212 protein-coding genes, 7 pseudogenes and 1 riboswitch (2 of these 220 only partly in view) are annotated in these 230,686 nt (G+C 47.9%); of the genes and pseudogenes, 71 read left to right on the forward strand and 148 right to left on the reverse strand.

Annotated features, from left to right (window positions below; all coding sequences use genetic code 11):
* The 3 genes from PGRAT_RS29875 to PGRAT_RS29885 all read left to right on the forward strand — a co-directional run.
* Positions 1-468, forward strand: the 3' portion of a protein-coding gene (locus PGRAT_RS29875) for a MarR family winged helix-turn-helix transcriptional regulator (protein WP_025706679.1). 15 nt of this gene lie to the left of the window's left edge; 468 of the gene's 483 nt are visible here — the last part of the coding sequence; its start codon lies off the left edge, out of view; its stop codon occupies positions 466-468.
* 64 nt (positions 469-532) lie between these two features.
* The gene (locus PGRAT_RS29880) at positions 533-1,702 is read left to right on the forward strand and encodes an ATP-grasp domain-containing protein (RefSeq protein ID WP_025706680.1); all 1,170 of its coding nucleotides are present in this window, start codon (positions 533-535) and stop codon (positions 1,700-1,702) included.
* A 13-nt stretch (positions 1,703-1,715) separates the two neighbouring features.
* The gene (locus PGRAT_RS29885) at positions 1,716-2,465 is read left to right on the forward strand and encodes an esterase family protein (RefSeq protein ID WP_025706681.1); all 750 of its coding nucleotides are present in this window, start codon (positions 1,716-1,718) and stop codon (positions 2,463-2,465) included.
* Between the two features lie 303 nt (positions 2,466-2,768).
* On the opposite strand, the gene PGRAT_RS29890 is transcribed toward PGRAT_RS29885, so the two are convergent.
* The 11 genes from PGRAT_RS29890 to PGRAT_RS29940 all read right to left on the reverse strand — a co-directional run bounded on the left by PGRAT_RS29890 (position 2,769) and on the right by PGRAT_RS29940 (position 14,623).
* Positions 2,769-3,056: a DUF6509 family protein gene (locus tag PGRAT_RS29890; protein ID WP_025706682.1), complete on the reverse strand. Its 288-nt coding sequence runs from the start codon at positions 3,054-3,056 to the stop codon at positions 2,769-2,771.
* Between the two features lie 647 nt (positions 3,057-3,703).
* Positions 3,704-3,892, reverse strand: a complete 189-nt coding sequence (locus PGRAT_RS29895) for a hypothetical protein (RefSeq protein ID WP_042267659.1) — start codon at positions 3,890-3,892, stop codon at positions 3,704-3,706.
* A 123-nt stretch (positions 3,893-4,015) separates the two neighbouring features.
* Entirely contained in the window at positions 4,016-5,110 is a 1,095-nt protein-coding gene (gene rlmN / locus PGRAT_RS29900) for a dual-specificity RNA methyltransferase RlmN (protein WP_025705044.1), read from the reverse strand.
* Positions 5,111-5,359: 249 nt separating this feature from the next.
* Positions 5,360-6,742 (reverse strand): polysaccharide deacetylase family protein, encoded by a 1,383-nt coding sequence (locus PGRAT_RS29905; RefSeq protein WP_025705043.1) that lies wholly within the window; start codon positions 6,740-6,742, stop codon positions 5,360-5,362.
* A 5-nt stretch (positions 6,743-6,747) separates the two neighbouring features.
* On the reverse strand, positions 6,748-7,473 hold the full coding sequence (locus PGRAT_RS29910; RefSeq protein ID WP_025705042.1) for a hypothetical protein: 726 nt from the start codon (positions 7,471-7,473) through the stop codon (positions 6,748-6,750).
* A gap of 180 nt (positions 7,474-7,653) precedes the next feature.
* Complete coding sequence (locus PGRAT_RS29915; RefSeq protein ID WP_326079694.1) at positions 7,654-8,244, reverse strand: acyl-CoA-like ligand-binding transcription factor; 591 nt, start codon at positions 8,242-8,244, stop codon at positions 7,654-7,656.
* 11 nt (positions 8,245-8,255) lie between these two features.
* The gene (locus tag PGRAT_RS29920; RefSeq protein ID WP_025705040.1) at positions 8,256-10,691 is read right to left on the reverse strand and encodes a PEP/pyruvate-binding domain-containing protein; all 2,436 of its coding nucleotides are present in this window, start codon (positions 10,689-10,691) and stop codon (positions 8,256-8,258) included.
* Between the two features lie 597 nt (positions 10,692-11,288).
* The gene (locus tag PGRAT_RS29925) at positions 11,289-11,645 is read right to left on the reverse strand and encodes a nucleotide excision repair endonuclease (RefSeq protein ID WP_025705039.1); all 357 of its coding nucleotides are present in this window, start codon (positions 11,643-11,645) and stop codon (positions 11,289-11,291) included.
* A 226-nt stretch (positions 11,646-11,871) separates the two neighbouring features.
* Entirely contained in the window at positions 11,872-12,855 is a 984-nt protein-coding gene (locus PGRAT_RS29930) for an NAD-dependent epimerase/dehydratase family protein (RefSeq protein WP_036704405.1), read from the reverse strand.
* Between the two features lie 230 nt (positions 12,856-13,085).
* Positions 13,086-13,634 carry a TetR/AcrR family transcriptional regulator gene (locus tag PGRAT_RS29935; RefSeq protein ID WP_025705037.1) on the reverse strand — a complete coding sequence of 183 codons (549 nt, stop codon included), beginning with the start codon at positions 13,632-13,634 and terminating at the stop codon, positions 13,086-13,088.
* A 248-nt stretch (positions 13,635-13,882) separates the two neighbouring features.
* Positions 13,883-14,623 (reverse strand): Bax inhibitor-1/YccA family protein, encoded by a 741-nt coding sequence (locus PGRAT_RS29940; RefSeq protein ID WP_025705036.1) that lies wholly within the window; start codon positions 14,621-14,623, stop codon positions 13,883-13,885.
* 117 nt (positions 14,624-14,740) lie between these two features.
* Here PGRAT_RS29940 and PGRAT_RS29945 point away from each other — a divergent pair, with 117 nt between their 5' ends.
* Positions 14,741-15,064 (forward strand): putative quinol monooxygenase, encoded by a 324-nt coding sequence (locus tag PGRAT_RS29945; protein WP_042267663.1) that lies wholly within the window; start codon positions 14,741-14,743, stop codon positions 15,062-15,064.
* A 54-nt stretch (positions 15,065-15,118) separates the two neighbouring features.
* On the opposite strand, the gene PGRAT_RS29950 is transcribed toward PGRAT_RS29945, so the two are convergent.
* The 6 genes from PGRAT_RS29950 to PGRAT_RS29975 all read right to left on the reverse strand — a co-directional run bounded on the left by PGRAT_RS29950 (position 15,119) and on the right by PGRAT_RS29975 (position 22,332).
* The gene (locus tag PGRAT_RS29950; RefSeq protein ID WP_036703856.1) at positions 15,119-15,955 is read right to left on the reverse strand and encodes an EcsC family protein; all 837 of its coding nucleotides are present in this window, start codon (positions 15,953-15,955) and stop codon (positions 15,119-15,121) included.
* Positions 15,956-16,562: 607 nt separating this feature from the next.
* Positions 16,563-16,844 (reverse strand): hypothetical protein, encoded by a 282-nt coding sequence (locus PGRAT_RS29955; protein ID WP_025704401.1) that lies wholly within the window; start codon positions 16,842-16,844, stop codon positions 16,563-16,565.
* Between the two features lie 160 nt (positions 16,845-17,004).
* Positions 17,005-18,426 carry a hypothetical protein gene (locus PGRAT_RS29960; RefSeq protein WP_042267666.1) on the reverse strand — a complete coding sequence of 474 codons (1,422 nt, stop codon included), beginning with the start codon at positions 18,424-18,426 and terminating at the stop codon, positions 17,005-17,007.
* Positions 18,427-18,506: 80 nt separating this feature from the next.
* On the reverse strand, positions 18,507-19,214 hold the full coding sequence (locus tag PGRAT_RS29965) for a DUF6033 family protein (protein WP_025707970.1): 708 nt from the start codon (positions 19,212-19,214) through the stop codon (positions 18,507-18,509).
* Between the two features lie 198 nt (positions 19,215-19,412).
* The gene (locus PGRAT_RS29970) at positions 19,413-21,404 is read right to left on the reverse strand and encodes an FAD-binding protein (protein ID WP_042267668.1); all 1,992 of its coding nucleotides are present in this window, start codon (positions 21,402-21,404) and stop codon (positions 19,413-19,415) included.
* 106 nt (positions 21,405-21,510) lie between these two features.
* Complete coding sequence (locus tag PGRAT_RS29975) at positions 21,511-22,332, reverse strand: MerR family transcriptional regulator (RefSeq protein ID WP_025704417.1); 822 nt, start codon at positions 22,330-22,332, stop codon at positions 21,511-21,513.
* Positions 22,333-22,633: 301 nt separating this feature from the next.
* Here PGRAT_RS29975 and PGRAT_RS29980 point away from each other — a divergent pair, with 301 nt between their 5' ends.
* A complete protein-coding gene (locus PGRAT_RS29980; protein ID WP_025704418.1) occupies positions 22,634-23,731 on the forward strand; it encodes a UvrB/UvrC motif-containing protein in 1,098 nt (365 codons plus the stop codon).
* On the opposite strand, the gene PGRAT_RS29985 is transcribed toward PGRAT_RS29980, so the two are convergent.
* Positions 23,728-24,090, reverse strand: coding sequence for a hypothetical protein (locus tag PGRAT_RS29985; protein ID WP_042267671.1), 363 nt, complete (start codon positions 24,088-24,090; stop codon positions 23,728-23,730). The genes PGRAT_RS29980 and PGRAT_RS29985 overlap by 4 nt on opposite strands.
* A gap of 149 nt (positions 24,091-24,239) precedes the next feature.
* Positions 24,240-25,097, reverse strand: a complete 858-nt coding sequence (locus tag PGRAT_RS29990) for an SDR family oxidoreductase (RefSeq protein ID WP_042267673.1) — start codon at positions 25,095-25,097, stop codon at positions 24,240-24,242.
* 452 nt (positions 25,098-25,549) lie between these two features.
* Between PGRAT_RS29990 and nudC the strand changes: the two genes are divergently transcribed.
* On the forward strand, positions 25,550-26,392 hold the full coding sequence (gene nudC / locus PGRAT_RS29995; protein ID WP_025704731.1) for an NAD(+) diphosphatase: 843 nt from the start codon (positions 25,550-25,552) through the stop codon (positions 26,390-26,392).
* Between the two features lie 57 nt (positions 26,393-26,449).
* Here the strand turns inward: nudC and PGRAT_RS30000 are convergent, their stop codons facing one another.
* On the reverse strand, positions 26,450-27,034 hold the full coding sequence (locus tag PGRAT_RS30000) for an NAD(P)H-dependent oxidoreductase (RefSeq protein WP_025704732.1): 585 nt from the start codon (positions 27,032-27,034) through the stop codon (positions 26,450-26,452).
* Positions 27,035-27,153: 119 nt separating this feature from the next.
* Here PGRAT_RS30000 and PGRAT_RS30005 point away from each other — a divergent pair, with 119 nt between their 5' ends.
* The gene (locus tag PGRAT_RS30005) at positions 27,154-27,579 is read left to right on the forward strand and encodes a MarR family winged helix-turn-helix transcriptional regulator (protein WP_025704733.1); all 426 of its coding nucleotides are present in this window, start codon (positions 27,154-27,156) and stop codon (positions 27,577-27,579) included.
* A 24-nt stretch (positions 27,580-27,603) separates the two neighbouring features.
* On the opposite strand, the gene PGRAT_RS30010 is transcribed toward PGRAT_RS30005, so the two are convergent.
* From PGRAT_RS30010 to PGRAT_RS30030, 5 genes are all read right to left on the reverse strand, one after another.
* Positions 27,604-29,022, reverse strand: a complete 1,419-nt coding sequence (locus PGRAT_RS30010; RefSeq protein WP_025704734.1) for a DHA2 family efflux MFS transporter permease subunit — start codon at positions 29,020-29,022, stop codon at positions 27,604-27,606.
* Between the two features lie 42 nt (positions 29,023-29,064).
* Positions 29,065-29,280: a hypothetical protein gene (locus tag PGRAT_RS30015; RefSeq protein WP_155990350.1), complete on the reverse strand. Its 216-nt coding sequence runs from the start codon at positions 29,278-29,280 to the stop codon at positions 29,065-29,067.
* A complete protein-coding gene (locus tag PGRAT_RS30020; RefSeq protein ID WP_025704736.1) occupies positions 29,253-29,528 on the reverse strand; it encodes an ATP-binding cassette domain-containing protein in 276 nt (91 codons plus the stop codon). Before PGRAT_RS30020 ends, PGRAT_RS30015 begins: the two co-directional genes overlap by 28 nt.
* Positions 29,529-29,606: 78 nt before the next feature.
* Positions 29,607-30,293: a TetR/AcrR family transcriptional regulator gene (locus tag PGRAT_RS32015; RefSeq protein ID WP_025704737.1), complete on the reverse strand. Its 687-nt coding sequence runs from the start codon at positions 30,291-30,293 to the stop codon at positions 29,607-29,609.
* A gap of 182 nt (positions 30,294-30,475) precedes the next feature.
* Complete coding sequence (locus tag PGRAT_RS30030) at positions 30,476-30,817, reverse strand: zinc ribbon domain-containing protein YjdM (RefSeq protein ID WP_025704738.1); 342 nt, start codon at positions 30,815-30,817, stop codon at positions 30,476-30,478.
* 178 nt (positions 30,818-30,995) lie between these two features.
* On the opposite strand from PGRAT_RS30030, the gene PGRAT_RS30035 reads away from it, so the two are divergent.
* Positions 30,996-31,310, forward strand: a complete 315-nt coding sequence (locus PGRAT_RS30035) for a GNAT family N-acetyltransferase (RefSeq protein WP_025704739.1) — start codon at positions 30,996-30,998, stop codon at positions 31,308-31,310.
* A gap of 7 nt (positions 31,311-31,317) precedes the next feature.
* Here the strand turns inward: PGRAT_RS30035 and PGRAT_RS30040 are convergent, their stop codons facing one another.
* The 3 genes from PGRAT_RS30040 to PGRAT_RS30045 all read right to left on the reverse strand — a co-directional run bounded on the left by PGRAT_RS30040 (position 31,318) and on the right by PGRAT_RS30045 (position 33,840).
* Entirely contained in the window at positions 31,318-32,532 is a 1,215-nt protein-coding gene (locus PGRAT_RS30040; protein ID WP_238326771.1) for a chromate transporter, read from the reverse strand.
* A gap of 400 nt (positions 32,533-32,932) precedes the next feature.
* On the reverse strand, positions 32,933-33,085 hold the full coding sequence (locus PGRAT_RS33610; RefSeq protein ID WP_155990351.1) for a hypothetical protein: 153 nt from the start codon (positions 33,083-33,085) through the stop codon (positions 32,933-32,935).
* Positions 33,082-33,840 (reverse strand): TioE family transcriptional regulator, encoded by a 759-nt coding sequence (locus PGRAT_RS30045; RefSeq protein WP_025704741.1) that lies wholly within the window; start codon positions 33,838-33,840, stop codon positions 33,082-33,084. The genes PGRAT_RS33610 and PGRAT_RS30045 overlap by 4 nt, the downstream gene beginning before the upstream one ends.
* 226 nt (positions 33,841-34,066) lie before the next feature.
* Here PGRAT_RS30045 and PGRAT_RS30050 point away from each other — a divergent pair, with 226 nt between their 5' ends.
* The 4 genes from PGRAT_RS30050 to PGRAT_RS30065 all read left to right on the forward strand — a co-directional run bounded on the left by PGRAT_RS30050 (position 34,067) and on the right by PGRAT_RS30065 (position 38,748).
* Positions 34,067-34,924, forward strand: coding sequence for an alpha/beta fold hydrolase (locus tag PGRAT_RS30050; protein ID WP_025704742.1), 858 nt, complete (start codon positions 34,067-34,069; stop codon positions 34,922-34,924).
* Positions 34,925-35,168: 244 nt separating this feature from the next.
* Positions 35,169-36,791, forward strand: coding sequence for a histidine kinase N-terminal 7TM domain-containing diguanylate cyclase (locus tag PGRAT_RS30055; RefSeq protein ID WP_244884104.1), 1,623 nt, complete (start codon positions 35,169-35,171; stop codon positions 36,789-36,791).
* 77 nt (positions 36,792-36,868) lie between these two features.
* Complete coding sequence (locus PGRAT_RS30060) at positions 36,869-37,759, forward strand: diacylglycerol/lipid kinase family protein (protein WP_025705156.1); 891 nt, start codon at positions 36,869-36,871, stop codon at positions 37,757-37,759.
* 185 nt (positions 37,760-37,944) lie between these two features.
* Positions 37,945-38,748, forward strand: a complete 804-nt coding sequence (locus tag PGRAT_RS30065) for an AAC(3) family N-acetyltransferase (RefSeq protein ID WP_025705157.1) — start codon at positions 37,945-37,947, stop codon at positions 38,746-38,748.
* Between the two features lie 16 nt (positions 38,749-38,764).
* Here the strand turns inward: PGRAT_RS30065 and PGRAT_RS30070 are convergent, their stop codons facing one another.
* On the reverse strand, positions 38,765-39,307 hold the full coding sequence (locus PGRAT_RS30070) for a hypothetical protein (protein WP_025705158.1): 543 nt from the start codon (positions 39,305-39,307) through the stop codon (positions 38,765-38,767).
* 115 nt (positions 39,308-39,422) lie between these two features.
* Between PGRAT_RS30070 and PGRAT_RS30075 the strand changes: the two genes are divergently transcribed.
* Positions 39,423-40,337, forward strand: a complete 915-nt coding sequence (locus PGRAT_RS30075) for a phosphatidate cytidylyltransferase (protein WP_025705159.1) — start codon at positions 39,423-39,425, stop codon at positions 40,335-40,337.
* 347 nt (positions 40,338-40,684) lie between these two features.
* Here PGRAT_RS30075 and PGRAT_RS30080 read toward each other — a convergent pair whose 3' ends face one another.
* The 3 genes from PGRAT_RS30080 to PGRAT_RS30090 are packed head-to-tail and all read right to left on the reverse strand — an operon-like array spanning position 40,685 to position 44,291.
* Positions 40,685-42,850, reverse strand: a complete 2,166-nt coding sequence (locus PGRAT_RS30080; RefSeq protein ID WP_042267677.1) for a carbohydrate-binding domain-containing protein — start codon at positions 42,848-42,850, stop codon at positions 40,685-40,687.
* Positions 42,851-42,871: 21 nt separating this feature from the next.
* Positions 42,872-43,555, reverse strand: coding sequence for a DUF4956 domain-containing protein (locus PGRAT_RS30085; RefSeq protein WP_025709045.1), 684 nt, complete (start codon positions 43,553-43,555; stop codon positions 42,872-42,874).
* Positions 43,548-44,291 (reverse strand): polyphosphate polymerase domain-containing protein, encoded by a 744-nt coding sequence (locus PGRAT_RS30090; protein WP_025709047.1) that lies wholly within the window; start codon positions 44,289-44,291, stop codon positions 43,548-43,550. Before PGRAT_RS30090 ends, PGRAT_RS30085 begins: the two co-directional genes overlap by 8 nt.
* A gap of 304 nt (positions 44,292-44,595) precedes the next feature.
* On the opposite strand from PGRAT_RS30090, the gene PGRAT_RS30095 reads away from it, so the two are divergent.
* The 6 genes from PGRAT_RS30095 to PGRAT_RS30120 all read left to right on the forward strand — a co-directional run bounded on the left by PGRAT_RS30095 (position 44,596) and on the right by PGRAT_RS30120 (position 49,605).
* Positions 44,596-45,273, forward strand: a complete 678-nt coding sequence (locus PGRAT_RS30095) for a response regulator transcription factor (RefSeq protein WP_025709048.1) — start codon at positions 44,596-44,598, stop codon at positions 45,271-45,273.
* Complete coding sequence (locus tag PGRAT_RS30100; RefSeq protein WP_025709049.1) at positions 45,273-46,532, forward strand: sensor histidine kinase; 1,260 nt, start codon at positions 45,273-45,275, stop codon at positions 46,530-46,532. Before PGRAT_RS30095 ends, PGRAT_RS30100 begins: the two co-directional genes overlap by 1 nt.
* A gap of 71 nt (positions 46,533-46,603) precedes the next feature.
* Entirely contained in the window at positions 46,604-47,275 is a 672-nt protein-coding gene (locus PGRAT_RS30105; protein WP_025709050.1) for a response regulator transcription factor, read from the forward strand.
* Complete coding sequence (locus PGRAT_RS30110; RefSeq protein WP_025709051.1) at positions 47,272-48,255, forward strand: sensor histidine kinase; 984 nt, start codon at positions 47,272-47,274, stop codon at positions 48,253-48,255. The genes PGRAT_RS30105 and PGRAT_RS30110 overlap by 4 nt, the downstream gene beginning before the upstream one ends.
* Before the next feature lie 237 nt (positions 48,256-48,492).
* The gene (locus tag PGRAT_RS32020) at positions 48,493-48,945 is read left to right on the forward strand and encodes a peptidoglycan-binding domain-containing protein (RefSeq protein WP_025709053.1); all 453 of its coding nucleotides are present in this window, start codon (positions 48,493-48,495) and stop codon (positions 48,943-48,945) included.
* A 15-nt stretch (positions 48,946-48,960) separates the two neighbouring features.
* Complete coding sequence (locus tag PGRAT_RS30120; RefSeq protein WP_025709054.1) at positions 48,961-49,605, forward strand: hypothetical protein; 645 nt, start codon at positions 48,961-48,963, stop codon at positions 49,603-49,605.
* Between the two features lie 818 nt (positions 49,606-50,423).
* Here the strand turns inward: PGRAT_RS30120 and PGRAT_RS30125 are convergent.
* Both PGRAT_RS30125 and PGRAT_RS30130 read right to left on the reverse strand, forming a co-directional pair.
* Positions 50,424-52,388, reverse strand: coding sequence for an ABC transporter permease (locus tag PGRAT_RS30125; RefSeq protein WP_025709055.1), 1,965 nt, complete (start codon positions 52,386-52,388; stop codon positions 50,424-50,426).
* Positions 52,385-53,131 carry an ABC transporter ATP-binding protein gene (locus PGRAT_RS30130; protein ID WP_025709056.1) on the reverse strand — a complete coding sequence of 249 codons (747 nt, stop codon included), beginning with the start codon at positions 53,129-53,131 and terminating at the stop codon, positions 52,385-52,387. Before PGRAT_RS30130 ends, PGRAT_RS30125 begins: the two co-directional genes overlap by 4 nt.
* 476 nt (positions 53,132-53,607) lie before the next feature.
* On the opposite strand from PGRAT_RS30130, the gene PGRAT_RS30135 reads away from it, so the two are divergent.
* From PGRAT_RS30135 to tlp, 3 genes are all read left to right on the forward strand, one after another.
* The gene (locus tag PGRAT_RS30135) at positions 53,608-54,840 is read left to right on the forward strand and encodes an MFS transporter (protein ID WP_025709057.1); all 1,233 of its coding nucleotides are present in this window, start codon (positions 53,608-53,610) and stop codon (positions 54,838-54,840) included.
* A 37-nt stretch (positions 54,841-54,877) separates the two neighbouring features.
* The gene (locus PGRAT_RS30140; RefSeq protein ID WP_042267680.1) at positions 54,878-59,107 is read left to right on the forward strand and encodes a sulfite reductase subunit alpha; all 4,230 of its coding nucleotides are present in this window, start codon (positions 54,878-54,880) and stop codon (positions 59,105-59,107) included.
* 130 nt (positions 59,108-59,237) lie between these two features.
* Complete coding sequence (gene tlp, locus PGRAT_RS30145) at positions 59,238-59,462, forward strand: small acid-soluble spore protein Tlp (RefSeq protein ID WP_025708190.1); 225 nt, start codon at positions 59,238-59,240, stop codon at positions 59,460-59,462.
* 76 nt (positions 59,463-59,538) lie between these two features.
* On the opposite strand, the gene PGRAT_RS30150 is transcribed toward tlp, so the two are convergent.
* Both PGRAT_RS30150 and PGRAT_RS30155 read right to left on the reverse strand, forming a co-directional pair.
* Positions 59,539-59,760, reverse strand: coding sequence for a hypothetical protein (locus PGRAT_RS30150; RefSeq protein WP_025708191.1), 222 nt, complete (start codon positions 59,758-59,760; stop codon positions 59,539-59,541).
* A 37-nt stretch (positions 59,761-59,797) separates the two neighbouring features.
* On the reverse strand, positions 59,798-61,063 hold the full coding sequence (locus PGRAT_RS30155; protein WP_025708192.1) for a beta-propeller fold lactonase family protein: 1,266 nt from the start codon (positions 61,061-61,063) through the stop codon (positions 59,798-59,800).
* A 139-nt stretch (positions 61,064-61,202) separates the two neighbouring features.
* Here PGRAT_RS30155 and PGRAT_RS30160 point away from each other — a divergent pair, with 139 nt between their 5' ends.
* Both PGRAT_RS30160 and PGRAT_RS30165 read left to right on the forward strand, forming a co-directional pair.
* Positions 61,203-61,853 carry a Vat family streptogramin A O-acetyltransferase gene (locus PGRAT_RS30160; protein WP_025708193.1) on the forward strand — a complete coding sequence of 217 codons (651 nt, stop codon included), beginning with the start codon at positions 61,203-61,205 and terminating at the stop codon, positions 61,851-61,853.
* An 11-nt stretch (positions 61,854-61,864) separates the two neighbouring features.
* Positions 61,865-62,185, forward strand: a complete 321-nt coding sequence (locus PGRAT_RS30165) for a hypothetical protein (RefSeq protein ID WP_025708194.1) — start codon at positions 61,865-61,867, stop codon at positions 62,183-62,185.
* A gap of 120 nt (positions 62,186-62,305) precedes the next feature.
* Here PGRAT_RS30165 and PGRAT_RS30170 read toward each other — a convergent pair whose 3' ends face one another.
* From PGRAT_RS30170 to PGRAT_RS30195, 6 genes are all read right to left on the reverse strand, one after another.
* Positions 62,306-63,052, reverse strand: coding sequence for a sugar phosphate nucleotidyltransferase (locus PGRAT_RS30170; protein ID WP_025708195.1), 747 nt, complete (start codon positions 63,050-63,052; stop codon positions 62,306-62,308).
* 666 nt (positions 63,053-63,718) lie between these two features.
* Positions 63,719-64,339, reverse strand: a complete 621-nt coding sequence (locus PGRAT_RS30175) for a TraX family protein (protein ID WP_025708196.1) — start codon at positions 64,337-64,339, stop codon at positions 63,719-63,721.
* Positions 64,340-64,356: 17 nt separating this feature from the next.
* Positions 64,357-65,580 (reverse strand): hypothetical protein, encoded by a 1,224-nt coding sequence (locus PGRAT_RS30180; protein ID WP_025708197.1) that lies wholly within the window; start codon positions 65,578-65,580, stop codon positions 64,357-64,359.
* An 81-nt stretch (positions 65,581-65,661) separates the two neighbouring features.
* Positions 65,662-66,483, reverse strand: a complete 822-nt coding sequence (locus PGRAT_RS30185; RefSeq protein ID WP_025708198.1) for a hypothetical protein — start codon at positions 66,481-66,483, stop codon at positions 65,662-65,664.
* Positions 66,484-66,485: 2 nt separating this feature from the next.
* Complete coding sequence (locus tag PGRAT_RS30190; RefSeq protein ID WP_036706512.1) at positions 66,486-67,409, reverse strand: S8 family peptidase; 924 nt, start codon at positions 67,407-67,409, stop codon at positions 66,486-66,488.
* A gap of 792 nt (positions 67,410-68,201) precedes the next feature.
* Positions 68,202-68,876, reverse strand: coding sequence for a TetR/AcrR family transcriptional regulator (locus PGRAT_RS30195; protein ID WP_174469042.1), 675 nt, complete (start codon positions 68,874-68,876; stop codon positions 68,202-68,204).
* A 257-nt stretch (positions 68,877-69,133) separates the two neighbouring features.
* Between PGRAT_RS30195 and PGRAT_RS30200 the strand changes: the two genes are divergently transcribed.
* Together PGRAT_RS30200 and PGRAT_RS30205 are read left to right on the forward strand one after the other, a co-directional pair.
* Complete coding sequence (locus PGRAT_RS30200; protein ID WP_025708201.1) at positions 69,134-69,919, forward strand: SDR family NAD(P)-dependent oxidoreductase; 786 nt, start codon at positions 69,134-69,136, stop codon at positions 69,917-69,919.
* 12 nt (positions 69,920-69,931) lie between these two features.
* Positions 69,932-71,065 carry an SMP-30/gluconolactonase/LRE family protein gene (locus tag PGRAT_RS30205; protein ID WP_025708202.1) on the forward strand — a complete coding sequence of 378 codons (1,134 nt, stop codon included), beginning with the start codon at positions 69,932-69,934 and terminating at the stop codon, positions 71,063-71,065.
* Positions 71,066-71,193: 128 nt separating this feature from the next.
* On the opposite strand, the gene PGRAT_RS30210 is transcribed toward PGRAT_RS30205, so the two are convergent.
* Positions 71,194-71,565 (reverse strand): RidA family protein, encoded by a 372-nt coding sequence (locus PGRAT_RS30210; protein ID WP_025708203.1) that lies wholly within the window; start codon positions 71,563-71,565, stop codon positions 71,194-71,196.
* A gap of 159 nt (positions 71,566-71,724) precedes the next feature.
* The gene (locus PGRAT_RS30215; protein WP_025708204.1) at positions 71,725-72,078 is read right to left on the reverse strand and encodes a helix-turn-helix domain-containing protein; all 354 of its coding nucleotides are present in this window, start codon (positions 72,076-72,078) and stop codon (positions 71,725-71,727) included.
* A gap of 144 nt (positions 72,079-72,222) precedes the next feature.
* Between PGRAT_RS30215 and PGRAT_RS30220 the strand changes: the two genes are divergently transcribed.
* Entirely contained in the window at positions 72,223-72,627 is a 405-nt protein-coding gene (locus PGRAT_RS30220) for a hypothetical protein (protein WP_025708205.1), read from the forward strand.
* Between the two features lie 90 nt (positions 72,628-72,717).
* Here PGRAT_RS30220 and PGRAT_RS30225 read toward each other — a convergent pair whose 3' ends face one another.
* Positions 72,718-73,605, reverse strand: a complete 888-nt coding sequence (locus PGRAT_RS30225) for a copper amine oxidase N-terminal domain-containing protein (RefSeq protein ID WP_025708206.1) — start codon at positions 73,603-73,605, stop codon at positions 72,718-72,720.
* 128 nt (positions 73,606-73,733) lie between these two features.
* Positions 73,734-74,102 carry a MerR family transcriptional regulator gene (locus PGRAT_RS30230; protein WP_020434389.1) on the reverse strand — a complete coding sequence of 123 codons (369 nt, stop codon included), beginning with the start codon at positions 74,100-74,102 and terminating at the stop codon, positions 73,734-73,736.
* 90 nt (positions 74,103-74,192) lie between these two features.
* Here PGRAT_RS30230 and PGRAT_RS30235 point away from each other — a divergent pair, with 90 nt between their 5' ends.
* A complete protein-coding gene (locus PGRAT_RS30235; RefSeq protein ID WP_025708208.1) occupies positions 74,193-74,903 on the forward strand; it encodes an SDR family NAD(P)-dependent oxidoreductase in 711 nt (236 codons plus the stop codon).
* 136 nt (positions 74,904-75,039) lie between these two features.
* Here the strand turns inward: PGRAT_RS30235 and PGRAT_RS30240 are convergent, their stop codons facing one another.
* The 5 genes from PGRAT_RS30240 to PGRAT_RS30260 all read right to left on the reverse strand — a co-directional run bounded on the left by PGRAT_RS30240 (position 75,040) and on the right by PGRAT_RS30260 (position 78,327).
* Positions 75,040-75,750 carry a DUF421 domain-containing protein gene (locus PGRAT_RS30240; protein ID WP_025708209.1) on the reverse strand — a complete coding sequence of 237 codons (711 nt, stop codon included), beginning with the start codon at positions 75,748-75,750 and terminating at the stop codon, positions 75,040-75,042.
* Positions 75,751-75,818: 68 nt separating this feature from the next.
* A complete protein-coding gene (locus tag PGRAT_RS30245) occupies positions 75,819-76,502 on the reverse strand; it encodes a hypothetical protein (protein ID WP_025708210.1) in 684 nt (227 codons plus the stop codon).
* Positions 76,503-76,637: 135 nt separating this feature from the next.
* Entirely contained in the window at positions 76,638-77,282 is a 645-nt protein-coding gene (locus tag PGRAT_RS30250; RefSeq protein WP_025708211.1) for a hypothetical protein, read from the reverse strand.
* Between the two features lie 185 nt (positions 77,283-77,467).
* Positions 77,468-77,974 (reverse strand): SRPBCC domain-containing protein, encoded by a 507-nt coding sequence (locus PGRAT_RS30255; protein WP_025708212.1) that lies wholly within the window; start codon positions 77,972-77,974, stop codon positions 77,468-77,470.
* 29 nt (positions 77,975-78,003) lie between these two features.
* Positions 78,004-78,327: an ArsR/SmtB family transcription factor gene (locus tag PGRAT_RS30260; protein ID WP_036706516.1), complete on the reverse strand. Its 324-nt coding sequence runs from the start codon at positions 78,325-78,327 to the stop codon at positions 78,004-78,006.
* 564 nt (positions 78,328-78,891) lie between these two features.
* Here PGRAT_RS30260 and PGRAT_RS30265 point away from each other — a divergent pair.
* Both PGRAT_RS30265 and PGRAT_RS30270 read left to right on the forward strand, forming a co-directional pair.
* Entirely contained in the window at positions 78,892-79,467 is a 576-nt protein-coding gene (locus tag PGRAT_RS30265; RefSeq protein ID WP_025708213.1) for a class I SAM-dependent methyltransferase, read from the forward strand.
* Positions 79,468-79,535: 68 nt separating this feature from the next.
* A complete protein-coding gene (locus PGRAT_RS30270) occupies positions 79,536-80,882 on the forward strand; it encodes a DUF2252 domain-containing protein (protein ID WP_025708214.1) in 1,347 nt (448 codons plus the stop codon).
* Between the two features lie 67 nt (positions 80,883-80,949).
* On the opposite strand, the gene PGRAT_RS30275 is transcribed toward PGRAT_RS30270, so the two are convergent.
* Together PGRAT_RS30275 and PGRAT_RS30280 are read right to left on the reverse strand one after the other, a co-directional pair.
* Positions 80,950-82,668 carry an Imm51 family immunity protein gene (locus tag PGRAT_RS30275; protein ID WP_025708215.1) on the reverse strand — a complete coding sequence of 573 codons (1,719 nt, stop codon included), beginning with the start codon at positions 82,666-82,668 and terminating at the stop codon, positions 80,950-80,952.
* 156 nt (positions 82,669-82,824) lie between these two features.
* Positions 82,825-83,283, reverse strand: a complete 459-nt coding sequence (locus PGRAT_RS30280) for an Lrp/AsnC family transcriptional regulator (protein ID WP_025708216.1) — start codon at positions 83,281-83,283, stop codon at positions 82,825-82,827.
* A 178-nt stretch (positions 83,284-83,461) separates the two neighbouring features.
* On the opposite strand from PGRAT_RS30280, the gene PGRAT_RS30285 reads away from it, so the two are divergent.
* Both PGRAT_RS30285 and PGRAT_RS31355 read left to right on the forward strand, forming a co-directional pair.
* Entirely contained in the window at positions 83,462-84,631 is a 1,170-nt protein-coding gene (locus PGRAT_RS30285; protein ID WP_425311857.1) for a serine hydrolase domain-containing protein, read from the forward strand.
* Between the two features lie 25 nt (positions 84,632-84,656).
* Positions 84,657-85,864 (forward strand): annotated as a pseudogene (locus PGRAT_RS31355) (MFS transporter).
* A gap of 175 nt (positions 85,865-86,039) precedes the next feature.
* On the opposite strand, the gene PGRAT_RS30295 reads toward PGRAT_RS31355, so the two are convergent.
* Complete coding sequence (locus PGRAT_RS30295) at positions 86,040-86,438, reverse strand: tetratricopeptide repeat protein (protein ID WP_025706115.1); 399 nt, start codon at positions 86,436-86,438, stop codon at positions 86,040-86,042.
* A gap of 87 nt (positions 86,439-86,525) precedes the next feature.
* Positions 86,526-87,764 (reverse strand): ATP-binding protein, encoded by a 1,239-nt coding sequence (locus PGRAT_RS30300; RefSeq protein ID WP_025706116.1) that lies wholly within the window; start codon positions 87,762-87,764, stop codon positions 86,526-86,528.
* Between the two features lie 390 nt (positions 87,765-88,154).
* Between PGRAT_RS30300 and PGRAT_RS30305 the strand changes: the two genes are divergently transcribed.
* Positions 88,155-90,551, forward strand: a complete 2,397-nt coding sequence (locus PGRAT_RS30305; RefSeq protein ID WP_025706117.1) for a putative bifunctional diguanylate cyclase/phosphodiesterase — start codon at positions 88,155-88,157, stop codon at positions 90,549-90,551.
* Between the two features lie 84 nt (positions 90,552-90,635).
* Positions 90,636-90,839, forward strand: coding sequence for a hypothetical protein (locus tag PGRAT_RS33615; RefSeq protein ID WP_155990412.1), 204 nt, complete (start codon positions 90,636-90,638; stop codon positions 90,837-90,839).
* Between the two features lie 132 nt (positions 90,840-90,971).
* Here the strand turns inward: PGRAT_RS33615 and PGRAT_RS30310 are convergent, their stop codons facing one another.
* The gene (locus tag PGRAT_RS30310; protein ID WP_025706118.1) at positions 90,972-92,204 is read right to left on the reverse strand and encodes an MFS transporter; all 1,233 of its coding nucleotides are present in this window, start codon (positions 92,202-92,204) and stop codon (positions 90,972-90,974) included.
* Positions 92,205-92,356: 152 nt separating this feature from the next.
* Positions 92,357-92,935 carry an NAD(P)H oxidoreductase gene (locus tag PGRAT_RS30315; protein WP_025706119.1) on the reverse strand — a complete coding sequence of 193 codons (579 nt, stop codon included), beginning with the start codon at positions 92,933-92,935 and terminating at the stop codon, positions 92,357-92,359.
* 239 nt (positions 92,936-93,174) lie between these two features.
* Here PGRAT_RS30315 and PGRAT_RS30320 point away from each other — a divergent pair, with 239 nt between their 5' ends.
* Positions 93,175-93,552 carry a winged helix-turn-helix transcriptional regulator gene (locus PGRAT_RS30320; RefSeq protein ID WP_025706120.1) on the forward strand — a complete coding sequence of 126 codons (378 nt, stop codon included), beginning with the start codon at positions 93,175-93,177 and terminating at the stop codon, positions 93,550-93,552.
* A gap of 38 nt (positions 93,553-93,590) precedes the next feature.
* Here PGRAT_RS30320 and PGRAT_RS30325 read toward each other — a convergent pair whose 3' ends face one another.
* From PGRAT_RS30325 to PGRAT_RS30340, 4 genes are all read right to left on the reverse strand, one after another.
* Positions 93,591-94,064: a MarR family transcriptional regulator gene (locus tag PGRAT_RS30325; protein WP_025706121.1), complete on the reverse strand. Its 474-nt coding sequence runs from the start codon at positions 94,062-94,064 to the stop codon at positions 93,591-93,593.
* Positions 94,065-94,279: 215 nt separating this feature from the next.
* Positions 94,280-95,173, reverse strand: a complete 894-nt coding sequence (locus PGRAT_RS30330) for a sugar phosphate isomerase/epimerase family protein (protein ID WP_025706122.1) — start codon at positions 95,171-95,173, stop codon at positions 94,280-94,282.
* Positions 95,174-95,197: 24 nt separating this feature from the next.
* A complete protein-coding gene (locus tag PGRAT_RS30335) occupies positions 95,198-96,055 on the reverse strand; it encodes a sugar phosphate isomerase/epimerase family protein (protein ID WP_025706123.1) in 858 nt (285 codons plus the stop codon).
* Positions 96,052-97,110, reverse strand: coding sequence for a Gfo/Idh/MocA family protein (locus PGRAT_RS30340; RefSeq protein ID WP_025706124.1), 1,059 nt, complete (start codon positions 97,108-97,110; stop codon positions 96,052-96,054). The genes PGRAT_RS30335 and PGRAT_RS30340 overlap by 4 nt, the downstream gene beginning before the upstream one ends.
* Positions 97,111-97,232: 122 nt before the next feature.
* Here PGRAT_RS30340 and PGRAT_RS30345 point away from each other — a divergent pair, with 122 nt between their 5' ends.
* The 3 genes from PGRAT_RS30345 to PGRAT_RS30355 all read left to right on the forward strand — a co-directional run bounded on the left by PGRAT_RS30345 (position 97,233) and on the right by PGRAT_RS30355 (position 99,785).
* Complete coding sequence (locus PGRAT_RS30345; RefSeq protein WP_036705302.1) at positions 97,233-98,102, forward strand: AraC family transcriptional regulator; 870 nt, start codon at positions 97,233-97,235, stop codon at positions 98,100-98,102.
* A gap of 99 nt (positions 98,103-98,201) precedes the next feature.
* Positions 98,202-99,074 carry an AIM24 family protein gene (locus tag PGRAT_RS30350; protein WP_238326821.1) on the forward strand — a complete coding sequence of 291 codons (873 nt, stop codon included), beginning with the start codon at positions 98,202-98,204 and terminating at the stop codon, positions 99,072-99,074.
* A 165-nt stretch (positions 99,075-99,239) separates the two neighbouring features.
* Entirely contained in the window at positions 99,240-99,785 is a 546-nt protein-coding gene (locus PGRAT_RS30355) for a MerR family transcriptional regulator (protein ID WP_025706127.1), read from the forward strand.
* A gap of 575 nt (positions 99,786-100,360) precedes the next feature.
* On the opposite strand, the gene hprK is transcribed toward PGRAT_RS30355, so the two are convergent.
* A complete protein-coding gene (gene hprK / locus PGRAT_RS30360) occupies positions 100,361-101,278 on the reverse strand; it encodes an HPr(Ser) kinase/phosphatase (protein WP_020434352.1) in 918 nt (305 codons plus the stop codon).
* A 324-nt stretch (positions 101,279-101,602) separates the two neighbouring features.
* On the opposite strand from hprK, the gene PGRAT_RS30365 reads away from it, so the two are divergent.
* The 4 genes from PGRAT_RS30365 to PGRAT_RS30380 all read left to right on the forward strand — a co-directional run bounded on the left by PGRAT_RS30365 (position 101,603) and on the right by PGRAT_RS30380 (position 107,244).
* Positions 101,603-103,093: a PTS transporter subunit EIIC gene (locus PGRAT_RS30365; RefSeq protein WP_025703853.1), complete on the forward strand. Its 1,491-nt coding sequence runs from the start codon at positions 101,603-101,605 to the stop codon at positions 103,091-103,093.
* Positions 103,090-103,941: a PRD domain-containing protein gene (locus PGRAT_RS30370; protein ID WP_025703854.1), complete on the forward strand. Its 852-nt coding sequence runs from the start codon at positions 103,090-103,092 to the stop codon at positions 103,939-103,941. Before PGRAT_RS30365 ends, PGRAT_RS30370 begins: the two co-directional genes overlap by 4 nt.
* A 278-nt stretch (positions 103,942-104,219) precedes the next feature.
* Positions 104,220-105,677 (forward strand): glycoside hydrolase family 68 protein, encoded by a 1,458-nt coding sequence (locus PGRAT_RS30375; protein WP_025703855.1) that lies wholly within the window; start codon positions 104,220-104,222, stop codon positions 105,675-105,677.
* Between the two features lie 58 nt (positions 105,678-105,735).
* Complete coding sequence (locus tag PGRAT_RS30380) at positions 105,736-107,244, forward strand: glycoside hydrolase family 32 protein (RefSeq protein WP_155990309.1); 1,509 nt, start codon at positions 105,736-105,738, stop codon at positions 107,242-107,244.
* Between the two features lie 78 nt (positions 107,245-107,322).
* On the opposite strand, the gene PGRAT_RS30385 is transcribed toward PGRAT_RS30380, so the two are convergent.
* A complete protein-coding gene (locus PGRAT_RS30385; RefSeq protein WP_025703857.1) occupies positions 107,323-108,849 on the reverse strand; it encodes a malate:quinone oxidoreductase in 1,527 nt (508 codons plus the stop codon).
* 319 nt (positions 108,850-109,168) lie between these two features.
* On the opposite strand from PGRAT_RS30385, the pseudogene PGRAT_RS34590 reads away from it, so the two are divergent.
* Positions 109,169-109,243 (forward strand): annotated as a pseudogene (locus PGRAT_RS34590) (glycosyltransferase family 2 protein); the annotation flags it as partial.
* Between the two features lie 125 nt (positions 109,244-109,368).
* Here the strand turns inward: PGRAT_RS34590 and PGRAT_RS30390 are convergent.
* Together PGRAT_RS30390 and PGRAT_RS30395 are read right to left on the reverse strand one after the other, a co-directional pair.
* Positions 109,369-110,619, reverse strand: coding sequence for a glycosyltransferase (locus tag PGRAT_RS30390; protein WP_025703858.1), 1,251 nt, complete (start codon positions 110,617-110,619; stop codon positions 109,369-109,371).
* Between the two features lie 119 nt (positions 110,620-110,738).
* Positions 110,739-111,779: a sugar phosphate nucleotidyltransferase gene (locus tag PGRAT_RS30395; protein ID WP_025703859.1), complete on the reverse strand. Its 1,041-nt coding sequence runs from the start codon at positions 111,777-111,779 to the stop codon at positions 110,739-110,741.
* Between the two features lie 332 nt (positions 111,780-112,111).
* Between PGRAT_RS30395 and PGRAT_RS32025 the strand changes: the two genes are divergently transcribed.
* Entirely contained in the window at positions 112,112-112,651 is a 540-nt protein-coding gene (locus PGRAT_RS32025) for a GNAT family N-acetyltransferase (RefSeq protein WP_025703860.1), read from the forward strand.
* An 89-nt stretch (positions 112,652-112,740) separates the two neighbouring features.
* Here the strand turns inward: PGRAT_RS32025 and PGRAT_RS30405 are convergent, their stop codons facing one another.
* Entirely contained in the window at positions 112,741-113,217 is a 477-nt protein-coding gene (locus PGRAT_RS30405) for an EVE domain-containing protein (RefSeq protein ID WP_025703861.1), read from the reverse strand.
* Between the two features lies 1 nt (position 113,218).
* The gene (locus tag PGRAT_RS30410) at positions 113,219-113,758 is read right to left on the reverse strand and encodes a DinB family protein (RefSeq protein ID WP_025703862.1); all 540 of its coding nucleotides are present in this window, start codon (positions 113,756-113,758) and stop codon (positions 113,219-113,221) included.
* A 390-nt stretch (positions 113,759-114,148) separates the two neighbouring features.
* Here PGRAT_RS30410 and PGRAT_RS30415 point away from each other — a divergent pair, with 390 nt between their 5' ends.
* The gene (locus PGRAT_RS30415) at positions 114,149-115,000 is read left to right on the forward strand and encodes an alpha/beta hydrolase (protein ID WP_337588156.1); all 852 of its coding nucleotides are present in this window, start codon (positions 114,149-114,151) and stop codon (positions 114,998-115,000) included.
* A 102-nt stretch (positions 115,001-115,102) separates the two neighbouring features.
* Here the strand turns inward: PGRAT_RS30415 and PGRAT_RS30420 are convergent, their stop codons facing one another.
* The gene (locus PGRAT_RS30420) at positions 115,103-115,867 is read right to left on the reverse strand and encodes an SDR family oxidoreductase (RefSeq protein ID WP_025703864.1); all 765 of its coding nucleotides are present in this window, start codon (positions 115,865-115,867) and stop codon (positions 115,103-115,105) included.
* Positions 115,868-116,077: 210 nt separating this feature from the next.
* Positions 116,078-117,904, reverse strand: coding sequence for a helix-turn-helix transcriptional regulator (locus tag PGRAT_RS30425; protein ID WP_025703865.1), 1,827 nt, complete (start codon positions 117,902-117,904; stop codon positions 116,078-116,080).
* 167 nt (positions 117,905-118,071) lie between these two features.
* Between PGRAT_RS30425 and PGRAT_RS30430 the strand changes: the two genes are divergently transcribed.
* The 3 genes from PGRAT_RS30430 to PGRAT_RS30440 are packed head-to-tail and all read left to right on the forward strand — an operon-like array spanning position 118,072 to position 120,661.
* Entirely contained in the window at positions 118,072-118,983 is a 912-nt protein-coding gene (locus PGRAT_RS30430) for an ABC transporter ATP-binding protein (RefSeq protein ID WP_025703866.1), read from the forward strand.
* Positions 118,980-119,921, forward strand: coding sequence for a DUF2705 family protein (locus PGRAT_RS30435; protein WP_244884044.1), 942 nt, complete (start codon positions 118,980-118,982; stop codon positions 119,919-119,921). Before PGRAT_RS30430 ends, PGRAT_RS30435 begins: the two co-directional genes overlap by 4 nt.
* A gap of 47 nt (positions 119,922-119,968) precedes the next feature.
* Complete coding sequence (locus PGRAT_RS30440; protein ID WP_025705114.1) at positions 119,969-120,661, forward strand: DUF4097 family beta strand repeat-containing protein; 693 nt, start codon at positions 119,969-119,971, stop codon at positions 120,659-120,661.
* A 176-nt stretch (positions 120,662-120,837) separates the two neighbouring features.
* Here PGRAT_RS30440 and PGRAT_RS30445 read toward each other — a convergent pair whose 3' ends face one another.
* Both PGRAT_RS30445 and PGRAT_RS30450 read right to left on the reverse strand, forming a co-directional pair.
* Positions 120,838-122,595 (reverse strand): sensor histidine kinase, encoded by a 1,758-nt coding sequence (locus PGRAT_RS30445; RefSeq protein WP_025705115.1) that lies wholly within the window; start codon positions 122,593-122,595, stop codon positions 120,838-120,840.
* Positions 122,592-123,386 carry a response regulator transcription factor gene (locus tag PGRAT_RS30450; RefSeq protein WP_025705116.1) on the reverse strand — a complete coding sequence of 265 codons (795 nt, stop codon included), beginning with the start codon at positions 123,384-123,386 and terminating at the stop codon, positions 122,592-122,594. Before PGRAT_RS30450 ends, PGRAT_RS30445 begins: the two co-directional genes overlap by 4 nt.
* Before the next feature lie 289 nt (positions 123,387-123,675).
* Between PGRAT_RS30450 and PGRAT_RS30455 the strand changes: the two genes are divergently transcribed.
* Positions 123,676-124,641 carry a peptidoglycan DD-metalloendopeptidase family protein gene (locus PGRAT_RS30455; protein WP_081758778.1) on the forward strand — a complete coding sequence of 322 codons (966 nt, stop codon included), beginning with the start codon at positions 123,676-123,678 and terminating at the stop codon, positions 124,639-124,641.
* Here the strand turns inward: PGRAT_RS30455 and PGRAT_RS30460 are convergent.
* The 14 genes from PGRAT_RS30460 to PGRAT_RS30525 form a co-directional block, all read right to left on the reverse strand.
* Positions 124,619-126,718 carry a cytoplasmic protein gene (locus PGRAT_RS30460; RefSeq protein WP_420329502.1) on the reverse strand — a complete coding sequence of 700 codons (2,100 nt, stop codon included), beginning with the start codon at positions 126,716-126,718 and terminating at the stop codon, positions 124,619-124,621. The two genes, PGRAT_RS30455 and PGRAT_RS30460, sit on opposite strands and share 23 nt — an antisense overlap.
* Positions 126,719-127,101: 383 nt before the next feature.
* A complete protein-coding gene (locus tag PGRAT_RS30465) occupies positions 127,102-128,142 on the reverse strand; it encodes a C40 family peptidase (protein ID WP_025705120.1) in 1,041 nt (346 codons plus the stop codon).
* 132 nt (positions 128,143-128,274) lie between these two features.
* Entirely contained in the window at positions 128,275-129,657 is a 1,383-nt protein-coding gene (locus tag PGRAT_RS30470; RefSeq protein WP_025705121.1) for an amino acid permease, read from the reverse strand.
* 169 nt (positions 129,658-129,826) lie between these two features.
* Positions 129,827-129,907: riboswitch (glycine riboswitch) on the reverse strand.
* 112 nt (positions 129,908-130,019) lie between these two features.
* Entirely contained in the window at positions 130,020-131,030 is a 1,011-nt protein-coding gene (locus PGRAT_RS30475; RefSeq protein ID WP_025705122.1) for an AAA family ATPase, read from the reverse strand.
* Positions 131,027-131,704, reverse strand: a complete 678-nt coding sequence (pnuC, locus tag PGRAT_RS30480; RefSeq protein WP_238326782.1) for a nicotinamide riboside transporter PnuC — start codon at positions 131,702-131,704, stop codon at positions 131,027-131,029. The genes PGRAT_RS30475 and pnuC overlap by 4 nt, the downstream gene beginning before the upstream one ends.
* A 157-nt stretch (positions 131,705-131,861) precedes the next feature.
* The gene (locus PGRAT_RS30485; protein WP_025705124.1) at positions 131,862-132,758 is read right to left on the reverse strand and encodes a sensor histidine kinase; all 897 of its coding nucleotides are present in this window, start codon (positions 132,756-132,758) and stop codon (positions 131,862-131,864) included.
* Between the two features lie 23 nt (positions 132,759-132,781).
* Positions 132,782-133,543, reverse strand: a complete 762-nt coding sequence (locus PGRAT_RS30490) for an ABC transporter permease (protein ID WP_025705125.1) — start codon at positions 133,541-133,543, stop codon at positions 132,782-132,784.
* The gene (locus PGRAT_RS30495; protein WP_025705126.1) at positions 133,536-134,459 is read right to left on the reverse strand and encodes an ABC transporter ATP-binding protein; all 924 of its coding nucleotides are present in this window, start codon (positions 134,457-134,459) and stop codon (positions 133,536-133,538) included. Before PGRAT_RS30495 ends, PGRAT_RS30490 begins: the two co-directional genes overlap by 8 nt.
* A gap of 83 nt (positions 134,460-134,542) precedes the next feature.
* Positions 134,543-135,235: a response regulator transcription factor gene (locus PGRAT_RS30500; RefSeq protein WP_025705127.1), complete on the reverse strand. Its 693-nt coding sequence runs from the start codon at positions 135,233-135,235 to the stop codon at positions 134,543-134,545.
* Positions 135,236-135,469: 234 nt separating this feature from the next.
* Positions 135,470-136,873 carry a phytase gene (locus PGRAT_RS30505; protein ID WP_025705128.1) on the reverse strand — a complete coding sequence of 468 codons (1,404 nt, stop codon included), beginning with the start codon at positions 136,871-136,873 and terminating at the stop codon, positions 135,470-135,472.
* A 237-nt stretch (positions 136,874-137,110) separates the two neighbouring features.
* A complete protein-coding gene (locus PGRAT_RS30510) occupies positions 137,111-137,698 on the reverse strand; it encodes a YdeI/OmpD-associated family protein (protein ID WP_337588164.1) in 588 nt (195 codons plus the stop codon).
* 108 nt (positions 137,699-137,806) lie between these two features.
* Entirely contained in the window at positions 137,807-139,270 is a 1,464-nt protein-coding gene (locus PGRAT_RS30515; RefSeq protein ID WP_244884045.1) for a putative ABC transporter permease subunit, read from the reverse strand.
* A gap of 127 nt (positions 139,271-139,397) precedes the next feature.
* Positions 139,398-140,111 (reverse strand): ABC transporter ATP-binding protein, encoded by a 714-nt coding sequence (locus tag PGRAT_RS30520; protein ID WP_025705131.1) that lies wholly within the window; start codon positions 140,109-140,111, stop codon positions 139,398-139,400.
* Between the two features lie 210 nt (positions 140,112-140,321).
* A complete protein-coding gene (locus tag PGRAT_RS30525) occupies positions 140,322-141,407 on the reverse strand; it encodes a GntR family transcriptional regulator (RefSeq protein ID WP_025705132.1) in 1,086 nt (361 codons plus the stop codon).
* 287 nt (positions 141,408-141,694) lie between these two features.
* Here PGRAT_RS30525 and PGRAT_RS30530 point away from each other — a divergent pair, with 287 nt between their 5' ends.
* Genes PGRAT_RS30530 through araA form a run of 3 tightly spaced genes read left to right on the forward strand, consistent with a single transcriptional unit; the run spans position 141,695 to position 145,484 of the window.
* Entirely contained in the window at positions 141,695-143,308 is a 1,614-nt protein-coding gene (locus tag PGRAT_RS30530) for a xylulokinase (protein WP_025705133.1), read from the forward strand.
* Between the two features lies 1 nt (position 143,309).
* Entirely contained in the window at positions 143,310-144,005 is a 696-nt protein-coding gene (locus PGRAT_RS30535) for an L-ribulose-5-phosphate 4-epimerase (protein ID WP_025705134.1), read from the forward strand.
* Between the two features lie 54 nt (positions 144,006-144,059).
* A complete protein-coding gene (araA, locus tag PGRAT_RS30540) occupies positions 144,060-145,484 on the forward strand; it encodes an L-arabinose isomerase (RefSeq protein WP_042267695.1) in 1,425 nt (474 codons plus the stop codon).
* Between the two features lie 169 nt (positions 145,485-145,653).
* Here araA and PGRAT_RS30545 read toward each other — a convergent pair whose 3' ends face one another.
* From PGRAT_RS30545 to PGRAT_RS30565, 5 genes are all read right to left on the reverse strand, one after another.
* The gene (locus PGRAT_RS30545) at positions 145,654-146,382 is read right to left on the reverse strand and encodes a GntR family transcriptional regulator (RefSeq protein ID WP_025705686.1); all 729 of its coding nucleotides are present in this window, start codon (positions 146,380-146,382) and stop codon (positions 145,654-145,656) included.
* Between the two features lie 61 nt (positions 146,383-146,443).
* Complete coding sequence (frlD, locus tag PGRAT_RS30550; protein ID WP_025705687.1) at positions 146,444-147,226, reverse strand: fructoselysine 6-kinase; 783 nt, start codon at positions 147,224-147,226, stop codon at positions 146,444-146,446.
* 95 nt (positions 147,227-147,321) lie between these two features.
* Entirely contained in the window at positions 147,322-148,335 is a 1,014-nt protein-coding gene (locus PGRAT_RS30555) for an SIS domain-containing protein (RefSeq protein ID WP_025705688.1), read from the reverse strand.
* Positions 148,336-148,487: 152 nt separating this feature from the next.
* The gene (locus PGRAT_RS30560; protein ID WP_025705689.1) at positions 148,488-149,831 is read right to left on the reverse strand and encodes an amino acid permease; all 1,344 of its coding nucleotides are present in this window, start codon (positions 149,829-149,831) and stop codon (positions 148,488-148,490) included.
* A gap of 16 nt (positions 149,832-149,847) precedes the next feature.
* The gene (locus PGRAT_RS30565; RefSeq protein WP_025705690.1) at positions 149,848-150,675 is read right to left on the reverse strand and encodes a TIM barrel protein; all 828 of its coding nucleotides are present in this window, start codon (positions 150,673-150,675) and stop codon (positions 149,848-149,850) included.
* A gap of 316 nt (positions 150,676-150,991) precedes the next feature.
* Here PGRAT_RS30565 and PGRAT_RS30570 point away from each other — a divergent pair, with 316 nt between their 5' ends.
* Complete coding sequence (locus tag PGRAT_RS30570; RefSeq protein WP_025705691.1) at positions 150,992-151,804, forward strand: class I SAM-dependent methyltransferase; 813 nt, start codon at positions 150,992-150,994, stop codon at positions 151,802-151,804.
* A 468-nt stretch (positions 151,805-152,272) separates the two neighbouring features.
* Here PGRAT_RS30570 and PGRAT_RS32885 read toward each other — a convergent pair whose 3' ends face one another.
* The 7 genes from PGRAT_RS32885 to PGRAT_RS30600 are packed head-to-tail and all read right to left on the reverse strand — an operon-like array spanning position 152,273 to position 158,777.
* Positions 152,273-152,701, reverse strand: coding sequence for a GNAT family N-acetyltransferase (locus PGRAT_RS32885; RefSeq protein ID WP_162165078.1), 429 nt, complete (start codon positions 152,699-152,701; stop codon positions 152,273-152,275).
* Positions 152,702-152,721: 20 nt separating this feature from the next.
* Positions 152,722-153,471: a class I SAM-dependent methyltransferase gene (locus PGRAT_RS30575; protein ID WP_025705692.1), complete on the reverse strand. Its 750-nt coding sequence runs from the start codon at positions 153,469-153,471 to the stop codon at positions 152,722-152,724.
* The gene (locus tag PGRAT_RS30580; protein WP_025705693.1) at positions 153,472-154,419 is read right to left on the reverse strand and encodes a glycoside hydrolase family protein; all 948 of its coding nucleotides are present in this window, start codon (positions 154,417-154,419) and stop codon (positions 153,472-153,474) included. It lies immediately after the preceding gene.
* The gene (locus PGRAT_RS30585) at positions 154,416-155,393 is read right to left on the reverse strand and encodes a glycoside hydrolase family protein (protein ID WP_025705694.1); all 978 of its coding nucleotides are present in this window, start codon (positions 155,391-155,393) and stop codon (positions 154,416-154,418) included. The genes PGRAT_RS30580 and PGRAT_RS30585 overlap by 4 nt, the downstream gene beginning before the upstream one ends.
* 12 nt (positions 155,394-155,405) lie before the next feature.
* Complete coding sequence (locus tag PGRAT_RS30590) at positions 155,406-156,101, reverse strand: WbqC family protein (RefSeq protein ID WP_025705695.1); 696 nt, start codon at positions 156,099-156,101, stop codon at positions 155,406-155,408.
* A 1-nt stretch (position 156,102) separates the two neighbouring features.
* Positions 156,103-157,671, reverse strand: coding sequence for a hypothetical protein (locus tag PGRAT_RS30595; protein WP_025705696.1), 1,569 nt, complete (start codon positions 157,669-157,671; stop codon positions 156,103-156,105).
* Entirely contained in the window at positions 157,668-158,777 is a 1,110-nt protein-coding gene (locus PGRAT_RS30600) for a DegT/DnrJ/EryC1/StrS family aminotransferase (protein WP_025705697.1), read from the reverse strand. Before PGRAT_RS30600 ends, PGRAT_RS30595 begins: the two co-directional genes overlap by 4 nt.
* A gap of 870 nt (positions 158,778-159,647) precedes the next feature.
* Between PGRAT_RS30600 and PGRAT_RS32890 the strand changes: the two genes are divergently transcribed.
* Positions 159,648-159,878, forward strand: coding sequence for a recombinase family protein (locus PGRAT_RS32890; RefSeq protein ID WP_081758829.1), 231 nt, complete (start codon positions 159,648-159,650; stop codon positions 159,876-159,878).
* Positions 159,879-159,984: 106 nt separating this feature from the next.
* Here PGRAT_RS32890 and PGRAT_RS30605 read toward each other — a convergent pair whose 3' ends face one another.
* From PGRAT_RS30605 to PGRAT_RS30635, 7 genes are all read right to left on the reverse strand, one after another.
* A complete protein-coding gene (locus tag PGRAT_RS30605; RefSeq protein ID WP_025705698.1) occupies positions 159,985-160,680 on the reverse strand; it encodes an ABC transporter ATP-binding protein in 696 nt (231 codons plus the stop codon).
* Positions 160,680-161,804, reverse strand: a complete 1,125-nt coding sequence (locus PGRAT_RS30610) for an ABC transporter permease (protein WP_025705699.1) — start codon at positions 161,802-161,804, stop codon at positions 160,680-160,682. The genes PGRAT_RS30605 and PGRAT_RS30610 overlap by 1 nt, the downstream gene beginning before the upstream one ends.
* Positions 161,805-161,940: 136 nt before the next feature.
* Positions 161,941-162,510, reverse strand: coding sequence for a TetR/AcrR family transcriptional regulator (locus tag PGRAT_RS30615; protein ID WP_025705700.1), 570 nt, complete (start codon positions 162,508-162,510; stop codon positions 161,941-161,943).
* Between the two features lie 536 nt (positions 162,511-163,046).
* Positions 163,047-163,964: an NAD(P)-dependent alcohol dehydrogenase gene (locus tag PGRAT_RS30620; protein WP_025705701.1), complete on the reverse strand. Its 918-nt coding sequence runs from the start codon at positions 163,962-163,964 to the stop codon at positions 163,047-163,049.
* 33 nt (positions 163,965-163,997) lie between these two features.
* Positions 163,998-164,696, reverse strand: a complete 699-nt coding sequence (locus PGRAT_RS30625; RefSeq protein ID WP_025705702.1) for a DUF4386 domain-containing protein — start codon at positions 164,694-164,696, stop codon at positions 163,998-164,000.
* 5 nt (positions 164,697-164,701) lie between these two features.
* Positions 164,702-164,929, reverse strand: a complete 228-nt coding sequence (locus PGRAT_RS30630; RefSeq protein WP_025705703.1) for a helix-turn-helix transcriptional regulator — start codon at positions 164,927-164,929, stop codon at positions 164,702-164,704.
* Between the two features lies 1 nt (position 164,930).
* Positions 164,931-165,377 carry a hypothetical protein gene (locus PGRAT_RS30635; protein ID WP_025705704.1) on the reverse strand — a complete coding sequence of 149 codons (447 nt, stop codon included), beginning with the start codon at positions 165,375-165,377 and terminating at the stop codon, positions 164,931-164,933.
* A gap of 548 nt (positions 165,378-165,925) precedes the next feature.
* On the opposite strand from PGRAT_RS30635, the gene PGRAT_RS30640 reads away from it, so the two are divergent.
* Complete coding sequence (locus PGRAT_RS30640; RefSeq protein ID WP_025705705.1) at positions 165,926-166,318, forward strand: nuclear transport factor 2 family protein; 393 nt, start codon at positions 165,926-165,928, stop codon at positions 166,316-166,318.
* 41 nt (positions 166,319-166,359) lie between these two features.
* The gene (locus PGRAT_RS30645) at positions 166,360-167,250 is read left to right on the forward strand and encodes an NmrA family NAD(P)-binding protein (RefSeq protein WP_025705706.1); all 891 of its coding nucleotides are present in this window, start codon (positions 166,360-166,362) and stop codon (positions 167,248-167,250) included.
* Positions 167,251-167,313: 63 nt separating this feature from the next.
* Here PGRAT_RS30645 and PGRAT_RS30650 read toward each other — a convergent pair whose 3' ends face one another.
* Together PGRAT_RS30650 and PGRAT_RS30655 are read right to left on the reverse strand one after the other, a co-directional pair.
* Complete coding sequence (locus PGRAT_RS30650) at positions 167,314-167,928, reverse strand: TetR/AcrR family transcriptional regulator (protein WP_025705707.1); 615 nt, start codon at positions 167,926-167,928, stop codon at positions 167,314-167,316.
* 66 nt (positions 167,929-167,994) lie between these two features.
* Positions 167,995-168,258, reverse strand: a pseudogene (locus PGRAT_RS30655) (MerR family transcriptional regulator); the annotation flags it as partial.
* A 512-nt stretch (positions 168,259-168,770) separates the two neighbouring features.
* Here PGRAT_RS30655 and PGRAT_RS30660 point away from each other — a divergent pair.
* Positions 168,771-169,157, forward strand: a complete 387-nt coding sequence (locus PGRAT_RS30660; RefSeq protein WP_025705709.1) for a VOC family protein — start codon at positions 168,771-168,773, stop codon at positions 169,155-169,157.
* 221 nt (positions 169,158-169,378) lie between these two features.
* Here the strand turns inward: PGRAT_RS30660 and PGRAT_RS30665 are convergent, their stop codons facing one another.
* The 3 genes from PGRAT_RS30665 to PGRAT_RS30675 all read right to left on the reverse strand — a co-directional run bounded on the left by PGRAT_RS30665 (position 169,379) and on the right by PGRAT_RS30675 (position 171,555).
* The gene (locus PGRAT_RS30665; RefSeq protein WP_025705710.1) at positions 169,379-169,723 is read right to left on the reverse strand and encodes a darcynin family protein; all 345 of its coding nucleotides are present in this window, start codon (positions 169,721-169,723) and stop codon (positions 169,379-169,381) included.
* 72 nt (positions 169,724-169,795) lie between these two features.
* A complete protein-coding gene (locus PGRAT_RS30670) occupies positions 169,796-170,377 on the reverse strand; it encodes a Crp/Fnr family transcriptional regulator (protein ID WP_025705712.1) in 582 nt (193 codons plus the stop codon).
* 233 nt (positions 170,378-170,610) lie between these two features.
* A complete protein-coding gene (locus PGRAT_RS30675; protein WP_025705713.1) occupies positions 170,611-171,555 on the reverse strand; it encodes an MBL fold metallo-hydrolase in 945 nt (314 codons plus the stop codon).
* A 170-nt stretch (positions 171,556-171,725) separates the two neighbouring features.
* Here PGRAT_RS30675 and PGRAT_RS30680 point away from each other — a divergent pair, with 170 nt between their 5' ends.
* Positions 171,726-172,139 carry a MerR family transcriptional regulator gene (locus PGRAT_RS30680; protein WP_025705714.1) on the forward strand — a complete coding sequence of 138 codons (414 nt, stop codon included), beginning with the start codon at positions 171,726-171,728 and terminating at the stop codon, positions 172,137-172,139.
* Positions 172,140-172,340: 201 nt separating this feature from the next.
* Here PGRAT_RS30680 and PGRAT_RS30685 read toward each other — a convergent pair whose 3' ends face one another.
* The 5 genes from PGRAT_RS30685 to PGRAT_RS34135 form a co-directional block, all read right to left on the reverse strand.
* On the reverse strand, positions 172,341-173,897 hold the full coding sequence (locus tag PGRAT_RS30685; RefSeq protein WP_025705715.1) for a stalk domain-containing protein: 1,557 nt from the start codon (positions 173,895-173,897) through the stop codon (positions 172,341-172,343).
* Between the two features lie 900 nt (positions 173,898-174,797).
* Positions 174,798-175,913: a glycoside hydrolase family 88/105 protein gene (locus PGRAT_RS30690; protein ID WP_025705717.1), complete on the reverse strand. Its 1,116-nt coding sequence runs from the start codon at positions 175,911-175,913 to the stop codon at positions 174,798-174,800.
* Positions 175,914-175,986: 73 nt separating this feature from the next.
* Entirely contained in the window at positions 175,987-177,783 is a 1,797-nt protein-coding gene (locus tag PGRAT_RS30695) for a glycoside hydrolase family 2 protein (RefSeq protein WP_025705718.1), read from the reverse strand.
* A gap of 63 nt (positions 177,784-177,846) precedes the next feature.
* The gene (locus PGRAT_RS34130; RefSeq protein WP_202903635.1) at positions 177,847-178,221 is read right to left on the reverse strand and encodes an ABC transporter permease subunit; all 375 of its coding nucleotides are present in this window, start codon (positions 178,219-178,221) and stop codon (positions 177,847-177,849) included.
* Positions 178,200-178,727, reverse strand: coding sequence for a carbohydrate ABC transporter permease (locus PGRAT_RS34135; RefSeq protein WP_202903634.1), 528 nt, complete (start codon positions 178,725-178,727; stop codon positions 178,200-178,202). The genes PGRAT_RS34130 and PGRAT_RS34135 overlap by 22 nt, the downstream gene beginning before the upstream one ends.
* A 480-nt stretch (positions 178,728-179,207) precedes the next feature.
* Here PGRAT_RS34135 and PGRAT_RS30705 point away from each other — a divergent pair, with 480 nt between their 5' ends.
* Complete coding sequence (locus PGRAT_RS30705; RefSeq protein ID WP_025705719.1) at positions 179,208-180,125, forward strand: ArsR/SmtB family transcription factor; 918 nt, start codon at positions 179,208-179,210, stop codon at positions 180,123-180,125.
* A gap of 190 nt (positions 180,126-180,315) precedes the next feature.
* On the opposite strand, the pseudogene PGRAT_RS32895 reads toward PGRAT_RS30705, so the two are convergent.
* The 6 genes and pseudogenes from PGRAT_RS32895 to PGRAT_RS32900 form a co-directional block, all read right to left on the reverse strand.
* Positions 180,316-180,593, reverse strand: a pseudogene (locus PGRAT_RS32895) (IS5/IS1182 family transposase); the annotation flags it as partial.
* Positions 180,594-180,696: 103 nt separating this feature from the next.
* Entirely contained in the window at positions 180,697-182,436 is a 1,740-nt protein-coding gene (locus tag PGRAT_RS30710) for an ABC-F family ATP-binding cassette domain-containing protein (RefSeq protein ID WP_025705721.1), read from the reverse strand.
* Positions 182,437-182,472: 36 nt separating this feature from the next.
* Positions 182,473-184,716 carry a U32 family peptidase gene (locus PGRAT_RS30715; RefSeq protein ID WP_025705722.1) on the reverse strand — a complete coding sequence of 748 codons (2,244 nt, stop codon included), beginning with the start codon at positions 184,714-184,716 and terminating at the stop codon, positions 182,473-182,475.
* Positions 184,717-184,861: 145 nt separating this feature from the next.
* Entirely contained in the window at positions 184,862-185,065 is a 204-nt protein-coding gene (locus PGRAT_RS35035; RefSeq protein ID WP_025705723.1) for a DUF2326 domain-containing protein, read from the reverse strand.
* Positions 185,066-185,291: 226 nt separating this feature from the next.
* On the reverse strand, positions 185,292-185,744 hold the full coding sequence (locus PGRAT_RS30725; RefSeq protein WP_025705724.1) for a hypothetical protein: 453 nt from the start codon (positions 185,742-185,744) through the stop codon (positions 185,292-185,294).
* Entirely contained in the window at positions 185,701-187,767 is a 2,067-nt protein-coding gene (locus PGRAT_RS32900) for a glycosyl hydrolase family 8 (RefSeq protein ID WP_025705725.1), read from the reverse strand. Before PGRAT_RS32900 ends, PGRAT_RS30725 begins: the two co-directional genes overlap by 44 nt.
* Positions 187,768-188,015: 248 nt before the next feature.
* Here PGRAT_RS32900 and PGRAT_RS30735 point away from each other — a divergent pair, with 248 nt between their 5' ends.
* The gene (locus PGRAT_RS30735; protein ID WP_025705726.1) at positions 188,016-188,936 is read left to right on the forward strand and encodes an AraC family transcriptional regulator; all 921 of its coding nucleotides are present in this window, start codon (positions 188,016-188,018) and stop codon (positions 188,934-188,936) included.
* A gap of 272 nt (positions 188,937-189,208) precedes the next feature.
* On the opposite strand, the gene PGRAT_RS30740 is transcribed toward PGRAT_RS30735, so the two are convergent.
* Positions 189,209-189,664, reverse strand: coding sequence for an EVE domain-containing protein (locus PGRAT_RS30740; RefSeq protein WP_025705727.1), 456 nt, complete (start codon positions 189,662-189,664; stop codon positions 189,209-189,211).
* A gap of 100 nt (positions 189,665-189,764) precedes the next feature.
* On the opposite strand from PGRAT_RS30740, the pseudogene PGRAT_RS33630 reads away from it, so the two are divergent.
* The 3 genes and pseudogenes from PGRAT_RS33630 to PGRAT_RS30750 all read left to right on the forward strand — a co-directional run.
* Positions 189,765-189,869 (forward strand): annotated as a pseudogene (locus tag PGRAT_RS33630) (sialate O-acetylesterase); the annotation flags it as partial.
* 325 nt (positions 189,870-190,194) lie between these two features.
* Positions 190,195-191,076 (forward strand): helix-turn-helix domain-containing protein, encoded by an 882-nt coding sequence (locus PGRAT_RS30745; RefSeq protein ID WP_238326803.1) that lies wholly within the window; start codon positions 190,195-190,197, stop codon positions 191,074-191,076.
* A gap of 133 nt (positions 191,077-191,209) precedes the next feature.
* The gene (locus tag PGRAT_RS30750; RefSeq protein WP_025705729.1) at positions 191,210-191,938 is read left to right on the forward strand and encodes an SDR family oxidoreductase; all 729 of its coding nucleotides are present in this window, start codon (positions 191,210-191,212) and stop codon (positions 191,936-191,938) included.
* 128 nt (positions 191,939-192,066) lie between these two features.
* Here the strand turns inward: PGRAT_RS30750 and PGRAT_RS35040 are convergent.
* The 3 genes and pseudogenes from PGRAT_RS35040 to PGRAT_RS34600 all read right to left on the reverse strand — a co-directional run.
* A pseudogene (locus PGRAT_RS35040) lies at positions 192,067-192,216 on the reverse strand (IS256 family transposase); the annotation flags it as partial.
* 334 nt (positions 192,217-192,550) lie between these two features.
* Positions 192,551-195,109, reverse strand: a complete 2,559-nt coding sequence (locus PGRAT_RS30755; RefSeq protein ID WP_155990398.1) for a hypothetical protein — start codon at positions 195,107-195,109, stop codon at positions 192,551-192,553.
* A 4-nt stretch (positions 195,110-195,113) separates the two neighbouring features.
* Entirely contained in the window at positions 195,114-196,274 is a 1,161-nt protein-coding gene (locus PGRAT_RS34600) for a YecA family protein (RefSeq protein WP_025705731.1), read from the reverse strand.
* 593 nt (positions 196,275-196,867) lie between these two features.
* Between PGRAT_RS34600 and PGRAT_RS30765 the strand changes: the two genes are divergently transcribed.
* The gene (locus tag PGRAT_RS30765; RefSeq protein WP_155990399.1) at positions 196,868-197,674 is read left to right on the forward strand and encodes a hypothetical protein; all 807 of its coding nucleotides are present in this window, start codon (positions 196,868-196,870) and stop codon (positions 197,672-197,674) included.
* A 162-nt stretch (positions 197,675-197,836) separates the two neighbouring features.
* Here the strand turns inward: PGRAT_RS30765 and rlmH are convergent, their stop codons facing one another.
* Positions 197,837-198,316 (reverse strand): 23S rRNA (pseudouridine(1915)-N(3))-methyltransferase RlmH, encoded by a 480-nt coding sequence (rlmH, locus tag PGRAT_RS30770; RefSeq protein WP_025705733.1) that lies wholly within the window; start codon positions 198,314-198,316, stop codon positions 197,837-197,839.
* Between the two features lie 203 nt (positions 198,317-198,519).
* On the opposite strand from rlmH, the gene infC reads away from it, so the two are divergent.
* Entirely contained in the window at positions 198,520-199,041 is a 522-nt protein-coding gene (gene infC, locus PGRAT_RS30775; protein WP_042267704.1) for a translation initiation factor IF-3, read from the forward strand.
* Positions 199,042-199,374: 333 nt separating this feature from the next.
* On the opposite strand, the gene PGRAT_RS35045 is transcribed toward infC, so the two are convergent.
* On the reverse strand, positions 199,375-199,644 hold the full coding sequence (locus PGRAT_RS35045) for a TetR-like C-terminal domain-containing protein (protein ID WP_162165087.1): 270 nt from the start codon (positions 199,642-199,644) through the stop codon (positions 199,375-199,377).
* Positions 199,602-200,363, reverse strand: a complete 762-nt coding sequence (locus tag PGRAT_RS30780) for a SagB/ThcOx family dehydrogenase (RefSeq protein WP_025706510.1) — start codon at positions 200,361-200,363, stop codon at positions 199,602-199,604. Before PGRAT_RS30780 ends, PGRAT_RS35045 begins: the two co-directional genes overlap by 43 nt.
* A gap of 107 nt (positions 200,364-200,470) precedes the next feature.
* On the opposite strand from PGRAT_RS30780, the pseudogene PGRAT_RS32910 reads away from it, so the two are divergent.
* Positions 200,471-200,823, forward strand: a pseudogene (locus PGRAT_RS32910) (ankyrin repeat domain-containing protein); the annotation flags it as partial.
* A gap of 39 nt (positions 200,824-200,862) precedes the next feature.
* Positions 200,863-201,339, forward strand: coding sequence for a GNAT family N-acetyltransferase (locus PGRAT_RS30785; protein WP_025706511.1), 477 nt, complete (start codon positions 200,863-200,865; stop codon positions 201,337-201,339).
* Between the two features lie 149 nt (positions 201,340-201,488).
* Here the strand turns inward: PGRAT_RS30785 and PGRAT_RS34825 are convergent, their stop codons facing one another.
* A complete protein-coding gene (locus PGRAT_RS34825) occupies positions 201,489-203,354 on the reverse strand; it encodes an ATP-binding protein (protein WP_081758872.1) in 1,866 nt (621 codons plus the stop codon).
* A 49-nt stretch (positions 203,355-203,403) separates the two neighbouring features.
* The gene (locus tag PGRAT_RS30795) at positions 203,404-204,117 is read right to left on the reverse strand and encodes a response regulator transcription factor (protein ID WP_025706513.1); all 714 of its coding nucleotides are present in this window, start codon (positions 204,115-204,117) and stop codon (positions 203,404-203,406) included.
* A 203-nt stretch (positions 204,118-204,320) separates the two neighbouring features.
* Here PGRAT_RS30795 and PGRAT_RS30800 point away from each other — a divergent pair, with 203 nt between their 5' ends.
* Together PGRAT_RS30800 and PGRAT_RS30805 are read left to right on the forward strand one after the other, a co-directional pair.
* Positions 204,321-205,658, forward strand: coding sequence for an ABC transporter substrate-binding protein (locus PGRAT_RS30800; RefSeq protein WP_025706515.1), 1,338 nt, complete (start codon positions 204,321-204,323; stop codon positions 205,656-205,658).
* A 216-nt stretch (positions 205,659-205,874) separates the two neighbouring features.
* Positions 205,875-207,230, forward strand: coding sequence for an ABC transporter substrate-binding protein (locus PGRAT_RS30805; RefSeq protein WP_025706516.1), 1,356 nt, complete (start codon positions 205,875-205,877; stop codon positions 207,228-207,230).
* Positions 207,231-207,410: 180 nt separating this feature from the next.
* Here PGRAT_RS30805 and PGRAT_RS30810 read toward each other — a convergent pair whose 3' ends face one another.
* Positions 207,411-207,761 carry an ArsR/SmtB family transcription factor gene (locus PGRAT_RS30810; protein ID WP_025706517.1) on the reverse strand — a complete coding sequence of 117 codons (351 nt, stop codon included), beginning with the start codon at positions 207,759-207,761 and terminating at the stop codon, positions 207,411-207,413.
* Positions 207,762-207,902: 141 nt separating this feature from the next.
* Between PGRAT_RS30810 and PGRAT_RS30815 the strand changes: the two genes are divergently transcribed.
* A complete protein-coding gene (locus PGRAT_RS30815; RefSeq protein ID WP_025706518.1) occupies positions 207,903-209,300 on the forward strand; it encodes an MFS transporter in 1,398 nt (465 codons plus the stop codon).
* A gap of 167 nt (positions 209,301-209,467) precedes the next feature.
* On the opposite strand, the gene PGRAT_RS32920 is transcribed toward PGRAT_RS30815, so the two are convergent.
* From PGRAT_RS32920 to PGRAT_RS30855, 9 genes are all read right to left on the reverse strand, one after another.
* A complete protein-coding gene (locus PGRAT_RS32920) occupies positions 209,468-209,635 on the reverse strand; it encodes a CxxH/CxxC protein (protein WP_074086447.1) in 168 nt (55 codons plus the stop codon).
* Between the two features lie 92 nt (positions 209,636-209,727).
* Entirely contained in the window at positions 209,728-211,512 is a 1,785-nt protein-coding gene (locus PGRAT_RS30820) for a M3 family oligoendopeptidase (protein WP_025706519.1), read from the reverse strand.
* 117 nt (positions 211,513-211,629) lie between these two features.
* Positions 211,630-213,429, reverse strand: coding sequence for a thiol reductant ABC exporter subunit CydC (gene cydC, locus PGRAT_RS30825; RefSeq protein WP_025706520.1), 1,800 nt, complete (start codon positions 213,427-213,429; stop codon positions 211,630-211,632).
* Positions 213,426-215,189: a thiol reductant ABC exporter subunit CydD gene (gene cydD, locus PGRAT_RS30830; protein WP_025706521.1), complete on the reverse strand. Its 1,764-nt coding sequence runs from the start codon at positions 215,187-215,189 to the stop codon at positions 213,426-213,428. Before cydD ends, cydC begins: the two co-directional genes overlap by 4 nt.
* On the reverse strand, positions 215,189-216,205 hold the full coding sequence (gene cydB / locus PGRAT_RS30835) for a cytochrome d ubiquinol oxidase subunit II (RefSeq protein WP_025706522.1): 1,017 nt from the start codon (positions 216,203-216,205) through the stop codon (positions 215,189-215,191). Before cydB ends, cydD begins: the two co-directional genes overlap by 1 nt.
* Positions 216,192-217,595, reverse strand: coding sequence for a cytochrome ubiquinol oxidase subunit I (locus PGRAT_RS30840; protein ID WP_025706523.1), 1,404 nt, complete (start codon positions 217,593-217,595; stop codon positions 216,192-216,194). Before PGRAT_RS30840 ends, cydB begins: the two co-directional genes overlap by 14 nt.
* A gap of 223 nt (positions 217,596-217,818) precedes the next feature.
* The gene (locus PGRAT_RS30845) at positions 217,819-218,049 is read right to left on the reverse strand and encodes a cold-shock protein (RefSeq protein WP_020425962.1); all 231 of its coding nucleotides are present in this window, start codon (positions 218,047-218,049) and stop codon (positions 217,819-217,821) included.
* 193 nt (positions 218,050-218,242) lie between these two features.
* Positions 218,243-218,443 carry a cold-shock protein gene (locus PGRAT_RS30850; protein ID WP_019914582.1) on the reverse strand — a complete coding sequence of 67 codons (201 nt, stop codon included), beginning with the start codon at positions 218,441-218,443 and terminating at the stop codon, positions 218,243-218,245.
* Positions 218,444-218,838: 395 nt separating this feature from the next.
* Positions 218,839-220,083: a S1C family serine protease gene (locus PGRAT_RS30855; RefSeq protein ID WP_025706524.1), complete on the reverse strand. Its 1,245-nt coding sequence runs from the start codon at positions 220,081-220,083 to the stop codon at positions 218,839-218,841.
* A 377-nt stretch (positions 220,084-220,460) separates the two neighbouring features.
* Between PGRAT_RS30855 and PGRAT_RS30860 the strand changes: the two genes are divergently transcribed.
* Complete coding sequence (locus tag PGRAT_RS30860; RefSeq protein ID WP_025706525.1) at positions 220,461-220,667, forward strand: hypothetical protein; 207 nt, start codon at positions 220,461-220,463, stop codon at positions 220,665-220,667.
* Here PGRAT_RS30860 and PGRAT_RS30865 read toward each other — a convergent pair.
* The 9 genes from PGRAT_RS30865 to dnaB all read right to left on the reverse strand — a co-directional run.
* Positions 220,636-221,442, reverse strand: coding sequence for an MBL fold metallo-hydrolase (locus PGRAT_RS30865; protein ID WP_025706526.1), 807 nt, complete (start codon positions 221,440-221,442; stop codon positions 220,636-220,638). The two genes, PGRAT_RS30860 and PGRAT_RS30865, sit on opposite strands and share 32 nt — an antisense overlap.
* A gap of 18 nt (positions 221,443-221,460) precedes the next feature.
* Positions 221,461-222,201: a two-component system regulatory protein YycI gene (gene yycI, locus PGRAT_RS30870; protein ID WP_025706527.1), complete on the reverse strand. Its 741-nt coding sequence runs from the start codon at positions 222,199-222,201 to the stop codon at positions 221,461-221,463.
* A gap of 47 nt (positions 222,202-222,248) precedes the next feature.
* Positions 222,249-223,541, reverse strand: coding sequence for a YycH family regulatory protein (locus tag PGRAT_RS30875; protein ID WP_025706528.1), 1,293 nt, complete (start codon positions 223,539-223,541; stop codon positions 222,249-222,251).
* Positions 223,538-225,370: a cell wall metabolism sensor histidine kinase WalK gene (gene walK, locus PGRAT_RS30880; RefSeq protein WP_042267710.1), complete on the reverse strand. Its 1,833-nt coding sequence runs from the start codon at positions 225,368-225,370 to the stop codon at positions 223,538-223,540. Before walK ends, PGRAT_RS30875 begins: the two co-directional genes overlap by 4 nt.
* Positions 225,370-226,101, reverse strand: a complete 732-nt coding sequence (gene yycF, locus PGRAT_RS30885; protein WP_020425969.1) for a response regulator YycF — start codon at positions 226,099-226,101, stop codon at positions 225,370-225,372. Before yycF ends, walK begins: the two co-directional genes overlap by 1 nt.
* 239 nt (positions 226,102-226,340) lie before the next feature.
* On the reverse strand, positions 226,341-227,891 hold the full coding sequence (locus PGRAT_RS30890) for a peptidoglycan DD-metalloendopeptidase family protein (protein WP_025707978.1): 1,551 nt from the start codon (positions 227,889-227,891) through the stop codon (positions 226,341-226,343).
* A 297-nt stretch (positions 227,892-228,188) separates the two neighbouring features.
* Complete coding sequence (locus PGRAT_RS30895; protein ID WP_025707979.1) at positions 228,189-228,839, reverse strand: hypothetical protein; 651 nt, start codon at positions 228,837-228,839, stop codon at positions 228,189-228,191.
* 200 nt (positions 228,840-229,039) lie between these two features.
* Entirely contained in the window at positions 229,040-230,326 is a 1,287-nt protein-coding gene (locus PGRAT_RS30900; protein WP_025707980.1) for an adenylosuccinate synthase, read from the reverse strand.
* Positions 230,327-230,539: 213 nt separating this feature from the next.
* Positions 230,540-230,686: the 3' end of a replicative DNA helicase gene (gene dnaB / locus PGRAT_RS30905; RefSeq protein ID WP_025707981.1), read on the reverse strand. Its footprint extends 1,215 nt past the window's final position; the window shows 147 of its 1,362 coding nt (coding positions 1,216-1,362); its start codon lies off the right edge, out of view — the gene reads right to left on this strand; the stop codon is at positions 230,540-230,542.

Here is a 230,686-nt window from a genome sequence, read left to right on the forward strand (position 1 = left end):
GATAATAAAAACCTGGAGTCTCTCAACAATGAGCTGATGACACTCATTCGCCGCTCTTCTCTCGACAAGAAGCACGGAGGGCTGGACCGCTCGACATATACGCTGCTCTACCATTTGGCTCATCATGAAAAGGTTGGGGTGAAGGTACTGGCCGAAGAGTTCGGCCTCGACACCTCCACGATCAGCAGACAGACCAGTGTGCTCGAAGCCAAAGGCTATGCCGTCAAGGTTCCTGATCCGATGGACGGAAGATCCAGCTATTTTGAGATCACCCTCCTTGGCACCCGCAAGCTGGAAGAAGCACGGAACATCCGTCTGGAGCGGTATGAAGAGATCTTTGAGGATTGGTCCCCAGAGGACTGCCACACCTTCAGCGGGCTGCTGGCCAGACTGAACCGCAAACTCATGCAGCGCAGCTCCGGAGCCAAAGGATTGACGGAAGAGGCTGAAGCTGGTAGATTGAATTAATCATACAATATAAGTCGGAATTACAATGCGGACATATTAAATATTGCCAAAGGGGCTGGGCAGCGTGAACTTCATCTTCTTTTCTCCTCATTTCCCCAGGAACAGCGCGGACTTCTGCAGTCAGCTGCATCAGCAGGGTGCTACGGTGCTTGGGATCGGCGATGCCGAATATGATCAGCTGGAGGACAAGCTAAAGTCGGCATTAACGGAGTATTACAAGGTAAGCAGCTTGGAAAGTTACGACGAGATCCTGCGGGCTGTGGGCTACTTTACCCATCAATACGGCAAGATGGACCGCTTCGAATCCTTGAACGAATATTGGCTGGAGCAGGATGCTGCGATCCGCACGGATTTCAACATTTACGGCACCAAGACGGATTTTGTCTATAACCTGAAGCAGAAATCCAAGATGAAAGAGTTTTTTCGCAAAAGCGGTGTAAGCACTGTACAGTTCTCGACCGGCACCACCCGGGACAGCGTCCAGGATTTCATCCGCAGCGCCGGCTTTCCGCTCGTGGTGAAGCCCGACCTTGGCTCCGGGGCCAGCATGACCTACAAGATCCATAACGAAGCTGAGCTGCAGCAGTTTTTTGACACCAAGCCGGATGATGTCGCCTTTATTATTGAGGAGTTCATTGATGGTGTCATTCTGACCTATGACGGGCTGGTCGATATTGACGGCAACGTGCGGTTCGCGGTCAGCCACCTGTTCGAAAACAGCGTGATGGACGTTGTCAATACGGACAACCACCTGTACTATTTCTGTCTTAAGGATGTCAGTCCCGAGGTCGAGCTGGCCGGAAAGAACATTCTGAAGGCTTTTGATATCAAAGAGCGTTTCTTCCATATCGAATTGTTCAAATCGAATATAGATGGCCGGATCATTGCCCTCGAAGTAAATATGCGGCCACCGGGCGCGTGGATGACCGATGCGATTAATTTTTCCTATGATGTGGATGTATATAGGGAGTGGGCGCGCATGGTTGTGCACAATGAGACCGGCGGCCCCTTTGAAGGCAAATATTATACCGGCTATGCCAGCCGCAAGCAGCACAAGCATTATTCCCACAGCCACGAGGATATTTACCGTACGTTTGGGGATAAGATCGTCAACTATGCCGAGATCGAAGAAGTCTTCAGCCGGGCCATGGGGAACAGCGCCTATCAATTTCGTTCGGCCAGTCTGGAGGACGTCAGGGACATCGTGAACTATATTCAACAAGAAGAGGGATAGGATGTGTTGACGGATGAGGATCAGCTACCATAAAGAATACAGCCATCACCTTCACAGAGACATGGAATACAAAGTGTACGGACATGCCGGCAAACCCATGCTGGTCTTTCCAACTTCACTGGGGCGTTTTTACCAATATGAGGACTCCGGCATGATTCAGACTCTCTCGGAGTTTATCGATGCCGGCAAACTGCAGATTTGGGCCTGCGACACCCTGGATGAGGAGACCTTCTTCTCCGGCCACTGGAACCATGAGGATAAGATGCAGCGGCATGAGCAATATGACAAATACATGATGCAGGAGCTGGTTCCAAGCATCCTCCACTCCAGCAAGGAGAACAACGGCGGCAGCGACCAGAAAATTCTCATCTCGGGCTGCTCCATGGGCGCGTACTACAGTGCCAGCTTCTTTTTCCGCCATCCGCATGTTTTCGATACCCTCATTGCGCTTAGCGGTGTCTATTCCACTTACTACTTCTTCGGTGATTATATGAGCCAAACGGTCTACTTGAACTCGCCGCTGCATTACCTGCCGAACCTGACCGATGACTATTACCTGAACGCCTACCGCAGCAGCCGGATTATTCTCTGCGTCGGCCAGGGCGCCTATGAAGACGAGATGCTCCATGAGACCCGCTTGCTTCAGGACCTGCTCCGGCACAAAGCTATACCGGCACAGATTGACTATTGGGGCCACGATGTGGATCATGACTGGCCATGGTGGAACAAGCAGATTCATTATTATGTGGGCGGGTGCTTATAGGGGTTTATAATTCCCCACAAAAACACCCCATAACCTATAGCGCTTTCCTGAGGTCTTTTACTTTAGTTTAGTCAATTGAATAGGCTTAAGGCTCAGTCCGCTCCCCCCTTGGCAGGGAGGGAGGCCTTGTGACAGTGTTCGAAACGTTGATGTTAATATGCATACCGCATACCTTTGGTCCACTCATCGTAGCGCCGCTGTCCCATAAACACAAACAGACCGCCTCCTCCCAAAGGTATGCGGTCTATTTGTTCGTTATCCATTTGTGGCGTCTTGCTGAACCACTGAGGCCGTGTGCCTGCTTTAAGCAGGCAGATGCTCCTTACAGAACAGGACCAACGCTGCTTCCTCGTCCTCTTCCATATCAAAATCCAGAATCCGGCCGGTCGTGGTCTCGAGCAGATCGTAGCTGATAATGCTTGTCTCCTCATCCTCCACCTTTATGATCACCCGTGCGGATACACCATTCTCTTCATACAGCTCATCATCCTCCGGCACATCCAGATTCACGACGAACTCATATCGCTTGCCGCTTAAAATACCAAATGGATCTCTTACGTTCTCCACGGTGTAGCTTGTAAATGTCAACACTTCGCATTCCTCTTTTCTTCAATCATCTGGCTATTGTATCATACAATCCATGATAGCAGCTTCCACAATTACGCGTAGCTGAGCAAATCACTAAGAAAACGCTGAATGACTGCCCGTTCCTTCGGAGCGTACGCCTTCAAAAGCTGACGGTAATGCTCGACCGCCCGCTCATATTCCTCCTCATGAATCTTCTCTAATCTGCTCAGGCAGCACCATCAGTCCGCCCCCTGTCCTCTTTCCGCTTCAATTGTGCCGGAATCATCATAAGCTTCGGACATAGCCTATTCTTTTATACCCGAAGGGGAGTTGTCTGTGGCTGATTCAGAAGGCTCCAATATGACTCCCATTGCGGAAACCGTTTTATACACTATATATGGAAAAACAGCCGCAAAAAGCGGCTGCTCCTCGTTCTCCGCCCCGCTTCAGAAGTAGTAGTCCATGTAAAGCAGTAGTCCTACCGGCAGGGGAAGAACCGCTGCGTAGTGTAGATTTGCTTAAAAACCGAGTGACACCCACTGTGAACTGCTTGCCGGATAATACAAAAGCGGTGACAGGTGGATGACCACCTGTCACCGCTCTTTTGTAATTGAGGGGGCTCGATCAAAGGTATTTTTACCCTTGATTTCTGCCATCCGCACCTTGTCGGCTCAATCAAAGGTATTTTTACCTTTGATTTCTGCTATCTGCGCCTTGGTGCCTCGATCAAAGGTATTTTTACCCTTGATTTCTGCCATCCGCGCCTTGTCGGCTCGATCAAAGGTATTTTTACCTTTGATCGAGCCGATCCGCGCCATGAGAAACAAGTCCGGCGGATTTACCAGTGTTTCTGCCGGCATTTCCGCCTTCCTGCCGCCCCACCGGCTCTCTTCGCGCAGTGCGGGTTTACCCGCCCGCCACCGGCTCTCTTCACGCAGCGCGGGTTTACCCGCCCGCCACCTGCTCTCTGCGCGCAGCGCGGTTTACCCGGCAGCCACGCCGCTCGGGCTGGCACCGCCCTTGGCCTTTTGAATCTGCTTGCTGCGCAGCTGGCCGCAGGCGGCGTCGATATCGACGCCGTGCTCCAGGCGGGTGCTTACGCTGACGCCCTGCTTTTTGAGCGTATCGAAGAACGCCCGCACGGACTCGCGCTCGCTTCGCTGGTATTGGCTGTGCTCATCCACCGGATTGTAAGGAATCAGGTTCACATTGGCCATCTGCCGCCGGTCCCCTATCAGCCCGGCCAGCTCCAGGGCATGCTCCTGGCGGTCATTGACATCCTTCAGCAGAATATACTCCAGGGTAATTCTCCGGTTCGTCTTTTCCAGATAGTAATCAATAGCGGGCATTAATTTCTCTATAGGAATGGCGCGGTTAATCTTCATGATCCGTGTCCGCAGCTCATTATTCGGCGCATGTAAAGAAATCGCCAGGTTAACCTGCATATTGGCATCGGCGAATTCTCTGATTTTATCAGCCAGACCGCTCGTGGACACCGTGATGCCCTTGCCGGCAATCGCCAGTCCCTTGTGATCCTTGATGATCGTCAGGAAATTCAGCAAATTTGTAAAATTATCGAATGGCTCGCCGATCCCCATCACCACCACATGGCTGACCCTTTGACCAAGCCCCAACCCGTCCAGATGATGCTGTACCTTCATAATCTGCTCGACAATCTCTCCGCTGGAGAGGTCACGGCTCTTCGCCAGCAGACCGCTGGCGCAAAAGCTGCAGCCGATGTTGCAGCCCACCTGTGTCGTCACGCAGACGGACAACCCGTATTTCTGCCGCATCAGCACCGTTTCGATCAAATTACCGTCCTTCAGGCGGAACAGGAACTTGATGGTGCCGTCAGCTGACTCCTGCTTCACATGCTCATCCATCGTCTGAAAAACAAAATGCTCGGACAGCAGCTGCACCGTCTCGCCGTTCACCTCGGTCATTTCCGCAAAATCCTTCACCCGCTGGCGGTACAAGGATTCCCATATCCGGGATGCGCGGGATTTCTTATGGCCGTGCTCTACCAGCCAGGACGCCAGCTGTTCTAAAGTTAATCCATAAATGGATTGTTTATTCATGATTTATCCTCTTTTCAAAACATTGAAGTTCAATTCATTCTACCTTGCAGGGCTCCGTCTAACAACATGCACTTATTGTCTCAAATTTTTTTTATTAAAACAAGAAGAATCCCCTGCTGTCCCCGCTTCCGCCACAATTCACAACGCGCCTCCGCGCTCATCAAGGAAACGTTCCTGCATGAGCCTCAATGTAAAAAGCGTACCCGCCACTTCGGATACGCTTTATCAACATGAACAGCCGCTGCCGCATTATCTGAAAATGGCGAATTTCAGCTGTTTGCTTTTAAGATATTTTATAATTGCAGGCAGTGCTTGGACCGTTACTGCTTTTTCATGAAGAAGATAGATGCCCCCGGAAGGATCGGTATGGTAAAAATATTGGGTGATCTGCTCCGCAGTATCCGCCTTCCAGTCTTCAGGATCACGGTTCCAGAGCAGCACCTTCAGCTTCTGTTTCCCGGCTTCAGCAGCCACGGAACCGTTGATAGCCCCATAGGGCGGACGAAACACAGTTACCGGTTTTCCGGTATTCTGCTCCAGCACCTGGACTGACCGCAGCAGATTATTATGGTTCTCTCCGCTGCTGTTCTTCGTCAGGTCGCTGTGATCCCAGGAATGACTGCCCACCGGCATTCCATGCTCATCGGCATAGCGGACCGCCTGCGGGTAATGCTGGGCGTTCTGGCCGATGAACAAAAAGTTCGCTGCCACTCCATGAGCCAGCAGAATATCGACAATTTCCTGAGTGTACTTGGACGGGCCGTCGTCAAAGGATAAAGCCACATACCCCTTGGCCAGATTATATTCATAGCTGCTTCCGTCCAGCGCCAAAGTTTCAACCAACGGACTCTGTACCTCTTGTAGCTCTGATTCTGATTCTGCCTCTGGTCCTGGTCCTGGTTCTGCTTCCATCTCTGGTCCTAATTCTGATTCTGCATCTAGCTCTGATCCTGCCTCCCGTTCCGGCTCCTGCACTTGTCCGGTTTCCGGCACAGGTACAGCCTCAGCCTCTGCATCTTGAAATGATGCTTGGTCAACCACAGGGACATAGGCTGCCGGAACACTGCTGTGGGCAGAGAGCTTCCGTTCTGTAAAGTCCTCATGGGCTTCAGCACTGTTGAATACGGTACCATCCATCCGCAGGAAGAACAATACGAACAGCAAGCTGAATAGAATACACCTCAGGACAATGGGCCGGGCCAGGCGGAAGGTTCCGGCGCTGCGCGTGAGCGGCTCCATCTGCTGCGGTTCGGGTGAAGACAGCTCCGCTGGAACCGCGCCTGCTTCAAGCGGCGGAAAGGTTAGCTCCTTCAATTGAAGCAGCTGTGAGACGTAAGCTTCAGAACAGGCAAAATATAGTGTCTCGGAGCAGGTACTTTTCATTTTGCTAAGAGAGCTGAAATATGTGCGGCGAAAGGGGTCCCACTTCGGGTAAAGCGACAACCGTACTCTATGTCCTTGAAAAGAGGCCAGCATATTCATTTGCAGGTATGTAAATTCATCGATGAGGAGAACTTTTCGGGTGAATCCGCCGCTGCGGGTTAGACCTACCTCCAGCTGATAGCCGTCCTGCTTATGTTCAAGCGACAGCAATTCTACGATCAGCGCGGCTTGTTGTTCAAGAAGAGGCATAGATGTTATGTATTCCCGTTTCCGTCTGTGTGTTCTCCCGTTGGGGTGTTCGCCCCAAAAGGCACTGTCATCCGTGTAGCGAAATCGTTAATCATGCTGGAGAGGTAGGCTTTCTCCTGCCGGATTGTTTCGTATTTCTGTTTCATATGGGCATTCTCGGTTTCGAGACGTCCGATCTTTTCTTCCAGCTCGTTCATTTTCTTCAGCTTTTCTGAAATGGCATCATTATGCTTCTGGACCAGATTGGTATACTTTTGCCGCTCCAGCTCAATAGTGCTCTTAAGCTCATCCATTTCCGAAGACAGGGTGCCGTACATTTCACGGTGGTCCTCCATCACCTGATCGACCTTCAGATTGCGCTCCACCAGCTTATGTTCGAGCTCCAGAATACTTTTCTCGCGCTCATCAATGACCTTGTTCAGATTCTTCAGATCCTTGTTCAGCCGTTCCACATGTCCGCTGGTATGGGTCAAACGGTCCTGAAGCTCATGATTAGTTGTCTCTGCATGGGTTCTGGCCTGGATAATTTGCTCTACAGCAAATATAAGATCCAGTGATTTCTTGTCCAATTGCGCTTTTCCGGTGGAAATGAGGCTGGACAGGCTCTCGCCCGTTTCATTATTTACCTTTTCTTCAGGCGGATCTTCCGCCAATTGAACCTTTTGAACCACGCCGGGCCTGGGCTGCTTATCCGCCCCCGCGTCCTTTTTCTTGAAAAAAGGGGTCGCCATCTATGCTATCACCTCATTATATTGTCAAAAAATGTCGAGCCTATACGCATTTATTATAGTTGATTTAGCCTGCCTGTAAGTGAGCCTTTATATCTAAGTTTCTTAAATGTATCCAAAGGCCTATTTTCAAAAAAAAGACATCCTTTTGGATGTCTTCGTCCCCTTGCGCAATGCTTCTGCCTATAGCGGCAATCCGGCCTCCAGCTTGTTCAGCGCTTCCTCCAGCAGAGCCAGGAAGTCCGCCTCGGGATGCTCTGCGTAATACTGCATCACCGATATATTGACACCGATGACCGCCCCCGCAAAAGCACGCACCGCCAAATCCTCCTGCTCTCTGCCCGTACGCTTGCAAGTCAATTCGATGATCAGGTCCATCATGCTGACCATATTATTAATCATCGCTGCCCGCAGCTCCGGTACTGACATCACCAGCTCGTTGCGTTCACGCATTGTCGACAATTCCTGTGGCGTCATCTCCTTTGCGCCCGACAGCATCGCATTGCGCAACGCCATCAGCGGGGTCAGGTGGGCCGGCTGGCTCTCAAAGGAGGCAACCAGCAGCGGATCATAATTATCGATAAGCAGCACATCCTCCTTGGTGGAAAAATAGCGAAAAAAAGTGCTGTAGGAAATTTCCGCCGCTTCTGCGATTTGCTCTACCGTTGTTGCCTTATAGCCATACTGCCGGAAAAGCTGCAGCGCATGCAGCTGAATGTTTGCCATCGTCTTTGCCTTTTTGCGTTCACGCAATCCTGCTTGCGTAGATTTCACAGACAAACCGCTCACTCCCCGATCATTATTCCCGGATTCTTGTCCTCCTCCAGTTTAGCACGATCTCCGCCCGAACCTGAAATAATCTGTATGCTGCCTCCCGCTCCATCAACGACAACCCTGTCGCCTGTCTTTAAGCGTACAGAGGCATCACCGCACCCTACAACCGCCGGGATGCCAAGCTCTCTGGCTACAATTGCTGCATGGGACAGAGGTGCCCCAATATCGGTGATGATTGCCGCCGCCTTGGGAAAACAAAGCGTCCAGCCCACATTGGTTTTCGCTGCCACCAGAATTTCTCCCGGCAGGAGCTGCTCTCCCTCCGCCGGTGTGGCAAGCACTCGTACAACGCCTTCCACCCGCCCGGCCGCACCGGGAAATCCTCTAAGGACATCCGCATCCATACTCCGAAGCGCCTGAACCGGAGCTTCGGAATCATACGCATCCACTCTGCGGGCAGGGTCCTTCGACCAGAGGAACGGATCGAATCTTCCCCGGATCACGGATGGCAGGGGCGGCAAAGCCTGATATTTCGTATAGGTTTCTTTTCGCGCGGCTACATGCTGCAGCATCGGCAGATCGCCTTCGGCCAGCCATTTCAGAATTTCATCCAGGTACAGAAAAAACACCTCTTCCCCAATGCCTGCAAGCTTACCTGCCTTAAGCGCAAATGCCCGGTTCAACCGGAATACCCTGGTCCATTCCGAACGGACAGCTTCGCGTACTTTCGGCCCTTCCGCAGCAGACTGTATCCGGCGGCGGAGCTGTTCCGGCCTCATGGATATCTTCGCCTCCGTCCGCTTCCAGGCAGCATCGTAAAGCTGCTGCTGATGGTTGACAAGCTCCTTCACTTGTAGCGGCAAATCCCCATACTGTTCAAGCTGCCTGGTAAGCCAGAGCTCATCTTCGGCAGGTTCCGGAATGGAAAGTTCGAATTCATGCGGCCCGCGATGCCCGTATTTCTGCAGATATTCTTCATGGCTCATCTCATTTTTAAGAATTCTGGAGATGCCCAGGACCGGACCCAAACTCTCCAGTTCTGTGCCTCCGCTAATGCTCGACAGCAGAATTTCCGCATCCCCGCTGCCCAGCTGCTTACTGAGCTTTTTCTTGAATTTTACGAATTTCTGCATGGGAGCACTGGCCCCCTCCAGCGCAGCCCATAATGCCGCTATATTCCTTGGCCACAGCTCACGCTCCCACAGCGTCAGCAGCTCCTCCCTGCTCCCGATGTCTTCCAGCCGCATGCGGATCTGTTTACACCATTCCGGTGTTTCCTTTACAAACTGGGGCAAATTCCGCACAGCCTGGCGGGTGCGCCGGGTACTGTATACGATCCGCGGCAGCAGGGTCCTGATTAATTCCAGCTTTTTGTAAGGGTACTTTGGCAGGGAGGCTCCCTCCGGGATTGAGCCGAACACGTCACTCATTTGACGCAGGATCGGCTTCACCTTCAAGCCAAAAGCGGAAAAGACGGAAACAGGCAAGCTGATATTGGAATACACCCGTCCACATATATTTCCAGATAACAAATAGTGGCCCGGGATAACATTGTGCTCTTCATCAAGGGCGCGGAGAAACGACCAGCTCAGCGGGGTGAGTACGTCCGCAATCGATTCGCCTACATTGGTATTGGTCCAGAGAAAATCTCCAGTCATCGAATCGTTGCATTCAAAACGGTCAAGGTTCCCTGCACTTAGGGTGGTAATTGGACGTGCCTGAAGCAAATACACCTTTCCTTGGACAGCCGCCCATTCAATGTCCTGGGGACAGCCCGTCTGATGTTCAATTCTGCGGGCGTAACGGTACAGCCGGGTTGCGATCTTTTTACATTCGGGCGGCCCCTTATATCGGCCTTTGGGCTGGGACACGGTGAACAGGACTGCATTTGCCTCCCCGGATACCAGCTGTTCTCCTAAACCGTGCACATAGTTGCCCTGCATCTCCAGCCGGCTGCCCGTGACAGGATCTGCTGTAAACAACACTCCTGACAGCTCGGATGGAATCATCCGCTGAATGACAACAGCCATGGAACGGACCTCATGATCCCCTTGAACACTGCTGTTGTATATCTGAACTCTTTCCGCATATTGGGACTGATAGACGGTGTCCAGAGCAGCCCACAGCTGATCATCCGTCTCTACGCCAAGTACAGACTCAAACTCTCCGGCAAAAGAAGCCCCCGCCGCATCCTCACCGAGCCCTGAGGAGCGCACGGCAAATGCCGCGCCCGGGTGTTTGCTGCGTATAGCCGATAGTTGTGCCAAAATCTCCTCCTGAACTGCTTCCTCCAAAACCCCGCCCTGCAGCGCTTCCGGAAACACTACAAAACCTTCAGGCACGGGATAGCCTTGCTGATACAGCAGGCTTAGCATAGCGCCTTTGCCCCCTGCGTGTTCCCGAAGCTGCGGCGTGATTTCCTGAAAACCTGCAACCTTGCTTGCCATACAAAGACCTCCATCCAAAATATGAAATTTAGTATCATATTAAACTTATATATCTTTTTATATTTAGTGTCAATATTTTAAGCAAAAAACAGCTACGCCATCCTTCACTGGATAACGCAGCTGTCTTGGATTTGAATTTAGCGTTTGTCTGAAGGATCTTTCATGAATCGGGCAGTGAAGTGGGGAACTTGAAAGCTTGGCGAATACAATGAAGCTCATCAGGAACTAAACTAAGTGGAAAAAGTAAAACTAATCCGGTGAAATCCGGGGTACACAAGTTTTAGTTGGATTTTGTACACCTAACTCATGCCTATTCGCCCCATATGGCCACTTTTAGCCGAATTAGTGGTACTTTTTCCAACATAGGCTACTCCATAGGCTAAATGAGTTTGATTAGTGATCCTTTTTCCACTAAGGATGTCCGGCTCTATTCATAAATTTCTCATGTTCAATTTATATAGCGGTTGTTTACCTGCTTCTTCGCCAGCGCGAGTTGGAGAAAGGCTATCACAGGTGAAAGAAATCATAATTTCCCAAAAAACAAAAGAAGCGCAATCCCCCGGGACCGCGCTTCCAGCTTTTTTCGGCTTATTCGGCTTATTTGTACAAGACTTTCTCCACATTGTATTTGGCTCTAAGCTTGTTCACAATGTATGTTTCATAGATTTCCCTGTCGACGGCATCATCGATAATGCAGACTTCAATCTTGGCCACCTCGTCACGGTGCGGCTTCATCACCGAAACACTATCTTCAAAATGCTTTTTAATCCGCGGTCTCAGCTTTCTGGCCTTGCCCACAAACAGCAGCTCATCCTTGTCGTTATAGAACATGAAGATGCCGCCTTTTTCCCGGGTAATCAGGTGGAAATCCGTGAATCCGTAGATATGGCTAAGTACAGGATTCTCCTGCTTCATAATGGTAACATCCGGTGTTGGAATCGTAATGCTGATCATTGTAGCTCACTTCCCTCTTGTATATAGACATAAATAGTATCACAGTTCCAGAACCCTGACTATACAGATACATCGCCGGATTAAGCAATAAGGCGCTCCTGACACGGCTGTTACCGGATGAGCAGCCCAGCGGAATCAGCGGACGCTGCTGGGACGGACCGAAAGTCATTGCTTCCTCCGAAGAATCCTACAAGCGGGACCGCGCCGCAGAGCTGTGGAATGGAGCTCACACAGCCTTGGCCTGCCGGCTCTGGATAGCACGGATCGTCTCCCTGATCCCATCCTCAAATGAAGTTGCCGGGATTGGACCGACTAAACGCTCATACTTGCGGCCGCTTAAGCGCAGCGGTTCCTTCGTTAAATAGAGCATTTCCACAATCTCCTTCATAACCGGTACAAACAGGCCCAGCAGCGATAAACCAATCAGTCCCACCGGGATGACCGGTTTGGACTTCCCGCTTGCTGCCCGGGCAAGGCGGACGATCTCCTTGCCTGAGATGGTCCCGGCCCCCGGAATGTTCCAATTCTGCCCGTAGGCCTCTTCCCGGAGGGCAAGTTCGACGATCATCACCGCTGCATCCGGCAGATACACATATTCACGCGACACAGTCATATTCCCGACGAACATTCCCGGTTTGCCCGCAGCAATGGCTTCAAGCGTAGAACCCAGATATGAGGCTTCGTTGGCAGCAGCGCCATAATAATCGGGCAGGCGGACAATCATCCGCTCCGTCCGGCTCCAACGCGGGCTGAAGAACATCCGCTCGAACTCCAGCTTGACTTTGCCTTTTTTCGTATGCGGGTTCTTGGGGAAATCCTCGCTGATCGGCTGCTCATCCTTTCTTCGTCCATAGGGATAAATTCCGTCTATCGCAATCACACGCGTACCGAGTCTGTCCGCCGCCTCCATCACAGCTTCGCCCATCGGCAGCAGCTTGGTGCTCATTTCGTGGTACGGCACCGACGCACAGTGAAAAATAACATCTGCACTTTGCGCAGCTTGGTAAACATCCTCCGCCTTGAACACATCCCCCGTCTTGAGGCTAAGTCCAGCCGGATTGCCCAGTTTCGCAGCGAACTGCTCCAGCTTCGGCAAAGTTCTTCCAAACGCCACTGTGCTGACGCCTCTCTTCAACAGTTCTGCAATAATAACCGTTCCAGTTCCTCCGGTTGCGCCTAATACGACAGCCTTCTTTACATTGTTCATCATTAGTATTCCTCCTACATGATTTTGTATTATTAGTGATTAATCAATAACCAAAATTCAAAAAAATAATAAACCCCGCTGTGTCTACATGAACATTTCACATATGTTCACTATTCATGCGCTTGTCATTCATACGCTGCCATTCGTTGTGATTGATCAATCACTACTTAAGAGCTGTGAAGCAGCTAAGGGGATAACCCTTAGGTGAGCGGCTGGCTTTTTTGCCATACGGCTCACTTCAGATGCTTCGGCTTCAGCTCTGGCATCTCCAGCGCCATTGCAATGTGGCAGAGCATGCCGTTGGCCATGAATGTACTGACTTCCACCTCGGGGTTGGCAATCCCGGCAGCGGTAAACTTATTTTCCATCAACTGTGTCACCTTGTTCATTCCGGCCTGCATCGAACTGCGGATCGCTTCATCGCGAATGCCCAAGGCCTGCACCTGCAGAATGATTTCACTGGGATGAGTCTCCATCATTTGCTCATACACCCGGATCGATTCCTCCAGCAGTTTATCCCCGGATGCCTCAACGTCTGTGAATGTGCGGATTGTCCGTTCAAACGCCCGGTCCAGCGCCGCTACAAACAATTCCTCCTTATTCTTGAACAGCTTAAAAATGTACGGCTGGGAGATGCCTACCTTCTCTGCCACCTGTGCGGTTGTCGCCTTGAAATAGCCATGCTCGGCAAATACAATTACTGCGGCTTCCAGAATCTGTTCCCGGCGGTTTACTGAGGCAGCTTCTTCCTTCGCCCGTACATCTCCCGATAATTTGCTCATGTCGGCCTCCTGTGGTTATACAGTAATAGGTTTTGAATAATGTTTAGTTATTGGTCAATCACTATCTTGTTTTGAAGTATACACTGGCTGTTTCCGAAATACAAGTTTTTATTTAAATTTTTTACGGCTCTCTTTAAAGAGTAAAGACGCGGCACGAGTAAAAAAACAGCCGCGCCGCCCTTGCTTCAGGACGCCGCCAGCTGTTTTTTTACGATACCGGCCAGATTTCCGTTCCCGGCTTATGATCTTTAATTTCGGCTCCGCAGCTTGGACAGCAGCCTGAGGATCTCCACATAGAGCCACACCAGCGTGACCATGAGGCCGAAGGCACCGTACCATTCCATGTATTTCGGAGCTCCCTGCTGCGCCCCGTGCTCAATAAAATCAAAATCAAGCACCAAATTGAGTGCGGCAACGATGACAATAATAACCGAAATGCCGATTCCGATCAGGCTGTTGCTGTGCAAATAGGGTACGGTTACACCGAACAGCCCCAGTACAAAGCTGAGCAGATATACGATGGCGATTCCGGCCGTGGCAGCAAATACGCCGAGCTTGAATTTTTCCGTCGCCCTAATTATTCTTGTTTTGTAGGCAAGCAGTAAAGCAACAAAAATGCTCAGGGTCAATAACGCAGCCTGCAAAGTAATACCATAGTACAAGCCTTCGTATGACGCTGAGATTGCCCCGAGAAACAGCCCTTCCGCCAGCGCATAGACCGGTACCAGATAAGGGGCAGCGGCCGGCTTAAAGCTGATAATCAACGCTAACACGAATCCGGTCAGCGCCCCGCCGATAGCGTAAGCAGATACATCCTGTCCGTTAAAATACATCGACCAGGCGCTGAAGGCACCTGCCAGCAGAATGGTCAGGGTAATGAAGGTTTTGTTGACCGTTCCGTTAATGCTCATACGCTCCTGTCCGGAGTACCGTTCTTCGCGTTCAAACGTTTTTTCATTTAACGTGGGATTCCCGCTGCGTCCGATCAAAAGATCATCTCGTTTCATTGTATTTGTGTCCATAATAGCATATTGCCGGCATGAAAACATTGCAGTGATCCGCAAATGCTGATATAACCAACCTAGCTAAAAAAGGAGGGTTCGGATTTGAGCAAATTCGGAATGTATGCCAAATTCACCGCCAAACCGGGAGGCCGCGAGGCGCTGGCGGCTATCCTGCTCGAAGCTGCCGCAGCAGCTGAGACGGTGAGCGAATGCGAGCTGTACATCGTCAATCTTTCGGAGAGTGAGCCGGATGTCCTCTGGGTCACTGAGGTATGGAGCAATGCAGAAGCACACGCGGCTTCACTGAACGACGAGGCGACCCGGGCCACCATCCAGCGGGCCATGCCGCTGATTGCAGGTGTCGAACCCATTCCGCTGGTTCCGTTGGGAGGCAAGGGGCTGGCGTTCGGAGCTAAGGACGCATAATTTGAAAAAGGCAATAATGCTGCTCCTTACAGAGTGTATTATTGCCTTTTTTCTTCATTCCATTTCCGCCAATCTGGCGATAATTCGTCTTTTGCGGTACAGCATCCGGGCAGCCTCGGCTACATCCTCCAGCGCCTTGCGGTTGGTGTAGGCACCGAAGAACATCCCTGCTACCGGGATGGCCTGCAGCATCTTTTTCCAGCCCCAATTGTCGCGGTACACCATGATGGCCTCTTTCCAGCCCTGAATCTTGGAGACAGCCTCATTCGTTCCTGGCGTAATATCCCCGGTCCCCCCGGCCTGCAGGTTGAGCTCCTTCAGAATAGTCCGCTTGCCGACAATATCCGATGAAGCGAACTGCATCACCTTGACGGTAAAGATCCGCTCCGCTTTATCCGCAGGATTATAGCCATAGCAGAGGCCAATCTCCTGGATGACCTTCAGAGACAAGCCCAGAACCGCAGGGATATCCGCAGCCAGCGTGAACACCCCGCCGAATCCCGTTGTTGCTCCCTGCGCGGTGGCTACATTCCTGCTGCTCTGCGTCAGCTGCTCTGCAGCCTTATCCATAACAGCCAGAGGAAAGGGACCCTCACCGCTTCCTCCAGCCGCACGGCTTTCGGCCTGCATGAGCAACCCAACCTTGCGTCCGGCCACCAGATAGTTGCCTCCATTCTGGATATAGCTCCCCAGTTCGTCCAGCAGCTTGCCCAGCTTCTCATGAATAAATTTCGGGGTAAGCTTGTCGAGCACCTTGAATGGCAGACGGGTGAGGTGGTCCCAGATCATCAGCTTGTTCTGTTCTTTTTCCCACTTCGTTATTTCAGCAAGCGCAGCATTCAGCTCCTCCACAGTCTCCAGATGGGAGAAGGACCCAGCAGTTTCCGTCATATCTAAGCCCCCTTAAAAATTCTTGTTTGTTTAAATAGTACGTTTTTGCAGGCCACCGGTTCTGTTAATTTTATAACCCGTTTGGGGGAGTTTGAATGATTGGGGGAGAATCGTTCTGACCTTACTGTTTTGCGCCGGCGGCAAATCCAAGGTGGGATCATGTGATAAAGGTCAGTGAATTAGGCTGAATACCTTGTACTCCCGCAGACTTAAGTGGAATAAGGCAAGCTAATTTGCTTGAGCTCCCTGTTCTCCGCAGTCTTTAGTGGAAAAAGGTACACTAATTCAGCTCATTTCACCCCCAATGGGAGAATATGGCCCAATTAAGTTTCCTTCTTCCACCTAAACCTAACATTTATTAATTTTAGAGTAAAATAAGTTCCATTTTTCCAACTAGCGCTTACCCGTCACCTGGCGATTGTCCACCACCGGCGATTGCCCACCAAAACAGAGAGAACATAATTATCTAAAAGCTGAATGCGGTTCTTTAAAGGACGGTACCGTTTCAGCGGGAATTATAAGAATGGTTTGTGGCGTGAAACATATAACTCTATATATTTAAAAAAGCATTTCCGGATCAAACCGGAAATGCCGGAACTTCGATTTTCTATTGCTCAGTGTTGCTATTTGCTGATTCTGCAAGGGCCAGCCGCTTTTTCTCCTCGGCCAGTCTGTCTTCGGTGAGATCCACCCCGCGGCCTCCGACCGAGCCCTCCGGAGCATGGCTGACTGCCTCCTCCGCGTGCTGCAGACTGTTCTCCGCCTGCGAAAGAGTCTGGTCGTTCGGGTGGCTAAGCGCCTGGGATACGGAGTTGTGCAGCCGGGTCACCGCATCCTGGGCCTGATCCACGGTACTATTGCTCCGCAAGCTGGATTCATAATGCTTCATCTTGTCAACCGCTCCCTTCAGTTTTACTGTCCAATCCCCTTTAGGATGGATAGAGGGAGCCTATCTTATGCAGGTCCGGGCGGCCCATTCAACGGCATTTAGCCGTTGCGCAGGCTCCTCCGGCCTGGCAGGGCCGGTCCGGGCGGGGGCTTCCACCCGCCTACACCAGGAACATGGCGGCGATCGTAGTCGCCGCAAACCCCAGCAGGACCGGCTTCAGGTTGCGCCGGGCCAGCTCAAAAGGGCTGACGCCGCAGATGGCAGCCGCAGGAATGAGCGCCCATGGAATCAGGGTGCCGCCGCCGACCCAGATGGCGGCCACCTGTCCCAGGGCGGTCAATGTCGCCGCGCCGGAGTGAATGGCGGCGGCGAACAGCCGGGCAATCGAGCCGGCCAGCGAGATGCCGGAGAAGCCGGAGCCATCGAGGCCGGTGATCGCGCCGATCGCCGTCATCGTCACGGCTCCCACGGCCCCGTTAAGCGGCACGTGATCCGCCAGGGCCACGCCCAGGTCGTTCACGATGCCGTGCGAGCCTTCCGGCAGCACCTTGCCGAAGAGCTCGGTGAACGCCGAGTCGCCGAGGTAGAAGAAGGCGGCGATGGGGATGACCGGCCCAAAGACCTTGAAGCCGAAGACGAAACCCTCAATTAGGTAGGAGGTGACCTTCTCCAGCCCCTGATTGCGGTGGGCAAGCAGCGTGACCGAGATCAGAATGAGCACGGCGGTGCCGCCAACCAACGCGGTGGCGTCCCCGCCTTGCAGATTCAGCGCGAACATCGCCGCTACATCAAGCAGAAAGAGCAGGGGTATGGCAATAGCGAGCCCTTGGCGGAGACGGGCAGCCAACAGAACAGGCGTTTCTTCTCCCCCTTCGGCATCCGGTCCCCGCAGCTTTCCTGTGGTGCCTTTGACGGAAACCAGCCCGTCTCTCCAGGTACCATTCTGCTGGTCGCGGCGCATCATCCAGAATGCAGCGATTGTTGTCACGAGCCCCATAACAATAACCAGCGGGATACTCGCCTCCATCACGCTGGCCACCGGGAGACCTGCGGCATCTGCCGTGAGCTTCGGAGCCCCCTGGATAATATAATCTCCCGACAAGGCGATTCCATGGCCGAACAGGTTCATCGCCACTGCCGCTCCAAGTGCAGGCAGTCCTACCCGGAGAGCTACCGGCAGCAGAACCGCACCCACCAGCGCAACGGCAGGCGAAGGCCAGAAGAAAAGGGAGGTCGTCATCATTATGAGTCCAATGCCCCAGTATGCCATGGCCGGTGTGCGTATGAACCGGGTAAGCGGGGCAACCATCGTCTCGTTAATACCTGTAATCATTAGAATCCGGCTCATAGCCACAATAATCGATATGATCATGATCGTACCCAGCAGTTCCTTGGTCGCATAGACAAAAGAGTTAAAAATCCCTGACACCGAGCCGCTGAGCGTCTCCGCAGCAAGCAACCCCAAGGCAAAAATCCCGGCCACACAGATCATCGTCGTATCGCGCCGCCGGATCAGAAGCACCATAATGAACACAATAAAGGTCAGGTAAACCCAGTGTATCGCCGTAAGCTGAATGCCCATTATTGAACACGCCCTCTCTTCACCTGCAGGTTGGTCCTATAGGGTATGCGGGAGCATAGGCGGTTGTTCATCTGTGCATTTTACAGCAATTTGTTGGATCTTCTGGCCCGCACCAGTTGAAGCTGGTGCAGCCAGTCTTGGGCAGCTAACCCGTCTACCGGGTTGGCGGCAGGCTCTTGTCCTTGCAAAGAAGCTTCTGCAGCCGAAAGCAGATTTTTAGATAAAATCGGGAGGGCCGCCTCCCAGGCATGCCGTCTCTCAGCAGCCGTCCTTTTATCCTCTGCTTGATCATCCCGGTTCTCCACATCCGAATGATAGCCTGTCTCTGTTTCCTTTGGAGAGGCTGCAGCAGACCATAGGGCAACTGTACCGTCCTTATGCACAATCAGGCTATGGCTTAAGCCCTTTCCGCCACTCAGCAGCTGCAATGGACTACGGCTTGTCTGTTCTTGAGAAACGTACGGGTCAAGGGTTCCATACACTTTATTGCGCATGGCCGGGTCCTTAGCCATCTGCTGCAGAATGTTGGGCGCAATGATAATTTCCCGTTCGCCGCCGTTCATCCCGGAATGCTCCAAATCTTTTCCACCCTTGGACACGGTCTGAATCCGCACTCTAACCCCATATTTCCGCTTTAGCCGCTCCGCCTGATCCAGTGTGGCCGCGTTGACCGCCGCCAAGGTTTCGTTAAAACTGAGCGCAGAGGCCGGGGTGGACGAATGGTTCTCTGGCTGCTGCGGCGGCCGGGTCAAAGAAACCCCGCTGATCCCTGTAATCGGAATATACACACAGCATCCCTCCTCTCTTCATTAAAATGCAAGTTATCCTTAATATCGGCCGGGACAGAACGATTTCTTAAACTTCAGCGGCGCAGGCTGGCATGGAGCAGGCCATACGGTCAGCGGGGTCTTTTACATATGGAAGTTCCCGTTTGCGCACCCAAAAAAGGGAAGCCATAGGCTCCCCTTAAAGAACACGGTTAATGTTTATTTTGCCAAAGCCCCTGCTGCAGCATCTTCCCCGCCCAGACGGCCGGAGGTGAACGAATAGCCCAGGCCCACGCCGTTGCCGACATAGGTGTCATTGAACAATACGCCTTCGGATTCGAGGCCAACCGCATACAGTCCCTTGACCGGCACACGTTTGTCATTCAGTACCTGAAACTGGGTATTTACCAGCAATCCCCCAACCGATCCAAGATTGTTGACCTCGGCGATGATTGCGTAGTACGGGCCGCTCTGTCCCATAGGAACCAGGTATTCCTTTGCTTTGCCGAACTCGGTATCTACCCCGGTCTTTGTTGCTTCCTGGTATTGATTGAAATCATGTGCAAACACCTCTGCGTCCAGACCGGCACTCTGGGCCAGCTCTTCAATGGTGCCGCCTTTGTAGCCATCGCCATTGGCAACCATGGATTCGAATACTTTATCCGCATCTTTCCATGGCGTATCCAGCTTGAACTGATCGGCAAAAGTGGCGTAGAATTCCGGCGGCATTCCCGGCAGGGAAGGCGCTTTTACACCGTTCATTCCTTTAGCCTTCAAAGCATCGATCTGCGCCTGCGAAATAATGACCAGATGATACGCTCCGTTAAAAGCACTGGTATTGGCAGCTGCTACGGAGGTGAGCGTCGCCGCCTCGTCTCTGAATCTTGCTCCTGAAGGACCGACATTCATCAGGGTAGGCAGATAAGAAAGCATCAGCGGATAGCTGGCTTCGAACGGCGCGTATTCAGCCTTCAGCTTCTCCGTGGCTCTGGCCAGGGTCTGATGCAGCATCTGCCCGCCGAAGTTGTCAGGAACCTTAGCTCCGGCTTCCCAGGACATTTTCAGCCCTTCGCCGATATTCTGGCCGAGCCCCCCGTTAACACCTTCAAAACCGAAGGCCTCTTTGACCATTTCTTTGTTGCCTGCATAGCCGCCGGTTGCCATAATAATGCTTTTACCGGTAATTTCAAGCGTCGTGCCGTCTGCTTTCTCGGCAACTACACCGGTCACCTCACCGTTTGCACCTGTAATCAGCTTCTTGGCAGTCGTTTCGGTGATTACTTGGCCGCCGCCCTTCTCTACCGAAGCAGCCAGCATCGCCCGCAGTGTGGGCTGGCGCGTTTCGTAGGCCGGAAGCATATGCAGCTGTTCCCCGGCAAAGTTGATGAAGGTGGTTTTGTAGCCTTTTTTGTTCAGCCAGTCATAGGTTTCCCCCGACTTCGTTACATACTGGCGGATCGCCGCAGCATCCACTCTCCAGTGGTTATTCACAATCCAGTCGGAGATTTCCTTTTCTACACTAACCTTAAGCCCGCTGCTGACCGCAGCCGAGGAATTATAGAATTTGCCCGCCCAGGACAGGTTGCTTGCTCCCCCAATAGTGGCTGTTTTCTCAATAATAATGACCTTGGCCCCTTTGTCCGCCGCCGATACGGCCGCTGAGACACCGGATGCCCCTGCGCCTACAACGACAACATCCGCCGACAGCTGCTCGGTTTTGCCTTCACCGGCTTTGGCTATCTTCCGGGACTTGAATGCTTCTACATTGCCGCCCGCCTGCTTCAGTGCATCCTCAACAGCAGTCAGAATGGCCGCGCTGGACTCGGAAGCCCCGCTGACCGCATCAATTGCCAGCGTCTGGCCTGAGATGATCTCATCCTTGATCTTGTTAATTGCTTCAACGCCGATTCCGGCCGTCTCTTTCTGGTTGAGCACCTTGATGCCTGTGATTGTGGATTGGGCATCCAGGGTAACCTCCACCTGAATTTTTCCGTCTTTTCCATCGGCCTCCGCCTTATAGGTTCCTGCTTTAAAAGAAGCCGGTACCTCGTTGTCATCCGCCGCCTGCTGAGCCGCCTCCGGCGACGCTGACGGCTGCCCGGAAGCTGCCGGTTCAGCATCATTATTGCCGCTGCAGCCGCTGATCAGCGACAGCAGCATGATGAGGCACACGGATAACATGAATATTTTGCTCTGTGCTTGCTTGCGCATTGGTTCTCCCCCTCTATGGTTGGTAGGCAGCCCCTTTCTCTCTGGAAGGACTGCCGGGACTACGCACAGAGTGTAAACCTTGGTGCGGCACCAAGGTCAATGAATGTTATGTGAAATTATTCTCAAACGGAATGTCGATCTCCAGATAGGTTTGGTTGCCTCTGCTCATTCGTTCGGTGAATAGAATCTTGCCGCGGATATCACCGGTGATGGCGAGGCCCTCTGCCTCGGCATAATCCAGCATGAACTGAAAGGACTCCCGGCCAAGATCCTCCTCATAGGAGCTGGCAATGACTGCGGAAATGCAGGTGGCCGGCCCGATATACTCCATACTCTCATTCAAGCAGACCTCCAGCTTCCGCTGATCCTCCTCCAACAAAGCCAGCCCCCAGCTGTATTCCAGCCCCGCAGCCTCCGGGATGTTTTCCGAATTTTCTATTCTGAAAGAATAGAATGTGAAGGGAAGCAGCTCCATCCAAGCCTGGACCGTCTGTTTCAGACACTCTTTCTGCAGCAGCTGATTTTTGTCTGTCTGCTGAATACGGTACATGCCCGGCACCTCCCTGATCCGGCAGGTATAAAAAGCATCCCCGATCCGCCCAAGCTCCGCGTGGATCTCATTGATTTTGTCCAGCAGCATCACGCTGCGCCTAATCTCCTCTTCCAGCTGCTGCCGTGCGCCGGCAATGGACTGGATGACCTGCTCCGCAGGAGCATCGTTGATCAGCCCGGCTACATCCTGAAGCGGAATTTGCATACTCCGGTACCACCGGCTCGACAATAAATTTCTCGCGTCCAAATCACTGAAATAACGGTAGTTATTGTGTTGATCCTTCATCGGGCGCACAATATCATGCTTCTCATAGAGCCGCAAGGTATCCGCCGTCACACCCAGGATCGAGGCAAATTCTCCGATAGAATATTTCATAAAAAAGCCCCCCAGCTCTTATCCTGTAATTCATGATAGAGGGTTTCCGCCAAGGGCTTTGTGGGTTATGTCACATGGAGAGGACGAATCTCCGTTAATCGTTTATACTAAAAAATAGTAATATAGATTGACCTTGAAAATATAAAAAACAGGGAAAAGCGGCGGAAGAAAAGTTCGGAACTGTAGAAGCGGTAGTCCGCCTTTGTCTGCGGATTTCCACCGTGGACAGCACACGACCAATCCCGAAATAGAAAATCACAAGTTCAATCTAAATAGAACATATGATTTGGAAGTGAACCTCATGAATTTGGCGGAGAAGGTGGCGGGCCTTCCTTTATCTCCCGGGGTCTACCTGATGAAAGACAGTCTGGGCCATGTCATCTATGTCGGCAAAGCCAAACAGCTGAAGAAGCGGGTCCAGTCCTACTTTTACAATGCCAAGGGCCATTCCCCTAAAGTGAAGCAGCTGGTCAGAAACATCCGGGACCTCGATTACAAGCTGACCGATACGGAGTTTGAAGCCTTCATGCTGGAGTGCCAGCTGATTAAAGAAATCAAGCCGATGTATAATAAAAAAATGAAAAACCCGCTTGCCTATAGCTATATCGTTATTCGTACGGATACTGCCTACCGGCAGCTGACGGTGACCTATGACCCGGCGGAGTATGGGGACAGCCTGTATTTCGGCCCTTATACCAGCAGAAGCACGGTAGAGCGGGCGGTGCAGGGAATCAAGGAAAGCCAGAGAATCCTTTGCAGCACACCCCATGCCAAAAACGCGTTTTGTCTTAATCACTCGCTTGGTATATGCATCGGTATGTGCGGGGGCGGAGAGGCGCTGGAGCGGTACGAAGAGATTATACACAGCGTGGCCGGTCTGCTGGACGGGAATGATCCCCGTATTCTGGATGAGCTTCAGCAGCGGATGAATCTGGCAGCAGAGAATTTCGAATTCGAAACAGCCGCCAAATACCGCGATTATTGCACCGCCGTCCGCTCCCTGCTGCAGAAGGAGAGGGTGATCGGCTTCACCGAGCAGAACAAAAATATCGTAGTGCTGGAGCCGATGCAGGAGCAGGTGTTCAAGCTGATCCTGATCCGGGGCAGCGAGATTCTGGACCGCGCCAGGCTGGACGCCGGGCAGATGAGCTCAGAGCAATTGTGCGGAATCATACAGTCCGCCATCAAGGACAGCTTCAGCAAACCTCCGCACGGAGAGCCGGGTGAAATCAGCCGCCATAAGCTGGATGAAGCCCAGATCATATACAGCTATCTGGCGGGCAACTCCGGAAGCTATTCTGTGATTTCTCAGGAATGGCTGGAGGCAGAGGACGGTGCGGCAGTTGCTGAAGCGGTCCGCGAGCTGCTGAAAGGCTATTTCGAAGTCGCGCCAAGCTAAAGTGCAAAAAGGAAACCGCAAGCACAAACCCGCCGGCGGCGCTCCAACAACGGCGTTTCTGCCGTTGTTTCCCGGCGAACCCGCTGGCGGTGCTCAACAACGGCGTTTCTGCCGTTGTTTCGGGGTAAACCCGCCGGCGGTGCCCCAACAACGGCATTTTTGCCGTTGTTTCCGGGCGAACCCGCCGGCGGCGCTCCAACAACGGCGTTTCTGCCGTTGTTTCCGGGCGAACCCGCCGGCGGTGCTCCAACAACGGCATTTTTGCCGTTGTTTCGGGGCGAACCCGCCGGCGGTGCCCCAACAACGGCATTTTTGCCGTTGTTTCGGGGCGAACCCGCTGGCGGTGCCCATATACTCATCAGGAGGAGTCATGACCTCCTAAACGAAAGAGGCTTCCCGCCGGTCCCATTGACCGTCTTCTGGAAGCCTCTTCTTCATAATAGGACAAGCTCTGTATGCTTATCCTGTTCGCCTTTCGGCGGGGTAAGGCCGGACTCTGTCTTAAGCCTTATTTCCCGAGCAAATCCTTTACACCTTCACTGAGCGGTGTAAGCGGGCGCTGCAGGAGCTTCGCGAAATCGCTGCTGGTGATGTCGAGTGCGCCCTCGCGGATCGCTTGTTGAATAGCGACTACAATCGGGAGTGCCGCTTCCGGTACGCCTGCTTTTGCCATAGTATCGGCATAAGCGGCATCATCTACCTGCTGAACCGGAACTTCCTTGCCCAGCAGCTCGCCGACAACTGCTGCCAGCTCGGCTTGTGTTGCAGGTGTACCTGACAATTCGTATACGGTATTCTCATGGCCGTCGCCTGTCAATACAGCTGCTGCCGCTTCTGCGTAATCACGGCGTGTTGCCCAGCCCACCTTGCCGTCGCCAGCCGAGGTCAGCCATGGCGCTCCGGCCTGAACCGCCTGAATGGAGCCAACCTCATTCTCCAGATACCAGTTATTGCGCAGGAAGGAGTACGGAATTCCGGATTCACGGATGAACTCTTCGGTAGCACGGTGAACCGGTGCCAGGAATAGCGGGCTGCTGTCGGCATGGCCGACACTGGTATAGACGATGAAGCCGACTCCCGCATGCACTGCGGCATCGACGGCAGCTTTGTGCTGGCGGATCCGGGTGTCGTTGTCCCCGTCAGCCGATACGATCAGCAGCCGGTCCACACCGGCAAACGCCGTATCCAAAGTCTCCGGCTGGTCAAAATCACCATGACGGACCTCTACTCCGCGTGCGCTGAGGTTGTCCGCTTTTTCCGGGTTTCTGACGCTGACTACCAGGTTTCCTGCCGCTACCGACTTCAATAAAGTTTCGGCCACGATGGAACCGAAGTGTCCGGTGGCTCCTGTTAATGCAATCTTCATTTCTTTTCCTCCTAAGTAAATATCATTTTTAGTCGTTCCTGCTGTAGGCCGGGGCGGCTGCAGCATATTTTCTTCCTGTAACTAATATAGTTACAAGTAGATGAAATGTCAAATAAAAAAACGGCTCATGTAACCATCAGTCAGGATTACCCATTTCGAAAATGGTGGGATGAAACTAAAGGCAAGAATCCGAATCAAGGTACATCGTCCACAACGAATGATACGCGAAAACCAGGTAATCGTGATGGAAGACTTGCGGGTAAAGAACACTGATGCAAATCACAAGTTAGCTAAGTCCATATGGCGTGTAGTTCACGAGCGCGCTTATCTTTTGCATTTCACCGTATGCCTTTTTTAGAACTGAACCTGCCAAGATATTTGTTAGGATTACCGGTTTTTGTTATTCTTAATTGAAAAAAAGAAATGATCTGCCATTAGAAAGGTTCTGTGCTATGTCTAAACCAAGAGCAAGCATTTATAAGCGATATATCCCTGCCGTCACTCCCCCGCCGGAGTTCAGCGGCTCTGCCTACTGGCTGATCTTCCATTCCGGCAAGCTGCTGGTTACCGAAACCGCCGGGATTACAGGCATTCCGCTCCTGCCTGCGCTTGAGCAGCTATCCATGGTTCCCTTAAGAACCCTGTATCTGGGGACGTTCGAACAGCTCCCCTGCTATGCCGCACAGGTCCTGGAAGAAACCCCTGAGCCTGAAGGGATGGCCTTCCGCCCGCTGCGTTCCTTGTACGAATCTCTGGATGAAGATCTGTTCCATCTCGCCGGCAAGGGCATTCAAATGCTGGCCTGGGATGAAACCCACCAGTTCTGCGGCAGATGCGGGACCGCCACCGTGCTGGCGCAGACCGAGCACTCACGCAGTTGTCCGGCCTGCGGACTGGTCAGCTATCCCCGGATTGCCCCGGCGGTCATTACCGCGATTCTTAAGGACAACCGGATTCTGCTCGCACACTCCCCGCATTTTGTGAACAATATGTACGGGCTGATTGCCGGATTCGTGGAGCCGGGTGAAACGCTGGAGGACTGTGTACAGCGTGAGACGATGGAGGAAGTCGGCATCAAGGTGAAGAATATCCGCTATTTCGCCAGCCAGCAGTGGCCTTTTCCCCACTCTCTAATGGTAGGCTTTCTGGCCGAATATGAGAGCGGAGAAATTACCGTGGACGGTGAAGAGCTGGATCATGCCGACTGGTTCGAGCTGGACCGCCTGCCTGTCATTCCGTCCCCTGTCAGTATTGCCCGCAAACTGATCGACTGGGTGGTCGAACACCATTCCTGAGACAGGCAGCAACGGATACCCCCTAACAGGAGGTATCCGTTGCTGCTCAATCCTTTACTAACTGGCTGTCTTAAAATATTGGTAGATCCGCTCCAGCTTCCGGGCGTGCTTGCCCCGCTTGCTCTCCATGCTGCCGAACTCAAAGAACTTAACCTTGCGGATGCCCACAAAGTTGAACAGCGCCTTGCGCATTAACACCTTGTGCGCATTATGCAGCATCAGCAGCGGATAGTGGGTTGGACCCTGCATAGTGGAAATGCACACTACCGACTTCCCTTTCAGCAGCCCTTCCGGCAGCAGCCCGCCCTTATCCCGGTATGCGAACCCCGAGGCAAACATCTGGTCAATATACCCCATGAGCATAGCCGGCGGCCGTCCCCACCAGATCGGGTAGACCAGTACGATTTTATCAGCCCACATCAGCTGTTCCCTGTATTTAGCCAGTGCGGGATCCGTGTGCATATCCCGTCTGCGCTTATGCTCATTAAATACCAGTACCGGATCAAATCCCTCGTCATACAAATCAAGCACCTGAATCTCCGCCACCTTCGCATTTTCCCGGCTCCCCCGAAGCACCTCCTGCAAAAAGGCATAGTTTAGACTCTGATGATTCGGATGGATATAGATAACCAATGTATTCATGCCGCCACTCCCTTACTTGTCATTTGATAACGAAAGGGTATCACGGATGCATTTTAGTTGTCAAATGATAATTGTTATTTGATAATGTTTTTGTTAAGGTTTCTTTTGAGGTGAACTTTATGGACAAAGAATTATTTCAGAAATTTGTAGCTTTTACGACTGCCGTCCATCAAATTACAAGTGATATCAGCAAAGATATCAAAGCCGAAGCACTGACCCCCCTTCAATATAAAATTCTCGAATATATCGCCGTCAGCCAGCCCGTCACTCTCAGCGAGATCAGCGATTGCATGCATATGTCGATGCCGAACACCAGCCGTGAGCTGAAGAAGCTCAGCGCAAAGCAGCTATGCGACAAAATCACCGATCCCGCAGACCGCCGCAAGCAGGGGATTACCCTCTCCCCCGCAGGAGAGGCCATGATAAACGAAGCATTCCAGCATATCGCTATCCGGTTCACTGAACGGATCGGGGATTTAACAGAAGAGCAGCGCAAAGAGATCGAGCGGGCGCTCGATCTGCTGCAGGAAAAGGTATTTTACTGAGGTAAACCTACATTCAATTCACAATCATTTTACCGGAATACTGTTCACCAGACTCTCAACTGGAGCTTCCTTGCGTTTGATAAAGAAGGCCAGGATCAGCGCGATAACTGCACTCCCGGTGGTTACCATTGAAGCCACATTCATCCCGTGTATCAAGCTGTGGACATCACTCGTTTGTCCCAGCCCGCCACCGCTATTGGTCATTATGGTTACAAGCAGCGCTGTTCCAATGGAACCGGCTACTGTCCGCAGAGTCGTGTTAACGGGGATCCCATGCCGGATCAGGTCGGGGGCCAGTGAATTCATACCGCTGGTTATGACCGGCAGCAGGGTCAGACTGACTCCAATCATCCGCAGGGAATAACCGATCATCAAGAAGGCATAAGAGGTATTTTCCGTTAAATTAGTGAACAGCAGGGCGGAGACTACCGTTAAGCTTAGCCCTGTGATGACCAGCATCCGGGCACCCAATTTATCGAAAAGCTTCCCGGCTACAGGAGACATGATGCATATGAGAATCGCACCGGGCAGCAGCATGAGACCTGATTTGAGCGCTGAATAACCAAGCATCGTCTGCATATAGAGAGGCAGCAGCAGCTGGGCGCTCAGCATGATAATCATCAGGATCATACTGATTACTGTAGCCATAGTGAAAGCGGGACTTGTGAATACTCTTAATTCCAGCAGGGGATTCTCCATGGTCAATTGCCGCCATACGAACAGGCCAAGTGCAATGAACCCGATGCCCAAAGAAATCAGAACTTCCGTGCTTCCCCACCCTTTGCTGCCGGAGACGCTAAATCCATACAATACGCCGCCAAATCCAAGAGACGACAGCGTCATGGATAACGCATCTATTTTTCCCTTCACCTGCGGGGTAACATTCTTAACGAAAAATAATCCAACGATGGTAACCAATAGAGCGCAAGGAAACAGAGCATAGAATAACAAGCGCCAGGAATGATTCTCTACAAGCCAGCCGTTCAGCACAGGTCCGATGGCGGGAGCAAAATTAATAGCAAGCCCAATCATTCCCATCGTGAACCCCCGTTTGGCAACCGGGATCAGGATAAAGGTCAGCGTCTGCACCAAGGGAAGCATGATCCCCACTCCAACCGCCTGCACCATTCTTCCGGTGAGCAGCAGCCCGAAGTTAGGGGAAACCGCGCACAGGAGTGTTCCAGCAGTAAGCATTCCCATGGAAAAGACAAATACTTGTTTGGTTGTGAATCTCTGAATGAGAAAAGCTGTAATCGGGACAACAATGCCGGTAACCAGTGCAAAAGCCGTTGTAAGCCATTGGGCTGTACTCGTTGATAGCCCGAAATCCCCCATAATGTTCGGGAGTGCCGTATTGAGTGAGGATTGATTCAGCAGTCCCACCATAGACCCGATAATTAAAATGGCCATGATTAGAATCGTTCCCTTTGGTATTTTCTCCATTCTATTCCCCTCCATTTATACAATGATAAGCTTCCGCCTGATTTACGTTTGATCCGCATACCGCCACCAGGCAAGCGTGCCTGCCACGCCAATGACGCCGGTCAATACGGGAAGCAGGCGGCTAATAAACTGTAATTGGGTACTTTCATCTCCCGATGCGCCGCTAAGAATCCCTGGAATGGCCCACGGAATATATTCCGCAATTCCTACGCCCCCGCCAAACTGGGCAATCACAATGGTAAGCAGAACAAACCCCAAAGGAGACAGATAACCGCGCCTACACTGGCCCACAGTTTATGTCTGCCGGCATCGACCCGCTCTCCGAACACATATGAGGACCCGGAATCCGGCCGGATCATACCCAGCAGCATACGGATGGTTGTCGTTTTACCTGCTCCGTTCAGCCCCAGAAATCCGTAGATTTCCCCTTGGTCCACCTCCAGCGATAGTCCATTCACAGCATGGTTGCTCCCAAAATGCTTGGTCAATCCTTCTGTCTGAATCATTGCGGACGTTCAATCCCTCCCATTCTGTATTTTAAACTAACTAGTTGTTTATATTTGCTCTAAAAAAATGGCCGCCTCCTACAGCAAAGACGGCTCCATCACACCATGGATGATAAACTTACTAATCTGTTCAATTAACTGCTCTTTCTGCTGCGGCGAGTCCTTTTTATCCAACAAATGTTCATACCGCGAGATGGATTGCAGGGTAGTTGTGGTCACATTCATAATCAGAATGGGAAACAGCTCCGGGTCCAAATCCTGCCGGAGGATTCCGCTCTTCTTGGCGGCTATGGCCAAATCGTTTAACTGGGTGCCATCGTCCGGACGGTAGGTGATTTGATTCCATGTCTTCCAATCCTCGGCGGCTTCCCAGAATAGAATTTTCAGATAGCTCGGATGCTCCATGAGGAATAATACCATTTCCCGGGTCATTGCCTCCAAAAAGCTCTTAAACGCCGCAGGGTCTGTTACAAGATTCTCGTTCCTCATTAATTCGGTAATAAACGAGCCTGTAATTTGTTCGCCAATCTGATCCGCGCGTTTGACCACTTCCGTATAAAGACCCAATTTGTCGCCAAAATACTGATAGATCAAGCTTTTATTGTACCCGGACGCCTTCGCAATCCCATCAATCCGTGCTGCCGAATAGCCAAGCTCGGCAAATATCTTCTCGGCGGCGTCAAGGATAATCCCTTTGGTTCGGGCGGCATCGTAAATTTTCGAACTTCGTTTGCCCTCTGCTGATACTATAATTCCCACCTCCATTTATAACTAACTGGTTAGATTTTATGATGAAACCGGACAGAAGTCAAGCGCAAATAATATATCCCCTGCATTTGCGTACGATAGGAGCAAGAAGCCGCAAGTCCCCCTTTTAACAGCAAAAAAGAACAGCCGAGATCCAAATCACAGCTGTTCTTTCTATACGAACGAATTTTAATAGGCCATTATACTTTTCTGACAAATTCAGATTTGAGCTTCATGGCTCCAAAACCGTCGATTTTGCAATCAATATCATGATCGCCTTCGACCAGCCTGATGTTCTTCACTTTGGTGCCAATTTTCAGTACAGAGGAGCTTCCTTTGACCTTAAGGTCTTTGATGACAGTAACCGAATCTCCATCGTTCAAAATATTGCCGTTGGCATCCCGGACTACCTTGCTCTCCTCAGTGCTTGCATGCTCTGTACCTTGCGCCCACTCATGCCCGCATTCCGGGCAAACCAGAAGCGTCCCGTCCTCGTACGTGTACTCCGAGCTGCACTGCGGGCAGTTTGGCAATTCATTCATGATCTCATTCTCCATTCTTATCGACGGCATCGTCTCCATAAATTCTTCTTATTGTAGCATACCACTTGAACTACTGCGTAAATTAAATTAATATCTAATTAGATGTAAATATAATCTTATGCGGTGCGAACCCCAATCCATTTAAGGAAGGTGTAACTATGAGGAGATGGGGGAGAAAATGCTGCTCATCAAGGAAAATGGCAGGCACATTGGCATCATTACCTATCTGCCCAGCCATCCTGGTGACAAACATTCCTGGATCGGTCTTTTTATTCTCCATCACGGCCGGGCTGGGCAGGGGATTGGTTCAATTGCTTTGAATGCTCTAGAGCGGAGATTGAGACAGGAAAATGTAACGCAAGTCAGACTGGCCGTTCAGATAGAGAACCTGATTGGCGCAGCTTTTTGGCAGAAGAACGGTTATGTCATCATCAAAAGCACCAAAGATCAGCGCGGCAATGAGGTTGATGTGTACGAAAAACCGCTCCTGTGAAAATGGTCTAGATGAGCTGCATCAGCACTCCTCCCGCAGCACCGGCCAGAACAATCACCCAGGGCGGGAGCTTCCAGAAAAAGAGCATCACAAACAAGATTGCGGCCAGCGCGAAGTCTAGCGGCCTCAGAATGGCTGAGGTCCACAGCGGATCATATAAAGCTGCCAGCAGAATCCCCACCACAGCAGCATTGATGCCCGCGAGCGCCCCTTGAACGTTCGGACTGCTTCTAAGCACATTCCAGAAAGGAAGCGCACCCATGACCAGCAGAAATGCAGGCAGGAAGATGCCCAGCGTCGCAATGATGCCGCCTTTAACCCCCGCGGCCATCATCCCAAGATAGCTGGCAAAGGTAAACAGCGGCCCCGGAACAGCCTGTGCCGCTCCGTAGCCAGCCAGGAAATCTTCCCTGCTGACCCACCCGGCCGGCACAACCTCATGTTCCAGAAGCGGAAGCACCACATGTCCTCCACCAAATACCAGTGAACCGGAGCGGTAAAAACTGTCGAAAAGCGCAAATCCCCCAGTACCTGAAGACGGTCTAAGCAGAGGAAGAACTATAAGCAGAAGGAAGAACAACGCCAGACAGCAAACGGCAACGGTCCGGCTGATCCGGATAGGCAGGTCCGGCCCCCGATCCGGTTGCCCCCGATACAGGAAGAGGCCGATCCCTCCGGCAGCTGCGAGGATGAGAACTTGAGCGTAGGCAGCATGCCAGGACAGCGCAAAAACGGCCGCCGCCACCGCAATGGTGACTCTTCCCCTGTCCGGTGTAAGCTTTTGCCCCATTCCCAGCACCGCTTGCGCCACAATCGCTACAGCTACGATCTTCAATCCATGAATCCAGCCCGCCCCAGCGATATCAAGGCCCTGCAGCACTAAGGCAAATACGGCCAGAGCGATCACTGAAGGCAAAGTAAATCCCAGCCAAGCTATAAATCCCCCAAGCAAGCCGGCCCTGACTACACCGATGCCAATTCCCACCTGGCTGCTCGCTGGCCCGGGGAGAAACTGGCAGAGCGCCACCAGATCGGCATAGCTGCGTTCATCCATCCATTTCCGGCGGCGGATATACTCATTATGGAAGTACCCCAGATGGGCAACCGGCCCTCCGAAGGAGGTAAGCCCGAGCTTCAGAGAGACACCCAGAACCTCCAGCAGAGCAGCCCCTCTACCCTTTGTCCCGCCAGTTCCCACCGGCATCTGACTTTCCGTCTCCATACAATAGATTCCTCCCTCTCCTGGTACTCTCCGCCTCATTCAAGGCGCGTCTCCCCATCGTAACATTGAATTGTTAACGCTCTATTGGCTGCAGGTCAAATCCGTTAGCAGAATGTCCGGAGAATTGCAGCAACTGCCGGACTTATCATGGTCCCCATGGTCATCACAGCCGGAATCGCCCTGACAGACGATCCGATTTTGCGGTTCTGCCATCCCGTCTACGAAGAGTCTCATAATAGAAGGAGCGAGGATTGGCGTTTGCCTGGAGGACCCTTCATGAATCCGGCGGCAATTTCAAGTGGAAAAAGGACCATTAATTGGCCCCAGCACACGGATTTCCGCAGCCTATGTTGGAAAAAGGATCACTAATTCAGCTCATTTCGCTCCTGAAGGAGTATAGTTACCCGATTAAGTTCCCTTTTTCCACTAAATTGGACAGTTTGTTAATTTGAAGGGGAATAAATTCCCTTTTTCCAGCTATTGATTGTTCACCTGCTTCTTCGCCAGCACGAGTTAGAAAAGGGGTTATATTTTGTATTTGCTGCGCCTTCACCTCTCTTTCCCTTGGTACGTTGACATGGATGGAGCGGCTGTATCCTCCGGCCTCATTAGGCCGGCCTGAGCGCAAAGCTCCATCAGTTGGTGCACGCCGCTGTACTGCTGGCGGTTGCGCTGATGAATGCGGCCCAGCGCGTGCTCGGTAACCTCTTTGGCCTTTTCCAGGCTGTGCTGCTCCACAGCTTCCACAAGCTCCTTCATTCTCTCCAGAAAATATACTGTTCGCCTCAAGGTGCGGATCAGCAGAATCTGCCTTAAATGCACCGCTGTATACATTCTGTAGCCATTCTCGGGGTTTCTTAGCGGAGTCAGCAGCCCCTCCTTTTCCCAGTGGCGAATGGCCGAGGGCTGAACACCCGCAATCTCTGCGGCCTCTCCGATCGACATAAGGTGGCTGACGGGTCTGCCTTTGATATGGCTAACCTCCGGGTCCTGCAGCAACGCCAGCGTCTGATCCGCAGCTGCTTTTTCCTCCTGTAATCCGGCCTGTTCTGCGCCTGCAAGCCACAAGGCCTCATCCATGTTCCCCTGTTGAATGCAGCGCAGCACAGCATAGGTTATCTTATAGCCAAACCCCGGGATCATGGCGCGGAGACAGCGGAAGTAGGCCAAATGCAGCTCCGTATACATACGGTAGCCATTCGCTGCCCGTTCCGGCGCGGGAACCACCCCCCAGGACTCATAATGCCGCAAAGCACTGGTACTGATGCCAAGCAGTGATGCAATCTCAACGGGCTTGTAATATTGCATTGAACCACCTCCGTTATCTACATCCAGCACGTGATACTAACCTACCAAAGACTTGCACCGCCTGCAAACCTTCACATAAAACCTTTAAGTGCTTTTGCAATCCTGGAACTGAATTCCTCAAGTATACTCTATCCTCTACCGGCATAGCCTTCTCACTTGCATCAGTGTTATATATTGGTGGATATAAAGGATTTCTGTACAAAACACTTAATTAGGAGGGCTACAGATGACTAGAGTACAAATGCATGATGCAAGCTGGATCGAGTTGGAGATTCAAGGAGAAGGGCCTTGCCTGCTGCTCCCGGTGAACCCCCGGCCCATGAATGGGCCACAGGCTGAAGAAATGATCAAGTGGGGGATTGATCCGGCGCTCGGACGCTCCCTGATTGACCGGCTTAGCGGCAGCCGCCGTGTCATTGCCTTCGATTATGAAGGCCATGTTCAAAGCTGCGCCAAGCCCGGTACCCTTACGCCGGATAACATATCCAGCGACTTTCTGGCCATCGCCGATGCGGCGTCCGCGCCGCAATTCGCTTATTACGGCTATTCCTGGCTGGCCCTGTCCGGCATGCAGCTGGCCCTGCGCACAGACCGGCTGTCAGCCCTTGTCATGGGCGGCTTCCCGCCTGTCGGCGGCCCGTATAAGGAAATGCTGAGGGTCACGATGGCTGCCTACCATCTCGCTGTATCGGTGCAAAAGAACCCGGGCCCCTCCCCCGCCGCATGGGACGGGAGCGTTGATGAATTCGACTGGTCACAGGTTGAAGTCACGATGAGCGAGGCTCAGACCAAACAGTTTGTCACCTTGTACCAGGCTCTTCAAGCATTCGAGGACCGCACGGCCCAGACGCGGATCACCTGTCCCCGCCTCTGCTTCGCCGGAAGCGCCGATCTCATTGAGTATGGCGAACGCTGGGGAGCTGTGCGGGTTGATATTGCCGGACCGCTCATCCGAGAGCGGTCCGCCCTCGAAGCGCTAGGCTGGGACGTGGCGGTGCTTGAGGGTCTGGATCATACCCAGGCGATGCAGCCGGCCCATGTCCTGCCCCTTCTGAAGCCCTGGCTGGATGCGAATCTGCACTAAGCACCGGCAAGGCAGCCGGGCTTTCACCTTTGCCGCTTGCACTCATTGTCTGAATAGCTGTTCCCGGTTAACCGGGGCAGCTTATTTTACTTCCTCTCCCTCCGGTCCCTCCTGCCGGGCCCTTCAAAGTGGTTGTATTCTTGGCAAGCTAATTATATAGTTAGAAGCAAGATGCAAGACTTTAGGCCCAAAAACCATGCAGAATTGACTAATAATAGCAGGAAGGTGGAACTTGTTGGGTTTTGTGGTATGGATTGATCTGATTTTATTTTTCGTTCTGTTTGCACTTTTTGTCTATATTTTCGTTTCCGTTAACATCACGAATCTGCACAAAGTCTATTTAGCCTTCCACTTCACAATGATGATCTGGCCCTTCTGCCAATTTGCCATCAAAACTACCGATAATCCCACATATCAATTATTTTATGTTAAGGCTGCATTTGTAGATTCGGCGCTTCTCAGTACGGGCTGGGTCTTTTTCACCATTCTGTTGACCGGACAAACCCGGTTTCTGCAGCGGAAAATCCTGCTGCTGCTGTCGGCTCCAGCTATTTTTTCAGCAGCCTGTATTATATTCAGCCCCTGCAGCTGGTTTGTGCAGCCGGTTAATGAGGGATATATTCAAAGAACCTATGGCCCTCTTTTCTGGATCTTCATAGCCGTAATCATCATTCAGGTGGTTACTTCGCTGTACGTCATCTCTACAGCCCTGGTCCGGGATCTGGTTCCCCGCGTGCGAAAGCAAGTGATGCTTGTGCTGAAAGGAATTCTTGCGGTATCTGTGTTTATCCTGCTGGATATTGCGCTGAACGTGGTCCTGGACCCGTATCTGCCTGTGATTCCGGGGATGACCTCGCTGGGCATTTTACTGTCTGCTGTCTTTTTTGTGGTTTCCATTAACCGCGACAAAGTGTTTGATCTAGCGACCATAGCCCACCAGGATGTGATGGATACGATCGGACATGGCATTGTCGTACTTGATGAATATGACAACGTGGTCGAGATTAACCGTTTCCTGGGTCCCCATATGCATCTGCACCGGGGTGAACAATTCAATATCAGGATTATTTTTCCGGAAAGCTCGCCTGCCATTGAAGCGTTTATATTGGAATACCACGAACGGCCGCTGGAGCGAATCGAAATTGAAATCCTCCATACGGTTATCCGGCGTTATCTTAAAATTCAGGCAACCCCCATTATGGTCAGCGGATTACGGGTGGGGCGGATCGTCACGTTCCAGGATATTACGGAGCTGCAGAGGCTGATCCATGAAACCCATCAACAGAATAGGGTTCTTCAGGAACGCAACCATTCATTGATTGCCGTGCAAAAAGAGCTGTACGAGACGAACCGGCAGCTGCAGCAAATGGCCATCACCGACAGCTTGACCGGCTGCTACAACCGCCATTATCTGACGCAGCAGCTTGAAGACGAAGTGATCCTGAATAGGGAAAAACACATTCCCTTCGCGCTTATTTTGCTGGATATCGATTTCTTTAAGAATGTGAATGACACTTACGGCCATTTGGCCGGGGATGAAGTGATCTGCCAGACGGTGGAGGTGCTTAAGCAGGAATTACGCCAAACTGACGTTTTAGCGCGGTACGGGGGAGAAGAGTTCATCATCTATCTGCCGGATACCCGTGAAGCCGAGGCACTGCATGTAGCAGAACAAGTCAAGGCAAAGGTGGAAATGAATCAGATCACGATTGCCAATGCTGCCGGTCCTGTATCGGTTACAATTAGCATGGGGCTCCTGACCATCAATGATTTCTCGCTGAACAGCAATCTTTTTGAAGATGTGGACCAAGCTCTCTATCAGGCCAAAAATAAAGGGCGCAACCGGATTGTGCATATTGCACGCTGACACCGCGCCTGTATCGTTCAACGGCTTCCTTTGGGGTAATGGTAAGTACAACATAGCAAACAGGGAGGAAGCTGTATATGACGCAGGCCACCATCATTGTTAACCCCTCATCCGGCAAGGAGGAAGCGCTGGACTATCTCAGGAGTGTGGAAGAGCTGCTGCAGAGTCAAGGCTATGAGGTTACGGTCAAGGAAACGCAACAAGAAGGCGATGCCACCGGTTACAGCATCGCTGCATGCAAGGCGGGGGCTGACATGATCGTGTCCATCGGCGGAGACGGCACGCTTCATGAAACGATCAACGGCCTCTCCGGCCAGGCCCATCAGTCGAAGCTGGGGATTATTCCGCTCGGCACGGTGAATGATTTCGCCCGCGCGCTGCAGATCCCGCTGATTCCCGAAAAAGCCATCCGGACGCTGGCTTCCTCCCGGGTACAGCTGGTGGACGCAGGCAGGCTGAACAACCGCCTGTTCATCAACGTGGTCGCCGCAGGTAAGCTGGCTGAATCGCTCACCTCCGTATCTTCGGATGACAAATCCAGATTCGGTGCGCTGGCATACTTCAAAGAGGGCATCAAAGAGCTTGCAGGCAATGCATCCTATCCCCTCACGATACAGCATGACGGGTACACCTGGGTGGGGGAGACTCCGCTTTTCCTCGCCGCACTGACCAACTCGGTAGGCGGTTTCGAGAAACTGGCCCCCGAAGCCGCCGTCGACGACGGCTTGATTCATTGCTTCATCATTAAGAATCTTCATTTCTTCAACACGCTTACAGTCAGCCTTTCTGTGCTGCTGGGCAATCTGAAGAATCATAAGGATGTGGACTATTTCACCGCGAGAGAAGTCACAGTAACCTCCTCGGATACCGTGCGGACCAATGTGGACGGAGAAGAAGGGCCGGCGCTGCCGGTCAAGCTGAGTGTCCTCCCCCGCCATATTCGGGTGGTGGTGCCGAATTCATCATGATATCAATCTGTATCCGCTTTCAGGACGATGCATAAAATTGGCTTGTCAGCTATTGCTGTAAATGAATGCGGCTGGTATAGTATGGGTAAATTAATTCAAGGGCACTGTATCCCTGGCTACGCCGGAGACAACCCCGCTGCTTGCAGCGGGGTTGTCTTATTCTGATGAAAAGGTGGAGGTCCACATTGACCAGAAGCAATGAAACCAGAATGATCTTTACGAAAGAGGATTTGATCAATCAGTTTACTACCTGCGGGCTAACCAAAGGACAGCACATCTTCGTGCATACCTCCTTAAGCAAGTTTGGTTTTATTATTGGAGGAGCCGAAACATTCATCCGTTCTCTGCTTGAGATTGTGGGTGAAGAAGGAACCTTGATGATGCCATCCCAGACCTGGAAGAATCTCGATCCCTCTACTGGTGTCCACTGGGAAGAGCCCGCCGAATGGTGGCCAATGATCCGGCAGCATTGGCCAGCCTATGATAAAGAAATTACTCCGGCAATAGGGATGGGCGTGGTGGCGGAAATGTTCCGCAAGTGGCCGGGGGCCGCAAGGTCAGACCATCCCGCACGCTCCGTTGCCGCCGTGGGCAGGCATGCGGAATATCTGACGCAGGACCATGACCTCAGCAATATTTTTGGGATTGGCTCCCCGCTGGATAAACTATATCATTTAAATGGTTATATTCTCCTGGCAGGCGTCGGCTATGACAAAAACACATCCTTGCATCTGGCAGAATCCCGGGCCGACTTTCCTGCCAAGAAGCGGGTCTATGACAGCAGCGCGGTCATGGTGAAGGGCAAACGCGAGTGGGTGACTTACGAAACCCAGGCGGTGAACGACGAGGATTTTGTCCGATTGGGAGAAGAATATGATAAAGAAATGAACCTCAAGGTTCATAAGGCCGGAAAGGCCGAAATCCGGTTTATGGAACAACGTCCTCTGGTGGATTGGGCCACTGCATGGATGGAGAAGAACCGGTTATAGAAGCGGTGACGGGCAATTATTGCCCAGGCACATATTCTCTCAGCTTCCCTTGATAGATCAGCTCCAGCCGGTCGCTCTGCCGGAAATCATCCGGGGTTACGAGGGCAGGCAGCTTGTTCCACAGCTTGATGCCGGAACGGTCCAGAATTTCCGCAACAAACTGCGAGCAGAAATAGGAGTTGCTGAATTCAACAGGCTCCTTAAGGGCGATCCCGATGACCCCCAGTATATTGTAAAGGTACTTTTGGCGGCTGCGGATAAAAACGTGCAGGACCCGCCGCATTTTCTCCGCTTCGCGTCCGGAAACATGCAGCTCGTAGATCACACAGGTGGTGTTCGGATACTTGCTGAACGTGCCTGTGTGCAGATCTTCCCGTACAAAACCGCCATTTAGTGGATTGCTCGGATTCTTCCGCCCGAAGCTGTACAACTCCGTAAGCCCCCGGTCAAACGCGATTGAGGCGTGATTGTAAGGCGCTCTGGTATAGCCCTGTATAAGCTTTGTAAATAGTGTTCCCGTATTTGTAAGCAAAATAAAGACCGAATGATCTGCTTCCATGTACAAAATATCCCCTTATCGAAGTGTAACAATTTAACATGTAGCTTGTACTTTATTTCATTTTAACATATGATCCCTTTGTTGGAATCCTATCCTGCGACAAGTTGGTGATTGCTTGAACAGCTCGCTTTTCACATTTTTGCTCATCTTTACAGCATTATCAGCCATTCATTTGATCTACATACTGGTGAGCAGACTGCAGAAGGACAAGGATTACACAGGAATCGGCTTCCGCATCAAAACCTGGTGGGGCATGGTGTTTATCTTCTGCCTGGCCACATTGTTCAACCCGGTCGTGTCCCTGCTGTCCCTGATGGTGCTTGCCTTCTTCGCGCTGAAAGAATATTTCTCCATGATCCGTACGCGAAAAGCGGACCGGAGGCTGTTCCTGTGGGCCTATCTGTCCATTCCGCTGCAGTTCTACTGGATCTATATAGAATGGTACGGGATGTTCATTGTCTTCATTCCAGTGTATGTCTTCCTGCTCCTGCCGCTGCCCCGGCTGATCAACAAAGGAACTCTGGGGTTCCTGCGCAGCGTAAGCGCCACCCAATGGGGCCTCATGCTCATGGTCTTCGGTCTCAGCCACCTGGCTTACTTCCAGTTTGCCACACCGGAGTACGGAGCGGGGCTCGTGCTGTTCCTGGTGGTGCTCACCCAGCTGAATGATGCCGTACACTACCTGGCTTCGATCTATTTCGGCAAGCGCAAGGTCGTACCGACCGCCAACCCGAATCTGACCTGGGAGGGCTTCGCCTGCGCCTTTGTGGTCACTACCGGAGTCTCTTATCTGATCTACCCTTACCTGACGCCGCTGACCCCGATATTCGGGTTGTTCTCGGGCGTGCTGATCAGTCTGGCCGGATTCTTCGGCAGCTTAACAGTTTCCGTACTGAAGCGCGATCTGCTCATCGGGGATGACGACAAGTTCGCGGCCCTGCAGAAAAGCTATCTCAGCCGCGTGGACAGCCTGGCCTACACCTCGCCGGTGTTCTTTCATGTGATCCGGTACTTTTTTGATTTCATGTAAGCCAAAACGGAACGACTCCCTAACCTAACCTGGAGAAGTCCCGGCTTGATGGAAAAAGTATACCTAATCCGCGTCCTCCCGCTCCCAAACAGGCTCTAGCGGGAAAAAAGTATACCTATTCTGGCCGAAATGCCTCATAACTGATGAATTGGCTAAGAATAAGTGTACAAAATCCCACTAAACGCCCCTGCGGAGCAAATTCCAACAAATTAGTGCTACTAATTCCACTTCACTCCCCTCATCTTAAGAACTTAGGATCACCCTTCGCTGTTCTCTCTGGAAGAATATTTCCAGTTTCCAAGCGCAAGCGGCCCCTCTCCATCCACCGGAGAGGGGCCGCTTGGTATTTAATTTGCAGTTTCACCTGTGTCATCCGGCGGTGTGCCAGCTCCGCCTTGAGGCGGGGTTCCCCCGGCGCCGCGTTCGGGTCTGGTGCCGCCGCCGCCAAACCCGCCGCCAGCACCACGGCCTGTGTTAGCCGTAGTGACGCCCGATTCGTTCAGCCAGGTAACGCTGCCGGAAATATCGAACGCTACGACCTGCGTGCCGCCGGTATAGTCGCCGCCACTGTACAGCCCGTCTACTGCGGTGCCTGTAGAGGTCCCGCCTGTGGAGAGGGTGTAGGAACCGCCCTTCTTCAAATCCGGAGAGCTGACAACGACGGAAGTGAATTTCTTCGAAGGTGCGAAGGTCAGGATGCTGTTGCCGTCACCGTCCTCCAGGTGAACCAGCGTTCCAGCCTGCTGGGCCTCAGTAAAACTCATGCTCACTGAGTATTGGCTGGAATCCTCACCCGGAGCCTGGGCCATGCCCGAGCTGCCCGCAGCGATCAGGAAGCCGCCTGTCATGTCGAAGGTTCCGTCATAATCCAGCGGACCGTTGCCGTCATTGGTAGGACCATTGACAATGGCGGTACCGCCAGTCATGGAGACTGATCCGTTGGAATCCAGGCCGTCACCGGTGGAGTCAACGGTTATCGATCCGCCGCTGATCGTAAGCAGGCCGCTGCCGGAGCTGGTGAATTGATCCTGCTGTGCAGTTCCCTGTGCAGCGTTGCCGTCATTGCCGCCGGACACGTTCACGCCGTCATCGGAAGCGGCCACATGAATTTCTCCGCCGGAGATGGTGATATTGCTGCCTTCAATGCCTTCATAGCTTTTTGTGATATCGAGGGTTCCGCCAGACAAGGAGGTCAGGCTGTCCGCATGGATTCCGTCATCTCCCGCCGTAACCTTGAACTCACCGTCCGTCACAGAGACATTGCCGTTGCTGTGCAGCGCATCATCTGCAGAGTTAATCGTGAAGCTGCCGCCATTCACAGTAAGGTCTCCTCCCGCCTTCAGCCCTTTGGCGCTTGTGGATTCCGTTTCAGCCGTTGCAGCCGTTGCCGCTGCGGTAGTCACCACCGCTGTAGTCACCGCAGCTGTATTGGTTGCAGCTGCAGCCGTGTCTACCGCCGGAGCCGCATCGGTTGTGGCTGCCGAGGTGCCGTCCGTTGCCCCCTGATCACCGAAGCCGCCACGGTTGCCGCCCAGGCCCATCCCGCCAGGACCTTGATCACCTGTCTTCACTTCAGCGTTCTCATAGCCTCCGTTCGTCACGAGGCTAAACGTTCCCCCATCGATAACTTCCGCTGTCTCGGCTTGAATGCCATCATTGCCTGCTGTGATATCGAACGTTCCCGCCGTGATAGCCACGAAGCCTTTGGCCGTATCCTCGTCATTGGTGGATTTGATGCCGTCTCCTTCAGCCTTGATGGTAATATTGCCGCCCTGCACGGCCACCAGATCCTTGCCTACAATGCCGTCATCTGCCGCCGTAATATCAATTGTGCCGCCGGCAATTTTCAGATCATCCTTGCTGGAGATGCCGTCCTTGTAGCTCCCGGTAACCGTCAGTTTGCCGGTTCCGTTAATAGTCAGGTCGGCTTTGCTGAAGATGGCCGCACTCGGCTCGTCCGTGGCGGCATCCGCGAACACATAGGTTGCTCCATCGGCAACGCTGTTCTCCGTGCCTTCCTGCAGGGTGATCACCACCTTGCCCGCTTCCTTGATATAGACCGGCGCGCTGTCGCTGTCCTTCAGGCTCACGCCGTTCAGCACCAGCCGAACCGTTCCTTTCGCCTGCTCATCGACGATAATCTGACCGTCGCTCAGCGTCCCGGAGAGGATATAGGTTCCCGCTTCCGTAATCGTGACCGACCCATCCTTAGCTGCAGCGCCAGCGCCTTCGATCTCTGCAGTCATTCCTGCGAGGGCAATATCGGTTGACGCATCTGCCGTCCAGGCTGTAGTGGTATCGTCTTCATCATACTCAACCAGATCCGTTGTCCTGACGTTTGCCAGCTCTACAGCGGCTGTAGTGCCGCCCGTTGCACTGGCAGTAACGGCTGTACCGGCTGCTGCGCTATTTGCAGCATTGGTGCCCGCCCCTGTATTCGTGCTGCACGCCGCCAGGAGTGCTGCACTCAGCAGCACCATCCCTATCTTGCTCCCTGTAAGGAATTTTTTCATATGTCATCGTTCCCTTCAATTTTAGTAGTCCGTGGTAGTTGGGCACATCGTCAGTGACAGATCCAGATTGCCGTTCCGGGTGCGGACCGCATCCAGAAGCTCCTTCTGGCTCGTGTGCTCATCAATGGTAACTTCGTAGACCAGCTCGTATAAGCTGCCCAGCTCGGTGGTTCTAATCTTTTTCAGCTCATAGCGGACATTGAATCTATCGAACACTTCGGCAAAAGCTTCTTCATACCCCAGATTCTCGGGAATGGTCACCTTCAGCGTCTTCTGCTGCGACTTTCGGGCCCCGAAGCCGGTGCGGTTCAGAATGAACATCAGCACGCAGAGAATCAGGGTAAACAGCACGGCGTAGCCGAAGGAACCGACCCCGCAGGCCAGTCCCGAAGCCATGGTGAACAGAACAAACGTGATATCCTTAGGGTCGCCGGGCGCGCTGCGGAAGCGGATAATGGAGAAGGCCCCGGCAAGGCTGAAGGCACGGGCTACATTGCTGCCGATGAGCAGAATGATGATCGCCACAATCACCGGCAGCAGGACCATCGTCAGCGTGAAGCTTTGCGAATATCCCCCCGGATTGGTTTTCATATAGGTGAAGCTGATCAATCCGCCGAGTACAATCGATATGAAGATAGTCATAATGGCGTCTGTAAAAGTTAATTCAGAGCTCGTTAGAGCAGCGGAAAATATGGAGTCAAGCATACAGGGCACTCTCCCTTTCGATTTTGCTGTCCTTCAGCATCTTTTTATATTCATTGCCGTATTTGGAGAAGCTGGTGCGGTACATCTTGTGTTCGGAGAGCATTTTCGCCAGCCAGACCGGGATCGTCTTCTCGGCCTTCACTTCCATCAGCCACTGGCCCTGGGGCATCAGGTATTCGCCATGCGTGCCATGCTCCAGCTTCAGATCGTAGCGGCGGCTGCGGATGTTCGTGTCGAAGGTGATGCGCAGATCCCGGTTGTTTTTGCAGAAGAGTGCTTTGCGTTCATAGGATAGGTACACCTTGGGCATCAGGTCATACCGGCTTAAAAAATACTTGATCTCCTCAATCACCTGCTTGTTCATGTAATCCTGGTATTCCGGCTCCATGCCGGTAGCGACAAAATCATAAGCCTCCTGCAGCTTGAGCGGGGTTCTTCTTTTGTTGACCAGGCCGAACACCTTTTTCTTGATTTCGAGATACACCTTGGTATCCTGGTTCGGAATGCCGTAAGCCCGCAGCCGGAGCTTTTCCTTGTATTTCGGCTTCGCCAGGCTGCTGCGGATCAGGGAGTCATGGGCGGTGTCATAATAGAGATTCGTGATGGAGTAGAATTCATGCTGCTTGTTGTAATTGTCCGGCTCCATATATTCCAGCAGGTCATTGTAGAGTTTCAGGTAAGCGGCATGATCCAGCAGATATTTGTTCTCGTACCGGTTAAATACCTCAATCGCCATAAGGGTCAGATCCTTTCATAGTGGAGTGCTTCATAAGTGCTTATGAATGCTGTATGTGTGTGTGGCATGTGCGTCCCGCTTGCTTATGAATGTATCTTAGTCCCGGAACCTTTAATGAATCTTAAATGAGTTTACACTCCTGTGATCTTTTTACACCCGCTTAACAAAGGGCTGGTACCCGCCAGAGTTCCTTCATACTATAGCGTTCTTCGCGAGTGGAATCCGGTTAAGGTTGGTTAAAGGTAATCTTGCTATAATGACTTAAAGAATAAGCAAATTTTCAATGCAGAGGATGGGCATACCCATGAGAATATTAATAGTGGAAGACGAAGTACATCTGGCGGAAGCCCTGACCCAAATATTGAAAAAGCAGAACTATTCGGTAGACGCAGTCCACGACGGAAGATCTGGGCTGGACTATGCACAGAGCGGGATCTATGATCTGCTGCTGCTGGATATCATGATGCCGGAAATGGATGGGATTACTGTACTGAAGAAGCTCCGCAGCGAGGGTATATCCACTCCAGTGATCATGCTGACCGCACGGGGAGAGATTACGGATATGGTGACGGGGCTGGATTACGGGGCCGATGATTATATCGCCAAACCCTTCTCGTCAGAGGAACTCTTGGCCAGAATACGGGCGGCGCTGCGGCGCAAAGGCGAGGTCATCCCGGATGACACCCTGAAGCTGGGGGATATCGAGCTAAATACGGCGAACCTGCGGCTCTCCGTGAAGGGCAAAGAGATCAAGCTGAATCTGAAGGAAAATGAGCTGCTGGAGCTGCTGATTCTAAGGAAGCAGGCGGTAACCTCCAAGGAGCAGATTATTGAGAAGCTGTGGGGCTTCGACTCTGAGGCAGAACATAACAATGTGGAGGTATATATCTCTTTTTTACGCAAAAAGCTAACGTTCCTGAATTCGGAGGTACGCATTAACACGATTCGTAACGTCGGTTATGTATTAGAGGTGAGCAGGTGATGTTCAAAAAACTCAGGAACCGGTTTCTGATCGTTAATCTGACCACCATCTCCGTGATCATGCTGATCGCCTTCGCCTCCATCTATGTGATCATGTACTGGAATGTGCAGAACGACATTAATATGGATCTCCACCGGATTGCAGACAATCAGCAGAAGAGTCCGGGCGGGGCAGGGCATCCAGGCTCCGCTGACCCCCCTAAAGACAACAGGCCTATGGACGGCGGCACCCCACCGCCGGAGCGTTCCATTTCATTCACCGTGATAACTGACGCGAACGGTACTCTTAAAGACAAGGACTCCAAATTTACGATGGACGATGAGTTCTATACGGCAGCACTGAAGGAGGCCCTCAGCATCGGCAAGGACATCGGCCGGTTCACCCTGGACGACAGCCGGTGGATCTTCACGGTTAAGCCTATGGGGGAAGAGAAGATTATCGTTTTTCTGGACATCACGGCCCAGCAAAAAATCCTCACCAACCTGATCTACACCTTTACCGCCGTCGGCCTGCTGATGCTGATTATCCTCTACTTCACCAGCCGGTTCTTCGCGGGCCGTTCGATTGCCCCGGTCCGGGAGGCCTTTGACAAGCAGAAGCAGTTCATCGCCGACGCCTCCCATGAGCTGAAGACGCCGCTGACGATCATCAATACCAACGCGGATGTGCTGCTGTCCAATAGCGGCGACACGATCGGCAATCAGGCGAAGTGGCTGCTATATATTAAGTCGGAGACGGAGCGGATGACCCGGCTGACCAATGACCTGCTGTATCTGACGGAAATGGATGATTCCCGGACAGGCTTGATCCACAGCAGGTTCAATATGAGCGACGCGGTGGAGAATATCATCCTGACGATGGAAGCTGTGATCTTCGAAAAGCATATCTCCTTCGACTATGACATCGAACCGGAGCTGACCGTGCAGGGCAACAGCGAGCAGATTAAGCAGGTGGTGATGATCCTTCTCGACAACGCCGTGAAATATACGAACCCCAAGGGCGCTGTAGCCATCACGCTCAAAAAACAAAATAACGATGTGCTCCTGTCCGTCTCGAACACCGGGGAAGGCATTGCCGCTGAGCATCTGACCCGCATCTTCGACCGGTTCTACCGTACAGATACCTCCAGAGCGCGCAAGCAGGGCGGCTATGGTCTGGGTCTTGCTATTGCCAAGTCGATCGTGGATCAGCATAAAGGGAAAATCTACGCCAAAAGTGTTGCCGGGGAGTCGACTACGTTTTATGTACAGCTGCCCTGAAAGGCCGACACAAGGAGTGTAGACAAATGATATAATACCAGCATAATATGCTTTGAGCTGGAGGAATTCCATTGTTTCGAATCATGCTTGTGGAAGACGACGAGAAGATCAGGAGAATTGTAGCCGGCACCCTCCGCAAATGGAAATATGAGGTCATTGAGAGTTCCTCTTTTGAGCAGGTATTGGACGAGTTCACAGCAGGTCAGCCCCACTTGGTGCTGCTTGACGTAAATCTGCCGGTGTACGACGGGTTTTACTGGTGCCAGCAAATCCGTGCGGTCTCCAAAGTGCCGATTATTTTCCTCTCTTCACGCAATCAGAATATGGATGTCATCATGGCGATTAATATGGGGGCAGATGACTTCGTGCAGAAACCCTTCGACCTTGGCGTGCTGGTGGCGAAGGTGAGTGCGCTATTGCGGCGCAATTACACCTACCAGGATGAGAGTCTGCAGATGGCCCACCGTCAGCTTACGTTCCATCTGTCCAACTCCTCCGTCGAGTATGGCGGGCAGACAGCTGAGCTGTCGCGGAATGAATTTATTATCCTGCAGACCATGATGAGAAATATCGGGAAGATCGTATCCCGGGACAGCTTGATGCAGGTGCTGTGGAGCGATGAGCAGTTCATTGACGATAATACGCTAACCGTTAATGTTAACCGCCTGCGCCGCAAAATCGCTGTGCTTGGATTAGAGGATTTCATCGTCACCCGCAAGGGAATGGGGTATATCATCGAATGAGCTTCTGGCGATTCCTGAAATATGAGAAACCGTATATCGGCCTGTATGCCGCCGGATTTCTACTGACGGTTGCCGTATTTGCCGCAGATCCGCAAATTTCATGGCACTGGCAAAGCTTCTTCTATGCGCTCGCACTGCTTCTATTAGGTCTGGCAGGCTTTTTGCTCCATCGTTATATGAAGAATGTGCAGGCGCTCCGCCGTATATCTGATGAAGATACGGAGCCGCTGTCACTGGAGGCCGAGGGTTACCGGGAGGTTATGGAACAGCTGCAAATTCAGCATATCCGCGCCTTGAACAAAGTGCAGATGCAGCAGAAGGAGCATTATGATTTTATTGTCACCTGGTTTCATGAGGTGAAGACGCCCATCGCTGTTCTCCGGTTGATGCAGCAGACGGAGGTCGATCACAGCAGTCTGGAAGAAGAGTTATCACGGATTGAGCACTACGTCGACCAGGCGTTATATTATTCCAGGCTCGATACCTTCAACCAGGACTACGAAATCGTGAACTGCAATCTGGAGCTGCTGGTCAAAGCAGCCGTCAAAGCCCACTCCAAGACGTTCATCTCCAAAAAAATTAAAATCCGGCTCGATGTACAATCCACAACGGTGCAAAGCGACTCCAAATGGTTGTCCTTCATTATTAACCAGCTGGTCACGAACAGCCTGAAATATACCGGGGATCAAGGAGAGATATCGTTCACGACACGGGTCACACCGCAAGAGAAACTGCTGATTGTACGTGATAATGGCATCGGCATTGACCGTAAGGACCTGCCGCGGGTGTTCAACCGCGGATTCACCGGCACCAACGGGCGTACCTATGCAAAATCGACAGGCATGGGCTTGTATTTGGCCCAGGAGCTGTCCAAGAAGCTGGGGCACTATATTTCCTGCGAATCCGAGGCAGGCAGTTTCAGCGAATTCACCATCCACTTTCCGAAAAACCATGATCCTTATTTGAAAATGCTGCGGTAAGGGATCTGTATTATAAGTATGCTTTTAGAGACACCTTGATCATTCTGGAGTGAAGATACTATTCCAGACATACGAAATCCATACCATAGAACTATCCACTCTAGCAAATATTAGTATATAATGGAATTTTAATATATATCTTGCAAAGTTTATCCATAGAATTTCAAGGAGGTGCTTTTGGTAAGTGACCAATTAATAGCAAAATTACAATTCAATCCAAAAGGAGGAATATACCTTATGAAACAGAAAAAATTATTCTCTATAGGTTCTCTTTTACTCACTAGTTCGCTTTTATTTGGTGGTATGGCTGCTGCTTCTGGATTTTATGGTTGGCCTACTCTAACTCAAGGTTCATCTGGAGGTTATGTTAGGGGGCTGCAAGCCAACCTTTACTCCTTTGGGCAACAATCTAACGTTGGCTCGATAGATGGCAATTTTGGTTCAGGCACAAGAACCGGATTAATTAATATGCAAAATTCCACCGGCTTAACCGCCGATGGTATAGCGGGTTCGGGCACATGGAATACAATGAACAACTACTCCATTTTCGAGACAGAATACAATTGGGTTGTTCATACACCTTATAGCACGACATATCAGACTTCATATTTTGATTCTGGTAGCTCGTTACAATATCGCATTATGTACAAAAATACAAGTACCACTGTGCAAAGTGGGTATATCTATTAAAGGAGGATAACAAAAATGAAAAAAAAGTTACTTATAGCTGGCTTGACGAGCGCACTTATGTTAACTGGCGGCGGTATAGTATATCAGGCGTATGCTTCGGACGTCAACGTTACTGTTACCACAAGTGCTCCAGCACCTACAGTTGAGAATGTAGTACAAGAAGAGATTACTTCTGTAACCACGCCACAAACCGAAGTGAGAATAGCCCCTGATCCGAACGCCCAGCAAATAGGTGTCGATCTATCGGAAATTCCGGAAGGAGAACTCATCCTCCCTCATACTATTGTAGCTCCTTCTAGTAAAGCATCAATTAGCTCCGTTTCTGCTCCTGCATTGGAGCAAACAAGCTTAAATGCCAAAAATTCAGGTAATGGCTTGAGCTTCCAGGCAACTTACCAAACTCAGGATGGTATTGAATATTTGGTACTACAGAATCCAATTGACACTGATGCAAGTACAACAATTAATGAAATCAAAGGCTTTTACAAAGAACTTGTCCATGATACTGAAATAAATGGCCAACCCGCAGCCTATGTTGATGGGACGGCAAGAAAAGTTGTTCACTTCTTCGTAAAAGATCGTAGTTTAGCGGTATCCACTTACAGTGGGACGATTGAAGATGCATTAAATGTAGCCAAGCAAATTGCACAAGCAGAGTGAATTCAAGTAGGAGGGGTGGTAATACATAAGGGCCCGCATACTACGGTTCCAAAAGGTTACCTCAGCTCCAGATAGCGTGAAAGTACAGTCCCATGCTCTTTCGGTTCCTATTAGGAACCGAAAGGGCATTATTTATGTTACAGGATATTTTCATTATTGGACCAGTATATTAAAAATCAATTCACCCTTATTATGGAATTAAAAACTACAACTCCCTGATGGTTAGACTAAGTATATTTTCTGGGACAGAAGACAGCTTGTCTTGGAATTAATGAGCATTGGACCTAACAATGTCGGCATTTGTTGTACAATGTGCAGGCGTGTTTATTACCCGGATTACGGAGTGGAAAAATTATAGAAAACACTCTTACTCATGAGCAGGCTAAAATGAACCCGCCATTCCAGCGGAAGATTAAAAATAAGTGTACTGCTAAAAAAGGGGTATTTTTATTCCTGAGGTCGCCTCATTTCGGTTTGGTTTGGTGGTACTTTCCATTACACTAAATGGCGGCCTTTTTCGTCCCTTTTTTTGGGAAATCAATACACCTATACAATGTGCAGAATTTTTGTTAATTTAGTGCTTGGATCGTAACAAACTCAAGTGGAAACAGTGAACTTAAATTTCCGCTTCCCAGCAAGCGTTAATTGGAAATAAGATATTTTTGACATTTTAACCATCTCATCATTAGGCTGTTCCTTAACAAATGGATTTATGTATTCAGTTTTCTTTCTGGTAACAACAACGCAGAGCAGCGATCCTCCAGTAACCGGGGAATCGCTGCTGTTTCATTCTATAAAAAATAACTCGAATAGAGGAGCTACGGAGTTTCGCTAACTATCTTATAATACACATTCGTGGAAGAAACGTAGAATAGTAGGTAAACCAGGAAATACATCCCCATGATGCCCCACACGGCTGCTGTAAGTCCAGGAAAATCCTGCACGGAATCGAGGATGTAATACTTGATAATAAACCAGCTGTGCAATATTCCAAGCGCAAGCGGCGGCAAAAAGACAAACAGCAGCTGCTTGCGGATCACGCTTTTCATCTGCCGGTCATCTACACCCATTTTGCGCAGAATGGTATATTGCAGCCGCTCGTCCGTGGCTTCGCGCAACTGCTTGAAATAAATCACACTGGCAAGCGCGAAGATCGCAATCAGAGCCAAAAAGCCGCTGGAGAACAGCATGAGCGACGAGCCTTCAATTTGCTTAGAGTACACGTCTGCGAACGAGGAGTAATAGGCGCCCGGCGTCTCCGTGACGATCGCATGCACCTGCTTCGACAGCTCTTCGGCGCGGCCGGCATTAGCAATACCATAGATTTGAAAAGACTTCTTATCCGCATGCTCCCGCAGGCTGCGGTAAGTCTCGTCTGAGATTACGAGCACCGCAGGTTTAATGACCATAGATCTCACCGGGTCTGAAGACCAGCCAAGATAGGCATAATCCTTCTTTTCAATAATCCGGAAGGTGGTTTCTGCATCTGTCTTCACCGTAAATTCCGGCCGCCGGTTTGCGGCATAGGACTGCGGGAAGTCCGATCCCTGGGCAAGGGTTACCGCTTCCTCACCTTGCAGGTCCAGGATCTGCTTAGGGTCCCGTTCCTTCATCAACCCGTTATAGGTTTGCTCGGATACAAGCAGCAGGTACGGAGTATAGTACTCGGGATTCTCAAAGGCTGGCCCCATATCCGATACCGGATCAGCCATTATGGCCTCTTGCGTCAGGTGGTACCGGACCTCATGGCCGGAGCTTCGGATCAGGCTGTCAATCTGGCTGTTTGTTTCAGAGGCCAGCGATTCAAACGCTATATCATTAGGCAGATTTCTCCCCACCGCTTCGAACTGCACCTTATAGTTAATCGTCATGAAGCTGAGCAGCAGCATAATCGCCGCACTGAACAAGGAAATAAAGGTTAAGTTCAACGTGTTGCCTCTAATCTGGAACCGCAGGGAAGAGGTCCACAGCATCGTATTGCCCTCGTAGTATTTTCTGCGGCGGCTTACCGCCTGGAGCAGCCAGCCGGCGAATTGACGGAAGAACAGGAAGGTGCCCCCGATAATGCCAATAGTCACGGCAATCATAGTCACCGTCGCGTAATCCTGCCAGAACACCGAACCCTTTCCGCTGCTGATCAGAGCAAAGGCCATGCCCAGCAGAAGTACAGCAATCATAGCCCAGACTGAAGAAATGCGGACGGGTTTGTCCATCTTTTGCTTCGCATGAAACAACTCCGTAAGCTGCACCCGGTTCAGCATGATATGACTCTGTACACTTATAATCATAGCAAGCAATATGAAGACACCGATCGTTGCAGCAATCGACGGAATGGGGAATGACAGAGAAATAACCTGGTCGTAATGCATTAAATTCATCAGCAGCATCCCAAACAGCTTGGACAGCAGTCCCCCGATCAATATCCCCGTGAACAGGGAAATGGCGCTCATAATCAGGGTTTCATAAAACACCATCCGCGTAATTTGCCGTTCGTTCAGGCCGTATAGCAGGTACATGCCGAACTCTTTTTTGCGCTGCTTCATGAAGAAAGAATTGGCATACAGAATAAAGAAAATGATAAATAAGAACACAACAAGTGAAGCGATGCCCACACCGGTCTGAAAGTTGGCACGGTTCTGCAGCGCATCTATAATATCTTCATTGTACATCAGGGACGAGAATGTGAATTGAATAATGACACCGGTAATCATCGAGAACAGATAGATGGAATATAGGCGGAAGTTGCGCTTCACATTCCGGGCCGTAAGCTCCAGCAGACTCATCGCAGCTTGCCCCCCATCAGGCTTTGGGTTTCCAGAATGCGCTCATAGAACGCTTTTTGGGTCTGATCTCCTGCGTAAATCTCATTAACAATTCCTCCGTCACGCAGAAAAATTACCCTTTTACAATAGCTGGCCGCATAGGGATCATGAGTGACCATCATAATCGTTGTCCCGAACGTCCCGTTCAGCTCCGCAAGCTGCTCCAGCATTTGGGTCGCGGACCGGGAATCCAGCGCCCCCGTCGGCTCATCGGCAAAAACAATAGACGGATTGGTAATGATGGCCCGCGCCGAAGCTACCCGCTGCTTCTGTCCCCCTGACAGCTCGCTTGGATATTTATGAAGGATCTCTTCAATATTCAGCGCCTGCACAATCGGCAGCAGCCGGTCTTCCATCTCTTCCACCTTCACTTTGCGCAGCGAGAGCGGCAACAGAACATTCTCTTTGGCCGTCAGCGTATCCAGGAGATTATAATCCTGAAAAATAAACCCCATGCGCTCCTGCCGGAATTGCCGCAGCGATTTTTTCTTGAGATTCAGCAGGGATTTCCCCTCCAGCCACACCTCGCCGCCCGTGAACCGGTCAATGGTAGACAGTACGTTCATCAGCGTCGATTTTCCAGAGCCCGAGGGCCCCATAACCGCTGTAAATTCTCCCGATTGAATCATCAGATCAATATTCTTAAGTACTGCGGTTGTCCCATAACTTTTCGATAAATTTTGAGTCTGAATCACAGTTTGCATTTTTGGTTCCTCCCCTTCCTGATACTTATCTTAGCCGCGGTTTGGACTTGCAACCATAGAAGCAGGATGAATTCGGGTGACGTTTTTGTCACTCAGCAGACCTGATATACCCTTGCGTCATATTATATTACATGAAAACGTTTAAAACGCTTGAATAAAGAATTAAAATTAATAATTTTAAATTTTTATGTTATAGTTGTTGACATTTCTTATCAAGCTAATTATATTGACATTATAAGATTTCAACGACACAACAATGTGTCCCTGAAGGTGACAACAGATTATTCCCACAATGCTGTGAACGGATAGTCTGCTGTACCGGAGTTCTTACTTCCAATAATCGTACAGTCAGTCACGATGGTGTGGCTGCAATGGCAATGGGGCCGATGAACATAATCCGCAGTTGTGCGGGTTCTGTCAGTCGGCCCTTTTTTGCCGGTTCATTTACTTGGGGTTATTAAAAGGAGGATGTCAGCATGGAAGCAAAAGGTTTTCGCAAGGCGGGTCACGCCCCGAGTTTATTATCAGCTTTTTTGTACTTTGATGTAAGCTTTATGATTTGGGTGCTGTGTGGAGCCTTGTCGCTCTATATCACCAAGGATTTCGGATTATCAGATACCCAAAAAGCGGCCATGGTCGCCATCCCCATCCTCGGCGGTTCGATTTTCCGCATCCCCATGGGCATTCTGGCTGACCGCATTGGCAGTAAAAAAGCAGGCCTGCTCGGGATGTTCCTCACCATCATTCCCCTCCTATGGGGTTGGCTGGGCGGAACCAGCCTGCTGCAGATGCATATGATCGGCTTCCTGCTCGGCTTTGCAGGCGCAAGCTTTGCCGTATCCCTCTCCCTCGCCAGCCGCTGGTACCCGCCGCAATATCAGGGACTCGCGATGGGCATTGCCGGAGCCGGGAACAGCGGAACGGCGCTGGCGACCTTTTTCGGACCGCAGATCGCCCAGGCTTATGGATGGCACAGCGTATTCGGGATTGCACTGATTCCCCTGGTCCTCGTTATGATTATTTTTGCCATATTGGCTAAAGACGCCCCAAATGCCCCAGCCCCCAAGCCGCTTAAGAACTATCTCAGCGTCTTCAAGCATGCCGATACCTGGTGGTTCTCGATATTCTACGCCATTACCTTCGGCGGATTTGTCGGGTTCGCCAACTATGCGAGCATCTTCTTCTATGATGTGTACGGCGACGGCGTACATTCCGGAGGTCTGACCAAAGTCCAGGTGGGCTATCTGGTCACCATCACAGTCGTCGCAGGCAGCTTCTTCCGGCCTTTAGGCGGCTGGATTGCGGACCGGATTGGCGGCATGCGCCTCCTTCTGGTTTTGTACGGAATCATTTCCGTATGCGCGTTTGCCATTGCGTCTATGCCCAGTTCATTCCTGGTGATGCTGCTCTATACCAGCGTGATGATGGCCTGCCTCGGAATGGGTAACGGCTCGGTCTTCCAGATCATCCCCCAACGCTTCTCCAGTGAAATCGGAGTCATTACCGGAATTGTCGGCGCTGCCGGAGGGCTTGGCGGATATTTGCTCCCGACCTACGTTCTCGGCCCGCTGAAGCAATCCACAGGCTCACAGGTTACCGGATTTCTGGTGGTCGGCTCTATCGTGCTCCTGACAACCCTGATTTTCTATGCTGTAACCAGATCGTGGAGAAAGTCCTGGGCCAAAGCGGAATCCGGGGTTAACTACTAATAAGCTTATATAGAGTACTTCGAGGCGGTGAACTCACATGACAACCAAAGTTAAAAGCGTCTGTCCATATTGCGGGGTTGGCTGCGGGATCGTACTCGAAGTGTCGGGTAACCGCGTAGTCAACATCACCGGAGATAAAGAGCATCCGGCCAATTTCGGCAGGCTGTGCACCAAAGGCAGTACGGCCGCAGCCGCACTCACGGAATCGGGCCGGATGGAATATGCCTACAAACGCCAGGATCGCAGAGCCGAGCCTGAACGAGTGAATATAGATGAAGCTATTCGTGATACCGCGCAGCGGCTGCGGGCCATTCTGGAGGAACATGGCCCGGATGCCCTGTCCGTGTACGTGTCGGGTCAAATGTCGCTGGAGGCCCAGTACCTGATCAACAAGCTGGCCAAGGGCTTCATCCGCACCCCGAATATTGAGTCTAATTCACGCTTATGCATGGCGGGCGCCGGGAACGGCTACAAGCTCTCCCTGGGAGCGGATGGGCCTCCGGGTTCTTATCAGGATATAGATAAGACGGATTTATTCTTCGTCATCGGCGCCAATATGGCCGATTGTCATCCGATTCTGTTCCTTCGGATGATGGACCGGGTCAAGGCCGGAGCCAAGCTGATTGTCGTAGACCCCCGGCGGACGGCCACTGCGGACAAAGCAGACCTGTTCATGCAGATCAGGCCCGGAACGGATCTTGCCCTGCTGAATGGACTGCTGCATCTGCTTGTTAAGAACGGCCATACCGACCCGGACTTTATCGCCCGGTTCACCTCCGGTTTTGAGGGCATGAAGGAATTCCTGGAGGACTATCCGCCGGATAAAGTATCCGGAATTACCGGCATTCCGGAAGCCGATATCCGCCAGGCGGCCGAGTGGATTGGCGTGGCTCCGGAGTGGATGACCTGCTGGACCATGGGTCTTAACCAGAGCATTCACGGTACCTGGCACACGAATGCCATCTGCAATCTGCATCTCGCTACAGGTGCGATCTGCCGCCCGGGGAGCGGTCCCTTCTCGCTCACGGGCCAGCCTAATGCCATGGGCGGCCGCGAGATGGGCTACATGGGGCCGGGCCTGCCCGGGCAGCGCTCCCTGGTGTCCGAAGCGGACCGCAGCTTCATAGAGAAGCTGTGGGAAATCCCCCAAGGCGCCCTTCGGGCGGATGCCAGCGGCGGTACCATTTCCATGTTCGAGAACATGATTGCAGGCAAGATCAAGGCCTGCTGGATCATCTGCACCAATCCGGTAGCCACGGTTCCCAACCGCAAGAAGGTCATCGCTGCCCTCGAAGCGGCTGATCTGGTCATTACGCAGGATAGCTTCCTGGACACCGAAACTAACCGTTATGCGGATATCCTGCTGCCCGGGGCCTTGTGGGCCGAAGGTGAAGGCGTGATGATCAACTCCGAGCGTAATCTGACCCTGATGCAGCAAGCCGTCGAGCCGCCCGGAGAGGCTATGCCCGACTGGCAGCTGATTGCCAGGGTAGCCGCTGAAATGGGCTATGCCGAAGCTTTTGCCTACAATTCTTCAGCAGAGGTCTATGCCGAAATCCAGCAGGCCTGGAATCCGAAGACCGGCTACGACCTGCGGGGGGCCACCTATGCAAGGCTGCGGGAAACGCCTGTGCAATGGCCCTGTGCACCGGATCAGCCGAACGACCGGAATCCGATCCGGTACCTGAACCGTCAGGGCGGCACCGCCCTGAGCGAGCCTTCAGAAGACCGTTCTTCGGATATTTTGTTCCCGACAGACAGCGGGAAAGCCGTGTTCTGGGCACGTCCGTATATGCCGCCTGCCGAAATGCCGGACAGTGACTATCCCTTCGTACTGAATTCGGGCCGCTTGCAGCATCAATGGCATACGCTGACGAAGACAGGCAAAGTCCCTAAGCTCAATAAGCTGAACCCGGGTCCCTTTATCGAGATTCACCCGGAGGATGCTGAGGCGCTTGGAATCAAGGACCGCCAGCCGGTAGAGCTTCGTTCGCGGCGGGGGCAGGCGGTTCTCCCGGCTGTCATTTCAGACCGTGTGCGCCCCGGCAACTGCTTCGCCCCCTTCCACTGGAATGATGTCTTTGGTCCCCAGTTAGCCGTAAATGACGTCACGAATGATGCCGTGGATCCCCTGTCCTTGCAGCCCGAGTTGAAATTTTGCTCTGTATCGCTGGTCAAGGCTGCGGGCCAGCCTTCCGGGGAGCCGCAGGCACCGGATATGAATCAGAATCACTCCTCATTACCAGCCGGCGATGAGAACGCCCATCCTAAGGAGGCCGTAACGATGAAGCAGCTGGATACGCTTGCGGGCATGTTTGGCATTGAAGCCCCGGCAGCCATGATTCTGGATAGTCATGAACAGGCTTATCTGGGCGGCTTCATCACAAGCCTGCGCACCGAGGCTGGCCGGTCAGCCTCCGGCGTTCCGGTTCTGCCGCCCACTGCACCGTTTGAACCATCCACCCGCTACTTTGTGGATGGTCTGCTGGCGGGAATGTTCTCCCGTACTCCGCTTCCCGGAGCAGAACCTCATTCCGTGCAGGCAATGCCCTCAGGCCCGGTCTCTTCAGGGGCAAACTCCGAAGAAGCTGAGACAGCAGGCAAGCTTCCTGTAACCATCCTCTGGGCTTCGCAGACCGGAAATGCCGAAGGTGCGGCCATTGACTGCGCGAAGAAATTACAGCAGGCCGGTTACGATATACGGCTCGTAAATATGAATCAATATTCCGTAAACGATCTGGCGAAAAACCGGTTTGCCTTGTTCATCGCCAGCACCTTCGGAGCCGGAGATCCTCCGGACAACGGCGACAGCTTTTACCAGTCCCTCAAGGCAGAGAATGCACCACTGCTCCAGGACCTGCGTTATGCCGTACTTGCCTTCGGGGACTCCAACTACGATCTGTTCTGCGGCTTCGGGCGGAATCTGGATACCCGGCTGGAGGAGCTTGGCGCGTTGCGGCTGCTGGACTGTGCCCATTGCGATACGGACTTTCAGGAACAGGCGGATGCATGGACAAAGGATATCTCGGGACTGCTTAGCGTGTTCGCAGACAGCCCGGAGTCCTCTGGACCAGCCGCAGCCAGCGGCAGCTCATCCACTCCCGTGCCCGCACCCGGACCGGCTACCCCAGGCCCGGAGCAACGCGGATATCACCGGAACCATCCGGTGCCATCGCGTATTCTGTTCAAGAAATGTCTGAATAAGGCCGGGTCTGAAAAAGAAACCCGCCACTACGCCTTCGATCTGAAGTCTGCTGGAGTGCAGTTCGAAGCAGGCGATGCGCTTGGCGTATGGCCCGCCAATTGTCCCGATTTGGTCGGCAATCTGCTGCGTACATTGGACATTGAGCCTTCCATGCGGGTAATGGTCAAGGGACAGGGCGTGCTGCCGGTCAACGAAGCACTGCGCCGTCATTATGAGATCGCCCGTATTGCTCCGGAGATGCTCCGGTTCGTCCGGGACCGTTCACAGAACAGGAAGCTAAGCAAGCTCCTTGAAAGCGGCAACCAGGCGGAACTGAAGCAATGGCTGTGGGGGCGCCAGCTTATCGATGTGCTGCAGGAGTTCCCGGTTGCCCTCAGTGCGCAGGAGCTTGTGGAACAGCTCAAGCCTTTGCAGCCCCGGCTGTATTCCATTTCGTCCAGCCCGAAGGCCCACCCGCACGAGGTTCATATCACAGTGTCCACTGTACGCTACGAGAATAACGGCAATGCACGCAAAGGAGTATGCTCCACCTTCCTCGCGGACCTTGTTACAGAGGACACAGAGATTCCCATTTTCATTCAAAAGAATGCCCATTTCCGGCCGCCGGCAAATTCCGGTGCCCCGATGATTATGATAGGTCCGGGTACAGGCATCGCACCGTTCCGCAGCTTCCTGCAGGAGCGCAAGGCATCCGGTGCCACGGGCAAAAACTGGCTGATCTTCGGCGAACAGCGGGAGGACAGCGATTTTTATTTCCGCGGGGAGCTTGAGGCATTGCGGGAAGAAGGCTTCCTGCAGCGGCTGGATACGGCTTTTTCCCGGGATCAGGCGGAGAAAATCTATGTACAGCACCGCATTCTTGAGCATGGGGCCGAGCTCTGGGCATGGCTTCAGGAGGGGGCCCACTTCTATGTGTGCGGAGATGCCCAGCAAATGGCCAAAGAAGTGGATGCCGCGCTAAAGACCGTAATCCGGCAGCACGGCGGCATGACTGCGGATGAGGCAAATGAGTATGTAAAAGAAATGTCATTAACCAAGCGGTACGCGCGGGATGTCTATTAAAGCAACAATGGCGGAGGGACCAGCCATTAAGCTCCAGCGATGCATTAAATCGATGTATAAAATCTTCCGGCAACGATCACCCTACAGGTTAGCGTCCTTGCGGCGCGTTAATCACAGGAGGCGATCCCAAATGGCAAAGCCGGATAATCGGGCAGATAACGTTGAGCATTTACAACAGAGCATTCAGCACACCATGCAAAACCTGCATGAAGCTGAAGACTACTTAAACGAATTCTCTTCTGAGATCAGCAGCCAAGAACGTGAACAAATCGAAGCAAAAAACGAACGCCGTAAAGAAAGCATTAAAGGCTTCCGCGAGGAAGTTAAAGACGAAGCCGCGCATTCCCAGGAATAGTTAAAGAACGGCAGTTCAAGCCAAACGGCGGTCCACCCGGTTATTCCGGGCTGAACCGCCGTTTGACTTTGTTCTTTTACAAATAAGGATTCCTTGGTAATTCAGATGCCGGCAGCGTACGCGCTCCTCTCGCCGTTTCCCCGCCGTGGATAACAGCTGTATTGGAGCTGTCGTCTTCTTTTTGCAGGATAATCTTGAATTCGCCTTTGCCGGGGATACGGATGTCGCGGGTCGAGTTTCCTGTGTCCATGCTTAACAATATTTCCATGATTTTTTCTGCCGAATGGACCTCTTCCATATCATTCACCGCCTATTATAAGATGATGTACCGTCTTCTACGGATTGACGCCGACCGAGAACGGACGCGCGCCGACCGGAATGACGCTAATCACGGCCTGGGTGACCCCATCAATGACCGACACCGTATTATCATCCTGATTAGTGATATAGATCCGGTTCGTCAATGGATTGGCCCCTGCTCCATTGGGATTATTCCCGACCGGAATAGTAGTAATCACAGTATTCGTTAATCCGCCAATCACAGACACATTGTCGGTATCCCGGTTTGGCACGTAGATCGCATTGGTAGATACGTTCACTCCCAGTTCAGCCGGAGTCGTGCCAACGGGCACATTTGTAATGACTGTGTTGGTTGCTCCATCAATCACAGAAACCGTGTTGCTGGTGAAGTTCGAGACATAAATCCGGTTCGTCAAAGGATTCACCCCTACTCTGAAAGGGTTAACCTGAACGGGAATCTGTGTAATTACCGTATTCGTAGCTCCGTCAATGACAGTAACGATATCCGAGTTGAATTCAGCTACATAAATAGTATTGGTTAAGGAATTCACACCAATCCCCGTTGGAAAAGGCGACCCACCGGCGGGAATAATAGTAGTCACCACGGTGTTGGTCAATCCATCAATAACAGTAATAGTATTATCATTAAAATTTGCCACATAGATGGCATTGGTGGCGGTATTGACTGCGGCCGCACCCGCTCCACTCCCGGCAGGAACAGTGGCCATCACCATATGGGTCGCTCCATCGATGACGGATACGTTGTTACTGTTCAAATTCGCCACATAGATCCGGTTGGTTAATGGATTCACAGCTACTCCCGCAGGATTAACCCCAACAGGAATAGTATCAATTACCCCACCCGTTGCACCATTGATCACTGTAACACTATTGCTGTTGAAATTGGCAACATAGATGCGATTGACAGAACCGGCGACAGCCCTGTCCTCATCGCCGACAAGCTCGGCAAAAACGAGCCTATGGGCGGTAACCAGCTGCCCGGCGGCATTTTTGCCCCATACAGAAACTTCCGTCTGCTCTGCTGCAGTACCACCCGTTGTGAAGACAAATTCATAGGCATCCAGATCGGCAAAATAGTTTCTTGTCAGCACTTCGTCAGGAGCAACAGTGAGCAGCTCGCTCACATATAACGTCCTGGTTACGGTCAAATTATACCCTTGGATTAATATAGACGATACGTTGAGAGAGTCACGGTTATCGATCTTGACTGTCACCTGCTGAGTTGGTCTTACACCGCTGACCGCAGTGTTTTCAATGGGCCCAGTTGATATAGTGGCCATGACATTTAGATCCTCCCTTCATTAGAACTCGAACGGATTTTTCTTGGAGCTACCAATCTATTGTTAATGTATGTAAGAATTACAGTATGGATTGGACCTCAATCCTGCATATATATGAATTCAAGAAAGGTGTGTGCTTATGCTTCCTACAGGACCGGATCCGAACGCAATCCATCCGAACCCCAATATTAAGCAAGTCCGTTTCATCAAAAATACCATCACCCGTCCCAATATCATCGCCGGAGATTACTCCTACTACGATGATCCTGACGAGTCGGTATCTTTCGAGAGCCGTGTGACCCACCATTATGAATTCATCGGGGATCAGCTGATTATCGGCAAATTCTGCGCCATTGCCCGCGGCACCGAATTCATTATGAACGGCGCCAATCACCGGATGGGCTCGGTGACAACCTACCCTTTCAACATTATGGGCGGCGGCTGGGAGAAGGCTACGCCGGAGCTGGCGGACCTGCCCTACAAGGGCGATACCATCATCGGCAACGATGTATGGATCGGCCAGAATGCCACCATTATGCCCGGTGTAACCATTGGCGACGGAGCCATCATCGCGGCCAATTCCACCGTAACCAAGGATGTGCCCCCCTATCATATTGCCGGCGGGAATCCGGCACGCATTCTTAGAAAACGCTTCGATGATGAACTGATCGCCCAACTGCTGGAGCTGAAATGGTGGGATTGGAGTCAGGAGAAGATCACAGACAGCCTTGAAGTACTGTGCAGCAATGATCTGGAGCGGATTAAAGGTCTGGCAGGCGGCACCGCATAGGATGGTGGATAATGTATTTGGATTTGGAGATTGTATCCTCTATCATCCATCTTACAGATGGAGCTCAGCCGCTAAGACAACAAGCCTGGGTTATGAAAGTAGAAGACCCCTCGTACAATAAGGTAATTAATGAGTTTCACTCAACTGGAGGAGATTCTTACAGATATGCAACTGATGAAAAAGAAAATCTCTATATTTGGGTTAGCGTAGTCCCTGGAAATGCAGATGGCAGCAGTAACTCTGAAGCCTATGTTTATAGTGAACAGTCATTCGACTCAATTCAGTTTAACTACAATGATAAAGAATATTCTTATAAACTTCAGGCTAAATAATTGATCATTTCAATAGTTATAACTTGGAAGGTTGGAGAACTTTCGCATACATTACGTTATATCCAAGCAAAAAGAGCGGTTCATCCCCAACAGGATGAACCGCTCTTAGATTAACCATTGTCACTCTGCCAGTTCCCCCAGCCTAGCCCGCATCTCCGCATACGCCTCCGGGGTGCCGACATCATCAATAGCACCCTCCGTATAGTAGGCCCGGATCTCTTGGCGGGAATGCAGCCACTCGGGAAAATAACTCGGCGCATCCGGGTTGCCCCCTTCGGCCAGATAACGGGAAAATAGCGGCAGCGTGGACCGTTTGTAGATGTAGAGCGCAAAGACGCCAATGTTGGTCCGGGGCGCCTGCGGCTTTTCTTCCAAAGAAAGGACCCGCATCTCCGTATCCAGCTCCGCCACCCCGACACTGCGCAGCTCCCCGATATCGTCCACCGTCCGGACCAGAATGCAATCCTTATCCACCTTATGAAAATAATTCAGATACCCCTCAAGGCCAAATCCCAGCACATTATCACCTGCCAGAACCAGCAGATCATCCTGCATCTGCTCCCGCTTGATGGCAAACTGGATATCGCCAATCGCCCCCAACCGTCCCTCCGGTGAAGAGGTGCCATCGTTCAGAATACGAACTGGTTTTGTCCCCCTGTACTGGTGGTGCCACTGCTCAAAAGCCCGGAAGAACCGGGCATTGGTCACAATAAGAACCTCCGTAACCTCATCCAGCACCTCCAGACGGTCCATCAGCAAATCCAGAATGGTACGGCTACCTTGAACCGGCAGCAGCGGCTTTGGCGTATCTTTCGTTAACGGATAGAGACGGGTCGCATACCCCGCAGCCAAGATTAATGCAATCATCCCCTGTCCGCTCCTCTGCCTGCAAATTGTCCTTCTACTATGATACCACCGGAGACGGACAGCCAAGCCTGCTGCAACCGTCACTAATATCATTCAGCGCACCTCCACTAATCCTCTACCATTCCTTCCTATTGGAATTAGTGTTTTTTTACGTGACCTTAAACACCTGCATGATTCATATCCTTGACTGCATACCTATGATCTTGTTCTCAAGCTTCGCGGAAAAACGATAGCGGCATGCTAAGTTTCTCCAATACCAAGGTCGGCCCTAATGGAAATCAGGGCCGACCTTGGTATTGCAAAAGTAAACAACAATAAAGGATATGAAAAATTCCACTCCAGTATATCAACGAAATGCTCGAATTACCAGAGTTACAACTTCATAGCGTTCTCTCCATCCATGCAACGGAAGGGCCGGATTATTGGAGCCGCCGATGAACTCTACCTGAAACAAAAAACGATATTGCGATTCACGTGAAGCAACTTGTGTAAAGGATCTCAAAGGAGAGTGGATTTACATCGTGAACGGCCTGAACACTCACCACTCGGAAAGTATGGTTCGATGGGTCCCATCTGCCGCACCTTGAACGAGCCTCTCGGTCAAAAGGGGATGGAAAGATTATTTTAGCCGTGTGTACTAGATAATTCGAGATTCAGAAGAGAATCCTATACCCAAGCATGTATACATAATAATAAAAGCAGGTGAGCTGGATAGAAGGAGTAATTAAAAAAGCGATTTACATTAAAATGATTATTTTTCAAGAAAATAATTATTGGGATTGCCATAATAGCATATAGCTGTATAAGCTCATAATGATACATTGAAATACTAAGAATAGTAAGCAAGGTGTAGCTGATCAAAAGCAGCTCAGATTTATTTCGTAAGAGATAAAGCAAAAGAATAGTGAACACTCCATAACTTCCATAATCAAAAGAAAGCAGATCCGGAATTACGAGAAGTAGAATAATCGCTATCCATTTTAAATATAAATTTAATGGGACACGGTAAAGCATAATCACTAGGATGCCGAAGAGCAAAGTAAAGCAGACATTTAATCCATGAGTGTCAAATAAAAGGGAATAAGGAATTTGCGAAATTAAAGCTAAATATAATACTCGTAAGCTATACTTTTGGATATTTTGCGTTCGATCAACGCCCACTACGACACTCCAGCAAAAAAGAGGGAAGGACAGTCTTCCTATTATAGTAAATAGTATAGCATCAGGATAAAAAATTCTTCCTATATGGTCTATAAGCATCGATACAATTGCTAGTATCTTCAACATTCATTGTGACTCCTTATTCATGGAAAAATTAAAACGAGATCCCGAGATTCCATATAATGGAAATTCGGAACAGTCCCTACGATTTCATATACCAGGACTTGAGTTGAACTATCATATATTTGTAGGTGACGCAGACCCGTATCTTTAGAAAAACATTGAATAATGATCATATCCTTATTGACCCATTTAATCACCTGATCAGACAACCCTGTAAATAATTCAGTCCCTTGAGCTAAATCATACATTTGCTCGATCTTTTGAGATGAATTTTTCAAAATTCCCACCAATTCTTCCCCTTTTAGAATAATTCGATCAAATGTACGTATAAATGGAATCGAACGTTTGGACTGTGTTGGTATATGATACTGCACCAATTCCGATGTGTGGTTTATACAGTTTGTTTTATACACGTACACCCAAGGGGCATGAACAAGTGTATTTACATAAGCACTGGAGTGATCGCATTGGTCTATGATATAACTCTCTTTTATATTGCACCGCTCTTTAACCGTCTGGATGAATTCTTCTAAAGGAAGAACAAGCCTGCTTTGATAAGCAGAACTAGACTGCATGAGTTTACCTTTTCGGGTCCATAACTCTTGTTTTTCGGGTAAGGTCATTCTACCCGTGTGAAGAATGAGATAGTCTATCTCATCAAAAGTAATTACCTGTAAATCAGAAAAATTAAGGATAGAATCATTTTGCCCCAGGCTTCTAGGAATCGAGTATGATACTTGATTTACAATATCAATCAGCAAATATTCCTCGAAGCCGTGATTGTCCTTGTCTGAAAACGGATCAAGTTCAGGAATCGCAAGGATCAAATACTGGTCATTCAAACTGTACATTTCTAGGCCCCATAGTCTAGATGTAATAGAAGAATTTGCTATAGAGTCAGTGAAATTCAGACGGTATACTTCAGATGAACTCATCTCGACACAGGCGAATTTGTATATAATAAAGGTGGCTTGTGTTTGTTCCCAGTGTAATTCAGCCGAGTGAATGCTTGTTTTACCAGGAATATAACTTTCAAAATATCTGGAAGGCGAATAGGAAAAAAATTCAGAATTATCGGTTAAGACGTCGTACCGCAAAATACCCGCCTGAAATCCAGAGTGTTCTTCCATATCAGCACTTATTTTTTTACTGACATAATAGAAGAAAAACCTATCATCTAAGGTGATGCCAGAATAACTTACAATCTGATCTTCATAGCCTTGAATTTTCTTAATTATACTCATTATTGAAAAATCAACCTTCTTTTTTATGCAGTAAATAGTCTCTCTCTTTGAACAGTAAGAGAGAGAGACTATTACTACTTATTATGTTCCTGGATAATACCAAACGTGGTTACTGAATCGTTCGCCAGTTCTTTCTGTTGGATGGTAGTGAGGATAATTCCCTTCTGAATTATTCCCTGCCTCAAATAGTGCAAAGCCGGCCACTTGCCTTGCAGCTTGTTGTGCTTTAGAACTTGTTCTAGCGAATAGATTTATTTCACCGCTATTCGCACTTTTTAGATAAGTGAACGCTGCATTATCATTTGGAAAAGCTTCGGGATTCAAATAGACATCTCCTCTTCTTACCCAAGCAGCCCAATAATTATATTGACTTTGTTTTTTTATGTCACTAATAAGGTCTGTAATCACATATGCCGTGATTGCACCAATAGCTATTGCCGCAGCTTGTTCTAATAAGAAGGCTAACAGAGCAGATCCTCCCCAAGTGATCACAGGTATAAGCGCAGGAAGTTGAGCACTCACTTTATCAGTATTTTGCTCCAGGGACAATTCTTCACCAGTAACTTTATTAACAATAACTGCATCTACAACGTCCCCGTCTATAATTCCAACATTGACACTATATTCAGTATAGACACTTTTTGTCGCCGTCATAGCGGCGAAGAAACCTTTTGGTTTTTCGAGAGTTTCCATTGTATATTCATTAGTATCACGATTTAAAGTAGCATAAAGTACATCACCGTTGTGCTCGCCTTTAACTTTTACAATATGCTCATCATTTTGAACAACTTCAAATCCATTTTCATTGTGATTTCCACTAACATTAGTTGCGAAGATGTTAGAACTAATAATTGTTAGAATGAGACACAAAGATAAAACTGTTGCAGTTAACTTTTTAAACATATTCATCCTCCGTTTTCAGTAGTCGTTAAAAATCCCCAACCATAAATATCATCTTTCCCATCGACGCCAAGATCTTCTGCATACTTTTTCAGCGTTTTAACGATATTGTTTGAAGGCAGATGATATTGCTGCATTAATAAAGCAATCAAACCGGTTACATAAGGAGCAGATATTGAAGTACCACTTACATATTCAAACTTTCCATTTTTTGAGGTCGAGATGATGTCTTCTCCCGGAGCACTAAAGTCTATTTTACCGATAGAAGCAGTTTCTCCGCTATCTAATTTACGATCCACTGAAGTCACAGATATTACTCCTTCATATGAAGCTGGATAACCAACTGCACCGCCATATGAGTTAGTGACAGCTGCCACCACAATAATTCCATTATTCGTTGCTTTCTGAATAGACTTGTGGAGAAGCTCTTTATCTTCGGGAATAGAAAAGCTCATATTAATAATGTCTATGTTATGTCTGATACACCAATCAATTCCACGGTTGATATCTTCAAGAGATCCCCTTCCTAAACGGTCTAATACTTTAACAGGGTAAATTTCCGCTTCAGGAGCAATCCCTTGGAAGCCTATACTATTGTGTTGTGCGGCTATGATACCAGTCATCAATGTCCCGTGTCCATAATCGTCGATAGGCAATTCATTTGGTTGAATAGCATTATAACCAGTGTGAATGTTTTTCGAAAATTCCGGATGATTGTAATCAATACCACTATCCATAATAGCAATATTAATGCCTTTTCCTTTAATCCCTTTAGACCATAATAGTGGAGCTCCAATCTTCTCTACACCCCAGTTTTTTAATTCCTCTACTTCATATGCATCTATTGCCGGTTGCTTGGGTATTGATACTGAAGCTGAAGTATACAAAAGAATAATTAGAAAGACTAAGAGAGATAATTTAGTTTTCATTTTGCACTTCCAATAACGATAACGAGTGGTTAATTTATCTGAAAGTTGGCCAACTATTCATTCGTACAATTAGGAGGGTTATGTATTAATATACACAATAAGAATTTTATGTAAATTTTATACCATATATTACCCATTATGTCTAGTAATCCTTTTAAATACATCTAGAACTCAACTTTCGTACAACCAAGCGACGCTCTTCAACCAGGCGCATCGCTAACCCTCACCGAGCAGCAAGGAGGACAAATCTTTTGCCTGTGAAAATTCGAAGGCTATAGAGGGCCTGTCCGTCACTGAACAGCGCGTGAGATCGGGGGCGAATCCGTACAACGAGGCATTGTAGAGTCAATTTTCCTTCCGGCAGGTCGGCCATTTTTTAATATGTATGTAGGCAGGTAGGGATACCCTTTTCGCCACAAGATCAATTAACATAATCTTCTTAAGTTCTTCTCGCTCAAGGTAAGGATACATAGGAAATGCCTTGCCCTTGCTAGAACGACAAAAACCGGAGATTATATCGGTAGCTAGTGCCCAATCAGACAACCTTGATCTTATTTTGCTCGCGTAGAATGATTCGAAGGCACCGGTGTATGGGATACCGCACGATTTACCATGAACTCTCTGATCTGTTGGTGCAATAAGGTACGAATCCCGCTGAATGGAACAGACGGGTTATATACCACTAGCCTGCTGCTGCAAAAACCGCCTTCGCGATAAGCTGATTGCGCTGGAACGAATCGAACAGCCCATCCCTTGAAGGGATGGGCTGTCAGGAGAATGAAATAATTTCTACTATGGCTTGGACCCTGTAAACAAGGATTGGGACAGCAAAACCATGGTTTGTTTGTATACGGTATGGGCTGCTTCGGCATCACCAAGGAACCCGCCCATATACAAGTGGATTACGCCGTGCAGCGAAGCCCATATGGTGCTGACGATGGTCCCAGTCTCTTCCTGGTCCGAAATCCGTCCTTGTTGCTGGGCGGTGCTGATTAGAATCAGCAAACGGCGTATGGCTGTCATCGTTCCCTGCATACTCTCCGCATCCGGCTTGAACTCGGCAAAAGCCCCTCCAAACATTAGCTTGTAATAGCTGGTATAGTCCTGCCCGAACTGCCAGAAGGCTTCGCCCAAATCCAGCAAATGCTGCAAGAGGTCAGAGGACGGCAGCACTTCTTCAAAACGCTGGGCCAGCAATTTGCAGCCCTCCAGATACAGCTGCTGGGCCAGACCCTCTTTATTGACAAACAAACTGTAAATGATCTTGGTTGAGCAGCCCATCTTTTGCGATACTCTGCGCACCGTGACGGCCTCCGGCCCCTCTTCCTGCAGAATGGCTGCGGCCGCATCAACCACAAGCTTACGGAGATTTTCCGTATTTTGCAGACGGGCTTCCTGATATGTTTTTAATACCCGCGCCGTGGATGTTGAGGGCTTGTCTTCGTTACTGATAAGGATCACCTTCATTCGGTTATCGTGTTATTGACAGGAAACAAGGTTACTGGGCTTCTAACAGGCATTCTAACCATTTGCAGAAAGGTTGTCAATTAATCCATCGCGCTAAAAAAAAGATTTGACACGAATGTATCATTCCGGTTACTATGATTCCCATAGGAAACAGTGTTACCGAAACGGTTTTGTATTCATGGAACTTTGTCGTTTTTTTTCGGAGAATTGGTAACGTTGTTTCTAAATAAAAACATCGTATTAAAAGGAGCGGGATCATGAATATTAAAGGGAAATGGTCGCTAATCACTGGGGCCTCTTCGGGAATCGGCGAACAGTTTGCAAGACAATTGGCAAAGGAAGGCAGTCATTTGGTACTTGCAGCCAGATCCAAACACAGACTTGATGCGCTCGCAGCCGAATTGACCCGAAGCTATGGAGTTCAGTGCCAGGTTATTCCCCAGGATCTATCCATCGAAGGTGCTGCCGGAGAGCTGTATCAGAAGTGCCGGCAGCTCAACCTGAACATTGATCTGTTGGTTAACAATGCGGGTTTTGCCACACACGGTCTGTTTGAGCAAGTCTCCGGCGAACGCCAGCATGAAGAAGTGATGCTCAATGTCGCTGCTGTAGTGGATATGACTCATTTATTCCTTCCGGGGATGCTCCAAAAAGGGGCGGGTGCTGTTATCAATGTTTCCTCTACCGCAGGCTTTCAGCCGCTGCCTTATATGGCCGTCTACGGGGCAACTAAAGCTTTTGTCTTGTCCTTTACCGATGCCCTTTGGTGGGAGAATCGTGACCGTGGCGTTCAATTCTTTGCTCTGTGCCCGGGCTCAACAGAAACGAATTTCTTCAATGTCGTTGGCACGGAGGATGCCTCTGTCGGCGCAAAAGACTCGCCGGAGCGTGTAGTGGCAGTCACACTCCGCGCTATGAAAAAAGGGAAACAGTACGTTGTTCCGGGATTCCAGAATTATCTGGGCGCCCAGATTTCCCGTTTTATGACCCGCAGACAAAGTCTGCGGCTGGTTGGGGGCATGCTTCGTCCCCGCAAACAATAAGGAGGATTAATAATGTCAACAGAACAAAAACAACGTAAACGATCCACTGGTCAACAAATTCGCAGATGGAGTTTCGCTCTGCTTGGGGTAATTGTGCTGGGAATTGCTGTTTTTCTGCTGATACCTGCCCCGGTAGAACCTGCTGTATGGTCTGCACCTGCCGCTCCTTCTTTTGAGAGGGATGGTCCCTGGAAAGAAAACAGCAAACTCAGCTCGGCAGAACTGGTTACAGACCGCGCCAAGTTCCCGGAATTTATTACTTTTGATTCAAAAGGACAGCTGTATACGGGAGACTCCGACGGCAAAATTTACAGAGTGGCCTTTGACGCGGAGGGCAAGGCGCAGCCAGCTGAAGTGTTCGCCGATACCCATGGAACACCTAACGGACTGAAATTCGACGCGGCGGGGAATCTGATTGTGACAGATATTCAAAAAGGGCTGCTGTCGATTGACCCGGATGGAAATATTGAAGTACTAACCACAGAAGTAGAGGGAGGGCCCATCTACCTGGCGAACGAACTGGACATCGCGCAGGACGGATCGATCTATTTCTCGGATACCTCTAACTACGGCAAGGTCATGTTCAAAGAAATTGCCGAGAACAAACCGCATGGACGATTGCTGAAATATGATCCGCAGACCAAGCAGACGACCGTTTTACTTCGGGATTTATATTTTGCCAATGGGGTAGCCTTATCTGCTGAAGAAGATTTCGTGCTCGTGGCCGAGTCGTATCATTATCAGCTGACCCGATACTGGCTGAAGGGGGCCAAGCAGGGCACCTCGGATATTTTTGCAGACAATATTGCTGGGTTCCCGGACAACATCACACGTGATGCGCAGGGTCATTTCTGGGTAGGGATATTCACAACCCGTTTGCCTTTTGCCGATTACATGCACAGTCATCCCTGGTTAGCGGCTACAATGTCCAAAGTTCCACAATCCTTGTTAAATGGGGCAAGTGCGCCGGTGAAACATGGACTGGTCGCGGAATATGGACCCGAAGGAGAACTTGTGAATAGCTGGCATGATCCTGAAGGAACCTTGTATGGCATCACCACTGCCGTAAGCCAAGGGGGATATTTATATCTCGGAACCGCACCGGGAGGTAGCCAAGGTGTTCATCGGGTGCTTATGAATCCGTAAGGTAGTGTTAATGTTAATGTTATATTCAACCGCCCCACTGCCACTTTAAGGCATCCCAAACAGCAGCTCACTCCTACAGGAGGGGCTGCTGTTTGGATTAGAGGCATCTCCTTCCTAACCTCCAAACGCTACGCACGTGGACGATACGCTACAGCATCCAGCTGCACCTTCAGCCCGTCCGGCCCGCCGGCATGCGCGAACTCCGTGGAGATCGTTTTCCGGGCAGGGTACTTGCCTTGAAATCTGCGCTTGAACACCGTCTCCATCACCGGAATCTCCCACACATCCCGCAGCAAAACATCCAGCTTCACCACATCCGCAAGCGCCAGCCCCACCTGCTGCAACCGGCCGCTCATATCATTCAGCGCACCTTCCACCTGCTCCTCCACCGTTCCCCCCACATTGCCCACACAGAAGCTGAGGAAAATAAAATCCCCCGCCTCCACGAATCCGGAATACGCATACTCCTCATTCACATCATGTCTAACGATCTCACTCATATCTGTCGACCCCCTATCCTTTAAGATAAGTTCATTATAGGGGGAGAAATCGGACAGCTGTGTGTCGTGGTTTGGGAGGGGAATAATTTGTAATTAAAAAGCGCATACCGAATGATTTTCGATACACGCTTTGTTTTGCTTGAAAAATAGAAAAACAAACTATGTAGAAGAATTGCCCTTTAAAATTTCTCTCAATACATTTTTGGCTAACCGAACCTTATCACTGTTGGACTCACGAAGCATGTCTACAATTTCTTGAATATTATTTTCATGTTCAGTAAACTCTATTTCCTCATCTATATAAGCAAAGAGCTGAATCAGATTAACGTCCAGGGTCTCAGCAATTTTGGACAAATTCATTAGCGATACATTCTTTTCGCCACGTTCAATTTGCCCAATGTATGAAAAATGAAATCCACCTTTCTCCCCAAGCGATTCCTGTGAGAATCCTTTTTCCTTCCGAAGAATGCGTATTCTCGCTCCCACAAGCTTGAGTATTTCTTTGTCTTTCACGGCGTCCACCTCTCTATGTCAAAAGTGTAGACAACTTTCATCAAGGTAAACACCAAACAAAGAATATCATTGTAAATATTAATACTTATAGATATTATTATGATACGTAATACTTATCCTAAATTCCCACTAGGAGGAACAGCTTTGGGAGACGAATTACAGCAAAAAATTATGGATTACCACGAACTTGCTCAGTATCATATGAAGTTAGCGTATATTATGTATAATCACAAACAATTCCAAACCGCTCTTGTACTCTGTAATTGGGCATTAACATCCATGACCCGTGCCTTGTACATCCACCAAAACAGAAAGAATACTACCTTTAAACTGTCATTAACTGAACTGCTGCTGTTGATACATACAGACTTTAATCCAGGATTGGATATAGTGATTTTTATTGGTAAGATGAACTATATCTTGTGTGAAGAAGAGGCTAAACTTGTGAAAATAGAACAGAATGATATGGATCGGTTACTTCGAAAAACCGATGAAGTACTACGAAACTTGTCTGTACGAATAATCAACAATACTACAGAGCTTCTGTAGCAAGGATTATGACATTGACAGAGGCCGATGATATAAAAAAGGGCCAAGCAATGGCTATTGGTGCCCTGCTTGGCCTATCGAATTTATTTACTATTTCTCCCCCTGTATTTCAAAAAATTTATCCAGTGCCATAGCATTTTGCCCTACAGTAGTCATCTGGCCATCGGTGCCGATAAAGCCGTAAGTTGCTTCCATGACCGGAAGCATGAGGTGGTAGAAAGCGAGACGGCCAGTTATAGAAGGCGCTTTTCCATCTTGTTCTACAATTTTATAAGGTAAAAAGAATAGGCTGTTGGAAGCTTTCGTCCGGTAATCGAACTTAGCCCTCCAAACTAATTCACTGTGATTACCTGACACTTTATAATAATCAATCCCATTCCCGCCTTGAATAAAAAAGGAATCCGATTTTCCTTCCGGGAAGTAGTAGTCCTGATTCTGGGTGTCATTGGTTATATTGAAATTTTTCAAGAGACTTACCCGCGGGAATTGAACAGCCGCCGTACGTGCCTCTGCCAAATTTGCGGAAGCACGCTGTGCAGTTAAAGCATCGCTTGCTTTCGCTACATAGACACTGCGGGTTTTGGCATTCCACACCACTTCCGCACCGGCTGATGCGGCAATAAACCGCAGCGGCACCATGACATGCCCCTTTTCTAAAGAGGATGCCACCGTCAGTGCAACTTGTTCTGATCCGACGGTCGCCGTCTTTTGTCCCGCGACTAATGTTATGGTTTCACCATCACGGACAATCGTTATGGTCTTCGTTGTATTCTCCCACGTTACTGAAATCCCCGGAATTTTCTGCACCACATTCAACGGAACAATAGTTGTTCCTTGTTTGATATAAGGTGCTACGTCTGTAGGTACAGTAACATCATTAACAATGACATCAATTTTATCCGGTGCAGCCATCGCTGTTCCAGAAGCTAGAACAAACACCAGAAGTAAAAGCAGCCCTGCTCTAAGAAATTTACTCATTATTGATTATTCCTCCCTCATCAAAATTTGAATAATTTGTATATTCTATAGATAATAGACGCATTAAACAATAATTAGTTCCTTAAAAAACGATATCCCAAAAAGAAGCCCTTTAGATGAGGGCTTCTTTAATAATTCTCCCCGCGGTAATAACGCTCAAGCTTGTGCTCCAAGTGAACGAGCTGGGCTTTTTTCTTGTCGATATCGTCCAAAAGGGCTTGCTTCTGGTCCTGGATGAGCTTGATCCTCTCCGGCAAGGTGGACGTTCCGGCTTTGACCATGTCGTAGTACTTCTTAATCTCCTCTACACTCATTCCGGTTTCGCGCAGACATCTAAGAAAGATCAGCCAATTAATCTCGTCATCGGTATACAGCCGATTGTTCTGTTCGTTGCGGACAACAGGATCGAGCAAACCCTTTCGTTCATAAAAGCGGATTGCCCCTATGTTAAGCCCTACTTTTGCGGCGACTTGTCCTATCGTAAAAATCTTAATCACTTCCTGACATTTAGTGTTGACCTACACTTAGTGTAGCATAGTAAGCTACGAATTGTTGATAGACACTATTCCGCAGAAAGAAGGATAACCATGAGAAAAATTGCTTTGGTAACAGGTGCCAACAAAGGGATTGGCTTGGAGATCGCAAGACAGCTTGGTGAAGCGGGCTGGAAGGTAGTGCTTGGCGCACGCAGCATCGAACGGGGGGAAGCGGCAGTTGCTGAATTAACCAGCCAAGGACTGGACGTGGAGTTTCTGCAGATTGACATGACGAATCTGGAGAGCATTGAACAGGCCGCCGGTACCATTCAGAGCAACTACTCTGATGTCACACTTCTAATTAACAATGCCGGCATGCCGGGGGCTTTCTCCAGCTCATTCAGCAATACAGAGGAGGGGCATCTGCGGGACGCTTTTGAAGTGAATTTCTTCGGGACCTTCCGCTTGAACCAGCGTCTCTTTCCATTAATCACGAAAAATGAAGGAACGATTGTCAACGTCTCCACCGATATGGCGTCCCTTCATTTCATGCAAAACTCCGAATACGCGCTGAATGCGTTCGACTACAATTCCTCCAAAACGGCAAACAATGCGATGACGGTCGCGATGGCCATAGAACTAAAGAAAAGCAAAGCCCAAGTATTCTCAGTAACCCCCGGCTTTACGAAGACGGACTTAAACGGCAATGCAGAAGGCGGACAGTCCAAAGAAGCCGGGGCAGCTATTATTGTGGGCTACGCTACGGATGGTAAACGCCACAACGGAGAATTTTTGGATATGAACGGGCTTTACGCGTGGTAAAATAGGACTGCCGCAACCGGCTCCTGCATCTGCATTACAGAGTTGCTTAAAAAACCGGGGAAGCCTGTGCCTCCCCGGTTTGTATTCCTGCGCCAGCTGCAGGATTTATTCCTGTTTCCGCTTAACGCTCCCATAGCTACTCCCGATCCAGCGGCTGCTGCAGCCCGTCCTCGTAGAAATCGAACACAAGCTGCTGCTGCGTGCCTTTTACCGCATAGAATACGTCTGCCAGCGTCTTCCCCTTCTGCTTCTTTGCCAGTTCCGTCTCCAGCCACTCCCGGGTAAGGCCGTACTGCTTGAAATTGTCCTCCACCAGCTTGCCATCCATAATCAGCTCCACCGGAAAAGCCTGCGATTTCAGCGCCAGCCCCAGATCCTGCTTCGTGACGGACTGGTACGCTGCCTTCTTCATAACAGAGACCTGTCCGTTATCCTCCAGCACGGCATAATCAACCTCTTCGAGATTAAAAATGTCCTTCTTCCTCAGCGCCTGGTCCAGCGAATCCAGGGTATAGCGGATCTTCCGCATGTTGGCTTCCATGATCTTGCCTTCCTCGATCAGGACCGTGGGAGAACCGGAAATCCAGCTGCGCAGGCGGCGGCTTTTGAGGGCAATGAAGGAGAGCAGGAATGAGGTAGCCGTTATAACAACAATGGACAGGACAAGATAGGTGAATTTCAGACTGACATTGAACGCCAGATTGGCCGCCAGGGAACCGAGCGTAATACTGATCACGAAATCGTTGGACGTCATATTGGAAAGGGTCTGCTTGCCCAGTATTCTGGGGATCAGCAGCAGCAGGCCCACCGATAGAATAGTTCTCATCAGAATCTCTGCATAGTTCATCTTCCAGCCTCCTCCCCCCCATTATTTCCAAACGGGTTCAAAAGAAACGGTGGGCCAGGAATCAAGAATTATGATACGATTTCCATTACATGTTTGGCGAAATCAGGTTTGAAATGTTGTTCAATGACCGTCTCATTGCCTGCGCCACCCCCATGCTGTACCTCTAACAAACCCTTTTCAACCTTCAATTCTGTTTTTGGCAAAAAATCGTATTGATCAAAAGCGCCCTCCCGGGTCACGAACTGCAATAGAAAAGCTCCTTCTTCCGATACATCGACCAGGTAAAAAGAAATCCCATGGCAATCTTTATAATTCGGTGTAATCACGAAGACATCATGCCCAGGGAATGCCAGTTTTTTTAATGGAATGGTCTCATTCCGGGGCTGAATAAAACCGGTCAATGAGGGAAGCTCCATCTCCGTTACTCTATTAGCCGTATCTGTGAACTGTACTTTGTAAGTACCGCTAGTCTTATAATCTTTTGCGGTACCATAGCAGCTAGGGGCTCCCAATTGTTCAACGTTTTCCTGGACACTGGACCGGATCTCCAATTTTCCGAATTCCGATTCTCCGGCTGCTCTTACTTTTGGATTGGCTATTGGAGCAGGAGAAGGGCTTGAAGAGCTCACTGCCATTGCCGCAGTATGCGGGGCAGTGCTGACGCCATTTGCAGGCTCTCCGGCCTTCGTGCATGCCGACACAACAATAAGTAAAAACATTCCTATAACAACGTGCATAAAACGTTTTAACATAATTTTTCACCCTAGACAAATATATCATTTTTTCCATTTAATGTACAACAATAGAAAAAGAAGCGGGAGGTTGTCCCACTTCCTTTAGAAAATTACAGCTTTTTAATAGCTTCTGTTCTGGGAACACTCTATCCCCTAGAATGAAATATTGGTGAATTTATAGAGGCCCGGATCACTGCTTTGAATATAATTGTATCCATTTATACAAGTATTATTGGTGCCGTTGATTGTAGTGTACAAACCGCTATATCCTGCAGTTGCCCATATTCTTTTTGTAGAAGGCGAATTTTCGGCATATGTGCTGTTGGCACAATATGAGGAACTGGTCGTATTATCCGCATCATACCCCGCTGAAAGTGCATTACATGCTTTGGTAAGTCCTGCAGCTGTCGCAATACCACCATGTGAATACGCCGATTGAACACAAGGATAACCTGCTATAAGCAGATGGGCATATGCGGTAACACCTTCAATAAGATTGTCAAACTTATATCGTTTTCCGGGGGTTGATACCCCAGGAATAATAGAACCGCTGTAACCGCAGGTTGAATCCATATTGCCGGGGTTGTTCCGGGCAGCAAATTCAGTCAAGCTCCAACCCATTTCAAATCCCCATTGTCCGAGCACGATGCTGATTGGCAAAGCTCCGTAATAGGGGCTCAAATAAGATTGATAGGAGACCCATTTGGCAAGATCCAGCACTGCAAAGTTGTGTGTGAATGTATCGGTGTAGGGTACAGTTCCCGTTACAAAGGCATTTATATTCGATGCGCAAGGCATTCTAATTCCTCCTATTATTTTAATTATTCTTCCGGAAGGTAATATATTTATATGTGGCTCTATCTTGTTTGCTATTAAAATCATGAATCCGGCCAAAAAGATAATTAGAATCCCTACACAACAAAAAGAGGCTCTCCCAGCCAACATCTTGGCTTTTGGGATAGCCCCCTTATATATACTCTTGGCTATTGAACCGACTGCAAATGCTCTTCGAGGCGATCCCAAGTTTCGGTAATGCCTTGCTCCATGCCCATATCCAATACCGTTTTGAGTGCATCGGCGGAGTCATATGCCGACCGGCTTACCAGCTTGGTTTTGCCATCGTACTCTTCGAACAGCATCGTGACCAGTGTGGACGGCATACCTTCGGCTTCATTACCTTCCGCATCCGAGAAGTAATCGGTGTAGACGACTTTCTCCCCGTCAACAATTTCATGGTAGACCGCTTTGCCCCAGGACTCCATTCCGTAGAAATCCCCCTGCTTCTCGTCAACACACTTCATACAGTAATGCCAAATGCCGCCCGGACGAAAATCAACGGTGCACACGGGAACAATCCAGCCGCGCGGGCCCCACCATTGCTTCAAATGCTCCGCCTCGGAAAATACTTTGAATACAAGCTCACGGGGTGCATCGAATACACGTTCAAGAACCAGCTCCTGGCCTTCTACTCTGGAAATCATTTTGGACATTTCAATTCCCTCCTGTAAGTCGTTCATTGTCACTCCTTGTCTTTGGATTGCAGGTGCCGCAGGTATTCATCCAGATTCTCAAAGCGTTCATTCCAAATCTTCCGGTAGGCTTCAAGCCATGCATCCAGTGCCTGCAGCGGTTCCGTCCGCAGCCTGTAATTCCTCCGGTTAGCTGCTGCCTCCACCTCAACCAGTCCGGCCTCCAGCAGGACGCGCAGATGCTTCGAGGCCTGAGGCTGGCGGAGCCCAAGTTGTTCGGCAATCTCGCCTACACTCAGAGGTCCGTTCTTCAGCATTTCTACCATCCGCAAGCGGGTCGGTTCGGCTAGCGCGCTAAATGTCGTTGTGTCCATGATTCTGATGTTCCTTTAGTGAAGCATTATATTATGGTTTGGTTTGGGTACACCAGTAATATACCTCAACAGGAATATTCCTGTCAAGGAATGTTTAAAGTTAATCCCAGAATTTTAATTACTCTAAAGAACAGCTGTAGGAGTTGAACTGGAGAATTTGAAAGCTTGGGGAATACATTGAAGCTCATCAGGAACGAAAGCTAAGTGGAAAAAGGAAAACTAATCTGCTGAAATCCTTGCTATATAAGGCTTTAGTTGGATTTTGTACACCTAATTCATGCCTATTCGTCCCTAAGGACCACTTTCAGCGGAATTAGTGGTATTTTTTCCAACATAGGAATTTCGATAAGCAAGGTAAGTTCGATTAGTGAACCTTTTTCCCACTAAGGATGATTGCTCTATTCATAAATTCTCTTGTAACCTTTATATTTCATTTGAGAAAGGCTTTGCAGGAACATTAGAGTTTGATGAGAACACTTAAGCTGGTGATGCAGCCGCAGGGGATTTATAATAACAGAAACATTGAAATTCTGTTCATAGAGAGTAAAGAGAGGGACGGATTACATGCTCATCCTCCAAATCACGTGGTTGCTCGCACTTGCCGTTCTCCTGTCTGTGATGTGGATCGTCGTAGACACCTGGAGAAACGGGATCTCCCCGATGCCCGCCTCGAAGGCTGTACGGCTGGCCGTTGCCGGGGAGGTGAACCGGATTCCCGGCTATGGCACGATTGTCGAAGCGGGGTCCGGCTGGGGCACATTGGGGCTGGACATCGTCCGGCATTGTCCGGGCAAAAGACTGACCGGCATTGAGAATTCATGCCTCCCTTTGTGGGGCTCGCAGCTGCTGGCGCTGATTGCTGCGCGGCTTCCACATTCAGGGAACAGCCAGGAACCGCTTCAAGGCCGGCTCCGCTTCATCCGGGGCGATCTCTACCGCTGCTCCTATGCCGATGCCGATATGGTCCTTTGCTATTTGTTCCCCGGTGCCATGGAACGGCTGGCGGTTAAGTTCAGACAGGAGCTTCCCCCCGGGGCGGTGGTAATCAGTGTTTTTTTCGCCCTGCCGGATATGCAGCCAGTCCGCACAGTCACCTGCAGAGATACGCTGCGGACCAAACTGTATGTGTATTCTTTTTAAAAATAAAACAAACGCCATGATTTTGTTCTTATCCCATCTTTATTCCATCACGGCATAGGAGGATTCCCATGATCGACAAGTCCATTACCGAAGGCGTCATCCGCACCCGCACCAAACTGCGCAAGGATCTGCTAATCTCCATCTTTGATGAATTCGACGGCAGCATTATGGGGCTCAGCCCGGAGAAACGGGCGGAGAAATATCTGAAAATGTCGCAGAACGCTTTTTCCTTTTACCGGGGCAGCGCGTACTTATTCTATTTCGATACAACCCGCCAGTACTTCCCCTACCACACCGCAGAGGACCGGCCTACCTGGATTCAGGGGGATTTGCACTTCGAGAACTTCGGCGCGATCCGAAGCAGTGACGGGGAGATCGTCTATGACGTCAATGATTTTGATGAGGGGTATGTGGGCTCTTATCTCTACGATCTTCTGCGCATGGCGGGCAGTATCGCCCTGGTAGGCAGACAGCTCGGGTACGGTGAAGCTGAACAGCTAAGCTGTATTGAGCGCTTCGTACAGGCCTATGCCAGACAGATCCGCCGGTTCGCGCAGGGCAAGGACAACCCGGCCACTTATGTGATGGATGAGGGAATGGCCAAAGGCCCGGTGAAAAAGCTCCTCCGCAAGCTGGAGAAACGCAGACAGGCACATTTTCTGGAGAAGGTTACGGCTCAAATGCAGACTGGCCGGGTGTTTCTGGAGAATTCCGAGCTGGCTGTCCCGGGGCATGCCGAACAGACCCTCCTGGAGAGCGCCTGGGCATTCTATATGCAGACCATCACTTCCCGCAGCCATGACGAGAATCACTACCGGATGAAGGACATTGCCGTCAAACATGGTTCGGGGACCGCCTCCATTGGGCTGGACCGCTATTACATCCTCATTGAGGGTGGGCAGGAGCAAGAGGATACCGACGATACTGTTCTTGAGGTAAAAGAGGTCCGGGTACCGGTGCCGGCCTATTTCATGCCCTATTCCGAATCCTTCTGGCAGTATTTTGCACATCAGGGAAAGCGGGTAACAGCGACACAGCAGGCCATGCACCACAAGGCCGATCCATATCTGGGCTTTCTTACGCTGGAGGGAAGACACTTTTATGTAAGAGAACGTTCGCCCTATAAAAAAAGACTGAAGCTGAAAGACATCACCAGTCCAGAGGATATGAACCGGGTGCTTGAGGCGATGGGCTGCCTAACCGCCAAAATGCATGCCAGGGCCGATATAGATGTAGACCAGGGAGTTCTTCCTTATCATAGCGAGGAGGAAATCGCCAAGGCCATGGGGCAGGACCCGGATGCTTTTGCCCGTTACCTCTCCAGGTGGGCTTACGGGTATGCCAATCAGGTGGAGAAGGATTTTAGTGTGTTCACGGAATGGGTAAGCAGAAATGACAGTACCGTCCTTGCATAAGGACGGTACTGTTTCAGCGGGGACAAGACAGCTATTAGTTGACCAAAGCCCGGCCAGCGGAGAATAGTCAGTCCAGCTCAGCGCGGGAGAAAAGGTCCCGGATCAGGGCTTCATCTTCGCAGGCTTTTTTGAACCCGGCAGCGAAATGAAGAATAGCTTCCCTGTTGCCGGAGTATGCGCAGAACATATCGGCTTCCGGATCAAAATGGACAGCCTCTGCCAGCTCCGGCATTTGCTCCTCCAGGAAAACTGCCGCCAGGGAAGCCCAGTCGTACCCGTTGCCTTCAAAACCTTCGTCTGCCCGGGTGTCGAACAGCTCCGCCAAGTAGGTGCCCGCATTCAGAAGGACGGACATGCCGCCATTATCCTGCTCCACCAGGATGAACGGGGCTACACTTCCGGATGCGGGCACGGCTGCATTCCTCAGCTTGTGCAGCAGTTCCTCTCTGGCCTCATCCGTGAAGGCAAGCGCGCCACCGCGTTCAACAATCTTTCCCTGCCGCACCTGTTCATCCAGCCAATCGGAAATGAACGCTGGCGCATAGCCGCCGGTTCCGAATTCACCGCCGAATGCAATCATTTTGGAGTAGACCTCCAGGTATTCGGCACGGTTCGTAGCCGGGTAAGCTTTGGTGTATAGCCAGAACTGCAAATCATACATCAAGGTAGACCGCTCATCGGCATGAAGAGAAAAATGCCCTTTTTCTTCAACAATGGCTGTACAGATCGTACGGATGATCCCCTCGATGTTCTCTATCTCCGTGACATTTGCGCACAGCTCCGCAAGCAGAGGAGAAAAAGCGCCCTGAGCCACTTTTCGCAGATCATCCTCCTTGTCCTCCTCGGACGTATCAAAGACCTCTTCGTTCACAAGTCCCCGCACAAAGCTCTCGAAATCTTTGGCCAGAAAGGTAATCTCATAATCCGCTTCCTGGTCCACGTGGATCACTGCCGGTTCCCCGTCCCTGCCACAAGCCCGGTAATCCAGCATGATCACATCATGACCTGCAGACGGGCAGTCTCCGAACACTACGCCAATATCGGGATAACCCCACTCTTCAATCATGAAGCGGCTGCCTAATTCTCCACACAGGGAATAGGTCTTTTCCCGTCCAATGCCCATAATTCCCGTAATGGCCACATGGTCTTCTGCCCAAGAGGTCGCTTCCTCCGTAGGGAAACAGGTGTCACGGGGAACGCCCCCGTTATGCTGCTTCATCATCTCAATATAAAAAGCCGGCAGCTTATACCCCAGCTCCTGCTCCACAGAGGCAATCAGCTCGTCCGTAGGCGGCTCGGACACATACGAGCTCAGCGCGTAGCCGCTATCCTCCCAGAAGTCTGCGAACTCCCGGGGATTAAAGCGCCCGCCGCCGGAATGTCCTCTACCGCTGGACTGTACAGCCGCAAAACGGCGCTGTTCCCGCGCCTCCCGCCCAGCCGCCCGCCGGCTCCAGTCGAGCAGCTGAAGAACTGCCTCATCTCCAGGCTCCAGCTCATCCGCAAGCTCAAATTCGCGGACTGCCTGATCGTATTGCTTCAGATAGTAATAGGCATACCCCACCCGGTAGTGCCAGATGGGGTCCTTCTCTCCTTGCTCCGCAATGCTCAGCAGCTGCTCCAGCGCTTCGCTGTAGCGGTCCAGATTGTTCAGTGCCCTGCCAAGCTGGCCAATGAGCACATAATCTCTGTCCGGTTCGGGAATGTCCATAATGACTTCTACGATTTTGGCAAATTCATCTTCTTCATGCCACCGCGCCAACTGATCCAGCAAATTTTCTTCCACTATGTATTATCCTCCTTAAGCATTTATACTTTATTCCCCCCTAAGGGGAGGAGTTAAACATTTCCATTCGGGCAGGTCCGCTCATTGCTTTGTAAAAGCGCCTGCTTCCTGAACTCTCTTCGTACAAGCCGGCTTCGGAAGCATACCTTTTGTTTACTATTCGAGCAGGTTTACGTTTGCTCCTTCCAGCGGAGGAATAAGATATTTATGCTCAATGGGCGATGACATCACAATAAGAATCGTATAGTTCCCGTATTTATCGCATTCATTGCCGAACTGCTCCAAGGCTTGTGTGGAATCGGTCATTACTTTTAACAGGTAGTTGTGCTCTCCACTGATCCGGTAACATTCAACGACCTCCGGAGACGAGCGGCAGAAATCCATGAAGGCGGTACATTCCCTGGAGTGGAACAGCATATAGGCGGCCGCATGTTTTCCAATCTTTTCGGGCGAGATTATAGTACGATACCCGCTGATCACCCCGTTTTCCTCCATACGTCTAACCCTTTCCGTCACTGCCGGTTGTGATAGGCCTACACATTTCCCGAGTTCCGTCATAGATATTCTCGCTTGGCTCTGAAGATGAAATAGAATCTGCTTATCTGTATGGTCCATCCCATTCAACTCCTTTAATTTTAAGGAACTCTCTACAAACCACCTTGTTTTTAACCGCCAAACAGCTGTTATAGCTTTGTTGCCTTATGTAAGCCGGTTAACTAATTTTATATAATATACTTACAATAGTAAAGCGATTGCTGCTTTAACTATAATGAAAGGATGATCCCTGTTGAGTATACTGTATTCAAACATGATTAACCCAGACCGCCTCCCGGAACGCATTGATAAAGTAATTGAGCAGACGCTTGCCGACAAGCGCCTGGCGGGCGCTGTCATCAAGGTGGCAGTAGACGGGAAGCTCATATATAGCCGGGCTGCCGGCTTTGCCAATCGCGAACTGAACCAGTCCATGCGGGAGGATGCCTTATTCCGGCTCGCATCGGTTTCCAAACCCATTACCTCGACAGCTGCTCTGGTACTAGTGGCCCAAGGCCGCTTGCAGCTTGATGACCGGGTGGACCGCTGGCTGCCGGAGTTTCAGCCACGTCTGAAGAACGGCGGGCGCACGGCAATCACGATCCGCCACTTAATGACGCACACCGCTGGTCTGACCTACCGTTTCTTTCAGGAAGAGGGCGGCTCCTATGAGCAGGCCGGGGTATCCGATGGCATGGATCAGCCCGGCATCACGCTGGATGAGAACCTGCGGCGGATCGCCTCAGCCCCGCTGCTCTATACGCCGGGCACCCAGTGGAGATATTCTATCGCAACAGATGTGCTGGGGGCTGTGATCGCAAGGGTTGCCGGGACCACGCTCAGCGAAGCCATAGATGCACTCGTGACCGGGCCACTCGGCATGAAGGACACCGGCTTCCTTGCAGTGGACCCGCAGCGTCTGGCCACCGCTTACGCCGATGACGTTCCCGGTCTGCGGCCTTTGCACAATCCGGACAGCCTTGCTTTTATGGAGGGTACAGCAGGCTTCCGGCTTTCCCCTGGACGGGCGCTCGACCCTGCCGCCTATCCTTCCGGAGGAGCCGGTATGGTCGGCAGTACTGGAGATTTTCTGCAGCTGCTGGAAACCTTGCGCAAGGGAGGAGCGCCTCTGCTGCCGGAATCTCTGGTCCGCGAAATGACCACCAATCAGATTGGGGATCTGCACATGCCCTTCTGGCCAGGACGAGGTTTTGGCCTGGGGATGACGGTGCTGAAAGACCCTATTGCAGCAGACACTGCGGAATCGCCTGACACATGGCGCATGGGGGGCACCTATGGTCATTCGTGGTTCGTCGATCCCGAACAGCGGCTAAGCGTAGCAGCCTTCACCAACACCGCATTGGAGGGTATGTCGGGCCCGTTTACCATTGACCTTTGCAACGCCGTCTACGGCAGATTAAACAAATAAAAACTATATTAGAGAGGTGTACAAAATGAGCAGCACCACAGCTTCCGCCTCCCCGCCGGTCCCCAGCACTCCAGCTTTCGGGCGGCTCCCTTGGGGGAGCTTGCTCGCCCTTGCCATGACTGGCTTCATCTGTATTCTTACCGAAACAGTCCCCGCGGGTTTATTGCTCCAGATCACTCATGGGCTTGGAGTGACGGAGGCCATGGCGGGTCAACTTGTTACCTTATACGCGCTTGGCTCACTGTTAGCAGCTATTCCATTAACCTCTGCGACGCGCGGTTGGCGGCGGAAACCTCTGCTTCTGCTGTGTATCCTTGGTTTTCTCGTCTTCAACACCGTTACCGCATATTCTTCTAACTATACGCTGACGCTGGCAGCGCGCTTCTTCGCGGCGTATTTGCCGGTGTCCTATGGGGAATGTCCGCAGGTTATACCCGGCGCATGGTGCCGGAGCCGCTGAAGGGACGCGCAATGGCCGTTGCAATGGTAGGAACCCCTCTTGCTCTGGCGTTCGGCGTTCCTGCCGGAACCTTGTTCGGTGACCTTGCCGGCTGGCGCAATGTCTTCGGAATCTTGTCGCTGTTCGCGCTGCTGCTGGCCGTCTGGGTGGTTTGGAAGCTGCCGGACTATCCGGGGGAAGATGCAGTCAAGCGGCTCCCTCTGCACAAGGTCTTCACTACCCCGGGGGTTCGCCCGGTGCTGTTTGTCGTGCTGGCCTGGGTACTGGCACATAATATCCTTTATACCTATATTGCACCTTATCTCACCCAGACGGGACTTGCTGGGCGCGTGGACTTGGTGCTGCTTATTTTCGGGATTACAGCGCTGCTTGGCATCTGGCTGATCGGTGTATGGATCGACCGCCATCTGCGGCCGCTGGTTCTGGTCAGCCTGGCTGCGTTTGCCTTGGCATCCGTCCTGCTTGGCCTAGTCAGCAACCAGCCAGGCGTGATCTATCTGGTGGCTGCAGTGTGGGGGCTAACATTCGGGGGAGCTGCGACTCTGCTGCAGACAGCAATTGCTATAGCTGGCCGTGAGAGTGCGGATGTAGCGCAGTCGATGCTGGTGACGGCGTGGAATCTGGCGATCGGCGGCGGCGGTGTGATCGGTGGTATTCTTCTCGAAACAACGGGAGTCCGCTCCTTCCCTTGGGCGTTATTTATTCTGCTGAGTCTTGCATTTCTAATCGTTTGGCGAAGAGAAGCACACGGATTTCCCGCGAAAAGGCTGTAGGATTTCCACCTCTTCCAAACCAGCCAGCCCCCATCTCGGATAGGGGCTGGCTGGTTTCATGCGCAGGAAACACTGAGCTGATCCAGCAAAAGTAAAAAGGCTCTAAACTGCTGCCCGGCCTCGGGCAGTATAGTTTAAAACCTCGTTCTCCTAATTCATTAAGGATAAACCGCCGCTATTCCTCTTGCTCTTCCGCGTCAGAGTCCTTATCTGCCGGGGCTTCAGCAGCCTCCTTGCGGCTCCATTCCAGAAACTGAATGGTATCTTCATCTTCGGGGTCCAGCTTGTGCGCAATCTCAAATTCCCGGATCGCATCCTGCAGCTCATCCAGATAATAATGGGCGTATCCCACACGGAAATGCCACAGCGGGTCCTTTTTACCCTTGTCCGCTGTCTTCATGAACCACTTCAGTGCCGACTTGTACCGTCCGAGATTGTTCAGCGCTCTCCCCAAATGGGTGGCCAGCTCATCATCAATCAATATCGTCGGCGTTTCTTTGATCCGGTCTACGATTTCCTGATATTTATCCTCCTCATGCCATTTATTTAATTGTGCGATAAGTTCTTCTCTCATTGCTTATGCCTCCCGGTTGGATTCCTGCAAAATTCTCTGCTTAAGAAATACTTTACCATTATTGGACGGGTGTCTGCCACAGAACGCTTAGGTAGGGATGGTGATTAGGAAGGTTGTCCCTTTCCCTTTTTCACTTTCCACTTCTATAATCCCTTTGACCTTATTGATAGCACTGTATGCCATCAGCATACCGAGACCTGTCCCTTCTTCTTTGGTGGAATAATACGGCTTGCCGAGGCGTGAGATTTCTTCCTTGGTCATACCGATACCAGTGTCCTGAATACTGATCACAATGTTTTGCTTTTTCTCTGAAATATCAATCGTGAGGGTGCCCCCGTCCTTTTCCTTCATCGCTTCAATCCCGTTTTTGTAGAGATTAATCAGGCATTGCTGGATCTGGTTTTTGTCATAGCTTTTGTGCAGGGTGTTGTTGAAATTGAATTGAACATCCACTTTATGAATGGTTGCGTAAGGCATGATGATGTTTTTGGTATACTCGGCTTCCGCTTTCATATTCGAACACACCATATTATCGGATTGCGGCTTGGCAAAAGAGAGGTAATCGCTGACGATCTTCTCCGCACGGTTCAGTTCCAGCAAGGATAATTCGACGTAGCCCTTTTCCTCCGGTGTAATCGTATTCGATTTATTCAGCAGCTGCAGGAAACCGCTGGTTACCGTAAGCGGATTCCGGATTTCATGCGATACGCTGGCGGCCAGCTCACTGACCACATTGAGGCGTTCAGACTGCAGAATCCGGTCACGGTTTTTAATATTGGTAATAATCTGCTCGATGAGAATCATAATAATGCTCATAACGGCACCATGCGTCAACAAGGCATAGACAGTGAGTCTCCAGAATTGCTGATCCAATTTGTCCGTCATCAGTCCCAGAATAATCAGGTACATACCCATGGTGAACGCAGCGATGACCACTGCCCACAGAATGCGGCGTTTGGAAGACAGCTTGATGAAGCGTTTGCTGAGGTATGGCACCAGCAGCAGTACCGCCGTTGAGAACAGGAAGGAGGGAAAGGTCCCCGCTCCCCCCAGATAGAACCGGTAAATGTTCATGATCGCGTATAATGGAAGCGCACTCCAATATCCGCCAAACAGTGCCACGAGAATAAACGGAATATACCGGAGGTCATAAATAAATCCCATTTCCAGCTTAATCGGCTTGGCAATACATAAAACCATCGTTACCGCGGACATGAAGACCAGAAGCTTGTTGTTGTACGGGTATGCTCTATTCTCAAAGAAAATCACCACGATTAAGACCGGAAACAACAAAAACAGGAAATTTAAAAGTAGGGTTTCAAACAATGGCTAACTTCCTCTCAGTTTGTCTTACCAGTATGTTATTTCTAATTATAAGGAAAGTTTAGACAACCCCCTATAACTATTTTATCGAAATTTTCTGCTATGTACTTCGATTATATACAGAAAAAACCAAAAGTTGGACAATTTTTTTAAAGCTGTTTATCTTTCGGGCTTTGGACCCCCTGGATTTTATTTGGTACGCATATGCACACTTAATGGCCTGCATAACACCGCTAACCTAAATGGCAGGACATTTGCCACTATTTTTTCGTACTTCTATTATAAAAGCAGTTTAATTGCTCACTATATGGTTTAATTACGATAAATGTCCTATGAAAAAAGGCCTACATAATTTAACTTTTATAATATCTACATAATGAAAGAGGTACACCGATGTTATACTTAGAACTCCTGAATATGGACTGGCTGCAGCTGGCTCTGGCCCTGTTGGCAAACTTGGCGGCCTGCACTCTCATTGTTTTCGGAACGGTTCCCTTCCGCACTCATGCCCAAGGCCTGCAGAGGCCCTTCACCCGGATGAAAATGATACTGCTGGGAACCGCCACCTTCAGCGCTTCCCATATTCTGATTCCTTTATCTATTAATCTGCCCCCGGCTCCGAAATATTACATACTGCATCTCCTGTTCACCATGGCCGGCTGCTGGGCTGCCACTTACTTCGGCACCTGGTATTCCAGCATGCCCCGAAGCTATACAGGCCGCTACTTCAGCATCAGCCTGGCCATTGCCGGCACCATTTTGGTGTTCGATTACCTGAATATCATCTTTCTGTTCCGTAATTATGTGGTCTGGAAGCCCGCCCTCATCCTCATGACGGCGGCTTCCGCGCTCAGCCTGTGTCTGGCCATCCTTCGTGTCCTGGTAATCTCGAACCGCAACCGTGAGTATCACCTTCATTCCAAGGCTACGGTTCCCGGCGTTGTCCTCTGTGCAGCAGGGCTGCTGTTAATTCCGCTGCTCTGCGCCTTCTCGGTACTTCCGTTCGGGAGCCCGGCTCCGGGAAGCTATCTGCACCTGATTCCCTACATTCTATCGCTGTTTATTAGCAGTGGCTTGTATATCATTCCGGATGCCTACAGAGACACCCGGCAGGAGCGCCAGAACCGCAGAATCATAGAGACAGAACAGCACTATATGTCGCTGTTTGAATACAACCCGGACAGTGTGCTGGCATTCGATGCCCAGGGGATCGTCACCGGGCTGAACCGCCAGGCCGAACAACTCGCCCGGCAGTTCGGCCTGGAGCTGGTCGGAAGGCATTTCTCGGATCTTTTTGAGGGGGAATACCATGCACTGGCCCAGCGCCATTACCGGCATGTTCTCCGCGGCAAGTCCAGCACCATCGAGCTGGAGCTGAGAAATCCCGCTGGCGATATGCTGACCTTCTGGCTCACCTCGCTGCCGATTGTGGTTGAAGCTGTGCCGGTAGGCATATACAGTATCATCAAAGACATTACCAAGAATAAAAAGGACCAGGAAACCATTCGCCATCTAGCTTATCATGATGAACTGACCGGGGTTGCGAACCGCCGCTCCTTCCACAATCTGCTGCTGGAACATACGGAGCATAACGGCATTCCCGCTTATCCTTTCACCCTGTTCTTCATTGACCTGGACCGCTTCAAGCGGATTAATGATCTATTTGGCCATGCCTTCGGCGACAAGGTCATCCAGCAGGCGGCCGGCAAGCTGAAGCGCTGTCTCCCCTCCTCCTGCAGCATCGCACGGATGGGCGGGGATGAATTCACAGTGCTGGTACCCCATTTGCGCTCACGGGCAGAGACGGAATCCCTCGCCGCCAGCATCGTGGAAGAATTTTCACATCCCTTTGAGGTAGGCAACCATTCGGTCAAACTGTCTGTTTCGGTAGGAATTGCCCGCTTTCCGGAGGATGGACTGGATGCCGACTCTCTGGTGAAGCACGCCGATACCGCGATGTACAGCGCCAAGGAGAACGGCAGTTCCCAGTACCAGTTCTATGATGCGGAACGCGATCAGACCAGTCTGGAGCGGATTATTCTGGAGAATGATCTGGAGCAGTCGCTGGACAATGACCAGATCAGGCTGTTCTACCAGCCCAAAATCGATATCCGCAGCGGTGAAATCGTTGGTCTTGAAGCGCTGGTGCGCTGGCAGCATCCGGTTCTGGGCATGATTCCTCCCCTGGAGTTCATTCCGCTGGCGGAGAAATCGGGATTCATTATTCCACTGGAGCAGTGGGTGCTCCGAACGGCTTGTACCCAGGTAAAAACCTGGGAACGGGAGGGCCGCCAGGTCGTTCCCGTGGCCGTGAATGTCTCGCAGATCCATCTGATGAAACCGGACATTTTCCAATCGATTATGAGTACAATCCATGAACTGGATTTCGATACCCAGCTGCTGGAGCTGGAGATCACAGAGAGTGCGATGATGCACAACGAAGAACATGTAATCAGCATCCTGAATGATCTCCGGAGAGCCGGAATTTCCGTATCCATGGATGACTTTGGGACAGGCTACAGCTCACTTAGCTATTTGCAGAGTCTTCCTATCGGCTGCCTGAAGATTGACCGGTCCTTTGTCCGCAAAATCACTACAGACACCGACAGCCGGGCTATTGCCGAGATGATTATCTCAATGGCCAAGCAGCTTGGGCTGACCATCGTCGCTGAAGGCGTGGAGACGGAAGAACAGGTTGCGCTGCTCAAGGAAATTCAGTGCTACAATGCTCAAGGCTTCTACTACAGCAAGCCGGTAAGCGCGGACGAGATCACCGGCATATATTTGTAGTGTGACTCTCATGATTTCCGGGTAAAAGACGTACAGGAACAGTATAGGGTCGACAGCGAGGTTACGGAGTACGGCGCATTCTATTTGCCCGCAGAGCTGGTCGCCCAAACCGCTGTACAGGTTCCCGGTCTTAGACAGCCTGAGCGCGTGGAGGAACGAAACGATTTCGAGAAGTGGACAAGCCTCCAGGATACGGACGTAGAAGCTCTCGATGAACAGTCGCTGCGGCGCGGCAGCAGTGCGGGTTGGTATTTTTTATTTTCTAACCATCACGCTCCCCGTCATTAAGCAGTTAATACATTAAAGAGCAAACCCAGATCATCAATGACCTGGGTTTCTTTGCGAAAAGGAAAATAAACTCAACCGGATTCAGATAATATTGCATGTATACATTGTCGTTCAATCTAAAGTAATTATTTACTAATTTACATATGTTCTCTTATATAACACTGGTATTGCCGCTGCTATGAAGATCATACCCATAAAAGCGGGTGCGGCATGACCAAGTGAAACATAGATTTGACCTCCAATGATAGGCCCGATCATTCTTGCTAAGGCCTGAATAGATTGGCTGCCTCCTTGAATCCTTCCTTGTTCACTGGAATCGGCAGACTTGGAGAGCATCCCGTTGAATGAAGGCCCAAAGATTGAATCACCAAAACCAAAAATAAACATTCCAGCGATAAAAAGAGGATAGAAGGAGAACAAAGCAGATAAGGCAATAAGACTGTAGCCTATAATCTCCGCAGCCATTCCAAGAACCGCTATTTGTTTATCACCAAGTTTTTTCAAAAGCTTTGGCATGATGAAACCTTGTGAGATGATGTCTTGGAAGCCCATAATTGAAAACATCAGTCCGATTAGTGCAGGCTTCCAACTGAAAGTATCCATTGTAAATTGTGAAAAAACGGCCTGTAAGGATCCGTTAGGTATCCAAAGTAGGAACGCTGAGACAAGCAGCCTTTGTAAGTTTTTCATAGAAAGTAAGTTTGCAAGCTGTGTAAATGGATTCAGTCTTACAAAGGCAATCTCCTTCAGTCTATGATTCTTGTCAAGGCTCTCACGCATAAAAAAGAATCCATAAACAACATTCAATAAAGTGATTATTGCTCCAAAATACATAGGTACAGCATAACCAAACTTCGCAAGTAATCCGCCCAGGGTGGGGCCAATGACGGTGCCTACACCTACAACCGCACTCACCCAGCCAAAGTATTTGGTTCTCTGTCCGGGAGGGATGACGTCTGCAAAATAGGCGAAGATGGTACTTATACTCCCGCCTGTTATACCTTCGATTATGCGCCCGGCAAATAGTACCCATAAAGCTCCTCCTATGCCAAAAACCAAGTACCCGCTTGCGGAACCCAAAAGGCATATCAAGAGCAATGGACGACGGCCATATTTGTCGCTCAAAGCTCCAAGTACGGGGGCCGCAAAAAACACGCAGAGTGCATAAACAGAGGTCAGCAGCGTAACAACTATAGCTTGTTCACCCGGACTGCTTGTATAAGGCTTCACTAAGAACGGGACGACAGGTGCTATGATACTGAAGCCTATTCCGCAAAGAAACACAGAGATAAGACCGAATATTAAAGCGTGTTTATCTATGGTCTGTTCTGTGCTCTCTTCATTGTGTGATCTAAATTTGAACATTTGAATCCTCCCCTACATAAGCCATCATTTTGTTTTCCTTGGAAACAAAATTATCGTATTATAACTTTGTTTCCTTGTCAACAAAATAACGGCAATAAAAAGGCAGCCTGCGCTCAATCGAGGCGGGCTGCCTGTGGTTTTAAAAGCAAAGTTTAATGATCCTTGGCGTAATTCAAACCTAAGTGATAGGCTTGGTTCAACAGCATTTCGTAATGACCGGGATGTGAATCCAGGGTCTCATATAAGAATTCAACCTTGGAATTGGAAACACCGCAATAATCTGCAATTCCCACATTCAGCAGATGAGTAATCATTTCATCATAGTTACGCTTTTTCATCTCATCCTTCGAAACGCCGGCCAAAGCAACCCACAAGACATGCTGATGATGAAGGTGATTCGAGCCGTACGCAAACCCATTGTTCCATACACGGTCAATATACCCCTTTAACATAGCCGGCAAATGCAACCACCAAAGCGGAAAAATAAATGCCAAAGCATCATGCTCCTTCATCCGTCTTATTTCCATTTCCACTTCAGGGGAAAAGGATTGCTCCGCAACTGACAAATCAGGTTCATCTGCTCCTTGTAAAACAGGATCAAAACCAATCCTGTGCAAATCCAATATCTCGTAGTCGTGGCCGGCATCGGCAAGACCTTGTACGAAACGGCCGGCCACCCCAAAGGTCAAGGAATCTTGTCTCGGGTGTGAAACAACGCTTAATACTTTCATGCTTGTATCTTCACTACCTTTCTTGAGCAGCTAATTTCTAGCCATAATCAATGGCTGATGCTATTATAAACAGTAGGAAATTGATCTGGAAGTACGCACTTTTAAGTTCTATAGGGTGATACAGGTGCCATAGGAACATGGAAGTACCCTAGGTACATTCCCCGGAAGCTGACCTGAGTAACGGATAACAATGGTGGGTTGTTCTAAGCAAACTTAGCCTTTTAATGGAGGATTAAGAGATGACTGAACAGACGAAACATCACGTTCAAAAGAAGTATCAAGTTGGAGTGGAAGCGGCTTTAGAAGTAATGGGAGGCAAATGGAAGCCTTTAATTATCTACCATTTGATGACAGGACGGAAACGAACGTCTGAGCTTCGCCGGTTAATACCCGGCATTACCCAAAAAATGCTGACCACTCAGCTCAGAGGCCTGGAAAAGGATGGGATCGTTGCGCGAAAAGTTTATAATGAGATCCCTCCTAAAGTGGAGTATGAGTTAACGCACTACGGCTGGGGATTAAAACCTGCGCTGGACCATCTATGCTATTGGGGAGAGGATCACCTGGAAAAGATTCATGGAGACAAATCCAAGGTTTTGGAAGAATTCCGGGGCTGAGCATATTTACTTTCAGTTCTGGACCTGCTTTAGTTTGTTTAATCCGACTTAATATCGATACCCTGTTTCTTTATTTCTTCATCCAAATGCCTGCTATACTTTTCCATGAAGTTAAGCATACTGTCTAATTGCTCCTCGGTTACATGCTCAAATACGGCTTTATCCCGCTCTTGAAACTCTTTGTGCAGTTCCTCATGGATTTTGTTAATAACTTCCCCTTGCTCAGTAAGCCTAAAATAGATTTCTTTCTTGTTATCCGGCTTCTGGTAGCTTTCGATCAAGCCTTTTTCTGTAAGCTTCTTAGTTATTTTACTTATGGCACCTCTAGTCATATACAAGGACTCCGCAAGTTTTGTCACGTTCGAGTCTACATTTCTTCCAATGGATTCGATGCAATGGACTTCAGAAGGCTTATAACCCTTAAGACTGACTTCCATCTTAGTCTTATTCAGCCAAGCCATCTTGTTAAATAAGTCCCTGAAATCCATTTTGACCTGTTCTTCTTTGTTCATGGCCTGTCCTCCCTCCCCGTTGGTGCATAACAATAATATAATAATTATCTGTAAAATGGAATTGACCTTGTTCCTGTGTATAACTTGGGTATGACCGAAAAAAACGGCTATGCCGTCCTTTTTTGGACAACTTAGCCGTTTGGTATCTCCGTCCGATTCGCAACCGTACCCACGCTAACCCGGGAATTCGTTTGAATGAAGTTTGCATTGTCCGACTATGCCCGGAACCCTTTCAAAAACTCAACGGCTAACCGGATGTCCGCCTCCGGGTTGCTGCCGACTTCGCGTTCAATTGTCAGGTACCCTTTGTAGCCGATATCGTTCAGCGCCTGAAGATAACCGTTCCAATCGACACTTCCTGCCCCTAGCGGCACCTCGCGGAACGCCAGGCCGTTCTCTGCCATTTCCGCGATCTTATCATGGTCCAGTGCGGGTGCTTCATAGCCGTATTGGCCGTATACATTACGCGGATCAATCTCTGCCAGCTTGATGCCATCCTTGGCATGGGTATGCACAATGTAGTCTTTCAGGGCATGAACGCCCTGTACCGGATCATCTCCGGTCACCATGACCATATTGGCCGGGTCAAAATTGACGGAAACCCCTTTTGAGCCCAGCCCATCCAGGAACATTTTTAAATGCGAGGCGGTTTCCGGGCCCGTCTCAATCGCGAAGTAAGCATTCATCTCATGCGCATACCGGCTGAGCTCTTCGCAGGCAACATGCATGGTTTCATAGATTTGGCTGTCCCGGTTCTGAGGAACAATACCAATATGGGTAGTCACAATATCCGTGCCCAGTTCTTTGGCCAGTTCCATAATGCGTTTAGACTTGTCGATTTTGGCCCGGTTCTGTGCAGGGTCCTGGAAGCCGTGGCCTCCCAGATCACCAACCAGGGCAGAGATTTCAAGCCCGAGTGAAGCAATATAATCCTTCCATTCGCGGCGGGCAGCCGGCGGGAGATTCGCCGGATCGAATTCACCCTGCACCGCATAAATCTGCACGCCATCTGCCCCTGCGTCTTTCGCCTTGCGCAAGCCCTCCTTCACTCCAACCTGAAAGCTGTCTACGATGACACCAATTTTATTTGTGATCACAGGTCTAGCCATAGCAGTAAACCTCCCTTGTACTGATTAGATTGCATTCCATGTGCGCTTGACATATTCCAGACCCAGCCTTGTTCCCTTGCGGCATTCTTCCATCCCTTCGAATTCAATGGAGATATAGCCGTCATACCCGCTTTCCTTCACCAGCTGGAGCACACGCGGCATATCTATGTCACCCTGGCCTACAATGGCACCCCTGAGCCAATTCCCGCCGGAGGACTGGAACCACCCTTCTCCCGGATGCCGGTCCTGCGGGCGGATATAGAAATCCTTGAGATGAACCATGGATGCCAGCTTGAGATTGCCGGCCACAGCGATTAGCGGGTTCTCATCGGCACACAGAAAGTTGCCAACGTCCAGTGTCGTGCGGAAATTGTCCCGGCCTACGGCATTTACCAGCGCCTGCACACGGTCGCTGTGCTGGATGAAATATCCATGATTCTCCACGCTGGTTGTAATGCCAAATCCGGATGCATAATCCGCAATTTCACGGCAAGCTTCGGCCAGCTGCGGCAGCTCCTTCAAAAAGTGGACGATGGACAGATCAGGTGATGAGGCCACATCATGCCGCATCCGCCGGATGCCAAGTGCCGCACATACATCCACTTCCCGCTTGACCCGCTCCAGTTCCCGCCGCCGCTCCGCTGCCTCCAGTCCGGCAAAATTCGCTCCGATCGCATAGTTGGACAATTCGAGGCCACGGTCTGCTGCTGTCTGGAGAATGATATCCACCAGCTCCGGATTGTCGATCAGACTGAAGCCCAGGGGCACAATCTCCGCATGTTCTGCTCCCAGATCGGCAATCGTCTCAATGACTTCCTTCAGTGTCAGCTCTCCGGCTGCAAACGCCGTGTGCAGACTGTAGGTGCTGATTCCCAGCTTCATAATTTCACCTCTTCACCTTTGGCTGCCGACTCGTAGATCCCGCTAAGAATCCTCATGATTTCAACCCCGTCCTGTACAGGACTTAGCGGCTGCGAGCCGGTCTGCACGCAATGGGTGAAATGATCTATCTCATACTGGAACGCACTGTTGAAATCAAATCCTTTATGATCGGTCTGCGGATAGATATTAACGATGGTATTCGCCCGCTCACTGACGATGACCGTCTCCGGATCGATCTCAAAGCCGCCTTTCTCACCGTAAAGGCTCACTGACCGCCCGTCTTCCTTGGCATGCAGCGTAAAGCTGACATCCACTATCAGCGAAGCGCCGTTCTCGAACCGGATCAACGCATTCGCCAGATCCTCCACCGTGTTGTTCGCCGCATCGTAGTCGGCAGCTTTATAGAAAGAAAGATTCTCTACATTTGCGCGGTTGCCCAGCTTCCGGTAAGTGTTGGCGCTTACGGAAACCGGCTTAGGGCGGCCCATCAAATACCAGCATAAATCGATCACGTGGACCCCGATGTCGATCAGCGGCCCACCGCCGGAGCGTGCGATATCAGAGAACCAGCCGCCGGGATTGCCCAGGCGCCGCAAGGTTGTCGCCTTCGCATAGTAAATTTCGCCGAACTCCCCTGCCCCCACCAGCTTCTGAAGCAGCTGGACGTTGGCATCGTAGCGGCGCACAAAGCCCACTTGCAAAATCTTGCCGCTCTCTTCTACTGCCTGCTGGACCTGAACGGCTTCCTCCAGCGTGCGGCAGAGCGGCTTCTCCACCAGCACATGCTTGCCGGCCTTCAGCGCCGCAATGCTAATCTCGGCGTGGGAATTATTCCAGGTACAGATGCTGACCGCATCGACGCTGGAATCAGCCAGCAGCCCGCGGTAATCGGTATACACTTTCTCAGCGCCATACTCGGCAGCTGCCGCCCTTGCGCGCTCTTCATTCAGGTCGCACACCGCATATACAACCGTCTGCGGATTGTTCCGGTAGGCATTCAGATGCATGCCTGAAATGGAGCCCGTTCCTATTACGCCAATCCTGATCATATCCATAACCTTCTTTCCTTTATTTGCATCACTTCTGATTCGTATTATAATGATTTCAATCATGAACACCATGCAGAGCCTTGCGGTTTTATTTGTACAATTGTGCTGTGGGAAGGGGATATCCAGAAATGCTGAATTACGATAAACATCTTCGCGAGCCTATGGACATGCCGGACCCCGGGTTTCCGATCAAAGTACATACCCAGCGCTTCGACAGGGCGGGAGTGGTGCTGTTCCCCCATCACTGGCATGAGCATCTGGAATTTTTGTTCATTGAGAGCGGCGAGGCTGTGTTCGAATGCGGACGGACACCGTTCCCTGTCCGGGCCGGCGATCTGATCGCGGTGAACAGCAACGAGCTGCATTACGGCATCAGCGCCTCGGATGATCTGCTCTATTACGCCATTATTGCAGACACCTCACTGCTGCACAGCGCCGCAAGTGATTCTGCCGAGACCAAGTTCATCGCACCGATCCAGCAGAACCGGCTTCTGCTCAGCAACCATATCTCCGGGGACCAGCAAATTTCAGACAGTGCTCTAACCATTATCCGCGAGCTTGAACGCCGTGAATTCGGCTATGAGCTGGCAGTCAAGGCTGAGCTGTACCGGCTGCTTGCACTGCTGCTGCGCAGACATGGCGTAACCGAGTTGTCGCAGGCCGAACAGACCCGGCGCATTCAGACCATTGAACGCTTCGCACCTGTGCTGCGCCATATTGACACCCATTACCAGGAGCCTATTTTCGTAGAAGGCCTGGCCGCTCTGGCAGGGCTCAGCCGTTTCCATTTCAGCCGGCTCTTCAAGGAACTGACGGGACACACCGTCTCCGAATACGTCAACGCTGTCCGGCTTGACCGGGCCGACTACATGCTGCGCCATACTCAGCTTACCGTTTCTGAAATCGCCGCAGCCACCGGATTCAACGACATCTACTATTTCAGCCGCACCTTCAAAAAGCATAAGCAAAGAACCCCCTCCAGTGTGAGGGGGTTCTAGGGTGCGCCAACAGCTGTCCATCATTCCTATCTCCAGTTGCCGGCCGCTCTCCTGGTACGTTATCTTTTTTATTATAGCAAAGGCAAGGAGATAGGACTTATGCGTCGAATACCTAAACTTCGAAGCAGAACTGCTTACGCTTTTACGACATCACTGCCAGCAGAGGAGAAGATCAATATGGCCTATACCATCAATAATCTGAAAGATAACAGCAATGTTGTGATCAAGGAGCAGCTTGGCGGATTTTCGGTTATCGAATACAAAGAAGATTTGAGCAGTACCACCTTGGCGGAAGCACAGTCCAACTTCTTCATGAGCAAAAGCAATATGCGCAACAAGCAGCTCATGATTGAGCTGAATAACAGCGAGGTTACGCTGAGCGCCGGGGCGATGCAGTATATGGTCGGCAATATTGAAATGACCTCAGGGGTAAAAGGGGTCGGCGGCCTGATGAGAAATATCGTATCCAGTGCCGCAACCGGGACCAGTGCCATTAAACCTCTCTACAAAGGCACCGGTACGATTCTGCTGGAAACCACCTATAAATATCTGTGGCTGATTGATGTCGACAACGACCATATCGTCATTGATGACGGCCTGTTCCTGGCCTGTGAATCTTCGCTCCAGCTCGCCGTCACCGCACGCAAGAGCCTTTCCTCGGCCGCACTGGGCGGAGAAGGGCTGTTCAATCTGAGCGCAAAAGGCAAAGGAATCCTCGCCCTGGAAGCACCGATTCCTTCCGAGGAAGCCGTCGTTATTGAGCTGCAGAATGATGTGCTGAAGGTCGATGGCAATTTTGCGTTAATGTGGTCGAATACACTGGACTTCACCGTCGAGAAATCGGGCAAAACCCGGCTCGGCTCTGCCGCTTCCGGCGAGGGTCTGGTCAATGTGTACCGGGGAACAGGCACGGTCTGGCTGGCTCCGCTCACCTCATACAGAAACAGTCTGTTCCAGGCGAATACCCCCTAAATAATTGCTCGTAATAACACTTTGTTTATCGAATCAGCACTTCCTTTGTCACCCGTGCAGGGAGCCGCTTATGAACAACGAATTGTTCATAGCAAGTGGAAACGGCCTCACCATCCTTCCAAGGACGGCGGCCGTTTCAAGACTACCTGAACTGGAGGAATCGAAATGGAAATGCTGAAAACGAAGGATGCTGCAGAGCTGCTGTCTGTTAGCCAGACAACCATCAAACGCTGGGCTGCCATGTTCCCTGATTACTTCCCAAAAGACCGGTTTGGACACTATATATTCTCAGAGCAGGAGATTAGCCTGCTAAAATCGATTAAAGACCGCATCAATCACGGGGAAGCGTTAGAGTATATGAATCTGGGTTCCGTTGCAGGCATTCAGCCGCCTGTCTCACAACAGGAGGCCCCGCTCGGCCACACACAGGACTGGCCTATAGGCGACATGCTGTCCCGGATCGATTATATCGAACGCTCACTGGATCACAAAGCTGACGAGGTAGTCTCGGTACAGCTGCTCCAGCAGCGCGCGGAGCTTGAGGACCTGCGTCAAATGATCAAGCAGATAGCCGTATCCCTGGAAACGATTCAGAAGCCCGGAGGTCCATCCCCCTCCCCGTATGAAGAACTGCACCCCGTTGCCGCTAAGAAGCTCAAGACTCCGCCACGGAAGCGCGGGCTGCTGCGGAATATTTTCTCCTTCCTGTAGAACGGATTATGCTTATTCAAGCAGAAACGGCTTCACCGTCCTTTAAAAGGACGGTATCGATTCATGAGGAAATAGCAGGGCTAGCCGACCGGCCGGTTTGTTGTAGTCCGTGCAAGGTTTTCGAGGGTTAACGCTTTAGGGGAACCCTTTATGTATCCTTCAGCAATCCCAAGTGGAAAAAGGATAACTAATTTGCCCGATCCTCCTGTTCTCCGCAGGTTAAGTGGAGAAAGGGTAACTAATTCAGCACATTTCGCCCCTAACCAGGTAATATGGCCCAATTAAGTTCCCTTTTTCCACTTTAATCTCACAATTGTTTATTTCTGAGAGAAATAAGCTCCCTTTTTCCAACTAGCACTGTTCCCTGCTTCTTGGCCAGCGTTAGTAGGAGAAAGGCCATCGAATCCGACTGATTTCTACCCGTTTATGGGTGAGTTTGCTGCCTCCCTACTTATCCCCAGCTTTATACACACCTTATCCACAACTCAAAAAAAAAAAAAAAAACCGTCCCCTATCAAAGGGTAACGGCTTCATCTAGATCATTCCGGCAACGGTGCTTGCCCCTCAGCCCTCCCTCAAGACTGCATCCCGTCTTCGATCCGCTTCATGAATTCTTCAGCGGCACTGTAGCCAAGCTGCTTGAGGTACCAGTTGTTAGCCGCTGCCTCAATCAATCCGGCTACATCGCGCCCCGGCTGAAGCTGGACCTCAATATGCGGAATTTGGACACCGAGATATTCCGTGAACTGGGGCACCAGCTCCAGCTCGTTGTTCAGCGAATTTTCCCGCCAGGGACAGAGCTCAATATCAAGCACGATGCGCGTCTCGTCCTGAAAGGCCTTGCGCCCGTATTGGCGCACAACATTGATCAGGCCAATGCTGCGCAGGGCGAGGAATTCACGTGTAGTCTCATTATGTGTCCCGAGCAGCGTCGACGGGCCCAGCTTCTTGAGCACCACAATATCATCTGCCACGAACCGGTGGCCTCTGCGGATAAGAGTGTGTGCAGTCTCGCTTTTACCAATCCCGGATTTGCCCCTAAGCAGGATACCTATGCCCGATACGTTCACGCATACCCCATGGATCGAGAGCTCGGGCGCCAGCGCCTTCACCAGATAGCTGTCCAGCTTGGCAATGAACTCTGTTGTGGTGTCCCCAGTCCGCAGTAACGGAATTCCCTCCTGATTGCAAAACAGCGTCAAATAGGGGATCTCCTGCTGGCCCGACGTCACGATAAAACAAGGCGGATGATATTTGACGATGTTCCCGATATGCAGCTTGCGTTCTTCTACGCTTAGCGTTAATAAATAGTTGATTTCCTTGCGGCCGAGCACCTGTACCCGCTCCATGGGAAAAAAATCAAAATAGCCGACAAACTCAAGCCCCGGTCTATGCGTCCTTGGACGGGTAATTTCGCGGTCCATACGGCTGGCACCCGCCAGCACTTCCAAATGGAACTTCTCCGTAAGACCTTGAACAGTGACAGATTTCATATTGTTCTCCTCCTGCGGCTGGGACATATTCGGAATACGCCTGTATTCCGATTATTTGCTTCCGGTTTATATTCAACGATCCATGGGAACATTCCTGCAAAAGAGTGAGCCGGAATACCTGGTTTACCACAGCAAGGTGGTAATTCCTGACCATTGATTTTGGCAACAATCATTGTCACAATAAGATTACATCCAGATATTACGAAGTTGTTACTTTTTTGAGGCAGGCAAAGACCTGATAAGAGTCATGATCGGCCGTTCTGGAAATGAAGGGACGATGCTTGGCTCCAAAGGTCTTTTTTTATGTTTTGAGGAGGCGCTGCAATGCCCCATGACAATATCCCCACAGCACAAGATGGACTAACCACAAAGGAAACCCGCAGCCCGGCCAGGGAATTGGCTGAACGTCTGATTAGCTTGTCCGGAGGGGCCGGCAATGTGCTGGAAGCCATCCATTGCACAACCCGGCTTCGCCTTAGGCTGCGGGAAAGCTCCCGGGTGGATGAAGCCGGAGTGTCCGGCATACCGGAGGTTCAGGGCGTATTCCTCCGGGCCGGACAGCTGCAAATTATACTGGGATCGGGCAATGTCTTCAAGGTACACCGTCAAGTTGTCCGCATCCTTCAGGAAGGGGAGGGCAAGCAGCAGCCGGAGGGTACCAGTGAGCTGTCCCAAAAGAACCGTCCAGAGCATCAGGGCGTGTTAAAACACATAGCTGATGCGGTCAGCTTCTTTTCCGACATCGTCGTACCCATGATTCCGCTCTTTGTCGGGGTCGGGCTGCTGCTCGGCTTGCTCAGCATGATGGAGGTTTTCGGCTGGGCCCCGCGGGATAGTGTTTCGTTTCGGACCTTATCACTGTTAACCGGGTCGGCATTTCAGATGCTGGCGGTAATGTTCGGTTATCATACGGCCAAGAGATTTGGAGGCACACCGCCGCTCGGTGCCGTAATCGGCATCATCATGACCCATCCCGATCTTCTGCGTGTCACCGGGTCCGGAGGAGCCCAGGAGAGCTCCGCAGATGTATTGATCGCGCCGCAGTTCGGATATCAGGGTGCGGTCATTCCCACAATTCTTGCGGTATTGGTGATGACGCTGATCGAGAAAGGGCTGCGCCGGATTCTTCCCTCATCAACTTCGGTGATGCTGATTCCCTTTCTAAGCCTGGTCTCCGGAGGCGCCATTGCCATTCTGGCCATCGGACCGCTTACCTCTGAGCTTAGCGCTTCTCTTGGCAGCATGCTGGAGCTTGTGTTCAGATCTGGCGGCACGGTGTTTGGCCTGCTGCTTGGCGGAATCTACAGTTCTCTTGTGGTGAGCGGCCTGCATCACGGGATCCAGGCCATAGAGATCGGACTGATCACCAATCCGGATATCAGCATCAATTTTTTGCTCCCCATCTGGTCTATGGCGAATATCGCACAGGGTGCGGCCGGACTGGCTGTGTATGCCAGAACCCGGGACCAGGCATTGCGGAAAATAGCGCTGCCCGCCTCTATCACCGCCTTTTTCGGCATCACCGAACCGGTTGCCTTTGGGGTCAACCTGAAGCTTGGCCGCCCTTTCCTGGGCGCTGCCGCAGGAGGGGCTGCTGGAGGCGCTTATGTTGCCTTTCATCAGGTGGCAGCCGATTCGTTCGGTCTGACCGGAATTCCGATGATCGCTTTTATTGTCCAGCTCGGGCAGATGAATGTTATCCATTATGTGACCGGATTTCTGCTGGCAGCCGCAACAGCCTTTGTGGTTACTTGGGTCCTTGGTGTAGATGAGCGCCAGGCTTTTGGAACAAAAAAGCATAGGAGAATAACATGAAAATCAAAAAAATTCTGAACAACAACGCGGTTGTAGTGAACGACCACGGAGAAGAAAAGATTGTCATGGGATCCGGGATTGCTTTTCAAAAAAGAAAAAACGATATTATCGATCCGTCCCTTGTTGAGAAAGTGTTCATTATGGACGACCCGGATCAATACGGGCATCTGCAGGAAATGCTGGGTACACTGCCCGAAGAGGAGATTGCAGCATCCGAACAAATTATTTCGTATGCAGAACATGAGCTGGAAGTGACGTTTAATAAGCATATTCATATTGCGCTGACAGATCATCTCTCCTTTGCTCTGGAGCGTATCCGCAAAGGAACGATGATTCAGAACACGCTGCTGGATGAAATCCGCATTTTATACCCGAGAGAGTTCCAGATTGGGCTGCATGCAAAGGACATTATTCGCGGAGCATTGCAGGTTGATATCCCCGTAGATGAGGTGGGATACATCGCGATGCATATCCATACTGCCTGGAAAAACGCCGGGGTCCGCGGAACAGCTGCCGAAATGGCGGCAATGATCAGGGATCTTGCTGAAGGCGTGGAACAGGCCACAGGCATTGTGCTGGAACGGGGTTCTGCCAACTATGAGCGTCTGGTGACCCAGCTGGAAAATATCCTGCGGACCGATGAAAACGGCAAGCTGCTGAGCGAGCTGAACCCGGAGATTGTACGGATTGCCAAGGAGCGATACACCCGGGCTTATGTGCAGGCCATTGAGATCAGCGGGCTGGTTGAGGAGGATTACGGCTATGTTCTCAGCGACAGTCAGCGGGTATATATTGCTATGGAGATCAACCGGATCAACACCCGGTCAACAAATGGTAATATATCCTAATTTAATATTATAGGCCCATAGACCCTAGATATTATGAAATATAACAAAATATGATCGTTTCTTCCTCGAGAAAAATAGGAGTATCAGTCTATAGCTATTATCCGTCTTAAAATTATAGAATTAACGCGACAACAAAATATGTCGGGATTGTTACTGTTAAGCAGGCAAGACCTAAAAATCCGTTTGGGAATCGATACGTTCGCGTGTCCCCAAGGGTATTTTTAGGTCTTTTTTCTGTTTAAGAGAAAATTTGCACAGAGAAAAGGAGACAGAGGAATATGAATATCAAAAAGATGGCAAGACAAGCAGCAGCAGTAACCTTCGCAACAGCTTTACTTGCAGGTGGCGGAGCTTCAGCTTTGGCGAAGGGGAATGACAGCGGGGATTACAAAGAAAGCTACGGCTTTTCCCATATTACCCGCGATGACATGTTGAAAATACCGGAACAGCAAAAAAGCGGACAATTCCAGGTTCCCGCATTCAATGCCGCCTCTATCCAGAATATTTCTTCTGCAAAAGGCTCAGATCAGTGGGGCAACGCCATCGACCTTGATGTCTGGGACAGCTGGCCGCTGCAAAATGCGGACGGAACCGTTGCCGAGTATAATGGCTACCATATCGTTTTTGCACTGGCGGGGGATCCCAAAAAAGGATGGGACACCTTCATCTACATGTTCTATCAAAAGGTGGGCGACACCTCCATTGACAGCTGGAAAAATGCCGGCAGAGTCTTTAAAGACAGCGATAAAAATGTTCCAAATGATCCAATTCTGAACAACCAAGCCGAAGAATGGTCCGGTTCCGCAACCTTGACGAAGGATGGCCAAGTCCGCCTGTTCTATACCAACCGCCAAGGCTGGGACCCGGCACACGGATTTTTTGGCAAGCAAACCCTGACTACAGCGCAAGTGAATGTGTCGAAGCCGGATGCGGATACGCTGAAGGTAGATGGCGTAGAAGACCTCAAATCGATCTTTGACGGCGACGGAAAGTTCTATCAAAATGTGAATCAGGCTTTCGGTGAAGGCGATTATGCGGATAACCATACCTTAAGAGATCCTCATTATGTGGAAGACAATGGCCGTAAATACCTTGTTTTTGAATCGAATACCGGTACGGAAACGGGTTACCAGGGCGAAGAATCGCTGTACAACAGATCTTACTACGAAGGAAGCAAGGTCTTCTTCGAGGCTGAAAAAAATAAACTCTTGTCTGGCCCTAAGAAATCACTGGCAACATTAGCGAACGGATCACTGGGGATTATCGAGCTGAATGATGACTACACTCTGAAAACAGTAATGAAGCCGCTCATCGCCTCCAATACCGTAACCGATGAAATTGAACGGGCGAACGTGTTTGAAATGAATGGCAAGTGGTATCTGTTCACGGATTCCCGCGGCTCCAAAATGACCATTGACGGAATCGGCGCCAATGATGTATACATGCTGGGCTATGTAGCGGATTCATTGACCGGTCCTTATAAACCGTTGAACGGAAGCGGACTTGTGCTGCACATGAACCTTGATCCTAATGACCTTACCTGGACGTACTCCCACTTCGCCATCCCGCAGGCCGGAGGAAATAATGTGGTCATTACCAGTTATATGACGAACCGGGGTTTGTATGCCGGGCAGCATTCCACTTTTGCGCCAAGCTTCCTTGTGAATATTAAGGGCTCGAAAACTTCGGTTGTCCAAGATAGTGTCCTTGAACAAGGGCAATTGACGGTGAAGTAGCCTTTTGGACCCAAAAAAGCATGTATGGCAACGGCATTCCCTCTTATGCACGTTTGGCTTGAGCCTTATAATCGCTATCGGGGCGGCGGCTTATTATTCGGGAAGGAACAATATCCCCGAGGAGGCCGCCCCTTCTCATTCACCTCTGACCTATCGGGCGGCCTACCATTTTACCACACCCGATAAGTGGAAAAACGATCCGCAAAGGCCCATTTATCTGGATGGAGCCTACCATTACTATTATCTGTACAACCGCGATTATCCGGCTGGAAATGGTACCGAATGGCGGCACGCAGTATCTACAGATCTGATGCATTGGACTGATAAGGGAATCGCCATTCCCAAATATACCAATCCGAACGGCGATCCTTGGTCAGGGTCGGTTGTAGAAGACGGGACAGGATCAGCCGGTTTCGGAAAAGGGGCTCTTGTCGCGATTATGACCCAGCCCTCCGCCGATGGCGGGCAGCAGGAGCAATATTTATGGTACAGCACCGACCACGGATACACCTTTAGCGCGTACGGAAATGCTCCCGTCCTGCCCAATCCGGGAACAGCCGATTTTAGAGACCCCAAGGTCATTTGGGATGACTTCTCCCGCAAATGGATCATGGTCTTGGCTGAAGGCACAAAAATAGGCTTTTATGAGTCCAAGGACTTAAAAGCCTGGCATTATATGAGCGGATTCGTAACAGAGGGGATCGGAATTGTGGAATGTCCGGATCTTTACCTGATGTATGCGGATGACGGGGCTTATAGATGGGTGCTCGGCGCCAGCGCCAATGGCATAGCGTCAGGAAAACCCAACACCTATGCCTACTGGACAGGGGATTTCAACGGCATAGCATTTCTCCCTGACCGGAAGGAGCCGCAGTGGCTGGATTACGGTTTTGACTGGTACGGCGCCGTAACCTTCGAAGATGGAACAAGCAGCAGCACAACCCAACATCGTTACGCCATGGCCTGGATGAATAATTGGCAATATGCCCAGCATACGCCGACGTTACGGGAAGGCTTCAACGGAATGGATTCGATTGTTCGTCAAATTGAACTGAAGCAGGCCGGCAGGGACAGCTATCATCTTGTTTCGGAACCGCTTGAAGCCTTAGGCCAAGCGGCGGAAGAGACTGCCGTCTATGAACAATTAGTTGTGAATGGCTCTGCAACACTTCCTCTCACAGGTGATTCGTACGAGCTTAACACCGATATCACTTGGTCTGAGCTTAAGAATGCGGGTGTCAGACTTCGGGAATCTGCGGATAAAAGCCGTCACGTGGATGTTGGAGTCTTTGCCGAAGCCGGGTACACTTATGTCAATCGGGCCTACACCGGGAATCCCGGCAAGAGCGGAAAATATCTGGAAAGCACAGCTCCCTTTGATGTAAGCAGAAGGAAGATACACCTGAAGATTCTTGTCGATAGAACTAGCGTTGAAGTGTTTATTGATGACGGCTCCGTCGCATATTCCAATGTTGTTTTCCCCGAATTAGGCGATCAGGGGATCTCACTGTTTTCCGACGGCGGCACAGCGGTTTTTAGCAATATTGTGATTAAGGCATTAAAATAAGTGTCCTCAACATTCACCCGATTCCGCATCAGCCGGAATCGGGTGTTTTCTGATCCCATCAAAAACTGTGCATATTACCTAGGAAGAACTTGATATAGGAGCCTTTTTTTCATATTCCACTGCACTACTAGTTAGATTTAGGGAGCGGTCCGTTAAGTTCTGAATTTCGTTTATCAGTTTAGGGTTTTCCAAAAGAGTGACCCCATAAGAAGGGATCATTGCTTTTATCTTCGGCTCCCACGCCTTGATCTGCTGCGGGAAGCATTTGCCAATGACTTCTAGCATAACCGAAACGGCGGTAGAAGCACCGGGGGAAGCACCCAGCAAGGCGGCTATCGATCCATCGGCACTGCTTATCACTTCAGTACCAAATTGAAGCGTGCCTTTGCCGGCTGCTGTATCTTTGATGATTTGCACGCGCTGGCCCGCCACTACCAGGTCCCAATCCCCGCTTTGAGCGCTCGGGACAAATTCCCGTAAAGCTTCTATGCGCTGATCTTTTGATAACATCACCTGCCCGATCAGGTATTTGGTCAATGAAAGGTTTTTCGCACCTGCCGCCAGCATTGTTGTAAGATTACCCGGTTTTACAGAAGTTATCAGATCAAACATTGAACCGTATTTTAGAAATTTTGGCGAGAAGCCGGCAAACGGCCCAAAGAACAGCGATTCTTTCTTCTCGATTACCCTCGTATCCAGATGCGGGACAGACATCGGCGGAGCACCTAATGCAGCTTTTCCGTATACTTTGGCATGATGCTGTGCGACAATGTCCGGCTTCTGACACACCATAAATAGTCCGCTCACCGGAAATCCCCCGATGCCCTTCCCCTCAGGAATACCGGATTTCTGCAGCAAATGCAGACTCCCGCCCCCGCCGCCGATAAAGACGAATTTCGCAGAATGGCGCGTAGTGGTTCCGTTATCGAGATTCCGCACCTTCAAGTCCCAGGAGCCGTCGCTGGCACGTTTAATATCATCGACATTATGCTGGAATTTGATATCCGTGTTATTGCTCTGTAAGTGGTCAAACAAAATGCGCGTTAAAGCACCAAAGTTCACATCTGTGCCGGATTCGATTCGGGTCGCCGCTATGGGCTGGTTCACTCTTCTATCTTTCATCATAAGCGGAATCCATTCCATCAGCTGCCCCGGATCATCGGAAAATTCCATTCCTTGAAACAGCGCATTTTTCGAAAGCGCTTCAAATCGTTTTTTCAAAAAGGTTACATCGGATTCCCCTTGGACAAAGCTCATATGGGGTACGGGTACGATAAAATCCTGCGGATTCTGTATCCGTTTGCTTTTTACCAGATACGACCAAAATTGCTTGGAAAACTGATACTCTTCATTCACTTTTATAGCCTTGCTAATATCGATGGTTCCATCCGGCTGTTCTACGGTGTAGTTCAGCTCGCATAGCGAAGAGTGCCCTGTTCCCGCATTATTCCATTCATTAGAGCTCTCCTCACCTGCACTCGCCCGCCGCTCAAACACTGTAATTTTCCAGTCCGGTACTAATTCTTTTAGCAGTGAACCTAACGTCGCACTCATGATTCCGGCACCAATTAAAATAACATCTGTTTTTGTTTGTCGGTTGCTCATTTTTACCGTCCCTCTACCCTACGGATTTGCAGGAAGGATTAAGGCGCTCCTGCTTAGGCGCCATACAAGCCAGGGTGCGGCCTAAGCCGTACACCTTTAATGGATTAATGAAGACCTATTCTTAGTGTATCACTATTATTTATAAATTTTAATATTTATCTATTTTTTTATAGAAAACGGAGTCATTCCTATGACCGCACTCCCGCATATGTGCTCATTCTCTATTTTGCGGATATGCCGTTACCCCTGCCTGCCGTTCACATATTTTAAATGGAGACCGTATAAATGCACACAGTTAAGGGACAAAGAAAGGTATTTCAAAACCAATGCCGACGTCATTGGAAAGCGGGCACATTATATGTATTTGCGCGGATCTAAGACTCTGGTTCTGCGGGAAGATATAATTCGCCGCAATACGCAGGAAAAACCAGTGCCCGGGTAATAAAGAAGCAGATCTGCCCGGATTCCCGGCAATTCTGCTTCTTTGGCGATTTATATTTCAATGACGGGCTATGCCCATCAGCCTGCTTTATAAAGTTTACGCTTATGCTTACGCTTCAGAGAGGTTCTGCTTTTTCTCAGTGAAAGGTGTTTGATTACATGTTTTCTTCTTCTCACTGTCCGCAGTTTTTTCCTTCTCAGTTTCAGAATGCTTCTTCTTACATACCGGTACTTAATCAGCCTTGCGCGCTTAATCGAACGATACCGGGCGCGGATTATTTTTTTTCTTCTCAGTCTGCGTCTTAGCCGCAAGGTTCTGCGGAGTTTCCGTCTGTACCGCCGCTTCACTGGAATGCAATCCGGGGGCGGAGCAGGCGCTTCAGCGACGGGGATTTCCTGAATTGGAGGGGCCGGAGGCTGAATTTCTTGAACCGGTGGGGCCAACAGCTGAACTTCATGAACCGGAGGTTCAGGGAACTGAACTTCTGGAGCAGGCGGGTTCACCGGGATGTTGGCTTGAACCGGCTCGAAAACCGGTTCTGGCGCATACCCTCCACCCCAGCCCCAGGGGGTCATGGCACGGAAATTATTGTATAGCTCTGCATGGGGGGAATCTGCATCCCACCATTTGCTGTCTCCGGCGAAATGAATAATTTTATGCTCTAAATCGAGCTCATTCTTAGCGAACGTATTAAAGCACTGGTCCAATTGTAAATAGTTGCAGCTGTACACCGCATTCAGAACGTCCTGGTCAGGCATGGTCATCTTTGGGAAATTACGCAGGAAATTAAGCATTTCTCCATACCAGTTCTCTTTTTTGCGGATATTGTCCAGGTGAAACAGAATGACGCCTGAGTTAAAGTACAGCTCCGCACTTAGCCCCATTGAAGTAAAGTACTCCAGCAAATTTTCCCCTTGATCCAATACTGCCCCCAAATAACGGTCTCCCAGGTCAACGCTCCATAGTTCATTAATATCCATATTCACCAAAATATCGCAATCCAGGTAAATCACTCGTTCTGTCTGGATAATTATCGGAAGCAGCAAACGATACATACTGGCCATTGTCCAGTAGTCGATTTTATGCACGCCTGCTGCCACTTCCTGCATATCCCCAGGAATTGTAACATGATAAAACAAGATGTTGTGATGAAATACATCGACCATCTGAGTGAGTTTTAACTTGCTTTCCTCACTTAAGGAATCATCATGCACAATGTGCACTCTGATCGTTTGCTCGGTCTTGGAAAAAATCGAGGCAAGAACAACAGCCGCATGCTCCGTATAGCTTCCGTCTTTGTCGTTAATTGTTAAAACCAATTCAACCATTATCAAAGATCACCTACCTTTAAAGTATACTAATGCACAATTACTTGATGCACTCGACTACTTTAAGTGTATGTTTACCCTGGTGACCGGATTGGACTTATCCCCAGTTCATACCCATTTTATTTTGAATCGTTCTGCAAGCCGGCCTGGGTTCTTGTAACTCTTGCACGATCGCCCAGAATATGACGGGCCGGCCGCTCTTGAATTTCCTGTTCAGCCAGATGAACATATGAGCCGAAAACACTTCCCTCTGCATGAACATGGGACAATGCCACCTGGTCCGTCAAAATGCTATCGGATAGAATGCAATCTTCGACCACACTATTCGGGCCAATATACACATATGGTCCCACCACACTGTTCGTTACGGTGGCAGTCGGATCAATTCTAACCGGAGGAATCCACTGAACAGAGCTGTGCGTGCCGGATGGTTTCCCAAAGTTCTGCGGATCCTGATCCATCTTGTAGCGATTCGCTTCAAGCCATCTGTCATGGGTCCCGATATCAAAAAACGGTTCAGTCGCTATGCTGTACACCACATGTCTGCCTTCTGTAATTAACAATTGAATGGCATCTGTCATCTCGTATTCTCCACGAGGGGAGGGTATCAGCCTGTCCATTGCCGGCCAGATAGCTGCAGTAAGAGCGTAGACGCCAACAATAGCCAAATCCGATTTGGGATATTTAGGCTTTTCCTCCAAACCGACAATTTGTCCGGCATCGATGACAGCGACACCAAATTGACTAGGGTCCTTAACCTGCTGGAGCAGTATTGAAGCCACAGCCTTGTCTGCTTCCAATGACCGGATTAAGGGCACTATATCCCCTTCATACAAATTATCGCCAAGCATCAATATAAACGGGGAATCCGCCATAAATGACTTCGCGCTTTTTACCGCATCCGCCAGCCCCATAGGTTCTTCCTGCAGAAGAAAGGTTAAAGAGGCGTTCCACCGCTCCCCATCCCCAATCGTTTGCCGGATCTCTCCCTGCGAATGGTTCACAACGATTCCAATCTCGGTAATTCCGGCCGCAACAAGTTTTTTAATAATAGTGACAAGAATATACTCCCCGTTAACGGGTAACATGCACTTTGGTTTGGTATAGGTTGAAGGCTGCAGTCTGGTTCCCCGGCCGGCGCATAGAATTAACCCTTTCATAAACATACCCCCTACTTATAAAATTAGTATCTTCGGACTCGCTGTAAATAAGAGCTCTTTACATTTTATGCACAAGCTATAAAGGAGCTTGGGTATATAATAAGCAGCAATGACCTATTAAACTATGATTCCGAAAGATATAAGCTCGTATAGAGGAATTAATATGAAGGGTTGAAAAAACTTTAATCTCAGAAAAGAGTTATGTTATAGTTGCTATGACTTGTCAGGAGGAGATAATTATGATTACGACAATAACGGGACCCATTCTGGAAGGATAGCGCCTGCCGGTCCATAAACTGCGTGTTTCCTTCACTCATTGAAGGTGTAACTGCATGTCAAGAAACGTCATTCCCCTGCTCTATCATTCCAAGGAACAAATCGCTGATATTACCCGGCTTGAGCAGGATTGCAGCCAATCGGATTCTTTCTACATCAATGCTGGCATTGAGCATCTCGCCAAAGCAGGTGGAGACCACGGAATCCTGTGTTATCAGGACAACCACATCATAGGGCTGCTCAGCTGGTATACCTCTGATGGCAGAATCGCGAATATCAATGCCATGGTTCATCCGGAGCACCGCCGCGAGGGAGTATTCCGCAGCTTGCTCCAGCGTGCTGCAGAAGATATGAAGCCTCAAGGCATAGAAGTTCTCTGCTTCCGGTTTCCTCAAGGCTCACAGGCCGGCCTAGCCGCTGCGCAGTCTCTTGGAGCAGTTTTTAACCGCTCTGAATACTTGATGGCGTTGAATCCCATGATAGTCAACAGCCCGGTATCTACGGATCTGTCTCTATTTCCCGCCGGGCCTGAGGATTTTGAGTTTATGGCATTGGCTTTATTTCCAAAAGAAACGGCTGGTCTCAGGTTCCCCTGATCCAGCCGTCTTTTGATTATTTTAATGCGAAGGACAATTGAAGCCTTGCGGGGAAATACGCATATCTTTCTCTACTCCGTTCGATGGGCTTATCGACTTATGGCCCCCAGCATCGAGCCGGCAATCGTCAAAAAATCTTCCCGTCCGATCTCAAAATGGCCGTACCGGAAGGAGTATCCCCAATTTGGATTCCCGCGTGTAAAGCTAAGCTGATCCAATAGATTAGCAATCTTCACTTCCCGGCACGGAATATAGCTGATGTTGCGACGGAAAGGCACAAAGGATTCGGACATCTGATATGTGTAGACTCTGCTATCGGCAACCTGTCCGATCGCGGTAAATGCTTGGAGAGGGGTGCCTTTCGCCAAATCGGTTCGTGGTGAGTAGTATATCAGCCAATCGCCACGGCTCATCCGCCGCAATGGCGCTGCCTTGCCGTGGTTAAGCTGGGCGAATCCGCCCAGCATTCCCCGCTTCACATGGGAAGCAGAGACTACACCAATCCAGAAGCGGCTGTGCTCGCTTATTGTATTCGTCGAAAGAACATGTAGCTCTTCCTTCTTCATGTTATGCGCTGCCTTCCAAAAATTGTGTCAACCGGTCCATCTGCAGCAGATGATGACGATAGTGCATTTCAATAAGCAAAAACCATTCTTGTGCATTGAGCGGACCGAATCGCGGATGTGGCACCGTATTCTGCATTGTCCCCTTTTCAATCTGCGGCAGGATTTCTTTCATGCGGTCAATCACCGTATACAAGCCCTGAATCAATTGTTCTTTACTCTCCGGCTGTCCCGGGGTGTACTGCGGGGATGGCGGGACATGAACGCGTATTGGCGGAAAGCTTCCCTGATCGAATATCGCTGTACCCTCTTTAGTTTTTACCACTATAGGGGCCGCAGAACCTTCGCTTGGGGTCAAGCACTGTTCAATATTGCGAAGCTGCATATACAGCGCCGAATTAATTAAATGCTGATACATTTGTCCAAGCGACCACTCGTTCTCCGCAGGCTGACGCTTCAACTGCTCCATGCTGAAACCGTCTAACTCCTGAATATAGTGATTTGCAGTTTCTTCAAAACGCTGCAATGCTTCGGTGGTATTCATATTTCAAACAGCTCCTTTATTAACTATCTAACCTGACTATACAAAAACGCTACTGACAACAGTATGTCAGTAGCGTTTTAATCTAATCCAGCTCATTACGCAACTTCTGAGCGCAAAATTTCTCCAGGAAGAACAGCTCTCTGTGAATCCCCCAACAATGTCAGCATCCATTTCTACATTTTAACGGAAACTTAACTCCACCTCCTAGTGGCTTATTATAGTTAAGCTTCAAGAAAGGTAGAGTTACATTGCATCTAAGACTGGCTTGCTATAATGGATGAATCAGATCGTGAAGGGGTTGGGATGGTGAGGAAGCTCTTTATTTTTTTACTTAAAGCAATAATATCCTTGTTTATATTAACCGGACTTTTTCTGGGGACTGTTTATACAGTGAATGTGATCAGCAGCAAATCGGAAGCAGCCAGAATCAAACCCTATGGCCAGCTTGTCCCGGTAGACGGAAAAAATATGAATGTTACGATTCAGGGAAAAGGCGAAGAAACGGTCGTTCTTCTGCCTGGTTATGGGACAGCGGCCCCGGGGCTTGATTACCAGCCGCTTGTGAAAGAACTATCCCCATTCTATCGAGTGGTAGTGATTGAGCCCTTTGGGTATGGATTAAGTGATGTCAGTGATAAAGCACGAACTATTGAAAACATCGTTGCTGAAATTCATGAATGCCTGCAGCAATTGAATATTCACCGTTACACACTGATGGGTCACTCCATTGCCGGAATTTATGGGCTGGATTATGTGAACCAATATAAGGACGAGGTTACCGCATTTGTCGGGATCGACAGCAGCTTTCCATCGCAAGGCAGTTTGGAAGAACTTCCGGCCGGAGCCTACAAACTGCTCAAAAACTCAGGCTTCTACCGGTTGCTGGTGAAACTGAACCCTGACCAGATTATTGCACCTGCCGTGGATGCTGAAACCAAAGCGCAGATCCGCATGCTCTCTCTCAAAAATATGATGAACCCCAATATCATCAGTGAAAGCGAAAACTTCAAGCATAATTTCCAGGCTGCTGAGGCCTTCAGCTTTCCTCCAGATCTTCCAGTAATCTTCTTCCTGGCAGACAATAACACGGATGTACCGGACTGGGTACCCAAGCATAAAGAACAGATCAAAGATTCTGTACATGGCAAAGTTATGGCCATGGAAGGAGATCATTATTTGCACCATACCCGCTCCAAAGAAATCGTCCAGAATTTCAGGAGTTTTATGGCAGGAATACAGTAAGGTGCGGGACCGGGCAGAGGGGAGGCAAGCCCCCCGTCCTCCCACACCACAAGTCAATACAAGTCCGTATACAGCGGCTATAAAAGGCTCCAAAAGGTGAACCTACAGGTGTGATCCGCCGCTTGCATCGAGTAATTGACCGGTTACCCAGCGGCTGTCCCCCGAAGCCAGAAAGGCAGCAATATCAGCGATATCTTCGGGCTCTCCCCATCTGTTGAAGGCGGAAAGACCGGCTGCATACTTCTGGCCTTGCGGATCCTGCAATGTTCCTGCATTCATCTCTGTGTTAATAATGCCCGGCTGGATGGCGTTGACTGTAATATTGCGGGGCCCCAGTTGTTTGGCCAAAAGCTGTGTGAATGTATCGATGGCCCCTTTTGACATGCTGTAGCAAAACACACTTGGAGAGGCTGCGCGTGTTACAAAGGATGAAATATTAATAATTCGCCCGCCGTCTTTCAGACGCGGTAAAGCTTGCTGGGTAACAAAAAGCGGTGCCTTGACGTTGATCTTCATCACTTCATCAAAGGATTCTTCCGTCGTCTCTTCCAGGGTAATCACTTGACCGATCCCTGCATTATTGACAAGAATATCGAACCCGCTGCCGTCCGTTTGTTCCCGGATAACGTCATCTAATGCCGTAAATAAATCATGAATGCCATCGGGAGTACCCAGATCTGCGCCGATCACGCATGCGTTCCCTCCGCTTTGCCTGATCTGGTGGACAACGGCCTCCGCCTCGTTTCGCCTTTTTCCATAGTGCACGGCAACATATGCGCCCTCTTGTGCCAGACGCAATGCGATGCTGCGGCCAATTCCCCGGCTTGCCCCAGTGATTAAAGCGAGTTTACCTTCCAACCTGTTCATGGTCTCATCTCCTTTATCCGAATTCAATACAGTTATATCACAGAGTAATTTTTGAAATGTTGCTCTCTTATTGGGTACCCGTGCAAAAACCCAAAAAATGAACGGCTGCACTGTCCGGTTAAGGACGGCGCAGCCGTTCTGGGTTTTAATTTTGATAACATATAGTGGACTCCTACATGACTGCACTTCGTGCAATAGACATTCATGCCGCTATTGGCGGCGTCTTGTTCCTATTAAGCTTATTGTGTCCGCCTGCACCAGCTGTTCCTTCCTGCTCTTCTCTACAGCCTCGTCGCGGTCGCCTACCTGCAGCTTCAAATAAATCGCTGAAATATAGTTTCGGACGGTTCCCTCCGACAGATGCAGCTTCTGGGCAATCTGTTTGTTGCGCAGTCCCTCCGTCAATTCCTGCAGAACCTCCAGCTCCCGCACGGTCAGGTCATACGGATTCAGCGAAGTCTCCAGCTGCTGATCCTGGAACAGCTGTTGGGCCACTTCCTGCGAGATCATTGTCCCGCCTCCGTAGATCAGCCGGATAGTCGCAGCCAATTCCTTTGGATGGAGGGTCTTCAGCAGATACCCTTCTGCACCAAGCCGCAGCGCTTCTGACGCATAGGTAATCTCCTCGAATGTTGTAATCATAATGACCCGGATCTCCGGCCACTTCTCCTTAATCTGCCGGGTAGCCTCCAGGCCGTCCATTTCCGGCATATGAATATCCATCAGGACAATATCCGGCTGCCCGGCGGCGCATTGCTCCAGCGCCTGCCTGCCGCTCGCGGCAGTACGGAGCCGGAAATCCTTCTCCTCTCCAAGCAGCAGCCTCAGACTCTCGCGGACCAGCGGCTGATCATCTGCCAGCAGGATATCAATCCGCCGTTCCCCTTCCTGCGTCTGGTTAGGGATCATACAGGTTACCAGCGTGCCGTCATTTTCCTGGGAATCAATATATAGCTTGCCCTGCAATGCCGCGAGACGCTCCTTCATACCGGTGAGGCCAAAGCCATACCGCAGTTGAGCAGTTCCCTTGCCGTTATCCTGAATCTGCAGCATGAGCTGGGCCGGATCATATTGCAGAACCACCCGGATGGCGCTGGCCTGCCCATGCCTGCTGGCATTGGTCAGTGCCTCCTGCAGCGAACGGCATAACGTATGTTTGGCCTGCTTAATCACCGCATAAGGCTCGCCCATCGTACGAAACGACAGTGCGACCCCCGTATTGGATTCGAACTGCCCGGCAATCTGCATCAGAGCCCGGTCTAAGGTCACCAGCTCCTCCAGCGGGTCCATCTGATGGACCTGCAATCTCACATCTTCCAGCCCCTTACGGGCCAGCTCCAGAACTCCCTGAAGCTTCTGCTCTCCTTCCTGCGTGGCTACATGCGGCCTCAGCGTTTCCAGACCCAGAATCATCGAAGTATAGTTATGTCCAATCGTATCATGCACTTCCCCAGCCATCCGGTAACGTTCCTCTAGCAAGGTCATGCGTTCAATCTGAGAGGAATACTGCTCCAGAATGGCATATTGCTCGTTGACTAGCGCCAGCTTTTGCCGGATCGCGTTGATCGACTTCGCTCCCGTCTGCAATCCGTATCCGGCTGCGTAGACGAACAATCCGTCCGATAGGCTATTCCAGATCAGCGGGTGCGACAGTTCTTCCCCTATCGTGGGTCCGGCGCTTAAGCTGTACAGCAACAAGGTAATTGGAAGCGTATATAAGTGCGCTTTGCCCCGGGTATGGAAGGCAAGCATCATTACGGCAGGCAGGAATAATCGGGTTACGCCAAAATAGTACGCCAGTGCGAGCGCGATCCCGCCTGCGAATATAAACTCCAAAATAACATACCGCGTCTTGAAATCCCGTCCAACCCATGCAGGAATTACGCCGCCCAGCAGTACTGCTGGCAGCACCAGCCAGAGCGGAAAATCCGGCTTATCCAGATAATACATCAATATAATGACCGCTATGCTCCATAACAGGCGCAGGCACAGAACGGTTAGATCTTGCCACGCCCACCTGGTTCTATTTTTTTGCATCAATCAGCATCTCCAATTCAGCTCGGTCTGTTGTCACATCCCGCATATGACACGCAGTAACTGTTCAATATGACAGCCCGCTTGGTAGGTTAAGGGCAACGGGATTCAGCTAAGCGATATGCAGAATTATATCCTACTACAATCATTTGGAAAAGGGAGGGGTAGCTATGCCGCTGCTTCAAATACGGGATCTGACCAAGATCATTGGCCGCAAAACTCTTGTAGACCATGTATCACTGGAAATGGAAAAAGGGGAAATCCTGGGCCTGCTGGGCCCCAACGGAGCTGGAAAAACAACGACCATCCGCATGATTGTGGGACTGGTCTCCAAATCGGAAGGACAGGTCATAATTGAGGGAATCGACACCGGGCAGCAGTTCTCCGCAGCCATGGGCAAGGTTGGCGTTATCGTGGAACAGCCCGATCTGTACAAATATTTATCCGGATATGACAATCTGATCCTCTTCTCAAGAATGAGTCCGGGCGTCACAGCGGACAGGCTGAAAGAGATCATCGCACTTGTGGGGCTGGAGCAGAGCATTTCCGCCAAAGTCAGCACCTACTCGCTTGGGATGCGGCAGCGCCTCGGCTTGGCTGTAGCCCTGATGCATAAGCCTTCCCTGCTGCTGCTGGATGAACCGACCAACGGCCTCGATCCGGCGGGCATCCACGAGCTGCGGGAGCATCTGAAGAATCTGGCCCGCAAGGAGAATGTCGGCATCCTGATCTCCAGCCATCTGATGTCCGAAATGGAGATGATGTGCGACCGCGTTGCCGTCCTTCAGCAAGGCAAGCTGATCGGAGTGCATCGCTTGTCAGAGCTGGTTCAGGAGAATGACGCGCTCGTACAGTTCGAGGTGGACCGGCCGGAGCTGGCGGTTCAGGTGCTGCAAGCGTTCATGTCAGGTGCGGAAATTACCGCCGGCCACAACCAGCTTCGCGTGCGCCTTCTTAGGAACCGCATTCCTGAAATCAGCCAGAAGCTGCTGGATTCAGGCATCAGCGTATACGGGGTGAACACGGTAAAGCGGACGCTTGAAGACAAATACCTTGAGATTACAGGAGGGCAAGGACATTGAAGCTGATCAACTATATCCGGAATGAGAATATGAAGATTTACAAAAGAAAACGGACCTGGGTGCTCATTGCCCTCGTTGCGGTCTTCGTCATCCTCCAAATCATCAATGTGCGTGCTGGAGATGGGGGCACCGCAGCGGCAGACTGGAGGCCGCAGCTTGAGCAGGAGAATCATCGGCTGGCTGCGGAAGCTGCCGAACCGGATGCGCTGCAGATTGAAATACGGCAGGCGGAGAAAAATATTTTGCTGAACGAATACTCCCTGCAGCATAATTTGCCGCCTGAGACGAATGCCTGGAGCTTTGCAGGGGATCTTTCAGGGAACATTGTATTTGCCGTCTCGCTGATCTCAATCATTATTGCCGGAGAGATTGCAGCTGCCGAGTTTGTGTCCGGCACGATCAAGCTGCTGCTGACCCGCTCGGCCAGCCGGACAGAGGTTTATGCCGCCAAATATATTGCCGCGATCCTGTTCGGACTGGGGTTGACGCTGGTTGGCCTTCTGCTCTCCCTGCTGTTCGGGGGAATCATGTTCGGCTGGGGCGGTCTGGGAGACAGCTATATGTATGTGAAGGATCACACCGTACACCAAACGCCCATGCTTCTTTCAATACTCGGCAGCTACTTGTTCCATCTTCCGTTTCTGCTGATTTCAGTTACGCTGGCTTTTATGATATCTGCGGGTTTTCGCAGTCCTATCTTTGCTATTGTCATTCCCTTGTTCATCTCCGTGGCGGGATTTGTTATTGCTATCGCCATGAACGGCTGGCCGTGGACCCGTTTCTTTATTTTCTCCCATTCCGACCTTATCGGTTATTTCTTGGGTGATCCGGCGGTGAAAGGAATGACCCTCGGCTTCTCTCTGGCTTTTATAGGACTTCATCTGGCAGTCATGCATCTTCTTTCGCACACCCTGTTCGTCAAACGGGATGTCTCCTAACGATACACAATGTTCTTCAATATTATATTTAGAAAAGGGGAATTCGAATGCACCGGACCTGGAGATTAATGATCGTAGGCTGCCTGCTGCTAGTAACCGCTTGCAGCAAGGGCGAAGAAACATCGTCAACGCAGAAGCTTGAACTGGAGGCTGGCAAGCTGACGAAGCTGGTCATAGATAACCGCAACGGAGAAATTGAAGTAAACGGCACAGACACGGATACGATTGAGGTCACCGCCGTGGTCACCGCCAAAGGCATTAGTATGGATAAATTGAAGCTGAAGCTGCGGGCAGAAGGGGCTGCTGCTTATCTGGATGCTTCCTTTGGCAGTCAGATGCTGGCTATGGGTTCGGGAGCTGTGGATCTGAAGATTACACTTCCGCGTGAACTCGCTGTGGAACTGGATTCGCATAGAGACGGCAAACTTAAGGTTGCTGATCTCTCGGCTCCGCTGGAGGTGGATAACGTGAACGGAGATTTAGAGGTAATCGACACCAAAGGCCCGGTAACGCTCACCAACCGGGACGGCGATATTACCGTCCGCAATATTGATGCGGATGTTAATATCCATAATATCAATGGACATATTGCAGTAACCCAGGTAGAAGGTTCGGTTGAGGCTGCTGTCGGAGACGGGTCCCTGGAGCTGGATCACATTACAGGCGATGCCGTGATTTCCCAGACCGGGAACGGTGAAATTCAGCTTGGGGCCATTGGCGGAAACGTAAGCCGAAAATAGCAGCCCAATTGAGGGATTTTCGCAAAAAAATCAGCAGAGTGGCTCCGGCAGACAAATTTTTGCATAAGAGAAAGGGGCTCGTTATACCTTTGCAGTACCCGGCCCCTCATCCTATGGCAGCTCCACCGTTCTTCGCTTCGCCATTGCTCTTGCCGGACATTTGCTGTCCGCCTGCTCTACTTAGGGGCATCCCAGCAAAGCCGGATCTCCGTTCCTTTACCGGGTGCGGAGCTTACGGTGATCTGTCCGCCCATAGCTTCAACCAGTCCTTTGGAGATTGCCATACCCAGGCCGGACCCGTTGGTTGTGGAAGCCGAGTCTCCCCCGCGGTAATACCGTTCGAATAAATTCGCCGCCGTCTGATCTTCCATCCCCTGGCCATTGTCCCGGAAAATAATCGTCAGCCCGCCGTCAGCCCTCTCGCTTAGTATCACAGTAAGCTGTGTGTCCGAAGAATTGTGCAGCAGGGCATTGGCGGTTAAATTGCCGACTACCCTTTCCATCCAAGGCCGGTAGATGCTGGCTGTAATTTTTTTGTCAGGGGATTGATAAATAATCCGCCCCTCTCCATACTCCGGATTGGCTGCAGCCTGGATCAAGGCATTCCCCAGCCATGCATCCATCTCCACCTCTTCCATTTGCGGGGCATGAATCCCCGATCTCTGCCGGTACGTCATAGCCAAATCACTGATCAGCGTATCCATATGGGCCGACTTCTCCAGCATGATGGCAGAGAATTTGCGGACTTCTTCAGGGGACCAGTCATAAGCATCCTCCGCAAGCAAATGGGCGTAGCCTTTTATGGAGGACAGAGGGGTTTTGAGGTCATGGGTGATGCCGGTAATCCATTCTTCCCGCAGTGTTTCCGTCTGCCGCCGCCGCTCCTCGTCACGCCGCAGAATGACAGCCAGCTGATCCATGGACAGCATGACTTCAGCAAAGGTAGAATAACGCCGCCTCCATTTGCCTGAACTGAGCCGGCTGCGCGGGCGGCCATTGCGGTCTGCGGGCTCGTCATAAGTCCCCCGCCCGAGGGAATCGAGCCAAGCCAGCATGTGGAACATAGGCGCCCCGAAGCGGAGTGCATTCAAGAAAGACAGCAGCGCAAAGATCAGCAGGGTCGCCCCCAGCATCCCGGCAATTCCGGTCAGCACAATGCGCAATTCTGCAGAGATCAGCGGGTTTTTGGATGAACGCCCCTCTGTCTTGTTAGGCACCCCTACCACCCAGGTCTTCCCGGTATTCTCATCATAGGCAAAATCCATCCGGGAATCGTATCTCTCGGGATATTTCAAACGCAAAGTAAGCTCTTGTACAGTGTAGGTGTCCGGAATCGATTCCGGCCGGTTGAGCGCTGCCAGCTCGCGGCCCTCCAGATCCAGCAGCTGGACGTACCCTCCCAGTGCCCGAATCCTGCTCCCTATCTTTTCGGGGAGGATAAGCCTGCCATCCATGTAGGAGGAGTGTTCTTCTCTCAGCGCCTGCAGCAATGGCTCTACCGCCTTTGGTACTCCATAGAGAAGTGTGTACACTCTGCCGTGTTTCTCCTGAATCCAGAGGTAGACGTCATAAGGAAACTCCTTTTGCAGCCTCCAATATGCGGCCAGCTCCCCCGGATTGTACTGCACGGGAACATCGGAAGGCTTGTTGTAGGATTTCTCCACCTTTCCGTTTTCGTCCAGACTCTGCAGCCAGCCTTTATTGTGCTTCACTAGCTCCAGAAGCTTCCGGTCAAAGACTATCCCTTCCTCGCCTAACTTAGAGGATTCAACCAGCCGCTGTAAACCAACCGAAGGAAAATTATCGGAAAGACTGATCTCCGACAGCCGCATCAGTACCCAATAGACGGTTACTGCCGCAATGAGCAGCACTACCAGTCCGGCAATGGCCGAATGCAGCACGAATCTAAGCGTGAGCCGCCTTCTTATCTTCATGCCTGTTCCTTGTCCCTCCCGCTGTGCTGCACCAGCTTATATCCCAGTCCTCTGACATTGACCAGAAATACGGGGTTTGCCGGCTCCAGCTCAATGCGTTCCCGGATCCGGTGAATATGCACCATGACCGTGTTATCGTCACTAAGCGCGCCTTCGCCCCATACCCGTTCGTACAGCTCGCTTTTGGTGAACAGCCGGTTGGGATGCTTGCAGAAGAACAGCAGCAGTTGGAACACCAGCGCCGGACAGGCGACTACCTCCCCTTCTACTCTCAGTTCACCCGCCGCCTCATCCACCTGAAACCGTCCAAAATCATAACGGAGATTATGCTCAAACGGCTGTCGCCCTTGTCCGGCATTGACCGGGGAAGGCTGTTTATGGGGAGCGTTATCTTGAACCGGTTCAGGGCCGCCCACCCTACCCAGGTAGCGGCGCAGCTGCGAGCGGATCCGGGCCACCAGCTCCAGCGGATTGAACGGCTTGGTCATATAATCATCGCCGCCAACAGCAAAGCCGGTAAGCTTGTCAAAATCCGAAACACGCGCAGAAAGGAACAGTACAGGCGCATTTGTGGTCTGCCGCAGAAAAGGACAAATCTCAATACCGCTGCGTCCCGGCAGCATCACATCCAGTACGATCAGGTCATACACCTTGCTCTGGCAGGCCAGAATTGCGGCTTCCCCTGTCCCTGCCGAATCTATATCCGTAAATCCTTCTTTGTACAGCACCGTCTTGATCAGCCCGATAATGGACTCTTCGTCATCGACGAGCAGAATGGCAGCCTGATTCATGCCGGTTCCCCTCTCCATTACATAGTCGCAACTATCATAACATGATTGGCTCCGCCTGACTGGCTGCTTAACCTTAACAATAGCTTAATTCGCCTCTCCAGGCAGGAACCCATAGTTAAGAGACCGTTAATGAAGCGTTACAGTAGCGGCAAGATTGGCAGCATACAATGAAGAGGCAAGAAGAATATCAACAGCCCGGGAGGAGTCTGACATGCGAAGTTTAAGCACAATGATGGCGGGTACAATGGTTCTGGCCGTCTTACTAACAGCTTGCGGAGGAGAGGATACAATGAATAAACGCCCGGAGTCATTTGCAGCCCCCACACAAAACACGGCGCAGACTAAGGCGGCTGCATCACCAGAAACCAGTACCCGCGGACCACAGGATGTACAGCCGGAGCATTTGGCCGAGGCTCTGTTAAGCGGGAATTACAGCGGAATTTATAAGCGGTTTAGTCCTGAATTTAAGCAGCAAATCAGCGAAGCAGAGGTTGCGGAAATGGGTTCGGCCTTCATACAGGGGGTTACAGCCTTTAACCCGTCCACGGTCATGCTGCTGAACGGCAGTGAACAGCGGGTATGGACTAGCGGGGCGGGCGATAAGGGGATCTTTGCTGTCTTCGATGATTCAGGTACGATTCTCGGTCTGAACATTACGGGGTTGTCCGCCTATCCCGATTCCGATAACGCACTGACCAAAACCGCCATGGCCCTGCCTTTCCAAGGGGAGTGGCTAGTATTCTGGGGTGGCAGCAACGTATTGAACAACTACCACTATGAGTACGCAAGCCAGCGGTATGCTTATGACTTCGTGCAGGCGGCCGGTGGTTTCTCATACGAAGGAGATCCGCTGGACAATGAGAGCTACTATACGTTTGGGCAGAATATCACTGCCCCCGCTGACGGAGTCGTTACCGGAGTCGTAAACGACATTCCCGACAATACGCCTGTTGGCGTCACGAATGAAAAAGAGCCCGCCGGCAATGTGGTGGTCATTGACCACGGCGGGGAATACAGCTTTCTGGCCCATCTGAAGCAAGGCTCGGTCACCGTAAAGAAAGGCGATTCGGTCAAAACAGGCGATGTGATCGGGAAGGCTGGCAATTCCGGCAACTCCAGCGAGCCGCATTTGCACTACCAGGTATCGGACGGAGCCGACCTGTTCAGCTCCCGTTCCCTGAATATCCGGTGGAAAGATAACCTCCAGCCGCTAAAGGGGCAGACTGTTGCGCTCAAACCACATACTCAGCCATAATCCGCTCGATATCGAATGGCGTAACACCTTTTTCCACCGAAAATATCGCATCAGCCTGATCCGCAGTATCTACTAGTTCCCCTCTTGCCTTAGCATGGAGGCGGAATAAATCATAGAGATCGGGTTTCCGTAAATCAGTCATAGCTTTACCTATCAGGACCATGCCTTTTTGGTTCCCCTCCACATTATTGTAGTAATGAGGGTGTCTGGTCAGAGAAAGATCCGTCCAGATGATCTTGCGTTCTACCAGGTCCAGGATAACGGGAACGGCAATCTCCGTGTCAGCGGTGACATCGATTTTATTGCTAACCGTAGAAGGCTCAAAGATCTCACCGGAGCCGGGTTTCCCGCGCATCATCCAGCCCACAAAGCACTCCGGCAAGTTACAGTAGGGTTGGTTAGTGAAAGAATGGAGAGTTGCCACAATATAACGTCCGCCATAATCGACGATGGAGGGAATATGCAGATCAATGAATTCGCATGCGCCTTGAGGGGCTGATACGATATCTCCGCTGTGGACGGCTTTGTATTTGGAGGACCGTAGATTCGTATAAGAGATATGCTCAACATACTGCCAATTGTGATCATACAAGACAGCGGACAGGTCAATATCTACACGGCCTGTAGGCGTACCGTTCACCGTCCCCTCTTTCCACCAGCTGAAGAAACGGACAGTGTCCCCCTCCATCATCGGCACACGGCTTCCCCGGACAATCGTATGCAGTGCTTTACTTGCCGACCTTTGGGAGAACGGCACATGATAATCCTGCAATCGTTCATCGACATATACCCTTCCCAGAGGGGGGAGCAGGGAGAACCTCTCTATAAGCACCCGTTCGCACAATTGCACAAGGTCTTGGCATGCCGCTTCATCAATCTCCGGGAGAGTATCGGGAACAGCAAAGGCCTTGGCAACATTTCCTTTAGGGAAAAAGACACGCAGCTCATGCGGCTCATGGCGGCGGGCAAAATGATTTTGCACTTGAAGCAATACAGGCGTCGATACTTGATTGGCCACTTCACCAAATGCCAGCACGACATACTCCGTATATTCGGTTGACCGCAATAATTGATCCAATCTTCTGGCAAATTCACCCGGACGCTGCATCAACAGATCGATCAACGTCCAGATCTGACGATACTGGAATGCAAGTTCTACGCTTCCGTTAAAGGTCGTAAAGGGTTTATTATTGCGTAAAATAGCAAAAGCTTCCTCACAGCGCATATACCGGTGCTTATATTCAGAGGGATGCAGGATTTCACCTAACCGAATCCAGCGCTCCTTATATCTCAGCATATCTTCTGTAATAGGGTGGCAGCGTTCCAGCAGTCCAAGCAGCAACCGTCTCTCGCGGCGCTTGAATTTACGGAACCGCGTGGCTTCAGCCAGACTGACATCGCCATCCGACCAGGCCACAGCCAAACGAAGCACATCCGTAGCGGTTGTAAAATATTGTCCAATCTGCTCTACGTTGGCCTTCTCATGCTTCAATAAGGAAGCAGCTACGAATCCGGCATTCTCCTTGAATGGAATCTCGGACGGAAGAATCTCATGTATTGCATCGGGATCTGCGGACTCCAGAACGGTATCTATGTCTTGTTTGTCTGTTTCGGAGATCGATCCCTTGGCCTGTATAAGCTGGCTTATCAGGGCATGCAGCTCCGCTGCGCTTCCCAGATCAATCACTTTCAGATTTATCTGATCCAGCAATGCCGGTCTGTCTGCAGCCCCATGCTCAGGCAGATCCAGGGTAAGGTAGTGATAAACGGCATTCAGATACAGCTCCGCATCATCCGCCTGCATGACCTGCATTGGGAACGCCGGGTACATCGGACAGTATTTCACATGCGCACCTGCCATTACCCTTAAGTCTGCAATCATTTGATCGTATACTGCTTCGAACTGCTCTTTGGATAAGGTACACAAAGCGCGTATCAAAGGGCGCGAGAAGGTAAATCCAAGTGTCTCCATATTTTTGATGGCTGTTGCCAAATGAGCCTTCGGAAGCCGGTCCGGCCCTTTTCCTTCATTTATAATCAGTTTGTTTGCTCTGCGCAGATAGATGGTATTGTTCATCATAAAAAGTGTCCAGGAAAGCCATATCCCTAATATCATTGGAAGATTCAGCAGAAGGAAGGAATATGATAGCCTGGACGCCTCCTCTCGTGATAGAAGTACCTCAGGAAAGCTGCGACCCTAGTTTCGCCAATGAAGTAGAAGGAAGGATCGCAATAGCCTGAAGATCAACGTTCAGAATCCGTGACTCCGAACCTTTGATGTACCCATCATCCCACACCCGGCCTCATGCAAACAGGGTAAAAGTATTACGACATTTCTCCGCGCTGTCTCAAACGGCAAGCTTTAGGGCCATCCTTATTCGGGATGGCCCTGCTTAGTAATTAATGGAATAACAATCACATTCTACCGTATCAAAGCTCTGAAGAACCTTGGGAGCTGTCCTATAAAATTCTGCGGGCGGTTACGAACCGCGTCCTCCACTGCCCGTCGAAGGCCTCCATATGCACGTTAAGTTTGGTGGAGTATGTATGCAGGATCTGATTATTCCCGGCGTATATCGCTACATGGCCGATGTCCAAACCGCGTGCGCTGAAGAACAACAGGTCACCCGGACGCAGCCCGTCCAGCCCGACCTCCTTGCCTTCCTTCGCCTGGTCAAAGGATACACGGGGGAGCTCGATGGACAAGGTATCCTCGAATACGCGCTTCACAAAGGAGGAGCAGTCGAAGGTTGCGGTCTGGTCAGGTGAAGCGCCAAATTCATACGGCGTGCCGAGGAAGGTCTTACCGTAAGCGATCAGAGCCTCCGCTTGCTTATCTGTAAGGGAGCCGCTGGTGTAATCGGTATATTTCGGTTTGGCTGAGATGTATCCCGTCCGGTTGTTCCCGGTCACCACCTTCAACCACAGGGCATCGACAACGCTCACCACATGTACCTTCGTACCTGCGGAGAGCAGTTCCGGACTTACGGGATCGCTCTTCGCATCCGGTAAGCTGCGGAGGTTGACTCCATGGAGAATCGAGGTTTCATAGATAATCCCGGAGGAGATTTGCACGGATTGGGTGCCGGGTACCCAGTCTACCTTATTGCCCAAGGCTTCACTGACGAAGCGCAGCGGGATCATTGCCGTGTTCTCGGCAATTTGGCCGGGAACCGCCAGACTTAGTGTCTGCCCGTTCAGCTCGGCAGTTCCCGCTCCCATCCGGTACGTAAGCGTGGTATCCGCCTTAATTGCGGTGACCGTTTTATCCGCGTTGTTCCAGGACAGCTTGGCCCCTTGCGCTTCAAATAATCCGCGCATCGGTACTAACACTGTACCGTTTAGATTCAGCGGCTGGACCCCGGATTGAATCCGCTGGCCGTCCAGGTAGACGGAGATCGCCCGGGCTTCGGCCTGCGGCCGGGCATCCGCATGGACAACGCCGGAGGAATAGAGTGAAAGGGTTAGCAGAGACAGAAGTGCAGCATTGCGCTTATCCATATATTCATCACCTTTTGTATAGATTTGTACCTATACAGTTGGACGAAGCAGAAGCGAAATGGTTTTGTGGTAAATGATGGCACCCTGACAACGTGGATTAACCCGAAAAAGCCACAGTAAAGGAATTCCCGGCTATCCTTCCATAGGTTCAAAACCTTGGATATTTGTTTTTTCCCTCTTTCTTCTATTCACCGTAAACAAAACAAACAATAGAATAAACCATAGCGGTGTCAGCAATAAGGCCGGACGCGTTTCTTCAGCAAACAGCATAATAATGAGGATTGCAGCAAACAACGCAAGGACGACATAATTAATAAAGGGTGTCAGCGGAGCTTTAAATTTTGATCCGGCCTGCAATTCGGGTTTGGTTTTCTTATACCGCAAATGACAGACTAGAATGACACCCCAGACCCAGATGAAACAAATGGCACTAATGGTTGTCACGATTCCAAAGGCAGTTTCCGGAATCAGCTTGCTCAAAAGAGCGCCAACGGATAAGACAAGCGTAGATATGAGCAAAGCGTTGCTTGGCACATGGTTTTTATTCAGCTTGGCAAAATGGGAGGGGGCCTGCTCATTTCTGCTCAAATTATATAGAATTCGGCTTGTGGAGAACATCCCGCTGTTGCAGGCAGACGCGGCTGAAGTTAATACGACAAAGTTAATAATGCCTGCGGCAATGGGAATCCCCACTAAACTGAATGTTTTTACAAAAGGGCTTTCTGCCGGATTAAGCTCCGTCCATGCGTTGATGGATAATAGGGCAATAATCGCACCCACGTAGAAAAATAGAATTCGCAAAGGAATTTTATTAATCGCCGACGGAATGCTTTTTTCCGGATTGGAAGTTTCCGCTGCCGATACCCCCACCAGTTCCACACCGACAAAGGCGAACACAACCATTTGAAAGGAAAGCAGGAAGCCTGAAATTCCGTTCGGGAATACTCCCCCATGTGTCCAAATATTACTGAGCGTCACTGTGCCGGCATCTGTTTTGAATCCAATCACCAGCAAAATGGCTCCGATGGCAATCAATGCGAGAATAGTCACTACCTTGATTAAGGCAAACCAAAATTCCAATTCGCCGAAATTTTTTACAGTTAATAAGTTGAGTCCTAATAAAATGATTAAACAGATGACGGCAGGGACCCATTGCGGGATATCAAACCAGTACTGGACATATACCCCAACAGCGATAATGTCAGCCATAGCCGTCATGATCCAACAAAACCAATAGGTCCATCCGGTTACAAACGCCGCCCGCGGCCCAAGATAGTCTTCGGCAATGTCTGTAAACGATTGATAACCTGCTTTAGACAACAGAAGTTCTCCCAATGCCCTCATCACAAAAAAAACGGCAATACCCACGATTAGATAAGCAAAGATGATGGATGGCCCTGCCAGCTGTATCGCTTTACCCGATCCTAAAAACAATCCGGTGCCGATGGTCCCGCCAATGGCAATGAGCTGAACATGCCGATTCTCTAAATCCCTCTTTAGTTCTTGTGGTGCCAACTGAAACTCCCCCTCTAAAATCTAAGTAATTTTTCCACGTGAAAAAACGAACAAGGAATGCTGACAATAAAAAAAGAGACTGGATGGGCTCCAATCTCTCAGGTCATAAGAATAATAAATAAAATACATAAGTGATTCTGACGGTGATCAGAACAACAAATGAATTATCCAGTACTCTTCTGTCCTTTTGCCTGAGATTATGAACCCTTCGGCGCCGGGGAATCCCCACGGTCTCTCCAGAAGCTGCTCCTGCTATAGTGTCATCCATAGCAATCATAGCTTTTAGCTTTTTAGTTTTTTGATGTCAACTTCGTGTAAATATTTTTCAATATTAATCATAGCCGGGCTTTTTGTCAATAACATTAATTACCGCGCTCGCCAAAATAATTAGTGTAGGGCTTGAACTTTGCCAACACGTCATCTACCTTGTGCATCCGTTCCTCCAGGCTTCCCCGGAGCGTAATATAGGGAATCCGCCGCTCCTTCAAGTCTGCAATGATTTGCTTATGGAAAATATGCCGCTTCTGATTCCCGCTGCGGTCCCATGTATCCTCGTAAGGAATATCATCGTCGCAGAGGAAAAAAAGGTCATACCGCTGCGCATTTTCCAAAGCGATCCGGGTTAAGCGTTCAGGCGCCCGGCCGTGGTAATCCAGGGCAAACATATAAGTCGTGATCGCGTTGGTATCGACAAAAAGGTATTTATTCGCTTGCAGTAAAGCCTGCTCTTCCCGCTCCATATGGCCTACAGCGATTTCATCGAACGCCTTGAGGCTGATTCTGCGGTCCACCTGATGCTCCGTCCAATAATCGCGCCCGTATTCGCCCGCATAGGTTGTGCGATACCGCTGGGCCAATGCTTCGGTAATTGTGGATTTGCCCGTCGACATCGCTCCCACAAAAACCACTTTTGTAATTAAGTCCCGATATACAATATCGCTCACATATGCCCGGTACTTGTAAGGATCGGAACGGACCATGGTCGCTGAAACCGGCACCCGCCCGCGGGCTTCATCCACCCGCCGGTCCACTGCGCCCAGAGCGATGCTCATATGCTTTCCGTAAAATTCGCTGGAGTAGAAATGCGTCACTTGCTCGCCGTTCAGCAGCCCCAGAATATATTGCTCTTCCCTTATCTCATGCTCCCGGTCGTCCGAATACCCATCCGGCCCATCCCAGGCTTCGATCACCCGAACCGCCGGGTAGAGCTTGCGAATCCAGTTCGCCCGGACATGCAGCGGGATCGTTGTCACCGTCGTCTCATAGATCACCACAATCAGTTCATCGACCTCTTGCAGCGCCGTCTCGATCATGAACTGATGCCCTTTATGCAGCGGGGCGAACTTCCCGAGTGTTAAGCCAAGTGTCTTCATGCGGACACCTCCCTAGCTCCCTTGTTCCAATTGTAGTAGCCGTATACAGCGTTAACCAGATATGCGCTCCACATGACAATCATCAGCAGGCCTTCCCCGCTCCCCTCCAGCATTCGAATGACCCACAGCAGCACCGTGAACATATTGAGGACGATATAGACCAGCCATTGTTCCTTGAATCTCCGAACCATCAAAAGTGTAGCCACAACGGATAACACCGTCGTAATGGCATCAATATACGGCGAGTTCTGCCCCGGTATGAACGATAACCCAAATCCCAGCAGCAGGCAGCCCGCTATGCAGATTGCCCCCACTAGAAGCAGGCCCTTGAGCTCCAGCTGACGCATGGACAGCTTACCGTTATTACTGTTATTTTTCCACATGTAGAAGCCGACGACATTCATAGGAACAAAGAATAGCAGATTCAGCATAACCTCTCCAAATAAACCGTTGACGTAGGCCAAATATGCATAACCAACAGTATTGTACATACCAAACACATAACTCATCAGGTTGCCCTTCGCCGCTAGCACCACGCACAGCACCCCGGTGATAAAGACCGTAAATCCGAATAAGGAATCCTTAGAAATCACCGTGAACCCCACAGCAATTGAGGTAAACAACACCAGCCACGCCAATTCAAACAGGTTCCAACCGCCCCACGATTTATTCACTTGCATCCCCTCTGCTTTCATCCGATTTGTGTATCATAAAATCATCCATATCTTACTTCCTTATTGATAATAACATATTGTTAATATCATTGAAAGCAAAAATGCTCATTTTATGAATCGGATGATGCATAGGAGAGGCTTAAGCTGGTATTGTACCTCACAGCTTCCAACGGCAGGTCATTGTTAAGCTGCCTTCGTGCAGCTCCGCTGTCAGCGTGCCGTTCATCTTATCCATGAGACTTTTGGCGATGGAAAGACCAAGTCCCGATCCTTGGGCAGACCGGGTCCGGTCGACCGTATAGAAGCGGTCGAATAGCAGCCTCACATCGATGTCGGATAATTCCTTCGCTTCGTTCACGATCCTCAATTCGGCTGTCTTCTCCCGTTGCCCGAAGCAGATTTCCACATGACCGGCCGCATGCTTGACAGTATTGATAAGCAAATTCTCAACAACCCTCCGCACGGCTGATTCGTCGGCATATACAGTCACCGCTTCCTTCGTCAGCCGGATGTCCGGCGTAATATTCCGTTCGTTGAACCGGTCGTAGAAACCAACCAGAATGTCTGACAGGAGGACAGTCATTCCGATCCGCTCGGTCTTAAGCTGATAATCCGGAGATTCGATTAAGGACAGCTCGAAGAAATCGTTCAATAGCGCTTGCAGCCGTTTCGTGCGGTTTTTAACGATTGTGAGGTATTCGTGCTTTTCCTCGGGCGTAATAGGCTCTGCTTCCAGCAGTTGAATATAGCCGAAGATGGAGGTCAGCGGAGTACGGATATCATGTGAAATGTTCGCAATCGCCTGCCGCAGCTCATTTTCGGTTCGTCTTCTGCGGGCCTCTGCGCCGACTACAAGATCGGACTGGCGGTTAATTTCACCCGCAAGCGCTTCGAGCCGCCGGTCGAATAGAGTCACGTCTATTTTTTTACCGGTTGTCCCCTTATTATAATGGCGCAGTTGCGCCGTCATCCGCCCCAGCTCCCGCCTCATCAGCAGCAGGTGGGCAAACAGAAGGGCCGCCACCGTAACCGATATGATCGTTATGATCAGCAAGCCTCTTCCGCCCCTCTCAACTTTTATTTTATTTCCTTTCTGCGGAACACTAGAATCCCGAGCAGCCCGGCTGCGACAATCGTCAGCAACGGCACAAGCAGGAGCGCCGGCAGATCGCCGCTGCCGATACTGGGCTTGCTAATATCGCCCATCAGCTTGAATATGGAATAATCATACACTGTAGTAAAGAAAGGGATGTACTTACCCAAGCCACCTAAAATTGTATCAATCATCAGGAAGAAAATCATCGAGAAGCCGATCGTCTTGCCGCTTTCGGTGAACACGGCAGTGAACAGCGCCCCAATCGCCGCGTAGCCTGCAGTGTACAGCAGTGTCAGTCCGAGGGCCCGCGGTATGAAGAACGCGTCTACCCCTTCCGGCAGATGGCCGAAACCTGAAAGCAGGGAAACTTCGGTCGTGCTTACGACCGGGAATACCAGGGAGATCACCATGGCTCCAACCGAGAAACCGATCAGCTTGGCGGTGAACAGCCGCCCTCTGTCGTTGCCCGACGATGCGATCGTCTTCATGACACCCGTTGCATATTCACTCGCGATGAAGAATCCGGCCAGCGCCGCTACGCCGAATTTGATCACATAGCCATTGCTTGCCATAAATTTAAGCAGAAATTCGGCTCCTGTGAACTGCGGATCTCCACTCGACTTATTGTCAAAATAGTAAAGCAGCGGATAGGCCAATGAAAGAACGGCGGTTACGAGCAGCAGCACCCGGAAGGATCTGTCCTTACGCAGCTTGAACAGCTCGGATCTGATCAGATTATACATGCCCGGCACCTCCGATCCGCTTCATGAAATAGCTCTCCAGGTCTTCACCCATCGGCATAAACTGCTCAATTTCCAGGCCTGCGGAGAAAAGCGCCGTCGATACTTTGCCCGGCTGTTCCGTGTGACCATACAGCTTGATGGCCCCATCCGGCATCACTTCGAAATCGTTGGTGCGGAGCTCGTTCTGAATAACCGTTGCCGCCTTGTCCGGATTATCCGCTTTGATATACACGTACTGCTGGCATTTATCGTTCAATTCCTGAGCAGTAAGCTGCTCCAGCAGCCTGCCGTGATGAATGATGCCGTAATGGCTGGCCAGCAAATGCAGTTCGCTCAGAATGTGGCTGGAGATCAGAATCGTTATCCCTCGTTCGTGGTTGAGCTGCTTGAGCAGCTCGCGCATTTCGATGACGCTCATCGGATCGAGCCCATTGGTTGGCTCGTCCAGAATTAGAAATTCCGGATCGCTTAGCATGGCGATGGCCAGACCCAGCCGCTGCTTCATGCCAAGCGAGAAATTCTTCACTTTCTTCCTGCCTGTTCCCTGTAGTCCTACCAATTCCAGCATCCTTGCAACACAGTCTTTGCCGGGGATACCCCGAAGGAGCCGGTTCACCTCCAGATTCTCGGCAGCGGTCATGTGGGGGAACAACGAGGGACTCTCGATAATCAGCCCCATCCGCTTGCGGGCCTGGGTCAACGCCCGCTCACCGCCGGCACCGAACAGCTCGATACTTCCGCCGGACGGAAAAGCAAGTCCGGTAACAATGCGCATCAGCGTCGATTTCCCGGCTCCGTTCTGCCCGATAAAGCCATATATGGAGCCTTTGCGGATTGACAAATTCACTTTATCGAGCGCTGCGCTGCCTTTGAACTTCTTAGACAATTGATTCGTTTGCAATACATATTCGCTCATTGCCGTCTTGGCCTCCCTTATGTGATAGACCAAGTATAGAAACGAAAACTTAAGCGGGGCTAAAGCCAATTCTTAAGAATGTCTTAAGGCTTCAGCCGGTAGCCCATGCCCCATACCGTCTCGATAAATTCGCTGCCGGGCGCAGCCTTCGCCAGCTTGCTCCGCAAATTGCTCATATGGACGTTGACCGTATTGTCGTCTCCGTAGTATGGCTCATCCCATACGCTTTCGTATAGATTGGCTTTTGTGAATACCTTTTTCGGTGCCGATAGAAGCAATGCGGCAATCTCGTACTCCCGGGCGGTCAGTGCAACCTCTGTCCCCTCTGCCGTCACCGTCTTGGAATCAGGGTCGAGCATCAGTCCCTTATGCTGCAGTACGGCCGGCACAGCCGGCGGAGCAATCTGCGCATACCGGCGCAGATGGGAATCGATGCGCGCCGATACCTCCTCAATGTCGAAAGGCTTCGTAATAAAGTCATCCGCACCTCCGCGCAGCGCCGACACCTTGGTCTGCTGCTCACCTTTGGCCGAAATGATGATGACTGGCATACCGCCCCGCACGCGGATCCATTTAAGCAGCTCCTCGCCCGTCATTCCCGGCAGCATCAGATCAAGCAGCACCATGCTCCATGGCCGCTGCTCCAGATAAAGCAGTGCCTCCGTTCCGGAGAAGGCAGGCTGTGGCACGTAACCGCTTTTTCTTATAATGCTGCACAGCAGCCGGCTGATGTCACTGTCGTCCTCGGCCACGAGAATATTAATTGAATTATTCATCTAATCTCCTTGTACGATCTGTAATCAGCTTTCAATCCTACGTTCATCAGCATATATGATAGACTATTTTTGCCTTTGATTCCATAATAGCCTTGCTGGGCCCGCTTCTCGATGGCTGATTCCTTACTGAATAAATCAAAGCAGCCCCCATGACCCCTGAAATGCGGGGTTGGAGGCTGCTTGTGAGAAAAATGCTCTTTGCCATATAGCTTGGACTTCAGCTGCTAAGAACTATCACTTTGCACTGCGGTCCACAAGTTCACGAGGATTAACCTTGTTGTCCATCAGAAGCGGAGTCTTTGCACCTTTTGCAATTTGATCCCAGGCTACCACTTTAAAGTTTTGGTTAAGCTCTTTGCCATTGTTGATGTTGGAATCATCCTGTGCGATGAAAATGCCATAAGGGAACTGTTCGCCCAGTCCGAACCCGAGTACATCGATACCGTCGGTTACCGAGGTGCCATCGGTCAATGGGCCATCGGCGATTTTGAAGCTGGTAAGGTAGGCGTTATTGCCTTCACGGTCATATATCGCATAGCTGTCGCTGCCTTGGCTGGAGGCGATTAAGTAACCATGGCCGCCGGCGCCATAATAGAGAGTCAACCCTTCAATATCATCCTGCAGCCGGCGTCCATCCGCAATATCAACAGTGGACAGAGGTTTGGTGCCGCCGTCAGGCTCCGCATCATATTTGTAGATCGCGTAGTCCTCTTCTGCAATGTACATCTTGCCATATTCATCATCGGCTACCATGCCTTCGGATTGCGTAGCCAGCTTAAACTCGCGAACGAGCTTGCCTGAAACTTTGCCATTTCCATTATCGGCCAGCTCATATTGCTCAAATTCGCCCTCTTTGCCCAGCACCAATGCGTAATATTTATCTGATTTCAAGCTGTGATAAAAGCTGAATCCGTATACCTCTTCCATCTTCGCTTTAATGGGTTGTGCTGCGATGTCCGTCAACTTCCCGGTTGCCCCATCCATGGCAAAAATATCAATCGTGTTCGTAGAACGGTTCGTCGCGCCAACAATATCTACTTTTTTACCGCCAAGCTGAAAATCATAACGAATATCGATATTATTCATCTTTCCCACTTTATAATTTTGAAGCTCTTTACCGTTCAAATCATAGACAAGGACGCCCCCGCCTTTATTTGTAGCAATGATTTTGGAGTTCGCCGGGTTCGCAGAATCGAGCCAGATGGCCGGGTCATCGGCTGCATCCTCGCCATCTTCAACAGCTGCCGTCTCAACCTGGGCGGTTACCGGATAAGGGGTGATGATATCAGCGGAATTGGTGAACTTTGCATTTTCCGCAAGAATAGCTTGAAGCAGCTTGGAAGGAATGTACATCTTGCCACCGACTAATTTGACCTCCGTTGCAAGCTCGCCGGCTTTACCCGCAAGACGATATTCCTTCTCGCCGGTTGTGAACGTGCCTGCGAATCCGTTCTTCAGCTTGACCAGTGCCGACTTATCGTCGCTATCCCAAGTGATTGTTGCTCCGATCTCTTCCATATGCTTGCGCAGAGGTTCATATCCATTTAGGCCTGAGGCTGGCGCTGCGTTTGTTGTTGCGGCAGGGAGTAGAGCACCTGCAAGGAGCAGCGTAGATAGTACAGTTTCCCATGTTTTCATTGAGTTCAATGTTCCCCTCTATTGTTTATAATTGCTTAACTATAGAAGATGAGTGTAAAAGAAGTATTAACGGACAACTGCGCCTTTGTAAAATTCACGCTGTAAATTCAAGACTGAACCCTAAATAATAAACAAGCTGATGTTTCATCTTCATGATAGGTATATTCAATCCCATATTGAAAAATCCCAAGTTTTCCTCCTTAAAAGTAACTTTTTGTAAATGGAGGGCTAGCCTGGTTACGGCTTATCTCTCCGGTACATATCGACGCTTTTATATCCCTCGCCTAGAATCTTTTTCATTTCTGCCCGCCGTTTTGCTCTAGTCTCCTCTTGTACGGCACTGTAAACATACCGGGCCCAATCCTTCCGGTAACCGGGAGTCAGGGATTGGTACAAAGCCAACGCCTCCGGACTATCCTGCAACTCTTTTTCCACGGCAGGGATCATAGAGGTATAATCGTCCACACGCTGACTCGGCTTGGAGGACGTATCCTTTTTCTTTCGTGCCTCCTCTTTAAAACCGACAACGGTAAACACATCGTTTAAGCCCACCATACGCGCAAATTTCAGGCTGCTCGATCCAATATAGCCGTCCTCACCGGCCCCTACTCCTTCAAAAAGGCTGTCTCTATGGATATAGGTGGAATAAACCTTATTCCCCTTTTTGGGATAAGCTGCGTACAAATAGCCGCCTTTATTTAAATAGTTATGATCAATCACTTGATTGACGAGATCCTGCAGCGACTTCATATTGAGCACATAGGCAAAAATGAGATCATACTGGCTGTCTGTTAATTCGGTAACATGATCTCCTAACCCCGACAAACTATGTTCATCCTCTGGTCTGTACAATACAGCAACCCTTTTGAATTTGTGTAAATTTAATTTTTCTACAATAGTTTTAGCCATGTGCGGGACCCTCCGTTAGATGTGTCACAGCTTCTGAACCAACTGCTCCCCTTTTGTCTGTATATATCTGAACATTGCTATGCATACCGCTATCATAATCATTCCAACACCTGACATCATGAGTTTGCCATTCACATGGGGCAGAAGAAGGGATGTCCCCAATGGAAATAATAGACTAATGATCCCTGTGAACATAGATACGAGGATAGCCGCACTCTGTTTGACCACCGCAACTTCACTTGTCCACTCCAGGTTAGGCAATTTCAAATTAATAATAACGCCCATCATCGCTGAATAACAAGCATATATCGAAGGGATAACAAGCAATAATAAGCTTTCGGTCCACCCCATACGCAGCGATATCATAAGCAGTACACCACTCACAACCACAATCGGCAGTGTAATGGTGAGGTTCACGGCAACTTTGCTAAGCAATATGCTTTGTTTCGATACGGGTGAGCTTTGCAGGATCCACAAATGTTTACCTTCAAGGGAAATGGCGCTTGACGTTGTACAGCTCAAAGTTACAAATAAGGAAACTATGATTGGAGCCAGCGTACTCAGATAGCGGGAGAATTGTGGGATTTCGATCCGTTCCCCCAGCTTCTCCGGGCTGACAAACAATAAGGCAATCGACATCACCAGTAATAGGATCATGCCCATACTAGTATTCAGCACATAAATAGAAGAGCTAAAATACCGGCGCAACTCCTTCTTATACAGTGCACGAAATGGAGATGAGGCTTCCAACGGCTTCATTATATATTTACCGCTTGCATGGGAGGTCGTTAACCCTGTATGAATAGCTTTATATCTTGTGCCAAGTACAGTGGCAAATATCATAAATGAAAGTACCGATAGCGCGATAAATAATAACAATGAGCTCATCCGGTACGAACAAACAGCATCTACATACACGGCTGCAAGGGGATACAGTTTAAATACCATTTCTGCCAGCCCAGTCCCCATATCAGCAAGCGCCTGCCCGTTTTCATTCATCCCAAATGAACCAACCATCAGTGCAATCATTACGGCAAAGGTTAAGACCAGGCTGATTATCCGGCTCGCTTTAAACCGGGAAGAGATCCAGCTAATGCATGAGCCAATAATCGTTGCAGCAATAATCGGCAGTAATTGAATAAAGAAGAGTGTTATTAGAAAAAACAGATAAAATAACGCCCCGGGATTCACTTTTATAGCATAGACCATACCTGCTGGCAGCATTACCATGACCGAAAAAAACAAATTCAGCACATAGAGCTGAAGCATACGGCTTGCGACAACATGACTCGTCTTGATAGGCAGCGACATCACCAAATCGTAGTCTCTGTAGCTGAATAATACACCGCTCGCCTTATAGACCGTTGTGAAGAACCCTACAAGTGAAGTAACAGCCATCATTATGGCCAGCAGCAGGTCCATCCGGCCCATTTGTTCAAGGGCCAGCGCCATCATAAAACTGTATCCAAAGGAAGCCGCTGCTATCATGAGCACACCTGCCAGAATACCGATGCTCAGCAGAAGCGATTTGCGTCTTTCCTTTACATCTTTGGTATGCAGCGCTTTATTCAAGCCAAAGGAAGAGAGTAACTGGATCTTTGTTAATCTCCAAATATTAATCATTATCTATCAGCTCCAGAAATACATCTTCCAGGCTATTCTTGCCCTTTACTTCTTCCGTCTTGCCATGGGCTATCAATTGTCCCCCCTTGATGATCGCTATCTTATTGCAGAGCTTCTCTGCCACATCCAGTACATGGGTTGAAAAGAAAATGGCACTGCCGTTGCTGCACAGTTCTACCATGATAGTCTTTAACATGTGAGCTGCCTTTGGATCAAGGCCAACAAAGGGTTCATCTAACACTAACAACTTTGGTGTATGAATGAGAGCAGAGATTATGGCAAGTTTCTGCTTCATACCATGAGAATAGGATGAGATCATATCCCCTAAATTCGCCGTAATCTGAAAAGCATCGCTGTATTTTTTAATGAGCCGCTCACGGTCCGCCTTGGATACGCCAAAGAGATCACCAATAAAATTCAAGTACTGTATCCCGGTAAGATGGTCGTACAGATCCGGGTTATCAGGAATATACGCAGTATTCGCTTTGCAGGCCACCGGATCTTTCTTAATGGAGATGCCGTCAATTGCAATATCCCCTTCCTCAAAATCAAGCACACCAACTACTGCCCGGATGGTCGTTGTTTTGCCTGCACCGTTATGGCCGATAAAGCCATAAATATCGCCTCGCTCGACCACTAAATTCAAGTCATCTACCGCCTTTTTACCTCCCTTGTAGCTCTTGGTAAAATGTGTGATTGTAAGCATTCCCTTCACCTCTTCTTTGGTGTATGCGGTTTTCGAAGAGCGTATATCTCCGTCTTATACGCCTTTTTCAACAGAATATTTATAATACGTATAGCCCATGCTAATCGTTCATTTGTCTGCGAGAATATCCCACACGCAAACAAGCGGACACCTTGTAGGTGTCCGCCCCATTGCCAGAGCACTGCCGGATATTCCCCCCGAGTCTCCAGTCTAATCCAGCGCCCTTACCGTCTCCCCTTCAATCAATACAGGCTGGTAGTAGGTGCTGTTTCGCAGATCCTTCTTTCCTTGCAGCTTCTTAATGACCCATTCTGCGGCGTCGCGTCCCATTTGTTCCTGGGGGTGTGTCAAAGTCGTCAGTTTAATGCTGGCGTTCTTGGCAATGTAAGAATTGTCCTGGCCAATAATGGATAAGTCCCCCGGAACAGAGATGTCCAGTTGTCTGCATACATTTACAGCTTCCAGGCCTACCTCGTCGTTATAGCAGACAATTGCCGTCAACACATCTCTATTTTCGCTTAGGAATTTCTTTAGGCTGGCGGGCAACGCCTGCTTCGTCTCAGTATCGAAGGAGAGCACCTGCTCGGGATGAAACCGCAATTTGGCTTCTCCAAGCGCTTTGATGTAGCCTTTCATGCGGTATTTTCCTTGTAAATCATCCATTTTGGCAATGATGCCGATTTGGGTATGTCCTTTGGAGATCAGCTCTTTGGTTGCCAGATAACTGGACTGGACGTCATCGAGACAAAAGAAGGGCACCTCCAATTCTTCATAATAGGCATTAATCATGATGAAGGGAACATCCTGTTCCTTAAAGGACAGGTAGTATGCGATATTGGGATTGTACAGATTGCTTTTCGTAGGTTCAATAATCAGACCCTCTACACCGAAGGACAGCATCATTTCCAGCGCTTTCTTTTCCTGGGCGACGTCATTGTTGGTACTGGCTAACAAAAGCGAATAATTATCCTCATTTAACCGGCCCTCAATCCCGCGGATGATGGAAGGAAAGATGTAGTCCGAGATGTAGGTTGTGATCACACCGATGGTTTTAGTATTGGAGCTGCCGCCGGATTTGGAACGGAACTGGTTGCTGACATACGTGCCGGAGCCTTTCTCACTTCTGAGAAAACCCTCGTTGGACAGTTCTAGAATCGCCTTCCGGACCGTCTGCCGGCTAACGTTGTACATATCCTGCAATGCGGATTCGGTGGGGATTTGTTCGCCTACATTATACGCTCCTGATAGAATATTGCTTTTTATATCATCAAAAATAACCTGATATTTGGTTTTCACGTTACTCACTTCTTTCATGATTGTTCAAATGCAATGGGTCCATCTCAATTAGTTGTACGTACATATTATAGCATGAATATTAGCTTATTATAATCTATAGTCCGCATGTGTAAACAGTATAAACTTCCAAAAGCGAAAACAAAACAAATTAACGTAATATTTGTAGGTATATCTTATATACAACATTGACAAATGTACGAACAAAAAATATACTAAGTCTGTTAAAGGAAGCGCCTTCTTTCTATTGTGATATTATAACCGTTTGGTCAGAGAGGAGTAACGTGAGCATGGATCAGAACATCAAGCAAGCGATACTCAAGGGAGAAACCTCACTTGGTATCGAATTTGGGTCCACACGTATCAAGGCAGTGCTGATTGATTATCGTTTTGAGACAATCGCCTCCGGAAGCTATGAGTGGGAAAATCTATTGGTGGACGGCTATTGGACGTACCATTTGGCAGACATTATCAAGGGGCTGCAAACCGCCTACAGCGAAATGAAGCTGGAAGTTGAGCAGAAATATGGAGTTACTCTTACAACAACCGGTTCTCTGGGATTTTCGGCAATGATGCACGGGTATATGGTTTTTGACGGCACGGGGGAGCTGCTTGTTCCGTTCCGGACCTGGCGCAATGCAACCACTGGTGCTGCCGCAAAAGAATTGACGGATACCTTTAAGTTCAACATTCCTGAACGCTGGAGTATTGCTCATTTATATCAAGCTATATTGAACGGGGAACGACACGTGCCCCAAGCCCGGTTTATAACGACCTTGGCCGGTTACATTCACTGGCTGCTGACCGGCAGCAAGGCCATTGGCATAGGGGATGCCTCGGGTATGTTCCCGATTGATGAAGCCGCGCAAGATTATAACGCCCCGATGGTCCAGCAGTTTGATGAGCTTGTTGCCGCCAAAGGTTATCCGTGGAAGCTGCGGGACCTTCTTCCCAAGGTCTGCCGTGCAGGGGAGCAGTCAGGTGTCTTAACCGAAGCCGGTGTGAAGATACTGGATCCGTCCGGTGATCTGCAGCCGGGCATTCCGCTCTGTCCTCCGGAAGGCGACGCCGGTACAGGCATGGTGGCAACGAACAGTGTCAGAAAACGGACCGGCAATATTTCCGTAGGCACCTCGGTTTTTGCGATGATTGTCCTGGAAAAGGATCTTTCAACCGTATATCCGGAAATTGATATGGTAACCACTCCGGACGGCAGTCCCGTGGGGATGGTCCATGCCAATAACTGCTCAAGCGATATCAATGCATGGCTGGGTCTGTTCCGCGAGTTCTATGAGGCGATGGGACAAAAGTCGGACCCGAACCAACTATTCAGTGTGATGTTCAATAAAGCGCTGGAAGCGGACTCCGATGGCGGGGGCTTGCTGAGCTACGGGTATTTCTCCGGTGAGAATATCACTGGAATCGAGAAGGGCCGGCCGCTGTTTGTCCGCTCTCCTGAGAGCCGGTTCAATCTGGCTAATTTCATGCGGACGCATCTGTATTCCGCTTTTGCCGCGTTGAAGATCGGAATGGACATTCTGACCAAGAAAGAAAATGTCGCTATCGACAGTATCCTGGCTCACGGCGGACTGTTTAAAACCCCGATGGTTGGGCAGAGAATGGTTGCGGCCGCACTGAACGTCCCGGTTTCTGTCATGGCAACAGCCGGAGAAGGCGGAGCATGGGGAATGGCGATTCTGGCTGCTTACATGACTAACAAAGGTCAGCAGGAACCTCTGGATGACTTCCTTGAAGACAAAGTATTTAAGGATGCCGAAGGACAAGAGATTCATCCGGACAGCTCGGATGTTGCAGGTTTTGAACTGTTCATGGAACGCTACAGCAAGGGTCTTGCCATTGAGCAGGCTGCTGTAGATCATCTGGTAGAGAACTGGAGGGAGTAATATGTTAGAGTATCTGAAAGAAGAGGTATTCCAGGCCAATCTGGACCTGCCTAAACACGGGCTTGTCAAATATACGTGGGGCAATGTAAGCGCGGTTGACCGTGCAAGCCGCCTGTTCGTAATCAAACCGAGCGGCGTTCATTATGACACAATGAAGCCCGGCGATATGGTGGTTGTGGATTTTGACGGCAATGTGGTTGAAGGCGATCTCAGACCTTCCTCTGATACGCCAACCCATGCCGTACTGTACAAGCATTATGCAGAGATTGGCGGCATCGTGCATACGCACTCGACATGGGCGACAGTCTGGGCTCAGGCTGGTCTTGATGTTCCTGTCATGGGGACTACGCATGCCGATACCTTCTATGGCTCCGTACCTTGTGCCCGCTTCCTGACCCAGGAGGAGATTGACCGCGGCTATGAAGCGGAAACGGGACGTGTCATCATCGAAACCTTTGAGCAGCGGGGTCTGGACATTATGGCGGTTCCCGGTGTCTTGCTTAAGGGCCATGCTCCGTTTACCTGGGGCAAGGATGCCCATTCCGCAGTGATGAACAGTGTTGTGCTGGAGGAAGTCTCCAAGATGAACCTGTTTGCCAGGGAACTCAATCATTTTGCCGAAGAGCTGCCGCAGCGGATTCTGGATAAACACTACCTGCGGAAGCATGGTAAAGACGCTTACTACGGTCAGAAGTAGTTGAAATACATTGGACTTCCGAAATCATCATAATAAGAGAAGAGGATGAGCATTATGTCAACAGTAAGCGCCAAGCAATTCTGGTTTGTTGTAGGATCGCAGCATCTGTATGGAGAAGAAGCGTTGGGAGAAGTTAAGGCTCATGCGCAGGCGATGACCGATGCGCTCAATCACAGCGGTGTTCTGCCTTATCCGCTTGTACTGCAGGACCTGGCCGTCAGCGCGGACAAAATCACTTCTATCATGAAAGAAGTCAACTATCGTGACGAGGTTGCCGGCGTCATCACTTGGATGCACACCTTCTCCCCGGCAAAAATGTGGATTCGCGGAACGAAACTGTTGCAGAAGCCATTGCTTCATTTGGCAACCCAATACAATGAGAGCATTCCTTGGGCTACCATTGATATGGATTTCATGAACCTTAACCAGGCTGCCCATGGCGACCGCGAATACGGCTTCATCAATGCCCGTCTGAACAAGCAAAACAAAGTGGTAGTAGGCTACTGGGAGCGCGCCGAAGTGCAGAAGCAAATCGCAGCATGGATGGACGTTGCGGTTGCTTACAACGAGAGCTTCAGCATCAAGGTTGCCCGCTTTGGCGACAACATGCGCAACGTCGGTGTTACCGAAGGCGATAAGGTCGAAGCCCAGATTCAATTCGGCTGGACCGTTGATTACTATGGTATCGGCGACCTTGTGGAGTATGTGAAGGCTGTGAAGGAAGAAGAAATTGATGTGCTGTTCGCAGAATACGCAGAGCTGTATGACTTCGAGTATGGTTCGTACAGCAAGGATGCATGGGAAGCCAGCGTCAAAGTACAGGCCAGCTATGAAATCGCCCTGAAACGCTTCCTGGATAAGGGCGGCTATAACGCCTTCACTTCGAACTTCGAAGACCTGCACGGCATGAAGCAGCTTCCGGGTCTTGCGGTTCAGCGCCTAATGGCACAAGGCTACGGCTTCGCCGGCGAAGGGGACTGGAAGACGGCGGCCCTGGACCGCCTGCTGAAAGTGATGAGCCATAACCAGAATACCGGCTTCATGGAAGATTACACTTACGAAATGGCAGCAGGCCAGGAAGCTATTCTGCAATCCCACATGCTTGAAGTTGATCCTTGTCTGGCCAGCAACAGGCCGAAGGTCGTTGTATCGCCGCTGGGCATTGGCGACCGTGAAGATCCGGCCCGGCTCGTATTTGACGGCAAAGCAGGAGAAGGCGTTGTTGTATCCATGGCCGACTTCGGCACGCACTATAAGCTGCTAATCAACGAAGTGGAAGCCTTCGAACCGACGGTGCCGGCTCCGAAGCTTCCGGTAGCCCGTGTGTTGTGGAAGGTGAAGCCGAACTTCCAGGATGGGGTCAAAGCCTGGATTGAGAACGGCGGCGGCCACCACACCGTTGTGTCCCTGAATCTGACAACCGACCAGATCGTTACTTATGCCAAGCTGGTTGGTCTGGAATATGTCGTTATCAAATAATTAGAGAAGCGGCAGTTACATTTAAGGAGCGAATAGGCACTTGCTTATTCGCTCCTTTTTGTGCCCGGGTGCATCCGGACATGGAAATGCAATACTTTTATCAATTATACGGTCTTAACGTCACAGCGCTGAAATAAACCCTCCTGCGAGCCATGCCGGTGAGCATGACCTATTTTGCCCGGTGGACCGTCAGATTGACCCGATTGGTCTCACACATAAATGTGGAAAGATGAACCGGCTCATCATTTGCGTCAAAAGCAATTTTTAATATCCGGAACAAGTTCGCCCCGATATCACATTCAAGAAATTTTGCATAATCTTTGGTCGCACCGATGACGTCAATGATCTTGTCATTGCTCACGATCTCGGTATGGTAATCCTCCGACAGAATCTTGTAAGTCGATTCTTTCATTGCGATCTTCTTTTCCAAATCCGGAAACCGGGTAAGTGAATAATGGGCAATATCATAGAAAAGCGGGCGGTCATCTACATACATCAACCGTTCAAGCTCCAACACGGGGCTGCCTTCTTCAATAAGAAGATGCCCTGCCACCTCTTCAGACGCCGGGATGACTTCGCTTCGTAGTATCCGTGAGTTCGGAATCATGCCCAGCTGGTGGCTGAACTCTGAGAATCCGCTTACGGATAACAGTTCATTATGAAATTTATTGGAGGTCACAAAGGTGCCTCTACGGGGAATTCGCGTCAGGGTTCCTTCCCGCACGAGCTCCTCAATCGCTTTCCTTATGGTAATTCGGCTTACACTATAAGTATCACAGAGCTCTGCTTCCGTTGGAATCTGTTCATCCGGTTTGTATCGTCCGTTCTGGATATCGTTCTTCAACATTTGCCTGATCTGCATATACAGCGGCTGGGGGGTTGAAGGATTTAAGCTCATGGCAAATTCATCCTTATTCATCAATGTATAATATGTATTATACATTGATGGTCACCTCCAGTCACCATGCGCCGAAATAACCTATCGTCTTTGCAGCTCTGTTTGCCCCAAGCTCTAGGCAGTTTTCGATAGAAAGCCCTTTCAACCGGCCGTAAATGAACCCGGCAATGAAGGAATCCCCAGCTCCCATCGTATCCACGACGTTCACCTTACCCACGCCGTGCGGAAAGAATTGTTCCCCGTCGTAAGCAAGCGAACCGTTCTCTCCCAAGGTAGCCACGGCAAGCTGCGCTCCTCTTTGCTTGACCTCTACCAGGAGCTGGCGGATATAGTCATCATCCTGAGTGTACGAAAAGAATGGATAGTCTACATAGGGCGTTAACGTCTGTACCCGCTCATCTTTCAACTGATCCGAGAAGTCAAAGGAAGTGATCAAGCCCTTTTCCCTAAAGAGAGAAAAGTACGGATCGGCATGGCCCCATATCCCCGAGTGGACAAGCTGATAATCTCCAGCAAAATCGAGCTCTTCTGCTGTAAGGAAAAACTGTGCCATAACTCCCTCTTCGTAATCCCCGAACTTCCGGTCATTCTCTACCATCTCCACGTGGGTTACCGCCGTTTTTCCGTCCTTTTGTGAAATCCGGGAAGTATCCACGCCCTTGTCCTGAATAGCCTGGATCATGATCTCCCCATAAATATCGGTGCCCACCCAGCCTAGATAGGCCGTCTTTGCACCCATTTCAGCTAAATAGACGGCCACATTCACCGGATTGCCTCCAGGATAGGCTTTGCCGCTTGTTTGATAGACATCCATGCAGTTATCCCCGACTGTAATGATTCTCATCTTGCTCCCGCCTTCCCTGCTATTAAAGAATGAGCACTACGAAGTAGTGCTCAAATCAAATGCATCGATATAGAATGAACTAAAGACTTCGTATCTTAATATTCCATTTGGCGGTAGTATCTTCTAAGGGTTAACGGATGATTTCTCTCACGCTCCAGGTAGGCGCTGATACGGCTTAGAACAGACCAGTTGATACTTACAGCAAAATGCTTTCTGAACTCCTCGCTGATGCCTTCCATGGCAAAGTCTTTGGTATCAATAAGGGTCAGCTTCTTCGTAATCTTCTCGGCAAATCTCTCTACCCGGTCCATCAGCGGTCTTGTCTCATCTTCGCCTTTCAACAGAATAACACTGGTATCTTCAACCACAAGCTCAAGCGTACCATGGAAGAATTCCGCCGCATGAATGGACTTCGCATGAATCCATTGCATTTCTTCCAGGATACACATCGCGTAGGAGTACGTATTCCCCCACAGGTTGCCGGAGCCAACCATCATGTGATAGTCCGTATCTTTATGTTCTTTTGCAAAAGCTTCTGCTTTAGGGTCAAAGGTCTTGACTGCGTCCAGAATCGCACGCGGCAATAAGGCAACTTCCTTCGTGAACTGCTCATACTGAGGGAACTCATTGTTGTTATACATGAACCGGAACACAACCATGTACAGGAGCATGAAGAATGTATCGAAGGAATGTTTCTCCGAGCCGGTTGTGATGCAGTGATCTACAATTTTGGTTAATGGAGTATCCCTTTCTGCCACAAGTGCAATCGTAGTCGCTCCCCGTTCCTTACAGAACCCGGCTGCCGCAACGGTCTCCTGCGTGGTTCCCGACACAGATGTAAAAATACATACGGAATCCTTACTGAAATGTCTGTTGTTCATTACCATAAATTCAGCAGCAATCTCGGCATGCACATCAATGGTCGAGCTTGATTTCAGAATATACTCATAGGGATACATCATCGCAATTGTGCCACCCGCACCAATCAGAAAAATATTGCTGTACCCTTTCTTGGCAATCCCGTCTACAATCTCTTCAATTTGTCCTCTAAAGCCCAGGCCCTCTTGTTCCACAAGCTTAAGGAATAACTGTTCGTCAAAATTCAACATTTACATTGCCTCCCTATACTGGAGCGGTTACTCTCCAATATCATCCAATTTTATTTGTTATATAAAGTAGTATAACTAGACAGTACAATTTAAACAACTTTTTTGTAAATCGAAGCAGCGGGTCAGAGCCGGCTCCCTTCATTTCATCCGGGCTAAGCGACTATATTACTGTCATGACCGCTTTTGGATCCATACTTCTTCTCCCAATAGTAATACACAGGCAGGCCCGTTCCGATGACTATCGCCGCGGCAATCATGCCCTGCACTGGAGCCCACGTAAAGGTTCCCCAAGCCAGCCATCCTGCCCCAAGGATAGCCAGAATAGTGGTTACTTTCCACATTGGCATGCGGTAAATCGGGTTATAATCCTCTCTCTTACGGCATTTATAGACCGCGGCAAAGTCCAGAATGTTAATGACCAGCTGAATCAGCGTGAAATAACCTAGCAGTTCGGTTAAATTGCTGAAGAACACCAGAATACAAGCCAACGTAACCTGAGCAATGATCGAGAAGCTTGGTGTTTCGAATTTGGGATGAACTTTGGCAAACCGCTGAAAGAACAGCCCATCCCGCGCCATGACATATTCCAGACGCGGCTGAAACATAATGCAAGAGCTCAAGGAACCCAGAATAACAATAATCGCGGTGACGGCCACAAAGGATGAGGCCATGCCGGATAATCCGGGAATATACTTGATGGCGTCGGACACAGCGGAGCTGGAGCCCATCAGTTTATCGAACGGCATTAGGCCGGTGACACATACTGCAAGCAGCGTATATAGACCCAATACAATCAGTACCGAACTAATTAATGCGCGAGGGAGAACTTTCCCTGGATTTTTGAATTCTCCAGCCATAAAACAAATGGCGGCCATTCCCGTGTAAGCCCACGTCGTAGCAGATACGCCACCAATTAAGCTTGAACTTGCCGCTCCTGCGGCGGGCGTGTAAACAAAGTTGTCAAAGTTCATGTACATGAGGCCCAGCACAATGACAATCAGGAAAGGGATGATTTTGACAGCCGTAATAATGACTTGAAAACTGCCGCCTGCCTTGACACTCCGGTAATGGATGGACGTGATGATCAGAATGATCGCTACTCCTAGCAGTTTACCGGCAATTCCAGCGAAGAAAGGAAAGAAGCTCGCCAGGTATGCAACAATAGCCAGAGCCATAATTGAAATGGACGGAGGATCGAGTGCCCAGAAGGTTGCCCATCCGTATAGAAAGGCCAACGGCCTCCAACCTGCTTTATTCAAGTATACGTAACCGCTTCCATTTTGCGGATAGGCAGTCGACAATTCGGCCAGCACCATGACCTGGGGAATCGCAATAACTCCACCAATAATCCAGGCTAGAATTGAGATTGAGGGGATACCTGCAGCTTTTGCGACATCGCCGGAAGAGACGAAGATTCCGGAGCCTACCGTAGTTCCAACAGCGATGGCCAGGGCCGACCAAAAACCCAGTTTTCGTGTAAGTGAGCCATTACTCATAACGAGTTCCTCCAAATCAAGGTGATAAGACTTCCATTCCCCTTATTTTCCTGACTGATGCCCTAAGTGCTTCCTGCGGATTCTGATAATAATTAGATCCCATAATCTCCAGTGTACAAGCTCCCTCATAATTATGGCTCTGAAGACCGGTTAGATATTCCCGCCAATTCAACACCCCATCATCTAGAGCCAGATGCGCATCAGATGAGCCGTCACCGTCGATCAGGTGAAAATGAACGATCTCCGGAAGAAGGGAGAAATAATCTTCGGGTGTCTCGCCAGCGAGCTGCATCGCTACGGTGTCGATCATCCCTTTTAATGACGGAGAACGGACCTCCTCCAGCATCCTCTTGATTCCCTTAGCATCGGTAATTAGATTCGATTCAAATCGGGTCAGAGGCTCCAACGCTAAGGTCACCCCTTCCTCCTCAGCCACCCGAGATATCTGGTAGATGGAGTCGCCGGCATATTTCCATGATTCCAATGGCGATACAGCGAAGTCTCCTATTCCTGAAGTTACAAGCATCATATCGGTCTCCAGCTCCAGGGCCGCGTACAGATTATCAATGAAGTAATCGATACTCTTCTGCCGCAGCCGGGAGTCGGAAGCGGCAATATTGAAGGGATAGACACACTGCTCCGGCGTATAACAGACGACCTTCATGTCTCGGGATTTCAGCTGCCGCCTAATGTGCCTCAAGTTGCCAAGAACATTCCGGTAGACGTATAAATGAGGCTCGCCCGCCCACAGCTCGATGTGCTCAAGCCCAAGCTCGGCCACTTGATCCAGGAAGTACTCAAAAGGAAAATGCCTGTACGTAATATTCATTCCCGCAATCTTCATTTGCTTCACCCCCTTTCATGTAAGCGCTTTTAATTGTTATGTCTTGTATTATAACTAAGGGTTACAAAAAATTCAATGCCTTTTTGAAAATAAAAAAAAGCTCCGATAGGAGCAAAAAAAAAGCAAGCCACAACGAGTAAATTTGCTCGTCTGGCCTGCTTTTGTTGTCTGTTTAAGGGTGGATTTGTTCATAGAGGAATGGTAAATTATCCTATGTTATGTACCTCGGAGTGTTCGTGTCCGGTATATGTTATTGGGATAACGCGCAAGTTGGAATTTATACGTTTAGGCTCATACTATTTGGGAGGGTGTATGCATGGACAAAAATTCTGTTTATAGAACAAATATTATAGGCGCTGGCGAGGTTGGGGTCGCCCGCTCGGTCGACATGAATAAGAATGTTATTCATACAACAAACAGCTTATTTTGGGATACAAAAGGAAATGATGTTTTAGGAGCAACCGCTCTTCCTTTGTATGGAGCATTTGTCTCAGAAGAAAAATGCCAGCTTTTTGGCGATGTTTCAGGAAAAAAGATGCTGGAGATCGGCTGTGGAAGCGGTCAATCATTGCAATATCTGGGGGAACGGAAAGCATCTGAACTATGGGGTGTGGATATATCGGAAAACCAAATCGAAAAAACAAGGCAATATTTGACGGCGTCCGGTCTTTCAGCAAATTTAATCTGTTCTCCCATGGAAGAAAAATGTGGCATCCCAGAGGATTATTTTGACTTTGTTTATTCGATTTATGCGATAGGCTGGACAACCGACCTTGAGGGTACTTTTTGCCAGATTGCTTCTTACCTAAAAAAAGACGGCGCATTTATTTTCAGCTGGTCCCACCCTATACATAAATGTGTCGTTGCAGAAAATAATATGCTTATATTTAAAAAATGTTATTTCGATGAATCCTGGTATTCGGTATCTCTTGATGAAAGTACACTAACCTTATCGGACCGTAAACTATCAACCTATGTGAACGCACTCTCAAAAGCGGGATTTGTCATTGAGCAAATGATGGAGCAATCTGATGATGAAATTATGCAATCACGGGACGATAACAGTGATTTTGCCAAAAAAGCAAAGATGCTTCCTGTAACTTTTGTAATTAAGGCAAGAAAACTATAAGGGTGCAGTGAGGAGCCAATTTCCATGAACGATCCACCCTATATCATTAAGCCAATTATGGGTAAAACCATAAAGCGATACGTATCAAGCAAGTCGTTATACCGCAGCAAAGACATCCATAGAGCGGTTTGAGGCACCTGGACACGGACGAGTCTTAGGTGAAGTGACGCAAAAACAGGCTGATTTGTATCGAGAGCTCGGAGTAGAACCTCCCTCGTTATGAATTCCGGGAACTAGGTTGTTTTCATTAGATTAAGTAGATTAAGTCGTTTGCAGAGCTAGCGGAAAGAACAAAAAACGGGTCAACAGCGTCAAGTAATACCCAACGCCATGACCCATTTTTTCCATTGTGTAAGAACTCCCCCAACCCGAGCCGGGTAAACCCAATATATTACGAATATTTCGCCCTATTTTGTGGTGCGGTTCTCCGTTTCATATGCTATGAGGGTTTCATTGGAATTTATTATCCTATGAACAACTTTTATATATATAATATGTTGTAGTTTTAGACGATTTTGATTCCCTAGTAAATCCATGTTTTTCATAAAACTTCTGTGCTATATTATTCTGATTATCTACTTCTAATCTAACATAACTTAAACAATTCTTTTTACAATATTCAAGTGCCTTGTTTAATAGCTGTATTCCTAACTTATTTCTTCGTTCAGTTCTTTTAGTTGCGATAAGGGTTATATATACTTCTTTTTCATTTACATAAAATGAAATAAATCCCACTACCTCATCATTACGATTTATAGTATATGTTATTGCAAATGTACTAATTTTTTTTGCATACTCTTCAAGGGATCCAACCTTTTCCGAAACTTGAGGATTAAAGCAATCGTTAAATGTATGTAATACATCTAAAATCTCACTATAAGAAATCAATTTACTCATTTCTAATCCTACTGAATCCTCTATGACTGATTTCCACCTTTCATGCATACAAAAAAGATTGATGAACATAAGTCTGGATACTTCTTCCCTAGCTCATAACACCCATCAAGATATTCCTTAGAAACGATATCTGTTCTCAATAACTGATCCCACTGGAAATTTGCTAAAGCTTTAAAAAATATTCCAGATGAGTGAATTATTTTTAGGCCTGATTGCTGAATGTCGTTCTGTAGTGTTTCTAGAGTGTAGGTCACTCGATGTCCATGTTCTTCTTCTGCTTTTGTTATAGATTCACAGCTTGGTATAATCCCCATATTAACTGCAATTTGTCTTGATGCTGCATTAGCATTAGGACATGCTATAAAAATCACTCCCTTGTCACTTAGCCATTCATCATTAATCTTTTTAAGTAATCCTATACGATCATCTATATGTTCTAACACATGAGTTAAAAATATATTATCATACTTTTCCTGAAGCTTGACTCCTTCAAAAACATCATGAATAAAATTTATCTCAGCTTCAACGTCATCTAGGCTCATTTTCGCCACATTAATTGCATCCTCTGATGCCTCAACACAAGTAATATTATCGAAAATAGTACTTAAACGCTTAGTAAGTGCTCCCTGATAACAACCTAATTCTAAAGCATTTCCACTTGCCATGTATGACTCAAAAGACTTTATCATATAGGGATGCATTATATCAAAATCAAAATTGTAAGCATATTGTCTACTATTGTCTTGTAATTCCTTATTATAATCTCTCATCTAATCCTCCACTAACTCTAGAATACCAAATCCAGTCTTGCCAAAATCATTTCCGTTATATAGCATATATAATGTCCCTCCCATTTCAAATACATTAGGATAGCATTGCATTCCACTATCCCATCCTGTTTCAGGTAGCCTTATTCCTGCGATTTCATCTGCTCTAGTCCAATTAACAAGGTCGTCAGAATATGCATATCCAATGCGATAGCTCTTTTCCCTATTCTTTCTAAAATCAGTTGCATACCTATAACAAAAGAACATATGGTATCTATTTTTAAAGAACACGACACTAGGAAGGGCTTGGCATTCTAATTGAATTTTTTCACTAATAATTTGCCGTCCCTCTCGTTCCCAATCTAGGCCATTATTAGAAACAGCATGACCAATTTTATAAACTCTATCTGGTTCATTCTGGCCTGGGAACTGTATCCATTGAGTTCCATAAATATACCACATATGAAATAAACCATTGAAATATCTGACAAAACCATCAATGACGAGAAACGGCTCTTCTAGGGAACTCGTTAAAACGGGTCCATTTCCGACTCGCTTAAATGTTTTTCCACCATCATTTGATATTGTTAACCCAATACCGGTATCCGTTGAAACAGAGACTCTACGAGACCAACCACTTGTGTAGCCATAAATTTTTCCTTCATACTTAAATGGACTAAACGGAAATACTCCATGCTCATCAAAACACCCTAATTCTCCATTTGCCAAAACTGATGTCGATAGGTTCAATATCTTTGAAAATGTTTTATCTATATCAATAAAAGCTACTTCACTAATATATTTTTGCCGTTCATCAATTTTGCAAAATGAAAAATAAACTCTTAAATACGTATCATAAACCACAGCTTGCGGAGATTTCGCAAAATTTAATCCATACTCCTGAGGATCAAATATTAATCCATCCTTTGGCCCTACTCGATGCCATTTCATATCAAATCTCCTTCTAGCTCAGCCAATCCAAATCCATATTTCCCCACTTCATTCCCAAGATATAGCATATATATTTTTTCGTCTAGCTCGAATACATTGGGATATGCAATCATTTCACTATCCCATTCACTATCAACCTTTGAAACATTAATTCCGCATTCCTCATCCTTTCTTGTCCAATGTATTAAATCCCTAGAAACTGCATAACCAATCCTATAGGAGTTGTTAACATTCTTTCTAAAATCTAAACACTTTCGATAGCAGAAGAACATATGATACACACCATTTTTATAAATTACATCTCCGCATGCTTGTGCCTCGTCTTCCCCTAGCTTATTAGCTATAATATCCTTATTTAACTTATCCCAATGTATCCCATCTTTCGACGTTGCCATCCTAAGTTTATAGTAGATCTCTGGTCTTCTATTATCGAAGGAAACCCATTTTCTACCTGCTGAATAAAATAGATACCACTTTCCATCATAAATTCTAACTTTAGGAGAACACACCACAAATGGCTCTTCTATAGAATAGGAAACTACAGGTCCTCTTCCTATTTTCTTAAATGACTCACCGTCATTCTCGCTTATAGCACAACCGATGGCAACATTAAAAGGTACTGATTCGCAGCGTGTAACTCCACCATAATACCCGTATATTTTATCTCCATGCCTAACTACACTAAATGGATAAGTTCCAAACTCATCAAATTCACCTATCCCACCGGGTTCTACCACTGGATGGTCAGAAACTTTAATTACTTTTGTCAGGTCCTCCCGATCCAAATCAACATATGCAATACGACTAATGGTTTGCCCTTGTTCATTTGGCTTTTCACGACAGGAGAAATACACACGAACAAAACTATCAAGTATTAGTACATTTTGTCCTTGTGCATAATTCCATCTCCAACTTGGTCTATTTTCATCCCCGCATGGGTTAAATATTAACCCTTTCTTTTTCCAATTTAGCATACTGCCTCTCCTCTAATTTATCTGGCACCGTTTTAGTATCCCGATAACTTGCTCTCTACTATTAAACATAAGGACATCAATTATTGATAGTGCAGGAATAAATTCGTTCCCAAATTGTTCATATTGAAGTGGCTCCATACAGATAAACTTTAGATCCAAATCATACTTACTAAACACATCTTTTGAATACAAATCCACGCCTCCAATAGGATTTATATATTCCGTTCCGTTTAATGCTTTACAAATAGCTATCACTCTATCCTGTGACTTTAAACTACTATCTATATCTAATGAAGAGGACTTTACTATTTTTGTGTCAATTCCCAAATAACTTACTATTATATGGACTGAATGATGTATAAATTCAAATAAATTCCTGCTATTGTAAGTAAAACACTTCTCAACTAGCGCAATAATTTCCTCATAATAAGGAGCCTTCTTATAGGCTTGTTTTAGCTGATTAATACATTTAGTAGAGTTAAATGCTTCTGAAATATGTCGTTCTCTTATATCTAAAAAATCTGATTCTTTTTTTAAATTTATTGTAAAATAGTGATCTTTTCCTTGTGCTAAATAGCGGTTTCGATTAACCCACCCTTTTTTTGTATATTGGATATTATCATAAATAACAAATAAATCAACTTCGTTAATTAATTGAAAATACCCTAAATATGGTAGAAAGTAGGGCTGCATTATTCCAATCTTCATTTTAAACTATCTCTTTCTTTTCAATTAGTTGTTTAGCTTCTGATAAGATTTTTCCTACTTGATCAACTAGATTGATTTGTTTTTCTTCCTCCGCTTTCTTTAAGGCTGCATTACGTTTGTGTTGATAAAATTCACTATCCGTTACATATCTCTTCACTTGATTCACCATGTCTTCTAACGTTTCACATTCGAATTCCTCTCCAACGGCACTAGCGACATCACAGTTTGGAAGTGTGACTACCGGTATGCCTTGGAAAATTGAACATATCGCTCCTGCAGCTGCTCCACTTCGTGGTAAATTTAAAAATAGTTTCCCTTCTCCTACAGCCCTATAAAAATTATCCGAATATCCCATACATCTTGAACGACTAATAAGCTTTTTATTAGTTGTGACTTGATCTAATGAAACTTGTCCTATAAAAATAAAATATATAGAATCTGAAATTTCTAATATAGCTTCTAACATATCTACTGCTATATTATTGAGCTCCGACTGCAAACGATTTCCTGCTATAACTATTGGAAATGCACCCTCAGGAAGTGAGTCATATTTTGCTACTTCCTTCCCATTATCTTCTGGAATATATGGTATTCTAAAATCTATAATGTTTTGTTTTTTCTCTTCGATAAAACGCTCAATCTCATATGTTGACTTCTTATCACCTTTTAAATAACGTAATAAAATATCACTCTCTGAAACTACTAATTGTTTTGTTAAATTCATACTCATCAAAGTGAATACACCATTAAATAAATCGGCAAAATTCTCGATACTTCCTAGTTTCCATATAAACATCGGATTATAGTCGTAAATTGCTTCCACTAATTCTCTTTGTTCATTAATATTATTCTCATCTATGACAATCTGATATCCAATAACCATACTTGGAGACCCACAATCAAGTTCAAAGAATCTATCTAATTGTTGTATTCGATTTAGAAATATAGGTGATATGCAATTGCCATAGTCATAATTTTGATCAAATGCTACAACTGTATATACTTGCATATTATAAACTGCTTGAAGAATAGAGATTAATTCTAACAATATGCGAGTAGGTGCATGTTCTACACCTAATAGCTGGTTCGTTACAATTACAATTCTATTTGAATTTCGTTCTTTTAATGGAACATAAGGTAATTCTAGCCCTAACTCATCTCTCCACAGTTTATTTATTTTGCTATTTAACTGACGTTGTTTGAAATAGATATCCTTATCAAGGTTAGTTGTTACTTTATTGTTTAGCATAGCAATAACTTGTGTTTTATAGTGTTTTAACTCGTCTAAGGAGATTTCTTCGGTGCATAATATATCTAGTAAATATAATAGTGCATCAAAATCATTTAGCTCCTTAATCAATACACTTAACAAAAACAATTGACTACTGTAGTCTCCGGCAAAACTATTTTTTATCTCTTCAATAACTTTATCTTTACCCAACTGCTTACATTTTTCATTATACTCTTCTAAGCAATTATTCTTTGCTTCTAAATACTCTGTAGTTACATTATTGTTTGATGCTTGAATTACATTTAAAAAATGTTGCAACTGGATAAATAAATTTTTCATCTTTTAATACTCCTTATTATGTTAGTAATGTTATCTACTTCTTCTTCTGTCATATCAGTTGCTAATGGTAAAATCAAAATCTGCTTTGATATTCTATCTGCGACTGGCGTCTTTACAGTATTAAAAACTCCACTATAACACTCTGCTTGATATGTTAATGGATAAAAATATTTTCTAGCGTATATCTGGTGGTTGTTTAACCATTCAAAAATATCATTTCTACTGTACCCTAGTTCTTCCTCTATAACTACTATAGGATAATATGAATAATTATATTTTACATTTTCTTGTGCATTTCGTATTTTTATCCCAGGCACCCCTGTCAATCTCTTATCATACCATTCCGTTACCTGTCTTCTTTTATCTATCTCATTTTCAATGTACCTTAGGTTACATATTCCCATCGCTGCTTGAAATTCATTCATTTTGGCATTAAGTCCAATTCCGTCAACTTCCTCTTGTGACTTAATTCCAAAATTCTTTAGCTGATATAATAACTTTCCTATTTCCGATTTATTGTAGACTACTGCTCCGCCTTCAATTGTGTGAAATACTTTAGTAGCATGAAAGCTAAACATTGAGGCATCACCAAAATTCCCAATTCCCTGTCCATTATATTCGCAACCAAAAGCATGTGCTGCATCATAAATTACCTTTAAATTATGCTTTTTAGCAATTCTTTCAATCTCCTCTACATTGCATATATTTCCATACACATGTACGGGTAAGATTGCTGAAGTTTTCTCCGTTATTAGTGACTCTATCTTTGATACGTCTAACGTATAATCTTCTTCGTTTATATCACAAAACACAGGGGTTAAATTGCGTCTAACAATCGCATGTGTCGTGGATATAAATGTAAATGGAGTTGTAATTACCTCACCCGTAATTCCAAGTGCATGAATTGCAAGTTCTAACGCTAAATGACCATTTACAAATAAAGAGATTTCATTTACTTTCAGGTAGTCTATTAGTTCTTTCTCTAACTTTTTATGTAATTCCCCCATATTCGTCAATATTGAACTTTCCCATAATCCTTTAATTTCATTAATATATTCTTCTAAAGGAGGCAAAGATGATTTTGTAACATATCTTGTTTTGTTCATCGTATTTTCACTCTCTTATATTTATTTATGCTGATATTATTTGTGTACTGATAGCATTAATTTTACTCTTTTCTTTTCTGAGAATAATTTGAGATATCGGTTTATTCACAGTGATTCAGAATCACATATTCTTTCCATCAAATTTATGAAAATAGCGTTTTGTTACTAACTAAAAATCCATTTTAGTGTGAATCCACTTAAAGGTTCTCTATTAACTTATATCGGAAAATAACCGTAATTACATTAGCTGTTAAAACAGCTTATAATATCCAATATCTTGCACAAATGTTTAATTCTTTTTTAGAATATAATATAATAAAATACATTTTTTAACTATTATGAATGTATTAACAAAGCAACCACCAAATCACTAAACTACTCTATCCCATCCCCAACCAGCTCTCTATATTCAACTCTCTCAGGCACAGACTCAACACATTCGCCTATCCTCCGGAATCTTTCCTGAATAAGAAAGGGATTGAACCTATTTATTCAGTCCTAATCACTATTAGTAAATTGATGAAACATAAATCTTTCTCTTCACATTTCCAATTCCATTATCCGATTTATTCTTTCTATCTACCCCTTGCGCAAAAAAAAATGCGGCCAGTCCCCCGTAAAAGGGCATGTCGCACCTTGTTCTTACCCTCTATGGAAACCGACTACGCCGAACGCTTATTTTTGATCTGCGGCATAAGGCCGATCCTCGGCGTCCTGAACAGTCGTCGCCCGTGACGACCCGGATCACAATCACGTCCGGATCTGACTTCCTCACTTTACATACTCTAATGATTCTTAGCATTTTATTTCTTTGCCTTTTGAGCCTTTGCCAGTTTATCAGCAACAGTTTATGTTTGTGTTTGGGTTCATATGAGCCGTGAGGTCTATCGGACCAAGCCGGGGAATTTCTTTACCAGCGTCGCCATTAAGACAATCATCAACAACCCTGTCTACATCGGGAAGATCCGCTGCAATGTGCGGGAGGACTGGAGCGAGAAGCGGAGCAAGGGCATTAACCCCGTCATTTCTACTGAACGTAAAAAAAGACAACCAGTTTCGATGGTTGTCCCTTGTGTATTGTACCCTTTTCAAGGAAAATAAACTTGCCCAGTCCCTGCCATCAGCACCTTGATTATCGTAACCCAGACGCCTTATCAATCCTGCCTATGCTTTTACGATGCGCTCAGCCATACTCAAGTATCATCACTTAATGGATGGACTCCACTTTCGCTAACGATAATTTGCCGTCTTCCATCCGGTATACCTTGTCGCAGTAAGCAAGTAGCCGTTCGTCATGGGTCACCATAACCGCCGCTTTATGGCGTGTTCTGACCTCATGGGCAATCAAGGAGACTACCTCATGGGCGCGCTTCGTGTCAAGACTTGCTGTAGGCTCGTCCGCCAATATAACATTGGGATCGTTAATTAACGCCCGGGCAATTGCCGTACGTTGTTTCTCGCCCCCGGATAGTTCCTCCGGATAACTCTTCAACTTTGTTCCTAGACCTAGCTCTTCAAGCAGTTTTACGGCAGAAGCTTTATCTGCTGCGGTAACCTTTCCCGACATCCGCTTCACGACAAGCAACTGGTCAAGAACATTCAAATACGGAACCAAATTTGAAGCCTGCATAATGAATCCAACCTCATGCAATCGGATGTCGGATAGTTGATTGCCTGACAGCGTCGATACGTCCTGCCCATTCAGCTTAACTTCTCCCTCAGAGGCTTTTAGCAATGCGCCTGCAATGGATAAGAAGGTGCTTTTGCCCGAACCGGAAGGCCCTACGACCGCGACGAACTCACCCGGTTCCACGGTAATGGACACGTTATCTAATGCCGAAACACGGTTTGAACCTTCATTGTAATACTTTGAAGCCGCTGTAATTTGCAATCCCGTAGTCATTATTCAACCCTCCCAAGTGCTTTAAGCGGATCAATTTTCGAAATCGTGCGAACCGATACCAAGGAGCTGAGCAATGAAATGACCAGCAATACGATGGAATAGGTGAATACCAGCTTTGGTTCAAGCATGAAGGGCATGCCTTTGGGCATGATTGCCGCCGTCCCATAAGTCAGGATTATGCCAGCTATAATGCTAGAGAGCGATAGAACGAACACCTGTGAGACGACTGCTTTGCCCAAGAACCCATTTTTGGCTCCGATTGCTTTCATAATCCCGAACTGGTTAGTCTTCTGCATCGTAAATACATAGAAGAATACGCCAAGTACGAATGCCGAGATCGCAAGCAGGAACGCAAGCATCATCATGATCGTGCCATTCTCTTCTTTGTATCCAGGCATCCCCTGTACTGCTGCCGCACGAGTAACCGTATCCGTACCCGGCAGCTGTTCATTAATGGCATTAGAATCAATATCACTGCCTTGAAGCATGATTGCATTTACTGGTTCCTTGACCCCTTTGTCCGAACCTGGTGCCGCAAACGCAATCTTTCGCCACTCTGCAATGGGTGTGAAAACAGCTGCTACGTGGTTATACGTCTGATCCTTGACAAAACCGACGATAGTCAATGATTCCATTGAGCCATCCAATTGGAAGGTTTCTCCCAGTTTAAAGCCCTCGTCGTCTTTCATGGCCTCATTTACTATAACTTGCGTCATGTTATCGGATGTTAGCCCTGTACCTTCAATGATCTTTGGCTCTAAAAAACTCCCCGGATCAATACCAATAATGGCTATATCTGCTTTATCCTCATTCCCTGCGTTATTCCCTTTGATTGCCGATGCCATGATGGTACCCATTGGGGATACGGCTCTTACATTCGGCATTTCTGTTAATTTAGCTGTTAATTCATTAGACAATAAGGATTTACTCATCGAAGCTTTTGAGCCTTGTTCAAAAACTACATAATCAGCCTTCATATTCTTGAACGTCGAAGCAGCTAATGTAGATAACCCATTTCCCAATCCTGATAATATGAACACCAGCCAAGAAATAAGCACAAAAATGATCGCAATCATCAAAAACCTTTTTTTGTTGTGTTTCAATTCCTTCAATGCCAAAAACATAATTTATTCCTCTCCTCCCTTAAATAAATGACACGAGTGTCGAATTAAACATTTGTTGTCTCGTCCCACTCTCGATGTAATATAGTATGAACCATTTATGACACATGTGTCAAATATAATAAATGGAAGATGGGCCCTAACCCCTTCCTGCTCCTCCCAGCCACATTTTGTACAAGAGCTTACTCCACTCTGGTGTAGGCATGTTCAGCATATTAGGAGTTTCAATAAGGTTGAAATAGACGCCTATGATGACAGGAAGTGGAATGCTTGTATGTAGGTGTCCCTCTTCCTGCGCACGAACAAACAATAATTCAAGCTGATTTTTTAAAGTGATATGTGCTTGCTCAACAAATTCAAGATCATTGGCTGCCGCAACAGAATTGGCTGTATTTATTTTATGAGCGTCACCAAGCAATTGATGGAAATCAGCCTCTTCCAGGTACACTGTCAGCAGATTCTGAAGGGCAATCATACAATCTGTCTCATCAATAGCTGATGCTTTTCGTAGTACACCTTCCATTGCACGCTTCATACATGCAGCAACGATCTCGTCTTTATTGCCATAATACTGGTATATTGTACTTCTTGCTCCAACCAGGTTTTCCGATAACAATTTAAGCTGAAACCCCTCATATCCGTGTTGTAGGAGCAACTGCTTGGTCTGGTCAAGCAACTCCGATTTTGTAAAGGCCTGCTTTCTTCCCATGTTAATCACCGCCCCTAATTGTTCAGTAGTCTCATTGTAACAAAAATTAAGCTTGTTGTATTTTCCTCATTCAGGCGGAGGCATGCAAGTTTTGCCTTGCACGCCTTTGAAGACCTAGGGGCCCTTGTGGACCCGTAGGCCCCTGTGGGCCTGGAACCGGCGTAAATGTGCTTGGCTTGGTCACGAATGAGGAGAAAATCACGATTTGCCCGTGAAATCAACGCAGTAATGACGATCGCGGCACGGGAAATTATCCTCACGCTTAAAGCGCCGGCAATGATTGTCATAAGCATGCCATTCCGATTGTCATGATGGGGATGGCAGGAGGCATGCTATTCCAAAACATTGCGGGCAGACTTAGCGTTATTTGGGGTTTCTTCGAGCTTATATTTGCAAAATGAGTTTACGAAAATTCTCCTGCCAAGCATAATATGCTGTCTGCATACGCTCCTTTATAAATGAAATAGCTATTAACTATTACAACAGCAGTAAGCCCACCTATATTTTTCGCAGTGATAAGTCTCACCGCGCTGTCACTAACGGAAAGTTTCTCTTACAGTTACGACGACATTCCCCTTCTTATGTTTTTGTTCGACATAACGATGGGCATCGGGAATTTGTTCCAAGGAATAGCGCCTATCGATGACTGGTTTAATTTTACCGGCTTCAAGTAGCTCTTGGAGGAAGATAAGGTCTTCAACGCAGGGCTTTTGTGACATATGCACACTCACATATTTTCCGTTCGAACGCAGTGCCTTTTTGAATGTCGATTTTTTGATTTTCGATATCGGTTTCCCGACGGCATCAAAGATTAAATCATAGCTTTCTTCAAGCGCCATGAAATTCTGTTTCGTATAATCTATGACCCGATCGGCTCCTATAGCTCTTACCATCTCAAGATTGGCAGTACTGCATACCCCTGTTACATCTGCCCCGTAATACTTGGCAAGCTGCACCGCATAAGTACCCACACTTCCAGAGGCTCCATAAATAAGGACCTTCATTCCGCTCGCGATATTCCCCTTCCTTAGAAAGTTCAACGCGGTTATTCCCCCGATGGGAACAGCGGCAGCCTCCTCATAGCTCACATTGACCGGTTTGATAACCACCAATCCATCTTCAGGCAAACATTTGTACTCGGCATATGCACCGAAGCCTAAACCACAAGACGCAAATATTTGATCACCAATCTTAAATCGTGTTACATCTTTGCCTGCGGCTTCAACTTCCCCCGCTAACTCAAACCCCAATATCGTTACTTTTTTGGGCCTTAAGAGACCATTGTACAGTCTTGCAAGGAATGGGTCGGCCTTTCGCATACGCCAGTCCCCCGCTGTTACCGTTGCCGCATATATTCTGACCAGTACTTCATTATCCTTAGGTGTAGGTTTCTCTAGCTGCTTCAGATGAAAAACATCGGGCGATCCGTATTTGGCATATACAATTGCTCTCATCCTTTACCCTCCTTGATTGTACTATTTTCCGTTCTAGTGTTTGCTTGAATGGACTGCAGATCCATTAAACCCTTTCGTGATGAGCCACACCGCAAGAGTCATTTCATTGGCGAAGATCGGAAGCGCGAAGATCGCCCCCCAAGCAGAGACTTGATCAATGACCCCAAACATTTCTAATAAAGCAGCAAGAAAGATCAATGCTGACCCTGTCAAACCCAATATAGGGATGAACCTGGGTACAAGCTTTGACTTATAAAAGATATAACTATACATCATCGTATTAATTCCCAGAAAAAAATTAGGGCCAAGCAAAAATGTGTAGTCATGCACTGCTTTTAGCAATGTACCCGAAACCTGATAAGACGCGATATCCGGCGCCCCCGCTGCTACATAGTCCTGGCTTAAGGCCAACAGGGACAGTACGCTGATGACCCCTACCGTAATAACAATGGCCTCCAATAACCGGAAGCAAACATGCCAAATAGCAATTGTTCTATTATATTTTTTCAAGAATGGGAACATCACGGTTGCCGTACCGACCGCTGAAACGACAAGAATTAACTCCATAAGCGCTCCCAGGACTACCTGATTAGCATGTGCAGAACCTTGAATCAGGTAGTCCGAATCGTTCAGAATCGGTTTATATAAAAAAACACCTAATATAGCTGTAATGGCAGCAATAATAAACAGAACACCTGCAATTTTTGATGCTGCCTTCGATGAAAAATCCATTCCCCTCATCTCTCCTCTGAGTTTTCTCCGTAAAAGAATACCTCTTCGAGCGGTAAGTTAAAGGCGAGAGCAATACGAAAGGCCAACTCCAGTGACGGGGAATAGTTTCCTTTTTCAAGAGCCACAATCGTTTGTCTGGTTACACCCACCTTGTCGGCCAGCTGCTGCTGGGTCATTTCATTATGATTGAATCGTAATTTTCTGATGTGATTGCCAACAAGAACTTTACCCATCTTAGACTCCTCTCCTGTAGTGATACAGTCTCGATATTGAACCGGTTACGTCTGAAAGAAATCCAGAGACGATTAGGACGATGAACATCACCTTCAAAGGCTGGTCTATAACCAACGAGCCCATAGCCAGAAGGAAACCAATGACAAACATAGCAAATGAATTTCGAAAAGCCAACAACTCGATGCGCTTGTCCAGTTCATCCGCGAATGTAGGTTCCTTTTCACCCGTCGTCATTCGGAAGACGATGTTAAAAATAATGCTGATCCCGATATGTGCTGCGATGGAAACCAGGGTCAACACAAGAACGAAGGATCCCCAGTAATGGAGGGCTACTTTTGAATCCAGTACTTCTTTGGGATACTCTGGGAACTTGTACAGGCAATACACTGTAAAAATGAGTATGGTACTGATTAGCGATACGATACTCTTCTTTTCTTGATAAGTCATGTATGACACCGCCTTTAATAAAGTAAAATACACTAAACATAATGTATACCAAACTATACATTAAGTCAAATTTATTATACAAGGAAAGCCGAATGACATAAGCCGCAAGTACAGGGATATCCTGCGGTGTTTCGACCAGTTTTACAAGCCGAATTACCGCATCCAGGATGCGTATCGTTCATCCTACTCACCTTCAACCCCCGCCTGATCTCACCTTTGGAATCATGCTGACCTCCTATAAGGAAATATAGAGTATGTATTAGCGGCTTTAAGCTATGGAGCAGAAGGTTACTGCTCAAAGCCATTCATCCCAGAGACCTGGCTGCAGGCATACGGGGGGGTCAGGCGCCCCACAAGAAGAACTCATTGAAATATCTCCCACTTTTTAGGAGCCATTTATGTTTTTATCAAAGTAAAGATTAAAAAACATTTTTGATCAATCAGTCCGAATATATTTGACTGTTTGGTCTGGAAAGTGATATAGTGGGCTTAGTCCTCCCACCATTTGGATAAGGCACCCATTCTCTTAAGAAAGCGGGGCAACTGAAATGAATACCTTGTCTTACGACCAAGCTAAGCAGCTCATTCATCTTTTTGCAGACCATTACATTCATAAGGATTATGCTGCATTTTTCAATTTGTTTGCTGACGATGTCGTCTTCGAGTTTCCTTATGCCCAGGAACCGAACCCTAAACGTCTTGACGGGAAGGCGGCGCTGCAGCAGTATCTGGAGAAGTTGGGGAAGGTGCTTGAAATAACGTCATTCACCACACCAGTCATTCATATAGCGGCCGGCGCCCCCGTGTTCTTTGCTCAGTTCGAAGCAAGTGGCAAAAATATGGCCACAGGCAGACCTTATGAACAAAGTTATATATCCGTAGTCGAAGTTCAAGATGGCAGGATTGTCCGCTATCAGGACTACTGGAATCCATTGGCATGAACTTGATACAGAACATAAATGAGAACCAAAGGAGTAACCATATGTATACCGAAACATCAACCCATATTCTACTAACCGGAGGACAGGGAAAGACTTCCTCCCGCATTGCGCAGCTGCTGCACGGTCAGGGCTATCTGATTAGAAGAGCCGGACGCAGTATATCCAAGCCCGGGAATGAACAGGTCGGTGAACATGCCCCATTCGACTGGTTCGATGACTCCAACCATGATGACCTCCTGCAGGACGTCCATGCCGTATATCTGGTTGCACCTGCGAGTATGCATCCTGAAGAAGTCATGATTCCTTTTATCCGCAGAGCACTTGATGCTTCAGTTAGGCGCTTCGTCCTGTTATCCAGTGCCTCGATTCCGGAGAATGGCCCCGTCTTCGGACCCGTTCACCGTTACCTGCGTGAGCATGCCCCGGAATGGGCCGTATTACGACCTTCCTATTTCATGCAGAACTTAACGGATGCCAGACACGGGCATGGGCAATCCTTGCGCCAAAGCGGGCACCTCTATACTGCAGCCGGAGATGGCAAAATAGGCTTCGTTGACGCAGATGATATTGCAGCTGTTGGCTTTCATGCCCTTACCGACAAGGAGCCCCATAACAGGGAGCTTATCATTACTGGACCAGAATCCCTCACTTATGACGATGTGGCCGGAGTGATCCGCAGTGTTACTGGCCTGAACGCCAAGCATATTCGTGTTACACCGGAGCAACTCACAGAGAGGCATAAGGCAGCCGGCTTGCCGGAGAGCTATGCTGAATACCTGGCCGGAATGGACGTTCGTATTCGCCTCGAAGGAATGGAGGATCAGGTAACGGACACGGTGCTTCGTGTAACCGGGCGAGAGCCCCGTTCCCTGGAGCAATTCATTTTGGAGCATAGACATGGTTTCCATCTAATCAACCAAGAGGTACGTTAAAATAAAAGGCTCTCCTGTCATCACCATTTAAGATGACCCTAGGAGAGCCTTTTAGGTTTACATTTAGTTGGGATCTATTGCTTTGCTGCCTTGTATCGTCCGAAAGACCAACAGTACCATCTGTAGAATGCCAAACAGCCTTGGCTCATCCATTCCCAGCTTGGCTGATGTGATTAAGGCGATCCGCTCATGCACTAGGAACTGGGCTAGGTCTCGGATGTTCACCTCCTGGCTTATTTCCCCTTCTTCCACCGCGCGTTCCAGCATTGTGTAAAAGATCTGCTCCGACAGTTCAGTATTCGCATGCAGATAAGCCGCCAACTCTTCATTGTGAGGCGCCTGCTCGATAGCGCTGCTAATAATGAAGCACTGCAGACGCAGCTCCGGGTCTATAAGGACTTTAATGATTGTGGTGAATACTTGTTCCACCTTGTCAACAACTGTTCCCAGCCCATCGCAGTGCTCCCTTAATTCCTGATTCTTCTGTTCCATGTAATGCTTAACTGCTGCAAAAAACAACTCCCACTTCGTTCCGTACGTATCATATATGCTTTGGCGGGCAATACCCAGCCCAGTGATCAAATCCGGCAGTGAGGTGCCCTCATAGCCACGGTTCCCGAAGACATTCATAGCTTTATACAGAATTTCATTCGTATCAAAGGCCTTCGTTCTTGCCATCATTAACACCCCTTTTTTTCAGTTATTCATATAAGCAATTATACTATAGCTTTTAGAGCCTTATTTTTACGAAATAGGAGTACCATTAGAGGGCGAGTAAAATACGTCACCATGCATATATTGAATTTTGTCCCAGTTACTAGGATTGGTTGTGTCTGGGGAGCGGTGCTCCAGAATGGCTTGATACAGGACGGTTTTTTCCTCCAAATGGGCAATATGCCTTTGGGCCTCTTCGAGCTTAACGAGCGCTGCTTCTTTATGCTCCATCATGAGTGCATAGCGCTGCGGAATGGTCGAATCGCCTTCAAGACATAAATCGACGTATATTTTAAATTTCAATAGTGAGACTTCTGAAATTATACGACTACATATCACGAAGCAATGAAGTATTTAATTCCGCTCTTCCTAGATAGCGGCTGCAGATGACAGGGCGGTTAATCCCCGTTAGGACTTCATACGCATAGATATGGTCGCCAAACTTTCCTACAGACTGGTATCTACCTGTTTTCAGGCGAATGTACTCGTTATATCTCAAGATCATCACTCCATATGTATCATTAAATACAACTATAATAATCTACCCCCAAGTACAACACAACAGGTGGCCAAAACAGCCCATGAAAAGCACTAGTAATAAAATACTTAGCGTGTTTTATGTACTGTAACAGAGATTAGTTTGAGTGTTGGCTTCCAAAATGCCTCTTCCTTCAATAAGATCTTTAAACAAAGAACTGGTCGCCCCAGGTGTTTAGAAAAAAGTGATTTTGGAAAAGCACTGCTTAATCCACATATGTTATATTTACTGCGTGGAAAATACAATTTTTCAAGGGAGCGATATTTAAATGAATTCAGAATTTCAAATTAAAGGTATTAGACAAGTATCCATTCGTGTACATGATATTGAAGCTGCTACTCGATTCTACCAAGATACTCTAGGCCTAAAACTGTTATTTCAGATACCAAACATGACCTTTTTTGAATGTAACGGTATTCAAATTGTCTTGGGTATTGCTGAAGACCCCCAGTTCGATCATCCTAGTTCTGTGTTCTATTTCATAGTTGACAATATTAACTCTGCGTACGAAACATTAGTCAATCGGAATGTATATTTTTTGGATAAACCGCATAAAGTCGCTGAGATGGGTCAGACAGCAACCTGGATGACGTTCTTTCATGACCCCGACCAAAATGTACATGCTCTAGTGAGTGAAGTATCTGTGTCCCAATAATTATTATACACTCTATAAAAAAGTTCACCCGGATGTCGGGTGAGCTTTTTTTAGTACAGGCTCCTGCCAGCTTCTCTCCAAAAAACTTGCCCCTACTTATGGTACGGTTCATCGCGCTGACTGTAACGGCAAGTTTTAGGGCCATCCTTTGCGGGATGGCCCTCTTTTTCATCTCGTTAGTATTTTATCAATCTGCAGGACGATTTTGGATCATACACTCGTTAATCTCTTCCCATATTCAGTACTTCTGCCTCATACGATTGAAACGCGTTTTCTATTCCCATCACAACATCTTTGATTTTCATATACCCTTTGGTGTACGGGAGCGAGTCTCTGATTTCTTCCCACATATAGTGGTACTGCTTTAAGTCTACCGTTTCGCACAGGACAAAATCCGTATAATCTTTTCCAGGCAGCGCTTCTGCATCAAAGAATCGCACTTTGACGTGCTGATCGTATTTTTGTATAATCCCCTGCAATGAATCGGCATATTTTCTCCGTTCCTCCCGAGGCAATGCAAGCCAGGAAGGATAAAACTCCAACAGCACAACCATCATGTACCGCATTTCTTAACCACCTTTATTTGCTTATTTTTGTTTTATTTTAGCGACAAAGCGCTGGCTTCGCATTAACATAGGTTAATCTTTTTCCGAATGAAGGATCCGGCTCAGAGAAACAGGGGTAATTCCCAAGTAGGACGCAATGTGATACTGAGGAATCCGATGTTCCAATCCAGGGTACTTGACCAAAAACACGTCATATCTTTCCTTCGCGGACAGGTAAAGCAATTCCCGCTCTCTTTCTTCCTTTCGTATATATAATCTTTCAACACTCTTACATACAAAACGTTCCCATGCATGGCTTTTATCCACTAACTCCTTCAGCATATCATAAGATATTTCAATAACTGCAGAGTCTTCCATAGCCTCGATTGTAAAGAAAGAAGGCGTCCCCATGACCATGGCACCATGAGAAGTAGCAAAATCATTTTCCACCGTAAAGGCAACATTATATTCCCTGCCGTCTTGAAGCGTATAATACAGGCGAAATAAGCCCATTGTGCAAAAATAAGCATGCTTCACCAATTGTCCCGCCTGAATTAGGATGACTCCTTTAGGGATTCGTTTTGTTCGTGAACGTTCTACAAACAGGTTCCAGTCCTCATCGGATAGCTGCGCTGCTTGAGGAAGATCTCGTATCGCACTGTAGTCAATATCCATCAGGAATTACACCCCCTAGTTTTCTTATCGCAAGTGACAACATATGCGGTAACGCAGAATTAACGGGTCACACCGAAAAACTTGCCCCTACTTACGATACGGTTCACCGTATCATCTATTGAGCGAAATCGAAAGGCACACGATGGGTGCCTTCTTCGTGGTAAATTATAAGGTATACTTCATACTTTATCCTCGTTTCTATATTTATTTTGCAAACAGTGTTGCTTGTTGTCTCATCTGTTGTTTTGAACAAGCATACTGTTAAAGAGCCAGCGAAAGTTCCATCTGAAATACTGGGGCAGATTCCAATCCTCATAGCCTTTTAATACCCCTTGTTCCAGCCAGTAAGACTCTGATTTCCCGCTTTTTACAGCTCCAGAAACATAAGTGATCGTTTTCTCCAAAAAGTGTATGACATCCGTGATTCGATCTGAATTAGATACATCTCCGTGTCCCGGAATGACAGTATCGACCTTGAGGTCTTTTTGAATCCGTTTAAGGATGCGTATCCAAGCGTATGGATTACCGTATGGTATGACCGGAATGGTCTTAGTCGATATTAAATCACCAGCAATCAAAGTTTGCTCCTCTGGAACGTACACAACAGCATCACTTAAAGAATGACCGCCTCCGTAAGATAGAACTTCGATTGTTCGCTTTGTTCCTTGAATAACGAGTTTATCGTCAAAAGTTATCGTGGGTATCACCCTGCTAAGGGAAGGGATGGCATCATAAAGGGCCCGCTGTACGGAAAGATCATAGTCGATTTCAGTTAGCATGTGGGGATCTATTTGCTTTGAACGTACATGATTTAAGCTAGTTATTATCTTTTGAATGTTTTCCTGCATGAGATCAATATTCACTTCACCCATATCAGAAAGCAAATCTCTTGTCCAAACGGTAGATATAAATTCGCTTTTCATAAATTCCTGATTGCCGTTGACATGATCTCCATGAAAATGTGTATTCACTACATATTTAACCGGTTTGTTTGTTAATTGTTCAGCAGTATGGCGTAACAAAATACCAGAATGCGGCAGGTTGGTTGTATCCACTACAACGGTTAAATCCCCAAGATCAATAATTGCTGCATTCCCCAGAGAACCGCTGCCTGGAACCGAAATAGCACCCCAGATACCTTCCGATGCTTGTTGAATCGTAAAATATTCGTTGTTCATTGTTACACCCCTTTAACAATAGTAAAGTTAACTTACAAGTTAGAGTCAACTGGAAGTCAAGAGGATTTTCAGGGTGAAGTTAGGGTCAATTGTAAACATTGGCTTTGAGTTGACTGAAAGCTGTATAATATTTTTCAATATCAGCATTAAAAAGGAGGGGCAGAAATCGGATGCTTACAATAAGTCAAGTGTCAGAAAAAACGGGATTAACTCCTTACACGATTCGTTATTATGAAAAAATCGGGGTGCTACATGAACCCAAGCGTAGTAATGGAGGGGCACGTGTCTACAAAGAAAGCGAGGTTTCCTACATCCAATGTCTAAATAAACTAAAAAAATTGGGCTTATCGCTTGAGGAGATTACGGAATTTACTCGTGAGGGCTGTGTAATGGATAAAATTCAACAAGGGGAGAATCCTTCTAATTATAATCCCACCTTAAAAAAGCGGATTGAAATCCTTGAGAAGCATCTGATGGGACTGGAATCCAGGCGACAAGAGATTAATTACATGATTTCACTCGCCGAAGAGAAACTTACCCTATACCAAGAACTTACGAAAGAAGACATAGTAAATACTAGGTAATCGCAGCGTAATCCTACGTGAACACTGCAGGGTATCTGATGTAGAAAATCAGACACCCTGTGCCAGTTATTGAGAGCAAGCCCTAAAGGTATTCCCAAACGGAATGTCAGCTGGCAGTGTCGGAGTCCGGCTAGCTCGTCGATCCACACGATAATGAAAACAATCTCGGAGGGTGCAATAGACGTGGTCACAGGGAATATGCTAGTTTAATTTTATACTTTTTAATATTTCGTTGAAATCGGCGTTGGCTTGTTTGCTAACCTGCGATGGAGAAGCTAACAATAGGGAATAGATTTCATTGTTTTGCTCGAATAGAATCATTCGAAATTCCATTGTTTCATTTTTGCTGCTTAAGCTATAGGTCAGCTGCTTCGCATCGATTTCCCCCAACTTCACGGACTGCTCATTGATTTTCACCGCATTTCTGTCCGTTATATCTTTTTTGGCCAAGCTAACATATTGTTCGAAGTTCATATCTAAATCGCTCTTACTTTTATGCTGAATAACCAGCATGCTCATCTCAAATGAGAATAAGATAAGCTGATGATCTCCAGTATTCTCAATAGAAGATGTTCTGTCACTCCAGTCGCCGTAGGCTGTAATTTGGATCTTTTTGTCTTTGGTCGCAAATGGCTGCTTCGTATTAATTGTGACTGCTTGAATCTTAGCCAGCCAGTTCACCTTCGCATCCACTGCTTCGCCGATAAAACGTAATGGAACGTAGGTGCTGCCCTTGATATTAGAAGGGGCTACTGTCAGTTTTTTCTGCTTGCCATTGATCTCAGCAGTAGTTGAACCCACTTTAAGTTTGATAAGCGTACCTAGTTTGCTTCCGGTGATTGTTTGCGTTTTTGGATCCCAGTCAACCTTTAGTCCTAACGCTTCGAAAATAGCGCGGAACGGAACAAGTACAGATCCATTTTGCCGGATAGGTGGGATTTGGAATTTAACGTTCTCCCCATTCAACAGCACCATGATTCCGTTCCGATCTGAAGGTGGTGCCGGTCGATCATCATCTTCTTCAAGCACTTTAACCCCTTTGGCAGCAAGTTCGGTCAGGATTTTTTCTGCATTCGCATTCAGAGGGTTATTACTGAGTGAAACCTCCTTGAGCTTCGGAAGACTTGTTAAGACGCTAATATCTTGAACCTGATTATTCACAAAGTATAAATGTTCTAGTTCCGGGTGATCTCTTAGCGGTTCAAGGGACTGGATTTGGTTATCGCTTATGTCCAACCATTTCAGTTTGACTAAAGATTGAATCGGCGACAGGTCCTTAAGCTGATTATCGCCGATTAACAAGTCCGTTAAATTGGTTAATTCCGCTAGTGCATCAAGCTTCTCGATATTATTCGAATCGATAACAAGCTTCTCCAGTTGGGACAACTCTTGTAGCGGCTCAATTTGAGTGATTTGGTTGCCGCTCAAAGCTAGGAAAGTGACTTTATGCAAATTTTTAAGTGGCTCAATATTGGTAATGTCAAGCCCTGGGAGCATTAAGCTCTCTAAATTAACAGCATACTCTAGTCCGCTTAAACTGATAATTTTCTGTTCAGGATCATCGGGATAGAGCGATGTCATGGTCTGTAGATCTTCTTTGGTAATGAGGCCAGTCGGTTTCTTTAACTCGATTCGAATCGCTTGTTCCAAATTTTTGTCTGAGATAAGTGGGGTCTCTGCAAATGCGGATGGAATAGAAACGAAGCATAGCAAGAAAGCAAGTACAGTGATTAGTTGAAGATTGATCGGCTTACGCAAAATGGGTTCACTCCTCGAATTGTCATAGTGACTACCTTCGACATTTGCCGACTATTCCCTTTATATCAAAAAAGATAGCCCTACAGGCTATCTTTTGGCAGGTCTATCAACTAGCTTTCGCAGGAAGATGCGCTTCACTGCCTACATGGCTTCTTCAATCGTGTGCACCCCAATGACAAAGCATTCCCCCTCGTATTGGCTCATCGCATCGGCATATCTTGATCATAATAATGCTCCAGCAGCAGCTTCAAGGCCCTTTCGAATTATCCGATCAAGAGATTCGCTTCGATTTCCTTCGCGATATTAATAGACCCTCATCCAAACAGGCAAGATATAGCACCTCCAATCAACAGTGGTGACTCCTTCCTAAATAGCAACTTGATATGAAAATTCCGCCCTACTTGTGGTACGGTTCACTACGATGGTTGAAGCGGCAAGTTTTGCGATTTTAATAATTACTACTGAGTTAAGGCAACACATGCCAAAAGAGGCCGCTTCAAATCAGCCCCTTCATAATATTGCTATACAAATCCCTTGCTATAAGCGGTGCTGCTTACGGTATTTCGACGGCGCCAGGCCGAGCTTCGCGCTGAACACGTTGACATCAGGCGCTCAACATCTTTGACGGCCCACCTTCCAGCAAGCCTAGCGGCTTCTTCCGGCTTCGGCTCCTGCTCCCATTCAAATTGAATGAAGTAAAAGGCCAATGGTGTAAATGTTCTCCTGTATAATGTAGTACCGGGCGGGCAGACAATATGTCATCCACTCCCGCTTCGCCTTCGTGCTCGCCGCAGCGGTATGCGAACTAAGAAGATAAATAGCCTAATCCTTTGGCGTAAATGCTCAAGAATTAGGCTATTTGTATCCAAGAAGAGATGAATAAATGAGCTTACGCAGGGTTTATTTTAAAGCTTCATACAATGCAATAAGAGCCAAGGACTGTCCGTATGCCATTGGCATGAGGGCAATGTTCTGGTAATGGTCTTTATCCAATCCCATACCGGTTCCGGCCGACACATTCAGCACGGTTCCATCTCCGCTAATATTTTGACACACCGACTGAATGGCCTTGTCTGCCGCAGCCTGATATGAGGAATCCAGAATACCGGCTTTAATGCCTTTTAGAATACCCGCGGCAATTGCGGCCGATCCGGATACCTCTTCATAGCTGGTTGGGTCCTGCAGGACGGTATGCCAAAGACCGGAAGCAGCCTGGAGTGAAACCAAGGCATTGACCTGAGCTTTATACGTATCAACCAGAAATTGCCGGATACCCGGGCTAATCGTATCCTGGCAAGTTTCCAGGTAATCGACGATACCATAGGTGAACCAAGAATTTCCGCGGCACCAGAAGATACTGCCGAAATTATCATTGCGTTCGAAACTCCAGCCGTGGAATAACAGGCCGGTATGTTTGTCGAACAAATACTTGATATGGAGCAAAATCTGGTGTTGAGCTTCATACTCCCACTCCGGCCGGTTAAACTTGCGCCCGGCCTGGTTCAGAAACAGAACTGCCATAAAGAGCGTATCAATCCATAACTGTCCATTGTGCAAGTGAATTCCATCCCGATTGCCAATGGCAGTGACCGTATGCTGAAAGCCTCCTTCTTTGGTTTTGGGCAACTCATGAACGAGCCAGTCCGCATGTTCCCGGCATAGCTGTTCCAGTTGGCTGGAAGGCTCAAGCTGATCCAGGAGCTGAACCAAAGCCAAATAAGGAGCTGTCGTATTAATGTTTTTTGAAGGCAGTCCAATCTCTAGATTACGGGAATACCAATTTTGAAAAAATTCTAAATAGCGGTGATCGCTGTAATACTTCTGTAGCTTGTAAAGACCATAAAGACCGATGCCCTGAGGCCAGTCCCATTCTTCAATTCCGAAATCCCGTTGCACAATCCCTAATTTTGTATCGGCCTGAACCACAGTTTTATCCTTTTCATAGTCGCTACCACCCAGATTCATAAGCTTGTCTACTACCAGTCCAATTTTTTGAAGCAGTATCTCATTTGTCATGGATTCATAAACTCCTTATCATTAAATATGTTCCGAAAGCAAGCTTGTGCATTCTTACCTATGACTGTATATACTAAACTGTCCGTAGATGCCATTGACTATTAATTTCTTTAATTAACGACATATCGCATTTAGGTGTTCGATCATATGCCAATAGACCGTTAATTTCTTGCTCAACATCTGTTAACTGCGTATAACAATAACCATAAATAATCTTAGAAGCGTATATAGCCTTCATAATTCTTTCATATTCTAGAACAAGATCTTCTGAAGATTGTGCACTGGTATATCCCCAACCATCGTCAGCGCCAGCCTTATAGCTTATACCACCAAATTCAGTTAACAAGATTGGCTCTCCCCGATGTTGGTAACCATCTGCATATACACTGCGAGCTGATGGCTTTGAAGCAAGCATCGTTTCCTTCGTGGAAAGAATTCGCTTAAATTCTTCATACTTATCCAACTCATCTGCTCTGCCATGCTGATAATTGTGTACTGCACAAATGTCAGTTAGTGTCATTTCCCATCCATCATTCGATATCACTAATCGGGTATCATCCAATGAATGAATAAGACTATACATGGCTAAGCTGTGATACTGCTGCTTCTCATTCGATTTCACCATCGGAATTCCCCAGCTTTCGTTAAGCGGAACCCATGCAACAATAGATGGATGATTGAAATCACGGTCAATAATTTCAATCCATTCTTTGGTTAACCGGGCTACAGCATCACTATTAAAAGAGGCGTTGGCAGCACATTCTCCCCATACAAGGAACCCTATTCGATCTGCCCAGTATAAAAATCGCGGGTCTTCTACCTTTTGATGTTTACGGCAACCGTTAAACCCTAATTCTTTGGCTAATTCAATATCTTTCCTCAGGTGTTCATCCGTTGGCGCAGTAAGTAATCCTTCCTGCCAGTAGCCTTGGTCCAATACAAGCTTTTGATAATAAGGTTTGTTATTCAGATAGACCATACCATTCTCTGCATGAATTTTCCGCATGCCAAAATACGATGTAATACAATCCACCTCAACCCCATGATCGTAAAGCTTCATTTTAACATCAAACAAATTAGGAGTTTCCGGAGTCCATGTCCAGCCAGCATGATGAAAGTTTGTTCGAAATATATTCAAACCAAATAGATTTACCATTCGACGTGTTATTGGCTGCAACAATCGTACTCGATCCTGAATAACAGGTACTCCTCGAAAAGAAATACGAATATCCAAATCTAATTCTTCTGAACCATACCCCTCAGATTTAACTTCTATGCCAATGCTCCCTTGATCTAAATCGGGTTGAAATTTCACCTGATGAATATAAACAGGGTTTACCGCCTCCAGCCACACTGTCTGCCAAATCCCTGTCGTGCGGGTATACCAGATGCTATCTGGCTTCTCTAACCAGAACTGTTTTCCCCGGGGTATAGTTTCATCCTTGGAAGGGTCCTCAACACGAACAGTCACCTGTTCCTCCTCTCCGGTTAATGCATGCGTAATATCAAAAGAAAATGGAGTGTGTCCTCCCTCGTGCATGCCGATATAATGGCCGTTCACATAAACCCAGGCTCTATAATCTACCGCTCCAAAATGTAATACAACACGCTTCTTATACCAACCTGAATCAAGTGTAAAATTACGCTTATACCAGACATAGTCATGAAAAGAGGTGTCGTGTATTCCACTTGCTGGTGTTTGAAAAGCAAATGGCACTTGAATTGTCTGGCTAAAATTTTCACTTGGATCAAACCATCGCTGTGCAGTTCCAGCATTCCTGTCATCAAATTCAAATTGCCATGCTCCATTTAAGTTAAGCCATGCGTCTCTAACTAACTGTGGACGCGGATATTCCATCCTAAAAGACATCTATCTTCATCTCCTATCCTATCCATTTATATCTTGCTGCATTGGCCAGTTCTTTATCTGGTATCATCCTTTAATTCCGCCTGCTGTAGAACCGCCAATAAAGTGTTTTTGAGCAGAGAAATATACTACAATGGAAGGTATTAACCCTATAATCGACATAGCAATATTTTTATTCCAGCTAAAATCAACAGATGTCGTATCCATCGCCATGCGAAGCGCAATTGAAACAGGATACTTCTCGACTGAAGAAATATAAATTAAAGGCCCCTGAAACTCAGTAAATGTCCACATGAACTGGAATAAAGCCACTGTAATAAGGGTAGGTTTAAGAATAGGAAGCAAAACTTTAATTAAAATTTTAAAAGAGTTACACCCGTCTATTGTTGCTGCCTCGTCCAGCTCCCCGGGAATCGTTCTTAAAAATTGAACAACATATATACAAAAAAAGTATCACAAGCAAATGCTGAATTGGCAATTAGCGGGATATAAGTGTCCAAAAGACCCACATTCTTCCAAAAAATATACATGGGTACTCTAGTAACGATTCCTGGTAGAAAAAGAGTAGCAATCATCACCGGAAACAGCACTTTTTTCATAGCAAAGTTAAATCTTGCAAATCCATATGCAGCCAGAATACAAGAAATCAAAGTTAATAACACTTTTGGAATTACAATCAAAAAAGAGTTTAAAAAGTAGGTTCCAAATGTATACTGGCTGGAAGTCTTCCATCCTTCGATATAAGGTGTGAAATCAAAAGACTTAGGCATAAACCATATTGATTTAAAAATCTCTGTATTACTCTTAAAAGATGCCCCAAATAACCAGAGAATCGGATAAAGCATAATTAAAGTCCCTATTATCAAAAAGAAATACTTGAAATATACAACAAATTTTCTTTTACTGTACTCATTTCTGTTATTTTTGTTTCTCATTGCTTGCTCCATGTTATTTCCCTCCGTCAGCATAAAACACCCATTTACTTGACGTTTTGAACAGGATGGCCGTGAATATCATAATCATAATGAATAACACCCAGGACAGGGCACCTCTAAATTAACTTGTTTTCTTTTGTTTCACTTGTCCAAGCAACCAGATACTATCATCATGTAAGCGTTCTTTCAAGCTTGTATCAACGTTATTCCTAATTTTCAACTTTGTGGTATACAAAAAAAAATCACCGCTTAACTAGCTCTTATATTGTAAACAAAAAAGTTAACAATATGTTGTACACTTGATATTTCAAGAACTTCACAACTGACTCACTCAACTTTCGCAGCTTAAATCCTCAAGTAACCCATAAGCTGCTACGGAAAGTATTGGCGGGGTAAGAAATGTGAGTTATAATGTTCAACAGCCGCTAGAAGCTAGATTTATGAGGTTGATTCCGCTAGTAAATATATACTTTTCCAAGTGAGGAGGTACATATGTTCTTAGAACTCGATGAGAATGGTATTTCTGTTTTGAAAGCACTGGCATCTGACACAAGAGCTTCAATTCTCAAATTATTGTTACATACGCCTCTTAATGTCAGTGAGCTCGCCAAAAAACTGAAGTTAAGCAAAGCTATCGTCTCACGCCATATCCGATTACTAGAGGACGCCAAGATAATCAAGCTCCAGGAAAACTTAAAGGTTACCGATAGCAGAAAGAAGAATTTTATTCTTGCTGTTGATCATATTTCCATTAACTTACCAAAAAAACTCCATCTTCCTTTTAATGTAATTACAAATGAAATCAAGCTTGGATACTATTCTAATTTTTCAGTCACCCCTACATGTGGATTAGCTAGCCAAAATAAAGTAATCGGAAAGTTAGATGATCAACGGGCATTCGTATCCAATGACCGGATCGATGCGTCATTACTTTGGTTTGCGGAGGGCTTCGTTGAATATATTATTCCGAATGATTTTAACAAAAACTATACTGCGGAATTATTAGAGTTATCCTTAGAACTTTCTTCAGAGTTTCCTGAATCCAACAATAATTGGCCGAGTGATATCGCTTTTTATATAAACGATGTTTTTTTAGGCACCTGGACTGCTCCAGGAAATTTTTCAGATGTGCGCGGGAAATTAACACCAACCTGGTGGGATAACAAACTAAGCCAGTATGGCCTTCTAAAACATTTAAGAGTCACGAAAAAAGATACTGGAATAGACGGTCAAAAAATATCATCGGTTACACTTGCCAATTTAAAGATCGAAGATTCCCCCTTCATCAAGTTGAAGATTAGCATTGATGCTAATTCTAAAAACAAAGGTGGACTTACTATTTTCGGGGAGTATTTTGGGAATTATTCGCAGAATATTCTACTTAAAGTATTCTACACCGAAGCAGAATAATGAATATTACATTGTGAAGTCTTCGTAGCTCCAAGGTGCTTACGCAAAAAGGCTATTAATCTGAGTCAATTTCATAATGAAATCCACACTCGTTTAGAAACCCCCAATCATTGGTTTAGAATAAAAGACAGACTGATCTCCTATGGGATTTGGGCGGGATTTGAACCGTCCCTACGGATACGGTTCTCCCTCAGGAAACCTTCTGGATTTTGTTCATTTGTTGGTCTATCCGGTCTACCGCCAGTTTGCTCAACGTGTACAACAGGCACGAAGTCTCGAAATCGACCTTGGCTAACGCCCCCCTCGATGGCGAATGTTGTTTAGCTGAAAAAATTCTTTGGTATAGGCGTTGACCCGCTCTACCGCCGTTCGCTGTTTGTACAACGCCTTGTAGCTCTGGCTTCCTCTAGCCGGAACCGTATACTTGCGTGGGTCCGTTTCAATTTTCAGTTTGAATACTTTTGGACAACCGTCTTCTTTCGAATTATTTCTTTAACAACGAAATAAAAAAATGCCTCAACTATGGCGATTCATAAGCTAATTTAGAGCTATCAAGACTGAGCATTATGATTTAAAGCAGCTTAATGATCTCTTCCAGCTCATTGACCAAACCTTTTGCAACTTCAAAATTCTTATCTTTTAAAGCCAGCTCTATTTTCATTTCAACCGACTTTTTCTTTTGTTCCGCTTCCAAATAGTCTTTATTAAAGTGGCTCGCATAAATCATTTGTCTAAATTTTCGCATGCTCATTTTTCTAATCTTCTTATCGTCAATGATTAACACATAATGCATGCCGTTTACGACCGAATAGAAATCATGAGAAATCATCAGAATCGCACCTTTATAGTCTTGGATGGCTTTCTCCAGTGCGATCTGTGCATAGATATCCAAATGACTGGTCGGTTCGTCAAGAAGCAGTACGTTTGCTTTGCTGGCAGACACTTTGGCCAACTGAAGCATGTTTTTTTCTCCACCAGACAAAGATTCAATCTTTTGATCGAGGATTTCTCCTTCAAAATCATAGTTTGAAAGATACGCTCTGATCTCGTCGTACGTTTTAAACCCAGCATCGATGAACTCATCCATTATGGTGTGGGAATCTTTTAGCGTTTCGCCATGAAGCTGAGATAAATAAGCCACTTTAGCATCAGCATTGATTTCGATCGACTCATGATTGTTTGTAAAGATTTCTCGGAGCAAAGTCGTTTTCCCGGTACCGTTTGGACCGATAATGGCTACTTTATCTGTAGACATAATCTCAAAGTTAACCTTTTCTAAAAGCAGCTCATTAAAGGCAAGGCTATAATCATGGACGCTTACAACAGTGGTGTCTTGCATTTCATGATCCATACCAAACGTAATATCCGGCTGCTTGATATCAACAAACGGCACTTTGATTCTACGCGCTTCCAATCTTTCTTGAAACTTGACTCTGGCTTTTAACGCTTTGCCTCTGGAAGCTTCTGAATTATAAGTCGCGATCGCTCTAAGATTATCGATGATGTTATCGTTACGCTCGATTTCTTCCTCTTCAGCAATTGCGAGTTCCTGCAGCTCCACTTTAGTCTGAAGCAATGAGAATTTATACTCAATATATCGCCCGTCAAACTCTTGGATCTCCTTGTTTTCAAGGTGTATGATTTTGTTAAAACAATGATTCAACAAATATCGGTTGTGTGTAACGACCAGCAGCATTCCTTTATGCGCATTAATCAATTTTTTAAGCGCATTTAGGTTTTCAAAGTCTAAAAACACATCCGGCTCGTCCATAATCATCAAGTCCGGACTGTTGAGCATTTCCTTTATCACTTGAATAAGCTTGAATTCCCCGCCGCTCAGCTCGGATAATTTAAGATCCTTTAGCTTCATGAGGTTGGCCAGATTTAATTTCTTATGGATGTTGCTTTCAAAATCATTCCCGCCGATTGAATCGAAGGCTTCCAAAGCGAGTTCAACCTTTTCCAGCAGCGCATCGATGTCCGATGTGGTTTCCATTTCAGCATAAATGGAGGTGATTTCATCTTGTATCTTGATAAATGCTTCCCCGATATATTCAAAAACGGTTGTTTCTTTAGGCTTGTCTACTTGCGAGAACTGACTGACATACCCGATTTTACAATTCGGGTCTATCGCTAACTTGCCCTCGAACAAATACCTTTCTGGATCGATCAGCATATCAATCAGTGTACTTTTTCCACTGCCGCTTGTTCCGATAAATGCGCAATGTTGCCCCTCTTCAAGCTTAAACGAAATGTCCTTATACAGATCCTTTTGCGGAAACGAGAAGGATAAGTTATCAACGTGTATCATACTGTTCCTTTCATAAAAACGATAGTGGTTGGCTAGCTATATAATCTCTTTATTAAAATGTCCTCTTGTGTCTGTTTCCTGATTAAAGACAGCATGATTCATGGAGCCATTTAATTTGCCAGAGGCCATATTAATGATTTTCACAACCTGCTCTTTTGATTCAACGGTGAAGTTTAATCGGAACGCCTCGATTCCTTTGATGGTTTGTAGCTCATCTAAAAGATTAAGCGTCTTCCCATTAAGGAGCGTCGTTGTACAATCCTCATGGGAAATGATAGGGAACGTTCCGTGCTCATCTTTTAACTCATAGCTCCTCGTTTTGCAAATTCTGCATTGATTCATTTTTTTCATCGGGCAGTATTTGGTAAACATCAAAGGAGTCCTACCATATACAATCATTTCCAGTGCAGGATAGCCATCATTTTCTTCATAATAGGCATTCATTAAATCCTCCATTTGGCTCTTATTCAATTCATAGGATAAAGTGACTCGTTTTGCACCTAATTTAAATAATTCAGAGCAACTAGTAGCATTAACGACATTTAGAGAATAGTCCGTAACAAACGGATTCGTTTCTCTGTAGTGATAAATCCCACCATATCCTCCGATCAGCAGCTGCCCTTCTTTGTCCTTATAATTATTCTGATTTCTTCTAACCACGTTTTCAAAATAGATTTCCTTAATTCCACAGCTCACGCAAGCATCATACTGTTCCTTCGTTGTTACAGAGGCCGTAAGGTACGGTTTTACAGGGGCAAAGCTTATTTTTTCTTTTGCTTCCAAAGCCTTGGTTCTTTTCTCTTGGCTGTTAAGCTTTAAGTCATATAAGCCCAGGACAATATCTCTTCTTGCTGCATTTAACAGTTTAGCTGGAATAAATGCATTGCATTCCTCAAACTCAACATGATTAAGCTCGAATATCGTATCATTTAATCTGGAAAATTGCTTGATTACCTGCTCTTTTGTTGTTGGATTATTAATGGCTTCGCCTAGCATTTCCTCGCTTTCATATGAATAATGATGGCCCAAGCCCTCCGCATCTATGTGAAGCTTTGAATCTGGACTTGCATATACTCTAATATCTAGGCTAAACCGCTTAAATTCTTTTTCCAGTGATGCTTCTAATTCTTTGTTATAAAAATAATCCTTCGTTTTATATACTAGATCGCCCACAGACAACTTTTCTTTGATTTTGATGTAGCAGACATGATCTGCTTTGTTGATTAATTCACCATCTTTATCGTACAGCTTTACAACAGTTAAATTAACATCCTCCTGGTTGTGACTTATCCGGATGGTGTCGTTTTGATTTAAAGTACGAGTAAGTGTTAGTTCATACATGTCTTTAACCATCTTGCTAATGGTTCCAATTCTATAACCAAAGTTATTCGGTCTTGAGATGTTTGTAATATTTCTCTTATCCTCGCGAAATAAATATCCTTTAGTAAAGGTTCGATTGAATGTTTTTTTCAGATGTTCTTTATCTTCTTCGGTTATTTTATGATCTAAGGCCAGGCGATATTTGGATACAACATTAGCAACATATGTAGGCACTTTCATTCGACCTTCTATTTTTAAAGAATCGATTTCTTTTAAATCATCAATATAATCAATTGTGTTTAAGTCCTTAGTAGATAGAATATGGTTTTTCCCTAAAGATGTATCTGTTGTCTTATCCATTAGTTCATACTCCTTACGGCATGAACCCACACATCTTCCGCGATTTGCGCATCGATAGCCGATTAATCCTGACATGAGACAGTTTCCCGAATAAGATACACATAAAGCACCGTGAACGAATATTTCTAAAGGTATTTCAGCTATTCTTTTGATCTCTTTTACTTTTTTAATCTCAACCTCACGGGACAGAACAACTCTTTTAGCACCAAGTTCTTTAAATAATAAAGTTCCGTTTACATCGTCTATTCCCATTTGAGTTGAACAATGTGCTTCCATATCAAGAAAGTTTTTAACGATATAATCGAAAGCACTCAGGTCCTGGACGATAATGCCATCCACACCGATTTCATTTAATTCGCGGATCTGCTCTTTCATCTCTTCCACTTCGTTTTCGAAAACGATGGTATTCATCGTAACATAGATTTTAACGTCCCTCAGGTGCGCATACGTAATAGCCTCTTTTAACGATTCTAAATCAAAATTAGATGAGTATGCACGTGCACCAAATTTTTGCATTCCTAAGTATATTGCATCACAACCATTAGAAATTGCAGCTTTTAAAGCCTCCATATTTCCTGCTGGAGCTAGTAATTCAGTCATTTTTTTCTCCTTATACCCATAAATTAAAAAAAATTTGTAGTTACTTATGATACGTTCTCCGTAACACTCTATTAGCAAATTACTCCTCAAAAAAAGTTCAGGTCAAGACCTGAACTTTTTTGTATATACATGATCATATGAAGTACTAAAATCTCACTCCAAACAAACCACCACTTTGAGTTTCATCAGTTAACCTGACAGGCAAGACATAATCAAGAAAATCGACGTCTTCTTTAGAACTTTTTGGTTGTGTATCCGAATTCATTGTTACAACGTATTGGAACTTAGAGCGGTTGACTTCAGCTATCGCGAATTCCAGAGAGGTATGCAACTTTATAGTTAAGTTCATAGAATGCTCTGCTTAACTGATCAGACACATTAGTTCCCCATTTTCGCATATTTTATTCCTATATTTTACACTGATTTAAGGATAATAGAAATAAATTATTTTCGCCCTACTTATGATACGGTTCACCACGCTGTCTGTAACGGCAAGTTTTGACCAAAAGGCCATCCCGCAAAGGATGGCCTTTCGTTCTTCCATACTTTTTGCCGTACCGTCGCTTTTGCCCGTTTTATTGTGATATCTTTACATCGTCGAATCGGCCGGTACCTTGGGAAGCAAAGACACCGATAGTTCCAGAAGCAAATTGAGCATCTGTCGTGGAAATCCGCTCCGTTCCACCCACTGACACTTTGATGCTCGTTCCGAGCATGCTCAGTTTAACCGTGTGATAACTGTCTTCCGTATAGTTGCCGGCATACGAACCGATTGTGGTCCAACTGCCGTTCACGACTTTAGCCAGAACAATGCTTTGGCTGCCGTTGAAGTAAGCGATATAGAAATCACTCTGGTTTTGCAGACGGCCAGCAATACCGATTTGAAGGTTGGTTCGGTTTCCTGTATTTACATCTTGGACTTTAACTTTGGCCTCATATGAATAATTGCTCCAGCTTTGGCTTTGTACGCGAGATAAGCCCGTGTCATAAAACGCCGCTCGAATACACTTTTGTTCGGTCCGTGACAACAGACCAGTTGCCGCTGAAATACGACCAATTGCTGCTCCCACTCTCAAAGGAATCGGACCATACGATAGTTTCATTGCCACTGCCGCTACTCGCATTTGTGGTTACGGAGAGAGCGCTGCTCGGAGCCGACACGTTGCCTGCAGCATCCATCGCCTTGACAGTAAAGCTGTAGCTTGTGTTTGGACTTAACTCCGTACAAGTATAGGACGTAGAGGCTGTCGTGCCGCAAGGCGTCGTGCCGCGGAAGATTTCATAGCCGGTAACCCCAATATTGTCGGATGATGCATTCCATGTCAAGGATACGGACGTATCGGATTTGCTCGGCGAGCTCAGACCTGTCGGTGCCGTTGGTACCTGAGTGTCGCTTGGTGGCGGATTCGTTCCACCGCCGCTTGGCTTGTAAATTTTAAAGTTGCCGCTGGCATGCAGAAGGCTCAGCATATACAAACAGCCGTCATAATAGCGATATTGACCGGAAGGAATGGAAGTATTCCAAAACTCATTTACGAACTCCCATGACTTTGTTGTTGTTGCTGCAAGTGTCCCTACTGCATTGGTTGCTACAAGGCCTGGAGAGTGGTCCGTCGAAAGTGATGATCCGCTTAGCGAATATTGGTTCGCATAAGCACCAATGCCCTGACCATGAAAGAAGTTCTGAACACGATCTGCATAGGTTTTCTGCCAGGAATCCTTGGCGAACCAGTGATAGTCCATCGCCACATTCATAATCGTTCGCCACGCGTCGAATCGGAAGTCGCCATGGTTTCCAGTATTATTCGGTCTGCCGTCGAATTCCGCATAGTCCGGCCCTAATCCTGTGGTAGAATGAGCCTGTTTCTTAAAGAACTCACGGCTTGTCGCGGCTGCATCGCGCCAGAGTTGGTTGTTGTTATTATCCCAGAGTGCCCAGAGTTCATAAAACGCTGGCAGATGATAGGAGGGGTCTGAAAATCCGGCTGCACTGCCATATGGGACGAAAACGACTTGCTTCTGTGTCAGGTCAAACAAAGTCTTCTGATCGCTGTTTGGAGTTAGAACCCGGTCAAGCAATGTCTGCGCCTCAGTGCTGTAATTGTAGATTCCCGTACCGCTTCCCCAGCGATTAGCTGCGAAGAGCAAGGCCGTGATGAAATATTCTTCGCCATCTGAAGCCGGGTTTGTGTCGATTTTGTTGCCACTTGTGTCTACCTGCCAAGCAAAATAACCTTGCTGTGTTCCGCTTGTGTTCTGCATATAGGTCTTGGCCCATTTCCAGAGACGATCGAATTCCGCCTTCTTGTCGAGCTGGACGGCGATCATCATCCCGTAAGACATACCCTCGCTGCGAACATCGTTGTTCGCTTTGTCAAGAATATAAGCCATGTCCGTACCTACAGGGTAGTAGATCCTCTGAGTGTCGTTATCCCCGTAGAACAGCTGCTGAAACGCGGTATTGACCTTTGCGTCAATCTCCGCATCGGACTTGCCAAATTCCTTGAACAGATTACGGTAAACCCCGGAATAAAAGGCCCCGGTTATCGGAGGAACCGGGGCGGGAGGCAACAGCGCAGGAACACTGTCGAAATAAAGCTCGTAGTAGTCGATCAACGTATCGTTCGATCCGTTGTCTGTCTCAAGCTTAAGCTGTACTTCTTGACTGCTGGTGCCGGACGTCACATCGAATAATACCGACTGAATAGCAGGGGTCGTACCCGTGAATGAAAGCGATGCTTTCTTGCTTCCCCCGACGTAGACGGAGACACCTGCTGCGGACGAATTACTCGACGCTCCTCTTACCCGCATTTCGTATTTCCCCGGAATGGTCGCGAAGGTGGTGCTATTCTTGACAAGATCATTGTTCGCATACAGCGCAACCCCGGTAAATGGCGACGAAATATTACTGGTATAGCTTCCCGCCTTCGTCATCGACTCCGCCTCATACTTCGAAATGAATGTAGCGGCCTGTACTTCGGCACCGCCAATGAAGGTGAAAATGTTCAGTACCATAACGATGGCCAGCAAACTGCTCCAACACTTTTTCATAACACACCCCTCTTGTCAGAAATATTAATAACCGCTCTTATGGTAAGCGTTTACATAATCAAATTATAATTCACTTCATCTGTTCACACTATGTATGAAATCATTCGTTATTTGTCCATTTGATGCACATACTTTACTGTTAAACTACTTTAGTTTTGATATGGTTTTTAATGAATGGTGACAAAATATGTAAGTGAGGATATGATGAACTCAGGAAGCGAGAACCTTGTGAAGGGGGCGTGATTGTAATGATAATAAAGTCCAAATTCTCTCATCAGCGGACACATGAATATGAAGAATATTATCTGCCCAATATACACACTTCGTTATATGTACATGAAGCCCACTGGCGAAAGGTTCCTGCCAGTTGGTCCTATCCCGCCCATGAGGAGTCGATCTTCGAAATCAATTATGTCATTGAAGGCGTCCAAATTTGCAAACTGAATAATCAGCGTCATATTTTGCAAGCCGGGGACTTTATTATTATTCGACCGTTCGAAATACATGAGAATTCCTGTGCCTCTGAGTCAGGATTGACTTATTTCTGTCTTCATTTCGACTTGAATGACATCCTGTTCCGAAAGATGCTGTGTAATACCGAGAATACCTTTTTTCCTAAAGAATCTGAGAACGCTTACGGTATTCGACAAAGCATCGAAAAATTAATCCAGCTTTGCGACGACAAGAATAAAAATTGTTTGGCAAGTCGATTAGATATCGTTTCTGCCTCCATCAGCTTGTTTGGAGAGATGAGCAAGTGCTTGTCCGACTCCGAAACAAAACGAAGCCCAGACACCTCCATTCGCAATATCCAAATGGCGCACTTTGCCTCCGAGAGAATCATGAAGTTAGCCCCTCAATCCATCACCCGTCATGAGCCTTCTATGGAAAGGCAGCTTACGAATGTGGTTTCCAAAATCGCAGCAGAACTTGCTATAAGCAGAACTTATCTGTACCGAATCTTTAGTCAAACATTTGGCATGTCCCCTCGTCAATATTTGTCCTCCTTAATTCTGGATAACGCCAAGTTCATGCTGCTTGACGACCACAAATCAATAGAAGAGGTCGCTTACAACCTAGGCTATTATGATGTCTCGCACTTTAGCCGACAGTTCAAGCGGTGGACTGGAATGACCCCGTCACAATATCGGAACAAAATGAACTTGTAGTTTCAAGTGCAGAATAGAGGAATATGTAACGATGAGGGATAAACCATTCCTCTAGTGAATGTTTTTATAGTAGGTTGCTCCTATTCGTCCTCTTGGATACCATACAAAAGCATGTTCGAACTGGCCACTTCCGTCAATATGTGGCCCTTCCCCAACCCATGTGTGGCAAAGTACTTCTCCTAGCCCGCTGCGAGATCTCCTGAAAAAACTTGCCGTTACTTATGATACGGTTCTCCGCGCTGTCTGTAACGGCAAGTTAAAAGGCCATCTCTTTATTGGATGGCTGCATGCATCGCTTCCGCGATAGTAAAGAAATCTTCTTGGTTTATCTCAAAATGGCCGGTACGGAACGGGTAGCCCCAATTCCGTTTGCCTCGGGTGAAGGAAAGCCGATCAAGCAAGCCTTCGATTCTTGCTTCTTGGCAGGGAACATATTCGATATTCCGCCGGTAAGGTACGAACGTCGCGGACATCGCATATTCGTACACATGGTCGTCCAAAACCCGGCCAATGGCGGTGAACGCTTGCAATGGCTCGCCTTCTCTTATCTCTGTTCGAGGAGAATAGTACACAAGCCAATCCCCAGGTTGCATTCTGCGTAATGGTGCAGATTTACCGTGACACATTTGGGCGAAGCCGCCACTAACCCCGCGTTGTACATGCGATGCCGAGACGACGCCTATCCAATAGGAAGGCTTTCCCGTCTCGAACAAATCCTCCGTATTCATTGCTGAACCCATCTCCTTTTTCTTACGCTGAATCCAGCATACAACAACGCTACTGACAGCGGTTTGTCAGTAGCGTTTGAGCTTTTTTTGATATCCTGTATCGCTGAAAGTGGTGCGCGACTATTCGAAAACAGAACAGATTTACCTTCATAGCATGGATTTGGCTTTGGGTAAAATCACTTACGCGGAATTCGAGGCGCAGATGGTGATAGGCATTTTTACTTTATTATCACTTAACAGGCACGATTCTGTTTTTCGCAGTAAATCCCGGTCATCTTCATAGTCGAAAATAGTATCCAGGAAAACTTGCTCGTTTGGAGCTAAATGAACAAGCCATTTGAGCTTTTCAGCAAAGTATTCTCGTCGGGTTCCAGTTATACTAAAAGGATAAGTGTTGAAACGTTTGTCAAGAAAATTATTCTACAGGTAAGCGCAGACTGGCATAACCGAAAGGATGATTAAGAAATGGAAACTAGAGCAATCGCAGGTACAAGTAGGGCGGGACGTCCATGACTATGAGATCAAACAAAATGGTCAAGGTGCCTAATGAACTGGTAAAGTTTCCGAATAAAAAAGGGAGCTTGAAGCTGGATGGGATGTCCGTTATCGAATTCTGCTTTTACACGCAAGGCATAAAAGGAACCTTTTTTTTGAAGGATCATCTTCTGCTAATCGTCAAGTCGGGTGTCTATACAGTTCGCTTCGGTGATCAGGAATATACGATGCGAAGCAACGAAATGATGTTTATTCATAAATCAATGGGAGTCGAATACGAGAAAGCGGGTGAACCCGATTCCGATTACATTCTCGACTATATGATGTTTCTCCTGAACGAGAAGATAATAGAGGAATTCCTCAAATTCGCCGGTTTAAACCCGATTTGTCTCGTGAATGATGTTGTTCCGATAACAGTCTTTCCGATCAATGACCGCCTTGGAAGCTATATCGAGTCGTTAAAACCCTATTTCGAGCACCCTGACGAAGTCAAAGAAGGACTGGTTCGTGTGAAACTGATGGAATTGCTGTTTCACATAGCAGATTCGAATGATCGTTTGTTGCATCAAATGATGCAACCCATAAGCAAGGACAGAAGCAGCATCACAAAGATCATGGAGGAGAACTTCATGAATCCCGTTTCCCTTAACGACCTGGCCTATTTGTCTGGCAGAAGCCTGGCGGCGTTCAAAAGGGATTTTCAAGCAATATACAACACCTCCCCGCTCAAATGGGTTCGCAATCGAAGGCTGGATAAAGCCAAGGAACTGTTAGCGGAAACAGCATTATCTGTTACAGATATCTGTTTTTCGACCGGATTCGAAAATATCGCTCACTTTTCCAAAGTATTCAAGGAAAGATTCGGACTTCCACCGTCAGAGTTTAGACGTCAGCAGCGGTTGAAGAAGGATGCCTAGAGGGGCTAAAAAATGAGCTAAATAAACAAATAGAATGAGCTTGTAGGCAAAGAAATTTATTCGTCCCCTTGATATTCTTAACTCATGCGGTAAACGCAGCCGTATTAAAAGAAGAATGTAGGGAGGCAATTTTATGAATAAATCTAAGATCGTATTAATTACAGGTGGAAACAAAGGTATCGGTTTTGAGACAGCAAGACAATTGGGAAATATGGGGTATGAGATTTTAATAGGAGCAAGAAGCGAAAATAAAGGACATGAGGCCGTAACGTTATTGGAAAAGGAGAAAATTAAAGCTAAAACAGTGGTTCTTGATGTCACGAACCCCAGCTCCGTTCTCTCCGCAGTAGAATGGATTGAGCAAGAGTATGGATTGCTTGATATCTTGATTAATAATGCAGGTGTGTTTTTCGAAGAAAACACCACTCCAATTGAACTGGAATTGTCTGTTCTCAAGAGTACCTATGAGACAAACGTTTTCGGTGTATTTTCTGTCACTAAAGCAATGCTTCCACTGCTCAGAAGTTCTTCTGCCGGAAGAATCGTTAATCTTTCCAGCGCATTAGGTTCCTTAACATTGAATTCAGACTCAACGTCGGAATTTTATAATGCGAATTCGCTCGCCTACAATAGTTCTAAAACGGCTGTAAATGCTTTAACCGTTTCCTTTGCTAAAGAATTAAGCGATTCTCCTATTAAAATCAACTCCGTCTGCCCTGGATTTACAGCTACCGATTTAAATGGTAATAGCGGCTATCGTTCAGTCGAACAAGCAGCCTCCACTGTAGTGGAGCTTGCCACAATACTTAATGATGGTCCAACTGGTGGCTTTTATGATGAGCATGGAGTTGTGGCTTGGTAAAACAGAAAATTTGTGTAAGTAGGAATTTCCATCGGGACGATGGAGACAAGGGTCTGCTGTTGCCTTCGCGAAGGGCGTAGCCCAAGCGAGGGCGCTGGAGGCTTATAATTCTCTTCCCCTTTGCTATTTGGATAACGTTCCTCAAACAGCTCCGTCAACCGCTGCTTTACAAGCGGATCGCCGAAGCCTTTTTTGATGCGATTCTCGAAGTTCTCATTGTACCCCACGGCTTCTAAATACACGATCTTCTCTGCCGCGTCCATATTCGTAAGGCTGTTTCAGATACCTGAGCTTACAACGACTGAATCTCTTTCGGGTACAGATCCCCCATTTGGTTTGAACCGTATCTAGGCTGCCAATACCATATCACGATCTGTCAGAGCTGTAGATCGTCTTTAAGTGCAATTGAGTATGGCTCCTTCTTGGTAATCTCAGCAATCCCGAGGATACCCTACTTTTTCATTGCCTGTTAAGGCTGCAAAACTTGGTACACAAACAATTGCCATCCAAGAAAAATTGCCTCTACTTATTGTGGTTCAGCAAATCGCGTTAATAGAGAAAAACATTTAAGTATGTGAGAAATAGTTTTAATAATACTTCTCATTTTGCGATCTATTTAATACGTGTCATTAATTCATGATAAGAAATAATAGAAAAATCAAGTTTCTTGTACCTAGAGGTAAATAGTTTGTTAGTTACCATATAAGGGATAACTTCATAGTCCAACGCATCCAATTTTAATGCATCTATAATCTTACAAAGGTTATTCTTTATATAGTCAATCCTTCTCTGAAACTTCTCATCATCTTTGTGTTGGTAGAAAAAGCTCTTTTGTTGCATTTGATCCTCATAGATAGAACCTACTTTTTGAAGCACTTTACTCTCGATCAGCCAAATTTCTTTTTTAGATTTATCTACAGCAATAACATCATAGTCACCTAAGTTATCTGGAAATTCATTCTGAGGAAATCTTGATGCCAGTTCTAATTCTGGAAAAACAGGATAGAAGCCCTTATCTAGAAAGGCATTAGCGATATCCTGTACCATTTCATCTTCATATCTTTTTTTCCATTTCGTGAGTACTAATTTCACATTTTCCATGTTTATCTCAAAAGGAATATACCATTCTAAAAAACCACTCTTCCAATACGTGGCTAATTGTTTAATAACAACAGGTGAAAATATACATTTACCATCTTGCATTACTACAGGCTTAACATCAAATCTGTTATCACGTTTTTCCCGATCCCAAAATGGTAAAATATCATGAATTGTACCATTTAGGAGTTTTAATTTATTGCAATCTAATGTTATAAAATTCAGGGCATTCTCAGCTTTTTTCTGATCATCATGTTTAAGTTCTAAAAAAAGTGTTAGGAAGTCACTAATTAATTTATCTGGTTGGGCTTGAAAAACATTTGGATAAATTTCTTCAACAAAAGGATTATCCAAAACCTTTAACTGTAAATATTCGAATAATGAGATCAGCATACCCAGTTCTATTCCGGTATCTATGAAAAAGGCACTTGCACACTGAATCAGATATTCCTTATCTGTTTCATCATTTTTTATTGGGTAATCTTGTTGCTCATACTTACGACGAAGTATTTCCTCATATTGTAGCACTCCAATTTCAGAAAAAATATTATCGACCTTGTACTCATCATCAATTTGAATTAATACATCGAAATCGGTAAAGTGGCATGTATCAGCATTGTCTTGTAGCACAACAAGCCAGTCAGCAAAAGCTAAAAGATTTTCAAATTCATCTTTTTTACACTCGGAATTATTATCCTGATGTTGAATTGCAAGATTACTTTCTAATAAATACTGGGCCGTTCTTAAATTGCGTCTAAACTCTTCTCGGATATTCCTTGTTTTCTGCTCAAATTCTTCTTGAACAACAGGATCTAAATTATTAAAGCTTGAATAGCGCTTGCGATTAACAATTATTCCATGTAATTGAGTAGTGTAATAGTTTAAAACTTTATTGTGTAAATGCTTTTTGCTGTATTGGGAGATTTGATCTTCAAAAACTTTTACGATGGATGTTTGCATTCTTCTAATAACACGAGTTGCTGATTTTCCAGAATACTCTCCTGGCTCTGCCCCTGCTGAAAAACAAACTCTTGCAATTTCTTTCCTTGCTTTCACAAAGTTATGTGCTTCTGATTGAACACTAATAGCCATATCAGAGTAAAAATAGTCTTGTTCAATAGTAAAAACGCCCACTTCTTTTTTTAGTGAAAAATCTTTAATAACAACCGACTCTAATTCTGAAAAGGAAGACTGATTATGTTCTCTCAGCGGTTCTAATAGCTCCAAAAAGTATGCAGATTCTACACTTTTATCACCAGCATTCATCATAGCAAACATTAGGTCTTCTTGATTTACAGCATATCGAATAATTATTGTGTCTGTATCAATATAAATATCACTATATACATATTTCTTGCTTCTATTCATGGTAAAACCAGAATGGTCAACTTTTTTTGCGTAATGCATAGGCATAAACATAACTTGAAGCACTTTAGAATTTAGAATTGGGAATCCAGCAAGTATTTCGCCATATCTATTAAAAAGACGCTGATTTAACTCATTAGTTGTTCTCAGCGCTGTATGATTATTCATTGAGAAATCTTCTTCTATAAAAAATTCAACATTCTGGGCTAGAAAAAGGAACGTGGATGGGCCAATTTTCTTAACTTCACCGCCAAAACCTAAACAACCTTTATGTTCAACATGTGAATAACCCCATTCACCCTCCATAACTTTCCAACTATATGGATTAGTAAACATTTTGGATTGTAAATTGAACGGATAATTCATAAGTTCCTTAGTAAAGTACTCATAAACATACTCATCTGTACTTCCATATGAAACAGAAATTGAATTGTACTCAATTGAGCCTGATGCAATATGATAATGTGCATTTTTCCACGTAAAAAACAGATTACTTTTACCACCTATGATCATTATTTCTGCTTTTTCTGTTCTATCATATTCTATGAATTCTATCAATTCATTAAAATCCTCCATAAAGCCTAACATATAAAACAAATCTAGAGCAGAATATGAAAACAACTCTCCATCCTCACCCAAAGATACCCCATGTGCTGTAATATCGGTGAATGGCTCTATTAGCAAAAAATGAATCGGCATCTCGGCCAAAATATCAAATGCATACCCCCCCTTTTAATTCTTTCCTGTAATACGTCTCGCAAAGTCGCAGTTGATTGCTCTCATGCAATAAATTAAATGCCATGATTTCAGCGTCAATGCTTTCAGGATTATCAAAGTCACCTTTATCTATTGCAACCAACACTCTACCTTCGCTAACAGCCATAAATGCTAAACGGTTATTTGTAAATGGTTTACCTGTATCTTTATTAAAAATTCTAGGTGCAATGAGAACTCGCGAACGATCATTATTCGAAAAATTGAAAGTATTTTCTATTAATTTCCCCCATGTTAACCTGATATGGTGATGGAATTCTTCTACTGTTGCCAAAGAAAGCAGCTTTTTGTACAAATCGACCAGAATTGATGCATTATAAATTGGGTAATATTCTTTCTTATAAACGAAGAAATGACGCATTTCAATTGGACATTTTTGATATCCCATTATTTGAAATGCATGCTTAGAAAGTTCTACAAACTCTTTTGAATTAAACAGAGAATTCGCTGCTACCCAAAATTGTTCTGAGGGCATCTCAAATGCGATATGATAATCTTCACCAGGAGAAGATATGTTACTATCAGTCAGCATATTTATTATTTTTTGGTTATAATGCAATACAGCCTTAAGTTCACCTTTCATTTCAAGAACTTCGGCTAACTCAGGAAGAAAATTCATTACAGCATATACCTGTTCGTGACCAGTACCAATTACTACTGGATAAGTCTCACCATCAACAATTATTTTAACTTCACCAAAGTCATTTAGTGTCAAATCTTCTCTATAGGTAATCGGCAAATAAATAGAAATTGCATCAAAGAACTCTTTGAATTCGGAATATTGCTTAATATTTCGATTACCGAACTTTGTAGTATTACTTAATGAATGGTTAAGTGTTAATTCTTGTGCTAACGCCGAACGATTATCGGCCCAAGAATTAATGCAAAATATAGCTCTGGTGACATCATCAATGGTATAAAGGGATATGATTTTTCCAAGCTCTTTGGAGGTAGCCTCAATATATTCGAAATCAGAAATACACTCATCAATCAGGACCGTATTTGTATTTGAAGCTTTCCTTAATGGTTTATTAATACAGCACTTTTTATACTTCTTTCCACTTCCACAAATACAAGAATCATTACGACCAATCGCCATTTCCAAAGCCTCCCGCCATTTTACTTAGGTATATTATCTTCAGATGGGCTCCTAAATCAATTATGTAGAACGCTATTTCTAATAGCAGTTTAAAAAATTATCATCTTCACCTCAATAAAAGAGTATAAACAATCCTATCAAGATAATTTTTTGTGTATTAATCGAATAAACCTCCACATTCTCCGACGACTTAGGCGGTATGGACAACGAAGTAAGTACAATAATTATATAATAATTCTGAAACGAAACCAAACATAAGTTCCTACGTAATACGCTTATACATAAATTTAGGAGGAAAGTAATATGAGGAGAAATACAAATGCGAACAACCAACAAGATCTTTTTCTTTTGCAGAAAGAACAGGAAGATTAGTTCTTGTAACTACTGTAATTGGCGTTTTAGGAGTCGGTTATTATAAGCTTTTAATGCTTGCTATTAACATTCTCTCTACCAAAATGTATATGAAATTTCCTCTTTCTATAGAGCACATTATTGTAACTTGCATGCTCTCTACCGGATGCCTAGTTCTAGTAAGCGCAATTTACTATTCTTACTGCGAATTTTCTGCTCTTAACTATACGCAAAGGGGAGTAATGAGGAGGAAAAATATAAATAGAGCAGACGAAAGTTATTCTTCCCTGTTCAAATTTTCTTCCTTATATGCAGGCATCTCAATGATAGTTACTTTGTTATTCTTATTAACTGTTGGGCTTATCTTTCAAAATCGTTTTGTTATTGTCATTACATGTTTAGTTGTAGTTCCCTTCGTAATTGCATTGCTTTTCAAGAAATTCAGAAAAGAACTACGCAAAGGAATAGTAAAACTGCGAAAATACGTGATGAAAAATTGGAAAGTAATGGGTGCTTGGATATTTACTGCTTATATTATGTTAAACATCTTGATTATTGCTATGAGCAATTTACAAAAGCCCAGTTTTATTATTAACTTTGTTAATGATAAAACAGTACCAATTAAGTTTCATTTTGAAAACAAAATTCCAGAGAAAGTAAACCTGAGCTTTTATTCTACAGATGATAAAGGAAACAATGCTGTGCTTACCCAAGAGGTAGAAGTAAATAAACTAGATTTCAAACGTTCATTTATAGAGGTGACTGAGAAGCAGATTTCAGAGAAAGCATCGTCTTCTATGGCTAACTTCCTGAATAAAGAAATGAATAAAGGTTTGAACGAAGCATACCTACCCGATAGGAGCCATTATGATTATAAATATGAAATTAATTCATTTGATTTCTTGAAATCAGGGAAAAACTTTGTGATTATTCAATTTGAAATAGATTCCTTGAGTAATAATCGAGTCTACAAAGTTGTCAATGAAATTGATGTCAAAGATAGAGAAACATTCATAATTAATACAGAAGAGTTCTCGTCAGGCAATTAAATAACCAGAGATTGCTATATCTCAGAATATATTTATACTATTTAAAAACTTCACAGAAGCCCGTTTACGCACCATCCCGACCTGAGTCTGACCTACCCCACTCCTATGGTCTATATGCTGTAAATACAGGCTCCTGCGAGCTTTTTTTCAAAAAACTTGCCCCTACTTATGATACGGTTCACCGCGATTTATCTTCACCGCCCGATAAATCTGCTCGGTGAGCACCAGCCGCATGAGCTGATGAGGCAGCGTCATGCGCCCGAAGCTCATGCGCTGCTGGGCGCGGTGCATGACGTCATCGGAGAGCCCGTGGCTCCCTCCGATGACAAAGACGACATGGCTCGTCCCATAGGTGCCGAGCCGGTCGATCTCTGCGGCAAGCTCTTCCGAGCTCCAGAGCTTGCCGTCGATCGCGAGCGCAATGACATGCGCCTCGCTCTTGATGTGCGCGAGGATGCGTTCGCCCTCGCGCGCTTTCACCTGCACGATCTCCGCGATGCTCAGAGAGTCAGGAGCCTTCTCATCCGCCACCTCAATCATCTGGAATTTGAGGTAAGGCGTCAGCCGTTTGGCATATTCTGCGATGCCGAGCGTCAAGTATTTTTCCTTTAGTTTGCCTACACTAATCATTTGAATGAACATAAACCCTCCATCTATCTGCTTTCGTCATGAATGTATTTTCTCTCCGGTCAACCGTGGAGCCCGCCAGTGAATCTGTCCTTTGTAGTTTATCATATGCCTGTCTAAAACACGCAACGTGCTGCAAAAGAGGCTCTTCACATTTGAACCGCAAGCCCTTTGTGTATATGATAGTTTTATCAATGTGTACAGGGAGGCTGCGTTGCATGGCCGTATTGTTAAATGAGCAAATCAGAGCATCCGAGGTGGTGCTTACAGGACTTCGGGGCGAGCAGCTGGGGGTTGTCTCCAGACTGGAGGCTTTGGCGCTGGCCAAGGCGGCAGGCGCTGACCTCGTCTGCACCTCGCTGATGAGCAGTCCGCCCCCCTGCAGCCTGATGGCGAAGGGCAAAGCGAAGGCGGCCGCGCAGAAGGAGACAGCGGCCGGGCGCAAGTCCGGTGCAGACCGGCAAGCAGGCGGGAACGGCAAGAAAGAGAAGGTCAAGGAGCTGCGCTTCACGGCTCAGATCGAGGAGCATGACTACGATACCAAGCTGCGGCAGGCGGACAAGCATCTGCGCTCCGGCAAGCCGGTGCAGCTTGTCGTGAAGGCTTCCGGTGCAAAGGAAGCAGCGGCCGCCAAGGCGGTCATCGAGCGGCTGGTCGCCGACCTTAAGGAAGCCGGCGTCAAAGACACCGGAATTCAATCCGGCGGCAAGGGCTCGCAGGTAAAACTGAATCCCCGGTGAGCCTTGCTGCCTCACCGTCCTTAGCCTTACCCTAGAAAGGCCAAACGATCCTAACCGCAGGACGCGGAGGATTGTTTGGCTTTTAATTCAGCTTGATAATTTCGATCACTCTGTTTTGCTGAGACATTGTCCGCACATGCCGTCAATCTGGTATTGATAGAGCTCTGTACTGCCCGAACCTTAGCAGTCCAGACCATAGAATTTCCGCCTTTATATTTCGTTTCAACCCCATCTACAACTACTTTTCCCGAGAGAAACCCCGCCTTTTTAATCCACGTATGCTGTAAACTCATTTTTAGAGCCAATACCCGATTTGTTTACTGCTGCGCTTTTTTATTTATGAAAAAATCGAATGAGGGATGAGATTTCCTCTAAGGTTTCTTTTTGACCATTTTTGATCCACATTACCCAAATTTCAAACACGCCGGCACTCATAAAATCAATCCAATAGCTTCGTTTCGCACCTGTCCAGTCTGGGAAGGGAATGATCTCATCAAAATATTGAGTAATAGGGTACTTAAAGATCTGATAGAGCAGCTCTTTGCAATCATTTTCAATGACTATTTTCGTTTTTTTCCAACAGCGCCTAGGAAAAGGATAAATTCTTCATCACCGTTTAAGCCTAATACCTCGTCGATTAGGTTTTGGTCATAAATACCTATCGCACAAGCTCCTGCATCGATCGATTCGCTTGCCAGATAAAGGTTCTGAGAGACATGTCCAATATCAATCAGGATTTTTTTATGTGCTGAGATATCATATTTCCATTCGGAACGGTATGGAATTGTACTCCATGCGAACATTACGGCAGCCTTTTTCGAGAAATTCGGGACAAATGGCTGGTCTAATGTGATGGCATCAATTTTTTCGTCCATCTCATCCAATTCAGACATAAATAAGAGCTTGTGTTCCACCGGTAAATATCTGTAGATTCCTTGGCGGATTCCCTCCACCCGCATAATGAAAAGATAGGTTTCAAAGGTATGTGTTGCGCCACTGCACGGCACAGTTCGAAGGGTAAGTCCGGTCTTCGTTGTACTTGTTATTCCTTGAGTAGCCCATAATAGATAGGATAACTCTTCGAGCTGTAAACTTTCCTCAGAATAAAATCGCGTACTTCTTCTTTCCTTTATACAGTCATAAATATTTGATTTTTTAACAACATTCCCATTACATTCCGGGAGGTCAATAATGACGGATGAAGAGGAATAAGGTTTAACGGTCATTGGTTTTGGCAGACCCTTTATCTTATCTGTTTTCACATGTTTAAATTCAAGAAAGTTAGACTTCAAGAAACTTCTTTGCTGTTCATATGGCCCCATAATAGAACCTCCCATGATCTTTTTACTCTATAAAAGTATACATGCCCAGGTATTCGTGGTTGTGATTTGAATCACGAACCAATGAGGTGAATTGGTTAATCAGGGGTAACTTATCGCTTGTATCGCAGCAAACGGAGGTTGTAAAGCTGCTGGTAGAACACGGCGTCAACCTGAATGTTCATCCGGCTTTTTTGCGTGCTGTCCGCTATCTGACCATTACCTGAAGACTTTGACATATTTGCTCGATCAGGGGGTGGACATCAATTATAATAAACCGGATAGGGTCTTCCTTATCAGGCGACTCCGTTAACTGTGGCTGCACGTATGGGTAATATAGCCATGGTCAAATTTTTGATTGAACACGGCGCGGATGTTACTATGGCGGAAAAGACGGAGAGCGGCCGTAATGGCTGATTATTTGAAGTCGCTGGAACCGGCTGATTTGCATAATGCGGTTAATTGACCGATGAACAGAGAAGAGATGAAGGGGGAGTTCTGCATGATTACGCTCAGAACAATCACTCTGGAAAACCGGCGTGCTATGTTTAACTTGGAAGTTTCAGAGGACCAACGGCAATTTGTTGCGTCTAATCTGTCAAGCGTGGCGTCTTGTTATGTTCTTGTAACCAATGGGGGACATCCATTTCCATTTGTCATTTATGATGATGAGCAGCCAGTCGGATTTGTTATGTTGGCCTATGGAACCACTGGATACGAAGAACCGTCAATCGCAGAAAACAACTATTGCATCATGCGGCTGATGATTGACAAGCAATACCAAAATCGGGGTTATGGTCGGGAAGCCATGAAGAAAATCCTGGAATTTATTCGCACCTTTCCGGCAGGGCCAGCACATTACTGCTGGATCCCTTATAAATCAGATAACATCGCTGCCAAAAAGCTTTATGAAGGCTTCGGCTTCCGTGACAATGGTGAAGTTTTCAACAACGAGTCAATAACCGTTTTGCAACTCTGATTTGCTGCCAAACCGTTGAAGAAAGTGAGTTCCAAGGAAGGGTCATCCGCAAATGCCGGCCTAAAAACTTGCCGTTACAGACAGCGGGGTGAACCGTATCGTAAGTCGGCAAAAACTTCGCTGTGTTGTACACTACAATTTGGGTTGAATTACAACGGCTCGCTTTGACCATTGGCTTTTCGTTTATAATTTTTCTCCACAGAAATTTGGAAGCTCCAGTCTCCAGTAAGTATTTGCTGCTGAGCCGGGCCATCGAATACTTTTAATTCGTTTACGTTGACTTTCAACAGGAACTTGTCCGGAGGTGGCGACCCGGGAAATGAATAATTAATGGTGCCGTTTTTGGGCGTCACTACACCTGAATCCGTGGCGATACCGGGAACTGCCTGTATCGTTGAAGAGTCCAATAGAAAAGTCGGCTTCACCGATTGTTTCACCCATTGTGACTCCGGTATCAAGTTAGAATGTTTCATAGAATATTGGATAATTAGTCTCTGACCGTCGAATAAGTAATGATGAATGAGAAGTGTATAGCCTTTGTCTGTTTTACCGCTTATAAGAACCATCTCGTTATATCCGTTAGTTGGCACCAGCGCTAGGTCACTGCTATTTTCATACTGATTTCCCATGAGCGGTGAAGTAAATGAATTCTTAACGCTGAAGAGTACCACCGCAGAGATGATCAACACGATCATGGATACCGCGGCTACCTTAGATTGGAATAAGCCTCTTTGCTGAGGAGATATTCTTTGTTTCAGCGCCAGGCCTTGTTCGGGGAGCGCGGCCGGTACCTGCTCGGTTTCATGGTGAACTTCTTCCGGAACAGGCGCATACGCCTGATGGAGGCCGGAAACCGGGAATCGTGTCTCAAATGAGGTTGCCTTGCTGCTGCTGTGTGCAGTGATACTCCCTCCGTGTACCTCAATAATGCTTTTCGCGATGGCCAGTCCGAGACCAGTCCCCCCGGTCTGCTTCGACCTGGAGCTCTCCACCCGGTAAAAGCGGTCAAAAATAAAGGGCAAATCCCGTTCCGGAATGGGGTCTCCATAATTTTCAATCTGCACGACGACCACATCTCTATCCTGTTCAATATGGATGTCGATATATTTGCCCGCCCGCCCGTACTGGATGGCATTGGCGATTATATTCTCGTACGCCCGTACCAGCAACCCTCCGTCCGCTTGGATCTTGTATTCTCCCTCTTGCATGTTCAGCCTGATTTCCATGCCTGCATTCTCCGTAACCGGCACGAATTCCTCTTCCAGCTGGCAGATCAACCCGGCGATATCCAGTTCGCTCAGTTCTAGAGGCATACCGTTGTTGATTCGCGTATATTCGAACAGCTCGTCGATCAATCGCCGAAGCGACAAGGATTTCTCATACGCAATGTTGACATAATAACGCATCTCCACTTCATCCTGATACCGGTCCTCCTCGATCACTTCGAGAAAACCGAGAATCGAGGTCAGTGGAGTGCGCAGGTCATGCGATACACCGGTAATCAAATCGTTTTTGGTCTTTTCTGCCTTGCGTTCCTCTGCTATCGAATGCTTCAGCTGCATACTCATCTGATTGATACTGAACGCAACCTCGCCTAATTTATTGCCGGCAATTTCCGGAATCTGATGGTCGAACTGCCCGCCCGCAATCTCATCCAAACCACGGGTGATTTCCGCCAGATAATGATCCCATTCCCTGCTGAGCTGATTCACACTCTCTGCGACAACGTTTAACTCATCCCTGCCTTTTACTGTTACTACACGTCCGAACCGGCCTGCCAATATTTCCTGCAGCCCTGTGTTGATTTCGCGCAAATCCTGAACCAAACGAAGACTGGCAAGGAAGAAGGTAAGGGGAAAGAGAAGGATACCGGTTATGATCATCACACGAACGGATCCGGCATGCTCAATGCTCCAATTGATCGGGGCGGCCACGTATTTGATTTTTTGCAGCTCGCCCGCCATGAAATACCCGAAAAAAATAGCTGCGCCTGTTAAGACCAGGCTTGCAACCATAATTAGCATTAATCTCCAACGAATCGTATACAGCCACTGCAGTTGGATCCTACTCACCCCTTGCTTTTAGCTCGTTTTCGATTTTGTAGCCAATCCCCCACACAGTTTTGATGATCCGCGGTTTACGCGGATTAGATTCTATCTTCTCACGGAGCTTCCGGATATGAACCATGACGCTATTCTTTGACTCCATAAAAGGTTCGTTCCAGACCTCTTCGTAGATGCGGTCCATGCTCAGTACCATCCCTCTATTGACTGCCAGCATGTGAAGGAGCGCGAACTCGCGGGGAGTCAGCTTGATTTCCTGCTGATCGACCGTTACCGTATGGGACGCACTATTAATAACGACGTTTTCGATATGTATTTCGTTCGCGTTAACCGCAGCGGCGTTGAACTGGTTCATCCTTCGAAGCTGCGACTTGATGCGTGCGATCAGCTCAAGCGGGTTGAACGGTTTGGTTACGTAGTCGTCGGCGCCGATACTGAGACCTGATATTTTATCGATATCTTGGCCTTTAGCCGAGAGCATGATGATGGGAATTGAATTTGTTTCCCGTATTTTCATACAAGCTTGCAAACCGTCCATCTTGGGCATCATTAGGTCAAGTACAATTAAATCAACCTGCTCGGACTGCAGAATTTCCAGTGCCTCCAGTCCATTCGACGCTTGCAGGAGCTTGTAGCCTTCGTTATTGAAATAGATATTCATCAATTGGATAATTTCCGCTTCGTCATCCACCATCAAAATCGTGCTTTCCGCCATAGATCCTCCCTTAATTCTGTATCTTTCTTAATTTAAGAGTAGAACAATAATTATAAGCTATATTTCTAATACAATGAATAACGTTAGCAATATTTAAGGAAATGATAAGAATTTCGGTAGCCAGCTGATAAGCTTTCTCTTCTATACTTAGTCCAGCACAAGTGGTTAATCGTTTAAACAACAAATGAGCGGAGGTTATAATTTTGAAAGTTAACTTATTAAAGAAGGCATTAATCGTTAGTTTGAGTGCTATGCTATTGGTCATTTCAGCAGGTTTTAGCCTAGACCCAAAGGTTTCTGCGAATTCAAATAACCAGGCAGGTGCGGAACAAACTTTAAAGGTGCTGTACAAAGAGAAATATTTTTTCGATGAGGAATTGTTCAAACAGCAGTTTCCCAATACTCAGATTCAGGAAGTGAAATGGGATGGGAAATCGGATTTAAAAGCTTTTATCGCCAAGCAGTCACCTGACGTTATGATGTTGAACACTCTTGAATATCAGGAGTTGTCCAAGGAGAATCAGTTAGCAGAACTCGGCCAGTTAATTAAACGTGACAATTATGATACTACAACAATGTATCCTGGATTGCTGGACGCACTCAAAGTCAATGGAAACCTCTACGGGTTAAGTCCAACCTTCAATACAGAATCCATTTTCTACAATGCCGACTTATTTAAAAAATATAATGTTCCATTGCCGAAAGACGGAATGACTTGGGAGGAAATATTGAAATTATCTGCCAAATTCCCGACTTCAGGAAATAAAGACACCCGTATTTGGGGACTTCACTATCCTCTTGATAATTACACCTATTTAATAAATGATATAGCAACTTCCGAAGGGGTCACCCGTTATAATCCTAATACACTTAAAGCAACTATGAATACAGCAGCTTGGAAAAGGGTAATCAGTATGGCTATCACTGCAATAAAATCCAATTCCATAGAAGGAACAAATGCAAGCGGCTTTGACAATGATCCTTTCATTATGGGACGAGCGGCGATGACGGTAAGTTCTCAAAGTATGGAAACTTTAAGAGACGTAACTGCGGATAAAGCTGCTATAGCAAATTATAAACCTTTTACCATTAAAATTGCCGCAGGTCCTGCAGATCCTAAGAATCTGAAAACAACACGAAATATCCATCTTCCTTCGATCATGACGATTAATGCTAGTTCTGCTAATAAAGATTTTGCTTGGAATTTCATCAAGTTGTATAACGGAGCGGATTACGCTAAATCCAAATCCCAATCAGATCAGTTTTTAGGTTATTCCCTAACTCGTATGGATTATAGTAAAGAGTACAATGGTCATAGTTTAGAGACCTTCTATAAATTACAACCAAACCTGGAAACACCGCCATATGTTAATCCAATAGGGAATCTATTTAACAATTCACAGTATTCAGTTATTCTGCAGAGTGAAGTGAAACAGGTGTTAAGCAACAAAAAGACACTGGACAAAGCGCTGGCTTCCATTCAAACCCAAGTTCAAAAGAGCCTTGATGATGCTGTGAAAAAACAAAAAGCGGCGAAATAGATCAGGAGCCTTAACTCGCTGAAAACGCCTTTACAGGCAATAACCCATTCTTAGATAGCTTCTATCTAAGGGTGGGTTCTTTTTTGCCCGGGCTGCTCACCCTTTTTTAAGGAAATGATAAGAATTTTGGTACCCGGTTGATAAGCTTTCTCTTCTATACTGGGGTCAATCCAAGCGGTAACCGTTTGAAATAACAAATGAGTGGAGGTTTTATTTTTGAAGAAAAATATATTACAAAAGGTTATGCTTACTAGTCTAAGTGTTATGTTTATCGGTACTTCAGCAGGTCTTGGCACAGGAAAACAGGCTTCTGCAAATTCAGACAAACAGGCAGATACGAAAGATACTTTAAAAGTATTGTACTGGAACGCAGACGATTTCAATAAGACGTATGGGGATTTGTTTAGTAAGAAGTTCCCGGATACAGACATCCAAGTAATTGCGCCTACAGGTACGAGTGCGATTACGGATTACAACGCGGCTATTCAAAAGTATTCACCGGATCTTGTGATGTTGTCACCCTATGATTACCAGCAAATGTCTAAAGATAAGAAGCTGGTAGATTTAGAGCCGTTAATTAAGCGGGATCAGTATGACATGACAACAGTATACCCTGGCTTGCTGGATGAATTGGAGAAACAAGGCGGCGGTAAACTTTATGGGTTAAGCCCAAAAACCGACTCGTATGCTCTTCTGTATAATGCTGATTTATTTGAACAATACAATGTTAATGCACCCAGTGACGGAATGACGTGGGAAGAGATATTGACTCTTGCTAAGAAATTCCCTACTAAGGGAGATAAGAATACCCGCATTTGGGGCCTAAGCTCCTTCGGGTCCAGCAATTTAGTGATGGATATCGCCAGAACTGAGGGGTTAACGTATATGGATCCAAAAACTCTGGAGGCTAGTGCGGATACTGCTGCGTGGAAAAATGCCTATCGTCTGTCCGTTGAGGCCACGAAGTCCGGGGTACTTGACGAAAGGATCAGCCTGTCTGGCAAAAGTTACCTGGAGAGCAGCCCGTTCATTATGGGACGATCAGCTATGATAGTAGCCTCTATCGGTCAGCTACAGTCCTTGCAAAAAGCAAAAAATAATGTAAAGAATTATAAACCGTTTACGCTTGGTATTGCTGCCGGCCCTGCAGATTCTAAGGATCGGAAGTCAACAGGATATGTTTTTGGTTCTGAGATTCTGGCTATTCCAGCCGGTGCATCAAATGTGGACACCGCTTGGGATTTCATTAAATATTTCAATGGAGATGACTACGCTAATGAATACTATAAACCGAATACCTCTAATAATAGTATCGGTGCTCCTCTATCCCGCATGATTAAGGAGTACTCTGGTTACAAACTGGATGCATTCTATACATTAAAACCTAATTTCGATTCATCTATTACAAATTATGCCCTCATGAACAAATCGCCAGATTTGGAGTTGGATTTTTGGTCATTTCTTTCTGAAGAACTGACACAGGTAGTAAACGGGAAGAAAACATTAGACGAGGCAACTGCTGCTATTCAATTAAGCATCCAAGCTGTTGCTGATAAACTGGCAAAGGCATAGAAGGGCAGATTGAATTGAAATAACACACCAATTATAAAAACCTATGTAACCACCTAATTCAGAATGTCGAATCAGGTGGTTTTTTGTGCTATTCAAATGTTCCACGTGGAAATTCCACTCTCTCAAACTCCCGCTTGCCCGCAGCTTCCGAGAATCACGTCCGGCTTTTGAACAGCAGCCTCAGTCGCTACTCCCCTCTGCCTCCGTACCCAGTGCAGGCTGCTTATTGGCCTCATAAGCGCTCAGTACCGAATCCAGCAAGCCGGGAAAGCGGGCATTCAAGTCCTCGGTGCGCAAGGACAGCATCCGCTGCGTTCCTTGAACACGGGTATACACAACCCCCGCCTCGCGCAGTGTCCGGGCATGGTGGGACAACGTCGATTTGGCAACCGGCACGTTGAAGCAGTTGCAGGCCTGTTCACCATTGCTCTTGATATCTGAGATGATGGATAAGCGAATGGGATCACTGAGTGCATACAGCACGGAGGCAAGCTGAATATCCTTGCGTTCCGGATGAAATAGTATCTTCATGGATCAATATCCCCTTTTGTCGTACAAATGGATGCAAAAAAAATTTTGTGCTTCTAATTGCATTTTATATCAACGCATGCTATATTTCAAATGTTCGAATATAATCGAACTATAAAACATTAAAAAAGGAGTGGCCATTACATGGACTCAGTAAACACAACCTCCGCTATAGCGGAAGACGATTCTTCAGTAGAAGCCACTCTTCCCAGGGAAGGGCTGCTTACGCTTCTGTTCAGTGTTGCGGTTGTCCTCGTCATTATGAATACGGCCATGTTCAACCTGGCATTGCCCGATGTGACAGAGACATTTGGCATCTCAGCCTCCGCTGCCTCCTGGATCGTGACCGGGTATTCCATTATGTTCTCCATTGCTTCAATTACTTACAGCAGACTTTCCGATTTCCTGCCGATCCGCAGGCTGCTGACCATTGGCCTGCTGACACTTGGCCTCGCGGCAGTTGCCGGATTCTTCAGCACGAACTTTATTGTGCTGCTGATTGTACGGATTGTGCAGGCTTCCGGTGCCGGTGCCGTTATGTCGCTGTCACTTGTCCTGTTCACCCGGTATGTTCCGCTGGGCCGCCGGGGCAAGGCGATGGCGACCATTATGTCTTCTGTTTCGCTTGGTCTGGGACTTGGTCCCGTTGCGGGCGGAGCCATTACCCAGTATTTTGGCTGGAACTGGCTGTTTGCCGTTACCGCTATTATCCTGCTGCTTGTGCCGCTGTTTCTGATGCTGCTGCCGAAGGAATTGCCGAGCCGCGGCTCGTTTGACGCACTTGGAGGGGTCTTCCTGGGCATCGGCACCACCGGGCTTCTGCTGTTCCTGACCAGCGGGCTGTGGATTGCGCTGGTTGCCGGAATAGCTGCTATCTTTTTATTCGTGAGCCGTATCCGCACCATTTCTGATCCGTTTGTTATGCCGGCCCTTTTCAGGAACCGCCCGTACCTGGTACTCTCTTTGATCGGAATTACCTCCTATCTGTGCAGCTTTGCAACACTGTTCCTGCTGCCGCAGATTCTGGTTCACCGGTTCGGCTTCACCGCAAGTCATGCGGGATTCGTCATTTTTCCAGGGTCTCTGCTCGCGATCTTTGTATCCCGTTCGGTAGGACGGATCATTGACCGCTTCGGCAACGGTGGAATTCTCCGCTTTGTACCGCTGCTGGTGCTGACTGCTACCGTACTGTTTGCTCTATTCGCAGGGCATTCATGGATAGCAGTGATGTTCGTCTATATGATTATGAGTCTGGCCTTCACCACGCTGTCCAGCAGTGTATCCAATGAGATCTCCCGCGTTCTGCCTTCCTCACAAATTGGCTCAGGAATGGGATTATTTCAGCTGCTCCAGTTCTTCAGCGGTGCCTTCGGTGTCGCCATGGCTGCCAGTGCTCTGGAATGGCAGCACGGGCTATCTCTGTCTGCAGCTTACTCCAACATTTACTGGGGACTCTCCATTGCTGCCGTCATCGCCATTGTCTCCGCCTTTGTATACCGCCGGAGCAGCGGGAGCCGGATTGAGGAAATGGTTGAGGCGTAAGCTTGAACGGACATCGTTCTGGCAAGATGCAAAATACCCTGCAGCTCACTTTACAGCTGCAGGGCAAGCCTGATCAAAAGTGACCGGATACCGCAGGATGAATGATCATCCAGGCACTCGGCCCGCTTTTGAATAGTTGATTCCCATTATCCTGAAGTACGGCAGCTCTAAACTACCAGAACCTCAGCGTTCTTATCGCACTCCGCACATTTCGCTGGCGGGTCCCAATCCGAGAACTCCGTTTCTTTCAGATCCACAATATCCGGCGCATCCTCGAACTCGTCCACAAATTTGTCGATAGCCAGCTCCACATGTTCCTTACATACTACATACATCCATCAAGCATCCCTTTCTGTGCCCCTCGGGCCTATACTCCTTCTACTGTTCTACCATACTTCCGCGCAAAAAGGAACTCCCTCAGCCGAGTTTACATACTCTCCACAAATTCCTGAATGTCCTCCGCAATCAACGCCAGCGCATCGCGCCAGAACTGTGGCGAATCTACATCGATATCCATCAGTCTTGCGGCATCCGCGATGGTATTTTTGCCGGTAGCTGCCAGAAAAAACCGGTAACGTTCAGCGAAATCTCCGCCCCGTTTTTTATACTGCGCATATAGTCCCTTGGAGAACAGCAGTCCGAATGAATAGGGAAAGTTCAAAAATTCATTGCCTGCCATATAATATCCGGCTTTACTGATCCACTGGTAAGGATGAATAGTCGCAGGGTCTACGCTGCCGCCATATGCGGCTACCATCGATTCATGCATCAGGTCATTCAGTTCCCGGGCGGACAGAGGACCGGATGGTCTTCGTTCATACAGCCGGCTCTCGAATAAATAGCGGGCATAGAAATCCACAATGTAATAACCTGCGTCGGACAAGCTTCTTTCCCAAATGGCCAGGGCCTCACTCTCGGCTGCCATGTTCAGCAGTTCCTCATGAATGAGGCTTTCGCAAAAAATCGACGCCGTCTCGGCAACCGGTACCGGATAGTCCGTATTCACCATAGTCTCACCAGCAAGGCAGCTGCTGTGATAGGCATGCCCGATCTCGTGAGCCAGCACACTTACATCTATATAATTCCCGTTGAAGCTGGTGATGATCCGGCTCTCGCCCACCGGAAAGATATCAACGCACATGCCAAAATTACCCTTGTCCGCCCTCGGTTCGGCATCAATCCAGCGCTGCCGGAATACTTTGCGGGCAAATTCGCCCAGCTCCGGGCTGAATGCGCTGAAGCCGGAGACGATCACATCCCTCGCTTCCGGGTAAGTGATTTTAGTTGAATTTTCTTCAGCTAACGGGGCAAAAACATCATAAAACGGCAGCGGTCCGTAATGGCCGAGCAGCGTTGCTTTTTTCATATAATATTGATGGAAAAACGGCAGACTCACCTCTATGGCTTCCAACATCACTTCAAGCGTCTTCCGGTTCATTCTGGATGCCTTCAGCACTTTATGCAGCGGTGATGCATACCCTCTCAGCTCATAGACCGCAAGCGCTTCTCCGCTTACGGAATTCAGACAGGCGGCACTCTGCTCCTCCACACTCCGGCATGCTTTGTACTCAGCTTCATAGGCAGCCTTTCTCAGCAATGCGTCTCCGTCATAGGCCAAATTCCGCAGTTCAGCTAACGACAAGCTCCGGGCTTGTCCACCGATTTGGACGTCCATTCGAAGCATGGACAGTGTCCGCATATACAGCCTCTCCCAGGCTTTGGAACCTGTGCTCTGCATGCGGGCAATAACCGCTTCCGCCTCTTCGCCAAGCAAATGCTCTGACTGCTGCTGCAGCCCGTGCAGATAGAACTCATGCCGGACAAGATATGCGGACGAAGCGATAACCGCCTTCAGATCTGTCATCCCTGCCAGCCATTTGCTAAAGCTTGCATGAGACTCCCCCGCTGCAGCTGCGGCGTCTTCCAGCTCATCCATCTGGTTCATCGCTTCCGCATCGTTTCGGTCCAGGCTGAACCGTAGCTCCGCATAGCTGAATAGGCAAAGGTAGACACTTCTGTAGGCATTATATTGTTTTAAAAATTGCTCGATCGCTTGTGCTGAGTCCCTTTCGTTCTGAATTCGGTTCTGAAGGTGTCCCGTCACCCACTGGTTTAGATGCTCCGCATATTCTGCCAGCAGCTTTCGGTCCTGCCGGTATTTCTCCGACTGAAAAGACGGGTACAGGCTGTCCAGCTCCCACGTTAATTCCATATTTTCTGATCTCTCCTCATCTGAGACACCGGGAAGAACAAGAGAGATGCTCAGTGTAAAAGGCCCCCTCCACCCAAACGAGGTAGAAGGAGCCTCTTCAAAATGCACAGTATTATTCTACATCCCTGCCTGCTTCGCAAGGAACTCCGCCGGGCGGTCCAGCTCATACAGTCTGCGGTAACGGGATTCACTTGCCAGCAGCTCCGCATGAGTGCCGCGCATCTCCACGGTTCCATTTTCCATGAAAATCACTTCGTCCATCTGCTCCGCACCTACCAGATGATGCGTTACCCAGATCAGCGTCTTATCCGCCATTGCGGCGAACATCGTTGCCAGCAGCTCGCGCTCTGTGCGCGGATCAAGGCCGACGGTAGGCTCATCCAGAACTACGGCTGGAGTATTCTGCAGCAGTATGCGGGCCAGGGCGATCCGCTGGCGCTCCCCGCCGGAGAAACGTTGTCCGGCCTCACGCACCGATGTATCGTAACCTTCCGGCAGCGAGGAGATCAGATCATCCAATTGAGCAAGCTTTCCAGCTTGCTTAACCTCTTCATCGGAAGCATCCGGCTTGCCCAGCCGGATATTGTTAGCAACTGTTGTGTCGAACAGATGCGGGCTCTGGTTAAGGACAGCGATCAGCTTCGGAATATTCTCTCCATAGGCGGAAGCATCGATGCCATTAATCACAGCAGACCCTACAGAAGGGGGAATCACTCCCTGGATCACCTTCAACAGCGTGGACTTGCCCGCTCCGCTGCGGCCGATAATGGCAATCTTCCGTCCCTGCGGGATATCAAGCGTCAGATCCTGAATAGACCAGTCGTCCCCCGAAGCGTAGCGGTATCCTGTGTTTTTCAGCTGGATATGCGCTTGCCGGGTCTCCTGGATCTTCCCGGCAGCAGCCTTTGCAAGAGCTGCAGTCTCCGCATTTTCCGCTGCTGCCCCGGCTCCCGGCATGGCCTCTTTCGCTTCTTCCACACCATTCAGCCGCTCCAGCGAATTGCGGTACTGTGGAATCTTCTCTATCGCCTCCGAGACCGGAAGGAAGGCATCTGCCACCGGGAACACCACCAGAACGAACGCTGCAATCAGCGTTCCGGCAATGGCACCGCTCTGATACTCTCCAGCGGCCCAGTAGATGACCGATAAGACTGCAATCCCTACAACGGCCTGCCCGATAAACATCCGGGCGCGCGCCCATCTGCGGAGGGCTCCGTCTGTGCGGGCGACCACTCTCTCATCCGCTTCATAAGTGGCCACGAACTGGCTCTGCCGTCCGCTGATGACCCAATCGCCCATACCCAACACGGCGTCAGTCAGCTTCTGGTAGAGCCGGTTGCGCTCCTGCTTCACCATCCGCTGCCGTGATTGTGTCAGCAGCAGGGAGACCAGCGGGAGGACAACTACAAGCACCAGCATATACAGTCCCATCAGCAGCGCAAAAGCCACATCGAACGTGCCCAGCGAAATGATGGCGGCAGCATAGATCAAGAGTGCGATAATACTTGGAAATACAGTACGCAGGTACACATTCTGCAAATATTCAATATCGTCAGCGAGCATACCCAGAATATCCCCGGTACGGAAGCGAGAAGACAGGAACAGTGCCTGCGGTTCGAGAATATTGTACAGCCGGATACGCATCTTCGAGAGAATCCGAAGAATCGTATCATGCGAGACAAGCCGTTCCACATAGTGGATCACCGCCCGGCTGGTCCCGAAGGTGCGCACGCCAACGATCGGTACATAGATCATCAGGATATTTTCCGGCGGGATGGAAGCTTTGGAAATCAGGAATCCCGAGGTGTACATCAGGGAAGAGGCTGAGAAAATAGTCAGCGCACCCAAGGCAATAATCAGCAGAAACCGCCAGAAATAAGAATTGAAATAGGGAGCAAACCATCCTTCACGTTTCAATGGATTCCCTCCAATTGACTTTGAATAAGCTCATAATAGGCACCCTTACGGGCTGTAAGCTCTTGGTGTGTACCAACCTCAGCCACTTGACCCTGCTGCATGACGACAATGAGATCCATGTCAAGCATCCAGTGCAGCCGGTGGGTAGCCAGGAATACCAGCTTGCCCTCAAACAGCGGCAGCATCGTTTCCTTTAGCTCGTACTCCGTCTCGATATCCAAATGAGCGGTCGGCTCATCCAGCAGCATGACCGGACGGCTGTTCAGCAGGGCGCGGGCCAGCGCTACACGCTGCTCCTGCCCGCCGCTGAGGGAACGCCCGCCGCCGCCAATCATTTCGTCCAATCCGCCCGGAAGTGAAGCTACCAGCTTGGATAAGCCTGCAGCGGCGACCACTCCAGCAACCGCTTCATTTGTCGCTTCAGGGTAATAAAAGCGCACATTATCCGCAAGCGTACCGCTGAAAATATAAGGGCGCTGCGGAATATAAGAGGTCTGCTGGCGCCATTCCTCATCTGTAAGCGCGGTGACCCTGTTGCCGTTCACCTCAATCGTGCCGGATGTAGGATGCAGGAACCCGCCCAGAATATCCACCAGCGTGGACTTCCCGGCACCACTCTCACCGATGATTCCAATTTTGGCATTTCCTCTAAACTCCAGATCCACACCGGAGAGTGAGGGAATTCCGCCTGCTTCATATTTCACGCCCACCTGATGAAGTGCAAGCATGCTATCCTTCTGCCAGGTGAATACAGCAGTTTTGGCTGTATCTGTTCCTGAAGCTGTAACTCCAGCAACATTCAGCAGCTCGGCCTCCACCGTCTTCCGGTCGATAATACTCTTCATGGCTTCTCCTGCTTCCTTGCCGTCAAGTGTAGCATGGAAGTCAGCACCCACCAGCCGGACCGGCAGAAAATATTCCGGGGCCAGGATCAGAATCGTCAGTCCGGTGACCAGGGTCATCTGTTCATTGACCAATCGGAGCCCCAGGCTTACGGCTACCGAAGCCACAGACAGCATCGTGAAGAAGTCCATAGCAAACGAAGATAGAAATGCCACGCGCAGCGTACGCATGGTTGCCGAGCGGTAGCGGTCACTGACCGCGGCAATGCTCTCGCTGTGGCTGCGGCTGCGGCCAAGGAACTTCAGCGTTTCCAGACCGCGCAGCGAATCCACAAAATGATTGGACAGAGTGCGATACGATTTTAACTGACGGTCCATCTGCTTGCGGGCCGTCATCCCGATTAGAATCATAAAGACAATAATGATCGGCATTGTCAAGGTAAGAATAACACCGCTTGATGTATCCTGAGTGTAGACATACACCAGCAGCAGCGCCGGTGTAACCGCCATCCCCACCATCCGGGGAATAATCAGCTCCAGATAGGTCCGGAACTTGGTTACTCCTTCAAGCACAAGCGTGACCAGATCGCCGGTTCCCCGGTTGCCTGCCAGCCTTGGCCCCAGCTGGAACAGCTTGTCCATCATTTGTCTTCTCATGCTGCTGCCGGTTGCTTCCGCGAAGCGGTATGATACACGGCTCATCAGCATGGCGCTGGCATGGCGCACCAGAAACGCAAGAAGGAACAAGAGCAGTTTCGCCCCTTGTTCCTTCAGCGGTTCTCCCGCAAACAGCGCAGAGACCCCTTCTGCAAGAGATTTAGCCAGCAGAAGAATGGACAGGCTTTGCACCAGGGTAAGGAAGCCGACGATCAGAAAGACCGGCTTAACTCCTTTGTACCCAAGCAAATTTTTATCCATTAGTATTCAAGATGCTCCTTCTCGTGAACCCGTTTATGGAAGACGAAATAGCTCCAGATCTGATAACCCAGCACGAACGGCAGCAGCGACAGCGCCACAATCGTCATCACCTTCAGCGAATAATGGCCGGAAGCCGCATTCGTAATTGTCAGGTTAAAGGCTTGATCCAGCGAGCTGATCATGACCCGCGGGAACAGTCCGACAAAGATAGAAACCACCGACAGAGCCATGACTGCACCAGTCATTCCGAAGGCCAGCCCGTCTCTCTTCTTGCTCATGAAGTAGCCGGACAGCACGTAAGCAGCAATGCCAAGAATAACAATGACAAGCAGCAGCGCTCCGCGTTGTTCAAATACATCCGTCATATAATACGTCATAACCACAAAAGCGAGCAGCAGCGCGGCCAGCGGGAACAACAGCTTCTGCGCCATCTTACGCGCGCGTTCCTGCAAATCACCAACTGTACGCAGTGTAGTGAACATCAGCCCATGAACAAGGCAGAGCAGCACTACAGTAATTCCGGCCACTACCGTATAGACATTCACAATATCAAAGAATCCGGCATACATCTGCATATCGCCGTCGATTGGCAGCCCTTTGATGAAGCTGGCGAACACTACAGCAAGCAGGAACGGCGGCAGGAAGCTGCCTAAGAAAATGCAGACATCCCAGGTTTTCTGCCAGGCCAGCGAGTCTCTTTTGCCCCTGAATTCAAAGGCCACACCACGGGCAATCAGCGCCAGCAGCGCGAATACAAAAGGAATATAGAATCCGCTGAAAAGCGTGGCATACCAGTGCGGAAAGGCAGCAAACATCGCCCCGGCGCCTGTAATCAGCCATACTTCATTAGCATCCCAGAACGGCCCGATCGAATTAATCAGCACCCGGCGCTCCGTATCATTCTTGGCCAGAATCTGGGTTTCCATCCCTACTCCGAAGTCAAAGCCTTCAAGAAAGAAGAAACCGACAAACAGCACAGCAATCAGTACAAACCACAATTCATTAAGAGAAAGCATGGGATCCCTCCTTGTTATACGGATCATGGGATTCGCCGTGATCGTTATCCATGGCGTAAGGACCTTTTTTGATCACCTTGATGAACAAGCCAACCAGTACTAAACCAAGGATGGCATAGATTGCTGTAAAAGAAATTACCGAGAACAGTACCTGTCCGCTCGTAATATTAGGAGATACACTATCCTCTGTAGTCATTAATCCAAATACCGTCCATGGCTGACGCCCCATCTCTGTCATAATCCAGCCTGACGTATTGGCAATCGGCGGAAGCAGCAGACCCCAGAACATAAAGCGCATGAACCAGGTATTCGGACGTTCCATCTTCTTGCGCCACATCAGGTAGATGGCATATACCCCCAGCACAATCATCAGCGATCCTGCCGCAACCATGATCCGGAAACTCCAGAACGTCGTGCGGACCGGTGGAATATAGTCACCAGGACCGTATGCTTGTTCATATTCAGCCTGCAGCGTGTTCATGCCTTTAACAGATCCCGAAAACTTACTGTAGGAGAGAAAGCTCAGCATATATGGAATTTTCACTTCATGGGTACTTATTTTATTATCAGGGTCAATTTTTGCAATAACCGTCCAACCTGCCGGGTCACCGCTGTCGTCCCACAGTCCTTCGGAAGCAGCCATCTTCATCGGTTGAGTCTCAACCAGATACTGTGCCTGGGCATGACCCGCAATGGCTACGCCAAATGAAGAAATGATGCCGACAATGGCAGCAATCTCAAACGATTTGCGGAAAAAGGAAACATCCTGTTTCTTCAGCAATTTATAAGCACTGATGCCGGTAACCAGGAAAGCACCTGTAGCGTAAGCGGCAAGAACCGTGTGCGGAAACTCGACCAGCAATTGTCCGTTCGTAACGAGTGCCCAAATATCATTCATTTCCGCCCGTCCATTATTGACAGCAAAGCCTACCGGATGCTGCATAAACGAGTTAGCCAGCAGAATCCAGAAAGCCGACAGCATGGTTCCGAGCGCCACCAGCCAGATGGAGAGCAGGTGAACGCGTTTGGATACCTTATCCCAGCCAAAAATCCAGATTCCAATAAACGTGGACTCCAAAAAGAATGCAAGCAGCGCTTCAATCGCCAGTGGAGCCCCAAAGACATCACCGACAAAACGGGAGTAGTCCGACCAGTTCATCCCGAACTGAAACTCCTGCAATATTCCTGTCACTACGCCCACAGCGAAGTTAATCAGGAAAAGCTTTCCCCAGAACTGCGCCATTCTTTTGTACTCATCATTGCCTTTTCTGACATACATCGTCTCCATGATTGCAATCAAGAGCGCGAGTCCAATTGATACCGGTACAAAGAAATAATGAAAAATTGTCGTCGACGCAAATTGTATACGCGACAGCATCACTGTATCCATATTTCTCCCCTTCCTTCTTCCCATTCGATATGTCTATTCTGTCAAAAATTCAAAGGGTAAAGTGTGATATTTATCACATTATACACCCTATTTGGGCTTAGAATTCAATAAATTTGTGACAAATATCACAATATTACCTCCAGAAAGCAAAAAAAATAAGACGGTTTAACCGTCTTGGATGTATTCATTATTCTATTGATGTCTTGACTCATAAAGGCATTGGTCAGGTAATGGAAATACCCTTCTTCAGCGATTTCAGATCGCCATTGGAATTGAGCAGCTGTGGCAGCATCTTCATACTGCGCTCCATTGGGGAGTGACAGAGACGGCAAGAAGGCGCATGTTCAAATGCGAAATTATCCCTCATCCATCCATTACATCCATCGTTGGTACAGGCCCAAATTGCGGTATTTTCCTCCGGCACTTCCTCCAAAGGTTTCTTCCGGTAGTTCATTGCCGTTCCTCCCTTCCTTTATGTCACAAGTTGAGAATCCAGACAAGTAGAAACGACATTGCCGTCCCTGATAATAAGGACGGCAACCGTTTCACGAGTAATATAAGGACCGTTATTGCATGAAGCCTATCATTCCTTATATTTTAAAAAAAGACCGTCCCAACTCTTACAAGCGGGACGGCATCTTCTATTATTACAGTTTTACAACGTTTTCGGCTTGTGGTCCACGGTTGCCTTGAACAACGTTGAATTCAACGCGTTGGCCTTCGTCCAAAGTTTTGAAGCCGTCGCCAGTAATAGCGCTGAAGTGAACGAATACGTCGCTTCCGCCTTCAACTTCGATGAAACCGAATCCTTTTTCTGCGTTGAACCATTTAACTGTACCTGTTTGCATGTGTGTTACCTCCACAAATTTAAATTAATATGTTCTTTTTATCTTCAAACAAAGAAAAAATTCACACATTGAAAAAGGTTGTACTCCATTTGACAGCCCTTTTCAATACGAGAATTAGGTATCAATTGTATGATTAAGTTTATGTTACCACACCTCAATAACAAAGGCAAGCTGTCATATCCGAATATCTCCGTTTTTTCACTTATTAGGTTAACTTTCCAATGTAAGGGCTGCCAGTGTGCTGAATACATTTAATTTTTAACCTTTACAGTATCATTTACCCCATATTCACCACTTAGAAACGGGTGCCGTCCTTAAATAAATAAAGTGATAAGAACGGCCTAACCGCTTCCTTCATGTGACTGCTTTTTTATTATATACTGCCCGAACAGCTTTTATTCCTCCGGCTTCTCAAGAAGTTTCACCGTGACCTGCTTCACTTCTCCATTGCGGTAAAAGGTGATCTTGAGATCATCTCCGATCTTGGTGTGATCATAGAGATACTTGCGCAAGGAGAGCGTGGAGGTAATGGACTGGTTATCAAATTTCGTGATTACATCATTGAACTGTAAACCGGCAACCTTCGCTGGTCCAACCGCATCCAGTACAACGACTCCGTCCTTTACACTGGTCGGCAGGTTCAACTCTTTGCGTTGATCCTCCGCCAGCGGCACATAAGGATTGTTCAGATCAACTGAATAGACGCCTAGGTAAGAGCGGGCAATTTTGCCTTTGGCTGCCAGTTCATCCGCCGTTTCCATCACATGGTTGGCCGGAATTGCGAAACCAAGCCCTTCCACACCAGTGTCAGAAATCTTCATAGTATTAATACCGATCACCTTGCCATTCAGATCAACCAGCGCACCTCCGCTGTTGCCTTCGTTAATCGCGGCGTCAGTCTGAATAACCTCCTGCTCCCAGTCATATACGCCATCCTGGTTCAAGGATACAGGAATCGTCCGTTCCGTATAGCTGACGATTCCTGAGGTCAGCGTATCTCCCAGCCCCAGGGGGTTGCCGATGGCAATGACGGTCTCTCCCAGCCGGAGTTTGGAAGAATCCCCAATCTGGGCAACCGTATTAATGCCTTCCGCATCGATGGAGAGCACTGCAATATCGCTGACTTTATCCGCTCCGATAAGGGTTGCCTTGCGGGTCTCCCCGTCAACCGTTACCACTTCCAGCTTGCCGGCGCCTTCAATCACATGGTTGTTCGTAATGATAAATGCCTTGCCGTCGTCCTTCTTATAGATAACTCCCGACCCGAGTGCTGATTCATCGAGAATATTAAGTTCCTTGTTATCTTCCTTATGATTAATAATACTTACTACCGCAGGGCGTACAAGAGCGGCAGCCTGAATAATCCGGTCATAGGGATCACCGCTGCTTGCAGCAACCTTGCCGATTACCGCCGGTGATTCGGCTTTTTCATGGGTCAGCTGTCCTGTCACCAGACTGAACAGAAGCACCGCCGTCACTGCACTGGCTACAGAACAGATCATCGCTACCTGCCATGTTGCCAGACCTCTCCGCGACCTGCGCGGCCATTTGTGCCCGCCTGATCCGCTTGAGGCTTCATGCATTTTGCTTCTGCGCCGTGATACTTTTGTGGAATAGAAATCATCATCAAACAGTCCCACCGTTACATCCTCTCCCCTCTATTGCTACTGCATTCAAGACCTGAACGCCAAGCAACCACGCCCGAGTTAACCTCATCTTCTCTTAGACTCCAGGAAGCGCTAAAAGGTTTCAGCTTATTTATTAACCATATAAGTACAGGGGCAGAGCACACATCTGTCTTTCGACTCTTGCAACCTAGCGATTTGGTATTACTGTTTTTCAGGAATATTTTGCAGCCTAAAAGACTATAATAATAGAAGCGAGGAAGCTGAATACCTATCTCATTCTTACTATTTGATTGTATCACACACAGATGTCGTACCGTATTTTTTCTGATGTAAAATCCATGTAAATTATTTCATGCTTTGATCCGTTTCCAGCTTAAGGAGGAGTACTAATGGAATCTTTTTCGACCAGTATGGATCTGGTGCAATTTATCGGCAAGCTGGGCGATCTTAAGGATGAGCACTATCATCTAATTCTTGTCCAGAGCGCCATCATCGAGCTGATGATTGACAAGGGCTTCTTCTCACGCCAGGAGCTGGAACGCAAGATTACGGAAATGGATCAGCTTATGACTGGCTCACCTTATCCCATGGCGTAGGCCGGTCGTAGTAGGTATCGCATAGCCTGAACTCGCTGTCTTTGAAAAAACAGCCCCGGTCTTCCATCGCTCCGCGCACAGACATTTTGGCCAAGTCCATCATATTGTGGTCCCGGCTCAGGTGTGCCAGATACGTGCGTTTGGTCCGTCCTGTAAGGATTTCACTCAGCGCCGCGCCAGCCGCCTCATTGGACAGATGGCCCAGATCGCCGAGAATCCGCCGCTTCGTGTTCCAGGGATAACGTCCCATTCGCAGCATTTCGATATCATGATTGGCTTCAAGCACAAGGACATCGGCATCGGAGATCGCCGTACGAACTTTGTCGCTGACATATCCCAAATCTGTCGCCACACACAATTTCTCTTTGCCATCGTAAAAGTTATACCCTACCGGCTCAGCCGCATCATGCGAGATCGCGAACGACTCTACCCGCAGACTGCCAAAATCCCTATACTGCCCTGTCTCCAGAACAACCCGGTTCTGCTCGGCAATATTGCCGATCCCCTTCTCAATCGCCCCCCAGGTGTTCGTGTTGGCATAGATCGGAAGATCATATTTGCGCGCCATCGCCCCAAGTCCCTTAATATGATCCGAATGCTCATGCGTAACCAGAATGCCATCGATATCCTGTCCGGTCAGCTCACGAATGGCCAGCAGCTCATCAATCCGCTTTGCGCTGAGCCCCGCGTCGATCATTAGCGTCGTTTCACCATTGCGCACCACCGTCACGTTCCCGGTAGAACCGCTGGACAGCACTGTAAATGATATACCCATTTCTCTCCCCTGCTCCTTCTACTCTTTTGTCTTGGGACTGATAATGTCCGCACTTATGGCATCTACGTAGTAAGCACTGCCATTCTCCAGCATGAACCGCCACATTGGCGAAGCTACCTGGCTCTCGGAATTGAACAGTTCGCCGTAATATCCGAGCTCAATCTCCTTCACCACTGCATTTTCCGGAAAATATTTTTCAATCAGACTACTGAGCGCCTGGGATGCCGGAAGCACCTTCTGCACATTATCACTGCTGCTGGCCCCAATCTCAATCTTCGGCCAGCGGTAGGCTATTATTTTTTGATCACTGTTAATCAGCTCCAGCTTAACCCTGAACAACGACCACTTCTTGTCCACCAGCGGATGAAGCACGAATTTGCCGACCTCGCTTTCCTGTGAATCGAAGCGGTAATTGGCGATGTCCGGGATCTGTCCCTGCAGTGCAGTGCTAAGCTCAGTGAATGAGGAATAGATAAGCTTGCTGTCTACCGGCTCCTTAAGCTCAACTGGCGGTTCGTTCTGCTCCTCACCAGAGTAACGGTACGTAATGTCCGGCAGCTGCGGTGTGGCGGCCGGAATTGGACACAGAACCCGGATATCTTTCTGTTCCATGACAGCTTGCGTGTCCTGGGACAAGGAGGTGAAATCAAGGTTGGCGCTGGCCTGATCCCGCAGATCAATCCAGAGCTGGTAGCATAGCAGCAGATTTAGCACCAGAAAGGCGTATATCAGCACATTTTTTGCTCTTCCCCAGTCCATACCCGGTCCTCCTCAAAATTGGTGTAACTTATATAGGTTCAGAACTCCTAATTCAGCGTGAGCACCGAGCCGTCTTTAAGCGTGACCCGCCATACCGGAATCAGCCGAAGCTTCTCTCCCTGTTCCTCCGGGACATAGGCTGGAGTAAGGTCCTTCACCACTGAAGCCTGGCTGAGCTGCGTCAACTGATTCTCCAGCCTTTCACCAAACGACAGATCCACAATCCGCTTAACCGCTTTGCTCTCATCTACAAACATCAGAGAACGCTCATAGGAAGATACGGTCCCCTGCTGCAGCTCCAGATTAATTACCCCATACTGCAGCTGAGGCTGGCTGATAATCGGATATGAGCCATAAGGTGAAGAGCCGTAGAATTGCTGAAAAGAGACTTTGCGCTCCTGCCTGCCTTCTTCCGTTGCCGCCAGCCGGTAGGTTCCATTCCAGCCCCCGTGCTCATTGACAAAATCAACGGCCTCCAGAGCATCCTTGGCCGGTGTACTCTCTCCGGCTGGAAGCGCAGCCGGATCGCTGTAGCTCATCCAGTTCTGCTCTTGGTCCACCTGAAGACTGCGCTTACTGTCCGTATAAATCTCGGAGCCGTCTTTTTCCGGAATATATCGGGTGCTTCCAGCATCAAAAAAAAGATTGCTCTGCATCTGCTGAATCGTATACATTCCCAGCGGCATTTCAACTTCAACCATGGATACCTTCGCTGCCGGCACATAATAGTCGCCGTTCACGGCCTTGTAATTCGTCAGGTCCCTGCCGAAGTCCACATGCTGCTGCACATCCTGCACTGTGAGATCAGCCTTGGCCGCTTCATACACGATATCGCCCCGGGTACTGAAGAAGACAGCATGCGCTTTGGAATCATTTTTGATATTGTAAATCCAGATCCGGTCAATACTCTCCCCTTCAAACAGCGAATCCGGCGACAGCTGCATTACACGCTGCAGCAGGGTTACGGGAATGCCTGCACCGAACGACAGCTCGATGCCCGGATTCTCATTCCGGATCTTGTTCCAGTCGAAGTCCTGCACCGACCGCCGTTGGAAACTTTCAAAACCCCGGCCTTTCAGGCGGTTGAGGATAAGATTATAAAAGGTAGTATTAGGATAGAAGAGGGTATGCTTGCCCTGACCCATATGAATAATCATTTTGTCGGGGTAGAGCAGGTTCTCTACCTTTTCCTCCGGCCCCATATTGTCAGTCTTTACATACAAATTCTCTGACATAACCGCAGAATCACTGCCCGGGAGCCGGTAAATCAGATAATAGCTCTCTACAAGACTTCCAAATACGAGCAGCGCAAGAATCCAGGATTTTACTTTTTCTTTCATGGCGCACTCCCCCCTTCCTGCTTCAAAGGCAAGGTAAAGGTGACAAGTGAGCCCTCATTCAATTCGGATTGCAGCGATATGGAGCCCCCATGCGCTTTGACAATTTCCCGGGCAATGGACAGTCCGAGGCCCGTGCCCCCCATATTGCGGGAGCGGGCTTTGTCCACCCGGTAAAAACGCTCAAAGATCCGTTCGATATCCTTCTTGGGAATTCCTATGCCAGAATCCCTGACTGTGATCGCCAGCATTCCCTCTTCATTCTTCAGGGCCTCCAATTGAATCATCCCGCCTTCCGGCGTATACTTCAGCGCATTGGAAACGAGATTGCCCAGTACCTGATCAATTTGATCCCGGTCAAGCCAGGCACTGGCCACATCGTCGCGGACTCTGGTACTGATATGAATACGCTTCTGGCGGATTTGAAAAGAAAAGCGGTCGGCCACATCCTCCAGCATTTCGGAGATGTCCGTCTGCTGAATGCGCAGGCTGGATTCCTTCGAATCCAGGCGTGAGAGATGCAGCAGATCCGTTACAAGACGGATCATGCGCTCTGTCTCATTGCGGATGACGCCAACGAACCGCACAGCAAGCTGCGGATCTTCAAGTGCGCCGTCATCCAGGGCTTCGGCATAGCTTTTGATGGTCGTCAGCGGCGTCCGCAGCTCATGAGACACATTCGCCACGAACTCGCGGCGGGACTCTTCCAGATTCTCCTGCTCTGTAACATCCTGCAGAACCGCAATCGTCCCCGCAATCCCTCCGCCTTCCCGTCGGTGAATCGGCGTGAAGGTAACCCGCACAATGTTGGGATCTTCCCCGCCCATTGGTGAGAGATGAAGCATTGCTGACTGGGCATTGCCCTGGGCAAGCGATCCGGATTGCTCATGATCCAGACCCAGCAGCTCATCCAAGGGGGCGCCTTCGGGAAGCGGACCTTCTGAACCCAGCATATGTGCTGCCCGGGTATTCATCAGGATAACTCCGCCGCTCTCGTCAGTGGCAACCACGCCGTCACTCATATTGGCAAGGATGGAGGCCAGCTTCTCCTTCTCCTCTTCATTCTGGGATAGAGCTTCCCGCAGTCTGCCTGTCATATAATTAAAGGCCTGGCTTAGCTGGCCAATCTCGTCATTGCCGAACACCGGCATCTTGCGGTTATAACGCCCTTCGGCCACGGCGGTAGCGTGCCGGGTCATTTCCTTGATCGGATGGGTGATCGTATGCGCCAGAATAACACCAAGCACGGCGGTCAGCGCCAGCGCCAGCAGCAGCCCGGAGAGAAATACACTGTTGATCCGGCTGATGGTGGCATACAGATCCTTCATATCGGCAGCAATATAAATGGCCCCTACAACCTTGTCACCGGAAAGCACCGGCTTGGCGACCACCTTCTTGCGCACATTATCATCCGCAATAATATATTCCTCGTTGTCACTGATTCCCTGCAGGGCGCGGCTGACTACCGTCTGGGTATTGCGCTGGCCCACATAATCATTCTGCGAAGGCACTGAAGTGGTAATAATCTTGCCGCTTGCATCCAGCACCTGAATTTCGGCGCCATTGATATACAGATTGTTGACCATTCCGCGCAGACTCTCCACAGCCGTCTCTTCATCTGCCGTTCCGGCTTCGCTGCCGAACTTATCGGCGGTCAGAATGGACAGCATCTCCGCCCGCGCCTTCAGATCCTTGGTGAAATTATCGGTTAGTGAATTCTTCATCGAGCTGACAAAATACACACCGATCAGCTGCATGGCGATCAGAATCAGCAGCACATAAATAATAATAAGCTTCGCCTGTATCGTCCGGAAAAAGGACAGTCCCTTCATCACAACCCTCCGCTTTTGGGGCTATGCATCAAATAACCAAGTCCGCGCCGGGTAAAAATATACTCCGGTTTGCTGGGATTCTCCTCAATTTTCTCTCTCAGACGGCGAATCGTTACATCGACGGTCCGCACATCGCCGAAATACTCGAAGCCCCATACGGCCTGCAGCAAATGCTCCCGGGTCATCACCTTGCCGGCGTGGCGAATCATATAATAGAGCAGCTCATATTCGCGGTGCGTCAGATCGAGCGGTTCGCCTTCCTTGTAAACCATATACATATCGGTGTCCACAAAAAGGCCGAAATGGTGTATCCCCTGCTTGCTTTCCAGCGGTTCACTGAGAGCCTCCGAGGGAGCCGGCTTATGCTGGCGCCGCATTTGCGCTTTCACTCTGGCCAGCAGCTCCCGCGTGCTGAACGGCTTGGTCACATAATCATCTGCCCCAAGCTCCAGTCCCAGTACCTTGTCAATCTCCCCGTCTTTGGCGGTAAGCATAATAATCGGGATATCCAGATGCGCTGAACGCACCTCACGGCAGACATCCATGCCGTCCTTGCCGGGAAGCATGAGATCGAGCAGCATCAGGTCCGGCCGTTTGGACAATGCCAGCTCAACTGCACTGTTGCCGTCAAAGGCACAGATGACCTCATAGCCCTCTTTTTCCAAATTGAATTTCAATATATCAGCAATAGGCTGTTCATCGTCTACTACCAGAATCGTCCCCATCTGCATATGCTCCGCTTCACCTTTCTAACCATACTTATCATTGATTCTCCTATTTTAACATACCTGTCCTAGCGTCACATCCTACGATGCACATTCCTGTCATTCCAGCTTCACCGTCCTTTAATAAGACAGTACCGTTTCAGCGAGAAATATAAGGATGACTTGTGGCGTGAAACCTATAAATCCGCTATATTTTAAAAAAACCGCCCGAAATTATTCGGACGGTCCTGAGCTTAGGATATGAATTATTGCAGATACTTCATTGGATTGATCGCTGTACCATTTTTGCGGATTTCAAAATGCAGATGCGTTCCGGTTGAACGTCCGGTGCTGCCCATGATTCCGATTGGTGCCCCCTGATCAAGCCTTTGTCCCTGGGAGACTGAAATTCTGCTAAGATGCCCATAATACGTGATATAACCGTTATGATGATCCACAATAACTACGTTGCCGTACCCGTTCTGAACACCAGCGAAGCTGACCGTTCCGGCATCGGCTGCTTGGATTGTACGGTTGCCGGATACCAGATCGACGCCCTTATGTACGCGGCCCCAACGTTCGCCATAGCTGCTGGAAATTGTCGCCCCGCTAACCGGCCAGGCGAACATCCCTGTACCTTCTCCGACCACCTTCGTTCCCCGGTACACTACTTCCGGCAGTGATGCTTTCATCACAGTCTGTCCCAGCCATTCTTCCTTGACGACCTGTCCATTTTCTTTGGTCAAGCGGTATTGCATGGTTTTGAGACCGGTCTGTCCGGGACGGACCACTTTACTCTTGCCGGCGGTGAGCTGATCGCTCGTGCGGACAATCACTTCCGGCTCGGTAACCACCTGTTCCGCCACCTGCTCTACGGTAACAACCGTAAGGGCGGGCTGCGGTACCGTCAGTTGCAGAGTATCACCAATTTGCAGTGTCAATTCTTTAACCGTAGGATTGTTCTTGAATATCTCAGCCTGTGTCGTATCATACAGTTTGGCGATTCCCGAAATCGTATCGCCTTCCTGGACCGTATACGTCAACGGCTCTTCTTTACCCTCTGTAAGCGCCTTGACCGCTTCGTCTACACTTAAAACCTTGTTCGGATCGGCTTTGACCGGCACAATGGACACTTGCTCACGGATCGCAGCCGACTCTACGGTGTCACTGCCTGTGTTCGATGCCTTGGCTGAACTTGTAGCAGCCGTTTTCTTAAGCCGGGACCCTGCGGAGGCTTCGGCTTGCGGCAGATAATGCTCCTTTACACCTTTTAATACCGCTGCTGCAGTCTCCTGATCCTTCACGGTGCCAAGCACTTCGCCGTCTACCGTTAGTTGGACGCCTACAGCATAAGCCTTGAGCATACCGTCCAGCTTATCCAGTGTTTTACCGCTGTCAATCTGGGGTTTAAAAGCCTTTTCCGCTTCTGTTGTAATCCCGTCCGTTTGCAGCACCATTACCGATTCAGGATATTTCACCTGGTACTCCTGCCGTTTCTGTTCAAACAGCTGATCGAGCTCGGCCTCCCGGCTAATCCTGCCGATTTCTTCGCCCTTTACCAAAACCTTGTAGTAGGTTACCGTATTGGCGGTCACATATCTTTTCTCGGCTCCAACCAGAAAGGCACCCAGCAGCACGAGACCCGCAGAAGCTGCAATCCAGGAGCGCCGTAATCTCCGGGGTTTGTTTTCTTGATGAAAGACATCAGTATCGCTGCCGGCATCGCTGCCCTGTTGATTTGCTGCACCGGGTTCTACGGAACGCGCGTCCTCGTTTCGCAGCTTCCCCACCTGGCGCATGAACTTAAATCCCTTCATGAAACTCTCCCTTTCAGTCCGCCCATCCGCATTGCAAAGAGCGGCCAAGCATTGTTATACGTCCCCTTTTATATATGCTGGAGCATCTATTTTCTATTTGCGTTAGTGTGAATTGGTCAAGTTGTCCGGTACCCAAAAAGGTTACAAAAAATTAACCCCTTATAGTCCTTTTTTACTGTACCACAGCCGGGAGAAAAATTTCAACTTTACACACACGACAAAACCCGCCAATTTCGCGGGTTTTTTCCAAAAGTATGACGTTTAAACAGCGTAGCCGTGTCCAAAAAGTGACAATTTTTAATTTTGCGAAGGGTCATCCATTTCCGGTGTAAGCATTTTCATTAGGGCGTCATATTCTTCTTTATCTACGTATTTTGCTATGACCTGCTGCAGATCCTTGACTTCACTCTCCGTCAGGCCATCCTCCATTGCCTTGGATATTTTTTGCATTTCCTCCTGCGGCAGCTTCGCCATTAAGATGTTGAAAATATTGGCTTTTTCATCGGCAGGCAGATTATTCTTCAAGTCCTTCATTGCCTCCGGTGTCATCACTAATTTCTGATCGAGAGCACTTCCGCTCTGCTCCTCATTAATGGACATTTCCCCCATCACAGGCAGAGCATCCTTAGGGGCATCCTCCTCCCCGGCTTTCTCACCGCTGCCGCTTCTGCCATCTGCACCATCTGCTCCGTTTGTATTCTTCTCCTGATCATTAGGCGCTGCAGTTTTCTGCTTCTCTGCTGTGTCCGGGACAGCCTTTGAGTTCATTCCTGTCAGACTCCTCACAAACCCGCCGATACCAGGCTCTGGGCCATCCAGCTTGATATCAAAGCTTGCCAGTACGGATTGAATATAGGTATTGACAACAAAGGCTGTGGTCAGAATGGACAGCGTACTCGCCAGCACCATAATCAGACAGACGGCAAGCCCGCGTTTTACAATTTTCATCTTCATCTCTCCCTTACTTCTTCAGTTCATAGCCAATCTCCGGAAAATCAGTCCTTGGTTCCTATTCTTCCAGTATTGACTAGAACTGAGGCTGGGAAACGTCTGGCGGATAAAGAGACTACCTGGCCTGCACCACGCAGGGCGCACAAAAAAAGGAGCCTCAACTGAGGCCCCTCAAAGGGTAAAACTAATATTCAAGCCTAGATATAGATCGGCAGAACTTGATTAGTCTGCTCACGGTTGCGGCCTACAGAGAAAATCGAGATCGGAATACCTGTGAGCTCTGATACCCGTTCAACATATTTCCGTGTATTTGCCGGCAGGTCTTCCAGCGTCTTCGCCGAAGTAATATCCTCGCTCCAGCCTGGAAGCTCTTCATAGACAGCTTCGCATTCCGCCAGCATTTTTAGAGAGGCCGGATAATGGGTAATCACTTCTCCGCGGTATTTATAGCCCGTGCAGATCTTAACAGTTTCCAGGCCGCTAAGAACATCCAGCGAGTTCAGGGATAAGCCGGTAATTCCGCTGACACGGCGGGCATGGCGCACCACTACGCTGTCAAACCAGCCTACGCGGCGGGCGCGTCCGGTGACTGTACCGTACTCATGACCGGTCTCACGAATATAGTCACCGATGGAATCATTCAGTTCCGTAGGGAAAGGACCATCGCCTACACGGGTAGTATACGACTTGGCAACACCAATAACCTGTTGAATCTTGGACGGACCTACACCGGAACCGATGCAGACACCGCCTGCGGACGGATTGGATGAAGTCACGAACGGATAAGTTCCCTGGTCGATGTCAAGCATTACGCCTTGCGCGCCTTCGAACAACACTCTGGAGTCGGCATCAATCGCCTCATTCAGCACGACAGAAGTATCCGTAACATAGCTGCGGAGAACTTCTGCATATTCCAGATATTTGGTCAGAATTTCTTCGACATCCAGCGCTTCCGCTCCGTATACTTGAGTGATTACCTGGTTCTTTTCTTCCATTAGGTGGCGCAGTCTCAGCTCGAATTCCTCCGCATCCATCAGATCGGCAATACGGATGCCGTTACGGGCGGCCTTATCCATGTAAGCCGGGCCAATCCCTTTGCGGGTAGTCCCGATCTTGTTAGGGCCTTTACGGTCTTCTTCCAGTGCATCCAGCAGCATATGATATGGCATGATGACATGGGCACGGTCACTGATCACCAGATTCTTGGTGTCAAAGCCGTTCTCATGAATATAATTAATTTCTTGAATCAGAGCCTCAGGGTTGATAACCATTCCGTTGCCGATGACACAAGTTTTCTCTTTGTAAAATACGCCTGATGGAATCAAGCTCAGCTTGAATTTCTTCCCGTCAATCAGAATCGTGTGACCGGCATTGTTACCCCCTTGATACCGGGCGACCACATCTGCACTTTCTGCCAGAAAATCCGTGATCTTGCCTTTGCCTTCGTCTCCCCATTGTGTTCCCACGACGACTACCGTTGACATGTTCATTCCTCCGTAGGTGCTCGCTTTAGCACCATTATTTTTCATAATATGGGCTCTGTACGTTGTTCTTATGTACGCAACCCTCCGGACGCCCAGCGGTTTAACCCGCTAAAGCACAATAACCAGTGTAACAGCGGGACTTTTTAAAGTCAAATAAAAACGAACGATCCCACAAGAAAATGTGTGATCGTTCGGATATTGTTCGAAAACTGCCTAACCTGCAAATGGTTCGTTATGGGCACGCTCGTAGTTGACGAACTTGTTGAAATTTTTCAGGAACACAAGCTCTACGGTGCCTACGGGACCATTACGCTGTTTGGCAATAATAATTTCGATGATATTTTTCTTTTCGGTATCCTG

This window comes from Paenibacillus graminis (assembly GCF_000758705.1).
Taxonomy (GTDB): Bacteria; Bacillota; Bacilli; order Paenibacillales; family Paenibacillaceae; genus Paenibacillus_AQ; species Paenibacillus_AQ graminis.

What these genes read in the sequence shown, in the direction of transcription:
- PGRAT_RS29885 (WP_025706681.1), top strand. Translation starts at nt 1,716, where the DNA reads ATGAGGATCAGCTACCATAAAGAATACAGCCATCACCTTCACAGAGAC.
- PGRAT_RS29895 (WP_042267659.1), bottom strand. Translation starts at nt 3,892, where the DNA reads ATGCCGGCAGAAACACTGGTAAATCCGCCGGACTTGTTTCTCATGGCG.
- rlmN (WP_025705044.1), bottom strand. Translation starts at nt 5,110, where the DNA reads ATGAATAAACAATCCATTTATGGATTAACTTTAGAACAGCTGGCGTCC.
- PGRAT_RS29905 (WP_025705043.1), bottom strand. Translation starts at nt 6,742, where the DNA reads ATGCCTCTTCTTGAACAACAAGCCGCGCTGATCGTAGAATTGCTGTCG.
- PGRAT_RS29910 (WP_025705042.1), bottom strand. Translation starts at nt 7,473, where the DNA reads ATGGCGACCCCTTTTTTCAAGAAAAAGGACGCGGGGGCGGATAAGCAG.
- PGRAT_RS29920 (WP_025705040.1), bottom strand. Translation starts at nt 10,691, where the DNA reads ATGGCAAGCAAGGTTGCAGGTTTTCAGGAAATCACGCCGCAGCTTCGG.
- PGRAT_RS29925 (WP_025705039.1), bottom strand. Translation starts at nt 11,645, where the DNA reads ATGATCAGCATTACGATTCCAACACCGGATGTTACCATTATGAAGCAG.
- PGRAT_RS29930 (WP_036704405.1), bottom strand. Translation starts at nt 12,855, where the DNA reads ATGATGAACAATGTAAAGAAGGCTGTCGTATTAGGCGCAACCGGAGGA.
- PGRAT_RS29935 (WP_025705037.1), bottom strand. Translation starts at nt 13,634, where the DNA reads ATGAGCAAATTATCGGGAGATGTACGGGCGAAGGAAGAAGCTGCCTCA.
- PGRAT_RS29950 (WP_036703856.1), bottom strand. Translation starts at nt 15,955, where the DNA reads ATGACGGAAACTGCTGGGTCCTTCTCCCATCTGGAGACTGTGGAGGAG.
- PGRAT_RS29955 (WP_025704401.1), bottom strand. Translation starts at nt 16,844, where the DNA reads ATGAAGCATTATGAATCCAGCTTGCGGAGCAATAGTACCGTGGATCAG.
- PGRAT_RS29960 (WP_042267666.1), bottom strand. Translation starts at nt 18,426, where the DNA reads ATGGGCATTCAGCTTACGGCGATACACTGGGTTTACCTGACCTTTATT.
- PGRAT_RS29970 (WP_042267668.1), bottom strand. Translation starts at nt 21,404, where the DNA reads ATGCGCAAGCAAGCACAGAGCAAAATATTCATGTTATCCGTGTGCCTC.
- PGRAT_RS29975 (WP_025704417.1), bottom strand. Translation starts at nt 22,332, where the DNA reads ATGAAATATTCTATCGGAGAATTTGCCTCGATCCTGGGTGTGACGGCG.
- PGRAT_RS29980 (WP_025704418.1), top strand. Translation starts at nt 22,634, where the DNA reads ATGAATTTGGCGGAGAAGGTGGCGGGCCTTCCTTTATCTCCCGGGGTC.
- PGRAT_RS29985 (WP_042267671.1), bottom strand. Translation starts at nt 24,090, where the DNA reads ATGAGTATATGGGCACCGCCAGCGGGTTCGCCCCGAAACAACGGCAAA.
- PGRAT_RS29990 (WP_042267673.1), bottom strand. Translation starts at nt 25,097, where the DNA reads ATGAAGATTGCATTAACAGGAGCCACCGGACACTTCGGTTCCATCGTG.
- nudC (WP_025704731.1), top strand. Translation starts at nt 25,550, where the DNA reads ATGTCTAAACCAAGAGCAAGCATTTATAAGCGATATATCCCTGCCGTC.
- PGRAT_RS30000 (WP_025704732.1), bottom strand. Translation starts at nt 27,034, where the DNA reads ATGAATACATTGGTTATCTATATCCATCCGAATCATCAGAGTCTAAAC.
- PGRAT_RS30005 (WP_025704733.1), top strand. Translation starts at nt 27,154, where the DNA reads ATGGACAAAGAATTATTTCAGAAATTTGTAGCTTTTACGACTGCCGTC.
- PGRAT_RS30010 (WP_025704734.1), bottom strand. Translation starts at nt 29,022, where the DNA reads ATGGAGAAAATACCAAAGGGAACGATTCTAATCATGGCCATTTTAATT.
- PGRAT_RS30020 (WP_025704736.1), bottom strand. Translation starts at nt 29,528, where the DNA reads ATGATTCAGACAGAAGGATTGACCAAGCATTTTGGGAGCAACCATGCT.
- PGRAT_RS32015 (WP_025704737.1), bottom strand. Translation starts at nt 30,293, where the DNA reads ATGGAGGTGGGAATTATAGTATCAGCAGAGGGCAAACGAAGTTCGAAA.
- PGRAT_RS30030 (WP_025704738.1), bottom strand. Translation starts at nt 30,817, where the DNA reads ATGAATGAATTGCCAAACTGCCCGCAGTGCAGCTCGGAGTACACGTAC.
- PGRAT_RS30035 (WP_025704739.1), top strand. Translation starts at nt 30,996, where the DNA reads ATGCTGCTCATCAAGGAAAATGGCAGGCACATTGGCATCATTACCTAT.
- PGRAT_RS30040 (WP_238326771.1), bottom strand. Translation starts at nt 32,532, where the DNA reads ATGGAGACGGAAAGTCAGATGCCGGTGGGAACTGGCGGGACAAAGGGT.
- PGRAT_RS30045 (WP_025704741.1), bottom strand. Translation starts at nt 33,840, where the DNA reads ATGCAATATTACAAGCCCGTTGAGATTGCATCACTGCTTGGCATCAGT.
- PGRAT_RS30050 (WP_025704742.1), top strand. Translation starts at nt 34,067, where the DNA reads ATGACTAGAGTACAAATGCATGATGCAAGCTGGATCGAGTTGGAGATT.
- PGRAT_RS30060 (WP_025705156.1), top strand. Translation starts at nt 36,869, where the DNA reads ATGACGCAGGCCACCATCATTGTTAACCCCTCATCCGGCAAGGAGGAA.
- PGRAT_RS30070 (WP_025705158.1), bottom strand. Translation starts at nt 39,307, where the DNA reads ATGGAAGCAGATCATTCGGTCTTTATTTTGCTTACAAATACGGGAACA.
- PGRAT_RS30080 (WP_042267677.1), bottom strand. Translation starts at nt 42,850, where the DNA reads ATGAAAAAATTCCTTACAGGGAGCAAGATAGGGATGGTGCTGCTGAGT.
- PGRAT_RS30085 (WP_025709045.1), bottom strand. Translation starts at nt 43,555, where the DNA reads ATGCTTGACTCCATATTTTCCGCTGCTCTAACGAGCTCTGAATTAACT.
- PGRAT_RS30090 (WP_025709047.1), bottom strand. Translation starts at nt 44,291, where the DNA reads ATGGCGATTGAGGTATTTAACCGGTACGAGAACAAATATCTGCTGGAT.
- PGRAT_RS30095 (WP_025709048.1), top strand. Translation starts at nt 44,596, where the DNA reads ATGAGAATATTAATAGTGGAAGACGAAGTACATCTGGCGGAAGCCCTG.
- PGRAT_RS30100 (WP_025709049.1), top strand. Translation starts at nt 45,273, where the DNA reads ATGTTCAAAAAACTCAGGAACCGGTTTCTGATCGTTAATCTGACCACC.
- PGRAT_RS30110 (WP_025709051.1), top strand. Translation starts at nt 47,272, where the DNA reads ATGAGCTTCTGGCGATTCCTGAAATATGAGAAACCGTATATCGGCCTG.
- PGRAT_RS32020 (WP_025709053.1), top strand. Translation starts at nt 48,493, where the DNA reads ATGAAACAGAAAAAATTATTCTCTATAGGTTCTCTTTTACTCACTAGT.
- PGRAT_RS30120 (WP_025709054.1), top strand. Translation starts at nt 48,961, where the DNA reads ATGAAAAAAAAGTTACTTATAGCTGGCTTGACGAGCGCACTTATGTTA.
- PGRAT_RS30125 (WP_025709055.1), bottom strand. Translation starts at nt 52,388, where the DNA reads ATGAGTCTGCTGGAGCTTACGGCCCGGAATGTGAAGCGCAACTTCCGC.
- PGRAT_RS30130 (WP_025709056.1), bottom strand. Translation starts at nt 53,131, where the DNA reads ATGCAAACTGTGATTCAGACTCAAAATTTATCGAAAAGTTATGGGACA.
- PGRAT_RS30135 (WP_025709057.1), top strand. Translation starts at nt 53,608, where the DNA reads ATGGAAGCAAAAGGTTTTCGCAAGGCGGGTCACGCCCCGAGTTTATTA.
- PGRAT_RS30140 (WP_042267680.1), top strand. Translation starts at nt 54,878, where the DNA reads ATGACAACCAAAGTTAAAAGCGTCTGTCCATATTGCGGGGTTGGCTGC.
- tlp (WP_025708190.1), top strand. Translation starts at nt 59,238, where the DNA reads ATGGCAAAGCCGGATAATCGGGCAGATAACGTTGAGCATTTACAACAG.
- PGRAT_RS30150 (WP_025708191.1), bottom strand. Translation starts at nt 59,760, where the DNA reads ATGGAAGAGGTCCATTCGGCAGAAAAAATCATGGAAATATTGTTAAGC.
- PGRAT_RS30155 (WP_025708192.1), bottom strand. Translation starts at nt 61,063, where the DNA reads ATGGCCACTATATCAACTGGGCCCATTGAAAACACTGCGGTCAGCGGT.
- PGRAT_RS30160 (WP_025708193.1), top strand. Translation starts at nt 61,203, where the DNA reads ATGCTTCCTACAGGACCGGATCCGAACGCAATCCATCCGAACCCCAAT.
- PGRAT_RS30165 (WP_025708194.1), top strand. Translation starts at nt 61,865, where the DNA reads ATGTATTTGGATTTGGAGATTGTATCCTCTATCATCCATCTTACAGAT.
- PGRAT_RS30170 (WP_025708195.1), bottom strand. Translation starts at nt 63,052, where the DNA reads ATGATTGCATTAATCTTGGCTGCGGGGTATGCGACCCGTCTCTATCCG.
- PGRAT_RS30175 (WP_025708196.1), bottom strand. Translation starts at nt 64,339, where the DNA reads ATGTTGAAGATACTAGCAATTGTATCGATGCTTATAGACCATATAGGA.
- PGRAT_RS30180 (WP_025708197.1), bottom strand. Translation starts at nt 65,580, where the DNA reads ATGAGTATAATTAAGAAAATTCAAGGCTATGAAGATCAGATTGTAAGT.
- PGRAT_RS30185 (WP_025708198.1), bottom strand. Translation starts at nt 66,483, where the DNA reads ATGTTTAAAAAGTTAACTGCAACAGTTTTATCTTTGTGTCTCATTCTA.
- PGRAT_RS30190 (WP_036706512.1), bottom strand. Translation starts at nt 67,409, where the DNA reads ATGAAAACTAAATTATCTCTCTTAGTCTTTCTAATTATTCTTTTGTAT.
- PGRAT_RS30195 (WP_174469042.1), bottom strand. Translation starts at nt 68,876, where the DNA reads ATGAAGGTGATCCTTATCAGTAACGAAGACAAGCCCTCAACATCCACG.
- PGRAT_RS30200 (WP_025708201.1), top strand. Translation starts at nt 69,134, where the DNA reads ATGAATATTAAAGGGAAATGGTCGCTAATCACTGGGGCCTCTTCGGGA.
- PGRAT_RS30205 (WP_025708202.1), top strand. Translation starts at nt 69,932, where the DNA reads ATGTCAACAGAACAAAAACAACGTAAACGATCCACTGGTCAACAAATT.
- PGRAT_RS30210 (WP_025708203.1), bottom strand. Translation starts at nt 71,565, where the DNA reads ATGAGTGAGATCGTTAGACATGATGTGAATGAGGAGTATGCGTATTCC.
- PGRAT_RS30225 (WP_025708206.1), bottom strand. Translation starts at nt 73,605, where the DNA reads ATGAGTAAATTTCTTAGAGCAGGGCTGCTTTTACTTCTGGTGTTTGTT.
- PGRAT_RS30235 (WP_025708208.1), top strand. Translation starts at nt 74,193, where the DNA reads ATGAGAAAAATTGCTTTGGTAACAGGTGCCAACAAAGGGATTGGCTTG.
- PGRAT_RS30240 (WP_025708209.1), bottom strand. Translation starts at nt 75,750, where the DNA reads ATGAACTATGCAGAGATTCTGATGAGAACTATTCTATCGGTGGGCCTG.
- PGRAT_RS30245 (WP_025708210.1), bottom strand. Translation starts at nt 76,502, where the DNA reads ATGTTAAAACGTTTTATGCACGTTGTTATAGGAATGTTTTTACTTATT.
- PGRAT_RS30250 (WP_025708211.1), bottom strand. Translation starts at nt 77,282, where the DNA reads ATGCCTTGCGCATCGAATATAAATGCCTTTGTAACGGGAACTGTACCC.
- PGRAT_RS30255 (WP_025708212.1), bottom strand. Translation starts at nt 77,974, where the DNA reads ATGTCCAAAATGATTTCCAGAGTAGAAGGCCAGGAGCTGGTTCTTGAA.
- PGRAT_RS30260 (WP_036706516.1), bottom strand. Translation starts at nt 78,327, where the DNA reads ATGGACACAACGACATTTAGCGCGCTAGCCGAACCGACCCGCTTGCGG.
- PGRAT_RS30265 (WP_025708213.1), top strand. Translation starts at nt 78,892, where the DNA reads ATGCTCATCCTCCAAATCACGTGGTTGCTCGCACTTGCCGTTCTCCTG.
- PGRAT_RS30270 (WP_025708214.1), top strand. Translation starts at nt 79,536, where the DNA reads ATGATCGACAAGTCCATTACCGAAGGCGTCATCCGCACCCGCACCAAA.
- PGRAT_RS30280 (WP_025708216.1), bottom strand. Translation starts at nt 83,283, where the DNA reads ATGGACCATACAGATAAGCAGATTCTATTTCATCTTCAGAGCCAAGCG.
- PGRAT_RS30295 (WP_025706115.1), bottom strand. Translation starts at nt 86,438, where the DNA reads ATGAGAGAAGAACTTATCGCACAATTAAATAAATGGCATGAGGAGGAT.
- PGRAT_RS30305 (WP_025706117.1), top strand. Translation starts at nt 88,155, where the DNA reads ATGTTATACTTAGAACTCCTGAATATGGACTGGCTGCAGCTGGCTCTG.
- PGRAT_RS30310 (WP_025706118.1), bottom strand. Translation starts at nt 92,204, where the DNA reads ATGTTCAAATTTAGATCACACAATGAAGAGAGCACAGAACAGACCATA.
- PGRAT_RS30315 (WP_025706119.1), bottom strand. Translation starts at nt 92,935, where the DNA reads ATGAAAGTATTAAGCGTTGTTTCACACCCGAGACAAGATTCCTTGACC.
- PGRAT_RS30320 (WP_025706120.1), top strand. Translation starts at nt 93,175, where the DNA reads ATGACTGAACAGACGAAACATCACGTTCAAAAGAAGTATCAAGTTGGA.
- PGRAT_RS30325 (WP_025706121.1), bottom strand. Translation starts at nt 94,064, where the DNA reads ATGAACAAAGAAGAACAGGTCAAAATGGATTTCAGGGACTTATTTAAC.
- PGRAT_RS30330 (WP_025706122.1), bottom strand. Translation starts at nt 95,173, where the DNA reads ATGGCTAGACCTGTGATCACAAATAAAATTGGTGTCATCGTAGACAGC.
- PGRAT_RS30335 (WP_025706123.1), bottom strand. Translation starts at nt 96,055, where the DNA reads ATGAAGCTGGGAATCAGCACCTACAGTCTGCACACGGCGTTTGCAGCC.
- PGRAT_RS30340 (WP_025706124.1), bottom strand. Translation starts at nt 97,110, where the DNA reads ATGGATATGATCAGGATTGGCGTAATAGGAACGGGCTCCATTTCAGGC.
- PGRAT_RS30345 (WP_036705302.1), top strand. Translation starts at nt 97,233, where the DNA reads ATGCTGAATTACGATAAACATCTTCGCGAGCCTATGGACATGCCGGAC.
- PGRAT_RS30350 (WP_238326821.1), top strand. Translation starts at nt 98,202, where the DNA reads ATGCGTCGAATACCTAAACTTCGAAGCAGAACTGCTTACGCTTTTACG.
- PGRAT_RS30355 (WP_025706127.1), top strand. Translation starts at nt 99,240, where the DNA reads ATGGAAATGCTGAAAACGAAGGATGCTGCAGAGCTGCTGTCTGTTAGC.
- hprK (WP_020434352.1), bottom strand. Translation starts at nt 101,278, where the DNA reads ATGAAATCTGTCACTGTTCAAGGTCTTACGGAGAAGTTCCATTTGGAA.
- PGRAT_RS30365 (WP_025703853.1), top strand. Translation starts at nt 101,603, where the DNA reads ATGCCCCATGACAATATCCCCACAGCACAAGATGGACTAACCACAAAG.
- PGRAT_RS30370 (WP_025703854.1), top strand. Translation starts at nt 103,090, where the DNA reads ATGAAAATCAAAAAAATTCTGAACAACAACGCGGTTGTAGTGAACGAC.
- PGRAT_RS30375 (WP_025703855.1), top strand. Translation starts at nt 104,220, where the DNA reads ATGAATATCAAAAAGATGGCAAGACAAGCAGCAGCAGTAACCTTCGCA.
- PGRAT_RS30385 (WP_025703857.1), bottom strand. Translation starts at nt 108,849, where the DNA reads ATGAGCAACCGACAAACAAAAACAGATGTTATTTTAATTGGTGCCGGA.
- PGRAT_RS30390 (WP_025703858.1), bottom strand. Translation starts at nt 110,619, where the DNA reads ATGGTTGAATTGGTTTTAACAATTAACGACAAAGACGGAAGCTATACG.
- PGRAT_RS30395 (WP_025703859.1), bottom strand. Translation starts at nt 111,779, where the DNA reads ATGAAAGGGTTAATTCTATGCGCCGGCCGGGGAACCAGACTGCAGCCT.
- PGRAT_RS32025 (WP_025703860.1), top strand. Translation starts at nt 112,112, where the DNA reads ATGTCAAGAAACGTCATTCCCCTGCTCTATCATTCCAAGGAACAAATC.
- PGRAT_RS30405 (WP_025703861.1), bottom strand. Translation starts at nt 113,217, where the DNA reads ATGAAGAAGGAAGAGCTACATGTTCTTTCGACGAATACAATAAGCGAG.
- PGRAT_RS30410 (WP_025703862.1), bottom strand. Translation starts at nt 113,758, where the DNA reads ATGAATACCACCGAAGCATTGCAGCGTTTTGAAGAAACTGCAAATCAC.
- PGRAT_RS30420 (WP_025703864.1), bottom strand. Translation starts at nt 115,867, where the DNA reads ATGAACAGGTTGGAAGGTAAACTCGCTTTAATCACTGGGGCAAGCCGG.
- PGRAT_RS30425 (WP_025703865.1), bottom strand. Translation starts at nt 117,904, where the DNA reads ATGCAAAAAAATAGAACCAGGTGGGCGTGGCAAGATCTAACCGTTCTG.
- PGRAT_RS30430 (WP_025703866.1), top strand. Translation starts at nt 118,072, where the DNA reads ATGCCGCTGCTTCAAATACGGGATCTGACCAAGATCATTGGCCGCAAA.
- PGRAT_RS30440 (WP_025705114.1), top strand. Translation starts at nt 119,969, where the DNA reads ATGCACCGGACCTGGAGATTAATGATCGTAGGCTGCCTGCTGCTAGTA.
- PGRAT_RS30445 (WP_025705115.1), bottom strand. Translation starts at nt 122,595, where the DNA reads ATGAAGATAAGAAGGCGGCTCACGCTTAGATTCGTGCTGCATTCGGCC.
- PGRAT_RS30450 (WP_025705116.1), bottom strand. Translation starts at nt 123,386, where the DNA reads ATGAATCAGGCTGCCATTCTGCTCGTCGATGACGAAGAGTCCATTATC.
- PGRAT_RS30455 (WP_081758778.1), top strand. Translation starts at nt 123,676, where the DNA reads ATGAATAAACGCCCGGAGTCATTTGCAGCCCCCACACAAAACACGGCG.
- PGRAT_RS30460 (WP_420329502.1), bottom strand. Translation starts at nt 126,718, where the DNA reads ATGAACAATACCATCTATCTGCGCAGAGCAAACAAACTGATTATAAAT.
- PGRAT_RS30465 (WP_025705120.1), bottom strand. Translation starts at nt 128,142, where the DNA reads ATGGATAAGCGCAATGCTGCACTTCTGTCTCTGCTAACCCTTTCACTC.
- PGRAT_RS30475 (WP_025705122.1), bottom strand. Translation starts at nt 131,030, where the DNA reads ATGAAGACACTTGGCTTAACACTCGGGAAGTTCGCCCCGCTGCATAAA.
- PGRAT_RS30490 (WP_025705125.1), bottom strand. Translation starts at nt 133,543, where the DNA reads ATGTATAATCTGATCAGATCCGAGCTGTTCAAGCTGCGTAAGGACAGA.
- PGRAT_RS30495 (WP_025705126.1), bottom strand. Translation starts at nt 134,459, where the DNA reads ATGAGCGAATATGTATTGCAAACGAATCAATTGTCTAAGAAGTTCAAA.
- PGRAT_RS30500 (WP_025705127.1), bottom strand. Translation starts at nt 135,235, where the DNA reads ATGAATAATTCAATTAATATTCTCGTGGCCGAGGACGACAGTGACATC.
- PGRAT_RS30505 (WP_025705128.1), bottom strand. Translation starts at nt 136,873, where the DNA reads ATGAAAACATGGGAAACTGTACTATCTACGCTGCTCCTTGCAGGTGCT.
- PGRAT_RS30515 (WP_244884045.1), bottom strand. Translation starts at nt 139,270, where the DNA reads ATGATAGCAGCGGCTTCCTTTGGATACAGTTTTATGATGGCGCTGGCC.
- PGRAT_RS30520 (WP_025705131.1), bottom strand. Translation starts at nt 140,111, where the DNA reads ATGCTTACAATCACACATTTTACCAAGAGCTACAAGGGAGGTAAAAAG.
- PGRAT_RS30530 (WP_025705133.1), top strand. Translation starts at nt 141,695, where the DNA reads ATGGATCAGAACATCAAGCAAGCGATACTCAAGGGAGAAACCTCACTT.
- PGRAT_RS30535 (WP_025705134.1), top strand. Translation starts at nt 143,310, where the DNA reads ATGTTAGAGTATCTGAAAGAAGAGGTATTCCAGGCCAATCTGGACCTG.
- araA (WP_042267695.1), top strand. Translation starts at nt 144,060, where the DNA reads ATGTCAACAGTAAGCGCCAAGCAATTCTGGTTTGTTGTAGGATCGCAG.
- PGRAT_RS30545 (WP_025705686.1), bottom strand. Translation starts at nt 146,382, where the DNA reads ATGAGCTTAAATCCTTCAACCCCCCAGCCGCTGTATATGCAGATCAGG.
- frlD (WP_025705687.1), bottom strand. Translation starts at nt 147,226, where the DNA reads ATGAGAATCATTACAGTCGGGGATAACTGCATGGATGTCTATCAAACA.
- PGRAT_RS30555 (WP_025705688.1), bottom strand. Translation starts at nt 148,335, where the DNA reads ATGTTGAATTTTGACGAACAGTTATTCCTTAAGCTTGTGGAACAAGAG.
- PGRAT_RS30560 (WP_025705689.1), bottom strand. Translation starts at nt 149,831, where the DNA reads ATGAGTAATGGCTCACTTACACGAAAACTGGGTTTTTGGTCGGCCCTG.
- PGRAT_RS30565 (WP_025705690.1), bottom strand. Translation starts at nt 150,675, where the DNA reads ATGAAGATTGCGGGAATGAATATTACGTACAGGCATTTTCCTTTTGAG.
- PGRAT_RS30570 (WP_025705691.1), top strand. Translation starts at nt 150,992, where the DNA reads ATGGACAAAAATTCTGTTTATAGAACAAATATTATAGGCGCTGGCGAG.
- PGRAT_RS32885 (WP_162165078.1), bottom strand. Translation starts at nt 152,701, where the DNA reads ATGAGTAAATTGATTTCTTATAGTGAGATTTTAGATGTATTACATACA.
- PGRAT_RS30575 (WP_025705692.1), bottom strand. Translation starts at nt 153,471, where the DNA reads ATGAGAGATTATAATAAGGAATTACAAGACAATAGTAGACAATATGCT.
- PGRAT_RS30580 (WP_025705693.1), bottom strand. Translation starts at nt 154,419, where the DNA reads ATGAAATGGCATCGAGTAGGGCCAAAGGATGGATTAATATTTGATCCT.
- PGRAT_RS30585 (WP_025705694.1), bottom strand. Translation starts at nt 155,393, where the DNA reads ATGCTAAATTGGAAAAAGAAAGGGTTAATATTTAACCCATGCGGGGAT.
- PGRAT_RS30590 (WP_025705695.1), bottom strand. Translation starts at nt 156,101, where the DNA reads ATGAAGATTGGAATAATGCAGCCCTACTTTCTACCATATTTAGGGTAT.
- PGRAT_RS30595 (WP_025705696.1), bottom strand. Translation starts at nt 157,671, where the DNA reads ATGAAAAATTTATTTATCCAGTTGCAACATTTTTTAAATGTAATTCAA.
- PGRAT_RS30600 (WP_025705697.1), bottom strand. Translation starts at nt 158,777, where the DNA reads ATGAACAAAACAAGATATGTTACAAAATCATCTTTGCCTCCTTTAGAA.
- PGRAT_RS32890 (WP_081758829.1), top strand. Translation starts at nt 159,648, where the DNA reads ATGAGCCGTGAGGTCTATCGGACCAAGCCGGGGAATTTCTTTACCAGC.
- PGRAT_RS30605 (WP_025705698.1), bottom strand. Translation starts at nt 160,680, where the DNA reads ATGACTACGGGATTGCAAATTACAGCGGCTTCAAAGTATTACAATGAA.
- PGRAT_RS30610 (WP_025705699.1), bottom strand. Translation starts at nt 161,804, where the DNA reads ATGTTTTTGGCATTGAAGGAATTGAAACACAACAAAAAAAGGTTTTTG.
- PGRAT_RS30615 (WP_025705700.1), bottom strand. Translation starts at nt 162,510, where the DNA reads ATGGGAAGAAAGCAGGCCTTTACAAAATCGGAGTTGCTTGACCAGACC.
- PGRAT_RS30620 (WP_025705701.1), bottom strand. Translation starts at nt 163,964, where the DNA reads ATGAGAGCAATTGTATATGCCAAATACGGATCGCCCGATGTTTTTCAT.
- PGRAT_RS30625 (WP_025705702.1), bottom strand. Translation starts at nt 164,696, where the DNA reads ATGGATTTTTCATCGAAGGCAGCATCAAAAATTGCAGGTGTTCTGTTT.
- PGRAT_RS30630 (WP_025705703.1), bottom strand. Translation starts at nt 164,929, where the DNA reads ATGGGTAAAGTTCTTGTTGGCAATCACATCAGAAAATTACGATTCAAT.
- PGRAT_RS30635 (WP_025705704.1), bottom strand. Translation starts at nt 165,377, where the DNA reads ATGACTTATCAAGAAAAGAAGAGTATCGTATCGCTAATCAGTACCATA.
- PGRAT_RS30640 (WP_025705705.1), top strand. Translation starts at nt 165,926, where the DNA reads ATGAATACCTTGTCTTACGACCAAGCTAAGCAGCTCATTCATCTTTTT.
- PGRAT_RS30645 (WP_025705706.1), top strand. Translation starts at nt 166,360, where the DNA reads ATGTATACCGAAACATCAACCCATATTCTACTAACCGGAGGACAGGGA.
- PGRAT_RS30650 (WP_025705707.1), bottom strand. Translation starts at nt 167,928, where the DNA reads ATGGCAAGAACGAAGGCCTTTGATACGAATGAAATTCTGTATAAAGCT.
- PGRAT_RS30660 (WP_025705709.1), top strand. Translation starts at nt 168,771, where the DNA reads ATGAATTCAGAATTTCAAATTAAAGGTATTAGACAAGTATCCATTCGT.
- PGRAT_RS30665 (WP_025705710.1), bottom strand. Translation starts at nt 169,723, where the DNA reads ATGCGGTACATGATGGTTGTGCTGTTGGAGTTTTATCCTTCCTGGCTT.
- PGRAT_RS30670 (WP_025705712.1), bottom strand. Translation starts at nt 170,377, where the DNA reads ATGGATATTGACTACAGTGCGATACGAGATCTTCCTCAAGCAGCGCAG.
- PGRAT_RS30675 (WP_025705713.1), bottom strand. Translation starts at nt 171,555, where the DNA reads ATGAACAACGAATATTTTACGATTCAACAAGCATCGGAAGGTATCTGG.
- PGRAT_RS30680 (WP_025705714.1), top strand. Translation starts at nt 171,726, where the DNA reads ATGCTTACAATAAGTCAAGTGTCAGAAAAAACGGGATTAACTCCTTAC.
- PGRAT_RS30690 (WP_025705717.1), bottom strand. Translation starts at nt 175,913, where the DNA reads ATGACAAATGAGATACTGCTTCAAAAAATTGGACTGGTAGTAGACAAG.
- PGRAT_RS30695 (WP_025705718.1), bottom strand. Translation starts at nt 177,783, where the DNA reads ATGTCTTTTAGGATGGAATATCCGCGTCCACAGTTAGTTAGAGACGCA.
- PGRAT_RS34135 (WP_202903634.1), bottom strand. Translation starts at nt 178,727, where the DNA reads ATGGAGCAAGCAATGAGAAACAAAAATAACAGAAATGAGTACAGTAAA.
- PGRAT_RS30705 (WP_025705719.1), top strand. Translation starts at nt 179,208, where the DNA reads ATGTTCTTAGAACTCGATGAGAATGGTATTTCTGTTTTGAAAGCACTG.
- PGRAT_RS30710 (WP_025705721.1), bottom strand. Translation starts at nt 182,436, where the DNA reads ATGATACACGTTGATAACTTATCCTTCTCGTTTCCGCAAAAGGATCTG.
- PGRAT_RS30715 (WP_025705722.1), bottom strand. Translation starts at nt 184,716, where the DNA reads ATGACTGAATTACTAGCTCCAGCAGGAAATATGGAGGCTTTAAAAGCT.
- PGRAT_RS35035 (WP_025705723.1), bottom strand. Translation starts at nt 185,065, where the DNA reads ATGAACTTAACTATAAAGTTGCATACCTCTCTGGAATTCGCGATAGCT.
- PGRAT_RS32900 (WP_025705725.1), bottom strand. Translation starts at nt 187,767, where the DNA reads ATGAAAAAGTGTTGGAGCAGTTTGCTGGCCATCGTTATGGTACTGAAC.
- PGRAT_RS30735 (WP_025705726.1), top strand. Translation starts at nt 188,016, where the DNA reads ATGATAATAAAGTCCAAATTCTCTCATCAGCGGACACATGAATATGAA.
- PGRAT_RS30740 (WP_025705727.1), bottom strand. Translation starts at nt 189,664, where the DNA reads ATGAATACGGAGGATTTGTTCGAGACGGGAAAGCCTTCCTATTGGATA.
- PGRAT_RS30745 (WP_238326803.1), top strand. Translation starts at nt 190,195, where the DNA reads ATGGTCAAGGTGCCTAATGAACTGGTAAAGTTTCCGAATAAAAAAGGG.
- PGRAT_RS30750 (WP_025705729.1), top strand. Translation starts at nt 191,210, where the DNA reads ATGAATAAATCTAAGATCGTATTAATTACAGGTGGAAACAAAGGTATC.
- PGRAT_RS34600 (WP_025705731.1), bottom strand. Translation starts at nt 196,274, where the DNA reads ATGGCGATTGGTCGTAATGATTCTTGTATTTGTGGAAGTGGAAAGAAG.
- PGRAT_RS30765 (WP_155990399.1), top strand. Translation starts at nt 196,868, where the DNA reads ATGAGGAGGAAAAATATAAATAGAGCAGACGAAAGTTATTCTTCCCTG.
- rlmH (WP_025705733.1), bottom strand. Translation starts at nt 198,316, where the DNA reads ATGTTCATTCAAATGATTAGTGTAGGCAAACTAAAGGAAAAATACTTG.
- infC (WP_042267704.1), top strand. Translation starts at nt 198,520, where the DNA reads ATGGCCGTATTGTTAAATGAGCAAATCAGAGCATCCGAGGTGGTGCTT.
- PGRAT_RS30780 (WP_025706510.1), bottom strand. Translation starts at nt 200,363, where the DNA reads ATGGGGCCATATGAACAGCAAAGAAGTTTCTTGAAGTCTAACTTTCTT.
- PGRAT_RS30785 (WP_025706511.1), top strand. Translation starts at nt 200,863, where the DNA reads ATGATTACGCTCAGAACAATCACTCTGGAAAACCGGCGTGCTATGTTT.
- PGRAT_RS34825 (WP_081758872.1), bottom strand. Translation starts at nt 203,354, where the DNA reads ATGGTTGCAAGCCTGGTCTTAACAGGCGCAGCTATTTTTTTCGGGTAT.
- PGRAT_RS30795 (WP_025706513.1), bottom strand. Translation starts at nt 204,117, where the DNA reads ATGGCGGAAAGCACGATTTTGATGGTGGATGACGAAGCGGAAATTATC.
- PGRAT_RS30810 (WP_025706517.1), bottom strand. Translation starts at nt 207,761, where the DNA reads ATGAAGATACTATTTCATCCGGAACGCAAGGATATTCAGCTTGCCTCC.
- PGRAT_RS30815 (WP_025706518.1), top strand. Translation starts at nt 207,903, where the DNA reads ATGGACTCAGTAAACACAACCTCCGCTATAGCGGAAGACGATTCTTCA.
- PGRAT_RS32920 (WP_074086447.1), bottom strand. Translation starts at nt 209,635, where the DNA reads ATGTATGTAGTATGTAAGGAACATGTGGAGCTGGCTATCGACAAATTT.
- PGRAT_RS30820 (WP_025706519.1), bottom strand. Translation starts at nt 211,512, where the DNA reads ATGGAATTAACGTGGGAGCTGGACAGCCTGTACCCGTCTTTTCAGTCG.
- cydD (WP_025706521.1), bottom strand. Translation starts at nt 215,189, where the DNA reads ATGGATAAAAATTTGCTTGGGTACAAAGGAGTTAAGCCGGTCTTTCTG.
- cydB (WP_025706522.1), bottom strand. Translation starts at nt 216,205, where the DNA reads ATGCTTTCTCTTAATGAATTGTGGTTTGTACTGATTGCTGTGCTGTTT.
- PGRAT_RS30840 (WP_025706523.1), bottom strand. Translation starts at nt 217,595, where the DNA reads ATGGATACAGTGATGCTGTCGCGTATACAATTTGCGTCGACGACAATT.
- PGRAT_RS30845 (WP_020425962.1), bottom strand. Translation starts at nt 218,049, where the DNA reads ATGAACTACCGGAAGAAACCTTTGGAGGAAGTGCCGGAGGAAAATACC.
- PGRAT_RS30850 (WP_019914582.1), bottom strand. Translation starts at nt 218,443, where the DNA reads ATGCAAACAGGTACAGTTAAATGGTTCAACGCAGAAAAAGGATTCGGT.
- PGRAT_RS30860 (WP_025706525.1), top strand. Translation starts at nt 220,461, where the DNA reads ATGGAATCTTTTTCGACCAGTATGGATCTGGTGCAATTTATCGGCAAG.
- PGRAT_RS30865 (WP_025706526.1), bottom strand. Translation starts at nt 221,442, where the DNA reads ATGGGTATATCATTTACAGTGCTGTCCAGCGGTTCTACCGGGAACGTG.
- yycI (WP_025706527.1), bottom strand. Translation starts at nt 222,201, where the DNA reads ATGGACTGGGGAAGAGCAAAAAATGTGCTGATATACGCCTTTCTGGTG.
- PGRAT_RS30875 (WP_025706528.1), bottom strand. Translation starts at nt 223,541, where the DNA reads ATGAAAGAAAAAGTAAAATCCTGGATTCTTGCGCTGCTCGTATTTGGA.
- walK (WP_042267710.1), bottom strand. Translation starts at nt 225,370, where the DNA reads ATGAAGGGACTGTCCTTTTTCCGGACGATACAGGCGAAGCTTATTATT.
- yycF (WP_020425969.1), bottom strand. Translation starts at nt 226,101, where the DNA reads ATGCAGATGGGGACGATTCTGGTAGTAGACGATGAACAGCCTATTGCT.
- PGRAT_RS30890 (WP_025707978.1), bottom strand. Translation starts at nt 227,891, where the DNA reads ATGAAGGGATTTAAGTTCATGCGCCAGGTGGGGAAGCTGCGAAACGAG.
- PGRAT_RS30895 (WP_025707979.1), bottom strand. Translation starts at nt 228,839, where the DNA reads ATGAAAATTGTAAAACGCGGGCTTGCCGTCTGTCTGATTATGGTGCTG.
- PGRAT_RS30900 (WP_025707980.1), bottom strand. Translation starts at nt 230,326, where the DNA reads ATGTCAACGGTAGTCGTCGTGGGAACACAATGGGGAGACGAAGGCAAA.